Origin of the sequence: Calditerrivibrio sp. (assembly GCF_049968475.1) — a bacterium.
GTDB classification, from domain to species: domain Bacteria; phylum Chrysiogenota; class Deferribacteres; order Deferribacterales; family Calditerrivibrionaceae; genus Calditerrivibrio; species Calditerrivibrio nitroreducens_A.
The window spans coordinates 1-230,686 of the sequence record NZ_JBMFQS010000001.1 but is presented as its reverse complement, the minus strand read 5'-3'; the positions used below and the strand labels follow the sequence as shown (position 1 = coordinate 230,686).

Sequence of the window (230,686 nt, the reverse complement as noted above, 5' to 3'; positions counted from 1 at the left end):
TAATAGTCTTCTTCCGAGAAGTATTATCATAAAAAAAGTAGAAGATGTGGATATTAATTTTCATGCCCAAAAATCTGCAAAAAGTAAAACATATCTGTACAAAATTTTAAACTCCGAACTTCCTTCAGCCTTTCTAAGAAATAGGGTATGGTGGATAAAAAATCCCATCGATATAGAAGTTTTTTCAGCAATTTTGTCCCAATTTGTGGGAACTTTCGATTTTAGTGCCATGTGTACCATGAAAAGCCTTAAGGAAAATTCCGTTCGTACGATAAATTTTATAAACGTCTATAAAACGGAAGATATTATAAATATTGAGATAAATGCAAATGGTTTTCTACATAACATGGTGAGGAACATCATAGGTACAGCTTTTTTTATTTACAGAAAAAAGCTTCATCCTTCCACAGTTATGGAAATACTTGAAAGCAGAGATAGAAAAAAAGGTGGGCCTACGGCACCACCCCAGGGTCTGTATCTAAAAGAGGTTTTTTATTAAACCGTCCCCTTTTTCAACTTTTTGGCAGATAAATATACGAACATAGTAATGACTATAAACCCAACTATACCTACATAGTTACTAATTCTTTCTGGCCAGATTAACAATATCCCGATAACTGCATAAATTATCCTTTCTAACCAATTAAGATATTTAAGAAAATACCCCTCAAAGAATATTGCAAGTATTAGAAGTCCAATAGTTCCTGTAATAACATTCTCTATCGTTCTATCAATAGGTCCATAGAAAAGTATAGCTGGATCATAAATGAACATCAGAGGGATAAGATACAAGCCTTTTGCCAATTTCCATGATTCCATAGCAGTCTCAAAAGGCTTACTACCAGCAATACCGGCTGCAGCATAAGCCACAAGAGCCACTGGCGGAGTAACATTCGCATCCTGAGAGTACCAGAATATAAGTAAGTGAGCTGAAAGAAGTGCACCAACAGCAATATCAGGTGGAACCATAGCTTTGAGTCCGGCAATGATATTAGGATCCTTTAAAGTCTCAGCTGGCATATTAAGAACATTTATAAAATAATCTTTTAGCATCAAAGATTCCAGAAGTGGTGCCGCCAAAACTGCAAGAACGATATAGGAAGCTGTAACAGGTAAGCCCATTCCTAAAATCAAAGAAACAAGAGCCACAAATATAATTGCTAGAAATAGGTTACCATGTGCCCAATCTGAAATTAGAATTGAAAATTTAATTCCCATACCCACGAGTAAAACTACACCCACTACTATACCAGAGCACATTAATACGATTGCAGTATTTACCATATTCTTGGCACCAAGAGAAAGCGCATCAAAAATATCCTTAATCTTCATAGCAGTCTTTTTATTAAACCAGCTGCTTATTACCACTGACAATATCCCTATAGAAGCAGAAAACGTAGGGGTATAATTCATCATCAAAAGTGTCACCAACACAATTACAGGTATAAAAAACTGCCAACCTTCTTTGAACACCTCTTTAAACTTAGGTAATTCATCCTTAGGGATTCTTCTTAAATTGTATTTTTGAGCTTCCAGATGCACAAAGAAACCTACACTCAAAAAGTACATTATGGCAGGTACAATTGATATCATAACTATTTTAGAATATGATACCTGTGTCCATTGGGCCATTATAAATGCACCTGCCCCCATAATTGGTGGCATCAACTGACCACCGGTACTGGCAGCTGTTTCCACAGCAGCAGCAAATTTAGGTTTATAACCCATTTTCTTCATCAAAGGTATAGTAATGGAACCTGTACCAACAGCATTTGCCACAGCACTCCCGGATACGGTCCCCATAATTGCACTGGCAAAAATAGCCATCTTGGCAGGTCCCCCAACAGTATGCCCAAAAAGGGAAATGGCAAGTTTTAAGATAAAATCACCAGCCCCAGACCGCACCATAAATGAACTAAAAAGAACAAACAGAAATACGTATGTAGACGATATCGTTGTAACACTACCAAATATACCATCTGGAGCAAAGTACATTCTATACAAAAACCTTGAAACACTCACACCAGGGAAATTCCACAATCCACCAAAATATTTTCCCAAAAACAGTGCATACATAATAAAAAATAATGCTATAATAGGAATAGTCCAACCTGTTGTTCTTCTGGTAATTTCCAGCAGTAGAAGCATAGCCACAGCCGCAGCCACCATATCATAAGTATTTACTTCCTGATTTCGTAAGTTCAGAGCCTCTTCAAAAAAGAGTAGATAAAGTGCAGCCGCCAATGCTAAAAAAGCTAATACAATATCGATTTTGAATGTTTCTTTTGCCTTTTTAACACTTAAAGGATATATTAAAAATCCCATAAAAAGCATCATGCCAAAATGTATAGCATTAAGCCTCAATTCCGGCAGAATCCCAAAACTATTATACCATAAATGCAATAGCGAAGTAATCACTGCAAACCAATAGATAAAATTTTCCCAGAAACCACTCAATTCCCTCTTAATAACAAAGCTTTCCCCAGTATTATCTTCCACAATCTCAATTTTCTCTTCGTTCATATCAGCTCCTATGTAATACTAAACTGGAGGGTTTCCCTCCAGCTTCATATCTTTATCTTGGCATAAGTTCTTTAGGTATACTTAGCCCTTTTTCTTTAAAATATTTATAGGCTCCTGGGTGAAGTGGTACAGGCAAACCATCCAGAGCCTCTTTTAAACTCAGTTCCTTCGTTGCTGGGTGAATGTTGGATAAAAACTGAAGGTTCTCAAAAACCGTCTTTGTTACTAAATATACAGTTTCTTCAGATAGATCTTTCCTCACCACGAGAATATTTGGCTGACCTATTGTATTTATATCCTTTGTTTGACCTGGATAAGTACCTTTTTTGATTACATACCTTGTCCAGATTGGATATTTAGCCCTTATTTTTCCCAACTGCTCATCTGTAAAATCTAAAACAACAGCACCCTTTTCACCAAGCTGAGCATAAAGCTGTGTAATCGCTGAAGCAGGAACACCTGCTGGAATATTAGCAGCACCAACTCTTTTATCCATCATAGCTTCAACAGATTGATTGTAATCGAGATATTCCAGTTTGAATTCTTTATCCACATCAAAACCAAGAGATTTTAAAATAGCTCTTCCGGAACCTTCTGTGCCACTCCCTCTTTTACCTATTGAAAAAGGTTTCCCTTTTAAATTATGAAGATCTGTTATTGTTCCAGTTTTTACATACTCCTTCAGTATAGGAAAATGCTCTACATTTTGCCACAACATTGTAATCGCTCTGAAATCTCTTTCAGGCTTTCCAGCATACATCCCTTCACCTGAGTATGCTTCATGGGCAAACAGTGATTGCAAAAGAGCAAGATCAGCCTCCTTCTTTTTCATCATAGAAATATTTTCACCTGACCCAGCAGAATTAATGGCTGTAGCCTGGATTCCATATGAAGCCTTTAGCTTGATACTTATCAATGTCCCAATTGCCACACCCACAGGATAATAGGTACCGCCAGGGGTGGCGGTGGCAATTATAAGGTTTTTATCGTCGGCAAAAGAAATATTACCGATCAACAAAACAAAAATTGTTAAAACCAATACAAACAGTTTTTTCATCATTTACCTCCTTCATAGTTTTTATTTATACAACTGATCTTTACCATCTAACGTAAAAAGTAACCTCGTTCCCCTTCATATTGTAATACAGGGCATCCACAAATGTGTTTGACAAAACTATACCTCTACCACAAAAATATTCTATATTTTCCAATGCCCTATTTGTCATATTTATATTAAAACCTTCACCTTCATCTCTTATGGTAACCCCAAAAAACTCTATTCCATTTATATAATAAATTCCGTATTTTACAAAAATCTTTTTATAACACTTTTTCTCGAGCTCTCTACAATAATCTTCCAATAAATTATCCCCGATTAACTTATGCTTTTTATCCACATCTATCCCAAGATTACCGTGTTCATAAGCATTCATTAAAAACTCATATAAAGAAACAGTAACTTTTGATAGTGTCTCATCTTTTATATGCTTTTTCCTTAAAAAATCATCCATCTCTTTTAAAAATTCATTAATTTCATCCATATCTGTATTTAGCTCTTTGTTTATCTCCCACAATTTCTCAGGCTTCATCCTTTTAAAGTAAAAAATGGTAACATCATCCGAAAAAGAGAGTATGGCATCCAGAAATTTGTTCTCAAAATTATTGTAAAACAATGAATCCTTAAAATCATCGGAAACAGATGTCAGATATACATTCTCATCTTTTGAAAATGATTCCACAAGACCATCAGTAACAATAAGCATAGAATCTACATCTTTTAAATCGATACAAATGGTTGAAATATTGGAAGTGAACTTACTTATTGGGGGGTTGTTGCTTACTAATTCAAAAACTTTATTTTTAACGTCTTTTAGTAGTATGGACGGCATACCACAATGAGCATATTCACATTTTAATGAATTAAGATCCATAAAGAAGAATGATGCAGAAAGCATCTCCTCTTCAAGTAAAACTTTTTTTACGTAAGTTAAAAAACTATTTAGTGTGGTAATGAAATCAAAATCTCTATTTTCAAGACTTTTATCCACAGAATGATTCATAAATGCCACAGATAACACCGACGTTACCGACGCAGAAAGTCCTTTTCCCATTGTATCCATAATTACACCAAGAATTTTTCCATCTCCCAAGTATCTATAAATAAAAGCATCCCCACAAAGGATCTCCATAGGTTTATAAAAAGAATTGAAAACAAACTCGTATCCATTTAAAGAGAGTTTTTTCTTCTCAAGATCGTTTTTAAGAAGGCTCATCTCCTTTTTATAAGCCATAGTCTGTTGATGTGTATGATAACGATCTCTATATTTAAGTAACTCTATCTCCATCTCCTTTTCTTTGATAAGCCTCTTTTTTAATACTATTCGGCTTGATGCATCCAGAAGGGCATTTATGAGCATACTTTTAGTAATAGGTTTCTGAATAAACCTTCCTATACCTAAATTCAAAAGCTCCTTCATGTCGTTTATATCATCGGAAGAGGTTATTACCACTATGGGTACCTCCAGATCCACCTGTCTGATCTTTTTGATCATCTCTATCCCATCCATTTCAGGCATATAAACATCTGTCACTATGATATCAAATTTATTTTGTAGAAAAGCAAGTAGACCTAATTTCCCATTTTCTGCCACATGGATTGAATTAAATACCCCATCAAGGTATTTTTTTAAAACAAGAGTGGAAACTTTATCATCATCTACGATAAGTATATTAAGATTTTTTAAAAAATTTTTAAGTTCGCTCATTTAACCCCGCATTTTATTTGGTAGATACAGAACTATATCAGGGTAGACAAAAATTATCAAGACTAAAAAACACATTATTATGAATGCAGGTAAAGACTGCTTAGCAATATATCCGAGATCCTTTCCCGTTAATCCCTGGATTACAAAAAGATTGAAGCCCACAGGAGGTGTTATTTGTGCTAATTCCACAACTATCACAAGAAAAACTCCAAACCATATTAGATCTATCCCTGCCTGAGTAATAGAAGGTAGCAATACAGATATTGTAAGTACAACCATAGAGATACCATCAATAAACATACCCAGAATAATATAAAAAACAGTTAAAACAACTATCAAACCCTGCGGGGATAAATTTAATGAAGATATCACCTCAGCAATGTGCCTTGGTAAACCTATAAACCCCATCGATAAGCTTAAAAAAGAGGATCCAGCTAAAATAAGGGCTATCATAGCATAAAGTCTTGTGGCAGAGAGAAGACTTTCTGAAAATGTTTTCCAATTTAATGTCCCCTGCATAAAAGCTATCACCAGTGAACCAAGAACCCCTATCCCGGCAGCCTCCGTTGCAGTAGCTACACCAGTATAAATGGAACCAAGTACAGCAACTATAAGCAAAATAGGTAAAATCAAATTTTTGGTAGATTTAATTTTATCCCCAAAGCTATATTTTTGTCTATCTTCAGGTAATCCATTTTTATAAAAAATACTCCATAATGCAATATAAATCATAAACATTAATGCCAGACTAATACCCGGAATTACTCCAGCAACGAAAAGCTTAGCAATCGATACATTTGCAGATACACCATAAACAATCATTATGATGGAGGGTGGTATTAAAAATCCGAGGGTACCAGCCCCTGCTAATGTCCCTATAATTTTTTCTTCCGGATAGCCCCTCTTCATCAGCTCTGGTATTGTAATTTTACCTATGGTCGCGGTAGTGGCAGCGGAAGAACCTGAAACAGCAGCAAAAATAGTACAGGCTATTATATTAACGTGCAAAAGTTTACCAGGTATCTTTTCCACCCATGGGGCAACACCTTTGAAAATATCTTCACTCAATCGGGTTCTAAAAAGTATCTCTCCCATCCATATAAACATCGGAAGAGCAGTGAGCGTCCAGCTTGACATCGAACCCCAGATAGTCATAACCATGCTATCACCTATCGGTCTACCTGTAAAAAATAGCATCCCCAAATACCCTACCAATGCCAGCGCAAGACCTATCCAGAGCCCGGAAGCTAACCAGAAAATCAACATTACTATAAGGTAAATTGATACTGCCACTTCACTCATAAATCACCCTTTTTATTGATTGTTTTTATGAACCTCTGGATGATCGATAAAAGCAATAGAAACATTCCAAAAACAAAAGAAAGCTGTGGAATCCATAAAGGTGTTGCATCGGGCAGTTGTGAAATATCGTTGAATTTATAAGAAAATAAAACCATTCTTGCTGAAAAAAAAGTTAAGTATCCAACAATAAAGATACCAGCTAACATGGCAAACAGATCAAGATATCTATTATATGGATCTTTTAAATTATTTATCAATATAGACACTCTTATATGCTCATTTCTATGGAAAGTTTCTGCAAGAGCAAGGAAAAAAGATGCCGCAATAAAATAGCCAGAATAAGCATCAAGACCTGGTAATGAACTACCTATCATCCTTACAAATATGCTTAAAAGTACCATTATAAGGGTTGCCACATTAAAGAATGCGGCAACCCATAGAAATACTCTGTACAATCTTACCATATTATTTATTAAACTCTTTTATTAAAGTTTCCCCATCTTTACCAGCTTTTTTAAGCCAGTCATTGGTTAATGTCTCTCCTATTTTAGCAAGACTATCTTTAAGTTGTTTTGATGGTTCCATCACCTTCATCTTTTCGGAAAGAGTTTTTTTAGTTGAGGCATAATTTTCTTTACTCATCTCCCATCCTCTTTTTTCAGCAATCTCAGCTGCTTTTAAAATAGCATCTCTATCACTTTTTGAAAGAGACTCAAACATCTTTTTATTTACAAAAACAACATTCTTTGGAAGCCAAGCCTTTATATCATAAAAATATGTCATTGTTTCCCATGCTTTTGTATCAACACCTGTTGCAGAAGAAGAGATAAAAGCATTTACGACGCCAGTTGCAAGTGCCTGAGCAAGCTCCGCCGCCTGTATTGTGACCGGTTGAGCCCCCACCAACTCAGCTATTCTGGAGATTGTGGGGTTATACGATCTAAGCTTCAAACCCTTAAGATCTGCAATACTGTTAATCTCTTTTTTAGTATAAAGCCCCTGAGGAGGCCATGGAACTGAAAAAAGTATCTTCAACCCCTGCGCATCGAATCTTTTTTCGATAACTGGTTTTGATATTTTCCATAGCTTTGAAGCTTCATCATACCCAGTTGCAAGAAACGGCACTGCGTCTATTCCCATTATTGGATCTTCATTCTCCAATGAGGAGAATATTACTTCCCCTATCTGAACCTGACCAGTTTGAACAGCTCTTTTGATCTCACCCATTTTAAAAAGGGAAGCATTGGGATGCACGGTAATTTTAATCTTACCACCTGTCATCTTTTCCACATCATCCGCAAACTTCTGAATGTTTACGGTATGGAAATTCCCCACAGGATATGGCGTAGGCATATCCCATTTTTCAATGGCAAAACCAAAAGCAGAAAAAACCAAACAAAATACCAACGTTAAAAATCTCTTCATACTTTACCTCCTTTGCTATTTTTATTTTTCTTTCATTAGCAAATTTAGATTTTTAGTTATTTCGAGAGCTTTTTCATTGTCACCATGAACACATATTGTATCGGGATTTAGTTTTACCTCTTTTCCATTTATAGACTCCACAACCCCATCGTTTATCATCCTCTTCACCCTTGTGAGTATAATATTAAGATCACCTATCACCGCCCCACTATACTTTCTACTCACAAGCTTCCCATCATCATCGTAGTGTCTATCGGCAAAAGCCTCCTGCAGGTATTTAAGCCCCACCATTTCAGCTGCCCTTACCATCTCTGAATTACAAAGTACGACCATTTTTAAATTTCTATCAAAAGCTTTTATACCCCTTGCAATCGCCATAGCTGTATCAAAATCCACCGCTGCTCTATTGTAAAGAGCTCCGTGGGGTTTAACATGATCAAGAGGTATCGAATGTTTCAAACAAAAGGCATGTAGAGCCCCTATCTGATAAATAATATCATTTTCAATCTCTTTTGTTGAGGCATCCAGAAATCTTCTGCCAAATCCAACCAAATCTCTGTAGGATGGGTGTGCCCCAACTTTTACGTTGTACTCCTTTGCCAAAGATACAGTTTTATCCATAACAATGGGATCTCCGGCATGAAAACCGCAGGCGATATTCACCCTATCCACATACTTAATCAACTCCTCATCATTACCAATCTTGTAAGCACCAAAACTCTCACCAAGATCACAATTAAGTTCAATACTCATAACTCAACTCCACAGCAATTTTAAGTTTCCTATACATGTTATTTCTCTTACTAATTATAGCACAAGCCTGATTAAAATCTATCAATTCAAATGATATACTATCCTTCGGCCTTAGCTGGGCAACCTTATAAAGATCTGCATCGATTACATATCCAAGTATTCTATATCCACCTGTTGTCTGACAATCGTTCATTAGTATTGTGGGTTCTCCGGAGTTGTTTATCTGCACCACCCCAGGTAAAACCGGCTCGGATATAATATCATATTCAATATTCGAAGAAATTTTTTCACTATTTTTTAACCTTATCCCCATTCTATCAATATTCATAGTGACATTATATTTTACATTTAAAAAATTTTCAATATTTTTCATTCGTGGTGAAGGTATAATTCTTATTCTGGATATATCAAAATCTGGTTGTTCTTTTTTCCCAAGTCTTATGGGGCGTTTTAATCTGAATCTGTTCTCCCCAATTCTTAACAGATCCCCTTTCTGCAGCTTTCTTCCATTAATACCACCGATTCCCCCTCTAACAAATGTAGATCTGCTACCAAGCTCCAGAGGTACATCTATCCCACCTGCAACAGATAGATACGATCTATATCCAGCTTTGCTTCCTAAGTCTTTTAAAATAGACCCTTTTTTGGCAAAATATGTTTTAAAAACCTCCACAGGTTCATCATTTATACTAAAACCAAAATCCACTCCAGCAAGGACAATTATGCAATCTGATAGAAATTCATATACTCCCGCCTTCTGTGTGAATTCAAGGGCTGCTTCTCCATCAAAATTACCCACTAGTATATTCCCAAGTTCGTAGGAAAAATCATCCATCGTCCCTGACTTTGGTATACCAAACTCACCAAGTCCAAACCTACCCCTATCCTGAACGGTCGTAAAAAGACCTCCATCCAAAACTCTAATCATGACCTATCACCTTTTTAAGTTCCATATAAAATGAATTTAATATATATCCATCATCTTTTAAAATTTCATCAAACTCTTTTTTATCTATCTTTTTAAATAAAACCCCTTCTGAAGATTTCAAAAGAAACGGTTCTTTTTTTTGTTTGTCAAACAACTTAATCGGTGTTCTCCCTATTATCTGCCATCCTCCAGGGCTATCCAATGGATATATTCCAGTCTGTACACCACCGATACCAACAGAACCTGCCTCCACCAACATCCTTGGTTCTTTTTTTCTTGGGATATGTATCCTTTTGTCCAAACCACCTAGATAAGGAAACCCTGGCAAAAAACCAATAAAATATACGTAGTAAATCCGTTCTGTATGTATTCTTACCACCTCATTGAAGCTAAGCCCTGTATAACTTTCCACAAAATCCCTATCAGGAGAGAATTCATCGTCATAACAGACGGGAATTTCCTTCACTACTATCTTTACACCTAGATCAGGCTCTTCATCAGTAAAAGATTCAAAGATTCTTCCCAATTCATCCATATCAATAGCAGAATCAAATTCACAATAGGCTGAAGAATAAGCAATAATCGTATTAACTAAATCCGGAAACCTTTCTTTAATCAAAGAGATAAATCTATTGATTCTAATATTGGTTAAAATATCTATCTGTTCCCCAAGTATTATTTTAATCTTTCTATCTGAAATTCGCTCTATTATCATAATCTAAATCATCTTTTTGGGATCAAAAAAATCTTCCACCTCTTCATTTGACATTATCCCCATCTCTTTCACCACCTGTTTTACGGTCTTTCTTTCATTAAATGCCTTATAAGCTATCTCTGCAGCCTTATCATATCCTACTTTAAGGGCAAGTGGTGTTACTATAGCCATTGACCATTCCACAAGTTCTTCGCATCTATCAATATTTGCCTCTATACCTTTTATACATTTATCCCCAAGAGTATTTATAAGATTTACAAGTAGTTTGATGGATCTCAAACCTTTGTAAGCTATGAGAGGCATCATAACGTTAAGATCAAGCAAACTACTAGCACCAGCAATAGTCATGGTATGTACATTCCCCATCACTTCCGCCGCCACCTGTATTGTAGCCTCCGGAATTACCGGATTTACCTTGCCGGGCATTATGGAGCTTCCGGGCTGTAGTGAAGGAAGAGATAACTCACCAATCCCACAGCGGGGGCCAGAGCTCAGTAATCTTAAATCGTTTGCAATCTTCATCAAAGATACCGCAAGGGTATTTAAAGCCCCGGCAAAGAAAACTGTAGCATCCTTTGATGCAATCCCTTCAAAAAGATTTTCAGCCTGTTTGAAATCTACCCCTGTAAATCCCCCGATCTCCTTGATAGCAATCTTTGCAAACTCAGGGTGTGTATTTATCCCTGTCCCAAGGGCAGTTCCTCCAAGGGGTAGTTCAAATAGATATTTTTCTGCATCCCTTAATCTTCTAATGGAGTTTTTCACCTGATAAAGATATCCGGAAAATTCCTGCCCCAGTGTCATCGGTACAGCATCCATCAGATGTGTTCTACCTATCTTTATTATATCCTTAAACTCTTCAACCTTTTTTTCAAAAACTTTTGCCAGATTCTCAAGCGCCACAATTAACTTTTTCCCCTCCAGCACAAACGAAATATGTATAGCTGTGGGTATAACATCGTTGCTGGATTGCCCTCTATTAACATCATCATTTGGGTGACATAATTTCTTATCCCCTTTTTTGCCACCAAGTAATTCACAGGCTCTATTGGCAATGACTTCATTTACGTTCATATTTGTGGATGTGGCAGATCCTGTCTGAAATATATCGATAGGGAACTGATCGTCAAAATTCCCTTCAATAACCTCAAGAGAAGCTTTTATTATTGCATCACCTTTGGTTTTATCAAGTAACCCAAGCTCAACATTAGAAATGGCAGATGCCATTTTTACTATTGCAATAGCTTTTATAAATTCAACAGGCAATTGTTCTTCTGAGATGACAAAATTTTCAATAGCCCTTGCCGTCTGAGCCCCCCAATATACTTCCTCAGGTACCTTAACCTCCCCCATACTATCTTTTTCCACTCTATATCCCATAAAACCCCCTTGAAGTTTTTTATAATATATATTAAGATTATAACATAGGAGAAAGAAATGACAAATGAAAAAATATTCTCACTTCTCAGAACTGATCCCAAGTTTTTAGATCTTACAAATGAAGAATTAAACACTCTTATATCTTTCTGCGAAATCGAAAAGTTTGAAAAGGTAAATAAAATCATCAAAGAAGGTGAATTTGGAAATAAATTTTATTTTATTTTAGAAGGTGAGGTGGGCATTTCCAAATCTATATCGGATGAAGTGATATTTTTCATCTCATCTTTAAAAAAAGGTGACTTCTTCGGGGAAATGGCAATAATTACCGATTACCCCAGATCCGCAAATGCGTTTGCAAAAACCGATGTAACGCTTCTTTCCATGACCAGGGATAGTCTGTTTAGATTTAAAAATGAGCATCCATTAGCTTTTGGAAAATTTGCCTTCATATTAGCAAAGACTCTTGCGGATAGACTTTACAAGGTGGAAGAAAGAATAAAAAATATAATAAAGGCATCCGTGATAAGTGCTATAACATAATAATGTATCTGATTATACTATTATCTTCACTTCTTTTTCTTTTTCTACCCCAACTACAATCTGGTTTTAATTTTTTAGGCATCACATCCATTGCGACATTATTAATATTTAGTTATGATTACATAAAATCCGCAGAAGATAAAAAAAGAACCCCCCATCCACTGCTTATGCTCGATCTAATGCTCGTAATCACAGGAGGAATAATTACTTTTTATCTTGCAAAAATCACCGGTACAGCTTTAGCCTCCGGACTGGTGGGTTTTACTGCTTTTTTAATGGGGAGATTATACAAACAGCTACTTTTTGCTCAATTTCCGATATTCTGTGGTTCTTTTGTGGGGATGACATCCCCTGTTTTTTTCACAGGTTTTACAGAATTATTCTTAGCATCATTAATAGCAGCAATTTTATACATTTATGTCAAAAACCACTTTATAGGTTTTGGGGGTAAATTGGGGAGTATAGCTTTTACATCTGTTTTGATAATTATTTTACTTAAAATGGTCGTATATGCATGAGGTTATACTTTACATATCTTTCATTCTATCAATATCTATATCTTTTTACTTTGTTTACCATTTAGATTTTGGACCAGTGGGTGGTGCTTCCTTAATGATTATCATGGCTGGTATTGTGGAAAGAGTTATAACTATCAATGAAATAAAAACGGTAACGGACATCTCCAATGTTATGATAATCTCGGCATTTATCTCCATGAGTGGTCAGAATATAATTAGTAAATTTAAAGATATACTCATTATAAGTTTTATTGCCACAGTATCTTATACAAACTTTCTTATAAAATTTAATGGTCTCGGTGGAAGTATGGGAATTGCTGCATTTGTCACAGTGGCAATCTATTATATAATTAATAAAAAATTATCTTATTTTGTAACTATTTTTAAAATCTCGTGAAAACTCTTTTTCTAAATCTTTTTTCTTTATTTCATCCCTTTTATCATGCGTCTTTTTACCTTTTGCCAAAGCAATCTCAAGTTTCACCCTATTTTTCTTTAGATACATTTTAAGCGGAACAAGCGTAAGACCTTTTTCCTGTACTTTACCAGCCAATTTATTGATCTCCCGCTTATTTAGTAGAAGTTTTCTCGTTCTTGTGGGTTCATGATTTGTATAATTCCCCTGCTCATAAGGTGATATATGAGCATTCAGCAAAAATGCTTCCCCATTGACTATTCTTATATGGGAGTCTTTTAGATTCACCTGGCCATTTTTACATGACTTTACCTCTGTCCCCTGAAGAACTATACCAGCTTCATAAGTTTCAAGGATTTCATAATCATGATAAGCTTTCCTGTTCTGGGTTAAAACCTTCATTGGACTCCTCTTTAGATATAAAAAAAGCCGCTTTAAGCGGCTTTGGTAAAACGGGGACGACGAGACTCGAACTCGCGACCTCTGACGTGACAGGCCAGCGTTCTAACCAACTGAACTACGCCCCCAATGTATGGGCGGTGCAGGGATCGAACCTACGACCCTCGGCTTGTAAGGCCGATGCTCTCCCAGCTGAGCTAACCGCCCGATTTATAGCGTCCCCAAGGGGATTTGAACCCCTGTTGCCGACGTGAAAGGCCGGTGTCCTAGGCCAGGCTAGACGATGGGGACAAATGAGCCGTGTAGGATTCGAACCTACGACCCACTGCTTAAAAGGCAGTTGCTCTACCTACTGAGCTAACGGCTCCCCTTTTCCACTGGCCTATTCAAAACCAGCGGATGAGTCTTATATCAAAACTATTTCACAAAGTCAAGAAAAAATTTCGTTTTTTTCATTTTTTTAAAATACCTCATTTATGTTTATAGTCTCTGTTCTGTCTGTGCCAACAGAGATAAGAGCATATTTTATACCAAGGAAATCTTTTATAAAATCTAGATATCTCTTGGCATTTTCTGGAAGTTCTTCGTAAACTTTTACCTTAGATAAATCCTCCTTCCAACCTGCAAACTCCCTATAAACTGGCGTACAGTTTTCAAGTATTTTTATCTCTGGTGGAAATGTTTCAAGAATTTTCCCCTGATATTCATACCCAACGCACACCTTGATGGTATCTATACCTGTAAGGACATCAAGCTTTGTAAGGGCTAAATAATCAATGCCGTTGAGCATTTTTGAATATTTCATTGCCACCAGATCAAGCCATCCGCATCTTCTTGGTCTACCTGTTGTAGCTCCATATTCATTTCCAACTTTACGCAAACGTTCCCCCATCTCATCATTCAATTCAGTGGGAAATGGACCACTACCAACTCTGGTGGTATAAGCCTTGGTAACAGCAACAACATTCGTCAGATATTTAGGAGATAATCCAGTACCGGTAAATGCTCCACCTGTGGTGGGATTGCTGGAGGTAACATAAGGGAATGTACCATGATCCACATCAAGGAGTGTACCCTGTGCCCCTTCCATCATAATCTTCTTACCTTCGGCTGCTAATCTATTTATAAGATATGATGTCTCAGCTATGAAAGGAGCAAGTATTTCGGCATATCTAATATATTCGTCATAGACCTTCTGTGGATCCAGCGTCTCTATATTGTACACTTTAGATGCGATGGCATTAACTTCTTCCACATTCTGAAAAATCTTCTCCTTAAGCACTTCGCTATCGTAAAGATCACACACCCTTATCCCCACCCTTGCAGCTTTATCTGCATAACAGGGGCCTATCCCTCTACCAGTGGTACCAATCTTTTTGCTTCCCTTCTTATTTTCGCTAAACTTATCGAATATTCTATGGTAAGGCATTATTAGATGTGCCCTTTTACTTATAAAAAGTCTGCCGGTAAAATCGATCCCTTTGGCCTTGAGATCCTCCATCTCCTCTATCAAAGCCTGAGGATCCACCACAACCCCATTGGCAATGATATTATATTTGTCTTTATGCATTATTCCAGACGGAATTAGGTGTAATATATACTTTTCACCGTTTATCACCACAGTATGTCCAGCATTATGTCCACCTGAATATCTTACTACAACATCCGCCTGTTTTGTGTAGATATCTACAACTTTACCTTTACCTTCATCGCCCCATTGGGCACCTAATACAACTACACAACTCATAGATTAACTCCTTACTTATCTATTTAAAAAACACTTTAACTGACTCATCCCTAAGTTTTTCAGCCACTTTTATACTTTTTCCCTGATCTATAAAAACCATATTTTCATCTATATATTTATCAACACCTATCAACGACAATATCTCCTCCACATTAAAAGCCACCCCTGCAGCTGTAATCCCATAGCCAAACTTTTCCATCAATTTATCATACCTGCCACCACCACCAAGCAAATTACCATTATCAATAGATATAATATCAAAATTAATACCGGTATAATAATTAAGTCCCCTCGTTTCGCTCACATCAAACACAACCTTATCAATATCTCCCCCAATTTCTATAAACTTTTCAATAATCCCTTTTAGGTATAGAACCCTTTCTTTTAGAGTTTCTGAAAAATTTGAAAGGGAATAAATGTTATCCAATACACCCAGTCCACCGAAGGCATCTGGAAGATAACTTATAAGGTCATAAATCCCGCTGTCCTGTGGTAGATTCTTTAAATAGATCTCCATCTCTGAATAATTTTTGCTCTCTAATATCTTTAACAATGGTTGAATATCTATAAAATTTGAAAGGATATTTAAAAATCTTTTATCTCCAATAACTATTTTATAATTGTCTATTTTTAATCTATTCATCACCCTTTTAACTATCAAGAGAAGTTCGAGATCTCCAGACTCCTCATCAGCACCAAAAAGCTCACCCCCAACCTGATATTTCTCAGATTTCATACCTTTATGAATCCCCACATTACGAAAAACTCTTCCACTGTAAGACAATCTTATCGGAAGAGGCATATCTGACAGATAATTTGCCACAATTCTGCAGACCTGAGGGGTGAAGTCAGGTCTTAAAACAAGTGATTTACCAGTATTTCTATCTATAAATCTTATGATATTTTCATCTTTGAAATTAAAGGTTTTATCCGCCAATACATCATAATACTCATAGATCGGTAAAAAAATTTCAGAATAGCCATAAAGTGATAGGACATCAGATATTATACTGATGATCCTATTCATATTTTTTGCACGATCAATAGCAGATAAACTTGGCATCTAAACACCCATGTGATTTTTAAAAATCTCTTCCGCCACTTTTACACCTGCCCCCAATTCGACCTTAAGACCAAACTGGGAAAAACCCATCTCCAAAGAGGATAATGCTATAATGGTATCGAAAAAATCATGGTAACCAAGATGGGAAATCCTCAATATTTTACCCTTCAGATGGTCCTGCCCACCTGCAAAAGTCAGTCCAGCTTTTTCCCTCATCAGCTTAACAAACTTACCTCCATCAAAACCTTCCGGTAAAACTATACCTGTGGCGGAATTAGAAGGGATATCCTTCGCCAGAAGTTCAAAACCCATAGCCATAAGCCCCTTACGTGTGGCTTCAGCACACAATGCATGTCTTTTATATACGTTTGGTAAACCCTCTTTATTCATAATTTCAAGTACAGATTTCAATCCGATAATAAGACTAACGGCAGGCGTCCATGAAGTGGTATTCTCCAGCTGAGATTTCCTTTCTTTTTTCAGATTGAGATAAAATTTAGGAATCCTGGATTTTTCTGTAAACTTCCAAGCTTTTTCAGACAATGCTATAAGGGCAAGCCCTGGTGGTAGCATAAAAGCTTTCTGGGAACCTGTGATGAGTATATCTATTCCCCATTCATCCATTTTTGTTTCGTATACCCCCACAGAGGTGATACCGTCAACGATAAGCAGCGTTTCATCTCTCAATGAAACAATCTTCCCTATCTCTTCAATCGGATGGTAAGCAGTGGTGGATGTCTCACTTGCCTGAACCAAAACAGCCTTTATCTCAGGATGAGCGATAAGCTTCGACTCCACCTGCTCTGGCCTTACTGACCTACCCCACTCAATATCAATTGTTATAACCTCAAGCCCATATGTGGTGGCGATCTCCACCCATCTTTTACCAAATTTACCTGCATTTACCACAAGGACTTTATCACCTTCATTCAGCGTGTTTACAATAGCAGCCTCCATTGCCGCAGTACCACTTCCCGCAATGGTCAAAACATCCTGTCTGGTGCCAAATATCGGCTTTAGTCCTTCTCTTACTTCTTTAAATATATTTGAAAACTCAGATGTCCTGTGATGTATCATAGGCATAGCCATATCAAGAAGAACCTTTTCAGGAACCGGCGTTGGCCCCGGAGATAGAAGATACCTTTTTAACATATTCACCCCAAAGTTTCATAATATTTTAACAGATGAATTATATCTTTTATTAAACAAATTTCAATAGAAAATTAACGTAAACATTTTACTTGACACTTATCAAATAGTTGTATAAAAGCATTATATATATTTCAAAATTTTTTAAGGAGATTCGGTATGAATAAATCAGAATTAATAGAAAAGATTGCTGAAGAAAATCCTCATCTTAGCAAAAGACAGGTGGAGTTTATCGTAAATGGCGTTTTTAACTCTATAAAATCAGCACTTGAATCAGATGAAAAAGTGGAGATCAGGGGCTTCGGTTCCTTTAAAGTAAGGAAAAAAAATAGAAAAGAAGCCAGAAACCCTAAAACTGGTGAAAAAGTAATAGTAGAAGCCAAAAGTGTGCCTTATTTCAAACCAAGCAGAGAAATTAAGTTGGCTCTTCTTAAATAGGCATAATTTTATTTTATATAAAAAAAGGGGCTTTATAGCCCCCATATATCTTTCCACCACACGGGTGAAAGTTTTAACCTCATCTAAATCCACTAAATCCACCACCGCAACTACTTGAAGATCCCCCTTTTGCAGAAGAAAACGATGAAACAGCAGATATAAGCTTTTCTACATTTTCAGATTTGCAATTTGGACACTGTGCTGTATCATCCTTTTTTAAAATAAGCTTGGAAAATTGCTTTCCACAATCGTTGCATCTAAACTCGTATATAGGCATTTGAAACCTCTTATAAATATTTCTTTAATGCCTCAATATACACACCTTTTGGCTGAACACCGATAAACTGCTCAACTACCTTACCGTTTTTGAATATCATAACAGTAGGGATGCTCATAATACCATATTGGGCTGCAAGATGTTGATTCTCATCAACATTCACTTTACCTATTTTTGCTTTACCTTCAAATTCAGCAGCAAGGGCATCTATCGTGGGGGCAAGCATCTTACAAGGGCCACACCAAACCGCCCAGAAATCCACCAATACAGGAACATCACTTGACAGAACCTCAGATTGAAAATTGCTTTCTGTAAATACCAAAGCCATTATAGCCTCCTTAACAATATTGTCTTTTGATAATATATACTAATTTGAATATTTGTCAACAAAAAGGGCAATTTATGACATGGGCGCAAAATTCGCAGTTATAATCTTTTTTAAATTTACAATTGTTCACCATCCCAAGCCTGGTGAGGGTAAAATCGTATTTTAAGGGATCTGAAGAATTTATATCTCTAAAAAACTCTGTAATCTTTAATGCATTTTTTAAACTATTTGTTTCATTACTTACAATCCCATTTTTGTATGCAAACCTAAGGATGTGTGTATCTATAGGATATATTAAATCTTTCCTGTCAAAATTCTTCCACAGTCCAAAATCTATTTCGTCTTTTCTGATCATCCATCGTAAAAACATTCTAAATCTCTTTAGCCCGGAGCTTTCAGGATCAGGAAAAAGTTGAAAAAAACCTCTATCCAATGATCTTTTTTGACCAAATTCTCTACAATACAACACAAATCTCCTAAGCGCCTCCTCCAATTTGTCTGAAAAAAACAGAAAAGCCCCCTCAATGGAACCATATTTTTCATATATTTCCGAAATCATTACATAAAGGTTAAAAATGTCCTTCGAGGTTTGAAACCTATAATAAACAGCTCTATTTTCTTCTACTATATTATTAAATGGATCATTTCCGTAGTAATCGAAAAACCGTATGAGAAAATCTTTTATAAGGTTTACTCTTCCATATGCAAATAGAGCAGATACAAAGGCAACGTACTCTTTATCCCCTTTGTAACTGGTGGGAAAAAAAATAGGGTCGGTTTCAATAAACTCGACCCTATTGTAAACCTTGTAAGATCTCTCTAAAAAAAGTAAAATACTATCCCTGTTTCTCAAATGTGTTTGTTCCTCCACATTTTGGGCATTTTTTTGGCTTACACCTGCCTTCTTTTTTTTCACCACAGGATTTACAAACAAAAACAGCCATCTATACCTCCTGATTTAAGATTTTTCTATGCAATCTTCACATTCACCCTTGATTATCACGTTGTACCCATTGACCTTTCCCGGAATATTTTTCAAAAATTTTCCAAAGGATGAATTATAAATATCAGAAACTTTTTTACATTTAACACAAACAAAATGGATATGTTCAGATGTATCAGGATCAAATCTGCTACTTTGGGAATCCACAGATATCTCATTTACAATACCTGATTTGACAAGCGTTTCAAGTGTATTATACACTGTGGCAAAGGATATAGATTTATCATTTTTTCTGATATCATCAAATATTTCAAGGGCTGTAGGGTGATTTTTGTTACCATCCAGATACTCAATTATCCATTCTCTTGGTTTGGTAATTTTGTAACCATTCTCTTTTAAAGCCTGCAAAGCCATCTCTTTAAACATATTCTAACCCCTTTAAAATTATTTTCTCTCTCACTATCTTGTTATAATTATAATTCGTATATTTAAAAAAATCAAGAGGATTATAGCCACCCATATTACTAATTTTTAAAGATATCATAACCTTATTATCATTAAATCTCGGAAAGTACTGATCTATATTTATTATTTTATTTTCACCCTTTTTACTCTTCTTAATGTAATACGCTTCACCTCTTTCATACAAACTTTTCAAAAAGCAATAATCATCCTTTTCAAATCTGTAGATAACATCGGCATCCCCCTGTTCATATTTTGAGATTTTTCCAATCTCTTTCACCACCAAACCATCCGGTAGAATTACATTTAATCTTTTAATTAAATTATCCAGATCTGTTATCTCATCTCCTCTAATCAACAATATTTCATTTTCCCCTTCAACACCCACTGGCAAAGGGTAAACATAATTAATTCGAGGTTGGGGGTTAAACCCTTTTGAATACGACAATCGGTATCCGATAATATTAAAGGCATGGGAAAAGACTCTACTCACTTCAAGGGCGGATAATAATGATGAAAAACCTTTTTTGGTAAAAATTACCGAGTAGTTGATCTCTTTAAAGTCATCAATCTCTGCTTTGATCTCTATATCATACTTATCTGCCTTGATATTCTTTATTTTATCAAAATCACACACACCACATCCTGTACATCTTTCAGTTTTACAGTCAGGTATCAGTATACCACTGGAGCTTTTTTGATATTCTCCCCACAAAAAATCTTTACTTACAAGAGGATCAATATTGTCCCATGGTAGGATATCATCATATTTATATTCTTTACAAGCAAACTCTTCAACGCTATAACCGTAATCGTCGAAGGTATCTCTCCACTTACTCATATCAAAATATTCATTCCAACCATCGAAACAACACCCGGATTCTACTGCTTTTATTATGATATCGTTTAGCCTATCATCCCCTCTGGAGAAAACTCCTTCCATGACACTCTGATCGATATTGTGCATCTTAAAATTGATCTTATACCTTTTAAAAAGGTCTTTTAACATGTTGTGTTTTCTTAAAAAGTCTTCTCTTCTATTCTGTGGATGCCACTGAAAAGGGGTGAATGGTTTAGGAACAAAATTTGACACAGACGCTGTTATATCTATACTATTTTTGCCTCTAAAATTTAGTTTTAGTCTTTTCACCAGTTCGGCTATTTCCGCCACATCATCATCCGTTTCAAACGGTAGCCCCACCATAAAGTACAGTTTTGCACTACTCCAACCATTTTTCTGAGCCTTTTCAACTGCTGTAAAGATTTCATCCTCAGATATATTTTTATTAATAATATCCCTCATCCTCTGGGAACCAGCTTCCGGAGCAATGGTAAAACCAGATTTTCTCACCTTGGAAAGAGACTCAAAGATGAAATCATCTATCTTATCAACCCTCAGAGAAGGAAGGGATAATGATATTTTATCATTTTTAACCAACTCCGATAGCGATAACAAAAGCTCTGAAATACTACTGTAGTCTGATGCCGATAACGACATCAGGGATATCTCATTGTAACCTGTCTTATTTAAAAGGGATAATCCATCTGATATTATCTTCTCTACATTCTGTTCCCTCGAAGGTCTATAGATCATACCCGCCTGACAAAATCTGCATCCACGGGTACAGCCCCTTGATATCTCTATACTTACCCTATCCTGTACCACTGGCATAAGTGGTACAATCTGGTTTTTGAGATTTGTTTTGTGAGAAAATTCTGTAAAAATATTTCTTTTAACTATTTTATTATAATCTAAAATAGGAACATAAACAAAAGGGAAACTGTTTAGATATTCCAACCTATCTTTTCTACTTCTAAATTTCAAAACTCCTTCCAAAACCTTTCGAAATTCATCATCCATTTCCCCCACAAAAAACGCATCCACAATCCTGTTTAATGGGGCAGGATTGTATACGCAGGGACCACCAGCCACAATAATAGGATCATTTTCAGATCTTTCACTGCTCCAAAATGGTATTTTAGAATATTTTAACGTCAATATAATATTTGAATAGGATAGCTCATACTGCAAACTAAAACCTAAAATATCAAACCTATTTAGTGGTATTTTCGATTCAAGGGAAACAAAAAGATCCTCCCCCATAATCGTAATTGCATCCATCCATGGCACAAAAAATCTCTCCGCCACAATCTTATCCGAAGAATTTAGCGATTCATATAATATCTTCATCCCTAAGTGCGACATCCCTATCTCATATGTATCGGGAAAGGCAAGACAAACTTTGACAATGCCATCATTTATCTTCTTATGAATGCTATTAATTTCATTATTGATATATCTCACAGGCTTAGAAACCATGGTCAATCTTTTTATATAATCTGTCATCTAACGTCTCCAGGGGAATCAAATTTTCTAATGGATATGGAATTAGCTATTCCAAGTAGTGTCATAAAGGTGATAAGCGCAGATCCTCCATAACTGACAAGAGGCATAGGTATCCCCACAACGGGGAGTAACCCAAGTGTCATTCCTGCATTAACAAAGAACTGAAAAAAGATAAGCGATGCAATGGCCACCAGAAGTATTCTACCGGAAAATTCTTTAGTTTTTTGAGCAACATACAAAAGCCTGAAGATAAGAAATCCAAACAGCCCAATCATCAAAACCCCACCTAAAAATCCAAATTCTTCATTAATCAAAGCAAATATAAAATCTGTATGCCTCTCAGGTAGAAATTTGAGATGGGACTGGGTACCCTTTAGAAGACCTTTCCCGGTTATACCACCAGATCCTATGGCAATCTTAGATTGAATCACATGGTATCCAGCACCGTAAGGATCGCTCTCCGGATTTAAAAAGGTAAGCACCCTCTCCCGTTGATAATCATGAAGTTTGTTCCACATTACAGGAGTAATTACGACGGATAATATCAAAAAAAATATCAAAGTTTTTGTTTTAACCCCCCTAAAAAGTAACAATATCCCCCAAACCGCAAGAAAAACCATCGCAGTACCGAGGTCTGGCTGTAAAAATACAAGTATGAATGGGGGCAATACAAGCCAAAACTTCTTTATTACATCCATCAACCCTATCTTATTTCCATCAAAGTCGTTGTAGATTTTAGGCATCATAAGAATAAAAACTATTTTGAAAAATTCGGATGGCTGAAATCTAAAACCCCCAATATTAATCCATCTCTGAGCCCCCATACCTATATGACCGATTACCAAAACAAGTGCTAATATAACCAGACCAAGTATATAAAAGATAACATTCCACTTGATCAAATGCTTATAATTGAAAAATGAGAAAAATATGTAAAAAGATATCCCTATCAGCGCCCAATATAACTGCTTTATATAAAATGTTGAAAACTTATTGGCCGTGGGATCATATGATGCGCTATACACAGCGATGAAGCCATACAAGAGAATTGACAGAATTACACCGCTAAGATAAACATCAAAATTTTTAAATAGCCTTTTATCTACCTGAAACATAACCCAATTGCACCATTTTGTTAATTAAAGCCCCAGCTATTGGAGTAGCTCCGGAACTTCCGGCACCTCCGTGCTCCACAAACACCACAATGACGTATTGTGGGTTATCCGCCGGAAATACTCCACCAAACCAGGAATGATCCCTATATTTTTCAGGAATCTGATCCTGATTCATATTCTCCGTCTTTTTGAGCCCCACCACCTGGGCTGTACCGGTCTTACCACCAACCAATATGCCATCCACTTTTGCCCTGTAAGCAGTTCCCCTTTCCCCCATTACCGTTTCCACCACCGCATCAAGCACTGTGGATACAACATCTTTTGGAATATGCATATCATTGATCAATTCGCTATTTATCTTGTATACCTCTTTAGTTGTGATAATTTTATCAAGCAGTCTTGGCTTGTATAGCTTCCCTCCATTAAATATCCCACTTAACATAACCGCCAGCTGCAGAGGTGTTGTGGTCATATAACCCTGTCCTATAGATGTAATGATGGTCTCCCCCGGGTACCAACCCTGCTTGAAAACCTTTTTTTTCCAATCCCTATCCGGAAAATTACCTGCACTTTCCGTTGGAAGATCTATCCCTGTTTTACTTCCCAATCCCAAACCTTTTGCATATTTTACAATATTATCTATACCCAATTTTAACCCCACATTGTAGTAATAGACATCACAGGATTCTGCAATAGATTTTTTAAGATTTACTACACCATGACCATCTTTATTCCAGCATCTATAAGTAAGATTACCATAGCTAAACTCTCCATTACAGTTGAACGTAGTATTTGGTGTTATCACTTTTTCATTTAACGCAGCAGTAGCCATTAAAACTTTGAAGACAGATCCGGGAGGATATGCTGCCTCCGTAGCTCTATTAATGAGTGGTTTATCGTCATTGTGTAGTTGTTTCCATTTATCTTCACTTATATATGGAACAAAATCGTTTAAATTAAACGTTGGAGCAGAAAACAGTGTTATTACTTCATTACCATCTATTTTAAGAATAACTACAGCACCTTTTTTGCCGGTAAATAATTCTTTTGCATATTTCTGCATGTTGAAATCTATCGTAAGTGCAATATTGTTTCCCGGAACAGGGTCTTTCACGTTTGTAATATTCACAGCTTGTCCCAGACTATCCACTTCAACATATTTTAGACCATTTTTCCCCCTTAAAATTGCCTCGTAATACTTTTCCAACCCGGTCTTACCTATTAAATCCCCCGGAAAGTATATCCCATATTTTTCTATCTCATCAAGGTTTACCTCCCCTAAGTATCCAACAAGATGACTAACAGCCTCACCATCTTCATATTTCCGAGAAGTCTCAAGATCAATTTTAACACCCGGAAAATCCTGTGAATGCTCCATAAAATAAGACATCTCCTCAAATGAAAGCCCCCTTTTTATAACTATTGGCACATACGGGTATGAATTTTTTAATCTTTTTTGTACTGTATCTATATTTATATTTAACACCGTACTCAATTTTTCTATGGTACCTTTTAAATCCTTTACATCCTCTTTTAAAAGGGTAAGATTATAGCTGGGAGCATTTTTTACAAACACAACCCCCTTACGATCCATAATCATTCCTCTGCTGGCAAAAAATCTCACTATCCTTATCCTGTTGTTGTCAGAAAGTGTTTTATATTTATCGTAATAAATTATCTGAAGAAAAAAGAGTCTGATTACAATGAAGAAAATAAACATTAGAAAGACAAAAAATAACAAAGTGAGTCTTTTATTAAAAATCTTTATAATTTTATCATTTACCGTACGAAACAACAAATTTAGACTCCAAAAAAGTGTTCACAATATAAATTATTGCAATATCTAAAAAGAGTCTGATCGGGATAGTTAAAGCCATCGTTTCGACTCCTATACCCAAAAATTTTGATACCGCAACATTGTAAAATATCACAGAAGAAAAGTAATATACGAATTTTAAGAGCTGACTCTTAAAAAACATATTTTTACTTATCAATATTCGAAAGAGATATATAATTAAAAATAGTATAGAGGAAATTCCAAAATATAAATCAAGCATATAGTCATTCAACAAAGAAAGAGGAATAATATAAAAAAACAGATCCTCATCCGTAAAATCAAAGAAGATAATGATCGATAGTAAAACAATATCAATGTAATTAGACAAAGTAAATAGGTGATAAACGATGTAAAACAACAAAGATAGCGTTAATGACAAAACCATTTTAATCATTTTTACTCTTTATAACAACTAAATTTTCGATCGAGTTGAAATTGACTAACGGTTTTAAGTAAACCCTCTGGAAGATATCTGATGGATTGTTGGAATATGCATAAACTTTCCCAACCGCTAAACCTTTAATGTATAGACCACCAAGACCTGATGTCACAAATATATCACCTTTATACACCTTATCAAGCTTATCATAAAACTCCACCACAAGACCACCACTACCATCACCGCTCATTATCCCTGTTGTTCTGGTTCTAAGGTTCATGACGCTCACTTTGTTGTTTGGATCGGTAATAAGCAGCACCTTGGATCTATTTTTCACAACATCCACGATCTTACCAATCAATCCCATTTCATTCGCTACGCTATCATTTATTAGAGCCCCGTCAGCCTGCCCCACATTTATGAAAATATATTTACTATATCCATCAATATGTTTACCAACTACAGATGCCGCAAGAAATTCTACTTGATAATTATCCTTAAACCTTAATATTTTTTTAAGCTGTTCGTATTCATGCAGTTTTTCATTTAGAATTCTATTTTGTATATTTAACGCCGTAAGCCTCTGTTTCAAAGCTTCATTCTCCTTTTTTGCATTTACAAGATAGATATAATTATCGAATAAAGATGAGATACCATCATAAACTTTATAAGAATAGTACACCAAAGGATTCAATATATTTCCCAATATACCTCTGAATGGACCTCTTATTTCGGGATTTCTTATCTGTAAGATAATTAAAAAAATAAAAAACAGGAAGAAGATTAAAATCTTCTTCCATAAATCTTTTAGTCTATGCATACCTTTTTAAGTAGATCTAACTCATCAAGTACCTTGCCAGCCCCATAAGCAACGGCTTTTAAGGGGTCATCAGCCACAATAATCGGCAACCCTGTCTCCTCGGCAAGTTTTTTATCCAATCCTTTTAATAATGCACCACCTCCGGATAAAACAATACCCCTATCCACAATATCAGCAGAAAGCTCAGGTGGCGTCTTCTCCAGAGCGCTTTTTACGGCATCCACAATTTTGGAAACAGCATCACTCAAGGCTTCTCTTATTTCGCTATCCGTTATTTCAACGGTTTTAGGAATTCCATTTAAAAGATCTCTTCCCTTTATCTCTATACTCATCTCTTCCTCAAGACGGTATGCAGAACCGATTTCCATCTTGATCTTTTCTGCTGTGGATGTACCAATCAACAGGTTGTAATTTCTTTTTATGTAATTGACTATGGCTTCATCCATCTCATCCCCACCAACCCTCACAGAGTTTGCATAAACAATACCTGATAGGGAGATAACAGCCACTTCAGTGGTACCTCCACCTATATCAACTATCATATTGCCGGAAGGCTCCTGGATAGGCAATCCTGCCCCTATGGCTGCAGCCATAGGTTCTTCCACTATATAAACCTCACGGGCACCAGCCTGTATTGCGGAATCCTTTACAGCTCTTTTCTCCACCTGAGTTACCCCTGAAGGTACAGCAACAATTATTCTTGGTCTAACAAAAGACTTTCTGTTATTAACCTTTGTAATGAAATATCTCAACATCTTTTCTGTGATTTCAAAATTTGATATAACCCCATCTTTCATAGGCCTTATGGCAACAATATTTGCAGGGGTTCTACCTAACATACTTTTAGCCTCTGATCCCACAGCTAAAATCTCTTTAGTATCATTATTTATGGCTACAACAGATGGCTCACTACAAACTATACCTTTACCCTTGACGTAGATTAATGTATTTGCAGTTCCTAAATCCACTGCAAGATCATTTGAAAACATATTTAATAATCTATCAAAAATCATTATTAAACCTCCGGTTTCATAAACTTTTAAGTAATAACAGATTTTTTGAAAACTATCAACCTAAATTTCAAAAATCCAGATTAATCAAATCTCAACAAACTTACAATGCTTAGTTTCAGTGTCAATAATTGCAAATGTGGCCTTACCAGATACATATCCAGATAATGTGCCAGGGTTTACAATAAATTGTTCATCTTTGACTTTCAAGTAAGGATAGTGAGTATGTCCAAAAAATACAAAATCTACACTCTTATCTATATATTCAGCTATATCTCCCTCGTGAAACAATACAAAGGAGTATTCAGACACTTTAGTATAATGAGGTGGCTTGAAAAAGCGGTTGTTTGTAATCCTGTTTATCCCAATCCATTCACCATCATTATTCCCAAAAACTCCAACATAAGGCATTTTTAATGTATTTAGCAGTTTTGCCGAAAAAGGAGAACACACATCCCCCAGATGGAAACAATAATCCACACTCAGGCTATTTATCATGTCTATCGCCTTTGTTAATTTTTCTAAGTTATCATGCGTATCAGAAATTATAGCCAACAGCATAAAACACCTATAAAAATATTGTTTTTTTATAAAAATTGATTTATAAAATATCATATATACTATTATAATAAATTTCAAGAGGTATTAATGGAAAATCACAGGTTTGAAAAGCTTAAGAAACTCAAAGAAAATAATATACAGACATATGTAAATAGCTACAAAGTAACAACGGATATAGAGCCTTTGAAGAATAAATTTTTCGATGCCGATGAAAAAGGCCTGCTTGAAAATAAATATAAAGTAACTGTGGCAGGAAGAATAGTGTCAATGAGGCACTTCGGAAAAGCCACCTTTGCCACAATAAAGGATAGGACAGGTTCTATACAGATATATATTAAAAGAGATGATCTAACCGACGTGGAAAAGATATCCTTTGACAACACAGATGTTGGTGATTTTATAGGTATATCAGGTTTTCTATTTAAGACAAAAACAGGTGAGCTCACCATATATGCTGAAACATTTAAGATCCTCACAAAGGCTTTACGGGATCTCCCCGAAAAATGGCATGGATTAAAAGATATAGAGATAAGGCAGAGACAAAGATATGTGGATCTGATCGTTAATCCAGAAGTAAAAGATGTATTTAAAAAGAGAAGTCTTATTATAAAACATATAAGGGATTTCTTCTACAACAAAGATTTCCTTGAAGTGGAAACACCCATGATGCACCCCATTGCAGGGGGAGCAACAGCTAAGCCATTCATTACGCATCATAATACCCTTGATATGAGATTATACCTGAGAATCGCCCCGGAATTGTACCTAAAAAGACTGGTGGTGGGTGGGTTTGAAAGGGTATTTGAAATAAACAGAAATTTCAGAAATGAAGGTATCTCCACAAAACATAATCCGGAATTTACGATGATAGAATGGTACCAGGCTTATGCAGATTATTTTGACCTGATGAAAATGACTGAAGAATTAATATATGAAATTGCACTGAAAATCACTGGCTCACCCATTATCACTTTTGGCGACTATGAGATAAATCTCACCCCACCATGGGAAAAATTGACTTTGGAGCAGGCAATTGAAAAGTATGCAAAAATCCCGGAGCCAGAGCTTTCCTCTTATGAATTTGCCCTCAACAAAGCAAAAGAATTAAACATAAAAGTGGAAGATGGATGGGGTAGAGGAAAAATTGTCCTGACAATCTTTGAAACATTGGTGGAAGATAAACTGATTCAACCAACATTTATAATAGATTACCCCAAAGAGGTTTCACCTCTTTCCAAATCTAAAAAGGATAACCCAGAGATAACAGAGAGGTTTGAGCTTTTCATTGCTGGGATGGAAGTGGCAAACGGCTTTAACGAGTTAAATGACCCTATTGATCAATATGAACGTTTTGAAAAGCAGGTAAAAGCAAAGGAAGCTGGCGACGAAGAGGCTCACATGATGGACAAAGACTATATAAGGGCTCTTGAATATGGATTGCCACCTACAGCCGGAGAGGGATTAGGGGTAGATAGACTTGTGATGCTTCTCACAGACACTAAATCTATCAGGGAAGTGATTCTGTTTCCACAATTAAGACCCGAGGATGTAGGTGAATGAGTTTGTAGTTTACCACAACATCATTGACGAACAGTTACTTAGTCTTTTGAATAAGATATGCCATTCATTATCTTACTGTAAAGTCAATGAATATCTGGACAGCAACAATGTATTCTTTATTATCCACATAAAAAAAGAATCTGACCTTGAAGAGATAGATTTAAGCTATCTTGTGCAAAAAAACTTTGTTCTTATCATCACAGAAGAAATTTTAGCAGAGTTCTTTTACAAATTAAGCAATGACAACAGGTTCTTTATAGCAATAAATGGAAATAAAAATAAAGATCTCCTGGAAATAAACATAAAAGGGTTTATTAATTATGGATATAAAGTATATGAATTGTTAAACCAGATAGGGGAGCTGGAAGATAGGATTTTTGATCTTGCCTTCGCCACAACTGATGTCCTCGAACAAAAGGAGAAGATGGAAGATATAGCCATAAGAGATGGAATGACGAAGCTTTTCAACCATTCCTACTTTAGGGATACACTTTTGAAAAAATTTGAACATGCAAAACTAAATAATGAGATATTCACCATAGCGATATTAGATCTTGATTATTTCAAACATGTTAATGACAGATATGGGCATCTTAAAGGTGATGAAGTATTAAAAGCCTTTGCAATGACCATAGTAGAAAATATAGATGCCAAAAGAGATATCCCATCAAGATACGGCGGCGAAGAATTTGCAATTATTTTTGATAAACAGGATATAAAAGAGGCTACTAAAAAGATAGATGCAATCAGAAAATCACTCAGTGAAAAAGCATTTACATACGAGAATGCCTGTTTTAAAGTAACTTTCAGCGCCGGTTTAACCCAATATTCAGTTAAATTTATAGATATCGTAGAAATGATAAAATACGCTGACGAGGCACTTTACCAGAGTAAAAAAGATGGCAGGAATCGAAACACGATAAAACTAAAAGAGTGAGTTTGATACTGCTTCGAAGTTTGTGTAAGTAGTAAAAATATGGATTACTAAAAAACCAAACTTTAGAGCATATCCGCTGTATCAAATTTAAAATTAAATGAGACAAAATTACTGAAATTTTCCTTTTTATTGTTAAGAGTTAAGCGTTAAGTGTTAAGAAGTCCAACATTCAACGTTTTAACATTCTAACGTTCTAACTTTCCAACTTTCAATGTTAGAATTTATCGTTAAGCCTACTATAAATAGCAGAATTAGTATTTATACAAGTTATGTTACATAGTCTCAGGCTATTTTAAATATCTCTTTAAATATTCTTTAAAATTTTCTTTTTTAATCCCGGTAATCTTGAAAATTTCATCATTGTCACATACATTACCCTCTTTGAGCATTATGAATTGATCTTTTGTGATAGGAAACCAGCTGAAGTTCCCAAACAAGCCTATCCCAATTTCTATAAATAGCTCTGGCACGGGCAATAATAACCTTTTTCTTCCAGTCACTTCCATGATGATTTTTAAAAGCTGTTTGTAGCTAAACACCTCACCACCACAAATGGAAAACGTCCTATTATACGTTTTTTCTAAATCTATAGAGTTTACAAATATATCAGCCACTTCTGTAACACTTACCGGCTGCATAAGATATCCACCATCACCAAAATATGAAAAAATAGGCGTTTTTTTCATAAAATTATTCAACATATTAATAAAGCTATCATTTTCACCATAGATCAATGATGGTCTAAAAATTGTATATACTAGATTAGAGCTTTTCAGATATTCCTCTGCTTTATATTTCGTTTTGTGATAATTTGATACGGCATCATGTCTCGTACCATTTGCAGACATCTGGATAAAACGAGATACCCCTGCCTTCTTTGCAGCATCCACAACATTTTTGGTGGCAACAAAATGCATATTTTCAAATGTTACATTCCTTTCAGGAAACTCCCTTATAATCCCCACAAGGTTTATGGCCACATCACATCCAGAAATACCTTTTAAGACTGATTCTGCATCTAAAATATCCCCCAGGGCAATTTCGATATTTTCAGACCTAACCTTCAATCTCTTTTCATCTCTTACCAAAACTTTTACAATATACCCCTTTTCAACTAGTTTTTTTAGAATCTCCGACCCAACAAAACCTGTAGCACCTGTTAAAAACACTTTTTTCATAATTCCTCCTAAAAAATCTCTCTTTCTTTAAAAGAAAGATATCCGTATGGTGTCACCAGGACATGATCCAATAGGTTGATATCAAAAAGATCCAACGCCTTTTTTATTTTGATCGTAATCTCTCTATCATCTTTTGAAGGTTCCAACTTTCCGGATGGATGATTGTGGGCAATGATAACACCAACAGCTTTATTTTTAAGGGCATATTCAGCCACCTCCCTCACATGCACCTGCGAACAGTTCACAGTACCGTTAAACAGGACCTCCCAATCGATTACATCCCCTGCACTATTAAGAAGAATCACCATAAAAGACTCCTTATCCTGATAACCGATAGTACTTTTAATGTAATCATGTACATCTCTGGGGCTTTTGATAGTATCCTTATTGGAACTATGATTATGCAGAGACAATCTCCTCAAAAATTCTTTTATTATCTTAAAGAGCAGATCCACCTCTTCTCCAATTCCTTCTACTTTCTTTATATTTTTGAAAAAGATATTATTGAAATTACCTTCAATGAATTTTATAAGCTCTTTACTCTCTTTTTTTACATCCCTTCCTTTAATGACAAAACCTATTAGTAATTCGATAAGTTCATAATCCGGAATAGATTTTGGAGAGTCTTTAAATCTCTCTTTTAATCTTTTCCTATGCCCTAAGTAGTGCTTTTCCATACTTTAATTATACCATAAAATTCTGGAAAAAAAATTTTTTTTATATATATTATTGCATTGGAATTTGAAAAAATCGAGACTATTGCTACTAAAAATCTAAAATGCAAATTGTCTCAGAAAAATGGAGGTTTTATGTCAAGTTGCAATACCAATACAAGCTGTAGTAGTTGCTCTTCAAGTTCTTCATGTGATTCATCACAGCAGGAAAAACATACCGAAGAGATGTTGCAAAACAGATTAAAGGATATCAAATACCGACTTATGGTGATGAGTGGTAAAGGTGGTGTTGGGAAATCTACAGTAACTGTAAATTTAGCATCAGCCCTTGTACAACTGGGATATAAAGTTGGGATTATAGACGCGGATATCCATGGTCCAAACATCCCTAAAATGCTCGGAATTACTGAAAAAGGTGCAAGATCTGGATTAAATGGAATAATCCCCTTCGAACCATTACCAAACCTTTATGTAATGTCAATTGGTGTCCTTCTTCGGGATGACGATGATGCCGTAATCTGGAGAGCACCACTAAAGCATAGCGTAATTCAGCAATTTTTGACAGATGTTGATTGGGGATCCCTCGATTTCCTTCTTTTTGATCTACCACCTGGTACTGGAGATGAACCCCTATCAGTGTCCCACATATTAAAAGATGTGGATGGGAGTATAATAGTCACCACACCTCAAGAAGTGGCTCTACTTGATTCCAGAAAGTCAGTAAATTTTAGTAAAAAAATGAATATCCCGGTGTTTGGTATCGTAGAAAACATGAGTGGTTTTGTATGCCCCAAATGTGGTGAAAGGATAGATATATTTAAGACAGGAGGTGGCGAAAAAGCCGCCAGAGAGCTGGGGGTACCATTTTTGGGTAAAATACCTCTTGATCCAGATGTTGTTGTAAACGGTGATATGGGTAAACCTTATGTTTTCCAGAAACCACAATCGGAGGTTACTAAAGCATTTCTTGAGATTGCAAAGACCGTAGTAAAAATAGTTGAGAATAAAAATTAATTTTTTTGTTTACAGGTATTGACATTTTTAATTAATAATATATATTATTTTGAGCATCCTCCCCATCAATAAAGTTTCAACCCCTATTGGCCAGAGCAATTTGCTCTGGCTTTTTATTTTATTTTTTCATTTTTTGTGTTATAATTATATTTAATAAATATGAGGTTTATTATGGAAAGAAGGAAATATAAGCGATATTCAGGTATCCCTATAAGGGTTTTATTGAAAGATGAAAAAGATGGTTCTTTTAAAAATGTGAATCTTATAAACTTAAGTTTAGGTGGCATATTAATCAGAACAAATGAGGATATCTCAATTTATCAAAATTTTTTGGTAAAAATCGAAATCCCTTTAGAGTCAATCAATGCTTTTAAAAATCATGATAAAGATGTCGTATTTGCTAAAGCAATCGTATGGAGAATTGAAGCAGATAAAGAAAATTTCTCTATGAATAGCAATAATAACTTTTTTAATGCTGCTCTGAAATTTATTGAGATTGGAAAACATGAAAAAGAGATTATTGAAAATTATTTGAGCAATTTTGAAGAAAACGTCCCTTACGAATAGAGGTACTTTCTTACATATATATAAAAAAAGGGGGGAGATCCCTCCCCCTTAACTTATTATTAAAAACATCTATTTACCAAGAAATTTAGCAACCGTAGTTCCAATATCTGCAGGACTTACAACCACATGGGCACCCGCAGCAGTTAATGCATCCATCTTCTCCTTAGCTGTACCTTTACCACCTGCAATAATTGCTCCGGCGTGTCCCATTCTTTTACCTTTTGGAGCTGTCTGTCCGGCGATAAACGCAACAACAGGTTTTGTTATCTTCTCTTTGATAAGCTCTGCAGCCTCTATCTCCAGAGTACCGCCAATCTCACCAATCATAACGATTGCTTTTGTCTCCGGATCCGCTTCAAACATAGGCAGAAGCTCTTTATAGCTAAGACCAATGATAGGATCGCCTCCAATACCTACCGCAGTGGTAATACCATATCCCGCCTTTACTATCTGATTGCTCGCTTCATAAGTAAGAGTTCCAGATTTTGAAATCAGTCCCACGTTACCCTTTTTGAATATAAACCCCGGCATAATACCGATTTTACATTCTTCAGCAGTGATAATACCTGGACAGTTTGGTCCAATCATCATCATCCCTTTTTTGTTTGCATAAGCCTTGGCCACCATAATATCTCTTACCGGAGCCCCCTCTGTAATTGCAACTGCAAGCTTTATCCCGGCATCAGCAGCCTCCATTATTGCATCACCCAAAAATGCAGGTGGAACAAATATAATGCTTACTTCAGCCCCCGTGGATTTAACAGCCTCCTCTACCGTATTAAACACCGGCTTACCCAGATGATCGGTACCACCTTTACCTGGAGTAACACCACCAACAATATTTGTACCATACTCCATACACTGCTGAGCATGAAAAGATCCCTCTTTACCTGTAAATCCCTGTACAACTACTTTAGTGTTTTTATTCACAAGTATACTCATATCAATTCCCCCTTAGCTGCTTTTACAGCTTTAACAGCACCATCTTTCATATCTTTTGCGGGAATTATATTCTTAATCCCACAATTTTTTAGAATCTCAGCTGCTTCTTCAGCATTTGTCCCATCAAGTCTTACCACAACAGGAACCCTTACTTCAGTAACCTTTGCAGCTTCCACAATACCATTTGCGACCCTTTCACATCTAACAATTCCACCAAATATATTTACAAATATAGATTTAACGTTTGGATCCCTCAGTATTATTTCAAACCCTTTGGCAACCGTTTCTGCTGTAGCACCACCACCAACATCAAGGAAATTTGCAGGATTACCACCCTCATGTTTTATGATATCCATAGTAGCCATAGCAAGACCTGCACCATTTACCATACAACCCACATTGCCATCCAATTTTACATAGCTCAAATTGTAGTTTGATGCTTCTATCTCAGTGGGCTCTTCTTCGGTGAGATCCCTCATAGCCTGAGCTTCCGGCTGTCTAAAAAGTGCATTATTATCAAAAGATACCTTTGCATCAAGGGCTATGAATTTCTTGTCCGTAGTTCTAACGAGTGGATTTATTTCCACCAATTCAGCATCATAATCCTCGTAAACCTTATAAAGAGCTTGTACGAAATTAACAAACCTATTTACTTCCTCTCTTGGTAAATTCAATGCAAAAGCAAGTTTTCTGGCATGAAAAGGTTGGAATCCTATCAAAGGATCCACATGTACCCTAACGATCTTTTCAGGAGATTTAGCAGCCACCTCTTCTATCTCCATACCACCTTCAGATGAAGCAATAATCACAGGCATCTCCTTTGCTCTATCCAGAAGAATACTTAAGTAAAACTCTTTTTCAATATCCAGCCCTTCTTCAATATAAATTCTGCGCACCACCTTCCCTTCTGGCCCAGTTTGATGGGTAACAAGTGTTTTACCCAAAAGTGATTTCGCAATTAAACCAACTTCTTCCGTAGATCTTGCAATTTTTACACCACCAGCTTTACCTCTACCACCAGCGTGAATCTGAGCTTTTACAACCCAAACCTCTTTTTCACCGCCCAGTTGCTGTGCAATCTTTACGGCATTTTCTGCTTTAAAGGCCACGTAACCTTTTGGTGTTGGTACACCATACTTACGAAAAATCTCCTTTGCCTGATGCTCATGAATATTCATATCGACCCCTTATCTTTGCTTATTTTGATTTCAACCGAACTAAAAAAATGATATATCAATTGGTATGATATTTCAACCATCTTTTAATATAACTAAAATTTCAAAAAATTTTTTATTCTATATCTACCATAAATTTACTTTTAAACGATAGGTTAAAAACAGGTTTCCGCCATAGAGACGGAAACCTATAACTAATTATAAGATATACTTTTCTTTTTCAATAGCTTCTTTGGCAAGTTCTTTTTTAAATCTCAGTAAACCAGTTGCATCGTATTTTGTAAATCTCCTGATACCGCTTAAGAGTATATTAAGGTTATCACCCTCTTCTATAAAGAAGGCAACCTTTCTTGCTGCTCTGGAAATAGTCTCCACCGCCTCAAATCCAAATACTTTAGTGGCTGCTTCCATTAGCTCTGCCTTCCTATTTTTATTTTTACTGAGGTATTTTTCACTTCTTAACACTGCACTCTCAAATGCAAATATATTTATGGCTATATCCGCAAGAGATAATAATACCTCCTGCTGTTCATTTATATTATTCATATATTTCTGAACAGCAGAACCTGCAAGTATAAGGTAAAGAGTTTTAAGATTATTTAACGTATATTTCTCTTTTGCATATGGAGTTGATTCATCAATCTCATCAAAACTTGGAGTCATAAGCTGATTCACAGCTTTCATAGCCTCCTGAGTCAAAGGGATCTCACCTTTCATAGCTCTTCTAAGCATCATACCTGGTATTAAAAGCCTATTTATTTCATTGGTACCCTCAAAGATTCTATTGATTCGTTCATCTCTGTAAAATCTTTCCGCAGGGTACTCCTGAGAAAAACCATAACCACCAAAAATCTGAAGAGTCTCATCCACAACAAAAGCAAGAACATCACTGCAAAATACTTTTGAAATGGAGCATTCAATTGCGTACTCCTCTATCTTCTTCTGATAAACTTCATAGTAGTTTGGTAAAGATGGATCTATCTTATTCAATGCGTTGTCAAGAAGCCCGGCAAGTCTGTATATCAAAGATTCTGAAGCATATGTATAAGCTGTCATGTCAGCAATCTTTTCCTGAATTGCACCAAAACTACTAATCAGTCTATCAAACTGTTTTCTCACATTTGCATACTTTATCCCCTCTGCAAGAGCATATTTAGCAGCTCCTGTCACAGCTGCCGCCAGCTTAAATCTACCAACGTTTAATACATTGAAAGCAATCTTATGCCCTTTACCCACTTCACCTAAAACATTTTCCACTGGCACTTTTACATTATCAAGAATTACCTGTCTTGTGGATGAGCCTTTTATCCCCATCTTTTTCTCTTCAGCACCAAATGATAATCCAGGGGTATTTCTCTCTACTAAAAATGCAGTGAAGTGCTGTTTATCTACTTTTGCAAACACGGTAAAAATATCAGCAAATCCTGCATTTGTTATCCATTGTTTAGTACCATTTAAAATATAATATTTACCGTCATCAGATAATACAGCAGATGTTTTGGCCCCCAAAGCATCGCTACCAGAACCTGGTTCAGTAAGGCAATATGCCCCCAACCACTCACCGGTCAAAAGCTTTTCCAGATACTTCTCCTTCTGCTTTTTAGTACCGTAATAAACAAGGGGCAACGTACCAATACCTGTATGAGCAGCATAGGCTACAGAAAATGAACCACCCGGAGCAACTTTTTCCGCCACAAGCATACTTGTAGCTTTATCTAGATTTAATCCACCATACTCTTCTGGTCCATCAATCATTAAAAGTCCAAGCTCTCCAGCTTCTTTCATCAATTCGACAACTTTACCATAGTTTCCAGCATCTATCTCATCTATAAATGGAATAGCTTTCTCTGTAACAAATTTTTCTGTAGTCTCAGCCATCTGTTTCTGCTCATCAGAAAAATCCTCTGGTGTAAATACCGCATCAGCCTCTTCGGCTTTGATTAAAAATTCTGCACCTTTCAACATATCATTCCTCCATATTTTTTACATTAAATTTTCAAAAATACCGGCAGCACCCATACCACCACCGATGCACATAGAAACCATTCCATATTTTATATTTCTTCTCTTCATCTCATTTAAAAGAGTGGCTGTTAATTTCGTACCGGTACAGCCCAATGGATGTCCAAGAGCTATTGCACCACCATTTACGTTAATTATTTCGGGATTTAAACCAAGGTTTCTAATAACAGCCAATGATTGTGCAGCAAATGCCTCATTCAGCTCAATCAATCCTATATCGTTGAATGTAAGCCCTGCCTTTTGCATTACCACCGGGATCGATTTAACTGGTCCAATCCCCATAATCTCAGGTTCAACACCCCTTGCAGAAAAACCTACGAAGCGAGCCATAGGTTTTAAGTTGTACCTTTTAAGAAAATCTTCAGATACCACCAAACAAGCCGCTGCACCATCCGTCATCTGGGAAGAATTCCCAGCTGTTACCGAACCATTTATCTTAAACACAGGCTTAAGTTTAGCAAGCCCTTCATATGTGGTATCTTCCCTTGCCCCATCATCTATTGTAACGACTTCTTTTGTTTTAACTATGTTCCCTTTGGGGTCAAGGGTAGTGTACTCAATTTCCACCGGCACAATTTCATCCGCAAATTTCCCTTCTTTGATAGCCTTAACAGCTTTCATATGACTGTTTAGGGCAAACTGATCCTGATCCTCTCTTGATATTCCATATTTTTCCGCCACAAGCTCAGCGGTAATCCCCATTGAGGCGTACGTCTCAGGCCATTTAGAAATCAATCCAGGATTGGCGCTGTACTTCACCCCCCCCATAGGTATCATAGTCATTGATTCCACGCCTCCTGCCACTATACAGTCGGCAAATCCAGCCATAATTCTTTCTGCAGCTGTGGCAATTGATTGTAATCCTGAAGAGCAGAATCTATTAATAGTCATAGCTGGCACATCTATAGGTAGTCCGGCGATAAAACTGGCAACTCTTGATACATTCATCCCCTGCTCCCCCTCAGGAAAAGCACAACCTATAATTACATCTTCTATTAATTGGGGGTCTACCTGTGACCTTTTGACAGTCTCAGCAAGCACCTTCCCCAAAAGGTCATCCGGTCTTAAATCCTTAAATTTACCTCTTTTTGCTTTACATCCTGCACTTCTGTAAATACTCAATATATATGCTGCTTTCATTAAATCCTCCTAATATTTTCTATTTTTATATCTTTAAAAATCTTCACTCCAAATGTTATCCTAATTCCTCAATGGTTTCCCTTTTGTCAGCATATGTTGAATCCTTTCCATGGTCTTTTTCTGCATACAAAGCTTCACAAAAGCTTCCCTTTCCAACTTCAGCAGGTATTCTTCCGTTATTAATGTTCCGGCATTCACATCCCCACCTGTGATAACATCTGCAATTAATCCACCGATAAATTCTTCATATTCAGTAATCATTCCACCAACTTTCATATTCCATAACTGACTTTTTATACTTGCAGCAACACTTCTTCCGGGTGCTTTGAGATTTACCAAAGGTGATTTAGGGATATAGTTTTGGGCAAGTGCAAGGGCCATATATTTTGCATCGTTTATTAAATTATCCACGTTCATAGATATCTTATCCTTATCTGTCATATAATGCATATCATAAAGTTCAGCGGCAGACATAGATACTTTTGCTGTGGCTATGTTCATGAAGAATTTGAATATAAATGGTGAAACATCCGTCTGATATTTTTCTGCAAGCTGGATAGCCCTTATAGCCATCTCTTTTGTACCACCACCAGCAGGTAAGATACCTACGCCAACTTCAACAAGCCCCATGTAAGTTTCAGCATGTGCCACTATGGCATCTGCATGTAAACAGTATTCACATCCACCACCAAGCACAACATTAAAAGGCGCTGCCACAACAGGAATCGAAGAATACTTAATTGCCATTGTGGCATCCTGGAACATCTTAACCATCATATTTATGTCATCGTACGCACCTTCCGCCAGCGCTGTAGCCAACATTGCAAGATTTGCACCAGCAGAAAACATCTTACCCTGATTAGCTATTACAAGAGCTTGTGCTTCCTCTTCAGCTCTTTTAATAGCCCTTTTGGTCATAGACAGGATATCACCACTTATGGAATTCATCTTGGTGTGAAACTCAAGACAATATACACCATCCCCCAAATCTAATATTGATGCACCTTTATTTGACTCGATTACCTTATTCCCTTTCTTTAATATCTCAAGATTTATCTGTTTTGGATGTTGTACAACCTCTTTATAGCTGCCGCTGATTACATCAAAGTAGTATTTTTTACCATTTTCAAATTTATAAAATTGCTCTACAGATCTAAGCTTCTCTGGTACAGCCACCCCATCTTTATCGCATTTCTTGACAAAATTTGCCACACCAATTGCATCGAAAATCTCAAATGGTCCAAACTCCCAGTTGTAACCCCACTTCATTGCATTGTCTACATTTACAATATCATCAGATATTTCAGGTATTCTTTTGTAGGTATAGATAAGCGTGTCTCTTAACACTCTCCAGGCAAATTCAGCTGCTTTATCGTTTGAAAATACGACTGTTTTAATACGAGTGGTAAGATCATCTATTTGCTTTGCCGCAGTTGTGGAAGCAAATTTTGGTTTTTCAAGCGGTTTATATTCCATTGTATTTAAATCTAAATAAAATCTTTCAGAACCATTCTTTGTATAGAAACCTTTCTTAGACTTATTGCCATTTAATCCCATTTCAACCATTTTGGAAAGGAATGCAGGTATCTGATAAACCTCCCTCTCTTCATCATTTGTCAAAAGTGCATAAGAATTTTTACCAATATGAGCTATGGTATCATTACCCACAAGATCCGCCAGTTTGAATATTGCCGTTTTCGGCATACCTATGGCAGGACCCGTTACGGAATCAGCCTCTTCAACTGTCAGCCCCAAATCTGCAAGATGTTTAAATGCCTTGAAAATGAGATACACACCTATTCTATTTCCTATGAAGTTTGGCGTATCCTTGGCATAAACAATACCTTTCCCAAGCCTGTTTGATATAAACTCAGCCATAAATTTTGTGATAGCTGGATCTGTCCATTCATTCGGGACAATCTCCATCAGTTTCATATACCTTGGTGGATTGAAGAAATGTGTTACGAGGAATCTCTTTCTGACATCTTCCGGCATCACTTTTGCCAGTTCATTTACGGACAAACCAGATGTATTTGTGGACAAAATAGCATCTTTTTTAAGATTGGGAACAACCTTTTCCTGAAATAAGCTCTTTTTGATATCCATATTTTCCACTACAACTTCCACTACCCAGTCAGCATCAGCTAACTTCTGGATATCATCCTCAAAATTACCTATTTCGATGAGGTTTATATTCTCCTTGAGAAATAGTGGTGAAGGCTTCATAGTCAGCAGACCATCATACCCTTTCTTAACTATTTTATTTCTAAACTCTTTTGATGACTCGCTAAGACCTTTTTTTAGATCCTCATCATCCAGTTTCTTAGGTACTATATCCAGTAAAAGTACCTTAATACCAGCATTTGCCAAATGAGCGGCAATTGTGGCTCCCATCACACCAGAACCTAAAACAGCTGCTTTCTTAATTTGCATCATATCCTCCTTTTTATTGACAGTTTCCATTATTTTCATACAAACATTCGATAATATCTTTATACTTGTTGTAGATATTTTTTCTTCTCAGCTTCAAAGTGGGGGTAATTTCACCACCTTCTATGGTGAATTCCACAGTGATAATTGAAAACTTTTTTATCGTTTCATATTTAGCAAGCTTTGAGTTGATAGCTGCAATTCTTTCATTATAAAGTTTTATAACTTCAGGATTTTTAACAAGGTCTGAGATATCCAGATAATCTATCCCTTTTTCTTTGGCAAACTCCAGAAGCCTTTCCATATTTGGCACCAACAAGGCTACTAAATAAGGCTTTCTGTCGCCATGCACATAAGCCTGGGAGATGTATTTATCAAGTTTCAGCTCATTTTCGATATGTTGTGGAGATATATTTTTACCTCCGGAAGTGACAATGAGCTCCTTCTTCCTATCAACAATGTAGATATAACCATCTCTTATCTCACCTATATCCCCTGTTTTAAACCAATCCCCTTCAAAAGCCTCTTTCGTAGCTTCTTCATTCTTGTAGTATCCTTTCATTACCATTGGCCCTCTTACAAAGATCTCACCATCTTCGGCTATCTTAAACTCAGTTTCTTCAAATGGTGTACCTACAGAGCCGATTCTAATGTGGCTTGGACAGTTGATACATATTCCTGGGGATGTTTCCGTCAAACCATAACCTTCATATACCGGAATACCTATTGCCCAGAAGAACTCGTTTATGTTTTTATCCAAAGGGGCTCCACCGGAAACAAACCCTTTAAATCTGTTTCCAAACCTTTCCCTTATCTTTGAAAATATAAGCTTATCGTAAAACTTATATTTTAGTTCTGATAATGTATCGACATTTTTCTCCTCATACTTCTTATGGACATACCATCTACCGAATTCAATAGCCTTATGGAACAAGCTCTTTTTAAAAGATGGCATACTATGAACGTTTTCATATATACGGGAGTAAATCTTTTCAAATAACCTTGGTACACTTATCATCATCGTTGGGTTTACTTCAAGAATATTCTGTGCTACTTTATCAATATTTTCTGCAAATACTATTTCACAGCCATTATACACAGGGATATAATACCCAACGCTTCTTTCAAGAACATGGCTTAGGGGCAAAAAGCTTAAAAAAACCTCTTTATCCGACATGATCTCAATCTTTTTTGTACCCAGGAATATCTCAGACATTAGATTTCTATGGGTAAGCATTACCCCTTTTGGGAAGCCAGTTGTCCCAGATGTGTAGATGATTGTGGCCACATCTTCAGGTTTAATCTCACTTATGCCACTTTCTATACTTCTCTTTTCCTCATCATTTAAAGGAATGGAAATCTCTGATATTTGCAGGAAAGTAAACACAGGCAAGGCTTTGTCACTCATGAATCTATCAAAAGAGAACACATATTCCACAGAAGGTATCCTATCTCTTATGGAATAGAGTTTATCGAATTGTACCTTGTTTGATATAAAAACAGCTTTGGATTCAGAGTTGTTTAAAATATACTCTATTGTTTCAGGTGTATTTGTTGGGTATATAGGGACAGTGATAGCTCCACACATCTGTATAGCCATATCTGTAATAATCCACCCGGGTCTATTTTCTGATAGGATGGCCACCCTATCTCCTTTTCTCACACCAATTTTCTTAAGCCCCCTTGCCATCATCAAAACAAGCTCATAGTATCTCTTGTAAGGAATATGTATAAAACTATCACCTTTTTTATACCCAAACGCTAAATGGTCTGGATATTTTTCAACAGTTCCCTTAAGCATTTCCACTACGGTATCATAACCGTATCTCTTTTCCATATCATCCTCCCCTAATTATTAATTCACTATATTCTTAAGTCTTTCGAATGAGGATTTCGCTTCTGAAATTATTCTTTCCACCAGTTCTTCCACACTGGGAATATCCCTTATAAGCCCTACAACCTGACCACATCCGAAGATAAAGCCTTCTGTATCCCCTTCCACCAAACATCTCTTACCATTCATGCCGCTGAGAAGTGGAGCAAGTTCCATCAGCCCTCTACCCTCTTTTTCCATCTTTTCCACAAGCTCCGCCTGTTTATTTCTCAACACCCTTATAGTATTTTTCAGAGTCCTCTCTATTAGCATTGTATCATTTTCGGTAGCTTCCACTAACCTTTTTTTGATATTATCATGTATAGGAGCCTCTTTTGTTGCCATAAACCTTGTCCCCATGTTAACACCACAAGCACCAAGACTTAATGCAGCCAACAATCCTCTACCATCCCCAAAGCCACCTGAGGCAATCACAGGTATTTTGATAGCATCCACAGTAATAGGTATCAGTATGAGGGATGTCACATCCAGTTCCCCGGGATGTCCGGCACACTCAAATCCATCAATAGACACAAAATCACACCCTATCTTTTCAGCTTTCAATGCATGTTTCACAGATGTACATTTGTGAATAACTTTAACACTGTTCTTCTTTAACTTCTCCATAAATTGTTCTGGATTATTACCAGCAGTCTCGACAATCTTAACACCACTATCTATGATAACATCTATATATGCATCATAATTTATCTGTCTCAACGTTGGCAACATCGTTATATTTACGCCAAATGACTTATCAGTCATTTTTTTCGTTTCATCTATCGCTTTTGCTAAAAGTTCTGGAGTTTCGTATGTTAACCCAGATAAAATACCGAGACATCCTGCATTCGACACGGCAGAGACCAGTTCAGGCTTAGAAATCCACATCATACCACCCTGAACTATCGGATATTTTAAATTTAAACTCTCAGTCAAAATTGTTTTCATACTCAACCCCTATTTAAAGATTTAAAAAGTTTACCCAAAAGGTCCGGATTATTCGTTTTTAGTGAACCGGTGGCTATATCCATAAGTCCGGGAGTATAGTTCTCCTCCCAGACTTTTTTTAATAACTTCTCAGTCACTTTTACTACACAATCAGCATTTTCTGGTTTCCCATCAGTGATGGTAAGTTTCCCATCTTTTGCTACTATTGTTTTCTTGATTCTATCATCCACATTTAGATAGTAGGTGGCATTTAATTCTATACTGTTAAAATTTTGCACCATCTTTTCAAAAATCCTCTCCATTTTCCACCTACTTTTTCAATGTTTCTATTAAAACAGGTATAAATTGATTCAGATCAGCCACCACAAGAAGCTCCGCCACTTCCCCAATAGGTGCATCCTTATCAACATTGATAGCCAATACATGTTCGGCCTTTTTCATACCTGCCAGATGCTGTATTGCCCCGGATATACCGCAAGCCACATAAAGTTTTGGAGATACTGTCTGTCCAGTAGTCCCCACTTGCCTTGAATGTGGTACCCAACCTGCATCAACCACAGGCCTACTTGCTCCAAGCTCACCACCAAGGGCTTTTGCAAGAGATTCTACGATCACCACGTTATCCTTCTTCCCTATACCTCTACCAGCACTTACAATTATTTGAGCTTTAGTGAGATCAACATCCTTTTTCTCCGCTTCTTCATAACCTTTGAATTGATATTGTGATGCAGTGTCGATATCCACCATTTCAAACCCAGCTTTTTCGGAAGGTTTAACCGCCTGAAATGCTCCCCCCTGAATAGTCAACACTATCGGTTTACCATTTGATTTGTATACTTTTCTTAACTTGTTATTGCAAAAAGGCATCACGAATGAACCATTCTCCACACCAACAACCTCAGAATACTGGGCAACTTTCATTTTTGCAGATATCCTCGGTGCCAAATCCCAACCATAGGAAGAATGATGAAAGACAATATAGTCTGGTTTCTCAGCTTCGATAACCTTTAGCAAAAGATCTCTATGCAGAGATGGGTTGTATTCCGTATATTTACTGGAATCCGCCAGATATGTTTTCACATTACTGCCAAGAGCCGGAAGATCATCTTTATTTCCAACCGCAAAAATCACTTTTTCTGCATTTAATAGTTCTGCGAATGCCGCAAGTTCATATATAGATTCTAATAATTTTCCTTCTCTATATTCTGCCACTAAAAGTGCTTTCATATATACCTCCCTAAATTCCTACTTTTTCTTTCAGATAAGCAGCTACCTTCTGAGCAAGATCCTTTACATCCCCTTCAAGAATAACGGCTCCACCTTTCTTTTCTGGGTAAAATACCTTTTCAATCTCTGAGAGATTTTGAGGATTTGAAAGTGGAAGAGTCTCTATATCTTTTTTCTTAGCCTTCATTATATTAGGAAGTGTAGGATACCTTGGCTCATTCAAACCAAGCTGACATGTCAAGACTGCGGGAGTTTTTACACTAACAATAGCTTTTTTACCCCCCTCCAGCTCTCTTTTTACCGTAATTTCACCATTATCATACTCAAACCCCACAATAGTTGTCACCGTAGGGATACCCAATAATTCACCCAGAATGACGCCAACCTGGGCGGAACCTTTATCCTGAGACTGCATTCCGGTAAAGATGAGGTCAAATTTTTTATCCTTTGCATACTCATAAATTGCATAAGCCTTAGCATAGGAATCGAGCATCTCCTCATTTTCGTAAACAATGTGAACACCTTTATCACACCCCATAGCCAACGCCTTTTTGATAGCTTCTTTTACCCTTTCTGCTCCTATTGATAAGACTATCAGATTGGAGTCTGCAATCTTTTCCCTCAATCTTACAGCCTCTTCCACGGCATACTCATCATACTCATTCATCTTAAAGGCGATGTCGGCATCTTCAAACCATTTTCCATCCCCTCTTATTTTAAATTTAGCCTCCATATCGGCCACCTGCTTAACACAGACAAGTATATTCATAATCTACCTCCATCGATTCTTTTATCTAATTCTTTCAGCAACTATCTCAGCCAAATCTTTTATTTTTATCTTTGAGTCAAGCTCTGTAACCTTCAAACCATCTTCAAACATAGTGGTACAGAAAGGACAATTGCTTACGATCAGTTTAGAACCTGTTTCTTCCGCCATTTTCACCCTCAGTGCACTGATTTTTGTACCCTTTTCATCCACAAATACCCTTCCACCGCCACCACCGCAACAGAAGCTATCCTCTCTATTTCTTGACATCTCATTTATTCTACCACCAAGAGTCTTAATAACTCCCCTCGGCTCTTCATAAATTTCCATATATCTACCGATGTAGCAGGAATCGTGGTAGGTACATTCAAAGTCTGTTTTTTCAAGAGTAATTTTACCAGTGTTGATAAGCTCCGCAATAAACTGCGTATGATGCTTTACAGGTATATCAAGCCCCAGATCTTTATAATCTCTACCTAATGTATTAAAGCAGTGTGGACATGTGGTAACGATAGCGTTGACGTTATACTTGTTGAAATTTTCGATGTTTTCATTTGCCAGAGTCTGATAGAGGTATTCATTACCCAATTTTCTGACAGGTTCACCGCAACATTTCTCCTCTTTCCCCAATATACCAACCTTTAAGCCAGCCTTTCTACATATCTCCACAAAGCTTTTGGCAATGGCAATATTTCTCTTATCGTAGGAACCATAACAGCCCACAAAGTATAGGATATCGTAATTCCCGCCATCCGAAAACACTCCAACACCCAGCTCCTTACTCCAGTCTCCTCTTGAAGCATAAGGGAAACCGAAAGGATTCCCATTCACCTCTATATTGTTTACCGCGAGCATAACTTCTTCACCAGGAAAATCCCCTTCCATAAGCACAAGATTCCTTCTCATATTTAAAATCTTGTTTACATGCTCTATTTCAGCAGGGCAGATCTCCTGACAGTTTCCACAAGTGGTGCATGACCATAAAGTATCTTTGGTGATCTCTTCAATTAGATTGGCCTCAGCATTACCAAAAGCAATATCATTCAACTTATTTATAAGCTTCATAGGAGACAACGGCTTATCAGATGCATAAGCTGGACACCTATCCTGGCATCTCTTACACTTCGTACATGCATCCGTATCAAAGATATCCTTCCACGTGAGATCCTTTAATTCGTTTACTCCAAATTTCTCCTGTTCCTCCGTTTCAAGATCAATTGTATCGATATACCCCTTGGGCTTATCACTTGTGAATATGTAATTTGCTGGAGTAAGTACTATATGTTTGAATTTCGTTAATCCTATGGAGATAAAAAATCCCGCCACACTGAAAAGATGTACCCACCAAAAAAATTTGTGTGCCGCCTTGATACTATCAACCTGCATACCTTGAAAGATCTTTGCCCACAAAAGCCCCACCGGTGAATAAACGTATAGATAAGGTTTATCCATCTCAGTGGATGCCATCCTGAGCCCTTCCACCACAAATCCTGTAATGATGATTAAAAATAGGAGCCCATGCATGATGTAGTCATCCTTTGTTGTTTCAAGACCAGCAGGTCTAATTATAAACCTTCTTATAAAAAAGATCACCATCATAAGAAACAACAGTAATCCCGCGATATCAGCAAACAAAGAAAAGAATTTATAAAATGTACCCTTCAAAAATTTAATCCCAAAAACAGGATCGAGAATATCCGCCTGTAAAAAAACCAGTGTAGTAACAACCACTAAAATCAAAAAGCTGAAAAAAAGGATAGCATGGACATACCCATAACCTTTATCTCTCATCACCTTTATCTGCCCCAGGGCATTTCTTATCATGTACCAAACTCTACCACTCAGATTTTCTGTACGGTTTACATCTCTACCCAATTTGTAAACAGCAATCCTCTGGTAAAGCTTATATATGGCAAATGCGATTGATCCCAATGCAATAAGATACATAGGAATCAACACCGAATGCCCTACATTCCAGTAAATTTCCCTTGAAAATTCCATATTGTTTTACCTCACTTAAGCAGCATTTTTGAAATTACTATCCTTTGAACTTCATTGGTGCCTTCGTAGATTTCAGTGATCTTGGCATCTCTATACATCCTTTCCACTTCATATTCGCAAATATATCCATATCCACCAAAAATCTGAACAGCCTCTTTGGTGACATAAGTTGCCACTTCAGAAGCATACATCTTACAAATAGCCGATTCCATGGCGTTTGTTTTCTTCATATTTTTAAGCCATGCCGCCTTATAGGTGATAAGCTTTGCAGTCTCTATCTTTGCTATCATATCAGCAAGTTTAAATTGTATAGCCTGGTTTTCAGATATCGGTTTACCAAACTGCTTCCTCTCTTTTGAGTATGCAAGAGCCCTTTCAAATGCCCCTTCTGCAATACCAAGAGCCTGAGCAGCTATCCCTATTCTTCCTCCGTTTAACGTTTCCATGGCTATTTTAAACCCATCCCCCTCTTTTCCCAATAGATTTTCCGCCGGAATCTTTACATTATTAAAACCGATGGCGGTGGTGTAGCTACCTCTGATACCCATTTTTTCTTCATTTTTCAGTATTTCCACACCCTCACTTTCAAGATCGATAATGAATGCAGAAAGACCTTTATGTTTTAACGATCTATCAAAACTCGCAAAAACTACCCCAATCCCTTTAAAACCACCATTGGTGATGAATATCTTATTACCATTCAATACGAAGTAATCCCCTTCCTTCTTGTAAGTGGTCTGAATATTTGCCACATCGCTACCAGCCTCTGGCTCTGTAAGAAGAATGCAGCCGATCTTTTCCCCTTTTGCCAACAGAGGTAAATATTTTTTCTTCTGGGCTTCACTTCCATAGCTCAAAATTGGATCGCAGGCAAGCGACGTATGGGCAGATATCATTACTCCTGTTGATCCACAGGCCTTTGAAACCTCTTCAACAGTCATAATATAGGAGAAATAGTCCATTCCTGCCCCACCATACTCTTCTGGGATGTATGTACCAAGCAGTCCAAGCTCAGCCATCTTTTTTATTAGACTATCGGGTATTTTATGATCTCTATCTATCTGCTGTGCAAAAGGTTTCACCTCTTTATTAACAAAATTCACCAACATATCCTGAAGCAGCTTATGTTCCTCTTCAAAATCGAAATTCATTCAAAACCCCCTTTTATAGTTTTATTTACTACTTACCTTTAAACTCTGCTTTTCTTTTTTCGATAAAAGCTTTCATCCCCTCTTTCTGGTCTTCAGTATTAAAAAGTGTACCAAACAATGATGATTCATATTCCAGACCTCTTTCCAGAGACAGATCAAAGGATACATTTACAGCCTTTTTAGCGTATGCAACAGAAGATGGACTATTTTTTGCAATCTTTGCAGCAAACTCCACTGCACCACTCACAACCTCTTCTGGTGTCTTGAATAATCTATTTACCACATTCATCCTGTATGCTTCCGCTGCAGAGATAATTTCCCCAGAAAGAATAAGATATTTGGCAGCTTTCTCCCCCACAAGTCTTCTTAAAATTTGTGTCCCTCCAAACCCTGGGATTATACCAAGAGTAACCTCAGGAAACCCAAATTTTGCATTTTCAGATGCAAAAATCATATCGCAACAGAGGCTCATTTCAAACCCACCCCCCAACGCATAACCATTCACAGCAGCAATAATCGGCTTTGGACAATTATACATCGTCAGGAGTAACTGCTGACCTTTACGGGCAAAATTCATGCTATCCTGTGCGGTGAGATTAACCATCTCTTTTATATCCGCCCCCGCCACAAATGACTTTTCTCCGCCACCTGTTAACACAATTGCTTTGATTGAACAATCATTCATAGCCTTTTCAAAAAAACTCTGAAGCTCAGCTATAACATCTGAATTAAGCGCATTAAGTGCATTAGGTCTATCGATCACCAACTTAAAAACCCCATCAAAATCTGTTTTCTCAAACTTCAAATAACTATAGTTCATATACACCTCTTATTAATATTAACTGAATACTCATTCACTTTCTAATCAATACATTAATATAAAGACGTTAAAATGTCAAGCTATTTTTTATTTATGAATATATGTTCATTTTTTATTGACACATAAATCATTGTTAAAATGTATATTTATTTGAAAATTAAAATTCGCTATTGACAAAACACTATTTTATAATTATAAGCAACAAAAAGGAGGATGTATGAGAAAGTACAGTTTACTTATGGTTCTAATTTTAACTTTGTGTGCAACAAATCTTTTTGCGTCAAAGTTACCTGATTCATTATCTTTTGGTGAATCAAAATTTATTCTAAATGGTTCAGGAATAAGGAAGAAATTTATGTTTTCCATCTATGAGGTTGGACTTTTTTTACCCCAAAAAAGCAATGAATTAAAAGAGATTTACTCCGCCGATAAAAAAGCTCTAAGACTCTACTTTATTTACAAAAACCTCGAACCTAAGAAAATTAAAGAAGCTTTTGAAGATGGGATAGCATTAAATCATAAGGAACTGAAAGATTCTAATGAATCTAAAAAATTCCTCTCAATCTTTACATTTGACATTAAAGAAAACGACACTATCGATTTTTACTTTGACAATTCGAATCTTTTAGTATTTTATAACGGAAAACAGCTGGCTACTTTTAATAACAGTGTTTTATCAAAAGCCATATTAGACATCTATCTGGGTGAAAATCCGATAGACAAGTCTTTAAAAAATAAACTCTTAGGAAAATAAAAAAGGAGGATGCACATGAGAAAGCTTTTAGTGGCATTAAGCATCATTGGTATCACATCTGGCATGGCCTATTCAAACGGCTTCCAGATTAACGAACAGGGTGCCAAAGCTCTTGGCATGGGTGGAGCTTTTGTGGCTCAGGCGGACGACCCATCAGCAGTATACTTCAACCCAGCAGGGATAACACAGCTGGCAGGAACACAATTTTCTTTGGGAGTATCCCCAATAGCACCAAGGGCAACTTTTGATAGTGATGGCAAAACAACAGCAGTAACAGGGAAAGGTGATATCGACACCGACGGAGAAAAACAAACCTTTTATATCCCAAACTTCTATTTAACACAGAAAATTGGTAATAATTTTGCCTTTGGTGTTGGTATCTTTTCAAACTTTGGGCTTGCCACAGACTGGCCTGACGATTGGGAAGGTAGATTCACAACAACTAATGCCGAGATAACCACTATTTCTTTAAATCCTGTTCTTGCATATAAAATATCTGATAAGCTCAGCATTGCTGCCGGAGTTGTAATACAGAAAATGGATGTAACTTTAGAAAATAGAGTTATTTTAGGTTTTACTCCACCAAGTACAATAACTGCTGAAGGGCGTACTACATTAGATGCAGACTCCCATGCTTATGGTTGGAATGTAGGATTACTTTTTAAACCGACAGAAAATCTATCCATAGGTGCATCCTACAGAAGTAGAATAAAACAGAAATTGGATGGCACAGCCACAACTATCAAGTTAACAAATGGCGCTTTATTGGATAAAGACAATGGCCATGCCGATCTTACACTTCCAGATATTGCATACATAGGGTTAGCCTGGACAAATAAAACTTGGACATTTGAACTCGATGGTCAATGGACTGGATGGAGTAGCTATGACAAACTCCAAGTCGATTTTGATACATCTCATTTAGGTAGGAATCAGATAGTTAAACAGAAAAATTGGAATGATGTATGGGCAATTAGATTTGGTACCCAATATAAACTTAATGATACTGTTTCACTTAGAGCTGGTATCATTAGAGATTACTCCCCTATAGATGATCAATATTTAGATCCTCTGGTACCTTCAGGAGACAGGTGGCTTTATGCTGCAGGTATTGGACTTAATTTTGGCAATCTAACTGTCGATCTGGCATATAACTATCTCCAAGATGAAGACAGAAGATATGACAATTTTAATGGAGATATTTACGCTGGGACAACAAAAGTTGGACATGTCACTGGAACCTTCAAAGACGTCTATGCTCATATTTTTGGCGTCAATGTAAGCTATAAGTTTTAAAATAAAACGATATCTCATGCAGGTGGAGGTTTCCCCTCCCCTTGCATTTAAAACTTAATTAATTTAAAATATCTATCTATGATACAGCATACGGTAAATACCCCTTACATGGTTGGTCCAGTTCATTTTTACACTTTTGAAACCAACCATGGGGTTATAATGTTTGACACCGGTCCAAATACACTGGAAGCGATCTCTTATCTTAATAGGCATATAGATCTAAAAAAATTATCGTTTCTTTTCATCACACACTGCCATATCGACCATTATGGACTCACATACCTCATCAAGCAAAACTCAGATGCCAGGATCTTTCTATCCAGATATGATTACCTTAAGTTTAAGCACTATCAAACAAGATTTGAAAAGGTTACATACATGCTGGAAGAAGAAGGCTTTCCAAAACATATACTAAACGAAATAAACTATTACCTAGAAGGGATGAAGAGGCTTGCACCTTTTCCGGAAGGGGAAATCATCGAAGAGAATAGAGATCTATTAAATCAGCTCAATCTTGATTTTTTAAGATGCCCCGGTCATTCCCAGAGTGACATCGTGTATCTCTTTCAAAATTATGCCATCACAGGGGATGTGATCCTGAGAGATGTATTTCAGACTCCACTACTTGATTTAAATCTTGATGACATGAAAACAAGGTACAACAACTATTTAGCCTACATAGAAACCATTGACAAACTCATCTCATTGTCCGGATACACCATCCTCCCCGGCCATAGAGAATATATCGATGATGTAAAACAAAGGATCTCCATCTACCTTAATAAGATGCTCACAAGGGGTGTAAAGATAGGCAAAAGCTTGGTGGAAGATTCAATATACGATATAATTGTGAAAATCAGCAATGGCAAACAGCTTGACTCATTCACCCAATACCTGAAAGCTTCAGAAATATTTTTCATCAGAGACATCTTCAAAAATCCAGAACCACTTCAAAAAGCTATCAACCGTCACTCTTTAAATATAGATTTGAATAAATATGTTGAGGAAATATATGGCTAAAGATCGCACTGATGATAAATTTAATAAAATTTTAAATGCTGCCATTCAGATTATAGCAAGAAGAGGTTTTCATAATACAAAAGTAAAAGATATCGCCGATAAAGCCGGTGTAGCATCCGGTACGGTGTACAACTATTTTTCAAACAAAGAAGATATACTCATATCTATCATGATAATAAAACTAAACGAATATGTCACCAAAGCCAAAAAGGCTATTGAATCCATTGAAGACCCCAGAGAGAAAATAAAAATTCTTATCAATCACCATTTTGAAGCTATGCAGTCAAATCCAGATTTAGCACTGGTATTACAGTTTGAATTGAGGCAGCCCACAAAGGAGATAAGAGATAAGATACGCAAATATTTGAGAGAGTATTTTAAATTTATAGAAGAGATTATCTTGGATGGTGTGGAAAAAGGGGTCTTTCAGAAAGACCTTAATGTCTATTTTGCAAGGGAAATGTTTTTTGGGACATTGGATGAAATTGTATCCACATGGATATATACAAAAAAAGAATGGCTTCTGACAGAAAAAACAGACATTATCTCCAATATGCTTATAAAGGCTTACTCCTAAAAAAAGGGATAGATAGCACTATCCCATAATTATAAAATCAGCCCACAAGCTTGAGCCTTAAAAACTCCTTGAAAATACATCTATCCATCACTATCGGGACATTATGCTCCTGGGCTATCTTTTCAGCTTCCTCAGAATAGACCTCCTCCTGAAGCCATATAAACTTAGCCCCTATTTTTATAGCTTCCCTTACAATCTCAGGAGCAGCCTCACTTTTTCTAAATACATCCACAATATCAGGCTGTACAGGCACTTCAGAGAGGCTTTTATACGCTTTTACCCCCAAAACTTCTGACTCATTGGGATTCACCGGATAGCAATTATACCCCTTACCCATCAAAAATTTCATAATTCCATTACTTGCCCGCTCAGGATTATTTGATGCCCCCACAATCACAATATCCTTTGCACTGGTTAAAACATTTCTTAAATATTCATCCGAATATTTCATAACATCCTCCAAAATTTTTTAAAAGTTCCTTGGAACTTCCAACATCCTCTGTATAGAACCATACGCTTTTATTCTTATCTCTTCAGGTATAGTCACCTGATGCTGCTCTTTCAGCAGGGATTCATAAAGACTATTCAATGTTATCTTTTTCATATTTTTACATTGAAATGTATCATAAGCCAGGATAAACTCCTTATCCGGATTTTCCAGTTTTAATCTGTACAAAACCCCCTTCTCTGTGCCTATAATAAATCTTTTCCTGTCAGATTTCTTAATGTATGTGTAAAATCCTGAGGTGGAGCATACGTGATCCGCCATATCCACAACGTCTGGACTACACTCCGGATGGCAGACAAAAACAGCATCGGGGTACTGCTCCTTTAATCCCATTACCTCTTTTGCGGTCAATCTTCTGTGTATTGGGCAAAACCCTTCCCATAAAATGATCTCTTTATCCACAAATTTTGAAACATAATGCCCAAGGTTCATATCTGGTACAAAAATCACCCTATCTGAATCTATCGATTTTAAAATATTAATAGCATTCGCAGAGGTACAGCAGATATCAGCTTCCGCCTTGACCTCCGCAGATGAATTTACATAACATACCACCGGAATACCGGGATATTTTTCTTTCATTTTCTTTAAACCCTCAGCCGTCACCATATCAGCCATAGGGCATCCGGCATCCTTTTCAGGCAACAAAACCTTTTTGTCGGGTGATAATATATAAGCAGTCTCCGCCATAAAATGTACGCCACAGAAAACAATCAGCCTGCTTTTTACTTTTGATGCCTCTATACTCAAACCTAAGGAATCACCGGTAAAATCAGCAATCTCCTGGATATCATCAATCTGATAATTATGCGCGAGTATTACTGCATCCTTCTCTCTGGCAAGCTTTTTTATCTCAGATTTCAAATCCATGCTATTCTCCATAAATTTTGTATATTTTATTATAAGCAACTGCGGCTTTTTTCTCAATATCAAATTTCAAAACAACACCGCTTATTACTTTCCTCCCCTTCTCCTCCACTTCATTCCTCTCCGGCATTCCACTTATCAACTTATATATAGCCTTTTCGGCATTCATACCAATTACAGAGTCGATACTTCCACACATCCCCACATCAGTAATGTAAAAAGTCCCTTTAGGTAAAAACCGTTCGTCATTTGTTTGAACATGGGTATGTGTACCTAAAACAGCAGATGCTCTTCCATCCACGTATAGTCCAAATGCATTCTTTTCACTTGTGGCTTCCGCATGAAAATCCACTATGATCAAATCAGAGCTGTTATCATGGAACAATCGATCAAACGCAACAAAAGGACAATCACAAGGCGGCATAAATACCCTACCCAGCATATTTACAACAGTTACTTTTACTCCATCCTTTTCTACCGTCAGAGCCCCTTTCCCCGGCTGCAAACTACTCACATTAAGAGGTCTTAGAATTTTATCACACAAAACAGCATCCTTCACAAAATCCTTTTTATCCCAGATATGATTTCCACCGGTAATTACGTCAATCCCAAAATTCAAAAACTCTTCATAAACCTTCTTTGTTATACCAAAGCCGGCCGCTGCATTCTCACCATTAGCTACTACAAAATCAACATCGTATTCACGAATAAGGCTACCTAGATGTTCTCTGAGTAGCCCTCTACCGGTTTTACCTATTATATCTCCCAAAAAAAGAAGATTAAACGTCATTTATCTTGCATACTCCACAGATCTGGACTCTCTTATCACCGTCACCTTGATCTGACCAGGGTAAGTGAGCTCCTCTTCTATCTTTTTAGCTATATCTTTTGCAAGGGTATACATTGCATCATCTGAAATTGCATCCGGCTCCACAATAATACGTACCTCTCTACCAGCCTGAATTGCATAAGTCTTGCTAACCCCTTCAAAGCTTTTGGAAATCTCTTCAAGTTTCTCAAGCCTTTTGATATAAGCTTCCAGTACTTCTCTACGGGCACCCGGTCTTGAAGCAGATATTGCATCCGCCGCCTGTATAAGTACAGATTCTATGTATTTAAATTCCTCTTCACCATGGTGGGAAAGTATAGCATTGATAATCTGTGGTGGCTCATTGTATTTCTTCACAATCTCCACACCTATAGCAGTGTGGGAGCCTTCACTTTCATAATCCACCGCTTTACCAATATCATGCAGTAAACCCATCCTTTTCGCCATCTTTTCATCGAGACCAAGTTCCGCCGCCATAAGCCCGGCTATTTTAGCAACTTCTATGGAATGTGCAAGCACATTCTGGCCATAGCTGGTTCTATATTGCAGCCTACCCACAAGTTTTAAAAGCTCCGGATGTACATTGTGCAACCCAAGCCTAAAGGCAGTCTCTTCTCCCACCTCCAGGATCCTTTTATTAAGCTCCTCTTTGCTTTTTTCATAAACCTCTTCAATTCTAGTGGGATGTATCCTACCGTCAGCAATAAGTTTTTCAAGAGTCATTTTTGCAATCTCCCTTCTATATGGGTCATATGAAGAGAGGATTACCGCCTCAGGAGTATCATCCACTATTATATCAACACCTGTGATACTTTCAAATGTCCTTATATTTCTTCCTTCCCTACCGATTATTCTACCCTTCATCTCATCACTTGGAAGATTTACGATTGATACAGCAATCTCCCCCACATATTCCGGAGCACACCTCTGTATTGCTGTGGCAACTATCTCTTTACTTTTCTTTTCAGCCTCTTTTTTTGCTTCCTCTTCAATCTCCCTCACTATCCTTGCAGCATCCTGTCTGGCTTCCGCCTCCATAATCGAAATAAGGTAATTTTTAGCCTCTTCTTTTGTCATACTGGCCACTTTCTCTATCTCTGCCAACATCTTAATTTTCATATTTTCATATTCTATCTTCATATTTTCCACTTCGTGTAGCTTCCTGTCGTATTCACTTTCCTTCTTACTTATCAGTTCCTCTTTTTTCTCGATCAACTCAATCTTTTTATCAATAGATTCCTCTTTCGTTAATAATCTCTTCTCCACAAGCTGCAGTTCTTTTCTTCTCTCTTTCATCTCTTTTTCAGCTTCCTGTTTAGCCTTAAAGATAATATCCTTGGCCTCAATTTTAGCATCTTTTACGATCTCATCAGCTTCCCTTTTTGCCCTCTGTATAATCTCGTCTGCTGATTTATTCTGCTTTGCATATTCTTCAGCCTGTTTCTTTTTTTGGATCTGTACTCCCACAAAAAACCCCACAGCAATACCAATTGCAGCACCAATAACCGCCATCAAAGTCGTCATTATCTACCTCCTGTAAATATTTTCTTCTGTTATTATCATGTCCATCTTTTCATCCCATGGGTCGGTATCGATCCCATCAACTATCTGAAACTGGTAGGACAAACCCACTTTCAGACCTTTTACTTTTTTAAGCATTGTGTCATAATACCCTTTCCCCATACCTATCCTGTTGAAATCGAGTCCAAAAACCACCCCAGGTATAGCAATGACATCAAATTTATCCCTACTATCCATAGAGTCTGGCTCCATTACACCAAACTTCCCCTTAACCATACTCGTCTCGCCATTATACAATGCAGAGATAAATCCTCCCTTAGAATATTTGGGAAGATATACCAACTTCCCATTTTTATACAGAGTGTCAATTATAAATTTAGTTCTCACCTCATTGTTTACACTGCTATAAAGCAAAAAGCTCTCTTTCTGACCAAATAGATTCAAAAAAATCTCCCCAATGATTCTACTTTTTTCATCCGCATCCGCCAACGATAAACCATTTCTTAAATTTAGCATTTCCCTTCTAAGAAACTCTTTACTTCTCATAAACCTTCATACTTCCCCAAAGTTCCCAAAGGCGATCTTTTATCTTTTTTTCAAATCCAAAATCGGAAGGATTATAAAAAACCAGATTTTCGTGAAAATATCTCTGTTTGACAAAATTTCCACAATCAAAAGGGTATTTGTACCCCTTAGGATTATGTTTGATATTCTCCGGGACATATACCTCATTCTTATTAAGAAAATCTTTCACCCTTTTACCAGCCTCATAGCTCCTATTACTCTTAGGGCAGGACGCAAGAAAAGTCACCGCATGGGATATCAAAATCTCCCCTTCCGGCATACCAACCCTTTCAAAAAGATCCCATACACTCTTCAAGAACACAATAGCATCCGGATATGCATTGCCAATATCCTCAGAGCAGCTTATGGCAAGCCTCCTGAATACGACAGAAGGGTCAACACCTGACTTTAAAAGTTTAAAACACCACACAAGAGCAGCATCAGGATCACTCCCTCTTATACTTTTAATCAGAGCAGATAATAGGTCGTAATGATCATCTTCGCTATATATACCACCTGCAATACTATCCTCTGCATCTAAAATTGGATTCAGGATTCCATTTTCGGTTTCCCCAGATGTGGCTACTTCCAGAAAGTTAAGTAGTTTCCTCGCATCTCCATTTGCTATCTTAATACCCTTTTCAATCAACTTATCCCGATTGACTATCTCTACTCCACTTTTCTCTTTTACTACATGATCAAGAGCTTTTTGGGCAATAGCATTAAGCGCATCATGGGATAAGGGTTGAAACTTCATAAAATAGGATCTGGATCTCAACGCTGGTGTAAGAGAGAAATAGGGGTTTTCTGTTGATGCACCAATTATCTTAGCATACTTTTCATCAACGACATCCAGGAGAAGATCCTGCTGTACTTTAGTAAACCTGTGGATCTCATCAATAAAAATAATCGAACATTTACCAGTCTTTTTGGCCGTATCTACTATCTTTTTGATCTCCTGGCTACCGGATGAGGATGCATGTAAACGGTAAAATGGTAGACAAAGCTCATCCCCAAGCAATCTGGCAAAGGTGCTTTTTCCAGTCCCTGTAGGTCCAGACAGAATCAGTATGTCAAAATTGCCTCTTAACACAAATTGATATTTAGGACTTTTAATCAAACTGTCCTGACCTACTATCTCATCTATCTTCTGTGGTGCTAACTTATCAACCAGTCTCAACATAAAAAACCCCGCAAGACCGTGTGCAGAGTCGGTTTAAAGCCCTGGCTAACCAGGTACTTTGGGAATATCCACCGCTTTAGGCTTCCTGCTACAAGGCAGGCCTGCACACCACGGTGCGTATCATCCCTATTTTAGAGGTGTTGGCTCCAAACTTTCCCTACAATCACGAATCCCGCAGGGCTTTATTCAAGCTTATTTATAATCTCCTGCAACTTAGATTCGCAACCTTCCAATCTACCTTTTATCTCGTAATACTCTGCTGCTATCTTTATAGCAGCCATAATTGCCAAAGTAGATGTAGTCAATATATGTCCATTTTTTTCTATCTGCTTCATAGTATCTTCTACATAGGAAGCAGCATTTTTTATCAACCCTGCATTTTCGCAGGAAACTTTATATTTATTTCCATATACAAATACTTCACTTGTTGCCAAGAATCACCTCTAAAACCTTTCCAGAAGCTTTTCAATCCTCTCTGCTACCCTTGCTTGCTCACTCTTTATTTTATAATTCTCCTGTAATATTTCATCTTTTTCTCTCTCGAGATCTTGCAACTTCTTTTTCAGCAACTCCCTCTCTTCGAGGAGTGTATCTATCTTTTTACTTAATTTTTCCAACAACTCTTCCATATTTATAATCTAATATATATTTTACTTTATGTCAATATCTATGCAGCCGAACCGATATAATATTGCAATTCATCACCTCAGTTTAGCCCCAAACTCCTTTTCAACTCCTATGATGATCTTTTGCACAATCTCATTTGTCTCCTCATCGGTGAGCGTTTTTTCTAGGTGATTAAAATAGATTCTGAATGCCAGGCTCACATACCCTTCCCCTATTTTATCCCCCGAATATCTATCAAATATCTCCACATCTTTAATTAGCTCTGAAAAATTCAGAATATACTCATATATTTTTGAAGATGGCAGATCTTTGCCAACTATCAAAGCAATGTCTTTATATACGAATGGATACTGTGATAATTTTTTATAGATCTTTTTAGCTTCTCCTACCTTATCCTTTAAAGCTTGAAGATCTATTTCGCATATATAAATCGGCTCCTCCAGATCCAGAAACTGATACATTTCAGGATGTACTTCACCGATAAAACCTATTTTCTCACCATTAATAAAAATATCCGCATTTTTACCTGGATGCAAAAATCTCTCAGCCCCCGCACGGTAATCTGCATTTAATTTATACCTATCAAAAATCCCCTGACATGTGGATTTTATGTAATAAAAAAGATCATCCTCCAATCTACCAATCCAGCTATTTCTGAAGAAATCTCCCATTACTACAAAGGACAATTTTGTAATCTCTATCGGAAGCTTATCTTTTTTATTCACCATATGTACATTTGCAACCTCAAACAGCTTTAGTTTTCTTATCCCATTTTTATAGTTTAACGTAATATTCTTTAGTATCCCGGGGAAGACCAACGTTCTCATCGTATCCATATCAGCTGAAATAGGATTTTTGACCTTTACAAACTCAGTTTCATCTGCAAATCTTTTCAGATACTCACCACTCATAAAAGAATAGTTGATCACTTCATTGTACCCGAGATCCGCAAGCATATATTTTATCTCTCTTATCAACTTTTGCAAAAGAGACTCTTCATCAGATTTAGCATAAATTTTTGGAACAGTCACCGGTATCTTATCATATCCGTAAATTCTCGCCACCTCTTCCGAGAGATCCTGCCACCTTTCTATATCCTGTCTGTAAGATGGTGAAACGGCTGTATCATTCCCTTCAATACTAATCCCCACTTTTTTAAGTATCTTTAATACATCCCCTTCAGAAATCTCCACTCCAATATATTCTGCCACTTTTTTAGCGTTAAATTTAAACCTCTTGGGCACAAACTCCTTATAATCGTTTTTCAATACCCCTTTTAATATCATCCCACCCGCATACTTTTTAATCAGTCCTGCGGCATAATCCACCATCTTCAAAGTTTGAACCCTGTCGATCCCCCTTTCATACCTATAGGATGAATCGGTTTTCATCCCCAATCTTCTGGCAGTCATTCGGATCGATTCAGGTTTGAAATAAGCACACTCCAGAAAAACATCCGATGTATCTGTCTGAATACCGCTATACTCCCCACCCATTATACCAGCCACCGCCAGCACTTTTTTTTCATCAGCAATCACAAGCATATCTTTAGAAAGCGCCCTTTCTTTTCCGTCAAGAGTGACTATCTTTTCCCCTTCTGCAGCATCCCTTACGATGATGCCACCTTCCACCATCCTTAAATCGAATGCGTGAAGCGGCTGACCATATTCCAGCATAACGTAATTTGTAATATCCACAATGTTATTGATCGGTCTCATACCTGCTGACCTGAGTCTATTTTGTATCCATAAGGGAGATTCCCCTATATTAATCCCTTTAATAATTCTTCCAAGATAGATTGGACAATTTGTTTCATTAAGCACTTTCACATATCTATAATTACAAGCTTCTTCCGATGCATCATCAACCTTCACTTCACCAATTTTAAGATCCCTGTCAAACAGAATTGATATCTCTCTTGCCACCCCTAAGATACTCAAACAATCAGCCCTATTGGGAGTTACGTTTAGCTCCAAAATTACATCATCCGTCTTGATAATTTCATTGATATCTATACCTATCTGCGTATCAGCAGATAAAATCATTATCCCATCACTTTCCTCTTCAAGCCCTAACTCAGCTGCAGAGCATATCATCCCTTTTGATTCCACACCCCTTAATTTGGCATCCTTTATAACCACACCACCTGGCAATTTAGCACCCACTCTGGCAAACGGGATAGTTTGTCCAGCATCTACATTCTTTGCACCACATACCACCTGATATAACGATCTGCCATCATCCACCATACAAACGGATAACTTATCTGCGTTTGGGTGTTTCTCTTTTGAAACAACCTTCGCAGTCACAACTCCTTCTGCTCTTTCTTTTCTTTCAATACCTTCCACCTCCAGCCCACTCATCGTAAGCTTTTCAGCGATCTCTTCTACCGAAATTCCTGATATATCTACAAAATCTTTCACCCAATTTAGACTAACTCTCATATCAACTCCCTTAAAATTGTCTCAAAAACTTTATATTATTATCAAAAAACAATCTTAAATCATCTATCCCAAATTTCAGCATTGTAATCCTCTCAATTCCCATCCCAAAGGCAAATCCTCTGTATTTCTCAGAGTCATAGCCAACAGATTCCAAAACCTTTGGATGAACCATCCCAGATCCAAGAATTTCCAACCAGCCTGTACCCTTGCAAACTCTACACCCTTTCCCTCCACAAATTACACATCCCATATCCACTTCTGCAGACGGCTCAGTGAATGGGAAAAAGCTAGGTCTAAATCTTACCGGGATATCTTTTCCAAACAGTCTATGAATAAATGTGGTCAAAGCTCCTTTTAGATCCCCAAATGTGGTATCCGTATCAATAAGCAGCCCTTCCACCTGATGAAACATCGGTGTATGAGTCACATCACTGTCACATCTATAAACCTTACCTGGTGCAATAATTTTTATTGGGGGTTCTTTCATCTCCATAGTTCTAATCTGTACAGGAGATGTGTGTGTTCTGAGTAACACTTCATCATCTATGTAAAATGTATCCTGCATATCCCTTGCCGGATGCTCTTTTGGGATATTGAGTGCTTCAAAGTTGTAAAAATCAAGCTCAATCTCTGGACCGGTGGCCAATTCATACCCCATAGATTTAAAAATCTCCACAATCTCAAAATATACCTGTGTAATAGGATGCAATCCTCCATAGTTTAACGGAAATGACGGAAGGGTAACATCGATTCTTTCTTTTTCTATCTTTGCATTAATCTCAGCTTTTTTAAGCTCATCTTCCCTTTCTTTGTAGAGTTCTTCAAAATTATCCCTCAAACCCACAATAATTCGTCCAAACTCTGATCTCTTATCCTCAGGGACATTCTTCAATTCCTTATTCAACAGAGAAATCAAACCTTTTTTCCCAAGGTATTTAACCCACACCTGGTATAGTTGTTCTAAATTAGTTGCATCAGCGATCTCTTTTTTGTATTCATATATCTCTTTGCTTATCTCCATTTCAGATACTCCCAATTCTTTTTTTACTTGTATACACCAAAAATTAATAAAAAAAAAGGGGGCAAATGCCCCCTTTTTAAACATTAAGTATATTTCTAATTTTCTGTTAAGATGATATCGTCGTAAATCTTCTGGATATTATTTCTATGGCAAGCCTCTTCCACCGCCAAACGTCTGAAAAGCTCCTCCACTTCCTGGCCTTTGTATTTATCCGCCAGCTTTTCATAGAAGATTCTCGAGTTATCTTCATGCTTTATGGCAATCCTCAAGATATCCTGCACACTCATATCTTCTTTTATCACTTTTGGCAACACCATATCGGTGATTCCCAAATCTGTATAGTAACACTTTGTGTCTAGTCCAGCAATATTTAAATCACCGGTTGCTATAATCTTATCAATTAGATCCCTATGTTTGACTTCTTCCTCAGCCAGCTCTCTTATAATAGCTTTTGCACCTAAATCTTTTACATATGTTAGAAGCTTCTGGTAGAACTCATAAGCCAAAATCTCTTTTTCTTTAGCATCCTCCAAAGCTTCTCTTATAGTTATTTCCATGGCATCACCTATACTATCATATATTTAACAATATTCATTAAGAATGATGGAAATACACCTATTACAAGTACAAATACAACTGCTATCAAAGAGGCGATGAAACTTGCAGCTTTCATATCCACTGTCACTTCATATTCAGGCTCTTTAAAGTACATGAATATTGTAACTCTCATGTAATAGTAGCAAGCAATTACACTATTAATTACACCAACGATGGCAAGCCATATCACACCACTTTTTATAGCTGAAGTAAATATATAAAATTTACCCATAAACCCTGCAAGGGGTGGAATACCTGCAAGAGAAAACATGAAAATTAGCATTGCCAGTGAGATGATTGGATACTTCTTCCCCAATCCAGCGAAGCTTTCAAGTCTCTCATCTTCAATTATCCCTTTATTTTTCATAAGTGAAAGTATTGTAAAGGCTCCTATGTTCATAAAAGCATAAACCATTGTATAAAACGCAATCGCCTGATATCCAAGCTCATTCATAGATACTACACCTATGAGCATATAACCAGCATGGGAGATTGCCGAATAGGCAAGCATCCTCTTTACATTGTTTTGAGCTAAAGCCACAAGATTACCATAAGTCATCGTAAGCACTGCAAGGATTGAGAAAAATAGTTGCCACTGGGCAGCAGCTGGTTCCAGAGCTATCCATACGAATCTTACAATTGCACCCATAGCCGCAGCTTTTGGTGCTACAGTCATAAATCCTGTGGCTGGTGTAGGTGCGCCGTTGTAAACGTCCGGTGCCCACATATGAAATGGAACTGCGGAAATTTTAAAAGCAAGACCCGCCAGCATCATCACCATTCCAAGCTTGATATTAAAATTGTTAAGTCCGTTTGCACTAATCATATGTGCTATTTCAGCATACTTTGTAGTCCCAGTATATCCATAAATGTATGATAATCCGAAAAGGAAAATAGCTGATGAAAAAGCACCAATTATAAAGTATTTTAACCCTGCCTCGTTTGATTTAAGGTTTTTCTTATCAAACCCAGCAAGAATATACATTGAAATAGCCATGGTTTCCATACCTGCATAAAGTACCGCAAGGTCTGTGGCACTAACCATGAACATCATACCCACAATGCTAAAGAAGGTTATTATATAAAATTCACCTTTCAGAATATCTCTTTCCCTCAAGTAGTCCACTGATCCAATAGTAGTAAGGATGTATGCAATCGCAAATACACAAAAGAATGCGAAGGAGTACATATCCCAGACCAGGGTCTGACCAAAGCCAAATATTTTAAATCCGCCCACAGGTATTGAAGCAAGGACGGCAATTATTATAAAAAATATCCCAAAGTAACCCACACCTGATTTACTATTTTTTCTTGTCATTACATCAATAGCAATCAGTATAAGGCCAAAAATTGTCATCAACAATTCTGGCATAATAGACACTAAATTACTAATCATCTTCAGCCCTCCTTACTTCATCGCTACACTTACGGCATTGAGCTGTTCAACAAGCGCTTTCACAGACTCATGCATATAAGATGTAAAGGTTTCCGGATACATTCCAGTCCAAAATACCACTATTATAAGAGGGATCATATAAAACACTTCCCTAACGGTCATATCATCAAGATGATGTAAATTTGGATTAACAGATTGGAAGAATACCCTCTGATACATCCAGAGCATATAAACAGCAGACACTATTACACCAAGTGCCGCAACCCCTGCATAGGTAGGGAACGCTTTAAATGCCCCCACCAGTACCAGAAACTCACCTATGAAGCCACCCATACTTGGTAATGCAACTGAAGCCATTGTAAATATTAAAAATACTGTTGCATAAACCGGAACTTTGGCAGCTATTCCACCATAGTCCGCAATAAGCCTTGTATGTGTTCTTTCATATATTAAACCAATCAGCAAGAAAAGGGCACCTGTGATAATACCATGGTTAAACATCTGCAAGATTCCACCCTCTATTCCAGACTGATTAAATGCGTATATACCAAGTGTTACAAACCCCATATGGCTAACTGATGAGTAAGCCACAAGTTTTTTCACATCCTCCTGAACCATAGCCACAAGTCCACCATATATTATTGCAATAACAGATAAAATGGCTACCAGTGGAACAAACTTTATGGATGCAATTGGTGTAATTGGTAAACAGAATCTCAAAAATCCATATGTACCCATCTTCAAAAGTACACCTGCAAGGATCACAGAACCTGCAGTTGGAGCTTCAACGTGGGCATCAGGCAACCATGTATGGAACGGAAACATAGGTACTTTGATGGCAAACCCAAAGAAGAATGCCAGAAATACGATGATCTGGAATCCAAGTGGAAACTGAGCACCCATTGCAGATATTTTTAAGATGTCAAAGGTATATTCTCCTGTCATGCTTCCATACTTAAAGTAAAGGGCGATGATGGCAAGCATCATAAACACTGATCCAGCAAGAGTATAAAGGAAGAACTTAACAGCTGCATAAATTCTTCTCTGCCCACCCCATACACCTATTATCAGATACATAGGAATCAGCATCGCCTCCCAGAAGATATAGAATAAGAAGAAGTCCAGCGCACAGAAGACGCCAACCATTGCCGCTTCCAACACAAGCATAGACACATAAAATTCTTTCTGTCTCTTTTGAATGTAGGTAAAAGAACCAAGTATTGATATGGCAGAAAGAAACGTAGTTAAAAATACCATTAATATGGAAATACCATCAACACCAAGATAATAATCTATGTTTAATGATCTTATCCAGTAGTATCTTTCTACAAACTGCATCCCTGATGTGCCTTTATCAAAGTTTGTCATCAAAGGAATTGTCAATATAAATTCTATAACGCTTGCTATGAATGCACTCCACATAGCAAACTTGCCGCTTTTACTGAATAGCATCACAAATACGGCTGCAACAACCGGGAAGAAAATCAGAATCGAAAGTATATTTTCCATCATTGTCAGCCTCCTAACCTACATAAAAAATGGCTACTAAAATCACAACGCCGACAACCATTGTGAATATGTATGTCTGTATCCTTCCAGATTGAATAATCCTCAAGATACTTCCAAAGAAATTGGCAACCTTGCCAAAGGCATTTACGATAAAATCTATAAAGTTTGCATCAAACCCTCTCCAGAGGAATCTTGAAATAGTCACACATGGCTGTACTATAAGAGCATCATATATCTCATCAAAATACCACTTGTTGTAGAAAAGTTTGTGGATAGGTCTGAATACTTTTACTGTCTTTTCCGGAAGTGATGGGGACTTCATATAATAGATGTATGACAACAAAATCCCACCAGCAGCCACAACTATTGATAAAATCATCAACATAGTTGCTGTGCTGTGTGCCATTTCATGTCCGTGTCCACCATGAGGCGTAAGAACTGGTCCAAGGAATTGATGTATATATCCATTTTCAAGTGGATAACCAAATAACATACCAACCACAACTGACATTATGGCAAGAAGCACAAGCGGTAAAGTCATCTGCCATGGTGACTCATGGGCATGATCGTAGAGGTGATGATCTCTTGGTTCCCCCATAAATACAAGCCACCATAGTCTAAACATATAAAATGCAGTCATGAAAGCAACAACTGTACCTATTAACCATGCTAATTTATGGTCTGTGGCAAAAGCCATCGCTAAAATCTCATCTTTGCTCCAGAAACCTGCAAGAGGTGGTATACCCGCAATAGCTATACAACCGATAAGGAATGTCCATCCAGTAATTGGCATCTTTTTTATCAATCCACCCATTACCCTGATGTCAAGATTGTCTTGCATTGCGTGCATAACACTACCTGAGCACAAGAAGAGTAATGCTTTAAAAAATGCGTGAGTGAATAAATGGAAAATACCAGCCACATATGCACCTGTACCTGTTGCCATGATCATGTATCCCAGCTGACTCACCGTTGAATACGCAAGAACCCTTTTGAAGTCAAACTGAGTAAGACCTATTGTGGCTCCTAAAAGTGCTGTGACAGCACCCACGTAAACAACTATCTCACTTGTGACATGAGCCTGTGAAAACAATGGATTGCATCTTGCCACCATATATACCCCAGCTGTAACCATTGTGGCAGCGTGGATAAGGGCTGAAACCGGTGTAGGACCTTCCATTGCATCTGGTAACCACACATGAAGTGGAAATTGTGCAGATTTACCTATAGCACCGCAGAATAATCCGAATGTCATCAGGTCTATCAAACTAAAATCTATTCCGAATAGATTGAACCCTGCACCTTTTATTGCATTGATTGCTTCATGATTAAAAGCATCAGAATAATTTAAGCTCTTAAATGTAACAATTACGAGTAAAATTCCGATATAAAATCCAAAGTCCCCTACTCTGTTAACAACAAATGCCTTTTTGTTTGCATCAGCTGCACTCTTTTTGTGAAACCAGAAACCGATGAGTAAGTATGATGAAAGCCCCACAAGCTCCCAGCCAACAAAAAGCATAAGGAAGTTATTTCCCATTACGAGCACCAACATTGAAAGGGTAAATATAGAAAGATATGTAAAAAATCTCCAGTAACCTTTATCATGGTGCATATAACCAATTGAGTAGATGTGAACCATTGAGCTAACAAATGTTACCACCACCAACATAATTGCAGTAAGTGGATCTATCAGAATACCAAATGGGATTATAATATTGTCTGCAAGTACCCACTGATAAACTACTGTATCTACCCTATAACCACCCATAACCTTAAAAAAGGTAATAAGTGAAATTGCAAGGGAAACAAGCACAGCAGGAACAGCAATATAGTGTGCTTTATCCTTTATATAAAGTCTGCCAAAGATCCCGTTTATTAGCAATGCCACCAATGGGGCTAAAAGTATTCCTAACTCTATCATTGGCAACTCCTTAACCATTCATCGTATTTAGTTCGTCAGCATTAACTGTTGGTTTGTTTTTAAATAGTGTTATAATTAATGCCAAACCAACTGCTGCCTCAGCTGCCGCCACAGCCATCACGAATACTATAAAAACCTGTCCGCCGAGGGCATTTAAAAACTTAGAAAAAGCCGCAAGATTTATGTTAACAGCATTAAGCATAAGCTCCACAGACATAAACATAACGATTAGATTCCTTCTTACCAAAACCCCGGTCATACCTATTGTAAAAATTATTGCACTTAGTGCTAAATAGTGTTGTAGAGTCATATTTCCTCCTAATCCTTCTTAGCAAGCACAATCGCCCCTATCATTGCCACCAATAGCATGACAGAAACAACCTCAAAAGGCACTAAGTAATTATTAAACAGCTCATATCCAAATATCTTAACATTACCATACTTCTCATAAATTTCAGCCGTATATTGTCCACTTTTACCTATAACATTTGCGCTCTGAAGGGTAATGAGTATCTGTATAAGCACAACGAATGAAGCCACAATACCTAAAGCATATCTGAATGGTATCTTTATAAACCCTTTGCTTTTTGGATTAAGCAACATCACCACAAACAGATACAGAACAAGAATTGCACCGGCATATACAAGAACCTGTATAGCTGCAATAAATTCAGCGTTTAACTGAACAAATATCCCTGCAACAGAAAAAAATGTGAGCAGCATCCAGAGTGCAGAATGTACAGGGTTTTCCCTTGTAATCATAAAAAGGGATGAGATAATCGCCACAAAAGCTAATATATAAAAACCCAGCTGCTCCATATTACTCTCCTTTGTTATAATTTTTTACTAAATATCCCATGTTTACAAGATACTTATCCCTTGTGGGAGCAACTGTGTCATATCTTCTCCCCATATGGATAGCATCTTTTGGACATGCCTCTTCGCAAAAACCACAGTATATACAACGATCCAGTTCAATTTCGAATTTTCTAATAAGCCTTTCACCATTAGGGCCTGCATCTGTTTCAATATGAATACATTCAGATGGGCATACCTTTTGACAGAGATAACAACCAACACATTTAGGATTACCTTTCTCATCTGTCTTTATATAATGAATACCTCTAAACCTATCGAATATAATCGGCTTTTCAAATGGGTACTTCAATGTAACCGGTTTTTTAAACATATGTTTGAGAGTGATCCCCAAACCTTGAAGTATCTCAGTAAAAAATAATGTATCTATTATATTTCTCATATTTGCACCCCTAACTTATGGCATACAGCACTATTGATGTAACAACTACATTAACAAGCGCTATAGGTATTAATATCTTCCAACCCAGTGTCATAAGCTGATCAAAACGAAGTCTTGGAAGGGTAGCTCTCAGCCAAAGATAAAAGAACATCAAGAACAATATCTTAGCTGCAAACCACACAAAGCTAGGTCCAAATGGCCCATTCCAACCACCTAAAAAGACGATTGTTGCTATGGATGAAACTACATACATATTTGCATATTCCGCCAAAAAGAACATGGCAAATTTCATACTTGAGTACTCCACGTGGAAACCAGCAACAAGCTCAGTTTCAGCTTCTGGTAAGTCAAATGGTGCTCTGTTTGTCTCAGCAACTGCAGAAATAAGGTATATTACAAATGCCACAAATTGAGGAATTATAAACCACACCCCATTAGCTTGTGCCGCTGTAATACCCTTTAAACTAAGTGTACCAGCTAATAGAATAGGTCCCACAAGAGAGAGTCCCATCGCTGTCTCATAGCTGATAACCTGTGCTGAAGACCTCAGAGAACCAAGAAGTGCGTATTTAGAATTTGATGCCCAGCCAGACATAATGATACCATATGTACCAACTGATGACAGTGCCAGAATGTAAAGTAATCCCACATTAATGTCTGTTATGAAAAGATGGTATTCTTTACCAAACAGATTAATAGTAGCATTTGTAAATGGGATTACCGCAAAAGCACTGAGAGCAGGAATTAAGCTGAGCAATGGTGCAATGATGTAGACTGGTTTGTCTACCATCGAGGGAACTATATCCTCTTTTGCAACCAGCTTAAGCCCGTCTGCAATTGGTTGTAGTAAGCCCTTCCAGCCAACGTGTGTTGGTCCAAGCCTCACCTGCATATGGCCTATGACTTTTCTTTCAAGCCAGGTCATATACGCTACGCCCAACAGCAGAACCGTGATTACAACAAGAATCTTGATAACCACAAAAATTAGTTCAACTAGCATAACCAACCTCTTCTTTAATTTTTTTTGTATCATTTAAAACTTCAATGATCTTATTTAAAAACTCTTTGTCATCCAATCTTTTCTTAAGTTCTTCTATAAATTCTTCTTCATCTTTCTTACTTTTACAATTTATTAAGTATTCGGAATATCGTTTGAGGTATTCAAGGCTTTTAATCCCATTTTCAATACCAGATAATACCACTTTTCTGGCTTCCTCAACTTTACGATCTTTTATCAATATATCAACCAGCTTCACATAGGCATCTATAAATTGTGGATTGATATTAATCAGGTTCTTCAAGATCTCAATTGCTTCATCACCTTTTCCGAGGTAGTAACAACATAGGGCGTAATAATACTTTGCGGTCGAATGTAATGGATTTACTGATATAATGCTTTTAAATATTTCAATCGCCCTATCCATTTCACCAATTTCAAAAAAAACTGTACCAAGTAAAAACCTGGCCCTGTTGTTTCTTCTATTTAATCTTATAGCTTCTTCAAGCGATTTAATAGCTTCATAATGTTGAAACATTCTCGAATATGCTATACCTAATCTATAGTGATATTGAGAATAGAAGGGATTTAAGCTAATGGCTTTCTGGAGGCTTTCGATGGCTTCTGCAAATTCGCCGATATCGTAATAGGCCAGGCCCTTATAGTAATGAGCCTGACCATTCACATCATCATTATTCTTTATATATGTATCAAGTAACTCTATAGCCATCTCAGCATCGCCCTGTAAATATAATTGTATCCCTTTCTTTAATTCGCTATCACTCATGCCTTACTAAGTTGACTTTCAAATATTCACCTTTAGATAAAATAGCTTCTGCACCCTTATAGTTGGCCGGAAGAGCCACAACACCCTTTGGCATATATTGATCCACTTCCACTTTAAACTTACTCAACACTCCATCCACTTCAACAGCTATCATATCATTTTCTCTGACATTAAGCTCTTTTGCATCTTCCTGACTGATCTCTATGCATGTATCATTATACACCTTCGTAAGATCAGGTGACCATGATGTGTAAGTTCCGGAGTGGAATCTAAGGCTACCTTGGAAAAGCTCATATTTACCATTACCTACAAATGTAGCTCTACTATCTATAGATTCTTTAATAGTATAAGGATACTTCACTAACCCACCATCAAAATCCACTTCTTTGTAGAGCTCTACTTCCTTCTTTATCATTGATTCTATTACATCCACATCATCCGGAAGATTTGAACCCATTCTGGTAGAGATCTCTTTTATCACTGTAGCATCTGATACTACCTGTTTATCCACAGCTTTTTTAACTCTCTGGACTCTCCCTTCTAAGTTTGTAAAACTTCCATTTTTCTCAACAAATGATGCCACAGGGATATAAAGACTTGCAATTTTAGCCGTCTCAGTAAAGTATGGATCAGTAACCATTACAAATTCTGATTTTGATATCGAACCTAACAACTTATAATACTTTGGATTTACAGCGATATTTTCACCAATTATCATAAAGCCTTTTACTTTATCTTTAGCAACCAGTTCCTCTAATGAAACAGCCTCTGTATTCTTAAGACCTGGCAATACTCCCGCTGCACAACCCATATCCACTATACCCTGTGAATTGTTTTTGAGTTTACAAGGGATTAGCTTTAAATTAGGCAATGCATTTTTCATTCTCTTAGCAAGCGTAACATCATTTAAACTGTATGGGTTGTATACCAATACTGGTTTTGCTGCATTTTTGATCTTAGCTGCAGCCTCAGAACATACGTTGCTTTCCCCTTCAACAGCTTTTACAAATGTTTCCATTAAAGAAACAAGCTCTGAAGGTTTTCCTGTATAGAATTCAGATGCAACCCTTTTAAGAGCTGTATACTTCGGATAAAATACTCTTAAGCCACCTTCATTCTTTCTGGCAGTCATCCTCACAAATAACCCGAGTATTGGGTTAGACTCCGTTAGATCTATGTTTAATACGGTAATATCATCAGCTGCTTCCACATCCGCATAAGTTCCTTCAGGTAAGCAATCGGCAGTTTCAGAGGAGAATATATTATTTGTACCTATCACCTCTCTAGCAAATTTCTGTAATAGAAACGCCTCTTCATTGGTAATTCTTGGGGATACTATAAAAGCAATGGCATCTTTACCATACTTGTTCTTTATTTCTGTTAGCTTATCAGAAGCATACTTATAAGCCTCTTCATTTGAGATATCTTTGAACCCATCGGCAACTCTGATTTTAGCTTTTTTCTCTCTTTTGACGCTGTTAAAAGCTTCAAATCCAAATCTACCTTTTACACACAATAATCCTTTGTTTACACCCAAATCATAGTCTTCTTTAATTCTAAACACCTCATTATCTTCGTGATCAACTATGATGGAGCAGCCACATGAACAGAAACCACACACAGTCTCAGTCTTTTCTAAGTTCCATGGTCTATTTTTGAAAAGGTATACTCTGTTGTTCAAAGAACCCACAGGACATACACTCATACACTGCCCACAGAACTCACAATTCCACGGCTGATTAAAGGCAGTTCCAATTACTGTATCTGTACCACGATTCTGGAAGCTTATCGCCTGAATATTTACAACTTCATCACATATCCTTACACATCTACCACACAATACACATCTATCTATATCCCTTTCAATGAATGGGTTTGTGTGATCCACTGGAGTATCATTAGGTTTCGGATCAAATCTCACCTGACTTACACCAAACTCGTAGGTAAGATCCTGTAATGTACACTCACCACCTTTATCACATACCGGACAATCGAGGGGGTGATTTATGAGCAAAAGCTCTATCAACGTTTTTCTTATTTTAGCTAACTTTTCGTTTGTGGTGGTTATCTCCATCCCATCAGCAACTGGTGTTGTACAGGCTGTCATGAGTTTAGGATTGTTTTTAACCTCCACTAGACAAACCCTACAAGCACCAAAGGGCTTTAATATCTTGTCATGACATAGTACTGGAATATGCACTCCAGCCTTTTCTGCTGCTTCAAGAATTGTTACATTCGGTTCTACTTGAACTTCAATGCCATCTATCTTCACTGTAACCATAGACTTCCCCTTCGTTAATCTATAGCGTTAAATGGGCAGTTTACAATACACTCCCTACATTTAACGCACTTAGATTTATCGATATATGCTACTTTACCTTTTTCCCAGGTAATTGCACCAACCGGACAAACTTTAAAACATATACCACACTTCTTACATCTATCTTCAGCCACAACAAACTCAATAAGTGCAGAGCACTCACGGGCTGGACATTTTTTATTTTTTATATGGGCCTCATACTCATTTCTAAAATATTTTATAGTAGTAATTACAGGGTTTGGAGCTGTTTGTCCAAGTCCACACAATGAAGCAGTTTTAATATCCTGGGCAAGATCAAGAAGTTTTTCTATATCCCCTTCTCTACCTTGACCAGAGGTTATCCTGTTTAGAATATCAAGCATAGTTTTTGTTCCGATTCTACATGGTATACATTTTCCGCATGATTCCCTCTGTGTGAATGTCAGGAAAAACTGCGCAACGTTTACCATACAGTTGGTTTCATCCATGACAACAACACCACCAGAACCCATCATGGCACCAGCAGCAATTAATGAATCGTAATCTATCGGTGTATCCAGCAGAGACTCAGGCAAACATCCCCCTGATGGCCCACCCAGCTGTACAGCTTTGAATTTTCTCTTTTTTGGGATCCCTCCACCAACATCAAAAATCAGCTGTCTAACTGTAATCCCCATAGGAACTTCCACCAGACCAGTTGACTTTACCTTACCACTAAGAGCAAATATCTTTGTCCCCTTGGATTTTTCTGTACCCATTGAAGCATAAAAGTCTGCACCGTCTAGTATAATCAGTGGAAGGTTAGCAAACGTTTCAACGTTATTCACATTTGTTGGTTTACCCCACAATCCTCTAACAGCAGGGAATGGTGGGCGGGATCTTGGCATACCTCTTTCACCTTCAATTGAAGCTATAAGTGCAGTTTCCTCACCACATACAAATGCACCTGCACCCTCTTTCAAATGGAGGTGAAATTCAAAATCTGTACCTAATATATTTTTACCTAAGAATCCCCTCTCTTCTGCAATTTTTAATGCCTTTTTAACCCTTTTGATGGCAAGAGGATACTCCGCCCTACAGTATATATACCCCTCACGACAACCAATTGCATATGCCGCTATTAACATCCCTTCGATTACGACGTGTGGGTTCCCTTCAATAATACTTCTATCCATGAAAGCCCCTGGGTCTCCCTCATCTGCATTACAAATAAGATACTTGAGATCACCCTTTGAAGCTCTACAGAACCCCCACTTTACTCCTGTGGGGAAGCCGCCGCCCCCTCTACCCCTAAGCCCTGATTTTTTAACCTCTTCGATAACCTGCTCAGGGGTCATCTCTTTTAATACCTTCTTGATCGCTTCATATCCACCATGGGCTATATAGTCATCTATGTCTTCCGGATCCACCTTACCACAATCTTTCAATACATACCTTTTTTGAAGCTTGTAAAAATCGTAGTAGTCTTTTTTAGCTGCCCATTTTTCAACCACCTCACCATTACCTATATGCTGCTGAACAATTGCAGGAACCATCTCCGGAGTAACATGCTCATAAGTAATAGGCTCCATCCCAGGTAAATGAATATCCACAAGAACGTCCCTTGCACACAATCCACGGCAGCCGGTGGCTTTTACTTTACAATTTCTTTCTTTTAAAACAGCCGGAACCCCTTCTTTTTTAAATTCCTGTTCGAAGGCTTCCATTACCTCATGCCCACCGGATGCAACACCGGCGGTACCCATACATACATGAACTTCTATAATATCATTTTGAGTACTCATAAGTTATCTCCCCTATTCCTGTTTTTGAGCATATTCTTTAAAAATAGATCTTGCCTGCTCAGGGGTTAAGTTCCCATAAGTTTTGTCATTGATCATAATAACTGGTGCCATACCACATGCTCCAATACAGGATACCTCTTCTAATGTAAATTTAATATCTGGTGTAGTTTCACCATTTCTGATACCAAACTCTTCAAAAACAACCTCAGATATCCTTCCGGAACCCTTTACGTGACAAGCCGTACCTCTACAAACTCTAATTACATACTTACCCCTTGGAGTAGTATAAAACTGAGCATAAAAGGTAAGCACACCATAAAGTGTATGAGGTGACATATTTAGATTTTCACCTATCCTTTCAATCATCTCTCTAGACAGGTATCCGTAATGCTCCTGCACCTGCTGCAGAACAGGAATTGTGGCACCTTTTTTCCCCTTATACTTTTCACAAATCTCATCTATTTTACTTAAATCTAAACGCTCTTGCTCTTTTACTTCAGCTTCCATATCTCGCCCCTCTTATCTGTCTATTTCGCCCAGGACTATATCAATGCTACCAATAATACCAACGAGGTCAGCAACCATATAACCCTTAGCCATTTTCTCAAGTGCACCCAGATTGACAAAAGAAGGAGCTCTTATCTTGAGTCTGTAAGGTTTTGTGTCACCATCACTTACTATGTAAAATCCAAGTTCACCCTTAGGAGCCTCAACACAGGCATAAGCCTCCCCTTTTGGAGCTGCAAAACCTTTTGTTATTATATAGAACCTGCGTATCAATGCTTCCATCTTTTCATATACTTCTTCATGTGGTGGAATCTGTATCCTTGGATCATCTGTCATTACTGGGCCTTCAGGAATCTGATCAAGTGCCTGCTGTAATATCTTATTTGCCTCTCTCATTTCCTTGATTCTTACAAGATATCTTGCGTAGATATCACAACCATCCTGAACAGCCACTTCAAATTTAAATCTATCATATATTCCATATGGTTCATCCCTTCTTAAGTCAAAATCTACACCAGAACCCCTCATAATAGGGCCACTAACACCATAGTCAATAGCATCTTCTTTAGAAAGAACACCTACACCTACAGTTCTCTTAAGCCAGATCCTGTTTTTAGTAAGAAGCTTTTCATAGGTATCAACCCTTTCATCAAAGATAGAAACAAACTCCCTCAACTTTTCGAAGAAAAGAGCAGGGACATCCTCTCTTATACCACCCACTCTTATCCAGGAGCTTGTCATCCTCTGACCTGTAGCTATCTCAAACATATCAAGGATAAGCTCCCTTTCCCTGAATGCATAGAGGAATACTGTCATCGCACCGATATCCAATGCATGCGTAGCAACCCAAACAAGGTGGCTTGCTATCCTTGCAAGCTCCGCAAATATCACCCTTAAATACTCAGCCCTTTCTGGTATTTTCACATTGAAAAACTTTTCAACGGCTAAGCAGTATGCAAGGTTATTTGATAAAGGGGAAAGATAATCCAATCTATCTGTCAATGGTATAAACTGATGGTACGTCCTGTGCTCTGCTAATTTCTCAACACCTCTGTGTAAGAATCCTATATCAGGACGAACACCAACAATAGTTTCACCATCAAGATCCACTACAAGTCTTAAAACCCCATGGGTACTTGGGTGCTGGGGACCCATGTTTACGGTTATTATTTCACTAAGGTTATCTTTTTCACTAATAGCACTCATCTATCACCCCTAACTATCTCGTAAACTTCAGGCCTAAGCCCTGTTCATCTGCATTGTTAAACCATTTCCTCCCTTTGAGAGGATACTCTTTTCTAAGTGGATGCCCTTCAAAAAATTCTGGAAGAAGGATCCTTCTCAAATCTGGATGCCCTTCAAATACCACACCCACAAGATCATACTGCTCCCTTTCAAGAAAATTAGCACCCTGCCATATATCAGTTACGGTAAATGTTTTTTCATTTTCTATAGAATATTTCACAAACACTCGCAGCTTATCATTTATTGAAAAGAGATTATAAACAACGTCAAACTTCTCTTTCCTTTTTGGCCAATGTGTAGCAACGATATCCACAAGGTATGTAAATCCAAAATCATACTTCATACTTTTCAAAAGGTCTTTAGCCACAGATCTATCCACGACTATAAACCTGGATCCAAACTTTTCATAACTATTTATCTTCGAAGGGAACTTTTCTCCTAATTTAACGACAAGATCTGCAAAAGTCATAGCCCACCTCACTTCCTTAATACTTTTTCGCCCTTAATCTTCTCCTGAAGGGCTATAATTGCATCCAGCAATGCTTCTGGCCTTGGTGGACATCCTGGGATATAGAAATCTACTGGCACTATCTCATCCACTCCCTGAACTGTTGAATAGGTGTTAAAAATTCCTCCACTGGTGGCACAACTTCCCATAGCTATTACCCATTTGGGCTCAGGCATCTGATCATATACCTTACGTACAACCGGTGCCATCTTCCTAGTAACTGTACCTGCAACTATCATAAGGTCAGCCTGTCTTGGTGTTGCCCTAAATATAATACCTAATCTGTCAAGGTCGTACTTAGAAGCCCCCACTGCCATCATTTCAATAGCACAACAAGCCAGACCAAAGGTAACAGGCCATAAAGACGAACGTCTGGCCCAGTTAATTACTCCATCAACAGTGGTTGTTATAATGTTGTCTGAAAACTTATGCTCCATCAAGCCCATTCTAACGCTCCTTTTTTCCATGCATAAAAATAGCCAAAAACTAAAATTATGATGAAAATAATCATTTCGATCAACCCAAACAAACCGAGTACATCAAATGACACTGCCCATGGAAACAGAAACACAGTTTCCACATCGAATATCACAAACAGCATTGCAATAACATAAAACCTTACGTTATACCTCTGTCTTGCATCACTGAATTCAGGCATACCGCATTCATAAACACTCAATTTAACCTTTTCAGGCTTTCTTGGTCTTATCAAAAAACCAACAGAAACACTAATAATACCTATAAGTGCTGCTACAACTAACATTAATGCAATTGGTAAATATCCACTCATATCCTCACCTCTGTATTTTGTATACAGTATGCATCTATTTATCACACGAATTTAAAACTGTCAACAATAAACATTGTTTTATCTTACAGCAGAAAACAACAACATTCTCATCAATTTAAATCCATAAATATAGGTATTTATATTTTCAATACCATTACTACCATACCTAATTGTGAGTAATAATTAATTGAACTACGAATTGATATCAAAATACAAACGATATTTTGTTATTAGATATTTTATATCCTCTGGTATTTCTGCTGTATATGAAACTTCCCTGCCTAAATAAAAGTCAAAAAATGTAATCTTATATGCGTGAAGTGCCTGCCTGCTTATACCATACTTCATAACTTTCGCTCCACCATATAAAAAATCCCCCACTATAGGGTAATTTAAGTAAGACATATGTACCCTTATCTGATGGGTTCTTCCTGTATGTATTGAAATAGAAGCAAGAAAAATTCCATCTGAACGTTTCAAAATTTTTACCTCACTGATGGCCCGCTTACCACCATTCTGCAATACAGCCATCTTTTTTCTATCTGTCAATGATCTACCAATAAAATTATCAATCATATAGTAGTCATTTTTAGGTTCCCCCATACAGACAGCTAAATAAACCTTTTGAACTTCCCTCTTTTGAAATAGTTCTGACATCTGTTGTCTTACATCCCGGTTTTTCGCAATAATCAAAAGTCCAGAAGTATCTTTATCCAATCGGTGAATTATTCCCGGTCGTACATTATCACTATCATCAATATTTTTAAACTTTGCAAGCAACCCATTCACAAGAGTATCGGTTGTATTCCCCGGAGCAGGATGTACCACTAAACCAGCGGGTTTATTGATAACTGCATACCATTTTGAATCGTAAATAACTTCAAAGTCGATCTCTTTAGGTGTAAGGTCAATATTTTCATCAGGGATAAGAACAATAATGTGATCCCCCCCAACCACTTTAGATGAAGGTTTACAGGCTTTACCATTTAATGTCACAAGACCTTCATCTATAAGATTTTTAAAGTAAGACCTTGATCTATTTAGTTTTTCACTTAAGAAAATATCAATCCTTTCGGAAAAAGAATCAGATATAATATCAAGTTTATCTACTATTCTACGTTCAGATAATGCTATCTCAGAATCTCTTTTTTTCATCCATTCCTAAAGTTCATTAATTACAAGCCCAGTTTGAAGTTTAGGATAAAAATATGTAGATTTTTGGGGCATTACCTTCCCCTGCTCTGATATCTCCCTTACAACATCTATGTTGATACCATTTAAAACAAATGCTAATCTCCGTTTCTGAGATAGTAGTTGTTTAATCTCTTCTTCTGTCTGAACAAAGTATATCCCCTGTTTTTTCAGAAGCTTATCATCATCAAACCCCAGCAGCCCTTTTAAAACAGCCTCCTGTAAAATATAAGGATCTATCCTACGATATACGGGGTCAAATCTATCCAACACTGAATCTTTAACCCTAAGTCCATATATATTACCATCCAGATACATCAACATCCTTATCTCACCAGGAACGTCTAAGAATCTCTTCTTTTTCTCATCAGTTAAAATAGTCAATGTAAAAATCTCTTCCAATCTATTGACAAACTCGACACTATCAAAATCATCAGCCACATCCACAACCCTATGAGTGGGGAAAATCTTAAGACCCTCATCATAAAAATTCACAAACATCATCATTACATATTCATAACCTTCATCTCCTGTTGCGGATGGATTGACCTCTCTCATGTAATTTCTGTAGTTTATGGCAGTTTCGTATCGGTGATGTCCATCAGCTATATAAACAGCTTTATCCATCATAAAACTGCTTATTTTCTCTATCATTTCCCTGTCATCCACCACCCATATACTATTTTTAACACCATATATATCCACCGCTGAGGCAGAAGCTATATTCTTTTTAGCCTGGGAAAACAATCTTTCAAGTCTATTTTCATTATCCAAGTATAATCCAAATATCTGGCTTAAATTTGCATGAGTGGCTTTCATCAATTCGAATCTGTCCTGTTTTGGACCAGGCAATGTTTTCTCATGGGGAAATACCTTACCTTTGCCTAACTCTTCCAATTTCATAATACCAATAAATCCCGTTCTAATATAAGTTTTACCTTCATACTCATACTCCTGTTCATAAATGTAGTAGGAAGGTGAAGGATCCTTTATCAAAACGTGAGCTTCTTTCCAATTTTTATACATTTCACCAGCTTTTTTGTATTTATCTTCACCTATTGGTAAATCTATATGCACAATGTTGAAAGGAGATTTCCCTACGAGTAGATCTCTTAAATTTGTATCTATGACATCATAAGGTGGTGCTATAACCTGCTTCAGAAGCGTCTTCTCCAGATTATATCTTACACCTCTAAAAGGCTTTACACATACCATACAACCCTCCACTATTTGAGCTTCAATCTTGCAAAATTTCTCTTCCCGACTTTCAGTATAAATTCTCCAGCACCCAGAGATAAATCCACATTTTCTACTTTTTCACCATTTATAGTAACGGCACCGGATGTGGCAAGTCGCCTGACCTCGCTATTGGATGGAGCAAATCCTAACTTTTTAACAATATCTATCAATCTCTCATCAGCGTTACCCTCAAATAGTTTAATATCATCGGGTATCTCTTTTTTACTAAAAACCTGCTCAAACCATTCCCTGGCATGCTTTGCCTCAACATAACCATGAAATCTTTTTACAATCTCCTCTGCAAGATCCTTTTTTGCATCCATCGGATGTATCTTGCCGGACTCCACACCATTTTTAATACGCTCAACTTCTTCAAGAGTTTTATCACTTAATAAAAGATAATACCTAAACATCAGCTGATCTGAAATAGACATAATTTTGCCAAACATATCCGTCGGCTTTTCAGTAATACCAACGTAATTTCCAAGAGACTTACTCATCTTTTGTACCCCATCAAGCCCTTCTAATATTGGAACTGTAAGAGCAACCTGAGGATTTTGACCATTCATTCTCTGTAAATCCCGCCCGACTAACAAATTAAACTTCTGATCTGTACCCCCCAGCTCCACATCAGCCTTAAGAGCCACCGAGTCATACCCCTGAACAAGAGGATACAAAAACTCATGTATACTGATAGGTTTACCACTGCTGTACCTTTTGGCAAAATCATCCCTTTCCAACATCCTTGCCACAGTATATGATGATGCAAGCTTAATCATATCATAGGAGGTCATCTTCTCCATCCAGCGACTATTAAATGCAATCTCTGTTTTTGACGGGTCTAATATTTTAAAAACCTGCTCTTTATAGGTTTCAGCATTTTTTAAAACTTCCTCTTTCGTAAGAGCCTTTCTTGTTTCAGATTTTCCGGTGGGATCCCCAATAAGTCCAGTGAAATCACCTATAAGGAATATAACCTGATGGCCAAGATCCTGAAAATGTTTCATCTTTTGAATCAACACTGTATGCCCAAGATGAAGATCCGGTGCAGTTGGATCAAAACCTGCCTTTACCCTCAGAGGGATATTATTTCTAATGGAGTATTCGAGCTTCTGCTTCAGCTCCTCTTCTGATATTATCTCTTCGGTACCCCTTTTTATTACCTTGATCTGTTCCTCGACACTAAGCAAGCAAACCTCCTATCTCAGCAAACCTATATATAAATTTATCAATTCTTCACCATAAAAGAGATAAACAATAGATCCAAACGCAATAAATGGACCAAATGGGATGGGATATGAATTATCCTTTAAAACCTTTATTATAATTATACCGATTACAGCTCCAACAAAAGAAGACAATATCAATATAGGCAAAATAGCTTTTACCCCCAAAAATGTACCAGACATTCCCATAAGATACATATCACCATCTCCCATCCCCTCTCTACCCCTTAAAATCTTATATACTATAGCAGGTATAAAAAGGGAGATGAAGCCAATAACCCCTCCTAAAATGCTATTTACAAATCCAAGGCCATTAAAAAAAGATGTGATCAACCCTAAAATGATCCCGGCATAAAGAATTACTGAAGGAATAACACCACACTCAAATTGATCCTTTTCAAATGCTGTATAAAGATCGGTAAATCCAGCTGTTAAAATAAAAAAAGAAAATATTAAAAATGACAGTGAATTTAAGCTTAATCCATACTTAACACACACAAGGAAAAAGACTGAAGAAGTTATCAATTCCACTATAAAATACCTAAAAGGTATCCTAGCACCGCACACCCTACATCTTCCATTTAATAAAATATAACTTATGAGTGGTATGTTATCATAAAATCTAATCTCCTGTTTGCAACTTGGACAATTAGACTTTGGGGTGATTATAGATATCCCTCGGGGTAGCCTGTAAATTAACACATTCATAAAACTACCGAAGATTGCACCTAAAAGAAAAAAAAGATAACACATCTGGTTTTTATTGTTCTTTGAGAGCAACTTCCACTACAAAGAATTTATTCCCAACGTCAAACTTCACTCCCAGACATGGAACATTGCTTGGTCTGTTTATCTTGTGACCTTTTCCCACTATAACATTGGGGATTGATATCTTAAACTTCAACCCTTTTTCCGAAAATACCTTCTTGGTACTTCCAGCTATCATGTTTATAAACTCACCCACCGCATCGATAACGTCATCATCTACACTTTTCTTATTTTCACCCAAAAACTTACTCACTACTTCCAGAGCAAGATCCTCCGGCATACTGATCACCACAGATCCTGTAGCCTGCCCGGCAAGCCCTATCACCCCAGATATATCAAAAGAAGGTTCATCCCCCTGTTTGATATAGATATTATTTTTTTTGGGTTCGATTCCCACCATAGTCTTAAATACTGATAACGTAGATTCTATAAAAGGATTGATGTACTCTGCTTTCATAAACTATCTCCATTGAAAGATATCATTATTAATTTATTTTCATCACAGAACTTTTTTACTTCATCAGTGTCCACCACAATAGTTGTCCCAGATTCTATTGCAAGACAGACACCTTTATTATCTAATATTTTTTTCAAAGTGTCAATACCTACTGTGGGGATGTCAAATCTTTCATCCTGTTTTGGCTTGGCAACCTTCACCACCACAGCCCCCTCTTTCGCCAGTCTGCATCCCCTTTCGATGGTAGAATCAGTACCTTCTATAGCCTCAAGGGCCATTACCGCCTTATTTTTTACCACCACAGTCTGCCCCACATCCACACTACCCAAAACCTTAGCCACTTTATAGCCAAAAGCCACATCATCCATTATCGTTTTATTAGGCTTTTTCTTTGAAATAACTCCCTCAGGCAGGAAAAGATCCTTTAATATATCGCTCTGTTTTAATACACCTATACCATGCTTTTGAAGCTCTTCAACTATCTTCAGCATTATGGTATCATCATTTCTATTTTCTAATGTCCACAAAAGTTTTATTGCTGTAAGATCAAGCTTAAGATTTTTATACAAAAGAGTTTTATTCACCTTACCTGCAAATAGTATATTCTGTACACCTTCTGACTTTAGCGTTTTTATGATTTTACCCACCTGACCTACACTAAATTGATGTAGGCTTTCAGTTACACTGTTAAAATCAACCGTCACCTCTTCCGCAAGGGATATCACCACAACCCTGCCATACTTTTCTTTCAATTTATTATATGCGATAAGGGGTAGTTTTCCATACCCCGCAATCAACCCTACTGCCAAACTACACCTTTATTCTTCCTATTCTTTTTTTCAATATTTCATCAACAGCCAAAGCCACTTTAAGTGAGTTCAACTCATGTTCCACAGTGACAATTCTACTTGTTTCCCCTTTAATACAGCTAAGAAAATGTTTTATCTCCATTTTGAGTGGATTATCTTTATAGACAAAAACCCTTTCGAGTATGTATTCATTAATATACTTTAATTCTTTATTCCCAAAAACATGCTGGGAGGCACCTTTTCGGTAAATGTTGATATCCTGATTGGTGTAATCAAGATATATAAAGGCATCCTGCTGGCTGATACTCATCGTTCTGTCTTTCTTTTGAGTTACACGGCTTACAAGGATATTTGCCACAGCGTTGTTGTCAAACACCAATGTGACGGATGCAAAATCTGGTAGGTCGGAATAGACAATGCTACCTTTTGCCTCCACATCTATAACTGGCCTGTTCATCAGATTGATTATGATATCTATATCATGTATCATAAGATCCAGAACAATACTGTCATTTTTCATCCTTTCAACATAAGGTCCCACCCTTCTGGACTCTATCAAAAAGGGATTATCTATCAACTTCTTAATCTCCTGGACGGCTCCGTTAAATCTTTCCACATGCCCTATGTGCAACACCAGATTCTTCCTGCTGGCTATTTCAAAAAGCTCCACCGCCTGATTGTAATCTGTTGTAATTGGTTTTTCCACAAGGACATGTTTACCTGCATTCAAACATTCTTTGGCTATTTCGTAATGATATTTTGTGGGAGCGGCGATAGTTACAGCATCAACTTTATCAAACAATTCCCTGAAATTTGTGGTGCTAAATACATTATCGGATAAATTTAAACTTTTTAATGTTTCCGGATTGAGATCACATACCGCTGCCTTCTCAAGGTCAGAAATCTCATCATATAGATTTAAATGGTATCTCCCCATCCTTCCGACACCGATCAAACCCATCCTTATCATTCGCCCCTCCTCATTATGCCCCTTTTGGATTTTTTAATAAAGTCTAAGAATATCTTAACCTCTTCATATTGAGTAAGAGTGGCAATTTGGTGTACAACATCATCCAGTACGTAATCCATATTCACAAGTATACTATAAGCTTTTTTAAGCTCATTTCTGACTTCTGGCGGTACCTTCCTTCTTTTGAGACCAACCATATTTAGCCCGAACAGTCTTGCGGGATTGCCATCCACCAGGGCATAAGGAGGTACATCTTTTGTAATTTTTGCATACGCCCCCACCATAGCCTGTCTACCTATTCTGGTAAATTGATGAACACCGGCACCTCCACCAATTATCACACCATCATCCACATGCACATGACCGGCAAGGCCTACGTAGGAGGTAATAATAACATTATTCCCGATTCTACAATCATGAGCCACATGACTGGAAGCCATAATATAGCAGTTATCTCCTATTGTGGTTACCCACTCCTCTTTTGTACTTGCTCTGTGAATAAATGCAAACTCCCTTATGATGCAATTCTTTCCTATAATGAGCCTTGTATCCTCACCCTTATAGCTTATATCCTGAGGGGCACCACCTAAATTTACATTAGGTGAGACTATGGTCCCATCACCTATCTCAGTATTTGATTCTATGACAGTACCGAAGCCAATTTTTACATTATCACCAATCTTACAATTCTTCCCAATGTAAACATTGGCAGCAATCTCTGCAGTATCGGATATTTCAGCAGTCTTGTCAATAAAAGCATGTTTGTCGATCATAATCTAATCCTTTATACTATTTTTTTCTTACCATAGCCATAAATTCAGCCTCGGTGACTATAATACCATCCACCAGCACCACCCCTCTCAGTCTGAATATATTCCCTTTCTTCTTTGTTAATTCCACTTTTAATGTGAGCACATCACCAGGAACAACAGGCTTTCTAAACTTTGCGTTATCTATACTCATGAAAAATATCTCTGCATTTGACGCATCGATCCCATCAATATGATCATAACAGAGAATACCACCAGCCTGAGCTAGGGCTTCAATTTGCAAAACCCCAGGCATTATCGGCTCTGATGGAAAATGTCCCATAAAAAAAGGCTCGTTGATGGTAACATTTTTTTGGGCCGTAATAGAGTTTTCATCTTTTTTCAACACCTTATCCACCAATAGAAATGGGTATCTGTGTGGAAGAAGCTCCATTATCTTCTTTATATCCATCTATTTCTCCTCTGCTATTTTGTTTAGAGTCTTTTTCATGTCGTACAGTTCCTTAAAAACTGCAGAATTTTTCATGAAAAGTCTCGCTTCCATAACAGGTGACCCCACATAAACCCCTTTCTCTTCTATATCAGACATAACCCCCGCCTGAGCCATGATGATTGTACCATCTGCTATTTTAACATGATCGGCAATCCCTACCTGCCCCGCCAACATAACATAATCCCCTATCTTGCAGGATCCAGCTATACCCACCTGAGATACAATTATGCAGTTTTTACCTATCTTGGTATTATGCCCTATCTGGACGAGATTATCTATTTTTGTCCCCTTACCGATTATAGTTGATCCGAGGGCTGCCCTATCAATACATGTATTGGCACCAATCTCCACATCATCTTCTATGATGACATTTCCCACCTGTCTGATCTTAACATGCCCATTCGGCAAATTCACGTATCCAAAACCATCCGCACCAATAACCACGCCGGCATGAATGATCACGTTATCCCCAATCACACAACCGTCATAGATCACAACGTTTGGATATATCTTTACATTTTTACCTATACGCACATAATTACCGATCTTTACACCAGAAGAGATATAAGAATTATCACCTATTTCAGAATGCTCACCTATTGAAACAAAATCACCAATGAAACAGCCCACACCAACCATAACACTACCACTAATAGATGCATTGCTGGAGATATAAGAGGTGAACGATTTTTCCGGATAAAAGATATCCAGAAGCTTTACCAGAATAAGCTTATCCTCTTTCACAATTATATGAGGTTTTTCTATCTTCTCTTTTATAGTGTCATAAACAACAACAGCTCTTATGCGTTCATCTTTTAATAGGTTCAGATATTTTCTGTTTGTCAAAACAACCAGTGAAGAATCAGTAGGTTCTTCTATGGAAGAGATGGTTTTAACTGTTAAATCTTCACCTACTAACGTACCACTTAATTTTTCAGCCAAGAATGATAGCGTTATTTCTTTTTGCTGTTCCATTCTTTGTTGTACCTTTCCACAACAAGCTTTGTGATATCAGCAGTGTCGGAATTATAAAGGACGCCGGATTCTCTTTTTTCAAAGATTACACTATAGCCCAGTTCCTTACCCAGCTTTTCCACCACATCCCTTAATTCACCAGCTATCTTGGCCACTAAGTTTTGCTCTTTTTTCTTAAACTCATCATTGGCGTCTTTTATTATCCTCTGAAGATCTTTAAGCTTTTTCTGGTATTCATCCATTTTGGATTGTTTGGCGTCATCGCTTAGAATAGCACTCTGGGCATTTATTTCATCCTGCATCTTTTTTAGTTCAAGACTTTTTGTATCAATGTCTTTCTGCAGTTCCTGGTACTCCTTTTTCATACTTTCAACAGCGGCCTTACCAGCATCGCTGTCATCGAGAGCTTTTTGCATATCAAACACAGCTATCTTTGAATTAGCAAAGGCAAGCCCACCCATAAAAATTAACATTAATCCAGCTAAAAATAATTTTTTCATATATTCCTCCATTTTTTTTTAAAATAATCCACCTATTGAAAAATCCCATCTACCCGATGATTCCCCAGGTTCTCTATCAAGCTTATGACCATATTCTATACGCAAAGGCCCTATTGGGGAAAACCATCTAAAACCATAACCTATCGATTTTCTTAGAGATCTTGACATATACCCCTCATTCTCATCATACACCTGACCAGCATCGAAAAAGAAAACACCTTTAAACTTATTCTCTTTGGATATATCAAATGACAACTCTGCATTAAAGAGAACGTATTTATCTCCACCATAATCATATCCGTTTTTATCTTTTGGGGAAATATCTCCATATTTATACCCCCTAACACTGTACATACCACCCAATCTGTATCTCTCATCTATGGGAAGCTTCTTATCTCCAATCTTTGTAAGATAACCGGTTTCTCCATGCAACATCCCCACAAATGACCAGAATAATGGGAAATATTGGGCGCTCTCTACACCTGTTTTTACAAAATCGTTGTCTCCACCAAGTACTGTACCAGCTAATTTTACAAAAAGTGTGGATTTATTACCTTTAGATGGATCGAAGGGGTGATTTAGCGTATTCCATACCAGGCTTGGGGTAAAGCTTACGATGGTGGTTTCCCCTTCCTGATCCCTTACGTAATCCGAAGCATCCCACTCAAGATCGTATATTCTAATCTTATCATAGGCCAACTTATAGTTTACATATAGCTTCCTTTTTATTATAGGATGTCCAAGCCTAATGGCAATACCCTCTGATTTTTTAGTATATTCATAGTAGCTTCTTTTAAGATTGTATAAGTCAACACCGAAAGTTACAGGTCTATCGAAGAGCCATGGGTTTGTGAAACTCAGGGTGTAATCTGTCCTCTTGCTAGAAAACTCCGCCTTTAACCCTAAGTTATAACCTAATCCGAAGAGGTTTTGTTGATTAACAGAAGCCATACCAGTCACACCATCCAGACTCGAATATCCAGCCCCTATTGTAAACATCCCCGTAGGCTTCTCTTTTACACTAAGTTTCAAATCCATCAATCCTTCAGATAATACATCCTCCTTAAGGTTCACCTCTTCAAAATAGTTGGTGAACTCCACGTGCTGTTTTGATTCCTTTATCTTTGAGGAGTTGTATTTCTCTCCTTCCACTATCTCAAATTCCCTCCTTATAACCCTATCCCTGGTCTTGTTGTTACCTGTTATGATTATCCGATTTATATAATAAAGGATGTTTTCTTCTATATTATATGTAATATTCACAATCTTTTCATTATCTTTAATATCGTTTTGAGGATCCACGTTGGCAAAGGCATAACCTATTTCTGTAAATGCATCTGTAAGAGATTTTATATCATTTTGAAACTTTTCAGCACTGAAAATATCGCCAGGTTTCAGTGTAAGTCTATTAAAAAGAGTTTTATCGTCCAGATGTACATTACCCTTAAAAGCAATCTCACCTATTTTATATTTTTCCCCTTCCTCAATCCTGAATACCAGCGTTACCTTTTTCTTATTATCAGAATAGATTAATTCCGGCTCAGCAACCTTCACCCGCATATAACCATTATTAAGGTAATGCTGTCTTAATCTTTCTCTATCATACTCAAGATTCTCCCTCTTGATTTTTCCACTGCTAGTAAGCCATGAGAAAATCCCTTTCTCGTTTGTTTCAATCAGCTTTTTTAGTTCCTTTGTTTTAAACTGTTTGTTTCCATAGAATTCGATTTTGTAGATCTTCGATTCTACCCCTTCTTCAATGCTAAATACGATGTCTACGGCGTTATTCCCCCGCTCTTCTATATCGTAAGATATCTTCACGTTATAAAAATTGTTATCTTCATATTTCTTCCTGATATCCTTTATGGCATCCTCGATTAAATTTTTATCAAAAGGTGAATTCTCTTTTATCTTTAATTCTTCTTTGAGCTTGTCTTCTTTTAACTCTTTGTTACCTTCAAAGTAAACTTTATTGATAAATGGCTTTTCTTTAACAATGTAGACTAAAATCATCCTGTCATCTTCAAATTTCAGATCCACCTTAATATCCAGAAATAGACCTGATTCATATAGTTTTTTAACCGAATCATCTATCTTTTTAAGATCAAACTCATCCCCAGCTTTTAAAATATATGATTGTATCTTGGATGTTGAAACCCTTTTATTCCCCTGTACCAGAACCTGATCTATAGTACTGGCAAAAAGATTAAAACTAATCAAGAAAAACAGAATTACGAATATCTTTTTCATCCTCTCAACATCTCCAATATACTTTTTATTTTATGATACTTTGTTCTCACCAAATTCTTATTACCTATTAGCCTTGCGGTGGAATCCATGATATTTTCAATTATGTGAAGCCCGTTCTTTTTCAATGTTTCCCCTGTGGATACAAGATCCACAATAATATCCGAAAGTCCAAGTATCGGGGCAATCTCAATGGAACCGTAGAGCTTTATCGTTTCCACAAAAAACCCTTTTTTTATAAAAAAATCTTTGGTAATGTTTACGAACTTCGTAGCCACCTTTATATCATGCCTATATTTAAAATTGGGATCCGCCGCAGCCACACACATTCTACAAAAACCAAACCCCAGATCTAAAAACTCATACACATCGGCTTTTGTTTCGCAAATGATATCTTTCCCCACCACACCCAGATCGCATGCTCCATATTCAACATAAGTTGGTACATCCATATTCCTCACAAGTAAAAATCTAAATTTTTCTTCATCATCATTGAAGACAAGCTTCCTTGATTTAAAGTCAATACAATTGTTTTTTAAGATCCCTTTTTTCAAAAAAAGTTCTATAGTGTCTTCCGCAAGTCTCCCCTTTGGAAGAGCAATTGTAATAGTATCATTCATCTTTCACCCTTTGAATATCAGCACCTAATAAATTCATTTTTTTATCAAACTCTTCATAACCTCTATCCAGATGGTATATACGGTGGATGTTGGATTCCCCATCCGCCATTAGTGCAGCGATCACAAGCCCTGCACTTGCCCTGAGATCTGACGCCATAATATCAGCACCTGTAAGTTTTTCCACCCCTTTGATGACAGCAGACCTATCCTTGAGCCTGATATCAGCCCCCATCCTCTTCAATTCCGCCACATGCATAAATCGGTTTTCGAATATATTCTCCGTTATAACCGATAGACCTGAAGCTGTTGTCATAATAGCCATAAACTGAGCCTGCATATCTGTGGCAAATCCAGGATAAGGCTGTGTAACCACATCTGCTGACTTTAACCTGCCATCCGATACTATTCTTAGTGTATTACTGTTGATTATTTTTATATCACATCCCACTTCCAGAAGCTTATCGATCGTTGCCTTCATGCACTCCACGGGGGCATCTTCCACCACCACATCCCCACCTGTTCCGGCAACGGCACACAAAATCGTCCCCGCCTCTATTCGATCGGTCATAACAGTATAATCCGCAGGGTTTAACTCACTGACACCTTTTATCTTTATTACATTTGTACCTTCACCGGATATATTAGCCCCCATTCTCTTTAAAAATCGGGCAAGATCCACCACCTCAGGCTCCTGTGCAGCATTGTATAAAATAGTCTCCCCTTCAGCCAGAGTAGCAGCCATCATAATATTTTCAGTACCGGTAACTGTTACAAGATCGAAATATATCTCACATCCTTTCAATTTTTGAGCTTCGGCAATGATATAACCATGCTCTATATCTATTTTTGCACCCATTTGAGCCAGAGCTTTTATATGCTGATCCACAGGCCTTTCACCTATGGCGCATCCACCCGGGAGAGAAACCTTGGCTTTACCTTTTTTGGCCACCAGCGGTCCCAGCACGAGTACACTTGCCCGCATCGTTTTAACGAGATCGTACGGGGCTGTCCACAAATCATTGTCATCTGAGTTTGTCAAGAATACACGATTATCCTGAAACTCGTAATTTATCCCCATCCCTTTCAATAGTTTAAGCATTGTCCTTACATCCATAAGATTTGGGGTATTGTCAATTAAATATTCACCAGAAGCGAGAAGCGTTGCAGCGAGAATAGGTAAGCATGAATTCTTTGCACCGCTTACTTTTACTTTACCGTTTAATCTATTGCCACCTATTACTTTGAATTTATCCATTTAAGCACCCTTTTTTTACCAGTAAAATCCTCTATAAAGCTTATCTCTTTGCCAGAAAATATCTTTTTTAGCTCTTCAGACATTCCATCACCAATTTCAAAAAATATAATAGTATCTTCTTTACACGATTTATATATTATTCTCAACAGTTTTTTATAGAAATAATACCCATTATCCTCCGCAAATAATGCTTGGTGGGGCTCATAGAGTACCGAATTGGGTAATTTTTCATTGTTTGAAATATATGGAGGATTGCATAATATGATATCAAATTCTGATATATTCACTGACTCCAGATTTCTCACTGCATCAAGACATACGAGGTAAGATCTATCTATAAGATTATGCTTACGAAGATTTATCATTGCCACTTCCAGAGCTGGCAGACTGATGTCAACTCCCACACCTGTCGCATCAACCTTTTGCAGGAGATAAGTTGCTAAAATAACCCCTGAACCTGTGCAGATATCTAAAACCTTTGGCTTTTTGATATCTATTTTAAGTGCCTCTTCCACTAAAATTTCCGTTTCATGCCTTGGTATAAGTACCCTTTCATCCACATAAAATTCGTAACCAAAAAACTCTCTACTTTTCGTTACGTATGAAACGGGATACCCTTCAAAGACTTTTTTAACGATAAACTTTTTGTATCCTAGCAATTCTATTTTTCTGGAAAGATGGTTATGAAGATCTTTATAATCAACGCCTAAAAGATACGAAACAAATTCTCTAGCCTGATATGATGGAAGAAATCCACTCAACGCACTTAAAATCTCAGATGCTAATACTTCCCCATCAAAACTTTTCAATCATTACCCTTCAAATATCATAGTCCAATATTTTTCAATTTTTCAGCCTGATCGTAAGTGATAAGTGCATCGATAATCTCATCTAATTCCCCTTCCATGACCATATCAAGATTGTATACGGTGAGGTTTATCCTGTGGTCAGTCAACCTATTCTGAGGGAAATTGTATGTCCTTATCCTTTCACTTCTATCACCGGATCCCACCTGTTGTTTTCTATTTTCCGCCTGCTCCATCCTCTGCCTTTCCAATTCCATCTCAAAAACCTTAGACTTGAGAAGCTTCATGGCCTTTTCCTTATTTTTTATCTGGCTTCTCTCATCCTGACAGGAAACCACAATACCAGTTGGAATATGCGTTATCCTTACAGCGGAATCTGTGGTATTCACATGCTGTCCACCGGCACCGGATGACCTGTATACATCGATCCTCAAATCCTTGGGATCTATATGCACATCCACGTCATCTGCCTCCGGAATTACAGCAACCGTACAGGCGGATGTATGTATCCTTCCACTTGATTCCGTTTCAGGTATTCTTTGAACCCTATGTCCACCAGCTTCATATTTCAACTTACTATAAGCATTCTTACCTTTAACCAGAAGAATAACCTCTTTATAACCACCCATGCCAGTTTCATTGGCATCTATTATCTCAGTTTTCCACCCACATTTCTCGGCATATCTTATATACATCCTTAAAAGGTCAGCTGCAAAAAGAGCAGACTCTTCGCCACCAGTACCTGCTCTTATCTCAATATATATGTTTTTCTCGTCAAACGGGTCTTTAGGTAAAAGTAATATTTTGAGCTCCTCAGAAATCTTCTCTAATTTCTCCCTACCCTCAGCCAATTCCGTCTCTGCAAGCTCGATAAGATCTTTATCCCCACCATCCTTCAATATGGCTTCTGCCTCTTTTATAGATCTTTGAACATCTTTGTATTCAATATACTTCTCTACTATCGGTTTTAGATCGGAGTGCTCTTTACTGAGCTGTTGATAGACTTTTATATCACTCATTACGTTTGGATCTGCAAGCTTTTCAGTCAATTCATTATATTTTTCTAAAACCTCTTCCAGATGATCAAACATATATTAAACCTTCCTTATTTTCATTTATTTCTAAAGCTTCTTTGATTGAAATTAGAGCCACTTCAAGCTGGCTGTCATCCGGCTCTTTAGTGGTAAGCTTTTGCAACCACAATCCAGGAGCTATCAATATTTTTACCAATATATTATTCTGAAATTTAGCGCTAAGCTTTAGTATCTCATATGAGATACCAGCGATGACAGGAACAAAAACAATCCTCGACAAAAATTTAATTAAAAAATGGGAGTCTTTTGGTATAAGTGTAAAAACAAATATGGATACTATCATAACGATCAGCAAAAAGCTTGTCCCACAGCGGGGATGAAACCTGCTCATCTGTCTTGCATTCTCTACGGTCAATTCTTTACCGCTTTCAAAGGTAAAGATAGATTTATGCTCCGCCCCATGATACTGAAAAACCCTTTTTACATCTTTAAAAAAAGAGATAATGTATATGTATAAAATAAAAAAGATCACTCTTATTATTCCATCCACCAGATTATAAACGAGAAACGATCTTTCTATCAACGGAAATATTAGCTTTAAAAGATCTGTAAGTAGTAAAGGTAGAAAGAGAAAAAGACCAATACCAAGACCAAAGCCAAAGAGCAGGGTAAAAAAGATCTCTTTAAAGCTCAGCTTCTCCTCACCTTCACCTAAAGCATGATGAGCGCTGAAATTAAGCGCCTGAATTCCAAGTATCAATGCGTCATAAAGACCTATTAAGCCTCTTATAAAAGGCTTTTTAAAAAATTTATTTGCATCTATTTTTATATCTTTTTTTTGTACCACAATCTGATTATCCGGCCGCCTGACAGCGATGACAAATTTCGAGGGTGCCCTCATCATAACACCTTCAATGACCGCCTGGCCACCGATATTTATATTACATTTACCCATATTTTCACCTGAAAGTTTTTAATTTAGACGATTGTATTTCTTTAGAAGTTCTATATATTTTTTGCGGACATCCTCCGCCTGCCCACATGTAAACTCCCCTTCTGGGCATTTTTCGGTAACACATCCAGGGCCAGCATGTCTGAAGATGGAAGGTGCCACCTCAAGGCAAAGTTTTAGCATCTCTTCCGCCATTAGACGGATCTCCCACTGGGCACGGTTGCAACATCTTATTTTAAAAAAATGAAGTAGCTCCCTTGCATTCATAGTCACAATAATCTTTGTTTCACAGGCATTTGGCAAAATATACCTGGCATCCTCTGCCGGAATATCCTGTGATATCATTTCAGAGTATAGATCGGAAATCTCCGCCATCAACGCTTCAAACCGCTTTCTATACCTTTCATTATTTTTTATGGTAAGCGGCATTATGTAATCAAAATTTTCAGTGTACTTGACATATCTCTGGGATTTCTGGGAATAGCTGGCGATACGATGCCTCACCAATTGATGAGTCAATGCCCGTGATACACCTTCAATCCCAAATGTGAAAGATATATGCTCCAATACAGAATGATGACCAATCTTTACGATCTTTTCGATAAAGCCCTGCTGGTCTCTTTTGGATATAACTTCTTTGAGATCCTCAATATTTGCATCAGAATAACACAATTTAGCAGCTAAAGCCACAACACCTTCAGGATCTGGCGTGTGGCTTAAAAGTTTTACAGAAAGATTATATTCCATAACGGGCCAAATTTACTTTTTAGATTTAGCCTCGCTGTATTTTTTCATGAATTTTTCTACTCTACCAGCAGCATCTACAAATTTCTGCTTTCCGGTAAAAAATGGGTGACAGTTGGAGCATATTGCTATCCCTGTTTTTTTAGCGGTAGATAACGTCTTTATCTCATTCCCACATGCACATTTAAAAACAACCTCTTTAATCTCGGGATGAATACCTTTTTTCATCTTTCTACACCTCACACAATTTTAAGAGATATTGTATAACATATTATATTTTAATTTTCAAGCAAATTATCATAACTTCTTTATAAAAAGATATTATTTATTCATAGAGTTTAAAAATTCTTTATTTGTCTTTGTATCCTTAATCTTTTCAAGTAAAAATTCCATAGCATCCACAGAATTCATTCCACTTAAAAATCTTCTTAATATCCACACCTTGTTAATTTCATCCTTAGCCAGAAGCAGCTCCTCCCTTCTGGTGCCAGATCTATTTATATCAATAGCAGGGAAAATCCTCTTTTCCACAAGTTTTCTATCCAGGTGGAGCTCCATATTACCGGTACCTTTAAATTCTTCAAAAATAACCTCATCCATTCTGGAACCTGTATCGATGAGGGCAGTGGCTATTATAGTAAGACTGCCACCCTCTTCAATATTTCTGGCAGCTCCAAAAAACCTTTTGGGCTTGTGTAACGCATTAGAATCTACTCCACCTGAAAGGACCTTACCACTGGAAGGCTCTATAGAGTTATAAGCCCTTGCAAGGCGAGTAATACTGTCAAGGAGTATACATACATCTCTTTTGTGCTCCACAAGCCTTTTTGCTTTATTAAGAACCATCTCTGCCACCTGTACATGTCGAAATGCCGGCTCATCAAAAGTGGAGCTAACCACTTCTGCTTTGACAGACCTCTGCATGTCCGTAACCTCTTCAGGTCTCTCATCTATGAGAAGGATAATTAGGTATATTTCAGGATGGTTTTTAGTAATACTGTTGGCGATAGATTTTAAAAGCATCGTCTTACCCGTTTTAGGTGGAGCCACAATAAGCCCCCTCTGACCTTTTCCAACTGGCGCAATAAGGTTCATAATTCTTGTATCGTAATGTGTTGGAAAAGCTTCAAGATCAATTCTTTCATCCGGAAAAAGGGGGGTAAGGTTTTCAAAAAGGTTCCTATGAAGTTTTACCTCATCAAAATTGATAGTCTCAATCTTGAGCAGTGCAAAATACTTTTCATTATCCCTTGGAGGTCTTATCTCACCTGATATTGTATCACCATTTCTAAGACCAAATTTTCTAATCTGTGCAGGGGAGACATAGATATCATCAGGCCCTGGCAGATAGTTATAATCAGGAGATCTTAAAAAACCAAAGCCATCAGGAAGTATCTCCAGAACCCCTTGACCATATATCTGACCATTTCTCTGACTTGTGGCCTTTAATATTTCAAAAATTAGCTCCTGTCTTAGCAGATTGGGAGCATTTTCAATGTTTATCCCCTCAGCAATAGACAATAATTCTTCCACAGATTTTTTCTTTAAATCGTCCAGATTCACCAAACACCTCGAAAATTATTATTCTTTATTTTCAAACGATTTTCTCTGATTTTACAAACATTACAGCCAAAAGAAGAGCCAAAAAAACAAAAAGCCAAACAATTCCATTTGATTGTGATTGGATATATATTACAATATCACACATTCTTTTCTTGTCAAGAGATTTCTAAACATTTTTCAGTAATGTAAATTAACAAAAACACATCTTATTGCTAAATATAATTTAAATATGAACTATCCTAAGAAACCAACAAAATGGTGTAAAACATTTTACCATGTTGTAACATCCATTTTAAAAAAGTTTACATCTTTTTTATATATTAAATCTAACCTTTTTAATATCAAGGTGTGAATTCATCTATATTCATCTGTTTTGATTTCATCTCTTCCATCTCCCTTAGTTCAGTCCTGCGGATCTTACCGCTAACTGTCTTTGGAAGTGACTTCACAAACTCTATCTTTCTCGGGTATTTATATGGGGCGGTTTCCTTCTTCACATGATCCTGCAATTCACTCACAAGCATATCAGACGGTTCAAAGCCTGGGGCAAGTACAACAAAAGCCTTGATTATTGTGCCTCTTAACTCATCCGGCACACCGATAACAGCGTTTTCCGCCACAGCTGGGTGGGATTGAAGAGCACTCTCCACCTCAAAAGGTCCAACACGGTACCCACTGGTTTTTATAACGTCGTCAGCCCTCCCCACAAACCAGAGATACCCATCTTTATCTTTATGAGCTTTGTCACCGGTGTAATACCAATCACCATGAATAGAGTTTTTAGTTGCCTCTTCATCTTTATAATAACCTATAAAAAATCCAATAGGTTTATTAGGCTTCACCTTTAGGGCTATATGCCCGATTTCACCAATCTCCACCGGATTACCATCGTCATCAAGAATATTCACTTCAAATCCGAATGCAGGTCTACCCATTGAACCTGGCTTAACCTCCATATCTTTAGTTGTGGCTATTATATTTACAGTTTCCGTTTGACCATATCCGTCATAAATCTTGTTACCTGTATATTCCAACCATTTTTCATATACAGAGGGATTGAGGGGCTCTCCGGCACTAACTGAATGGCGAAGGTGGTCAAAGTTGTACTTACTCAAATCTTGAAGTATCATCATTCTATAAGCAGTGGGTGGAGCACAAAAAGTGGTAATTTTAAAGTTTTGGATAATATCCAGATGAATCTTGGGATCAAAAGCATCTGCTGCATTATACATCACTACAGTTGTACCTATAAACCACTGACCAAATAGCTTCCCCCATACGGCCTTCCCCCAACCTGTATCGCTTAAAGTCCAGTGTATATCATCCTTTTTAAGATCCTGCCAGAATCTTGCAGTGATCTGATGCCCAATTGCATATCCCCCATCATGCAGAACCATTTTCGGAAAATCTGTGGTGCCACTTGTAAAATAGATAATCAAAGGATCTGATGTTTTGGTTTTTTCTATCTTATCCATAAATATTTCATCTGGAACATCATTCATAGCTTTTTCAAAATTTTCCCAACCATTAGCCTCTGCCCCTATAACCATTTTATGTAATAGTTTAGAAGTATCAACCTCCATCATCTTATCCAGTACATTGTAATATACCACAGCACCTTTGGCACCAGATTTCTCCAGTCTATAATAAATATCTTTTGGTCTTAATATCTTTGGTGCGGGCATCGGCACCACCCCAACTTTGAAGCAGCCAAGCATCACGGCATACCATTCCGGAACCCTTGGTACCATTACGTAAAGCATATCCCCCTTTTTGTATCCTCTATCAACCAATATATTGGCAAATCTGTTGGACCTCCGCTTTAAATCTGAAAATCTAAACGTTTTATAACTTTTACCATCTGTATCTATCCAGATTAGAGCTATTTTATCATCCAACTCCGCCCATTTATCCACAACATCAAATCCGAAATTGAAATATTCAGGAACTACCATTTTAAAATCCTCTTTCCTTACATCCCCAAGCATAATACCCCCTAAAGTATACCTTTTTCTTTTAAAATCTTATTCCCCATCTCCGACAATTTGTATTTTTGAATCTTTCCACTTGCCGTCATTGGGTATTCTTTCACAAACATAAAATATTTTGGAATTTTAAAATCAGCAATCTTCCCTTTGGCATAATTTCTCAATTCCTCTTCGGTGAGGGATTCCCCTTCTTTGACAATTACAAAAGCCATAGCCTCTTCCCCATATTTTTTATCCTCAACTCTTGCCACCTGAATATCATGAACCTTTGGGTGAGTATAATAAAATTCTTCTATCTCCTTAGGGTAAATATTTTCTCCACCCCTGATGATCATATCTTTAATCCTGCCGGTGATCTTATAATACCCATCTTCAGTTTTTACGGCAAGATCACCTGTCTTAAGCCATCCATCCTTGCTAAAAGCATGCTTTGTAGCCTCTTCCATCTTGTAATAACCACGCATTATATTATATCCACGTGCCCACAACTCCCCCTGAACGTTAGCCGGACACTCCTCCTCGGTATTTGGATTTACTATTTTTATTTCAGCACCAGGCATCTCTTTTCCCACGGTTTCCACCCTCTTCTCAATAGGGTCATCTATTTTTGTCATGGTAAGCCCCGGTGAGGCTTCCGTAAGTCCGTAAACAATCGTAATCTCCTTCATATTCATCTTTGTCATTACAGCTTTCATAACCTCTACAGGACATAATGCCCCAGCCATTATACCCGTACGGAGGGAAGAAAGATCGTACTTTTCCTTTTCCAATAGATTCAATTCGGAAATAAACATCGTAGGTACACCATGCAATGCTGTGCATCTCTCCATTTCTACTGTTTTTAATACATCCACCGGATTAAAACTTTCCACAGGAACCATAGTGGCCCCGGCAGTCAAACAAACCAGAATACTGAGCACCAAACCAAAACAATGGAAGAAAGGAACAGGTATACATAGCCTATCCTTTTCGGTAAAATTCATTCCACATGCTATAGCATAGGCATTGTTTAATACATTAAAATGTGACAGCATTACACCCTTTGGGAATCCTGTGGTGCCAGAAGTGTACTGCATATTAATTACGTCATGCATATCAAGGGATTTCTTTACATTATCTAAAACCTCATCTGATACAGAATCAGCCATTTCAAACAACACATTGTAGTTAAGCATACCATTAGGGGTATTTTCCCCAATAAAATATATCTTTTCTAATAAAGGTAGATTCTCACTCTCTATTTTATGAGTATTTCTACTTCTCAATTCGGGCAAAATTTCATAAATCGTTTCAACGTAATCCGTCTTTAAACCTTTTACCATAAAAAGCGATTTACTATCTGACTGATGCAAAAGGTATTTTAGTTCATGTGCCCTATAAAGGGTATTTACAGTGACGGTAACCACACCTATTTTAGCCGTGGCAAAAAGGAGATATATCCACTCCGGTATATTATGTGCCCAGATAGCCACATGATCCCCTTTTTTAAGTCCACTTGCAAGTAGACCTTTGGCAAGTCTATCCGTAAGCGCATCAAACTCTTTGTATGATAACCTTATACCACGTAAAGGGTATACAACTGCATCATTATCCGGATACTTTGATGCTATTTCTTCTAAATATTCACCAATAGTCTTATTAATAATTTCAAACATTTCAACTCCTCTTAAACTATTAAAGTGATACTAAACAGGAAAAATAGATAGCACAAATAGTTTATGATTACAATAAAAAGTTTAACACCACTACCCACCATGACAAACAAATTCTTGATATATAAAATATAAAATGATATAATCTACCTGATAAATAGAGAGGAGGATTATATGAAGTTAGGTTTTTTAGGATTTGGTAATCTTGGTAAGGCAATAGCCACAAGACTTTCAGAATGTGGTTATGATTTGTATGTATGGAATAGAACTCCATCAAAAATAGGATCTATAAAGGCTAATACGCTGTCCTCCCCAGAGGCCGTTGTAAATGAATGTTCCATGACATTTCTATGTCTTTTCGACAGTGATGCAGTGGAAACTCTCCTCCTCGGAGAAAAAGGGATACTAAAAACAAACTGCACCGATAAGATAATAATTGACTTTACCACCAATAGCTATAAAAAGGTTTTGAATTTTCATGAAGAATGCAATAAAAGAAACCTGTATTATCTGGAATCACCAGTCTTGGGTAGTGTTGTTCCGGCGAGGCAGGGGAACTTAACGATTTTAGTAAGTGGAAAAAGCGAAGCTTTTGAAAAAGTAAAACCTGTTCTTGAATCTTTAGGAAAACATATCTTTTATTTAGAAAAACCTGGAAAAGCCACACAGATGAAATTGGTGAATAACCTTGTACTGGGAAGTTTTATGGCAACAATTGCAGAATCTATAGCTACTGCCGAAAAATTAGGTATAAGTAAGGAACAGGCCATTGAAATTTTATCTGTAGGTGGGGGCGATTCATTGGTACTCAGAGCCAAAAAAGAGAAGATTTTAAACGAAGATTTCTCAACACATTTTTCAAATGCCCTGATATACAAAGATATCAACTGTCTTCAAGAGATAGCCTATGACAATAAAATCCCAATATTTACTGCATCCTTGATAAAGGAACTCTACGCTTCCACCTTCACTCAAAACTTCCATGAGGAGGATTTTTCATCAATATATAAGTTATTTAAAAACAATTTAAGATAATTCCGGCAAGAATCGGTTTTGATGTTTTTATTAAATGTTTTCAATAAGTTAAACTTATGGAGTCTGCCCTGGTCAAAACCTTGAAATTTTAGGTATCTTAGGTATCTTGGCAAAGGTCTTAAATGGGCTGTAAATTATCGGGGTGAGAGGATTTGAACCTCCGGCCTCTTCGTCCCGAACGAAGCGCGCTACCAAACTGTGCTACACCCCGAGTATAAATTTCATTATACCAAACTCTGTGATTTATCAAGATTTTTTTCTTCATCATAGCATTCTTAAATAAAAAATCTTATTATGAATCGCCATTATCCCGGCATGAGATAAGCTACCATGACAGGTATCGTAAATATCGATACAATTGTACTGATTATTACGGCAATTGCTGCCTTTTCGGGGTTTGATTTTAAAAGAGTAGCTATTGCCACAACATTACCCGCCATTGGTGGCACTCCAAATAGAAAAAGAACCTTATAAAATTCACTGTTGAAAAATTGAAAAAACAGTTTGTCCATATAGATTACGGCTAAAATTACCAATGGAAACAGGATAAACTTTATAATAAGGGCAACGGATATAAAAACTTTATCGATCAACATTCGATTAAGCCCATGAAGACTCATACCTATCATCATCATACCCAGCACCGCATATGCTCCTTTAAAATAATCCAGATAATTTAAAATATCCGCAGGTAGCTTGATCTTTAAAAAATTAAAACATAGCCCCAGAACCATAGCATATATGGCTGGCAATTTCAAAACCCTTATCAGGCTGTCTTTAACGCTATAGCTACCCTTTGCAATGATGAAAAAACCAATCGTGCTCTCATACAGAAGAGAACCTAAAACTGAAAATACATACACATTTGCCAGTCTCTCATCAAAAAGCATGAAGGCAAGAGGTATCCCAAAATACCCCGTATTACCTGTACCAGCAGAAAAAGCTAAGATATTTAACGTATTATCTTTAAAAACCTTTTTACCTAAAAAATATGTTCCAAACGAAAGAATCCCCCCTATAAAAAGTACTATCATTGGAATAGCTACCATAGAAATATCAAACTTTACACGATATGATGCGGTGAAAAACACTACCGGACCTATTATGTATATTAGAATGGCTGCAATGGTATCTTTTTTAACAGTCAGAAACCTACTCGAGATAAAACCCAAAAGTAGATTGATATATAGTGGAACTATCTTAAAACCTATATATGAAGCTAAGGTTATGGTATAATAAAATTTTTCTATAATCTCACCTAATATGTAACAATAAAATCTTTCGTATTGAGAGTCTGATTAATCCTTTCGATTTCAACCTTTTCCACACGACTCATAGAAGGGCCAATTTTTACATACTCAATTAGCTTATTCAATACTTCCTCTTCCCCCTGAGCATCTATAAAAACCGTCCCATCAGGCATATTCTTCACAAAGCCAGAAAGACCAAGCTCCCTTGCCTTATTCAAAACGTAGGCCCTAAAACCTACCCCTTGAACTCTCCCATATACCTTTAAGTTTAACCTCTGCATATCTACTCCTTAAACATAGATTGTTTAAAGTAAAATGCAAGGTTTTTCACTTTAGAAATAAGCTACCAACCTTGCATTAATAATATCTTCTTACAACTTTACAACCTGATTAAAACCCACCTCAAGAGCTTTTTTATTAATATCAAGTAAATTGTGATATTTTTCCGGAATAGCGTATTTGAGTGCTTCCTCAGCCACCTTAAGGTCAAAAAGCTGTGATACTTTCAACAGAGCACCTATCATAATGACATTTGCCACTTTCACATTTCCAAGCTTTTCTGCCTGCTCTGTGGCATTTATACCATAAAAATTTAAGTCATCTCTGTTTATATATTCTGCAGATACAAGAGAACTGTCAATAACAACATTTGCACCACTTCTAAACCTCGGCTGAAACTTAACAAGAGAAGGGTAATTCATAATAAACCCATTATGCGGTTTTGTGATAACCGGAGAGCCAATCTCATCATCTGACACAACCACCATACAGTTTGCTGTACCACCTCTTTGCTCAGCACCATAAGAAGGAAACCATGTGGCATTTAAATTCTGACTCACCGCCATATGAGATAGCATCATACCTGCACTTAATATCCCCTGACCACCAAATCCAGCCATTATACAATCGAAATACATTATTTACCCCCGTCTATATCTTTAAATGTACCAAGAGGATAATAGCTCTCCATAACCTCATCCACCCATTTAAGAGATTTTACAGGATCCATACCCCAGTTTGTGGGGCATGTGGAGAGCACCTCAACAAAAGAAAAACCTTTTTCTTCAATCTGATTTTGAAAAGCCTTTTTGATAGCCTTACCTGCGGCTATTACATGTTTTGGGGATGTGACTTTGACCCTTGTGGAGTAAGCCACCGCCGGAAGATTCCCTATGATTTCAGCCATCCTGAACGGGAAACCGTCATGTTTTGTATCTCTACCAAATGGTGTTGTGGTTGTTTTTTGACCAGGCAGTGTTGTGGGGGCCATCTGACCACCAGTCATACCGTAGTTTGCATTATTGACAAATACCACTGTAACATTCTCACCCCGATTAGCGGCATGGATAATCTCCGCCATACCAATTGAAGCAAGATCACCATCCCCCTGGTATGTAAACACCACAAGATCCGGTCTAACCCTTTTTATACCGGTTGCAAGAGCCGGTGCCCTTCCGTGGGGAGCCTCCACAATATCAAAATTAAAATAATCATACAGCAAAACTGCACAACCCACAGGTGCCACACCTACTGTTTTTTCTCTAAGGCAGAGAGCATCTATAGCCTCAGCCACCAATCTATGGATTAATCCATGATTGCAACCAGGACAATATATAGATTTATTCGAAGTAAGACTTTGAGGTTTTTCATAAACTGTTTTCATAATTTACCCCTTTATGGATAAGATTTTTTCTAATATCTCATCAGGATCCACCACTTCGCCGCCGGGTTTACCCAGGAATTCGATTTTGTTATCATCCTTTAGCGCTAACATCACATCAAAAAGCATCTGTCCATTATTCATTTCCACAACTAATACCTTCTTTGCCTTTTTTGCAGCTTCAGTTAGCTGAGCATATGGATAAGGCCATATGAGAATAGGCCTGAACATTCCAACCTTTACACCATGTTTGGCAGCCTCTTTTATAGCGCTTTTTGAAACCCTTGCGGCAGTACCAAATGCAACAATAAGTATATCGTAATCATCTCCTATCAATTCGTATTCAATCTCACTTCTCTTTACCTGATCAAACTTTTCCTTTAAGTGAAAATTATGCAGTTTGAGCATCCCTTCAGACAATCTCAGGGATTTTACCGATCTTGGTTCTCTGCCCTTACATCCATTAAGCTCCCAGCCCTTATCCTTAGTATCCACCTCTTTAAATGGTGGTAGCACAACCGTCTCAGCCATCTGACCCAGAGCACCATCCCCAAGTATCAAAACTGGGTTTCTGTACCTATTTGCAACGTCAAAAGCTCTATACGTTATATCAACCGCCTCCTGAACTGTACTGGGGGTATACACGATGAGAAAATAATCACCATTACCACCACCCCTTGTGGATTGATTGTAATCCCCCTGACTTGGCCCAATATTCCCAAGCCCCGGGCCACCCCTTGACATATTTACAATTACCGCAGGAACTTCAGCACCACACATATATGAAATACCTTCCTGCATCAATGCAATTCCAGGGCTTGAGGAAGTTGTCATTGCAAGCTCACCGGTGGACGCAGCACCATAAACCATATTTATAGCAGCCACCTCGCTTTCAGCCTGTACGAATGCCCTACCCAACTCAACCATCCTTTTGGACATATATGCAGTAACCTCATTCTGGGGGGTTATCGGATATCCAAAATACCCTTTAACACCAGCCCTTACAGCAGCCTCCGCAATAGCCTCATTACCTTTCATCAATATCTTTTCTGACATTTTATGCTCCTTATTCCTCTTTTTTTAGGGTAAAGATAACATCCGGGCACATTAAAGCACAACTTTTACAGAGAATACATAAAGATTCATCTATGCACTCCACATAATTATATCCGGAGGTATTAAATTTTCCTGAAAATCTCAGTATCTTTTTTGGGCAGTAGACGATGCATATACCGCATCCCTTACACTTATCGGTATCAATGATTACCTTTGGCATCAATTCCTCCATTTGTTTAATTATACTTTATAATATACTACATTCAAATCACTTTTTCAATGGATTTTTACAAAATATTCTATTTTAGTATAACTAAACTTTTTTCCTTTATAATATCCAGCTCAACCACAAACTACCTGTCAAAATCGTTATAATCGTAACTATACTACCCACCTTAAAAAACTGTATAAAGCTAATCTTTATACCATTTTTTGCGGCTATTTCAACTACTATTATGTTGGCAACAGAACCAATTATAGTAAAATTACCCGCAAAAGTTGATGACATTGCAGCAGTAATCCAATATTCATAGCTATTTCCCAGAGATTTTATAAAGGGTGCAAAAAGCATCACTGCTGGCACATTAGACACTATATTACTAAAGACCCCCATGGCAAATGAAAAAGAAAATATATTTAAAAATATAAAATTTTTAAATAATAGATAGAGTTTTTCCCCAATACCGGTTGTTTCCACCGCAGATGTCACCACAAATAAAGACGAAAAGAATACAAGCAAAGACCAGTCAATCTCCCTGAATACCCTTGATGGTTTTATTCTTCTAGTAAAGAGTAATATTGATGCAGCTATTAAAGAGGAATAAGATACGGGAAAATGTAGAAGAAATAGAATAATCATTACAATGGTTGAAGCCAAAGTTTTAAAAAGCAATGGTCTATAAACCCTAAACTCCGGTATATCTGCTGATGATATCCTGGTATCCTTAAACTCCTCTTTAAAAAATAACAGCAATATCATGTACAGAAAAACCAGTGAACCTATCGATACAAAAAAAAGTGGAGTAATAAACTTAATAAAGGTAAGCCCCGAAAAACTTGCAATAAGCATATTCTGTGGGTTACCAACTGGCGTCATAGCAGATCCAATGTTCGAAGCCATACCAAGCCCCAACAGATAAGGGACAGGATCCCTTTTTAGATTTAATAAAACCATTATCGCAATTGGGGTAAACATAATTGCAATTGTATCGTTTAGCAAAATGGATGACAGAAGCCCTGATGTGAATATAATGACAAACAGTAACTTTTTTGGTGTATCTGCAAACTTTATAATTTTCTGAGAAACAATCCCAAAAAATCCGGAAATACCGAAATTAGCATTTATTATCATCATGGAAAATAAAAGTACTATAGTGTCAAGATTAATCGATCGTAATGCAGCATCATAACCAATCCCACCGGAAACGATCAAAAAAACACCACCCACAAGGGCAATTGTGGTCCTGTTCATCTTGAATCTGGGTATATACCCCACAGCAATTGCAACGAGAGTCAGAAATAAAATTATCTTAGGTAACATTATAGTATCTTTTAGAAATATATTTCTCGAAAAACGATAAATATCCCATTATAAAATATATCATTCTATAAGTCTATTGTCTGCCGTTCTGTAATAGGTATTGTTGAGAAGGGCGACTATACTCTTTGACTTCTCATTTAAAGCCAAAATATCATCTTTTTTAAGCATTATAGGTGGTGCCACAAAACTTAAAGGGTTTACATATTTTTGACCGATCTGAATCCTGTAATCCACATGAGGACCGGTGGCGTATCCTGTTGCTCCAACGTATCCTATTATCTCCCCCTGGGATACTCGGCTGCCAACCTTAAGTCCTGGCTTGAATTTTGACATATGCATATAGGTGGTGATAATATTATTGGGGTGTTTTATTTTCACAAAATTTCCAGCACCAACCTGAAAACCCTTTTGCATAACAACACCTGATCCGGTGGCATATATCGGTGTTCCTGTAGGAGCAGCATAATCCACACCAAAATGCGGCAGATATCTACCTAATACTGGATGAAGTCTACTGGAAGTAAATTTAGAACTCACCCTTCCAAATTTTAATGGTGCCCTCAAAAAACCTTTTTTCAAGTGTTTTCCATCAGGGGTAAAATAACCAGACAACTTACCATTATCGTAGTAGATAGCCCTGATAAGCCTTCCACGATTATAAAAATCCGCAGCAAGTATTTTACCATACCCTATGAATATCCCCTTGGCAAACATCTTCTCCACTACGATACTGAAGCTATCACCCGGATGAACCTCTTTGAAAAAATCCACCTCCCACTGATATATATCAGCAAACTTTATTGCTAATTCATCATTCTCACCAATATTATTGATGGTTTCAAACAAAGATCCATTGATGGTCCCCTTCACAACTGTATTAATGGTATACACAGGATGTTCCACAAGGTTTATTTCATAACCTTCATCTTTTTTAAAGATCTTCACCTCTTTGGTAACATCAAGAGGTATGTGAACATAATTTTTCCCAAAAATAATTTTTTGCCCTTCCCTTAAAACAAACCCAGGAATCTTCCCCTTTAAATCACTATACAAACGGATAACAACATTATAGTCAAATATCTTCGTAAAAATTCCTGCAAAAGTATCGCCAGGCTTAACTGTAATCTCTTCCGCAAAGAGACTAATAGTAATAAAAATCAAAAAAATAGCAGATAAACTAATCTTTTTTATCATAGTTTCTCCACCTTAAATATTTTTTATATACAAATATGTATACCATCACTAAAACCGCCAATGTGGGCAAAATCACAATGGTTATTTTATTCAGATGTTCTTTAATCAGATCAAGATTTGTTCCCACAAGATAGCCTGTATAGGCAAGCACTATAGACCATATCCCCGCCCCCAAAGCAGTAAAGAGGCAGAATCTAAAAAGATTCATCCGGGCAAGACCAGCGGGAAAGGAAATATATTGTCTGATACCAGGCAAAAGCCTACCAACGAATGTAGTAATCTCCCCATGGTTTTTAAAAAACTTCTCCACTTTTTGAAACTTCGACTCCCCCAGAAAAAAATATTTTCCGTATTTTAAAATAAAAGGCCTACCAAATCTCACAGCTAAGTAATAATTTACAAGTCCACCAGCCACACTACCTATCAAAGATGACAACACCACCAGATACATATTCATCTTCCCCTGGGACACAAGGTATCCGGCAGGGGGCACCACCACCTCACTTGGAAAAGGGATAAAGCTACTTTCTATCATCATAAAAAAAGCTATACCCAGATAACCCGTTTTATGGATTATATTTACAACAAAGATAGCAATCTGCTGAATCATCTTTTAAGAAGCTCCTCCGCCTGTTTTAAAGAATTCTCCGTGATCTCCCCTGCAATCATCGAAGCGAGCACATATTTCCTCTCTTCTTCATCTAAAGACCTGATCGTCGTTTTAGTTTTGCTACCTTCGTCAATCTTGGTGAGATGAAAATGTTTATCCCCCATCGCCGCAACCACCGGAAGGTGGGTAATCACAATCACCTGCTTACTCTCAGATATCTTTTTGAGCTTTTCTGCCACTTTTTTTGCCGTTATACCACTAATCCCGGTATCGATCTCATCAAAAATGAGCGTATCCACTATATCCACTTCCGCAAAGGCCTCCTTTAGAGCTAACATCACCCTTGAAATCTCCCCACCGGAAGCTATCTTTGAAAGTGGCCCCGGTTCAAAGCCGATATTGGTGGAGATAAAAAATTCAAGATCCACACCACCTTTTTCATCAAACTGTTTTAAATCTTCTATTTTAATTTCAAAAACAGCATTTTTAAGCTCAAGCTCTTTTAATATCTTCGTTATCTTTTCCTCAAGAAGATTAGAAAGTTTTCTTCTTTCGTTGTTGAGATTACCCCTCAAAGTCTCAAGCTCCTCTTTCAACAAAGATAGCTCTTTTGTCAGCTTTTCTATCCTCTCATCTCTTAAATCGATATCCTCAAGTCTTCTCTTAATCTCTGATAGATAATCCGGCAGTTCCTCCATCTTTTTATTATATTTTTTACACACCCTATCTATCTTATCCTTTCTATCGATAAGCGTATTCATCTCAGATTCATCCAATTCATATTTTTCTATCATCCCCTCTATAGTTCCTGCTATATCCTGGATTTCGTAAAAGATGGAGTCAACTTTATCTCCTATTGCTTTAAGTTCATCGCTGTACTTTACGATAGAAGATATCTCTTTTGACACAACCGTAAAAAGGTTTTCAATATTTATTTCATCACCACTAAGACAGTTTAAAGATCTCGTAAGGGCATTTTTTATTTTATCTATGTTTGTCAAAACCGAAATCCTGCTTTCAAGCTCCTTATCCTTTTCAGGATCTACCTTTAGTGACTCGATCTCTTCTATATGAAATTTGAGATACTCCCTTTCCCTCTCCATCTCCTGAATATTTTCCGTAAGTCTTTTGATATCATTTTCTATCTGCTTGTATCTTCTATATTTTTCGAGGTAATCCATTTTAAATTTATGATCTATAAGCATATCAACAAAAGATAAATGGTTTTTGGGGTTTAAAAGCAGTTGGTGTTCATGTTGGCCGTGAATATCCAGAAAGTTTTGTGTCAATGTCTGAAGCTGTTTTTGTGTGGCCACATTTCCATTCACAAGGATTCTATTCTTCCCCTGTAAATCAAACTCCCTTCTGATTATCACTTCGTCATCTATTTCAAACTCACTTAAAAGATCCTCTCCTATCACCTCCCTTTTGATAGAAAAGATCCCCTGAATCTTTATCGGCTTTGTTTCATCACGGAAAAAAGTTTTGCTAAGTTTCTCCCCCACAAGTATTTTTACAGCATTTATAATAACGGTTTTTCCAGCACCGGTTTCACCGGTGAAAATATTTAATCCATCTGAAAATTCGATCTCAATATCTTCTATGACGGAAAAATTTTGAACAGACAGAAACCTGATCATTTAGTTTCCACCCCAGCCCAATTTTTCTCTTAAAACAGAAAAATAGTTCCTATCCTTTGGAACAACAAGATTTATATAATAAGATGACCTTTTTATTTTAATAATCTCATCCTTATCAAGCCGCTTACCTATCTGCCCATCATACGTAATAAATACCTTTTCATCATTATTCAGTACCTTCATGGTTATACAAACATCCGCATCCAGTACAATCGGTCGATTTGAAAGGGAATGGGGACAGATTGGTGTTATGATGATGTTATTCAACGTTGGATATATTATAGGCCCCCCAGCCGCCAGATTGTAGGCGGTGGAACCTGTTGGCGTTGATATGATGAGGCCATCAGCCCTGTATCTATTTACAAAGCAATCATTCACAAACAGCTCTATATCTATAATACGGGCCAAAGCCCCTTTGTTGATCACCACATCATTGATGACAGATGCATGAAAGGTCACATCACCATTTAAATAAATTTCACTACAGAGTTTTAGCCTTTTCTCAATAGTATACTCACCAGATATCATATTTTTTAAAGCAGTAGATATTTCATCTATCCTTGTTTCCGTAAGAAATCCAAGTCTTCCCAGATTCACACCAAGAATCGGTATCTCTTTTTCATCAAAGATCCTTATTGCGGAGATGAGAGTACCATCCCCACCCAGTACAATTGCAGCATCCGATAGTTCTCTTACTTTATCTATACTTACAGGTTCTACACCCATGACAGATGCAGCCCTATCTTCTAAGAGATAATCAATCCCATGTTTTGTTAAAAAATCTATTACCGATTTAATAAGCCCCTTTATGTTGTCAGCATGAGGTTTTGCAACAATAGCTATATTCTTCATCCACAACCTTATCGATTATATTTTGTATATCATCTCTATGTACAACATTATTTTTATATACCAAAAAAACTAAATATTCAACATTACCTTTTGCACCTTTTATCGGCGAGGAGGTGAGACCACAAAATTCAAACTTTTCACAGTACTTACTAATCACCTCAAAAATAACTCGTTTGTGCACATTATTCTCCTTCACCACTCCACCTTTTTCAACCTCTTTCGGATTTGCTTCAAATTGAGGTTTTATGAGAAATACCACTTCAGTACCATCTTTGCAAAACTTTAATAATGGAGCGAAAATCGTTTTCAGCGATATAAAAGAAAGATCCCCTAAAATTATATCCGGATAACAGCCCACATCTTCAAAGGTAAGGTATCGAAAATTTACCCCTTCCACTACAATGACTCTATCGTCATTACGTAAACTGTAATCTAAGACACCTTTACCCACATCTATGGCAAAAACCTTTTTTGCCCCATGTTTCAGAGCAAAATCGGTAAAACCACCGGTGGAACAACCGATATCCATCACAATCTTTTCTTTAAAATCTATAGAAAATAGTTCAAAAGCCTTTTTCAGCTTTAGTGCCCCCCTACTTACGTACCCATGATATTGTTGCAATGAAATTTCCATTTCAGGACTTACAAGGATACCAGGTTTATCCAGAACCTGAACCCCCATTCTGACGCGACCGGAAAGGATAACACCGGTTGCTTCTTTAATATCTTTTACTAACCCTTTTCTGATAAGATATTCATCCAATCTTACCTTTTTCAAAAATGTTCCCGTTTAACTTATTGTTTTAAAAGGTTAAGAAGTTTTTCAGCCATCTGCTCCGCCTTGAGTCCCACAAGAGATCTCAAGCTCTCCAGATCACCATGCTCCACAAAGATATCAGGGATACCAAACTTGATAAATCTAACAGAAATATCCACATCATTCACAATCGACTGAATATATTCCCCCACACCACCGTGTAGGCTGTTCTCCTCTATCGTAACAACAAACCTTTTCCCTTTTAGATAGTTTAAAATAAGATCTTTATTTAATGGTTTGATAAACCTCAGATTTATCAATGTGGTATTGATCCCTTTTTCTTTCAATAAATTATAAAGCCTGTAACTCTCTTTGAAGATATGCCCCACAGATATTATGGCTATATCCCCACCATCAAAAACCACCTCAGGTTCGGCAATATTCACAATATTATGGGGTAGATCATACCTATCCACCTCCCCTCTTGGATATCTAATGGCAACAGGAAGGTTGATATTTTCCGACAATCTAAGCATCTCCGAAAGCTCTTCACCATCCTTTGGGGCCATGATGACCATATTTGGTACCACTCTTAAAAACGATAGGTCAAAAGCACCGTGATGAGTGGGACCATCATCCCCAACAAAACCAGCCCTGTCAATACAAAATACCACAGGCAATTTCTGTAATGCCACATCGTGAATTATCTGATCGTATCCCCTTTGTAAAAATGTGGAATAAATGGCCACATATGGTTTTAATCCACCTGCGGCAAGACCAGCAGCAAACGTAACGGCATGTTGTTCCGCAATACCCACATCAAATACCCTATCCGGATACGCTTCTTTTAGTATAGAAATCCCCGTCCCATCAGGCATTGCCGCAGTTATACCTACTATTTTATCATTTTTCGATGCCATCTCTGTAATTGTCTCACCAAATACCTGTGTATAAGTTTTTTCACCGCTGAACTTTATCGGTACACCGGTGGATCTATCAAATTTTGATACACCATGAAACTTTGAAGGGCTTTTCTCAGCAGGCTCGTACCCTTTCCCTTTCTTTGTGTTTATGTGAATAAGAACTGGAGATGTTTGAATAAAGGCATTGTGTAAAGCCTCCTCCAGATCTTTTATATTGTGCCCATCCACGGGACCTATATACTTAAAACCCAACTCTTCAAAAATTATACCTGGTGTAAAAAAACCCTTTATCCCCTCTTCCAGTTTTTTTGCGAAATGCAAAAGTGGTCCCCCCAGAATAGGTGATTTTTCCATAAAATGCTGGAAATCCTTTCTAAATTTTGTGTAAATCTCCCCCGTCATAGCCTTGGATAAATAATTGGATAGGGCACCGACATTGGGACTTATGGACATCTCGTTGTCGTTTAAAATCACCACCAGATTTTTCTTCAGGTGCCCAGCATTGTTGAGCCCCTCAAAGGCAAGACCTGCCGTCATGGAACCATCCCCAATGACAGCAATTGTTTTTATATCCTTCTGTTGTAATATACTAGCTACTTTTAACCCTAAACCAGCAGAAATAGATGTACTCGAATGCCCCACACCAAAAGCATCATAGGGGCTTTCAGAAATTTTATTAAACCCACTTATCCCTTTAAACTGCCTCAAGGTAGTAAACCTGTCCCTTCTATCTGTAAGGATTTTGTATGCATAGCTTTGGTGTCCCACATCCCATACTATCCTATCTCTGATGGGATCCGTCATCCTCAAAAGAGCAATCGTCAGCTCCACCACACCCAGACTTGGCGCCAGATGACCACCATTTTTCGACACCACATCAATAATATATTCCCGAACCTCAGATGCAAGAGTAGTAAGCTCACCATAGGTTAATCTTTTTATATCTTCTGGCAATTTTAAATTAAACAGCAAACTCATAATTTATCCTTAATTTTTTCTTTCCACAACAAATGAAGCAAGCTCCCTTAGAGGAACTGCCGCCTCACCATATTTATCCAGTATCCCAAAAGCCGAAAAGATAAGGTCATCCGCAATCTTTCTGGATTTTTCTATACCAAAAATTGCTGGATAAGTCGCCTTTTCTTTTTTCAGATCGCTTTTTGCGTTTTTCCCTAATTCTTCCGTCGTACAGGTAAGGTCAAGAATATCATCTATGATTTGGAAAGCAAGCCCTATCTTTTTCCCAAATTGTGACATATCCTTTTTTTCACCATCACTGGCATACCCCAGGATAGCTCCAAGCTCACAGCAGTAAGATATTAAAGCCGCAGTCTTGTTCAAGTGGATAAAAGAGACTGTCCCCTCATCAAAAAAACCACCTTCAGCTTTAAGGTCAGCGTACTGCCCCCCCACCATCCCTTTTTCACCTGTTGCAATTGCTAGTTTATTGGCGGCTTCAAGCATCATGGCGGGCTCCACATCTGGATTTAAACTGCTGCTTGTCATAACCTCAAAAGCCTTCGTCAAAAGCGCATCCCCCGCCAGAATAGCCACACCTTCACCGTAGACGACATGATTCGTAGGCTTACCCCTTCTTAAGTCGTCATCATCCATAGCTGGTAGATCGTCATGGATGAGGGAATAGGTATGAAGCATCTCAACAGCTGCGGCAAAAGGGGTCACCTTATCAAAATAACCATCAAATATACCGAAAGATGAATATATCAAAGCCGGTCTAAGTCTTTTCCCCCCGGCAAAAAGGCTATACCTCATTGCATCCACAAGCCCATCGATATACTGACTATTTGAGATCACATTCTGATCAAGCCAGCTATCAACCTTTTTTGCCCAAAATTTTATATAGTTATTTATGTCAAGCTTCATCAAAAGGCTCCTTTTTTATCTCACCATCTTCAGCTGATAATATCTTTTCCACCTTCAATTCTATCTCAGATAATGTTTTTTTACACTCTTTCACCAGATTCATCCCCTCCTGAAACAGGCCAAGGGTATCTTCAATACCATACTCCTCAGATTCTAAAATTGCAATTATCTCTTCCAACCTTTTCAATTTATCCTCGAATTTCACACCAAACCTCTTCCAATTTTATTTAAAAAGCTACTATGACAGGATTTAATATTCTAAAGTTTATCGTAAACCATTTCACAGTGCCCGTCAACTTTTACATTGTAAAATGCCTCTTTTATAACCCCATCTTCAATCACAAAGGTGGAGCGAATTATTCCAAAAGTTTTCTTACCGTACATCACCTTTTCACCATAGGCACCATAGCTTTCCGCCACCTTTTTATCCGGATCGGATAAGAGAAGTATTTTGAGATTATGTTTTTCTATAAACTTCTTATGACTACTTATACTATCGGGACTTATCCCGACAATTTTGTACCCTTTTTCTGCAAATTTATCAGCGAGTTGAGAAAAGCCTATGGCCTCTTTTGTGCAACCAGAAGTATTGTCCTTGGGATAGAAATATAACACCACTTTACCACCAAGATCCCTGATGGTGTATACCTTACCATCATCCCCCTGAAGGGAGAAATCGGGTGCTTTATCTCCATTTTTCAATCTAATAGCCATATTGTACCCCCTTGTTGTATTTTGCATAAAGCTGCCCGCAGGCACCTTCTATATTTTTCCCCAGACTTTTTCTGATAAATGCTGTAATATGCTTATCCAGTAGATATTTTTGAAAACTCAACACTGTTTGTTCATCAGGGGCACGGTAATTTTCATTCCCTCCATCGTTATAAACTATTAAGTTTAGCTTTATAGGTAACCCGTTTAACAATCTTACAAGTCTTTTTGCATCATCTAAGGTATCATTTACCCCTTTAATCATTACGTATTCTATGGTAATCCTCTTTCTTTTTTGAATGGGCAAGCTTTTGAGTTTTTTCATCAACTTTTCTATGTTAAACTTTTTATTAATAGGCATTATCGCACTTCTTATATCGTCAGTGGTGGCATTAAGAGATACCGCAAGGTTCACCTGTTTTTTCAGCTTAAAAAGCTCATCTATCCTATCTATGACTCCTGATGTGGATACAGTCACTTTTCTGTGTGAATAGCCAAGCCCCATCTCGTCTGTTATTATCTCTATAGCTTTTACCACATTATGATAATTATCCAGCGGCTCACCCATTCCCATAAATACAATATTGGTGACCTTTTCGCTATTCGTGGCAAGATGTTCGTTCACCTCTATTACCTGTCTCACTATCTCACCTGCGGTAAGATCCCTAATAAATCCGATCTTTGCGGTGGCACAAAAGGCACACCCCATACGGCAACCCACCTGGGTGGAGACACATAGCGTAATTCTATCCTGATCTTTAAGAGCCACAGACTCTATCTTATTTTTATCTTCCAGTTCAAAAAGGAATTTTTGTGATCCGTCATATTCGTCCCTTTTTATCTCGATCGGTTTTAGATAGGTAAATGAAGCAGTATTTTGAAGCTTCCTTCTTAATTCCACAGATAAGTCGGTCATATGAGAAAAGTCTTTTACACCTTTTTGGAAGATCCACTTGTAAACCTGTTCCCCTCTGAACGATTTCTCCCCCTGAACAACCATAAATTCCTTCAACTCTTCCAAAGTCATGGTATCGACTTTTATCATTCATCACCATTAAGATATATTCTTGTTAAATAATGACTCATAAAGATTTTTATAGGTAAAATATAGATCTGCATTTCCAATATCTTTTGCAATATTTATAAGCAGCAATATATCTTTCTCCTTTTTAAATATACTGATCTTCTTTAGTAGCATATCTATAAGTTCTTCCATATCACCAGTTCTGCGGCAGATTTCAAGATATAAATCTATATCATCTTCATTATATTCACTACTGATCAAAACAAGATATTGCCACTTCTTAGCTTCATTAAATCTTTCTTTATTTATATTTAATGTAACCAAACGACGCAGAATTTCAACATTAAAGTTATCTTTGAGATCATTCTCGTAACCGATCAATACCTCATCATCCGTTTGTTCGTCGTTATCCGACAGAAGATAGAGATCTCTCAGATCTTTTTCAATAATATGTGAAATATTTTTCTTTTTAAAGAGTACCAGCTCATCAGAAATATTTACCAACCCCGGCATCATTACAAAATTAGATTTTTCTTCATGGGTGGTAAAGATATAACCATCATATTCTAAAAGATTGCAAAATTGCTTTATTATATTTTTTTTATAATTATCTGTAAGATATATCATAACGTTATTACAGAATATGACATCAACCTTCTGTCTGATATATTTTTCAAGGGGTTCTTTAAGGCAATTTATATGTAAAAACTCAACATTTTCCTTTAACTCCTCCCTAATGCGGATATATTCACCATCCACACTGAAGGCCCATGTATATTTTTCATCAAAATTCCTCAGGTCAAATGGAGTATAAATCCCCGTTTTGGCTTTATTTATGGCAATCTCATCCAGATCCACAGCATATATTTTGTGCTTTATCCCTTTATCCGTCAGAACGATCGATATGGAATAAGGCTCCTGCCCCTCTGCACAACCAAAACTAAGCACTCTGACCAGATCCCTCTTAGCTATCTCTACAAGCTCTTCTAGTTGGGCTTTGTTTCTAAAAAAATAGGATTCATTATTCCACAGGCAATCCCTTAGATAAAATTTTACAAAAAAATCCAGATCCTCCTCGGTTTCCGGATACCTGTTGAATATACTATAAAGTATTTTAAGAAGGTAATCAGAATTTGTTTCGGTGATCTTTATGCCATAATTGACCTCTATAAATCTACAGATCAGCTCAACAAATGTAGTTGCCCTATAAAGATCTTTTAGCGTCTTCATCTGTGGGGTAGATGGAGAAGATCTTGATTAGATTTGTATTCGCAAAAATCTTTTTGATACTGTCGGATATAAATGTGATGTACAATTTCTTCCCTTTGTCCTGCAAAAGTTTCAAAATTTGAATCAGCTCCCTCAAACCGCTGCTATTGAGGTAGGTGACCCTCGAAAAATTGATAATCACCGCCGAAACCTCATCGGCAATTTTTGAAATATAGTCCTTCATCTCAGATCCATTCACAGCATCCACATCACTAACAGGAAAGAGGATTTCCACCTTCCCATCTCTCTCTTTATAAAAAGCCATAAACACCCCCGCTATGACAGTTTTTTATTTTCTATCTGTCTTTTAAAAACATACTTTATGATTTGATCCCTGTCCCTTTCCTTAATCATAATAAATTCCACACCATATTCAAACTTTTTTTCCAGCCTTGAGTACTCTTTTACTATGCTACCAAAGATCTCGTTTACCCCTGGAAATATCTCAGTTAAATCGAATATAAAAATATCCCCTTCCTCAAATTGAATTTCGGATACTATCCTTACACCACCACCGGAAATATCTTTTATCATTACGTCATAGCTATACAGCCTGGCCAGGATATCCCCATTCTGTTTATCAAAAAAAATCTTATTAATCTTTGTTTTTATCCTTGTCTCTACTCTGAAATATTTTCTGAGCTCCGAACGATATATATACTCAGGTTTTTTAATCTGCAAAAGTATGATACCTTCCGCAACCCTACCTTCCACCACCGAACTAAAACTAAATCTACCCTCATTAGAAATAAACGAAATATCCACCTCCGTCCCTGGTCTTATGGGGAATGGGACACCCTTCATCGTAGGTAGAGATATGAGGATATGTTTCTGAGTTATATCCTCGATACGGGAGTCATATATACCGGCATAATCCCCTTTTGAGACCCCAACGTTTATCTTAGTATTAATCTGCAGGATATTTTTATAATCTTTTATCTTTTCCATAATTTTCCGTTTCTTTTAGTTTTGGAAAATATAATACAAATTTTGTACCATCTTTAGATGTAAAATATTCCACTTTGCCGTTATGTTTGTTTACAATATGTTTTACAATAGACAGACCCAAACCTGTGGACTTTTCATTATTTTTTGTGGTGAAAAATGGTTCAAACATACTCTTTTGAACTTCCAGTGGAATGCCTGCCCCATTATCTTCGACCTCTACCATCACAAAATCATCACTTGACCCTGTGCGGATGATAATTTTTGGATTTTCTCTCCCCTGAAGAGCATCACTGGCATTAAGAAGTAGATTTAATATGGCATGTTCTATCTCTGATTTACATCCCCTAATAAGCTGTAGATCTTCAGCAAGTTGAAGTTCCACATTCACCCCATCCCTTCTGATATCATACTGTGAAAAGGAAAGGATCTCTTTGATAAGGCTATTGATATTTATATTAATATCCTTTTCGCCACTTCTTCTTGCAAAAAAAGCAAGGTTTGAAATCAGGTGCATTATACTATCAAAGGAAGCCCTCAACTTCGTAACAAAATCATTTATCACCTGTTCCTTATCATCTGATTTGGCAATCTTCTGAGGATAGATATCTAAGTATGCTTTCATAGCTGAAAGGGGATTGTTTAGTTCATGCACCACCCCGGATGCAATCCTGCCAATTGTGGAGATCTTGTCTAATTCTTTTTGCTTTTCTATGAGATTCTGAATTTCGGTTATATCCTTAAGTGTAATAAGAATATCTTTATCCAGCATGACAAAATTACCAATAAACGTAAAATTCCCCTCTTTAAAAAGATAATTTTTTACATAACCAACCTTCTGAAATTTACTCAATGTATCTTCATCATTCTTGAAAAAGAACGATAAATCCACATACTTTTTATACAAATTGCGTATAAAATGATAGTTATTTGCAGAGTTATTTAGATAGATGGCAATATTGTTTGGATCCAGAAGAATGATAGGATCCATTATCGACTCAACTATAGCATTAAATCTCCTCTCTACTTTTGAAAGCTCCTTTCCGATCTGGACAATCTTTTTGGCTTTGTCTTCCAATGACCTGGAAAGCTCAATAGTAAGGGGATCATCTATAGATTTACTCTCTTTGTTTTCAATTATCTTTTTGATATCTTCACCGAATGACAATGGGTCTATTGGCTTTGTGAAGTAGCCCACACATCCTATCTTTTTAGCTATTTCTCGATATTCAGAGCCATAAGCAGCTGTCAAAAATGCGATGGGGATATCTTTAGTAATTTGATTAGACTTAAGCAATGTGGCCGCCTCAAAACCTTTGAGATTTGGCAAATTAATATCCATCAGGATAAGATCTGGCCTATAAGATTCAGCCTTTTCAATGGCATCCAGACCATCGACAGCATTCATTACGTTAAATCCCTGTTTGGTCAGAATAAACTCCACCAGCTTATAATTATCAAAATTATCTTCCACGTATAAAATTCTAGCCATACTCCACCAGTATACAGTAATCCTATTTGTTCTTTACAGGATAATACCAATTTCTAAATTTGTAAAGAGATTTTGGCTGACAAAACATGAGAAATAAATTCCGCTTTACAAATTGTATAAATAGTCTAAAATGATAATTAATAATACCATAGGGAGCAGATATGCTTGCTAAAAGGATAATCCCCTGCCTTGATGTGAAAGATGGTAGAGTGGTGAAGGGGACTCAATTTTTAAATCTTATAGATGCCGGTGATCCGGTGCAGGTGGCAGAAGAATATGATAGACAGGGGGCAGATGAACTCACTTTCCTTGACATAACCGCCAGCCATGAAAATAGAGGTATTATATTGGATGTTGTGGCTAAAACTGCAGAAAAAGTTTTCATGCCCCTCACAGTGGGGGGTGGTATTAGAACCATAGAAGATATAAGAAAGCTTCTCAATTCTGGAGCTGATAAAGTATCCATAAACACAGCAGCCGTCAAAAATCCAGATTTTGTAAAAGATGCGGCTTTAAGATTCGGATCCCAATGTATAGTAGTCGCAATAGATGCCAAAAGGAAAACTAATGGATCAGGTTGGGAGGTATACACCCATGGGGGAAGAAATCCCACCGGCATAGATGTCTTAGAATGGGCCATAAAGATGGAGAGCTTTGGTGCTGGAGAAATTCTTCTTACCAGTATGGACAAAGACGGCACAAAGGATGGCTATGATCTTGAATTAACCGCAGCTGTTTCAGATGCCTTAAGGATACCGGTTATTGCCTCCGGAGGAGTGGGAACAAAAGAGGATATCCTTGATGGATTCACAAAAGGGAAAGCTGATGCAGCCCTTGCAGCATCAATTTTCCACTTTGGTATTTATAAAATCTTTGAGATAAAACAATTTTTAAAAGAAAATGGCGTACAGGTAAGATTATAAAAAGAGGTATCCCATGAAATTACATGTAATAGAGCATATCACCAATGTGATCAGAGATAGAAAGATTAACCCAAAAGAAGGCTCCTACACAAATCTTTTACTTAGTGGTGGGGACAACAAAATCATAAAAAAATTGGGTGAGGAAAATGCCGAATTTTTAAAAGCCTTCCTAACCGAAACGGATGATAGGATAGCATCAGAAGCTGCTGACATCATCTACCATCTCATCGTAGCACTTGAATATAAAGGTGTCGGATTTGAAAAGGTCTTAGATGAGCTTGAAAGTAGGATAAAGTAGTACTATGAATCTATTGATAAAAGATATTTTTGAAGAAGCCTCAGATAAATTAAAAGATCTCACTATATTGGATTACGTCATCGGATTAGGATACACCCTTGTGGAGACAGAAGCAGGTGCAGGTGTGGCATATACTTTCAGGAATTCAATCCCGGGGGGCTGTAATGCCACCGACAATTTTTTTATAGGTAAAAATGCATTAGAAGTTGCTAAGTGGGTATTTTCCAATGGCCTCCTGGAGTCCGCAATAGGTTTAGCCACGATAAACTCAGTACTGGACAACGGCTATCCCTCATATGAAGATATAAGTGAGATTATCGATTTTAATGGTAAAACTGTATCGATGGTGGGATATTTTAAGCCAGTAGAGAACCAGATTAAACCGATTGTAAAAGAGCTGTACGTTTTCGAACTGAAAAATTATCCCGATACGTTTAACCCTGGATATGCAAAATTAATTATACCAAAATCAGATATCGTAATTATCAGTGGTACAACCTTTATAAACAAAACTACAGAAGATTTTTTAAGCTTTGTGGATGATTACAAAAAGGTTATTTTTTTGGGTGCTTCCACCCCACTATCCATATCCCTCTCAAAATACGGCACCATTGCAGGTTCGAAGGTAATAGATGTAAACTATACAAAATCTGCCCTTTCAAAGGGGGGTGGCATGAAATTGATGAAGAAAGGGCTTGAGAGGAGAATAATAATAGCAAATTAAGCTTTATAAATCATCGCTGCAAAATTTAACCAGGAGGAATTATGGGTTACCTTATACTTGTCTTTGCCGTGGTTATGCAACTCTGTTTAGGTGCCACATATTCTTGGTCGGTATACGTTAAGGATATCAAAGCAATACTCAATATATCACAGGCACAGGCACAGTTACCTTTTTCCGTATTTTACTTCATCTTTCCTGCTACCATGATAATATCCGGAAAGATCTTAAAAAAACTTGGACCCCAAATCTCCACCATCGTGGGTGGTACACTTTTCGGTGCAGGATGGATTATTTCATCCTTCGGTGGCAACAATTTTATCTTTACCATTCTGGGAAATGGCTTAATAGCTGGTCTGGGGGCAGGTATAGCCTATATCGTTCCCATTTCCACATGTATAAAATGGTTTCCAAATAAAAAAGGATTCATTACTGGGATTGCTGTTGCAGGGTTTGGGGGCGGTGCTGCTTTGGTGAGCTTTTTAGGGGGCACACTCATCGCTAATGGATGGACACCGTTTCAGGTTTTCAGAGTCTTAGGTTTTATTTTTCTGATTTTAATCATCTTAGCCGGTTTTTTCATGAAAAATCCCCCCACAAACGACACTCAGGCTATCAATTTACCAATAAAATACAGAGAACTCTTAATAGACAAAAAATTTCTCACTCTTTATTTTGCAATGTTTGTTGGACTTGCTGCGGGATTTGCAGTAAATGCCAATATCAAAGAGCTATCTAAAACAGCTTCGATGACAGCTGGTGTAAGTGCTGTTGCTTTTTTTGCAATATTCAATGCTTTGGGAAGGGTATCCTGGGGGGCTTTATTTGATAGATTTGATTATATTAGATCACTTCAGCTAAACCTTTTTTTTCAGGCAATAATACTGTTTCTTTCCCCAATTATGTTGAATGGCGCCACAGGGTTACAGATTTTTGCAATACTTACAGGGTTAAACTATGGGGGTGTACTTGTGATGTACGCCGGAACTGTGGCTAAAATCTGGGGTGCTGAAAATGTTGGAATAGTTTACGGTTTACTTTTTTCTTCAAATATCCCAGGAGCCCTTGCACCTATCTTTGCAGGGTATGTGTATGATAAAACAGGTAATTTCACAATAGCTCTTTACACCATAGCCATTTTACTTATAGTTGGGATAATTATTTTAAATAGATTAAGGAGATTATAGATATGGAAAAGTTGATCGAACAAGCTTCCGTACTGATTGAGGCCCTGCCGTATATCAGAAGATTTTACGGTAAAACCATTGTAATTAAATACGGTGGGCATGCAATGGCAGATGAGGATCTTAAAAATAACTTTGCAAGGGATATAGTTCTTTTAAAATACGTTGGCATAAACCCAATTATAGTGCACGGTGGGGGGCCTCAGATCGGTGAAATGCTAAAAAAATTAAATATACAAAGCACATTCGTATCTGGTATGAGGGTCACCGATAAAGAAACGATGAATGTAGTTGAAATGGTACTTGTGGGGCTGGTGAATAAGAATATCGTAAGTCTCATAAATAGAAATGGGGGAAAAGCAATAGGCTTATCCGGAAAAGATGGAAATTTAATACTGGCTGAAAAACTCTACATAGAAGAGGAGTCCTTCTACAAAACACCAGAAATAATCGATTTAGGTCACGTAGGAAAGGTTAAATATGTCAATTCAGATGTTCTAAGCCTTATTTCAAATGAGTATATACCAGTAATCGCACCGGTGGGGATTGGGGAAGATTTTGAGCCTTATAATATCAATGCAGATCTTGTGGCTGGTGCCGTGGCTTCGGCTGTGGGTGCAGAAAAACTGATACTTTTGACAGACGTAAAAGGGGTGCTGGATAAAGATGGTAATCTGATTTCATCTTTAAGCGTATCAGAGATAGAAGATTTAAAAAATAACAATATCATATACGGAGGAATGTTACCAAAAATGGATTCTGTAAAATCTGCACTTTTAGGTGGGGTAAAAAAGGTACATATAATAGATGGAAGGATTCTGCATTCTGTTTTACTTGAAATTTTTACAGACAAAGGGATAGGAACCCAGATAGTACTCTGATGAAGATACCAGAAAAGTATATTAAAGAGATCGTCGGCCCAAATTGCAATTTTGATGAAAGGATCATAGAGGCCTTTTTAAACTGCCCCAGAAGCAGATTCGTCGATGAGGCTTTCCAGAGGATTGCATTTGAGGACAATGCCCTGCCGATAGGTTATGGCCAAACGATATCAAAACCCTCCACAGTTGCTTATATGACATATCTCCTCAAGCCATCAGAAAATGACAAAGTGCTGGAAATAGGCACTGGATCTGGATTTCAATGTGGGATATTATCTTTTCTATCAGAAATGGTTTATACAGTGGAAAGGATTCCACAGCTTAGCTATAAGGCATCCCTGACACTGAAGAGATTGCATAGAAAAAATATAAAATTTAAGGTGGATAATGGGCATATCGGTTGGAATGAGTACGCCCCTTATGATAAAATAATAGTTACAGCCTCAGGAGACTCTATACCTGAAGATCTTCTAAATCAGTTAGCAATAGGAGGAAGGATGGTAATCCCTGTAAAAGACAGGATAAAAATCGTCGAAAAAGATGAACAGGGAATAAAGACTACCGATGGATACAATTGCCGATTTGTGGAATTTGTAAAATAAAAAAAGGGGGATATCCCCCTTTTTTAATATCTAAGCTTCAGCTGATTACTTAGCAGCGTTGTCAGCTGGTGCAGTTTTTTTAGCTGGCTTTTTAGCTGCCTTTTTAGCTGGCTTTTTAGCTGGTGCAGCGTTATCAGCTGGAGCAGCATTGTCAGCTGGAGCAGCAACTTCAGCTTTTTTAGCAGCTTTTTTAGCTGGTTTTTTTGCTGGTGCATTATCAGCAGCCATAGCAAAAGAAGCAAAAAGAAGTGTTGCAAGAATAGCAGATACTAATTTTTTCATTGTAAATCCTCCATTATTATATTATGCTTTTTTAAGCTATTTAAATCATGCAAAATGGATGCCAATATAACATTTCAGATAATCTATTGTAAAATATATTTTTTCTATTTTACACCATAACACAACTACACCAAATGGTGTAAAACCACACCAAAAAGTTAACCAATTAAACCACACACAACACCACAAATTGCAACTTCCCCACCCCCATACTACTTAACAATCATCCAACGTTGAACCTTAAACATTGAACTCACTTTTTTATTCCATATTTCCCAATTCTATATTGCAGCGTTCTAAAAGTTAAACCCAACTTTTTCGCCGCTTTAGTTATATTACCTCCAGTTTCCCTCAAGGCATTCTCAATTAGCTCCTTTTCGATATCTTCAAGGCTTTTACTTTCATTATTCACATATTCACTTTTTGGTCTGGAATTAATGGATGAATTATCATAATCTAAAAATTGTTTCACATCGTTCTCTGATATCTCCGCCCCTTCAGACATAATAATCACCTTCTGGATAAAAGACTCCAATTCCCTCACATTCCCATACCATGGACAGTCCAGGATGACTTTTATAGCATTTTTACTAAAATACTTTTCTTCACCTTTAGAAAGATATTTATACTTTTGCAAAAAATAATTGGCGAGAAGCGGAATATCACTGGTCCTTTCCCTGAGAGAAGGCATCCTGATTGTAAAAACATTCAGTCTATAAAATAGATCCTGCCTAAAATTTCCCAGTCTAACCTGTTCTTCAAGGTTTTTGTTTGTGGCGGCAACAATTCTGACATCTATCTTTATGGGGCTACTGCTACCAAGGGGTAAAATCTCCTTATTTTGAATTAATCTCAAAAGTTTGGCCTGTACCATAGGTGATATTTCAGAGATCTCATCCAAAAATATGGTCCCACCAGAGGCTGACTCAAATATCCCCTTCTTTCTTGCTACAGCACCTGTAAATGCCCCCTTCTCATATCCAAAAAGTTCACTTTCTATAAGCGTCTCCGGAATGGCTGCGCAGTTCACAGGGATGAATGGTTTATCCTTTCGATTGCTCAATTTATGAATATATTGAGCTGCAATATCCTTACCCGTCCCACTTTCTCCTGTGATTAAAACATTCGTGTCAACATCAGCTATTTTAATAATTGCACCGATTGCCTGTTTGAATAAAGGATGCTCCCCGACAAAGTCCCCGAAAGCCTCCTTATGCTTTAATTGACTGTACAAAAGTTTTCTCTCTTTTAATAACCGTGTCCGTTCTAACCCTTTTTTTACAGTAAGTAAAACTACCTCTTTACTGAGAGGCTTTTGAATGTAGTCAAATGCCCCTTTTTTGATCGATGTCACAGCTGTATCAATGCTACCATGCCCAGTTATTATTACTATCGTCGTATCTGGAAATCTTTTTAAAGCTTCTTCCAAAAAATCGATACCATTTTTCCCGGGTAGTAAAAGATCTGTGATCACCATGTCAGGCTCTTCATTCATCAGTTCAAGGGCTGTTTCAGTATCAGCAGAGGTTAAGACGGTGTACCCCTCTTTTGTAAGTATATAGGATAAGATCTCCCTCTGCTTAGGCTCATCATCCACTATTAAAATTTTGTGTTCACTCATAAGGCAACTCTATAACAAATTTTGCTCCATCTTTATAACTATCATCTAAATATATCTTCCCCCCATGCTCTTCAATAATTCTTCTGGTGAAGGCAAGACCAAGACCCATCCCTGTAGATTTTGTGGATACATAAGGTTCAAAGATCCTCTCCTTTATACTTTGAGGTATACCCTTGCCATTATCTAAAACTTCTATAAAAACAGAATTCCCTTCACGATGGGCCCTTACTTTTATTTCCCCTTTCTTACCTATAGACTCTACAGAATTTATCAAAAGGTTGAGTAACCCCCCCATAATCTTTTCTTTATCACAATTAAATATAAAATCTTCAGGTATATCAAACAGTAGTTTGATTTCGCTATCTTTCATTTTTAAGTATACAATTTTATAAAGCGAATCCATAATCTCTTTAATTGAACATCTCTGCCATTCAAGCCTAATAGGTTTTCCATATTCTAGGAAGTTCACCAGGAGGTCTGAGATCCTTTTTACTTCGTCCTCCACCATTTTAAGCATATTTATCAAATTTGGGTCGTAATTTTTCTCTTTTAGTTCATCTTTTACCTGATTAATTGCAAGATTGATGAAATTCAGAGGATTTTTTATCTCGTGTGCAATTGCAGATGAAAGCTGCCCCACCTTGTACAGATGAGACATCTCCTCCAGCTGCTTCTCCAATTCAAAACGCTCCTTTATTTTTACAATCATATCATTGAAATTATTGACCAATAGCCTTATCTCCGGAGTGGCATTTAACCCACTTATTTGTATAGGAACAAGCTCCCCATTGGATACTTTTATGGTGGATTCCACCAATTTATTTATAGGTTTTACATACTGGGTAGCAAGAATAACGATCAGGATGGTACCCACGAAGAATATGCCCAGAGTGATAATCAGTCTCATTTTAAAATGTTTTTTCTGTATCTCTGTATAAGTATCCAGATGCAAGACAAGATTCACATATCCGTACTTTTCATCACCAATAATTATAGGAAGATTGATCTCTTTAATCTTTTCATTTAAACTTTTAGATCCAAGCTCAGCTTTTATGAGAAAATCTGTGTTTATATTTTTATTGATATGTTTGCCCACCTTTTTAGGATCAGAGCTGGCTAATATCTCCCTTTCATCCGAAAGAATAGACACCTCAGTAACACCTTTTTTACGAAACTTTTTTACAAGCTCCTCCACCTGATTCTGGGAATCAAGATTTTCTGATGTCAAATTCTGGACACTAATCTGGATGGCCTTTGTAAGGTCCTCTATATTATCATTAATCTCATCTATCAGAGCTTTTTGGGATTGTTGACTTATTACAAAAAGAGAAATGGCAATTAGAACGTATAAAAACAGCATCAGAAAAATAAGTCTGCCTCTTAAGGTAAACATGACTTTTAATAAACCTTTATTAAGCAAAAATCAAGTGAAGTTGATATAACTATATGCAAAAACCTGGGTCACACATTTAAAAATTCTATACGTCAAACTTTTTAAGCGTCTTTTCAATATCTGACACGGAATAACCTTCTGAAAAACATCCCATACCCGCTTCACTATTAAAATATTCCACTTTTTCTATCAGCTCATCAATCAAAAGGTAATCCCCAGCTTTGATATTCAGAATCTTTTCAAGGACATAGTCAGGTAGTTCATTCTCCTTATTTTTCAGTTTAGCGATTTTGTGTAATCTCTCTATATTTGACATGGTCTACCTCTTCTGGTATATATGTAAAAAGATAGGGTAATTCTTATTGTTTTTAGATACCACATATGGCACTGAGATATGATGTAAATAAAACCCAGCATCCAATGCAGATTTAATCAGAAATACCTGATCTATACCAAAATGAGGGGGCTGTTCACCGGGATGATAGCTACCATCTTCAATATCAAGATCTGAAATTGCAAGATAAAAACCTTGTTTGATCATAAAAGCAAGTTTCATTAGTGCTTCAGGGATACTTTTTATGTGATGAAAAGCCATCAACGTAACTATCAGATTATATTTCTCCGCAGGTAATCTATCAGCAAGGATGTCCATCCTTACAGGATAAACATCCTTGAAACCTTGATTTTGTATCTTATCTGATAAAAACTTAAGCATATTTTCGGATGTATCTATCATATCAATACATTTCACCTGCTCTATAAAATTGATCCCCAAGAGCCCTGTCCCACAGCCAAAATCCGCAATTACCCAATCTCTACCGATATCAAGGGACTGTTTTATCTTTTCTGCAATAGCTTTACCCCTTTCAACATGCATAGGGTTTTCATCATACGTAAATGCATCCAGATCAAACTTATTCATTCAAATACCGCATATTTTTCAAACTACCAAAGATTCACTGTCCATACAAAAGCTATACATATCTTCTTATCAGATTGTCAAGATGTTTTTTAAGTAAAGCTAATGGTTCCTCCATCTCTTTAACTGTATTAAATGCATTATCAAATCTACCATTTTTTATAAATTCCATAGCTTTTTTACCAAGGTCATGAACCTTAATATGATATGGCTCCAAAGCTTTGAAATCGAAATCTGATCCAAACTCTTTTATACCATCAGAATAATAAAAGACACCAAAATTACAATGTCTATGATCTACAACATCATATGGTTTTTTAAACACTATTGCATCATATAGTTTATTCATAAACTCCAAGTGAGCAAGCTTTGCCCTCACAAAAACGACTCCTTTAGCACTATACTTATATGAATTGAGCATCCCGATCACTGATGAAGCCTCACCAAGGATAGTTTGTATCTTTGTGGTGAGATCCTTCATGTTTTCCATAGAGCTGGATGTAGACTCCGAAATATTAGTCATACTCTGGGCAATCTCCGCAGTGGCCTTAGTCTGCTCTTCCAGAGCAGTGGCAATTGTATTGATAGTTTGATTAAGCTCATCTATTGAAGATAGAATTACGTTAAACCCCTCCTGAGTTTTTTGGGCTATTTCATACTGTTTTTGAACTGAGCTGGAGGATTCCTCCACCCCTTTCCCCACATTCTTCACCTTAAACTGCATCTCCCGGATCATATGCTCGATCTCTTTTGTAGATTTCTGGGTTTTCTCCGCAAGCTTCCTCACCTCATCGGCAACCACTGCAAACCCTCTACCGTGCTCTCCTGCCCTTGCCGCCTCAATGGCAGCATTAAGTGCCAGTAGGTTTGTCTGCTCTGATATGTCGTTTATGACCCCCACCACTGCCCCTATTCTATTGGCATTTTCGATAAGCTCATTTATATTACTTTTAAGATTACTAAATGCATTCTGTACATCGTCGGAATAGGTTGTGGATTCCGCCACAAGACTGCTACCTTCTATAGCAAGATGTTGTGTTTCATTTGATTTGTTTCGCATCTCATCCACACCGTTTGATATCTCAGCAATTGTACTCGACATCTCTTCACCGGCGGTGGCTGTTTGCATGGCCATCTGGGAGTTTTTCTCATTCTTATCCGTAAGGTTGTAAGCCGATTGCCACATAAGCGGGGCATTTTCCACCAGTCCGGTTACTCTTCTCATGATTTTCATAAAAGACCTTTCAGTTACTTCTATAAAAATGTTAAACCATGTAGCCATCTGGCATATCTCATCTGTGCACCGACTGTTGAAAACCTTACACTCCTCACAGGATCTAACCTGACTATTCCTTAGAAGGGGACATACCCTCTCCTCAGCATAATCACCTATCATTACCCAGCAGGGTCTATCTTTCACCTTTTGGGCCAAAGAATCATCTGTAATACCAGTCATTGCGGAAAAATCTGGGACTTTTTGGGGTATCCTTTTGGAGAAATCCCCATCACCTTGGGCAAGCTCTTTAGCAATATTTACAAACTCTTTGATGGGTCTCATTACCCTATTTATTACAATAAGCAACGAAACAACCACAGCAAGAGAAAGTAACGATGATATAAGAATAGCATTATATATTTGATTGTTACTTTTATTAATGACATCAGTATAATCTTTCGCCACAATGATATGACCTATATTCTGACCTGCAAAATCCACAAGTGGTATAGTAGAAAGATAATATTTCCTGTCAGCTATTTTGTAGAGTTTCTCACCAGAAAATAGGTTTATGGCATCCTTGATTCTATCCCCATGGAAAGTATAATATACTATACCATCTTTTTTAACATCCTTATCGGAATCCTTTCTCCCGGCAGATTTAAATACTTCATCCTTAATACCAACAGCATATTCTATACCAAACTGTTTTTGAATCTTTGACAATATCTCATCCGGCTTGGAACCAAACTCCACACTCCCCACATGATCACCATTGTAAAAAACCGGATAAACCACCCTCATCCCAAAACCTGATTTACCCACTTCAAGACCAATGACAGGATGTTTTTCCTGATTAGCCTTTACAACCGTTCTTCTAAACTTACTCAAGTCATCACCATATTGTTCAGGATGATGAAATCGTAATATCGTCTTGGCATCGGGGGTATGAAACTGAAACTGATCTATATCAGCTTTTATGCTCTTATAATAATTTCCTAAAGCTTTTAAAAGAGCTTCCCTATCTCGATCAGCTGTATATTTGGCATACTCATGGTTTAAAGATATTACCTCCACAGCTTTTTTAATACTGCTTAGATTCTCCTCCAAAAGGGTATTGAAGGCAAGATTTACCTGCATAGATTCATTTTTTATATTGCTCATAAGTTTTTCAATACTGGTTGTGTATCTACTATATAAATTTAAAACAACAATTAATAGAATACCAGTTATTACTGGAAACAAAATTTTAAACTTCAAACCAAGCTTAAATCTACCCATAAAACCTCCACCATCTATTGTACACATTTGATTATAACCATTAAACAGAAATTTTTCAACCAAAATTTGTTTAGAATACAAACAATTTTTAATTCGGGAAAAAATCAAATATCTTTAACTAAAATTTAAGGTGGGGTAAACCCACATCTTAAAATTACCTATTTACATCTACCACCTTTCACGGCATCATCATACTTTTTACACTGCCCCAATTCACATACGTTTTTCAAATCATCACAACCCTTAGCGGAATTATCTAAAAATAGATATGCTGACCCTCTACTCTCCAGCGAGTATTGATCCTGAGGGTTTAAAGATAATGCCTGATTGTAATATTTTATAGCCTCTTTGTAATTTGCAGTATTGTAATAAATATCCCCTACATAACCAATAGCAGTAGAATGATCAGGATTTAGTTCCAATGTTTTCTTAAAATCGATCAGTGCAGAAGGATACTGTTTCATATTGAAGTATAAAATAGCTCTATTATAGTAACCAAGATAGTAATCCGGTGATATCTCTATGGCTTTTGTATAGTCGAATTTTGCCATTTCAAAATCATTAGAATATTCATAGCTAAGCCCCCTATTGATATAGGCTTCAGTATAATTATTCTTACTACTTACTGCATTTGAAAACTCCTTTATGGCATTGGCATAATCTTTTATATCCATCAGCACATTACCTTTTTCGAAATACCCCCAATAATCAGAAGGATTTATTGCAATAGCTTTATTAAAATAATTTAATGCATCATCATAAAACTTCTTCTCACGCATTATCTTACCAAGATAGATATGGGCATCAAGGTGATCAGGCTTTGCTCTTATCGTATCTAATAGATCTCTTGCGGCAAGATCATATTTTACCTGTTTGTACAATACTACACCTCTATTGAACAAAGCAAGATAGTCACCAGGTACTATTGACAATGCTTTGTTGTAATTTGCCATTGCCTGATTATAATCTTCTGAAAATTCGTATGCCATACCAATGTTTATATAAGCATCGATGTAGTTTGGATTCTCCCTTAAAACTTTCGAAAATTCTAAAATAGCAGTGCCATATTCACCTTTTTGCAACAGTTCTTTCCCCTTATCAAAATATTGTTTACCCGTTTTGGATATTGAAAAAGGATCCTGACCTCTTGTTTCATTCCCCTTGTTTAGATTTGTATCACTCAAAAGTTCTGCATAAGAACCCAAATTATAATTCGGCTCTATTTCTAAAGTTTTTCTAAAGTCATTTTTTGCAAGATCTAATTTGTTTTGATTGTAGTATAATATCCCTCTATCAAAATATGCTATATGGTTATTGGGATCGAGCTCGATTGCTTTACTGTAATCTGCTAAAGCTTTGCTGTAATCGTTAATCATATAATAATCAAGTCCTCTTCCAACATAAGCATTAGCATAATCAGTCTTAAGATTTATAGCAGTGGAATAGTCATTTATAGATCCGTAGTAATCTTTAAGAAAATACTTTGTAAGTCCTCTGCTATAATAAACAGGTGTATAATTGGGATTAAGCTCAATAGATTTATTAAAATCTTCAAGTGATGATTTGTAATCTCCTATTTCATAATATAAAAGCCCACGGTTGTTATACGCAAGGGCATAGTTTGGGTCATAATTTATGGCTTTTGAGTAATCATATTTTGCTGCATTATAATTTTTTAGATAAAAATAGACAAGAGCTCTATTATTATAAGCATAAGCATATGTCGGATTGATAGAAATCGCTTTATTGTAAGCCTTAAGTGCATTGGTATAATCTTTCATTCCATAGTAGACAAGCCCTTTACCCAAATAAGCAACATCAGATTCAGGATTTAGCTCAATAGCCTTATCGAAGTAATACATAGCAAGTTTTTTATCCGAATAATCATTCCCATCCCACAAAGCATTTGCTTTTTCCGCCCACGAATCCGATTCAAGTTTGTTGGCCACCATTTTAAATTCAACATTTACTTTGTCCTGCTCTTTTTTGATGCTATCTATTTTTTTCTTTTCACTATTAGTTGCATAATTATTTGAAGTTTTTATACTTTTCTGGGCAGTAATTATCTTCATCTCACTTTCCAGTTGCTGGTTCTTTTTTTCGAGTTCTTTGAATTTATTCAGCAGTTCACTCATATTTTTCTGAAATTGTTGATACTGCGCTAAAGTGGATTTATCTGACTTAACAGCATTTATTTTATCTTTTAAAGAATTAACATCCACTTCTGATCTCACAGTGACCTCTATAAATATTGCATCACCTTCCATCCCTTTTTTTACGGAGATAATCTCCGTTTTCATGACACCCAGAGCCATTGCAGATATCTCATCTTTTTTGAGTTCCCCATCCTGCACAATGGTCAAAGACTCTATATAGGTGCCAGCCTTTTCAATAATCTCCCTTTTAGCATCCGCCACCGCAGCAACCTTAGCATCATCAAAAGATTGACTGGATCCAAGGATCTTTTTTACCGAATGGGTATAACTCTGAGCTTCTGCAAAGGCATTTGTAAACATCGTTATTATTATTAACACCATCATAAATGGATTTTTCATAATCAACTCCTTATCATTTGTTATACTTATAGTATAATACAAAACAAAAATTTCTGTAGTATATTTTTTTTATAATTTATTTCATTATAAAAAATCAATAATATTAATAAAAAAAAGCGGGGGAACCCCCGCTAAAATCTTTTTCTAAGCCTTACTAATCGAATTTAAAACCTTTTTAGCATTTTGTATCTGCTCAACCACAGCACTTTTAGCTGTACCACCATAGCTTTTTCGTTTTTCTATACAACTCTCCACGTTAACAATACTATAAATACTTTCATCCACTTTATCGGTAAACTGCCTGAATTCATCAACCGTAAGCTCCGAAAGGTCTTTACCCGCTTTGATAGCGTAAACCACCGTCTCCCCCACAATATGATGGGCATCCCTGAATGGAACACCTTTTGTCACGAGATAATCAGCATAATCGGTAGCTGTGGAATACCCCAGTTGGGCAGATCTGTACATCTTCTCTTTATTTAAAGTGACCTTTGATATCATCGGAGCAAATATCCTAAGGGAGGTTAATAATGTATTGACTGTATCAAAAACAGGCTCTTTATCCTCCTGCATATCTTTATTGTAGGCAAGGGGTAACCCTTTCATCGTTGTTAGAAGAGAGATTAGATTACCATATACTCTACCCGTTTTCCCCCTTATCAACTCTGCCATATCCGGATTTTTTTTCTGTGGCATGATACTGCTCCCGGTGCAGAAATCATCGGAAAATTCTATAAATTTAAATTCTGACGATGAAAAAATTATAAGCTCCTCCGCCCACCTGGAGAGGTGCATCTGGCAGATGGAAGCCGCCGACATAAATTCAAGAGCAAAATCTCTATCACTCACAGAGTCTATACTATTTTCAGTAGGAGCGGTAAATCCAAGCTCTCTGGCTGTAAAATCTCTATCTATAGGAAATGTAGTTCCGGCAAGTGCACCTGATCCCAGTGGGGAGTAGTTTAACCTTTTTCCACAATCGTCAAACCTTGTATAGTCTCTATAAAGCATATGAAAATAAGCCATAATCCAATGGGAAAAAAGTATCGGCTGAGCCGTCTGAAGGTGGGTATAGCCGGGCATAATCAGATCTATGTTGTCCTCTGCTTTTGCAATTATAACACCTAGCAAATCCAGTATAGCCTTTTTTATATTATCTATCTGATCTCTTACGTATAGTCTAAAATCTGTCGCCACCTGATCGTTTCTACTTCTGGCAGTATGGAGCTTCCCAGCAACAGGTCCAATTATCTTACTTAATCTTTTCTCCACCGCCATATGTATATCTTCATCTTCAGTTTTAAATACAAACTCACCTTTATCTATCTCATCCTTTACCTGCTTCAAACCTTTTATAATTAATTCACACTCCCTCTGCTCTATTATCCCCTGTTTTGCAAGCATTTTTGCGTGGACAATACTACCCTCTATATCATAACTATACAGATTTTTATCAAAATGTATAGATGCATTAAACTCTTCCGCAAGCTTATCTGTGGAAAGCTCAAACCTGCCCCCCCATGGTTTTTCCTTTGCCATTACTACACCTCTAAGTCGTATTCTTTTATTTTGTTATGCAGGGTTCTTCTGGATATACCCAGGATTTCCGCCGCTTTTGTCTTATTATACCTTGCCTCTTCAAGCGCTTTTAATATAAGCTGTTTTTCATTATTTTTGATATCAAGATCTGTATCCCCCACCAGCTTCTCATTAAATTCAGGTAGGTCATAACCCTCCAGAATATCCCCACGGGCAAGGATAACAGCCCTCTCTATGATATTTTCAAGCTCCCGGACGTTCCCCGGAAAAGTATAACTTTTGAGTTTGTTTAAAAATGTATCGGAATACCCCTTGACACTTTTACCAATCTTCTCCGAAAATCGCTTTATGAAATAATCCAAAAGGAGTGGTATCTCACTTTTTCTCTCCCTCAAAGGTGGCAATTTTATAGGAAATACGTTTAACCTAAAAAAAAGATCCTCTCTAAAATCCCCACTTTCCACCATCCTTTTCAGGTCTCTGTTGGTGGCTGCGATTATTCTGACATCCACCTTTATACTCTTCTCTCCACCCACCCTCTCAATACTCTTCTCCTGTATCACCCTGAGAAGCTTCACCTGAGTTTTTAGGGGCATCTCCCCTATCTCATCCAGAAAAATTGTACCTTTATCCGCCAACTCAAATTTCCCTTTTTTTTGGGCAATAGCGCCGGTAAAAGCACCTTTTTCATGTCCAAAAAGCTCACTCTCGATGATATTTTCATTTAAAGCTGCACAATTTACCGCCACAAATGGATGTTTGCACCTTGGAGAGTTTTCATGAATGGATCTTGCAATCAGCTCTTTACCAGTACCGGATTCCCCCATGATGAGTACAGTTGCATCTGTTGGGGCAACCATTTTAAGTAGCGTTATAATACGCCCCAGTCCATCTTCAGAGTATATACCAGAAAATTTGTATTCATTGTCAATTAAGACAGGTTTAACCTCATCTTTATGCCCGATATTATCTAATAGATTTAGAAGTTGAGCGATATCCACAGGTTTTGTAAGATAGTCCGTTGCACCCAGTCTCAATGCCTTTACGGCATATCCGGCGCTATCAAATGCTGATATCATTATGACCGGAGTATCTATCCCCATACCCCTTATTTTTGAAAGGAACGTGAGACCATCCATGATCTCCATTTTTATATCTAAAAGGATCGCAACAAAATTGGTATTATCATTAATAATGGAAAGGGCTTCAAATCCATTTGCTGCCTCCACCACATCATACCCTTTACCAGACAGATTGATCTTCAGCATCAAGCGGTGATTCTCTTCATCATCAACCACCAGAATACTCTTTAAATCACGATCCTTTTTCATTATTAACCTACAAAAGTATATTTATTTTTAGCTAAAAAACTCTTTTATCCTATCAAGAATAGACTTATGTTTTTTATACGTATCCTCGTCGGAGTTTTTTGCAAATTCTTCCAGCAGTTCCCTCTGTTTTTTATTGATATTAGTGGGTAAAACCACTTTAAGCGTGATCACCATATTTCCCAGCCCATAACCATTTACATCCTGAAAACCTTTCCCCTTGAGAACAATCGTATCATCCGGCTGAGAGCCCGGCTTAATCTTAATGGTTTCACTACCATCAAGGGTTGGGATATTTATCTCTTTGCCAAGTATTGCATCAACAAACGATATAGGTAAATCAAGGTGTAGATCTCTACCTTTTCTGACGAAAAATTTATGTTTCTTTACTTTTATTTTCACAAAAAGATCACCATTAGGGCCACCATTTATACCGCTGTTACCTTCCCCGGTAACCCTCAAAATCATTTCATCTTCTATCCCCGCAGGAATCTTTATCTCAAGACTTTTCCTCTCCCTGACAGAGCCCTCACCTTTGCACTCATTACAAAGCTCTTTCACAAACTTTCCAGTACCTCTACAATCCGGACATGGGGTAGCCATTGTGAAAAACCCCTGCCTTTGAACAAATTGACCGGTACCGTTGCATCTTGGACAGGTGATTATGGCACCCGGCTCAGCACCAGTACCACCGCATCGTTTACAAACAACCGTCTTGGGAACAACGATCTGCTTTTTGGTACCTTTTGCCGATTCTTCAAACTCGATTTCAACTTCCATCTCTATATTGGAGCCCTTTCTGGGCTTATTCTTATTTCTGGTGGAACCTCCAAAAAATGAACCAAAAGTATCCCCAAAAAACTCCTCAAAAATGGAAAAACCAAAGTCATCTCCAGCAAACCCCTGATTGCTATCCAGAACTCTTCCATATTGATCGTATTGGGCTCTTTTCTGGGGATCACTCAATACACTGTACGCCTCATTTATCTCTCTGAATTTCTCTTCCGCCTCTTTATTTCCAGGGTTTCTATCCGGATGGTATTTCAGTGCAAGCTGTCTAAAAGCTTTTTTTATCTCTGCATCTGAAGCATTTCTACTCACACCCAATATCTCATAGTAATCCTTTGCCAAACTAACCTCCTAAAGATATCCCAAAACAATTATACAAAATGTAGCGCCTAATACAACATAAAAATTTACAAAAAGCAACTGATAACGTAGACAAAAGAAAAAAACACACCCACGTCGATACTGTTTTAAAATAAAAAAGAGGTGGTCACCCACCTCTTTTTATTACTTTTTATCATCTTTGACTTCTTCAAATTCTGCGTCGTACACGTTATCTTTCTTCGGCTGTTCTCCACCTGGATTTGACTCACCACCTGTAGCACCACCAGCTGAGGTTTTGTAGATCTCTTCCGCCAGTTTTTGAGATACTTGAGCAAGTTTTTCAATAGAACTCTTGATAAGAGCAGCATCATTGCTCGTCTGATTCCTCTTAAGCTCATCCAAAGCCTCATTTATCTGCCGTTTTGTGGTATCATCTATTTTAGAACCATGCTCACTTAGAGATTTTTCTGTGGTGTATATCAAAGTATCCGCCTGATTCCTAAGTTCGGCAAGCTCTTTTTTCTTTCTATCCTCTTCAGCGTTTAATTCCGCCTCTTTTACCATTCTCTTGATCTCTTCCTCGGTCAAACCACTACTTGGGGTAATTCTGATAGACTGCTCCTTACCAGTACCAAGATCCTTTGCGGTAACACTCAAGATACCATTTGCGTCTATATCAAATGTAACCTCAATCTGAGGAACACCCCTTGGGGCAGGTGGAATCCCCACAAGATCAAATCTACCTATAGATTTGTTGTCTGAAGCCATCTCCCTCTCACCCTGAAGAACATGGATAGTAACGGATGGCTGATTATCCGCAGCAGTGGTAAATATCTGGCTTTTCTTTGTGGGAATGGTGGTGTTTCTCTCTATAATTTTTGTCATTACTCCACCAAGGGTTTCAATACCCAATGACAGAGGAGTAACATCCAGCAGAAGAACATCTTTCACTTCACCCTTCAATACACCAGCCTGAATTGCGGCACCGATAGCCACCACCTCATCAGGATTGATACCTTTGTGTGGTTCTTTACCAAAAAATTCCCTTACTTTCTGTTGTACAAGAGGCATCCTGGTCATACCACCCACAAGAATGACCTCATCGATATCCTTTACAGTTAGACCAGCATCGTTTAGAGCTTTTCTGCATGGCTCAAGTGTTTTTTCCACAAGATCCATTACAAGGGACTCCAATTTAGCCCTGGTAAGCTTCTTCACAAGATGTTTTGGTCCAGTCTGATCTGCAGTAATAAATGGCAGATTTATCTCAGTTTCAAGAGCTGTGGAAAGCTCATGTTTTGCCTTTTCAGCAGCTTCCTTCAATCTCTGCAAAGACATCTTGTCATTCTTTAGATTTATACCTGTCTCTTTCAAAAATTCATCCACAAGCCACTCTATTATCCTCTGATCAAAATCATCCCCACCAAGGAACGTATCTCCGTTTGTGGATTTTACCTCAAACACACCATCCCCAAGCTCCAGAATTGAGATATCAAATGTACCACCTCCAAGGTCGTACACGGCAATCTTTTCATCTTTTTTCTTATCCAGACCATACGCAAGGGCAGCAGCTGTTGGCTCATTAATAATTCTTAATACATTAAGCCCGGCGATTCTACCGGCATCCTTGGTGGCCTGCCTCTGTGCATCATTGAAATAAGCTGGGACAGTGATAACTGCTTCGGTAACAGTTTCCCCTAAGTAATCCTCAGCAGTCTTCTTAAGCTTCTGAAGGATCATAGCAGATATCTCTTGAGGTGAATACTTCTTACCTCTTACCTCCACCCAGGCATCATTATTATCTGATGGAACTATCTTGTATGGCAGAAGCGATTTTGCTTTTGCCACTTCGGCAGAATCATATTTTCTACCAATCAATCGTTTGATACTAAAAATTGTGTTTTCATGGTTGGTTATAGCCTGTCTTTTTGCAAGCATCCCCACCAATCTTTCTCCACTATCTGTAAAAGCGACCACAGATGGTGTAGTAGTCATACCCTCAGCATTGATGATTACCTTCGGTTGACCATTTTCCATTACAGCAACTACTGAGTTTGTAGTTCCCAAATCGATACCTATGACTTTTCCCATAGTTCATCACTCCTTTATCTTTATTTTTTATTTACCTTTACTTTTGTGGGCCTTACCACCCTATCATTTAGAGTGTACCCTTTTTGAAGTACCATTGTGATGGTATTATTCTCCATATCCTCTCTCGAATCCAGCATGAGAGCCTCATGCTTATTGGGGTCAAATTGCTCCCCAACCTCACAGCAGATCTCTTTCATACCATGCTTGGCAAGGATATCTTTAAACTGTTTTAAAATAAGCTCAAAACCCTCTTTTATCTTATCAATAGAAGACTCTTCCGCCCCCTGAAGATGTGCTAAGGCTATATCAATATTATCCGCAAAGGTTATAAAATCCATTAATAGTGATTGATTTGAATATTTAAGTTTCTCTTCAAAATCTTTTGTAATCCTTTTTCTAAAATTATCAGCATCAGCCTTTACCCTTAAAAGGTTGTCGTTTGCTTCCGCCAATGCCCTTCTTAAATCTTCTATCTCTTTATCCTTAGGATCGATAACCTCTTCTGAACTTATCTCATCCTGATTACTATTTTCTGCCTGTGAGCTCTCATCAGATCTCTTCTCAGTATCTGTGAGATCTTCACATCGTTCTTTATTCATCATCGCCTCCTATCTCAGTTAAAATGTTTGTTATCAATTTTGATGTATAGTCAACAATAGGTAATACCTGTGGGTATCTCATCCTCTTGGGACCAATTACCCCCAGCATACCAACTATATTGTCACCTCTTTTATAATCAGTCAAAACAACCCCAAGCTCCTCCGCGACCTTTTCACCAATTTCTGAACCTATAAATATCTTTATGCCGTCCCTTGATACAAGATTGTTTAAAATCTTTAACATCTTTTTCTTACTCTCAAAAATATCAAGAAGCTCTTTTAAAGTATCAAGATCTCTCTTAAATTCCGGTTGGGCAATTATATTGTTTATTCCATGCAATACGATTTCATAATCGTAATCCACCACTTCAAAAGTGGCTCTACCTATGTTGAGCATCTTATTGTATATATCACTTATTCTATCTTTATCTTCTATCATCTCCCGATAGATAGCTTCTTTTAGCTCGATCAGACTTTTATTAACAAAATTTTGATTCAAAAAGTTGCTCATCTTTACAAGTTCATTATCTCTGATATCCCCATCCGTTTCGACGATAACGTTGTGCACAATACCGGCCCTTGTGACGATAATGGCAAGCACACTCTCTTTGTTTAACCTTATAAATTCTATATGCTTTAAATATGAGCTATTCAACTTTGGAGATACCACAAAACCCACAGAATTTGTAAGCTTACCCAACTTTTGGGTAACAGTATCAAATACAGATTTAATATTGAGTTTTCTCTGATCAATTGCACTTTTTAATTCTTCCACGTCAAAAGGCTGTATAGAAATAAGCCTATCAACGTAATACCTCAGCCCAAGGTCTGATGGGACCCTTCCGGATGAGACATACGTCTGCTTTATCATATCCTTTTCTTCCAGATCGCTCATCACATTTCTAATGGAAGCGGGACTCAACCCCAGAGGGCTGTACTTTGATACAAAACGAGACCCCACAGGCTCACTCGTCCTGATATACTCTTCAACGATCATCTTTAAAACTATCTTTTCCCTTTCATTAAGGATATCATCCATTCCGCTTCACCTTGCTAGCAGTCTCAATTATTAAGTGCTAATCAAAAATATAGTCAACAATCAATGATTGTCAAGTGTTTTTCTTGTTTGAGTTATTGAAGTGAATTATAAGCTATTTTATATTGTAAAACAGTATCCCCATATACTCTTTCAACACCTTCGAAACAGTATTCAGATTGGACGCAGATGGCAAAAAATCGTATATTGAATAAATTCCATCAAACCTGAAATCTGTGGCGGCAGCACAGATATTATCAAAGCCATATTTTTTAAAGATAAGTGCCCCTCTTTTCATATGATATGCAGAAGTTATAAGGATAACATCCCCATTTATACCCTTTTCTTCCATAATTTTTTTAGTAAATTTAGCATTTTCAACCGTATCTTTACTATCTTTATCCATAATTATCTGCTTTTCAGGTATTCCAAGCCCCACCAGGACAGTTTTCATCACCTCAGCTTCGTAGGGATATCTTTCACTTACTCTACCGCCTGATACAATAATAATTTTGTCCCCGCCTCGTCCCTTTTCATACCCTTTTAAAACTCTTTTAAAAGCATCCTCAGAAAGCTCACCATTTCCATAAACACCTCCCCCAAGGACAACGATAATATCCCCATCACATTTCAGATTGATATAATCCTTTTCGATGGGGTAGATCAGCATATCCTTCACTGGTGAAATAGAAAAAAGATACAGCATTACGGCAAAAAATATCATAAGATACCTTTTCCACCCCTTCAAAAGACATGCACCAATAAAAAATCCTACGATAAATATCCCTGGAGGGATAATGAAGTAGTATAAAAGTTTTTTTAAAAAAATCATCCTACTTCTTCCCCTTGCTCCAGCTATCCTTCAACCCAACAGTTTTATTGAAAACAGGTTTTTCTTTTGTGGAATCTTCATCCTTTCTAAAATACCCATTTCTTAAAAACTGATAATACTCTTCATTGCAATCTTTTATAAAAGGCTCCCCTTTTGCTGTGCATATTTTAAGGGAATCTGGATTTATATAATCAGTAAAATTCTTACCTTCCTCCACATCATCAGGGTTTTCTTTTGTAAAGAGATGACTATATATCCTAACCTCAATATCTATGGCATCTTCTGCGGAAACCCAATGGATGGTGCCCTTTACTTTTCTACCATCTTTTGTCCAACCACCTCTGCTATCCGGATCATACGTACAATATATCTCTTCGATCTTTCCATCATCACCTTTTTTAAATCCTGTGCAGGTTACGTAATACCCGTGCTGAAGTCTAACCTCTTTACCTGGTGCCAACCTGAAAAACTTCGGATCAGCCTCTTCTGAAAAATCCTCCCGTTCCACATACAAAACCTTTGAAAAAGGCACAAGCCTCTTCCCCATCGATTCATCCTCAGGGTTATTCACAGCCTCCATCATCTCCTTCTTACCATCCGGATAATTTGTAATGATAAGTTTCACCGGATTGATGACCACCATCACCCTCTGGGCTCTTTTATTAAGATCCTCCCTGATACAGAACTCAAGCATACCATAATCCACCACGCTATTACTCTTTGCTACACCTATCATTTCGGCAAATTTTCGTATAGATTCCGGAGTGTATCCTCTTCTTCTAAGCCCGCTTATTGTGGGCATCCTGGGGTCATCCCAGCCGGAAACGTAGCCATCCTCCACCAGTTTTAACAATTTTCTCTTACTCATAACGGTATAAGTAAGGTTTAACCTTGCAAACTCTATCTGTTGGGGATGGTAAACTTCAAGCTCCTCTAAAAACCAATCGTAGAGAGGCCTATGATCCTCAAACTCAAGGGTACATATTGAATGGGTAACCCCTTCAATTGAATCCTCCAGACCATGTGCCCAGTCATAAGATGGGTAGATACACCATTTATTACCGGTTCGGTGGTGGGGCTTTTTGATTATACGATACATCACAGGATCTCTTAAATTTATATTTGGGGATGACATATCTATCTTAGCTCTTAAAACCGCTTCCTCTTCTTCAAACTCACCCCTTCTCATCTTTTCAAAAAGCTCCAGATTCTCTTCAACACTTCTATCTCTGTAGGGGCTGTTGATTCCGGGCTCTGTCAACGTCCCCCTGTATCTTTTCATCTCTTCAGGTGAAAGGTGACAAACGTATGCCTTACCCTTTTTAATGAGCTTTATTGCCATTTCATACATAAAATCGAAATAATCAGAAGCATAAAACTCCTTTTCACCCCAGTCAAACCCAAGCCATTTCACATCTCTCTTTATCGACTCCACATACTCTGTGTCCTCTTTTTCCGGGTTGGTATCATCAAATCTAAGATTACATCTACCATCAAATTTCAATGCAAGCCCAAAATTGAGGCATATAGATTTTGCATGCCCAATATGAAGATACCCGTTGGGCTCCGGAGGAAATCTTGTAATGACGCTTTTTACCTTACCAGATTTTAAATCTCCCACAATAATCTCTTCTATAAAATTAGATGGTACGATTTCCATAATTTTCCCCTTTATACAACAAAATATTTTGCTTTATCACTGTGAACGATGATGGCAGAAGTAGTAAACTCCGGCACCATCTGAAACGTTTCTGTAATAGATACTCCAATCTTTGATGCATCTAAAAGTTCAATGATCTTTTCGTTCCCTTCAAGGTCTGGACATGAAGGGTAACCAAAACTATACCTTAGCCCCCGATAGCGATTCGCCAGGATACCATCCACCGACTGAGGCTCATTTTCGGTAATCCCAAGCTCATATCTGATATGCCTGTGCCAGTACTCCGCAAGTGCTTCCGTAAACTCCGTAAAAAATCCATGGTATAGAAAATACTCTTTGTAATTACTGTCCTTTAATTTTTTCAAAAATTCAACAGGCCTGTCCCCAAGGGTAACTATCTGTAAAGGTAGGATATCCACAATCCCTTTACTTAGAGGCTTAAAATAATCGGCCAAACATAGGTAGGGTTCAACCTTCTGCCTGGGGAATGTTAACCTTTCCACCTCATTCTCATTTTCATCCAGGATAATAACAGCATCCCCAACACTCACCACCCTTAAATATCCATACGTTAGCTTCATATCCACGAGCTTTAAAAGTTTTACTTTCTCCAAAATCGCATTATATTCAGGTTTCACAACCTCTTCAAGCAACCTTTCGTATTCAGTATTCGACTGCTCCTTGAGTTTTTTATAACCCCACCTGTTTGTCCATAGGGTTCTTTTATTCAAAAATTTTTCAACATCGTCAAAATTGATAGATTCCACAACCTTTACCCCGATAAATGGAGGCTGAGGAACGATAGTAGATGATAGGTCATTTTTCACTAAAGGTTTCAAACTATCCTTTTCATTTTTCGAATCTACCTTTACATCTAAATTATCTTGGAGGCATGGTTCAACAGCCTTATCCTCTTGCAGATATGTAATGGCATCAAAGGCATCTTTACAATAATAAACCTCACCGTTGTAAACAGAGGCACATTCATTTTTTACATACCCCTCCGTAAGGGCTGCACCCCCTAACAGTACCTTCACCTTGAGCCCCCTACGTTTAATCTCTTCGAGATTCTCCTTCATAATTATGGTAGATTTCACCAAAAGTCCGCTCATCCCTATTGCATCTGCCCCCACCTCGATTGCCTTTTCTATCATCTCCTCCACAGGTACTTTGATTCCAAGGTTATACACCCTATATCCATTATTGGATAGTATTATATCCACTAAATTCTTCCCAATATCGTGTACATCCCCCTTCACTGTGGCCAGCACTATCTTCCCTTTAGGCTCGGTATCTTTCTTTTCCATAAACTTTTCCAGATAAGAAACCGATTTCTTCATCACCTCTGCAGACTGAAGAACAAAAGGTAAAAGCATTTTCCCCTGACCAAAAAGTTCCCCTATCTCCTGCATCCCATTCATCAGGATACTGTTTATAATGTCATAAGGGGAATATCTCTTTAGCAATCTATCCAGTAATGTTTCTATATCGGTCTTATCCCCTTTTTTCAGTTTTACTATCAACATCTCTTCATCAGAGATATCATTTTTACTAGTCAATATATCCTCATCTTTCTTTGTACTATAAAAATTTATAAATTTTTCCAGGGCACCTTCTTCTCCATTTATCAAGTTAAGAGCAAGCTTATACTCTTCGGTGGGGATAGATGCCTCCGGAAGAATCTTGGATGCATGTACAATAGCCATATCAAGTCCAGCTTCCACAGCTTTTTTCAAAAAGACAGAATTTAAAATAACACGACTTTTAGGAGACAACCCAAACGAAACATTACTGAGACCCAGCAATGTTTTAACCCCCGGCAGCTCCTCCTTTATCATCTTTATGGCCTCAAGTGTTTCAAGCGCAGCATATCTTAGCGTCTCATCTCCACTACCGATGGAGAAAGTAAGGGGATCGATGATGAGGTCCTCCGGATCAAACCCATACTCATCCGTAAAAACAGTATATATTCTTTTGGCAATCTCAAACTTTTTTGCCGCAGTCATCGCCATACCATCTTCATCTATCGTAAGCCCTATAACGGCACAAGGAAAATCCTTTACCAGATCTAATACCCTGTGTAACTTTTTCCCGCCATCTTCGAAGTTGATCGAATTTATTACTGGTTTACCTGAATAACGTTTTAAAGCCTCCTCCAAAACATCCGGCTCAGTGGTATCTATTACCGCCGGAAGTAAAGACATTCTATTCACCATCGATATAAATCTTGCCATGTCTCTTTTTTCATCTCTGCCGGCGTAAGCAACACAAATATCCACAAAATGAGCAGCTTCCTCCTCTTGATCTTTTACTATCTTAAGCATCCCATCAAAATCTTCTTTAATGAGAAGCTCCCTGAAGGCTTTGCTACCATTCGCATTGGCCCTTTCCCCTATCAGAGCGGGCGGTGGTTCCTGATTTAAGCTTGTGGATGTGTATATGCTTGCCGCCATCCCCTTCACCTGAAACCTCACCGGAAGGGGTGCTTTATGTTTATCACATACTTTTCTCATCTCCCTAATATGTTCGAATGAGGTGCCACAACATCCCCCAACTATGCTAATTGGAAAATGATTCAGAATATCATCGATTATTTCAGCCATCCTGTTAGGTTCCATATTATAGACAAACTTACCATTGATGTTCATCGGAAGACCAGCATTGGGGATACAGGATATCCTACCACCCCAACTGTTTGATAAGGTGGTCAAAGGATCATACATCAGATCAGGGCCCAGAGCGCAATTAATTCCAAGCGAATATATCGGGTATCCTGCCATAGTTACGGCAACGGCACTGAGATCTGATCCTGTAAGCATAGTCCCATTTGTTTCCACCGTCACTGAGACCATTATGGGTAGATTTACCTTTTTCTCCTCCATACCACTTCTAATACCATTAATTGCAGCCTTGATCTGCAACATATCCTGACATGTTTCTATGATAAAAAGATCCACCCCACCATCCATCAAAGCTAAAGACTGCTCTCTGTACATATAGAAAAGATCATCGTATGAAATATGCCCAAGACTGACAAGTTTTGTACCAGGGCCTATAGATCCAGCCACAAATCTTCCATACTTATCAGCCACCCTTCTTGCTATCTTTGCCGCTTGTAGGTTTATCTCGTAAACAGCGTCTTCCAGACCGTATTCCGACAATACCAGCCTTGTGCCTCCAAAACTATTCGTTTCCAGCACATCGGCACCCGCTTCTAAAAAATTTCCATGTATCTCCTCGATTATATGAGGTGCCACGATATTTAGATATTCGTTGCAACCATTTTTCCCCTGCCAGATTGCATCAGGTATGCTGTATTTCTGTATATTTGTCCCCATCGCACCATCGAAAAGTATAACCCTATCTTTGGCAAATTTTACAAAATCACCCATTATTACATCTCATTTTTCTGAAGTATATCAAAAGCCCACCTATCAGGATCAATACAAAACTTACAATATGTGGGGCTCTAAAATAACCTACCATCAGATCATCCGCCCTGAATGTAGTGACAAATCCCCTTATAACCCCATAAAATATCAGATAAAGACCGGTGATAACCCCTTTACCAATCTGATCATCTTTTTTCCAAAAATATATCAATACGGCAGCCCCTATAAAATTTAGTATCATCTCGTAAAAAAAAGTAGGATGTACAGGTAAATAACCAAATTCAAGGTATGCCGGTGGATTATACTTAGGAGGAAACCGTATCCCAAAAGGCACATACTCCTTCAATTCATATACCCTATTTTGAAACTCCACTATTAGCACTTTTTTTTGTTCCAGCATACTGTTTAAAAGATTCATCCCCTCTACCCCATCTGGTAGATTAAATGTGGACTTCACAACCCTCCAGAATTCTGGAAAGATATTTTTAAATCTAAAAATAATATCAGGTGGAGTGATGGTGGGTACCCCATGAGCCTCCCCATTAGCAAAGTTTCCAAACCTCCCTATCCCCTGCCCCAGTAGTAGAAAAGGCAGGATCAAGTCAGATAGAAACAGGAAATTATACTTTTTACGAGCATAAAGATATCCGGTTAGAATCCCCCCAATAAGCCCCCCATGTATTGCCAGCCCTCCGTGCCAGAAGGCTATAATTTCATATGGGTAAGTGGAATAGAAATCCCATCTGAGCAAAACATAATAAAGCCTCGCCCCTACCATGCCACCAAAAAATGATACAATTATAATATTTTCTATAATACCTGGATCCTGATGGAGGGACTTAGCTCTTTTTTTAATAAAAAATAGACCAATAAATATCGCGATGATATACATCAAACTGTAAATTCTAAGTTCAAAATTTCCAATTTTGAAAAGATATGGAAACATTTACAAACTCCTCCTTTTACCCTTTAGCTCCCTTTTTAGATGCTATGATTATCGATATGAAAATCAAACATATCCCTATAGTCTTATAGATATCTATCGTCTCATTGAAGATAAAATATGCAAGAATAGTGGCACCTATAGGCTCCCCCAGTATACCTATTGCCACCATCGATGGTTTAAGATGTTTAAGGGACCAATTTACTGCTGTATGACCTATAAGCTGTGGAAAAATCGCAAGCATCAACATACTTACGTACGAGCTTACCTTATAACCGGTAAACGGAATCCCTAAAAGTAAAGCATATATGATGAGAAATACTGCGCTTGCTGTATAAGCCAGTGTAACATAGGTTACAATATCAAGCCTCTCTCTTACTTTACTCCCCACCAGGAGATAGCAACTGGCACATATCGCCCCAAACAATGCCAGAAGATCACCATAAAGAGCATTACTATCTTTGATTGAGAGCCCTTTTAGTCCACTATCACCTATCGCAAGAATCGTACTACCAATGATGGATAGTATAATACCTATCAAAATCTCTTTGTGCAGTTTTTCTTTCAAAAAAATTACAGAAAATAGCCCCACAAATAGTGGGTTTGTGGTTACAAGCACAACACTGCTTGCCACAGATGTAAGCTTCAAAGAAGCAAACCACGATACAAAATGTAATGCAAGTATAAATCCACTTAAAATGGAAAGGTAAAACTCTTTTTTACCAATGTTGGTAAATGTGTATCCTCTGATCTTGTATAGTATTATCAGGAATATGGATGATATGGTAAGTCGATAAACAGCTATCATGGCAGAAGGGACATCAGTGCAAAACTTGACTAAAATAGAAGCCATTGCAAGTGAAATAATCCCCACAGTAAAAATAGCTATATTTTTATACATCTTTATTTATCCTCTCATTTCCTTTTAACTCTATTATTAGCATAGAAATAAATATTAGAAAAGCCCCAAAATATTGGGAAATTTTAAGCAATTCACCCCCAATCAGATACCCAAAAAATGCAGATGAAAGCGGCTCAAATGTAAAAATAACTGCTGCCTTAGTGGGTGTGGTATATTTTTGGGCATATGTCTGAATCATAAAAGCCACAACGGTGGCAAACACTCCGGTAATCAAAAAAGCAACCATGATATCGACGTTTAATGCAATCTTGAAACTCCATCCTTCAAAAATAGTAGCGTAAATAAATGATAAAAGAGTTAAAACAAAAATCTGTATCGACGTCAGGGCAAAAACGTCATCTCTTCTTCCATAATAATCCACCAAAAGGATGTGAAAAGCCACAAAGAGTGCGTTAAGTAGCACTAATAACTCCCCAAAACCCACGTTAACCTTTCCGGTAAAACTTATAAGGGATAACCCAATAAAAGCAATAATCACTGCAACTATGGTATTAATATCGATCTTTTTACCTAAAAATACCATCGATATGATTGGAACAAATATCAGATAAAGACCGGTAATAAAACCGGTTTCTGATGCGGTAACAAACTTTAGACCAATTGTCTGGCAGGTAAATGTCAAAAAAAGAACCAGCCCCAAAACAGATCCATCCATAAGCACCTGTTTGTTAATTTTTTTGGGTCGATATAGAAATATTACCATCAAAACAAGAGATGCTATCACAAACCTTATCGTATTAAATGCTATGGGGGGTATACTTTCTATACTTTTTTTTACAATTATAAACGTAGAACCCCATATTATAGCAGTAAATAGTAGTAATAAATCCGCCACAATCGGAGAAATCTTTTTAGACATTAACTCCTCTTTTTAATATTTTTCAAATTTGGTAACACAATACCTAATATTATCATAAACATTCCCATTACCTGCTGAATCACAATGTTATCACCCAATAAAAAATAAGAGGCACTAACCGTAACTATTGGCTCTACAGTAGAAAAAATAGCTGTGTTGACAGAACCTATCTTTTCAATAGCGATAAACTGCAACGTAACAGCTAAAAAAGTGGGGATAATGCCTATTAAAATCACTAAAATTAACTGTTTGCTATTAAGATGTAATATACCCAACGGGTTATTAGAGATTGAAAATGATATCCCTGCGGTAAAAATCACGTAGAAGCTAAAAGTTATCGGTTTTATATTACTTATCGTTTTTTGAACATAAATCAAATAAAAGGAAAATACTAACATCGCTAAAACTGCAAAGAGTACACCTCTTAAATCGAGTGATCTATTGAAGGCGTCATAAAAAATTAGAATACACCCAGAAGCAATCAATATTAACGATATTAATAGGCTTCTACTGATTTTTATCTTGAAAAAGAACATAGACAGTATAGAAACCGTAAAGGGATAGATGTAAAGTATAAGTGAAGTGGTGGAGGCTGGAACGTACTCCAGAGCTTTAAAAAAGAAATAGCTCATTAGAAGGTAAAATATACCCCCCGCAACACAGGCTCGAATAAAATTTTCAAAATCTATTCTAAAAAGTTTTCTATCCTTAAGCAGAAAAAAGAGTATGAAAAATAAACTACCTATAATAAATCTATACGTCAAAAGCTCTGTGGCTGATATTTTTAATATTGTACCATATTTCCCAAATATTGCGAGAAAACCAAAACAAGTGGCGGAAAATAATGAATAAAAGATCCCAGTTATCATACAAAACTCTATGAAATATATAAAACAAAAACAATACTAATAATCCCAAACAATACAATCATGAATGTCACTTTAAATAAAACGGATCCAAGGGCTCTGCTCCCCACATACGTCGCTATACAACATTTCACCAACGTATTAACAATCACCGCCAGAAATATACCGATCACTGAGGTGATTTTGAAAACATTATCTATTGAAAGTTTAGAAAGATAAACCGTTATGGCATCCACATCACTAATACCTGAAAATACTGAGATAACTAAAACTCCAACCTTTCCAAATTCCTCTTTCCCTTTTTCAGCTAAAAAAATTATGGCGGACAGCAATAAGGCAAATTTAATAGAAGACAGAATCTCTATAGGATTTTTTATCTCCATTTTAATTTCAGATGTATTGTCCAGATCCTTTTTTATGATGTATAGGTAAATCAATACCCCCATCACCATAGAAAGGATTATCGGTATGACCATAATCAACAGTTCCCAATTAAAGATCCATGTCAAAATAACCACTCTAAAAAACATCACCACCCATGATAGCAATATACCAAATGTATAAACATTCGGAGAACCATTGTTTTGTCTGAAATAGTTTGAGAGATTTATCGTAACAGCTGTGGATGACACTAATCCACCCATAAGTGATGAAAGAATTACACCTTTTTTAGGACCAGCTATCTTTACCGCAACATACCCTAAAAATGATATAGCAGATAATATAATTACAATCTTAAAAATATCTGTATAAGTAATCGACGTCCATCCACCTATCGTCGTATTCGGAAGGATGGGGTAGATTATAGAAATAAGAACTAAAAACTTGAGTAAAGCGATTAATTCATCGAAGGCTATCCTTTTAACAAAAGAATGTATCTGCGGCTTCAAACTGAGAAGAATCACCATCAATACTGCCGAAGCTGAAGCTATATATCTATACCCATACGCCGCAAGAGTGGAGATTATAAATGTCGTTAAAAGAGATATCTCTGTGGTAATTCCTCTGTCTTCTTCATTTCTTGTTCTAAATATGAGAATAGACACTACAATTGATACCCCCCCAAAGGCAACCATTATAAAATATGGTGCCACTTCCTTAGAAAAAAATGACGAAAGGGATGCAAATATCCCCACCACTGTAAATGTCCGGATACCTGCAATTCTTTTTCCTTCATCTTCATCCTTTAGATGCCAGCCCCTCTCAAGCCCAACCAGAAGAGCAAGGGCTATGGCAAGAGCTATGTCTATATAATTTTCCATATTCTCCATATAAAAAAGGTGGGATAGTTAAATAATATCCCACCTGATGAATTCTAAAACAAAATTTACTTAAGAAGTGGAGCAATTATCAATGCTACTATGCTCATAAGCTTAATTAAAATATTAAGAGCCGGTCCACTTGTATCCTTGAATGGATCCCCCACTGTATCCCCTGTAACAGCCGCTTTGTGGGCATCACCACCCTTCTTTTCACCTTCCAACTCACCTTTTTCGATATATTTCTTGGCATTATCCCATGCACCACCAGCATTTGCCATCAAAAGCGCAAGCAATACACCAGATACTGTAGCACCAGCAAGGGTACCCCCCAGTGCCTCTTTTCCGAATACAAATCCAATAACTATAGGAGCAATTACCGCTAGAAGTCCTGGCAATATCATCTCCTTTAATGCTGCTGAAGTGGAAATATCCACGCAAGTTTTTGGGTCAGGCTTTACACCAGGCTTACCTTCCAGCAATCCAGGTATCTCCCTAAACTGCCTTCTAATCTCCTCCACCATCTGACCTGCAGCTTTACCAACAGAAGTCATTGTAAGAGCGGCAATTAAAAATGGCAAAAAGCCACCGATAAAAAGCCCCACCACCGTATATGGGCTCACAAGGTTTATCATTTTTAATCCTGCAGCGCTTGAGTAAGCTGCAAAAAGAGCCAGAGCAGTAAGAGCAGCAGACCCAATAGCAAAACCTTTACCCATTGCAGCGGTAGTATTACCAAGAGCATCCAGACTATCGGTAATTTTTCTTACTTCAGGTCCAAGTTCAGCCATTTCGGATATACCTCCGGCATTATCAGCTATAGGACCATATGCGTCAACAGTCATTGTTACACCCACTGTAGCAAGCATACCCACAGCCGCCAGTGCTATACCATAAAGTCCAGCATAATGATTTGCCACCAATACCGCGATTGAGATTGCAATGATTGGTAACACTGTACTTTCAAGCCCAACAGCAAAACCCTGAATTATGTTTGTGGCTGGACCGGTTTTTGAAGCAAGAGCTATTTTTCTTACAGGGGAAGCCGATGTATAGTATTCAGTAATAAGCCCTATAACTATCCCCGCAATGGTACCAAAGAATACTGCAAGAAATACTCCATTGCTTATAGCCTGGGATGAGATTGTAAAATAAGATCCTATAAGAAAGAGAATGGCACCTATAAATGTCGAATATCTTAACGCATTCTGTGGAGGAAGATTTTTAAGAACCATCATAGAGAATATCCCTATTATAGATGAAATAGCGCCTATTACCGAAAGAAGTATCGGTAAGTACATAAGTTGAAACCTGAGCTGCTCCCCACCAAGCATTGAAAGCTGATCCGTAGAAGCTGTGGCGGCAATTGCAATCGTAGCAACGATTGACCCGACATAGGATTCAAATATATCCGCCCCCATACCAGCAATATCTCCCACGTTATCACCAACATTATCTGCAATAACACCAGGGTTCCTTGGGTCATCTTCAGGTATACCTGCTTCCACTTTACCCACAAGGTCAGCCCCCACATCGGCAGCCTTTGTGTATATACCACCACCAACTCTTGCAAAAAGTGCAATAGATGAAGCACCCATAGCAAATCCATTTATATATTTTGCAGTGGAGGGATCACCAAATATAGCAAACAAAACCCCCACACCTATAAGACCAAGACTAGCCACAGAAAGTCCCATAACTGATCCCCCCATATAGGAGACAAATAGAGCCTTTGCTATACCACCACTTCTTGCAGCTTCACTGGTTCTCACATTTGCTCTCGTAGCAGCTTTCATACCGATAAAACCCGCAAGAATAGAAGCTATTGCACCAAAAACGAAAGAAATGGCAGTTTTAATACCAAGATCCGAAGAAATAGATATAAGTATAAAAACGACGATGATAAAAAATACAAGGATCTTGTACTCTCTGAAAAGAAACGCCATTGCACCTTCATGGATCATTTCAGAGATCTCTTTCATCTTTTCATTACCCGCCGGCTGGCTCTTAATATAGTTATAGAGCACAATTGCCAGCACAATTCCTGCTAAACCAACTATTGGAGCCAAATACATTAAGCTGGACATCTTTCATTAACCTCCTTAGTTATTATTTTTTTGTTGTATAAATTCATTGCATATCTTACATCTTTTTCTAAAATAGCAATTGTTGCATTACATCCAAGCTCCACAAAATCCCGTAAAACCTTCTTCTCATCTGCACTGAATTCAGAGAGAACAAACCCACTCACATCCTTCGACTTAGGCTTATCTATCCCCATCTTAACCCTTGTAAAATCTGCAAAAGAAAGGGAGGCTATTATAGAATTAATACCATTATGACCACCAGATGAACCCCCAACCTTTATTTTGATTCTACCAAAAGAAAGATCAAGATCATCATGTACCACGATAATATTTTCTTTGGGAATATCAAAATATCTCGAAATCTCAAAAATAGACTTCCCACTTAAATTCATATAAGTTTGAGGTTTTACAACATAACATCTTTTAGCAAATATGTCAGCAACAGCATAATCTGCTTCAAAACCACCTTTAAACGACAGATTAAACCTATCTGCCATCATATCCATCACCATAAATCCTATGTTATGCCTTGTAAGTCGGTATTTATCTCCAGGATTACCCAACCCTGCCACAAGCCATCTATTCATATTATATATTTACAAAAAGTGAACTGATACTCTCTTTTTTATAAATCCGGTTTATAGCTTCGGCAAAAAGGTCAGCTGTTGATAATATTTTGAGCTTTGAAATAGAAAGCTTTTCTTTGCTGGCCTCAATTGTATCTGTAATTACCACCTCTTCCAGTTCACTCTTTAATATCCTTTCTATAGCTGGCCCGCTCAAAATACCATGGGATGCACCGGCAACTACTTTCGTTGCTCCATGTTCTAAAATGGCATGGGCTGCTTCCACAAGCGTACCGGCGGTATCTATCATATCATCTATTATTATTACACCTTTACCCTTTACATCACCTATCACATTCATAGCTTTTGCCACATTGGGACCGGATCTTCTTTTATCAATAATCGCAAGGGATGTATCTAAAGCTTTTGCAAACCCCCTTGCCCTCGTAACGCCACCAGCATCCGGAGAAACCACAACATAGTCTTCACCACACATCCCTTTATCCCTGAAGTACTTAGCAATTATCGGCACTGAATAGAGGTTATCCACCGGGATATCAAAAAAACCCTGTATCTGCCCTGCATGCAAATCCATCGTAACAATCCTGTCAATCCCAGATTTTGTAAGGAGATTTGCCACAAGCTTTGCCGTGATGGGCACCCTCGGCTCCACAGTTCTATCCTGTCTGGCATAACCAAAATAAGGCATAACAGCCGTCACAGACTTGGCTGAAGCTCTTTTAAGAGCATCCACCATTATCATGAGCTCCATCAGATGAACTTCTGCAGGGTTATTAGTGGATTGCACCACAAAAACATCCCTACCTCTAACCGATTCATTTATTCTAACAAATATCTCACCATCACTGAATTTACTCACAGTGGCATCCCCAAGCCTCAACCCAAGCTTGGCAACAATCCCCTGAGCCAATGTTTTATTAGAATTACCCGAAAAAACCAAAAAATCCATAGCACCACCTATAATATCGTTGTTTTTAATGTCCAATATATATTTAATTTTCTAAAAAATCTTTCCGCTTCGTTCATCTTATTTTCATTGGAAAATACACCATACACTGTAGAACCACTGCCACTCATTAAAGCACCATCAGCACCAAACTTGATCAACATATTTTTTATCCAGCTAAGTTCTGGATATTTTTCAAATATTGTATATTCAAAATCGTTTTCCTGCATTTTTATCATATCGCCGTATCCCACGAAACTTTTTATTTTATCTTCATTGTAATTATTTGTCAATCTTAATTTTACACCTGCATATGCTTCCTTTGTTGAAACAGAAAAAGGTGGTTTTACCAGTAATATCTTAGCCTTAGGAAGTAATGGCCCTTTTGATACAATCTCACCCCGACCTTCAGCATAGGCAACACCATCTTTAACCAAAAAAAATGCCGTATCCGATCCAACAGATTTTAAAATATCCATCTTTTCCTGATAACCCATATTTAGACCAAAATAAACATCCAAAAGAGTCAAACCAGCTTCCGCATTACTGCTCCCACCACCTAAACCCGCTCCAGCTGGAATATTTTTAAATATCTTAAATCGCACCGGTGGAATATCGTAGATCTCTTTTACCTTTTGATAAACCTTATAAACGATATTATTTTCATCCGTAGGCAACCATCTAACGTTTGAATCTATTTCAAAACGATCAGACTTTTCAACAAAAACAGTATCGTATAGCCCTATCTTCGCCATTAAAGAAAAGATATCGTGATAACCATCACCTCTTTTATTTATAATATGTAGAAATATGTTAATCTTAGCATAGCTTCTAATAAAATCCATAATTAATTAAAAATGATCCTTAAATATCTATTTTTATCTTCCTGTATCAAAGTAATCTCTTTTATTTTCCCTTTTTCCACATTGTAGACCACAGTGATCCTGCCAAAAACAATCTTTTTAATATTAAAGTCTTCTGTAAATATGCTTACATTATCCTTATGAAACAATATCTTATCCCCTTCTTCCCTGAAAGCATAGGTCTCATCCGGCAAAATTCCAGGGTAGTTCAAAAGATGAATATATCGAATCATTTCTGAAACCTTATTTTGAGTTTTCTCGTTTACAATGAGTGTATCATTATCCTTAGAGATCTCAAGGACGCCATTTTTATATTTTGCATTGTATAGTACAACCCCAAATGGCCCCAGAACCACAACTTCACCATTGTTATCGCAATCTTTATTAACAAGTCCTTTCATTTTGACTTTTGTCTTTTCATCCTGATAATCGAAGATAACACTACTTTTGTAACTACAAATAATGGGATTTTTCTCCGCCAATTTTGTTATCAATTTCTTAAGATGCTCCTCATACTCTGTCTTGTTGTCCACAGGGGCAACAGGAATTGACACCTCTTTGGTTGCACACCCGTAAATCAAATAAATAGATAAACCAAAAGAAAAAAATAGTTTCAGTATAAATTTCATTTTACCTCTTTCAAAATATCCTCAATGCTTTTATTGATCCCAAGAGCATTAAGAATCTCCTTCAGATGATCAATCATCTCTTTTTCTTCCGGAGATCTTTTCAAAGCTTTCTTCTGGTATTCAAACGCCTCCTGGTACCTTTTCAATCTATAAAGCACCCACGCCATACTATCAAGATATGCGGAATTTTCTGGCTCAAGCTTCAGGGCTTTTTCTATCATATTATAAGCTTCAACAAGATTTTTATTCTGTTCAGCATAGAGATACCCAAGGTAGTTTAACGCAGACGCATTATTGGGATTTATCGATAGAAGCTTTTTCAGGTAATACTCCACCTTGTCGTACTGTTTTACCTTTTCGTAATAGTCGGCAATATCAAATAAAAGATCTTCGCTGTTTGGATTTTTGGAAAGGCCATCAATCAGTGTTGCCAGCTGATTTTGAGTATCTTTCTTTTCCGCATATATCAATGCTTTAATTCTAAAATAGTCCACATCCCTTTCATCTTTATCTATCGATTCAATAGCAGATAGTGCATTGGGATAATCTTTAATTTTCATATAAGCATAGGCAAGTCTTTTTTTCCCAAAAGTATGACGGGGATCCATAAGGGTAAGCTCTTTGTAATATTTTACAGCTTGCTGAAAATCTTTTTTTAGCTCACTTATGACCCCAAGGTAATAATACGATAATTGATCATTCTTATCAACCTCATTTAAACGGCTAAACCATACAAAAGCTGAATCGTAATCTTTTAATTCAAAATAGATACCAGCGATTTGTTTGTATACATAAAGTTTTTCCCGGTCACTAACTTTATCAGCTATCATTTCAAAATACTTCACCGATTTCTGGAAATCCCCTTTTACCCTGTAAAGCTCCGCCAGTCTATATTCAGGTATCACCAGCCCTGCCTTTTCCTTCACAGCATCTTCCAGATATTTAATAGCCAGATCCGTGTTATTATCCTGTATATATATCTCAGATATCATCAGCATAGGCATAAAATTCTTTTCCAACTTCAAAGAGGCTTCAAAATCCCTAAGGGCATTCGGCTTCAACTCGAGATTGTAGTAATAAAGACCTCTTTTATAATAATTCTCTGCAGTGGGTTCTTTTTCAATAATCTTGTTCATTGCACTTATGGCACAGGAAAAATCTTTTTTGGTCTCACAAAGTTTTGTAAGCAGAAGAAGGTTTTCCGTAGATGGATCTATCTCCACAAGCTTCTTCATCTGATTAATGGCTTCATCGGTTTTATTGAATACAGTGGCTAATGTATTAGCATAAAATCTTCGTATGGTCGAGCTTTTACTAAACACCTCTTTTTTCAGGCTTTTATCCATGAGTCTATCAAATTCATCTTTTTTACCCAATGCGATGTAAACTTCCGCCAGTTTTATGACTATCGCCTCATCATCAACATTCTTGTTGATCTTTTCAAGTATGGGTAAAGCATCCTTTATGTTCCCATCATTTATAAGCATATTAGCCTTTAAAAATTCTTTTATATAGTTAACATCCTCTTCAGCAAACCCAAAAAATGGTATAATCAGTAAACATATTCCAATTAATATCTTTCTCAACTTATACCCCTATCATTTAAAGTGCTTATCTAAAAAATCCGTGGCAATATTCCCCGCAATGAAGTGGTGATTTTCAAGGATCTTTTCATGTAAAGGGATGGTGGTCTTCACCCCTTCCACCACAAATTCTTTGAGACACCTTTTACCCCTTTCTATTGCTTCAGATCTATCTCTTCCATGAACGATAAGCTTTGCCACCATTGAATCATAAAATGGAGGAATGTAATAGTCCTGGTATGCAGCAGAGTCCACCCTTACCCCAAAACCACCGGGGATGTAGTAAGCTTTTATAAGCCCTGGTGAAGGTGTAAACTTTTCAGGATCCTCTGCATTTATTCTAAACTCAATTGCATGTCCGTTTAGCTTAATATCTTCCTGATTAAAAGGGATCTCCCCTTTTGCTGCGACTATCAATTGTAGCTTTACTAAATCGATCCCCGTTATCATCTCAGTTATAGGGTGCTCCACCTGGATTCTGGTGTTCATCTCCATAAAATAGAAATTACCATGTTTGTCCAGAAGATACTCAATAGTACCAGCATTCTTATACTTAAGCTGGGCTATTGCATTTGCGGAAACTTCCCCCATTTTTTTTCTTGTGGCATCGTCAATAGCAATACTTGGAGCCTCCTCTAATAGCTTTTGATGCCTCCTTTGAATGGAACATTCCCTTTCAAAGAAATGTAACCCTTTACCCTTCCCATCACCAAATACCTGTATCTCAATATGTCTTGGATCTTCGATCAGTTTTTCTATGTAAACCTCATCGTTGCCAAATGCATTTTTTGCTTCCATCTTGGCAGTTTCAAAGTTTTTAAGGAATGTGATGTCGTTATGAGCCATCCTCATCCCCTTACCACCACCACCAGCAGAGGCCTTTATCATCACCGGAAAACCGATCTTTTTTGCAAAGTTCAAAGCTTCTTTTGCGTCCTTAATTGGGCCATCACTACCAGGCACCACCGGAACACCAAGCTTCTTCATCGTCTCCTTTGCATTCGATTTATTCCCCATAAGATCTATATGTTCCGGAGATGGACCGATGAATGTAAACCCACACTCCTCACAAATTTTGGCAAAAGTGGCATTTTCAGCCAGGAATCCATATCCAGGATGAATAGCATCTGCATCCGATATTTCCGCAGCAGCTATAATATTTTTGATATTTAAATAGCTTTGGGTTGGTGAGGCTCCACCGATACAAACTGAAGAATCTGCAAATGCCACATGGAGGGATTCCCTGTCCGCTTCAGAATATACAGCCACCGTCTCAATCCCAAGCTCTCTACATGCCCTTATGATTCTTAAAGCTATCTCCCCTCTATTGGCTATCAATACTCTTCTAAACATAAAACACCTATACTTTTTCTACTAAGAATATCGTTTCGCCAAATTCCACAGGGACACCATTTTTCCCCACTTTTTTTACTATCTTACAATCAAACTCCGCTTCTATCTCATTCATGATCTTCATAGCTTCGATGATACAGAGGGTTTTCCCTTTTTTTACGATATCACCCTCTTTTACAAATGGGTCTGCTCCTGGAGCTGGTGCCTCATAAAAGGTTCCTACAATCGGTGATTTTATCTCCACAAGGTTTGGGTTACCCGATAATTCCTCTGACTTTTTCTCCACAACATTTTCTGTAGCATTCCCTGTTGTCACAGGTTGATTAGCAGTGGTAACCATCTGAGACTGTACCTGAGGAGCAATTATCTGTCCCACCTGCACATTCTTTGAGAGGTAAACCCTTACATTATCCGTCTCATACTCAAACTCTGTAAATCCTGACTTCTCGATAAACTTTACAAGTTCTTTTAACTCTTTGATATCCATAAACACACCCCTATATTTTTTTTACCCTTCCCCAGTTTTAATCAAAAAGTGCTATATATAATTTTTTTTAAATTCAGTTAGAAATTTGGATTATTTACTCACTCTTTCTATGTATGAACCATCCCTTGTATCGATCTTTATTATATCCCCTTCATTTACAAAAAGTGGCACTGTAACGGTACCACCAGTGGAAACTTTTGCAGGCTTAGAACCACCGCTCACAGTATCACCTTTTATGCCAGGCACGGTTTCTACAACCTCTAATTCAACAAAATTTGGAATCTCCACGCCTATCGGCTTTTTGTTGAATATCTGAACCTTAACATTGATATTCTCCGGCATAAAAAGGGCAGCTTCCCCCACCTCTTCACTGGTCATGGTAATCTGCTCGTAGGTCTCATTATCCATAAAATAGTAATTTTCGCCATCATTATAAAGATACTGCATCTGTTTCTCTTCAAAATCAGGCTGCTTAATCTTCTCATCGGAAGTAAATGTTCTTTCGATTACCCTTCCGGTTATAAGACTTTTCATCTTTGTCCTTACGTTTGCTCCACCACGACCCATTTTTATATGTAGATATTCCACCACTGTATATGGTTCACCATCTACCTCTATTTTTGTGCCTCTTCTAAATTGGTTTGGAGTAACTACCATCTTTCACCTCTTTTTTCATTTTTATCACATATTTACTTATTTTATAAGCATTATCATAGTTTAAGCAGCCTATCTTTTAGCACAGAACTAATAATTTCACAACCATTTTTCTTAACCAAAACTGTCTCCTCCATCCGGATACCATACTTACCCGGAAAATAGATCCCTGGCTCCACCGTAAATATCATCCCTTCCTTTATGATTGTATCATCATATTTACTCAGAGAAGGTTTCTCATGTACATCTATACCAATTGAATGTCCAAGACCATGATTAAAATATTCATCAAGATTATATTTCTCGAGATATCTCTTACTTTTCTGATATATTTCAGAACAGATCTCCCCTGGCATGATAAGATCTATACAATAATCAACAGTTTCAGAAATAATTTTTAAATTATCCAACACCTCGCTGTCATTACCCATGTATACCATCCTGGTAATATCACTGACGTAGTTGGCTTTTGATCCATAATCTATAATAACCGGTTCAAAGATATTGATTACCTTATCCGATGCCCTACCATGTGGCATAGCCCCCCTATATCCAGATGCCACAATCGTATCAAAACTTTCCTTATCAGCACCGGATAGCTTCATATTATATTCTAAAATTGCAGCCCATTCCCTTTCGGTCTTCCCGAATACAAAACCGGATAAACTATTCATCATTGCATCCGCAGCAATCTGATAGGCATTCTTTATCATCTGTATCTCTTCGTCATCTTTTATCATTCTCATCTGCATTATTTCAGAAAAATCGTCAACTACCAGATCAACATTTTTACTCAAATCTAAATAGAGATTCAGTGGCAATTTATCCGTCACATACAGCTTGTGAAAAAGCTCTCTTAGTTTTTCAAAATATTCTTTATAAGAGCTTACGATTTCAACCCTCCAACTACCCTTCAACTCAATTTTGCATTGCTCTTCATATCTACCATCTGTGATAAAGATATTCTCCCCTTCTGTTATTAAAATATATCCAATACTTCCGGTAAACCCACTGAGGTATAGCACATCCCCCATATCCGATATAAGATATGGGATCTTACCTGAAGATTCTATCTTCTGTCTAAATTTTTCTACTCTACGTAAATCTTTCATTATTCATTCTCTGACAGATTATTTGATATTACGGGATAAATAATCGATTGCCATAAGGTAGGAGTCTCTCCCAAAACCTGTAATCACCCCTTTTGCCACATCCGAAAGATAGGAGAACTTTCTGAAAGGCTCCCTGGCATATACATTGGACAAATGCACCTCTATAAAAGGGATCCCTACGGATAAAATAGCATCCCTTATTGCTATACTGGTATGAGTGAATGCTCCAGGATTTATTATAATATATGAATACTTTCCATAAGCTTCATGAATTCTATTTATTATCTCACCCTCCAGGTTGGATTGAAAAAAATCTAATTTCAACCCTTTATTCTCTGCGTAATCTTTTAAATATGAATTTATATCATCAAGTGTTTCTTTACCGTATATTTCAGGCTCCCTTCTACCAAGCATATTTAGATTTGCCCCATTGATCACCAAAACATTCATCACAAGAGCTCCTTTATAAGTTGTTCATTCATCAAATCGAGTACATACCTTAGCTTCCCAATGATAGCATCAACGTCCATTGAAACCACTACATAGTATTCCTCAGTGATCTTTTTAAAAAGCATCTTTCTGTTTTCCCCTTCAAAAATAAAAGAATTGATACTGTTTATATCAAGATTTGCTGAAATCTTTTTTAAATATTTTAGTAACGATGAAAACTCAGCCCCTACCTCATCTGCTATATTCTCATCCCCCACATTATACACCACAAAACCATCCCCGTCAAAGATGGCCACCATTCTTACCCCTTTTACAGCTTTTAAAATAGTTTCAAGCGTTTTATTAAACACTGCGCTCCTCTTTGATCTTTTTGATATTATTCAACCATCTTTCAAGCTCTTCCACAACCTTTGAATCAGTCCTCAATTCTTCATCCCCAGAAACCTTACCTACTTCATCAGTCTTTTTGTCTAATTCAAGATTAAAGGCACCCTCCATAATTTCAAGCTGTTTTTCATCCTCAGAAATGGAAGGTTCTGAAGTTTCAAATAAATTTTCAAGGGGGTCATCTATTCTTGATTCTACGGTGGCAGTACCACCCACATTCAAATCCAATAAATCTAAATTAATATCATTGGTTAGATTACCAGGCTCATCCAGAATTTTCGATTTATCATCTTTTTTATCTATGGATAACTCATCACCTTTCTTTTGCTCTTCAATATTAATAGGGAGAGATTCCGCCAGACTATCAAAGCTTTCAAGACCAACATGTTTTTCCACATCAAAATCGCTCTTTTCGCCACCAAAATCAAATTTTTCAATCAGATCTTCATCTATTTTGATGGGTTCATCTTTTAATTTGGATGCATCACTGACCCCTTCTATCTGTTCAAGATTGCCTAAATCGAGGGTATCAAACTGAAGTTCAACATTTTCAGAACTGGATTTTTGAGCTTCTTCCATCAATTCAGTTGCTGAAACAATGCTGTCAGGGATCTCCACCACGTTTGATCTTGATTCCTCTTCATCAGAAATCAATTGCCCCATCTTACCGATTTCAGATTTGAGCTCTGACATATCTTCATCTATAGGAGCCGTTTCAACTTTTCCTATCGTCTCATCCATCGATTTTAGCTCATCATCCCTCGGGAACGCTTTACCACCAAGAGACTCCGTCAATTCTTCAATCAACACCTTCAGTTCAAAATCCTCTGGAGCAGCCACAAGGGCATTCCTGTAGTAAACTGTGGCGCCAATTATATCACCAGATTCCCTTAATATATCCCCCAACATCTTATTTGCTCTATAGTTTTCAGGTACTTTTTCCACAACATCATAAAGAAGATGCTTTGCCTCATCAAGCATCCCTTTTTCTAAAAAAGCATTTGCCAGCACAACCTTTGCAGCATGGTAATCCGGATGATTATCCAACCCTTTGCTACATACTTCTATCACCTTATCATATTTTCCCAATCTCAAATAGGCAAAAGCAAGAGGCATAAAAACTCTTGAAGTAGGATCCTCTTCTAATTTTTTTGAAAAATACTCCACATCTTTAAGATATCTTTTTATTGAGGCCTCATCCATCTGGCACCTTCAAAAAATTTTTTTATACTATCTAAATCAATCCCACTTTTAATTATACCACTTCCCACATCAGATGTCAATGCAAGCACAATGCCACTCGACATAGCCTTTTTATCAGATCCAATAGCATTGATAAAAAGTGTAAAATCCCTTACCTGATAATTTAAATCGTAATCGTATATTTCAAAAATCTTTTCAATATCATCTAACACATTTTTACCTATCATCCCTTTTTCATAGGCAAATAAAGCCTCTAAATAGATCCCTTTTGCAACGGCAATACCATGTTTTATCTCATGATCAGAATCAACCTCTATGGCATGCCCAAACGTATGCCCAAGATTCAAAAGTTTCCTGATCCCCTGCTCCGTTTCATCCTCTTCTACGACCTTTGCTTTAAGCTCACAACAACGTTTAATAATCTTGATTATAACATCTTCCCTACGTTTGACCACATCTGTTTTATTACTTATTAAAAATTCATACAAATCTTTATCAAAGAGTAACGCATATTTGATAACTTCCGCCAGACCACTTTTAAATTCATCTTCAGGCAGTGTAGTAAGAAATAATGTATCAATCAGCACCTTTTTGGGCTGATAAAAAGATCCCACAAGATTCTTCACGTCCCCCAGATTTACTCCCGTCTTCCCACCAACACTGCTATCAACCATAGACAATAAAGTGGTGGGCACCTGAATAAAGTTTATCCCCCTCATATATATCGATGCCGCAAAACCCGCAACATCTCCAACAATACCACCCCCAACCGCAAAAAGTGTATCATTTCTGAGGGCTTTTCTATTTTTCATAAAATTGAGTATCTCATAAACTGTATTTAAATTTTTATTGTGTTCTGATGAATTTAGTATAAAAATATCGCCAACAAAAAAAGAATTGTAAAGTTCACAGACATTTTTATCAACGACTAGATGGGCCCTATTATAATTTGCAATCCCCCTAAGTTCATTATCAACAAAATTATGGTCTATTAGTATATCATAGCTAAAATATTTTGAATAATTCAGATTAACATGTACCTTTTCCATTTTTCCTCTTTTCAATCTCTTTTAAAATCTCCTCCACAATCATATCCGGCTCGTCAAATGACGTATCTATGATCATATCTCCTTTAATATAAAAAGGCGCCCTCTCATACATTAATCTTTTGATCTCTTCCAAAGGATTTGGTACCTGAAGCAGTGGTCTACTCTGATCATCTTTCAACCTTTCATATATAACATCCGGAGATGCCACAAGAGTAATAATTAAGCCACTTTCTTTCATAATTTTAACATTCTCATCAATGATAACAATACCACCACCTGTGGACACCACATACCCCCTTTCTACCGCCAAATCCGTTAGAACCTCTTTTTCAAGATTTCTGAAATATTCTTCCCCATTTTCCCTAAAGATCTCCACGATGGTCTTTTTTTCCTTTTGCTGTATCATATCGTCCAGATCCACCCATTTCATATTCAGACGTTCTGCAATAAGTCTGGAAATTGTGGTCTTACCGGTACCCATAAAACCTATAAAATATATATTATTCATCAAACACCCCTATAGTTCATTTGTCCACTGATCTGTAATTCTAAATTTTACAGCTTCCATTATATGTTTGGTCTCTATCCCATCTGCATCATCCATATCTGCAATTGTTCTTGCAACTTTAAGAATCTTTGAATAACTTCTGGCGGAGAAGTGGTATTTTTTATTAACCTTCTCAAGTAAAGATATAGAATCCTGATTGAGCTGGCAATACTTTTTTATATGTTTTTCAGACATCTGGGAATTAAAATATATCTTATCTTTTTTAAATCTCTCTCTTTGAATAAGATGAACCTTCTCCACACGTTTTCTAATTGTCTCGGAACTTTCACCGTTTGGGATGCTCGAAAGCTCATCAAAATTTAAGGATGCCACATGGACATGTATATCTATTCTATCCATCAAAGGCCCTGAAAGCCTACTTCTATATCTTTTTACCTGCATTTCAGAACAGACACATTGTTTCACAGGGTCGCCATAAAAGCCACAGGGACATGGATTACAAGCCGCCACAAGCATAAACTTAGCTGGATAAGTGACAGTTCTATTAGCCCTTGATACCGTAATGACACCATCTTCCATTGGTTGCCTTAAAACCTCAAGAACGGTTCTTTTAAATTCAAGAAATTCATCCAGAAACAGCACACCATTATGGGTAATTGAGATGGCACCAGGTCTGGCATCCCTTGTTCCACCTATCAGGGCAATGTCGCTGGTGGTGTGATGAATTGAGGAAAAATATCTTTCTCTCACCAACCTACCTTTGTTTTTAAGTATACCCGCAACAGAATGTATCTTGGTAGTCTCTATCGATTCTTCAAGGCTCATAGGAGGAAGAATTGTAGGAATCCTTTTGGCTATCATCGTTTTTCCACTACCAGGGGAACCTATCATGAGCATATTGTGCATTCCGGATGCGGCAATCTCAGCAGCTCTTCTGGCAAGAAACTGCCCCTTTACATCCATAAAATCAACATCGTAAAGCAACCTGTCATCTTCATTCTGACTCTTTTCAATCTTAAACCTCTCCCCATCAATATCTCCAACTAAAAAACCCACCACTTCAGAAATATTCTTAAAACCATAAACATTGATACCGTCAACTATTGCAGCTTCCTGCCCGTTATCGTAAGGGACAATAATATTTTTTATACCAGAATTTAAAGCGCTTAGTGTCATAGGTAATACACCGTTTACCCCTCTTAAATCCCCATCCAGCGATAACTCCCCCACAAAGACAGTATTCGAAAGATCCTTTGTAATAAAACCTGCTGCAGCAATAAGTCCAATGGCAATGGGTAAATCGAAATGTGAACCATCTTTTTTGATATCTGCTGGTGCAAGATTCAACGTAATAGGTTTTGAAAAGAAATTAAAATTAAGATTTTTAAGGGCAGATTTTACCCTTTCTTTGCTCTCCTTTACAGCCCCTTCCGCCAGTCCCACAACGGTAAACGATGGAAGCCCCATTTCACGTATATCCACTTCAACATCCACCAAAACGGCATCAATACCCACCAAGTGAAATGTCAAAACCTTAGAAAACATAGTAAATATTCCTTAATTTTTATTACATCTAAAATAGTTTATATGCCAACAAATAATTGAAATCAACAAAAATTTACAGACCTCATGACTGGTCTAATTTTAAAAAATATACTTGAATTTAGATTCTCATTACGTATAATTTATAGTAGGTAGATTTATTTACAAAATATAGATGCAAGGAGGTAGCATATGAAACTACAAAAGTTTAAGTCTCTTCCTTATATCAAGTTCTTCGACTTCCACGATGACCCATATAGATCAGAGTTCCTAAACTATTCCTACTGTACCCAGTGTAAAATTACATATGTGGACAAACATTGGAAATTAAATGCCAGACCAGAAGAGATGAAAAATCCAATCCTATGCCCCGCATGTAAGAAAATAAAAGAAGAATATTTCGAAGGCATACTTTATATAAAAGGTGAATTCGCCAAAAAACACAGAGATGAAATAATGAATCTGCTAAAGAATGAAGAGCAAAAACAACGCACTAAAACCGCCCTACCAAGAATAGGCAAAATTGAAGAAAAAGATGATATGATTATCGTTTATACCACAAACGACAAATTGGCCTACAGATTAGGCAAAACCCTTTTCCAGGCTTATAAAGGGGATCTATCAATAAAATGGTCTGATGGAAATATTTTCACAAGAGTTTACTGGGAAAGATGAATTTTATGCAGATCCAGCCTTTTTTAAAATAAAGCAGGTCGATCCAGATGGTAAAAAAAAGATAGATGAAGCTGTATAACTATTTAATATTAATTAACTACAAATAACTTCTTATAATGGTGGTAATATGTTGCTATTTACTAAAAATGGATACTACAGCATTACAGGATGGTTATTGCAATAATGACGAGGTCGTAATCAGGGCAAGGGTGGAGCTGGATTTAATTGACCTTATGAAGGAAGCAGGTATTAACTACTCAATAATAAAAACCCCAAATGCAGACTATAAGTTTAGAATTATAGTAAAAAAGGAAGAGTTAAAGAAGTTTATGACAGCTATATTGACAACTTGAAAAACTCCATTATAGACAAAAAACGATCAAAGTACTGTGCAAAAATCTGGTCAATATTATATGAAATAGGGAAGATTCGAATTGATAAACATTAAAAACTAATAGTTCGATGTTCGACGTTTCAACGTTCTACGTACGTTTGCCGGTTTCCGTGTACCGGTTCTCTTTTGCCGATTTCCTGTTTCCTTTAAATCTTATATGGTTTAGATAAAACAATTTTAAAAGATGTATATTAAAAGCAACAAAATAGTCTTTAAATCCCACATGGTTTAGATAAAACTATGATCTAATCTTTTTATTTAATTTTTCTTCCACAGATTTTATCTTCCCCTCCATCCTATTTTTGGCACCTTTTCTGATATCCATCTTTATGACGGTATATATCCTATTGCAATCTGGTTCAAGCTGTTTGTAAGCAATGTTTATAATTTCCAAAGCTTCTTCCATACTATTTGCCTCAAACACCGTACCCATTGGTGTGAGTTTGTAAGGTATTCCGAGGCCATCGATCATTTTAATTATTCTGCTTACGTAATTGCTTACACTTTCCCCTTTGTCAGTGGGGAACATTGCAAATTCCACCAAAAATGACATCTTTACCTCCTACTTTTAAAATGTAAAGCTAAAACCTCCACTTCTCATCTCATCAATCGATTCATCCACTATTTTAACGATATTTTCCACATCCTGGATGGTATGCTGGGTGGAAAGGTAGCATATCCGCCGCTCCCATACGTAGACACCTTTTAAAATCATTAACAAAAATAGTATCTCAAGCTCAATTGGATCCTTCACAAAAGGGTAAGGGTCTATCGTGATGAATCTGAAAAATGATGAAAATGAATGTACCACTATCGGGACACTTTTCTGTTTAAAAAGATTATTCAGCTTTTCCACCAGGATCGATGTAAGATTATTTGTATATTCCTGTAGGTTGTTTCCATTTTTCATTATCTCTTTTAGGGAGGCAAGCGTCGCCACTATAGAGAGTGGATGCTTGTAGTATGTCCCGGCAAAAAAGATTACGTATGGATCCGGATATGTTTCATCCCCAAAGCTGTAGTATCCGCCATCCACAATCTTCATTACATCATCCCTTCCACACACTGCAGCTATGGGCATTCCTCCCCCAAGAGCTTTTCCGTAAATGACTATATCTGCTTTGATATCAAAAAGTTTCTGTATACCACCATAATGTACCCTAAAACCGGTCACCGTTTCATCAAATATAAGTAAAAACCCCTTTTCATCGGCAAGTTTTCTGATCTCTTTTAAAAACTCCACCGGCCTCAGGGAAGGGTTTCTGGTCTGCACCGGCTCAGCCATCACAGCAGCAAGGGTGTCGGCATTTTTTCTGATGTAATCAAGAGCAGTGTCCGAACCATATTCCAATACCACCAAATCCTCCACCATCCCTTCGGTGGTGCCGGGTGATACGGGAATCGTAATCTCTTCCGTCGTTTTTCCTAACACCCCGTCAAAAGTACCATGGAATGAATTGGCAAAGATTACGATCTTTTTCCTATTTGTGAAGCCTCTTGCTATCCTGAGGGCAAACATAACAGCTTCGGATCCAGTTCCGCAGAAGGTTACTCTATCTACACCTGTCAAATGATGTATTAGGTTTGCTGCTTCTCCCGCTTCCACCGTTTGGGGGCCAAGTTCAAAGCCCCTTTCAAGCCTCTCTTTTATGGCATTATACACAAATTTTGGTTTATGACCGTGAAAACATACACCGTAACCCATTGCTATGTCGATATATCTATTTCCATCTATATCTGTAAAATATGCACCTTCAGAGGAATGGGAGATGATGGGATATAGCATCTCTTTTAAGGAAAGCTTAAATCCAAGGGAGTTTATCCAGTCGCAAAGATGGTATCGATTGCCACTTACATAATTTTTTGATTTGTTTGTTTTTTCGGCAAACCTCTTTGAAAGATCATCTATAAATATTTTTTGCTTTTCAGTTAGGCTATCATGCTGGATTCTAAATCCTCTGATGTTGGACATTTATAACCATCCTCTAATTTTTTTGTATTATTCTACCCCCCAATTCAGTTTTTTTCAATAGCATTTAAAGAGATCAAGAATGTCTCATTTTATAGTTTTCTAACATCTCTTTTACCTCTTTAAGACTAAATGGTTTTGGCAGATACCCATCAAAACCGTACTCTTTAAAGTTATGTATTACAGGATCATCTGAGTAACCGCTGGACACCACGAAGAAACTATCGACCTTCATCTCTTTGAGTTTTTTTATCGTATCTTTTCCACTCATACCAGTTTTTATAGTAAGATCTAGTACAATAATGTCAAACCTCTCCTTCTGGACAGCTTTCAGAGCTTCTTCCCCATTTTGCACACTTACCACTACAGCACCGATAGCCTCCATAAGAAGCCCAAAAGAATCTCTTAGTATATTCTCATCATCCATGTATAAAACTTTAATTTTTCCATCTAACTTAGGTTTACTATCCTGACCTTCTGATTTCTTATCGCATTCAGAATCATCACTGGAAGGGATAAAAAAGAAAAACTCACACCCATCCTCATGATTCAAAAAGGATAATTCCCCTTTATGGTTTTTGATGATTGCATAGCTCGTGGTAAGCCCCAATCCTGTACCATTCGATTTTGTAGTGAAAAATGGATCGAATATCTTATTCTGTAAAGATTGAGGGACTCCAGGTCCAGAATCTTTGATCGACACCTTTATATATTCACCTTCTTCAAGATGAAATTCGTTGTCTTTGTGGAGATATACTTTTGAGATACTTATCTTAATCTTTCCATTATTACCCATAGCATCTCTGGCGTTAATCACTAAATTTGATACCACCTGACTTAAAAAACCTTCATCTATTTTAGCACAAAAACAAGAATCTGGTATATCAAACTCCTCTTTGATATTGCTACCCCTAAGGGAAAATGTTGCCACCTCTTTAACAAGCTTACCCACATCTGCAATTTTAAATACAGGTGTACCCCCCTTTGAAAAGGTAAGAAGCTGTTTGGTAAGATTCTGGCTCTTTTTTATTATTGATATGATACTTTCGGCTATGGTTTTATTATCATCGTTTAATTGGAGGAATGATACATAATTCTGGATTGCACCAAGATAGTTGTTGAAATCGTGGGCTATTCCTGCCGCAATTCTTCCAATGGTTTCAAGCTTATCAGCTTTAATCAATTCCCTTTCACGGCGTTTCTCATTGGTTACATCTCTTAAAACGATCAGTATGCCATTGATCCTGGAGGCACTGTCGTATATGGGTTGAATTTCCCCCTCAATCTCATATTTTTTATCATTTAAAACCAGATAATTATTATTTAGTCGGCAATGAGATATATTTTTGGAATCTTTGCAAACTGGGAAGTCGATTCTATTACCTTCTATATCTTCAAAGATCAATTCAGATAATCTGCCCCCTATTAAACTCTTACCAAAAAATTCAACTGTGGATCTATTTGTAAAAGTGATCTGACCGTCTGGATCTGCAAAGATAACCATCTCACTTACTGAATTCAGGATTCTATTGAGCTTATCTTTCTCTACGCTGAGTTCCATCATAGCCCTACGGTAAGCATCATTGGCCATTACCAGATCTGTCCTTTCAACAATCTGAAATAATCCGAACACTTCATTGCCTAAAACCATAGGTACCCCAAACGACTCGAAATACCTTGTGTTGCCATTTATATCAATATCGTAGAGAATGTTGGATCTATGCATATGCTCTATTACATCTTTTATATGATTTTCAAAGAGCAGTAGTTTATCTCCGGTAAAAAAATCGTATATCGATTTTCCAATTATTTGATCTTTTGGAGATAGGAGAAGGTCATCTCTGTTTGTAATCACATCCACATATCGAAAATCTTTGTTTATCACAAAAATAATGTTTGGCATAGAATTCAGTATAGCCTTTAGTTTCGATTCAGAATTCTTTAATTTCTCTATTGTGTTATGTAGCTCATATGTTTTTTGCACCACCTTTTTTCTTAATAAAACATTAAATAAGAGAAGCACAAAAACCAAAATTGCAATAAAAGCAATTATAGGTAGGAAAAACTTTTGAATATAAAAAGTTGAAATACTGTAATTATAACCCGTTTCATTTAAATAATTCAATAAATGATAGTAATAAGAGTCTTTGTCATCAATAAGTTTCTTTATCCCTTCATCAATCTGGGACTTAGTATGATTATCCAGTTTTTTGCTGTAGCCGAAATGTACTTCCAAAGGTTGAACAATTATGCTGGTGGGTTTTATATCGTTATCTTTATTAGATAGTATAAAAGATTTAGCTACCAATGCGCAATCAGCCTCATCGTTTAAGATTTTATGGAATACTTCGATGTAATTGTCTAAAAAGATAATGTTGCTATTGATTTTAAATTCTTCCAAAAGATGTCGCAAGCCAAAATCACCAGTAAAATATAAATCATTTTTCTGTATTGCGATTCTTTTACCATTCAGCTCTGATATACTGTTTAGATATTTGTCCTTTTTGCAAATGATCTGTCCCCAATTTGTAAAAAGTGGATACTTGGAAAAATCGATCTCATTAAGTCTTTTCTCCGAATACCCTATGGGCATGAAGATATCGATTTCACCATTTTTCAGTTTTGTATAGAGTTCTTCCCATCCACCTTTTACATATACGAAATCTATATCCTGGTCTTTTGATATTTTTTCAAATATGTCAGGTATAAAACCTGTAACATTATTATCAGAAATGATGGACAATGGTGGATTATTCCAGACCCCTACTTTCACAGTTTGTGAAAATGACACAGAGTATGTTAAAAGTAGAATAAGAAAAAATAATCCTCGCATAGCAAATTATAAAATTTTTTCAAAAGTAAATCAAGAAAAAATATTTTCTATCTTTTCTGATTGAAAATATATCATTATGTGGTATATTTACTGGGTAAGGGCGATTAGCTCAGGTGGATAGAGCACAGGTCTCCGGAACCTGGCGCGGGGGTTCGAGTCCCTCATCGCCCGTGATAAACTAATAAATTTGATATGAAACAAAACGTAAATCAATAATAACATAGAGAATAATGGGAGATGTATGCCAAGGCCAATCAAACGTAGGATGGTGAGTTGTGAACCAAAGGCTAATTTTTTTAAACCTGTGGGTGTGCAGCTACAGGATACTGAATTAGTCGTGATGACGCTTGACGAGATGGAAGCTATTCGCCTTGCCGATTATTTAGGTTTATATCAGGAAGATGCCGCTGCCGCCATGGGAGTATCCAGGCAAACTTTTGGCAACATCGTTTCTTCAGCAAGAAAAAAGATTGCCGATGCCATAATAAATGGTAAAGCTATTAAAATTGAAGGGGGAATGGTTAATTATGTAAGAGGTGATTTTCTGTGTAAAAGGTGTGGGTTTAAATGGTCAAATCCATCTTGGGAAGAGAGTCAAACAATTTGTCCTAATTGTAAAAAAGATAAATAGCTTATCTTTAATAATTTCTTAATTAAAATAATCTAAATATTTTTTAGTCTTGTTATAAGATTTAGAAAAACCCCTTGACAAAAAATTTTTTCATAATATATTTAGCATATGCTAAAAAACAAGGAGGTAAGTATATGAAATATGCAATACCATTAGCAAAAGATGAAGGGATAAATTCTCGAGTTTATGGGCATTTTGGTAGTGCACCATATTACGGAATCTATGACGATACCACAGAATCTCTGCAGGTTATCCATTCTAAAAATAGTCACGGGTCACATGGAAGCTGTCACTCCACCACAATATTGAAAAGGTTGGGTGTAGATGCTGTAATTTGTGGTGATATGGGGCACAATGCATTATTAAAATTTAAAAATATGGGGATAAATGTTTATTATTGCCCAGATCAGCTTACGGTAAAAGAATTAGTACAAAAGGCAAGAGAGAATCAATTAGAAAAATTTGACATCAATGATTCTTGTGCAGCTCACGGACACCACCATGACCATGATCATCATCACTATCATCCTGAACACCATCAGGGTGGCAGAAGATTTCAGCATAATCATTAATAAAAAGGGGTAGCATAGCTACCCCTTTTTATTACTTTTTAATGATTTTTTCAAGTATTTCCTCTTTGGAAAGTTTCTTTGTGCAAAAATACCAATAATAACATGTAAGATTATCTTTACCTTCCATTCTCTCTTTGGCAGTTCCACATGAACCCGCTGGTGGAAAGATTACATCATCACCAGGTCTCCAGTCAGCTGGTGTGGCAACTCCATAAGCGTCTGCAGTTTGAAGAGCTATTAGAGTTCTGTATAATTCATCAAAATTTCTCCCACAGCTCAATGGATAGTACAGAATTGTTCTTATTATTCCATTTGGATCTATAAAAACCTCAACATTTTTCATCCCTTTATATTCAATCTTTTCTTTGATATTCCTCAGTCAGGCAATATGACTGTATAAGCCATCCACTGACAGCCCCACTAATTTGCAATTAGCTTTGGCAAACTCTTCCTCCATTGATGCGAAGGTCATAAACTCTGAAGTGCACACGGGGGTAAAATCTGCTGGATGGCTAATACTTTATTTAGAATAAATTTAATTTTTTTATATATAGCAAAGTAGTTTTATATTTTCCTTGCCTATTCAATTTTTTCAAATAAAATAGTCATATGAAAAAGCTTATAACCTCTGTCAATATACTAATCGTAATTTCGGTAATTTTGCTTTTAATATTGGGGTATTATGAGATAAAAAAGTACAATGTTAATGTGAAAACCCATAAAAAAAGCCTGGTGGCACAGGGGGAGCTCAGTCTTAAAGTCCTTGAAGGGGCGCCAAAATATTTTGGAAGTATAAGAAGCATCAGCGTGGTTCAGCTTGCGGAAGAATTGGCAAAGAATGAAAATATCTTAGGGATCATAATCTTCACCGAAGATGAAGTAATATACAAGTCAACTAATATAAAAAACATAGATATAAAAATAGATTCAAAAAAAAGTTTTTACGAGACCGATAAAGAAATAGTGATCAACAGATTGTTAAACCCTGAGGATATGATCGATCCAAAACTAAAAAATAAATTATCATCCAACTTTGCCCCCCTTTACTATGCAACAGTAGTGTTATCCAAATCTGAATTCAATCATTTCGTAAGCTCTGCACAAAAAGATATCTTTATCATATTTATTTCTATTATCTTTGTAATCCTACTTTTAATCTTTATTCGAATCATGATAAAACGGTACGAAATAATGTCGATGGAGCTTACAAGATCAAAGCAGATGGAAGAGATAGCAAACTTTGCAAATATCTTAGCCCATGAAATAAAAAATCCTCTCAGCTCCATACAGGGTTTTTCAAATTATGTTTACGACAATATAAAAGATGAGGAGCTCAAAGATTACATGGACAGGTTGTTAGATGAATTGGATAGGTTGAAACTGATCGTGGATGACTTCAATCAATTTGGTAGACCAATTGATATTAAAAGATCAAATTTTTCTATAAAAAAACTGATAGATAGATGTGTGGATCTTGTAAAGTATGACGCTGAAAAGAAAAATCTTACATTTGAAATAACAGGAGAAGATTTTGAAATCTCGGCAGATCAGGATAAGATACTGCAAGTCTTACTCAATCTTTTTATCAATGCCATCAGGTATTCAAAACAGTCCAGTAAAATAGAAATAAAGCTAAATGACAAAATGATTAAAATAATAAATCAGAATGATAACAAGGAAATTGATAAAGAAAAGCTATTTACACCTTTTTACACTACTTCCTCCAAAGGCTCTGGACTTGGACTTGCAATTTGCAAAAAGATTATGACACTTCACGGCTTTGCTATCTTTGTGGATAAGATAGACCCTTTTGTCATAGTTTTGGATTTCAATGAAAGAAGATAACCTTTATTTACCAATATGTGCATTATTTTCACACATTTAGGATTCTTAATTTATAACTGATTGCCGGATATACACTTGCTAATCGGCATATTTTTTGATAAAAAGATATAAAATACTTTCTGGAGGCAAAATATGAAGGGAAGATATAAATTACTAATAATTACGATACTCTTTACCCTTTTTTCAGGTGAATTATTCGCCCAATGGCAAGGTTTTAAAGGTAGTGGTGGTTGGGGAATGAACAGCCCATTTAATAGAATGTTTGATCCCAATAAGATAGAAACTATCTATGGTGTAGTAGAGAAGATAGATACCACCTCACCACATAAAATGATGTCCAATGGCGTGTATCTGGATCTAAAAACAGATAAAGGGATTATTCGGGTAATATTGGGGCCAGTATGGTATATCGAAAGACTTGACTTTGTTATTGAGTTAGGGGACAAGCTGGAGGTTAAAGGCAGTCCTGTGATGATAAATGGTGTACAATCAATGATCGCTGCTGAGATAAAAAATGGAAAAGATCTTTTAATATTAAGAGATATCCATGGCATACCGGTATGGTCAAGATCTGGTGGTAGAAATATGAAGTAGGCCCCCTGATCTGTTTAAATAGTTTTTTTACTTGTTTTCTTATCGTGCCAAAAGATAAAAAATAAAAAGGAAAGACCCAATATTCCGTAGTACCCTGCATGTCTGAAAACGTCCTGAAAAGCATGACTTAATGCCATTGTAGACTGGGCTTTGGCTATAAGGAGCTCCAGCTTTCATTTCTGCTATAGAACCGGGGAAAATTTTGGATAAATATGGTTTCAATTGCTCTACATAATGATGAAGAAATTGATTATTCTGCATTACAGAGATCTCATCGAAATGAAAGCTAAATTTTGACTGCAATGTATTGGTGGCTATTGCTGTACCAAAAGATCCCCCCATAAATCTTATGTAATGCATCAGGCTTACCCCGAGGCTTGTTTTGGGGCCAAGATATCTCATTGCCATAGTGGTAATAGGGGCAAAAAAAGAACCGAGAGAAAAACCCAAAGGAACGGTTAAAAGCATCGTCTGAACAGAAGGGGTATAATAATTTAGATTTGGGATGAGGAATACAGATGTGGTTATATAAAGACAGGCGTTGAATAATAATACATTTTTTTCACCAATTTTATCAGCCAAAAATCCTGCCACAGGAGAAGTCAATCCTATGAATACAGCAAATGCAAGCATATGTAAACCAGTTTGAAGAGTGGTGAACTGTCTTAAATTTTCGTAGTATAGCGGTATCAGGTAGAAAAGCTGGTATATGGAAAGTCCCAAAGTAAAAAAGTATATCATCATTGCATATCGGTACTGCGGTACTTTAAATATGGAGAAGTCTATTAATGGATGCTTTGATGCAAGCTCTGAAATTACGTATAAGATAAGTGCACCAATGGCAATCAATAAAAGTAAGACGATATAGTCCGATTGCCACCAACCTTTTTGCTGACCTTTTGATAGCATTATCAGAAGGGATATGGTAAATATGGCAAGCAGTGTATAACTTATAAAATTAAAGCTAAATTTTACTTTTTCCTGTTTAAATTTTGGAAGAAGCAATAGCCCTAAAACAATAACCATCATTCCAACAGGGAGGTTTACGTAAAAAATTGCTCTCCAGCTGAGATGCTCTGTCAACCATCCACCAAGGGTTGGCCCCAAAGCTGGCGCAAAACTTACCCCCATACCGTATATCCCCATAGCAACCCCTTTTTTTTCAGGAGGGAAGATGGAAAACATTATGGTTTGGGCAGACGCCACTATGAAGGCTTCTCCGGTGCCCTGTATAACCCTTGAGATGATCATGGTGGGTAGGTCCTCCGCAATACCACACAAAGCGCTTGATATCGTAAAGACGGTTATCCCCGTGAGGAATAGCTTTTTTAATCCTAAAATTTTGTCAAGAGATTCAATCAACAAAAGGGAGGTGGCGGCGGACATCATGTAGGCAGTTATAACCCATTGAATACCGTAGAGATCTGTATTCAATGGTGCCATCATCTTGGGTACTACGACATCCACAATAGTTGTATCAAGGATTGCCATAAACGTACCTGTCATGACGATAAAAACAATTAAGAGTCTACCAATCAGGGGTATCTGTTTGTACAATGGCTGGCTGTAATCTAAATTGTCCACCACTTATTTTTCTCCAAAGTTATATTAAAATGCCCAATATTATCTTTTTATCTTTATTTCTCCACCCATACCCACTCTTAATAGTTCTAATTTACCACCAGTTATTTTTATTCTAATAGGTATCCTCTGGGCAACCTTTGTGAATTCACCTGCGGAAATATCTCTGGGAACAAGGGCATAAGTGGCTGCAGAAGCTGGATAAATAGCTTCCACTTCACCTTCAAAACGTTCTTTTGGGTAAGCATCAACTATGAATGTTGCTTTATCACCCACATCAACACCTTTTAACTTACCCTCTTCCAGCAATACATAGCCATAAAGATTTTTATCCCCCACAATCGAATAGATAAAATTTCCACTTGAAACAACTGTACCCACATCCACATATTTCATACCCACCACCCCATCAAAAGGGGCATAAAGTTTGCAATCCTCGATCATGTTATTTAGATCATCCAGTTGCTTTTTAAGGCTATTAATCTTCTCAGCAATGGAGCTCTTATTTTTTGAAATTTCTGATATAATATACCTATTATTTTTGATCAAATTCTTTTCATTTTCGGCAATATCGATCTGCTTACCCAAAGCGTCGATTTTTAGCTGTAAAGATTCCTTTTTCTTTTTCAGTGTATCAAGATTGTTTGCTATATCTTCATAGCTCTTTTTTGGAATAGCATTCTTTTCGTATAGCACCTTATACCTCTCCATATCCTTCTGGGATTGAGCAATCAGTATCTCTATCTCTTCAATAGACTTTTGGGAAGAGGCCAATTCATACTTGAGGGCGGCAACTTTATCCGTTTGCATCTTTGTGGAGGTTAAGATATCGGATGATGTTTTTGATCTTTTATCATCAAGGGATTGAGCCTGTTGTTCAAGGGATTGTATTTCATACTTTAATTGTTCTGCCTTTATACGGTAATCACTGTCATCTATCACCGCCAGGATATCCCCCTTTTTTACTCTATCCCCTTCTTTAAAGTTTAGCTTTATCACCTTACCAGAAACCCTTTTAAACCCCACATTGGATATGGTATCAGATTTTATGAAGAAAGCATCCGTGGATGCATACTCCATTCTTATTTTGATCCACCATGTGGCTATTACCAAAAATATTATGAAACCTACACCTAGCAATACAATAGCTATTTTTATTTTCTTACCCATTCTCTTACCTCCGAACCGGACTCTAATTCAATTCTATAAAATGACCTGATTACGTTGTAATAAGCTTTTTTCAAAGATACTTTTGCCGAAGTAAACATCGCTTCTGCATCCAGTAGATCCGTGTTTGATGCTAAGCCATTTTTGTACTTAAGTTCTGTAACCCTGTAATACTCTTCTGCTTCTTTTAATTGGGTTTGGGCCACTTCATAAGTTTTCCTGGCGGTGTAGAAATCTTCTATGCTTTTCTGAACGGAGACTTTTAATTTCAATTTTGTATCTCTTATCCTATTTTCAAAAGCAAAAATCTCTTCTTTTTTTGCACCTATCTTTTTAAATGGTTTATTCCATTCCAAATTAAACTTTAATCCAGCCTGAACTAGAAAACCACCTTTTGGATCCACTGCATCATTGGAGTCATTGTAATTGTAGCCACCGTAGAGGAAAGCTTTTGGCAGGTAACTACTTTTTTCCAGCTCCACACTTTTTTTAAGATTTGAAAGCTCCATCTCTAATTTCTGTATTAGAGGTCTATTCTTATAAGCGTTTGAGATTATATCGTTTTCGTTCAATTGTGTGTTTAAAAAGTCTTCTTTCAGGTCGGATATCTCATAATTATCATCTGGATCCTCACCCACAAGCATTTTTAGGTTATATTTGGCGATTTTTATGTTATTATCGATCTCAAAAATCTTCTTCTCCACATCTCTCACTTTTACAGAGGTATGAAGGATGTCGATTTTTGCCGCAAGACCCTGATTGTATAGCAATTCCACATCCTTTGCATGGGCAGTTAAAGAATCTATCTCTGCTTTGTACAGATCTTTTATGGAGTAAAGCTCAAGTATTGTGATGTATGCATTCTTAATATTGTATTTTATCTCATTTGATAGTTCCTGATAATCAACCTTATTGATATCAACTGTTTTTTTAGAAATATCAACCAACGCTGAAACCAAACCACCTGTGTAAAGATTGTATTGGATTCCTATATTGAAATTGCTATAATTCTGCTCCACCTGAGTGAATTTCATTGTACCACCTACTGTTTTCATGGAAAGCTCTTTTTTATCATCCATGAGTGTATAGGTGTAGTCTGCCACAATAGATGGGTAATTATCAGATTTCGCTGAATCCAATAGATATATCTTGCTATTGATGATATGTTCCTGAGATTTTAGCAACAGGTTATTCTTCATCCCGATCTTTAAAATATCATACATGTTATATGTATCAACAGCCCATAAGACCGTGGGTAACAGCAGCATAAAAATGGCTTTTTTCATATTCACCTCAGTATCTCTTTTATATATGGTTCAATGAGACTTTTGGTTTCGTAGTAATTTCTATTTTCTTTTAAAATATGCAATTCAAGAAAAGATCTCAAAAAAGCAGATAGTATAAAAGCCTTTCTCTGTCGCTGTGATTCTTCCATCTTCGGAAAATCTATCATCAATGCCTTCCCAGAATAAAATTCACTCTTTTCTTTAAAATAGTAATATAGTTCAATAAATTCATCCCCAAGACTTAAAACTTCAAAGAGAAAGATCTTGATAATCTTCTTTTTACATATAAAACTATCTATCATCTTTGATACAAATTTATCACATACGTTGTGTGTATTATGTTCAAACATCTCTTCTATTTCATCCATAAACTCCTGATGTAGCGTCAACAATATCTCTTTAAAGATCGATTCCTTATTTTTGAAGTAATTGTAGAATGTACCCTGGGCTAAATCGGCTTTTTTAACGATATCTGAAATTTTTGTTTGCCAGAAACCTTTTTCCGAAAAAACCTCAACAGCTGCTTCCATCAAAAGTTTTTTCTTATCTGGGTACAAATTCTTCGCCATCTTTTCCTCATAAAGCTATTATATAGTTAGGACTGATGAGTCAATCAGAAACTAATATAAAGTAAATAGATAATATGTCAATCAGATTTTTCCCTTTACCTTTTTCTAAATAGGATATATTATAAAAGAATGCTTGAAATCGATGTATTGGCCTCCGGAAGCAGTGGAAATTGCTATATGATAACAGATGATAGATCTGCAGTTTTTGTTGACGTGGGTGTCAATAAAAAAAATTTACACTGCTACCAGAATAAGCTGCAGAATAAAAAGGTTAGTCTATTTTTAAGCCATGAGCATGTGGATCATATCAAAGGATTAAAATATTTTCAGTCGATTTTCGATGGGGATATATTCTGTGGTTTTGATACGGCAAAGTATCTTTATAAGCTCGGGTATGATACCGATAATATAAAAATTATAGAGCCGGATCACCTATTCGTTTTCAATGGATGGCAGGTGTATCCATTCAGGTTGAGTCATGACAGTGCTGACATTTTTGGATTTAAATTTAATTTTGATAATTTTCTAATCTCTTTTGTGACAGATACGGGGGAGGTAAGCAGAAATATATCGGAAATTATAACCGGTTCGGATATCCTTTTTCTTGAGGCCAATTACGAAGAGGAGATGTTGGTAAATGGTAAATATCCACAACATCTTAAAAAGAGGATACTCTCCAGAAAAGGGCATCTATCCAATAAAGATGCCATAAAAACGCTGCACGAGATCTATGACAGTAGGCTTAAAAAAATACTTTTTTCCCACATAAGTGAGGAGAATAATTCTTACGAACTAATGGAAAAATATTGTAAGTACTGTGAGAAAACATTTAAAGTTGAAGCTACATATTTGAGACAGAAGACTCACTACAGCTTTAAGGTATGATATGAACTATAGTTGTTTTTTTAAATCTTATGTAAGTGGTGAAATATGAAAAAGGTAATAGTTTTAATCTTTATCCTGTTTTTTAAAATAGCTTTCGCTTTGTCGGTGGAAGAAGCTGTTGAAAAGGGGCTAAAAAATTTTCCTGACATAGCGATATCGAATAGAGAAGTGGATGTGCAAAAGTTCGATATCGATAGTGCCAGAGGGGATTTTATGCCTAAATTGTTATTTTCATCATCTTATAGCCATATAAATCCTGATGATTCCCCAAATATGAGGACTTTCAATAATGAGCTAAGACTGACCTACAATCTCTTTTCTGGATTTTATTCAATGAATAAGCTTGATATTTCGAGGTTTAATCTAAAAGTAAAGGAGACAGCATTATATTCCACCAGAAACCTTGTGGCTAAGAATATAAAATCTGCCTATTATGATGCTTTGATGTACAAGAAGATCTATCTGTTTTACGACGATCTCTATAAAAGTGCTGTAAAAACTTATGAATTCACCAAAACCAAGTTTGAAGCAGGCAGAGCTCTATCAATAGATGTGTTGAAAAGTTTGACTGATGTAAAAAAGTATGAGTCCAAAAAAATTGAGCAAAAGAGTAACCTGCTCAACTCTTTGACTATTCTAAGCTACTACACCGAAGAGGTATACGATATCAATACGGAACTCACTTCAGATTTTTATGAGCTTGATTTAAAAGAGAGGGATTACTATTTATCTAAATTCATTGAGAAAAACCCTGAACTTGCAGGTTATGAATCGAAGATCAAATCCTCCGAAGCTCAGCTAAAACAAAGCAAATCCTCTTTTATGCCGACGGTTGACCTTTTCGGTGCAATCTCAAGGGAAGATGCAAAGAAAGGTGGAATGGAATCTGATACCAATTCCAGTTCTTTTGGGGTATCTCTAAGCTGGAATCTTTTCAATGGATTTAAGGATAAAAATGACTACGAGAAACAGAAATTAATCTACTATAACACTCTGGATCAAAAACGAAAATTTGTAAATGATTCAAAACGAGATATTGCAGTGTATTATAATAAGCTTTTATCAGCAAAAGAAAACCTTGTATATCTGAAGGAGCTTGTGAAAGTGGCGGAGCAAAATTTTACACTTACGTCCGAGGCGTATGAGCTGGGTAGAGCAAACCTTATAGAGCTATTGAAGGCAAAAGATGAATTAACGTCGGCAAAGATCGATCTCATTAATCTTTTCAATAGTATCACTCAGAGCTATCTAAACTTAGAATACATTACAGGTGGGAATATATGAAGAAAATTATAATATTTGTCATTGTATTGTTACTCATTGGTGTGGGCATTGGCATATACATTTATAAGGGGAAAAAGAAAGATGTGGAGATTATAGATACCGATATTGTAAAAATGGGCAATGTAAGCGGTTTTCTACAGGAAACCGGGATTATAAAGGCACAGGTGGGGGCTCAAATAAGTATAGGTGCAAGGGCCACAGGTACCATAAGGATGCTAAAGGTAAAGGTGGGGGATCCGGTTAAAAAAGGGCAGTTGGTGGCGGATATCGATGATCGTGAAATAGTTGCCCAGATGGCTTCTCTACAAGACAGTATCAGGAGCATTCAAAATGAAATAAAGCAGGAGAATGACCTTTATCCGGTTAAAAAAAGTTCCCTTCAGAAAGATATTGAGATCAACAGATCCAAATACCTATTTGCCAAAAGTAGTTATGAAAGGGAAAAAATGCTATTTGACAAAGGTTTTTCAACCACAGAACAGCTCGATAGGGCAAAAACCGATATGGATGTGGCTTACAACAATTTAAAGAGTTCCGAAATAGCCCTTGAGAAGTTGAACAAGGAGCATAACCTTACTTTGGAGAGTCTTAACATTAAATTAGATAATGCCAAAAATAGTTTAAAAGAAACTCAGGTAAGGTTGAGCTACACAAAGATATATTCCCCCATTGATGGAATAGTGACACAGGTGAATGCGGATGAAGGGGAGACTATCGTTGCGGGATTGCAGGTGGCAAACCTGATAACAGTTTTTAATCCAAATATGCTTGAGATGTGGATCTACATAGACGAAACAGATATTGGTAAAGTCAAAATAGGTGATAGCGTGGAGTATACGGTGGACACCTACGGAGATAAAAGATTTGAAGGGGTTTTATCGAAAATCTACTACGAACCTATCGTTAAAGACAGCATCGTTTACTATCTCGGTATCGTGCCCATTTCGCTGGAAGATGCGAAATTATTACGTCCGGAGATGACCACCCATGTTAAAATTAAGGTATCTGAAAAGAAAAACGTATTGACAGTCAAAAATGGTGCCATTAAGTTTGAATCTGGAGAACAGGTCGTGTATAAGGTGGTTGACAGGGCTAAAAATAAAATTGAACGAGTTTTAGTAAAAGTGGGGATCCGTGGGGAAAATAGGTCTGAAATTTTATCAGGTCTTAAAGAGGGGGATGAGGTGGCTGTCAAACTTATCCTACCACCTGATTTCTCCGGAAAGAAGCAGGTTAGTCAGAAAAGGTTGAGTAAGAGTTAGAGATGCCCTTAGTAAAGCTTGAGAATATAAAAAAAGAGTACATCGTTGGAGGTAATACCACAAAAGTTTTAAAGGGTATTACCCTTTCAATAGAAAAAGGTGAGTTTATAGCCTTAATGGGGCAATCAGGATCCGGGAAAACTACTCTTATGAATATCATAGGGATGCTTGATACCCCCACAGATGGCAGTTATTTCCTCAATGGTAAAGATATTTCAAAAGAGGATGATAATTCACTGTCCAGGCTGAGAAATCAATTTGTGGGATTTATCTTTCAAAGTTTTTATCTGATACCATATTCTACTGTTCTGGAAAATGTGTTGTTACCCATATACTATTCCGGAAAAGATCTGGCAAAATACACAGGTAAGGCTAAAGATCTGTTAAACCAGCTTGGTTTATATGAAAAGAGAAATAATAAACCAAATCAGCTTTCTGGTGGACAGCAACAGAGGGTTGCAATAGCAAGGGCATTGATAAATGACCCTGAAATGATTTTGGCTGATGAGCCAACCGGACAGCTTGACAGCGAAACGGCAAAAAATATTATGGATTATATTTCAAAATTAAATGATCAGGGTAAAACAATTATTCTTGTAACCCATGATCCTGCCACAGCATCTTATGCAAAAAAGATTATTAAAATTTCCGATGGATTAATAATAAATTAGCTTTGAAAAAAAAGAAGGAGGTAGTAATGGAAAAGGTAGTTATCGTAGGTGGTGGGCCCGCCGGAAGGGTACTTGTACATTCTCTTTATGCTTCAAAAAAAGAATATGATATCACCCTTGTTAAAGATGAGGAGATCAATGCAAATCGATGTGCTGTCCCTTACGGTATTATTGACAAAAAACCTGTGGAAAAATTCTGCATTCCTAATAGTCTCGTTTTAGATTTTGGAGCGAAATTGATCATCGATAAAGCCACAGAGATAGATACTGCAAATAGAGTAATCTACACCGATAAGGATCATATTTTACACTATGATCATTTACTGCTGGCTACGGGATCAAGACCTTTCATCCCTGATATTGAAGGGGTAGATCTGGGTAATATCCTCACAGTAAGGTCAAAATCTGATATGGAAACAATACGGGGACTTGCAAAAGTTTCCAAAAGATGTGTGGTGGTAGGTGGTGGATATATAGGTGTTGAAGTGGCGGTCGTTTTAAAAAAGATAGGGCTTGATGTGTCTATCGTTGAGATGCTGCCACATATTCTTCTTGCCACAATGGATGATGATTTTGCAAAGGAGATCGAAGATTCTATCATTAAAAATGGTATAAATGTTGTAACTGGAACAAAAGTTGTAAGGTTTGAAGGGGATAAGGTTGTAAAAAGGGTTGTCTTAAGTGACGGCAGGTTTATAGAAACCGATTTTGTTATTGTTGCGGTGGGGGTGTTGCCAAATACCGATCTTGCAGTAAAATCAGGGATAGCCACTTCTAAATATGGTATTATTACGGATGACTATCTTATGACCAATGCCCCAGATGTTTATGCTGCAGGAGATTGTGCCGAAAAGAAATCGTTTATCACAGGTAAACCTATAAGGGGAGAGTTTGGCACCAACGCAGTTTTTATGGGTAAATATGTGGCAAAGAATATTTTAGGGAAGAGATCTAAGTTTTCAGGTGTTATAAATGCAAATGTTTCCACTGCTTTTGAATACAGTTTTGGATCTGCAGGTTTAATTTATAAAGCTGCCCTGGCGGATGGTATCGATGCGGTTCTGGGGGAATCCGAGGTGATGGATATGTATCCGATGATGGATGGCGTATCCACCATCAAGACAAAACTTGTTTTTGACAGAAAAACCGGGAAAATAATCGGGGGTTCTGTTTTAAGAAAAGGGCACTGCACCGCATCAAACGTCGATTTTATATCGTTTGCCATTCAGATGGGAGCCACCATTGAAGATATATTAAACTATCAGTACTGTACACATCCAGAACTTGCTGCAAAACCTTCGGATAACACCTATATGTTTGCTGCTAAGGATGCATTGAAAAAGATCTAATCAGAATATTTAGGGGGTGGCTCTATGCCATACCCCCCTAATAGATCTTCCACCAATCTAAACTGATCTTCAGATATTATATGTGGTTTTTTGATTTCATAATAGAAATTTTTCCCGTTATACCTGATCCGCAATCCGGGGATTTTTTGCCTAAGGATATCTTCCATATCTTCTATTTTTTGCATTATATCATTATCGATAGGTATATTCACAAGCCTTGTGGCTTTGCAGGATTCTGTTGTGAAATGAAGATCTTTTAAAGGTGAATCGTTTAAGCCCTTCAATACATCATTTTTTCCAAGAGACAGATCGATCAAGGGGGAAATTACACCATATTCTTCAATGGCTCTTCTACCAGGCCGCACTTCTGATAGATCATCGATGTTGCTTCCATCAAATATTACTTCATACCCCAATTCTTCTTTTATCTTTTTTATCTCTTCTAAAAAGCTTTTTTTACAATAGTAGCATCTATTTTCATCATTTTTAAAAAAGTTTATATCCATTTGGGCTTCAAAGCCGATCCATCTGACATTCAGCCTTTCGGCAATATATCTGGCCTGATTGATTTCATATCGGAATACATGACTATTCGTGGCTGTAACGGCAACGATTTTTTTACTTTCTATGTATCTTGAAGCAAGGTAAAGGGTGAAGCTGCTGTCAGCACCACCGCTTAAAGCCACAACTGCACTTTTAAACCTGCTAAAATACCCCTTCAATGAATCCTCCACCCAAAAGGATATCTTTATTGTATATGGCAGCCACCTGACCAGGCGCCGGGAATGGCTGGGGTTCGTCAAAAAGTAGATGTGCCCTGTCGTCCGGAAGGATCTCCACAAGGAGATTTGCATCTTTCATTCTATATCTCAGCCTTGCCTGGGCTCTGAAAAGCTTTTTTGGACTACCAAACCAATTGCAATTGTGAAGCCTGACACCTCTAAAACCGGATCTATTTTCGTCGGTGAGGTGGATGTCAAAAGTTACCGGATCGATATGTTTTACGTAAAGGGGTTTATGATATCCTATGCCCAAGCCTCTTCTCTGTCCCACTGTGTAAAACTCTATCCCCTCATGCTCCATGATCCTTTCACCGTTGTAGATAAAGTACCCTTTTTTGATCTTGTTTGGATCGATCATCTTTTTCAGGTAGTCCCTATAGTCCCCCCCTTCTAAAAAACAAACCTCCTGGCTGTCTTTTTTCTCTGCCACCTCAAGACCTATAGAAGATGCAATCTTTCTGACTTCTAATTTATCCATCATCCCAAGTGGAAATAGTAGTTTATCCAGCAGATCATTTCTTATAAGGGCAAGATAGTAGGATTGATCCTTTTGGGTATTTGCGGATTTTTTTATATATTTGTGACCATCCACTTCCACAATATTGGCGTAATGACCGGTGGCAATATGATCTGCACCATACTTTAACATTTCGTTGTACAGGAAGAAAAACTTAGCATTCCTATTGCAGTAGGCACATGGGTTTGGGGTGAGCCCTTTTCGATAGCTATTTATGAAATAAGAAATGACGGTTTCTTTAAATTCAATCGACTTATCTATCATCTCCCATTTGATATCAAGTTTTTTTGCAACTGTTTCCGCATCTTTTAAATATTTTTCCTGATTTTCAAACATCTTGATGGTTACACCAACCACATCATATCCCATCTTTTTCAAGATATAAGAGGTTACAGATGAATCAACACCACCACTCATAGCCACAACAACTCTTTTCACTAAGATCCTCCGTTATCTTTTGGGATATATTATATTAAAAAGTATAAATCGCAATAGATTTATGCAACTTTAATCCAGTTCAAACCTCATATTGACTTTTATGGTTAGAATTAGTTCTCCATGTGGTGGAAAGGTTATTGATTTAAGCCTTTTTATTACGTATTCTTCAAGTTCCTGACTTCCTTCTCTTCTAATCGTTTCAACGGTTCTAACTCTTCCAGAGCCTTCGATATCTATTTTAAAAAGGTATTCACCCTTTAAACCTTTCTCTTCTAAATAATCCCTTATATCCATCTCACGGTTTAGTATTTTCAAAAATTCGGTATGGTACTCTTCCTCATCAAAGCTGTTATTAATTCTGGGGATGTCTCTGATAGGGTTTAGTGTAGCATTGATATTTTTCAAGTATTCGTTGATCTTTTCCAATAAATCTTTTTCTTCAATCGATTTTAGTTCTGAAAAGTCGTTACTTACAGATTTTGATTGGAAATCAACAATAAATATTTTAGGTACAATTAGTTTTTCTCTTTTGTCATCATTTTTAATCGGAATCATGAAAATAGCTAAATGTATTAAAATGGAAAGTAACAGGGAGATTAAAATGGCTGATTTGTTCATGTAAGTATAATATCAACAATAGGTTTCTAATTCAATAGAAATATAAAGCAGGATTATTTCAGAAAGCTCTATAAAAGCTCCCACCATATCACCAGTCCAACCACCGATGACCTTTTTGTAGAATGAAATTACGATTATACAGAGTAGAATAAATCCAATATTGAAAAAGATAGAAAACAGTAAACTTTCGTAGAAAAAGATCGTAAAAGGTACTAAAAGAAAAAATGAGTACAAACTTTTTAATTCCACCATCTTGAAAAAAGAACCGGTACCGGATTCTCTTGCGTAAGGTAAGGCTGACATTACAATTACAGCCCCAAGTCGGGAGTAGGATAAAGTGAAAAATAGTATTGATGGGTGGATATCCTTCAAAATTTCATACTTGAAAAGGGATGCAAGGATGAGGGTAACAGCCCCCATGACTCCTATTCTGCTATCCTTCATAATCTCCAGCTTCTTTTCTCTTCCTTTATGGGAAAAAATTGCATCCGCCGTATCCGCAAGACCATCAAGATGCAATCCTCCGGTGATCACTGTAAAATAGAGTAATGTGAAAAATTCTTTAAAATGTAAGTTACTCTTCAATAATAAATAAGCAGGCAAGGCAATGAAAAACCCCACCATAGGAAAAAAATAGACAGCTTTTTTATTGTCGTAATCTCTAAGATTGATTTTAAAAATAGTTAAAAATGATACGGCCGTCAAAAAACCTTTCATTTGGGGATACCTGCTTCCTCAAACGTGGCCACATTTGAGATCATATTTGCCGCCTGTTTTACTATCGGTAGGGCAAGTACTGCTCCGGTACCCTCCCCAAGCCTCATATTTAGATTGAGTATCGGCTTTATGTTGAGATAATTCAGCATTCTGATATGTCCCGGCTCTTCCGAACAGTGTCCTGCTATCATATAACCTCTTGCATCGGAATTTAGTTTGTATGCTAAAAGGGCTCCGGCGGTGGATATAAAACCATCTATGATAGCTGGAATTTTTGAATACGCCGCCGCCAGAATTATACCTGCAATTGCACCTATCTCAGCACCCCCAACCTTTGATAGGATATCAATAGGATCTTCCGGATCAGGTTTGTGAATTTCTATGCCTCTTTTTATCACATCTATCTTCCTTTTTACCCCTTCGATATTTAATCCAGCCCCTTTACCCGTCATATCCTCCACCCTGCTGCCTGTGATGACTGCACCAATTGCCGCCGATGGCGTTGTATTCCCAATCCCCATTTCTCCGGTTATCACCACATCAAGCTTTTTCTTTTTGATATACTTAAGCGTTATCTCGATCCCTGCTTCTATCGATCTTATAGCTTCCTCTTTTGTCATGGCAGGTTCTCTGGTAAAGTTTCTGGTACCAGATACCACTTTTTTAGCAACAAACTCATTTTTAAAATTTTTGATATTAGATGGATCAAATTTAGATCCGATATCGGCAAGAATTATATCAAGCCCCTCAAGCTTTCCCAACACGCTAACGGTTGCCAGATCGTTTAAAAAGGCATTAAACATAAGACCAGTGACCTCCTGAGGAAAAGAGGATACCCCTTCTTCCACCACTCCATGATCCCCCGCCATCACAAATACGGCACCTTTTTCCATCTTAGGTTTTAATGTGCGGTAGATGGCGGCAAGCTGTTCGGAGATTTCATGCAGCCTCCCCATTGCCCGCAATGGCATAAGCAGGTTGTCATTTCTCTCCATAGCTTTTTTTCTAAAGCTTTCATCTATAGGCTCGATCTTTTGTAAAATCTCATCAAGCTTCATAACTCCTCCAGCTTCAACATTTTTAGTTTATCTTTTTTTATACTATTAAATGCTTTGTTTAGCTGCTGGATGACAAATTCATATGAGCCATCATCATGATTTTTTGTACAATCTGAGCAGTCTTTTACATTATTAATAAACTTGTAGTCTCCGCCACAGTCCTCAAAAAAATAAAGGGGACAGAAACAAAAAAGACAATTTTGATTTTCTATCTTATGGCAGGGATAGTATTCACAATTTTTGTTGGAAAAAAATTTATAACTCATTGTTTAACTCTCCTTTTAAAAATAGTGGGTACCCTGACACCATAAAAACTACCTTATCCGAAATATCAGCTATATTCTGGTTTGTAATACCAAGAAGGTTTAGATATTCCCGGGTGGTTTTCTCTAAGGGGATAACCCCCATACCAATCTCGTTTGATATGATGACGACATCATTTTTCATATCTTTTAGACTGATGATAAATCTATCTATGTATTCGTTAAGATCCTTTTGATGATATAATAGATTATTGAGCCATACGGTTATGCAATCTATCATTACAAAGTCAAATTCTATAGATCTTTTTACCGCATCATCCAGATTGATTGGTTCTTCTATTGTTTCCCAACATCCACTCCTTTCAGCCCGATGGAGATCTATCTTTTTTTTCATCTCCTCATCAAATGGCTCAGCTGTGGCAATATATACCTTTTTCTGATATTTCTGGCCTATCTTTAGACCAAACTTAGTTTTTCCACTTTTAATCCCACCGGTGATAAATGTAATCATGATCTCTGAAAAACCCCCTTAGAAATTCTTTCGAATCGTAAAAATCTTTTTCTCCAAATACCTCAATTATTATCTTTACATTATGATCAATGGAGAAGTCTAATAGGTATTTTAAAAGTTTTAAATCGATATACCTTACAGACAGATGGTCTTTTCTCTTTTTTACCCCGTGTAGGTGGTAAGCTTTGATCTTATCTTTATATCTATTTAAAAACCCCTTAATATCAACCCCAGCAATGATTGCATGCCCCACATCGAAGCAGATATCCGCATAATTTGAGGAGATTTTATCAAAAAAGTGTACTTCATTGATGTTTTCTATAAGAGTATTGGGGTAATTTGCGATAAAATTTACCATCTCTTCAAAAAAGGTTTCATCATTTTCAGGGTGAATGATTATCTGTTGAGGGTTTAACTGTTTTAATACGTTTGCAAAACGGTTTAGTTTCACCCAGTCAGCCTTGCGGGAAAGATTTAGATCTATGGGCATGTGTATGAAATACTCTATGTCGGTTTTGATCTGCTGCAATAGTTTTATCTCATCTAAGTCTTCTGGGGACATTGAATCTTTATAGCTTTCTAAATAGAGAAGCTGCACAATATCCACCAGACCTTTTAGATATTCGACATTTTTAAATCTTGTGTCGTGTAATATAAAGGAGGTAGTGCCAATTGATTTTATCTCTTTCATCGATTTAGCCTATAACTTATTTTTAATGGTAATTCTATAGTATGTGGTGGTGAAACGTCGAATTTAATTTTACCAGCTAAATTTACTGTATAATCATCCAGAACAGTATATCCGGAAGATTTAACTATTTTTACTTTTTTCAGTTCCCCCAATCTATTTATTGTGACGTTGACCATAATATCCCCTTCTATCCCTCTTTTTCTTGCAAGGAGGGGGTATTCAATCATATCTTTTATCTTCTGTAAAATGTATCTTTCATACTCTTCGATATTGAAGGGTTTAGCTTCATTTTCTGGATAGGTTTTAATATCTTCTGTTTTGGACATTATAATATTCATAGATTTTGGGTTTATTGAAGTAGTTTCTACTTTATTATTTGCAATCGTTTTTGGTTCCTCCTGATTGATGGTAGTTTTTGTTTTATCTTCATCTATTTTGTTTGGTTGTATCTGTTCTTGTCTGGTAAACTCCTCCACAGCATCTTTATATATCAGATTTTGTTCGTTTTTTGCATAAAGAGGTTGTATATCTTTTAAAATTTTTTTATTATTTGTTGTATCTACTTTCTTTTTTATACTTTCATTGGTGGAAAATGGAGAATTTTTTTTATTTATTAATTCTACAAAAATGATCCTGTTTTTTTCAATACTACCGTCTAAAGGTAAAGAGATTTTTAAGTATACGATTAACAATATATGAAAAATCGTGGAAAATATAATAAAAGCTGGCAATCTACGTTCTGTCATCATAATCATCTTGCAAACTGCTCTTGAGTGACATCTTTGAGGCTGGCAAAACGATGGGATTTCCAGATACCGGGTTTATATCCGTAACTATTACCGTTTTGTATATCTCTTCCAGTATATCGTATCTTAAAACCTCTCTGGGGGTACCAAATTTAAATAACTCCCCATCCCTCAGGAGTGCCAGGTAGTTGCAATATTCCGATGCAAGATTGAGATCGTGAAAAATGCTTATTATGCTTATATTCATCTGGGTATTTAGTTCCTGTATAAGGTCTAAAATCTTTATCTGATAATTCAGATCAAGATGGGCTGTGGGTTCATCGAGTAGAAGTAGTTCAGGTTCCTGAACCAACGCCGAACAGATAGCCACCACCTGCTGCTGGCCACCACTTAATTCGTACATAAATCTATCTTTAAACTTTTCTATTCCAAAAAAATTCATAAATTTGCGGCTTATCTCAATATCTTTTTGGGTTTCGAAGATCTGAAATTTTTTAAAATGCGGTAATCTGCCTGCCAGAACGTAATCCATGACTTTAATATCTTTGTTGTCCACAAACTGACTCACATAAGCTATTTTCCTGGATCTATCTTTATTATTTAACGAAAAAAGATCTCTATGATTAAGATAAATGGTACCACTAAAAGGTTTTAATATCCCTGCTATAGTTTTCAAAAGGGTGGTTTTACCGGATCCATTTGGGCCTATTATGCCAAGAAAGGATGATTTTGGTAGTGTGAGGGTTATACTTTTTAGTAAAAATTGATCTTTGTATCCGGAGACAAGATTTTCTATCCTGATAAATTCCATTATCTTATTCTCTCTTTTTTGAATATGTATATGAAGAATATTCCACCAACTATTCCAGTAATGACACCCACAGGCAGTTCGTTTGGATATATTATTTTTGATGCTAAAAAATCTGATGCCGTTAAGAAAAAACCACCACCCAAAAAAGATGTGGGAAGAAGGATTCTAAAATCTTTATAAAATAGCTTTCGCATCAAATGTGGCACCACGAGTCCGATAAAACCTACCATTCCGGTTACCGATACTATCGATGCCGTAATGAAGGAAGCCGTGATGATAGTGATTTTTATAACCACATCAATGTTGACCCCCAGAGTGAAACTTTTTTCATATCCGAATTGCATCGCATTTAAGTCATTTGCCAGAAGATAAAATATCACAAATCCGGATGAGACTATAAAAAAAAGGATGAAATTTATGTTGTTTTCTGCATTTCCAAGGGATCCCATAATCCAGAATACTATACCATGGAGATTCTCAACTTTGGAAATCGACAGAATAAGCATCAGCAATGAAGAAGAGATAAAGCTTATCATGACACCAATTAGGAGAAGATTTTTTGTGTCTATCTTATGGTTTCTTATGGCAACTATATACAGTATAAATAATGAAAATAGGGCACCTAAAAAACCTGCGATTATCAGAGAAGAAAATCCCAAAAATGTTTGAAAGTTTACCATTAAACCTAAGGCAACCCCCACTGCTGATCCGCCTGAAATCCCCAATGTATAAGGTTCCACGAGATTATTTCTAAATACACCCTGCAACACAGTACCACACAGGGCAAGTCCCCCACCTGCTAATAAACCAAGAATAGCCCTCGGGAGTCGTATTTCTGCTATAATGGTTGTGTTGATATCATTCACAAGAGGGAAGGTGTCGTAAAAAAGTTGCAGTGATATAATACAAAAAGTCAAAAAAAATATAATGAAAACTTTTGCTACAAAATGATCCTTATTCATCATCTTTCGTGAACCATAATACCTATCTCATCGATTAGATCAATTAAGTCTGGCAAAGTGGGACTTCCAAGTCTATCCGCATTGACAGTGTATAACCGGTTATTTTTTACAGCAGTTATGGATCGGTATCTTTTGAATTCCTTTATAACCTCTTGTGAAGCAATCCCCATATCCATTATCAAGATTACCTCAGGGTCATTTTTCAAAACAAACTCTTTAGATACCATTCCAAAATTCAGCTTTTTTGCAATATTAATCCCGTTTACTGTTGAGATAATATCATCGATGTAAGTCCCATTGGGAGCTGTAAATAGTGGATTTACACCTAATACAAAAAAAACTTTTGTTTTCTGGTATTTTTTATATTTATTTTTGATCTTTTCTAATTTATTTTTAGAGATATCTACTATTTTACCTGCCTCTTCCACCATTCCGGTTATCTGACCAACTTTAATGAATGAATGTAAAATATCATCAATACTTTTGGGGTAATCTATTATTTCAACTCTTAGATTAAGATTTTTGAGTTTATTTACGGTTTTAATATTTGTTAATGAGTTGGCAAATACGACATCTGGTTTTAATCTTACAATGGCTTCTACATTTATATCCATTATGGATCCAACAATCTGTGCTCTGGATTTTTTGTCATTGGCAAGGGGGCAGTAGGATGTACATCCCACTATATTATCCTTAAAACCCAAACTGATGAGCTGCTTTGTAATTGAGGGGGTAAGTGATACTATTCTTAATGCATACGAACTTTTGCTATAAAAGATTACTAATAATGCTACCAAAATTATTTTATAGCGGGGGAAACACCCCCGCATTATCCTTGCCATTTTCATATCGTTAAAACTTTATGGATCCGCCTGCGTATATGTTTCTATTTATTGATGGATAATATCCATTTCCAAAAGAGCTATAGTACACATAGTCATAGTATTTTTTGTCCAATATGTTATTTATTTTTAGAAATAATTCATAATTCTTCCTGACGAAGTCTATCTTAGCATCACTCACAGCATAGCCCCCCATTTTGCCATCTACGTTTTTATAATCATTCCCTTTATAGTAGGAGCTGTAGTATCTTATGTCGTAAAATAATCCTATTCCATTGTTGAATCTATACCCTACAGAACCTTTGAGATTGTGTTTTGAGACGAGGGGAGCAGTTTTACCATAGTACGCTTTTTCTGTAATTTCAGAATCTATATAGTTGTAACTCCCCTTTAATAAGAGCTTTTTGTCATCGTAACCACCATTGAGATTAAAGATATATTTTCTTGTGTTCAGGTTAATATTGGCTGGATCCGTTGAAAACCAATTCCAATCGGGGTTCGTGAATATTTCATTGTCGGAGGTCTGTTTGTAGGCTGAAGTGGATAGGAAGTAGCTTTGCTTATTCCACTTGTATCCCATCTCGTAGTTTATGGACTCCTGTTTGGTAATTTTAGTGTTTAATCCAGACCATTCGTTTATTTCATCTGTGGTGGGGAATCTGAAGCTCTTATCATACTTTAAATAAATGGATTGATTTTTATCTATGTTAAAACCCAATGTTGTGGTATAGGCAGTGGCACTCATATCTTTTGATAGTTTTTTTGATGTATAATCATCGTTTAGTTTCGAATACCTTACTCCGACATTGATATATAGTTTGTATATATCTATCTGATCGAAAATGTATAATGAAGAGGTTGACCTTTTCAAATCATCATTAGAAAAAGATACTTTAGATAAGTCGTGTTCTTCGAAATCTATACCTGTTATTAATCTGTTTTTGTAATGGTTTTTGTCTATGGTGAGTTCATATTTTAGATTTGTAGAAAACGTTTCCAATTCATCCTCCGTTTTCCCCCAAAAGTCATAATCTCTATTTCTATCTTTATAAAACGAGTCAATAGAGAATTTTCCAAATCTGCCGGTATCGTAGGATAACTTAAGCCCAATTAAGCTTTCATAATCATGTCCCCCATAATCTGGTGTTTTTGTATATTTTCTACCATATTTATAGATATCACCAAGGGTTAAATATCCCGGAAATCCATATTTTGAGTCTGTGTATAGCCCATTTAAAGTTATCTCCAGTTTATCGGTGAAGTAGGAAAATTCGGTGTTAATGGTACCTGAGTACAATTCAGAGTTGTCCCTGTAGCCCTGAGTGCCAAATTTATTGCCGCTCAGTAAAAATGAGTAATTTTCTTTTGCCATTACCCCTTCGGCGTAAGCATCATATAAGCCATAGGAACCACCAGAAGTTTTTACTTTAAAGGAGTTTTTAACAGGTTTTTTTGTGATGATATTTATAACACCACCGGTTGCTCTATCGCCAAACAATACGCTATTGCTACCTAAATAAACCTCAACCCTTTCTATCATATCCACCGGAACAAGTGTGAGATCGGGATTACTCATATCAGGATTTGTTATTCTTCTGCCATTTACCATAATCACGTTGTTTAGTCCTGCCTTATCCCCCACAAAGCCACCAATATTGATGGTGACATTTTTTTTATCATAAGATTTTATATTTAAACCATTAATTTTTTCCAATAGGTCGTATGTATCTAATGGTTTTAATTTTTGAATATCTTCATAGGTTAAAATAGTTATGTTAGCTTGATTCTGTGAAAATGTTTCTGTGATTTTATCGCCAAAAACGGTAATTGTTTTCATATCGTCTGCAAAAATATAAAAAGGCTGTAGTAATAATATAAATGCAATATAAAAGAATCTTTGCATATTTCCTCCATTTTAATTTTTTTGGTTTAAAAAAAGAGAATTATACTTAATGTAGAAGTCTACTGATAAAGGACTAACATAGATACCTCCTTATCCTCGTAAGGTATTTCGCAAAGGGTATCCTGGCTCACCTTCAACCTACTCGCCGGCCTTCCCACCTTTTTTAAGGAAGTGGCCATTGATGGCTTTCGTCTGGCTCACAGTTGCGGGACAGCGTCGGATTTTCACCGATCTTCCCCTACTTGCGATAACTGATTCTATATTTTTTTTATTAGAAAGTGTCAAGGGATAAAATTATTCTTCTGTCTTCCCCTCCTTTTGGGGACAACCCTTTTACTTATGCACTATATTAGTGCATTTCTTAAAAATATGCACTAATAACATATAAAATAGTGCAAATTAATTATCATATGAAACATTGAAACAGAAAGGTAGTACATAAACAATTATGTCAATAAAATACCCCTTACTTTTTTAGTTGACATAATTTTTTTAGTATCTACAATGTTTCAATTGCAGATCCGTTAAGTTATTTTTTAATAACACCTCATCTATATATTTTTCCTATAAATACCATCAAAATTTTTCTTAGGAAAAAGTACTATGGAATTTTTATTAAAAAAATTATATCAGATATCATGCTGGAAGAGATTTTGTTGTTATATTTTGGTAAATCTATTGATGATAAGAAAGCTTTAAGCGTAATTGATAAATATATTTGTAAAAATTTTACAGAAGAGGCTGAAAATATAGCGAAATCATTGATATTAAAGCACTATACATCATTATCCGATCAAAAAAAGATCTATGACTTACAATATAAAGATGATGGTCTTAAAAAGATAGAATCTGTGATTGATAATCTTCCTTCCTGTTGTTTTGTTACTATCGATTCCGATAAAGTGGCAGAAATCTCTTTTGTCAAAACTATAAAAGGGTATATGTATGGGGATGTGGTAAATTATATCGATGGAATCAGGGATCTTATAAAGGGTCTAAAAGATACAAAATTTTATCTTCTTTTGCTAAAGGATAGGGGCACAAATGACATGGATGAAGGTTTTGATAAATTTTGCTCTTATATATCAAAGGATTGTTTGAAGGTTTCTGCTATTATAGATATTACTGATACGTTTAGAATTGAGTTATATGAAATAAAACACACAAATATACTTTTATCCTGATTGCAGTATATTTTAAGGTAGGGGGAGGTACTGGGTCGTAAAAATTTCAAAAGTTCATATCAAAAATTCATATATTGGGAATGAAAAAGGAGTTTAAGTAAATACAGTATAGTGGGGACTTTTTATCTTGATTATATTTTATCTTTTCAGATCTCTCACCCCATCTTCTTATAAAATATTACCAGTTATGGTCTTGAAGGTGATTATATCTTATTTTTGAACTATTTACTTTTTTTATGTTTTGAGTTATTTAGAAAAGTATGCATAAGCTAAATCTACTAATAGTTGATGATCACCCACTTTTTAGAAAAGGGATTATTTCAGTAATAAAAGATGCTTTAATCTTCGAAAAGATTTTTGAAGCTTCTACGATAAAAGAGGTATTTGACCTGCTAAAAAAAGAAAAGATCGATTTTATCACTCTCGATCTGAATCTTCCCGATGGTGATGGTATTAATATAATAGAAAAGATAGATTATGAGCAGAATATTCCTATTTTGGTTATAACTACCTACAACTCCCAAATTTTATCGAGGGATGTTTTAAAGAAAGGAGCCAAGGGGTATATAGCAAAAGAGAATATTTCAGATAATCTCATAGATGCAATTAATGCCATTTTACGAGGAGGCAACTATTTAGATGCTACAGCCGAAATGTTAGATAAGAATTCTGAAAGTAGTACAGAACTATATTTTAACCTTACAAAAGCCGAAAAAGCTATATTCAAAATGATAGCTGAAGGTAAGGCTTCCAAAGAAATCGCTTTTGATACTGGCAGGAGTGTAAAAACGATCGAAAACCAGAGGGGGGCTATAATGAAGAAGCTCAACCTTAAAAATGAGACAGAGCTTGTTAAATTGGCATTGAAGCTTGATATTATTGATTTATGATTTCTGCTTTCAAGCTTTTTAGAAGATATTTTATCACCCTTACAATATTAATTATTGCTATTCAGGTTATTATATCATTCTTTATTTTGTTTGATTCTTATATCAGTATTAAAAAAAATACGGGAACTCTAATGCACTTTGTATCCATTGCACTTATGGAATATGATAGGGAAGTGATGCGTAAAATGAATTTAGTAAGTTCATTATTTAATGATATTAAGCACGATTTAATAAAAAAAAATCACCATAACATCGATGATATCCTTAAAAAGATCGAAAAAATAGACAACCCTCAGAATTTTTCTATTGCATTTATAAATGATGAAGGTAAAATCGTTGATACAAACTTAAAAGAGGAAAAAGGTCTAAATCTTTTTCAGCTTCCGGATGCGAAGGTTAGGTTGACAGAAGCAAAAGAGACAGAGGTGCTCTATTTATATTTTCCTGTATATAATCCACAGAATAATAGTTTTTTTGCCTACCTACTCCAGTATTTAACAGAAAAGAATCTCTTTTTACAAATGGGATATAAAATAGATATCTTAAATGACCTTTTAAATAAGGTCGCTATTCTTGATACTATACAAGATTATAGTTATAGATTTTCTATTTATAATATGTCTAAAATTGGTGAAACATATTTATTAATTCCTCTAAAAGGTGGAAAAAGTTTTACCCAAGATGATGGAAACAAAAAAATATATTCAGATATTTTAAATAAAATGACAAAGAGTAAGCTTTTTGAGTACGATGAGAGTTCATTTTTGAAAATTAGGATGGCTCATATAATTACTAAAAAAGATTGGTCGTCTCCTTATGGTATATTCTATGTCATTGAGATAAACCCTAATGTAACTGGTACGATAAGAAATATTCTTATTATCAATATTATTTTCGTGTTGATTTATATTATCCTTTATTTTTACTACAATGTCACTATCAAAAAGAACTTTGTAAAACCGTTGCAAAAGATCACGGAAGAGATTTCAAACTCCACCCCCATAGTAGACCAAAAATCCTCTAATGTTTTGGAGATAGAGAGACTGAGGAATTCTTATTTAGAGCACCTTGAAAATATCAAGTTAAGAGATCTTTTAAAAGAGGTATTTATCGCTCAGGAAAATGAAAGGGAAAGGATTTCAAAGAATCTACACGATACGATTCTTCAGGACCTCAGCTATATTCTAATCGAATTATCCAGAAATGGTCAGAAAACACTCGGCGATATTTTGAAAAATAGTATTAAAAACTTGAGGACTTTGCTTATTGAAACTGATATGTTCAAATTAAAGAAGTTTGGACTTGAAGCATTTTTAAATGAATTTATGGAAGAGATGATGTATAGGTTTCAAAGTATCGATTTCTTTCATGAAATAGACCTCTCAAACGTAGATCTTGATGAAGAAAAAAATCTACTTATTGCAAGAATAGTAAAAGAACTTCTGTTAAATGCCGCAGTTCATTCGGGTGGTAAAAATATTTTTATGGCGGTCAAAAGAATTGATAACGAGATCGTGATAACTGTAAAAGATAATGGTGTAGGTTTTGACTTGGATAAAGGTTTTAATAAAAAGGGGCATTTGGGATTAAAGCTAATAAGGGAGAGGGTATATATATTAAAAGGTAATCTTAAAATCTCTACTAAAGATGGCACAGAGGTGGTGATCAGGATACCGATAGATGAAGATATAAAAGATTCATAAGATCAAATGGTTACATTCTAAACTTTAGGGTATCAACTTTTTTGTTGTCAGGACAGACTTCAATGCAATCTCCGCAGTTATGGCACAAGCTATTATCCGCTTCTCTCATAGGATTAAGCAACATCGGGCATGCCCTGATGCAGCTAAGACAGTTACTACAGTCATCCTTTACTTTGACTACTTTTAAACCTTTTTTCCATCTGAAGAGTGACAAAAAAGTGCCCTGAGGACAGAAGTATCTGCACCAGAATCTAAAGTAAAAAAACTCTAATATTATCAATATCAATATAAAGAAAATTTCAAAAGTAAGATAATGGAATTTCACCAGCACCAATGCCTGTGAGGAGATGATTCCTGGTGCAGAAATCAGGTTTAAAAGCGGTATTCCCGATATACCCATAAATAAAATCCCTATGATCAGAAATCCATATCTTATGAAATTAGTTTTATGGGGTAACCGTTCATCGTAAGACGGTTTACTATTTTTTATTTTAAGCTTTTTCTTCAAATAATCTATCCCTTCCACTATGAAATAGTAAGGACAACCCCAGCTACACCAAACCCTTCCAAGTAAAAGTATTAGTAAGATAGGCAGGATTACAGAAATAAACATGGTTGTGTTTATATGTCTGGAAGAAATTATTGCCTGAAAAATAGCAAGTGGGTCTGCTATACCTATATCACCAATATCTATTGAATAAAATGTCCCTTTTATGAAATAAATTTCCAATATATTTAATAACGGAACAACAAACATTCCAACAAAAATAATAGATTGAATAACTTTTCTATATTTTTTTATCATTTTACCATCCTTCGATCTTCTCCTGTACTTTAAAATTGTTTTTGAATTTTGGTTTATCTTCCCCCTGGATATTCTGTTTTTTCTGAAGTAGCTTATCTCCTTTTAAATAATCATCTGTAATCTCTTCAGATTTTTTAAAGCTCATTTTTGAACGCTGATAATAGAACCCTGCGGTATCTTTGTTTCCCATTCCAGAGGGGGTTATATACACAGATTTTGGTTCAGTGGGACATTTTTCCACACATATACCGCAACCAACACATTTCTCAGTAATTACAGGCAGGATATATTTTTCCATTATAATGGCTTTGTCCTGCAAAGGGCAAACATTATAGCATGTGGAGCATATTTGGGCTCTTCCGGTACTGATTACTCCTTCTTCTTCTTTAACATATAGATAATTAAGACACCTATTCTGATCGATATGGGCAATTCCCATTTTTACTTTTTCCGCATCCACAAGATTATTATCCAATGCACCGGTGGGGCATACCGAAGGGCATTTCATACAAAGATAACATGCCCTATCTCTAGCAAAAATATAAGGGGTGCCGATCTGCATCTTTTCGAATAGATCAGCTCTTTTTATCGAATCGTAGGGGCAGACCTCGATACACCTTGCACACCTGATGCAGAGTTCCATAAACTTTTTTTCCTCTACCGCCCCAGGTGGACGAAGTCTATCGACCTGGTAAAAACCTTTGAATGGGTTCTTGTTTAAAAAGTCCTGAAGAAATTTTTTAATACTCACTTAATATATCCCTCTCTTTCCTCTGTTCACTTTTTGAAAAACCTTTTAAACTTAAGTCTGTGGGGATCCCTTTCTCTATTTTATCCACCTCTTCTTCAAAGTTGAAATAGTGATGGGAAATTTGTACTATAAAAGGGTGTTCCTGTAATTTTTTACATAATTCTTCAAGTTTAAAGTCGGATTCCTCTTCAATAGTTATCAATATGTTGCTTTTCTTCTCATCAATTGCATGAATATCTATGTTGGGATAGTCTTTTAAAACTTCCGCAACTGAGTTAGTAGAATCTTTCAAACATGTCACAACACTTCCAACTAAAATCATATTTTTCCCCCTACATAGTTTTTATAAGGCAAGGATGGGATATCCCCACCCTTACCTGTGAAATGCCCATTACACAAATTTTTCGTTTACATCTGAAATAATATATTTATCTTTAAGCTTAACCGGACCTGATACTTTTCTTATTTTTACAGCAGCCACTTTATATTCAGGTTCGAAGGAGCCAGGGTCAACAGCATCATTACATACAAAATTTACCATTCTGTCTACATGTTGGTCATACCAAGGAATAAATAGTATACCCGGAAGTGACTTTTGAGTAACTACAGCTGGTAATGTTACCTTACCTCTTCTGCTGGCAACTTCCACCATATCACCATTGGTTATACCATATTTTTTTGCATCTTCCGGATGTATTTCCACAAAAGAATAAGGTTGAGCCCTTGATATCTCAGGTATTCTCATTGTCATAGTGCTTGTATGCCAGTGTTCAATAACCCTTCCGGTCGTCAGGAAAAATGGGTACTCCTGGTCAGGATTTTCTGCAGCAGGTTTGTATGGCCTTAAAAAGATATTCGCTTTGCCTTCATTTTTTGCATCCATGTAGAAGTAGATCTTTTTATCAGAAGGGATTTTTTTGCCAAATTTTTCCAAAAACCCTTGATGATCAAACATTGGATCTAATCCTCTCACATATCTTCTTACAGTTCCAGGGTGATCAGGAGATGGGCAGGGCCATTGTACACCTGCTTTCTCTTTTTTAATTCTCTCATAACTTACGCCTGCAAATGTATGATCTGTATCTTTTGTGACTCTGGTATAATCAGCCCATGCAAGGGCATTTGCTTTCTGAGGATCGTCCATATTCCATGGAATAAGTTTTTCAAGCCCCATTCTTTTTGCTATCTGTGCTGCTATCCAGATATCTGGTTTTGCTTCTCCCGGAGGATTGACAGCTTTATCTGTGTGCTGACTTCTCCTTTCGGAACATCCATACACTCCACCTTTTTCATAAATAAATGCAGCCGGAAGTATTACATCGGCAAGCTGTGTAGTCCTGGTGGGAAATATATCCAACACCACAAGAAAAGCATCTTTCATATTCTTGATATACTTATGCGCATTTGGAAGAGATTGGGCTGGGTTTGTGGTACATACAAGCATTGCTTTTATAGGTTTTGTGGTATCATTTTCAGCGCCCAGGCTTTCAAACATTTTTACAGTGTGAAACCCAGGCTTTGGATCAATCGTCCCTTCGGGTACTCCCCACTCTTTTTCGCAATGGGCTCTCCATTTAGGATCAGCTACAGGTTTTGTCCCTGGTAATAGGTGGCAAAGAGCTCCAGTTTCCCTAACACCGCCACAAGCATTGGGTTGACCTGTGAGGGAGAAAGGCTCTGCACCAGGATAACCTATCTGGCCTGTAATAAGATGAAGGTTATGCACAAGGTTATTTGCCCACACACCTCTTGTCCTTTGATTTAACCCCATACACCAGAGGGACATTGTGGGGCCATGTTTTGCAAACCACTCTGCAGCTTTTTTGATATTTTCAGCTGGGCATCTGGTAATCTTTTCCACCGCTTCTGGGGTAAACTGCTCCAGAAACTGAACATAATGGTTGAACTCGTACACCTTTTCACCATCTGTGATTCTTGTATGCTCATCTATAAATTGTTTGTCATGCCATCCATTTTTTATAATCTCCCGAGCCATACAGTGAAATACTGCAAGGTCAGTACCTGGGTCAACAGGTAGCCACAGATCAGCTATTTTAGATGTGTTTGTTTTTCTTGGCTCACATACGATAACCTTTACATCGGGATTTGACATCTTTCTTCTCATAATCCTTCTAAAGATTATCGGATGGGCTTCACTTGTATTGGATCCAACTATAAACAAGCATTTTGCATGTTCGATATCGGAATAACTACCGATAGGTTCATCTGAACCATACGTAGTTATATATCCAGCAACTGCACTTGCCATGCAGAGTCTTGGATTCCCCTCCACCATATTGCTGCGGAATCCGGCTTTCCAGAGCTTATTGAAGGTATATGTCTCCTCTGTCATTGCCTGTCCGGAACCATAATAGGCGACAGAATCTTTACCATATTTTTGATGAAAATATTTAAACTTTTCTGTAACATAATTTAATGCTTCATCCCAGCTAACCCGTTTAAATTTACCATCAGATTGTCTTATCATCGGATATTTTAGCCTGTCTGGATGGTACATTACTTTATACGCTAAGAAACCTTTTACACATAAAAATCCAAAATTTGTTTTAGCTTCTGGATTCCCTTTTATGGCTACTACTTTATCATTTTTTACCCCTAAATAAACACCACAACCAGTCCCACAAAATCTACATGTCCCCTTCACCCATCTGTCAACATCAGCATCTTTTGCCTCTGCCTTTGATGAAAGATTTATACCAGCCGCCGCTGCTGTGGCTACTGCAGCACTTAATTTTATAAAATCTCTTCTTGATATCATATATCAACCTCCAAAACTACTTATTGTAATTAACAGATTTGTGAACATTAAAAGTGTGTGCCGGATGACATGTTACACATGTTTTCCCTGCAGGCATTGTTGCTGTCTGGTCTGCATGGCATCCCCTGCAAACGGTATCAGGAGGGGTCTTTTGGAACGTTTTCTCTTCGCCATGACACACTTCACATTTTACCAAAATTAGTCCATGGGCACTGCTCTTCCACTGCTCATACTGTTTTGATCCTTCATGACAGCTTTCACAATTGCCATCTTCCATTGGAACAGGGTGTACACTCTTTTTGGGTGGAGCTTTGACAGTTTTACTAAATACGGGGGCAGTCAGAACAAAAACTATCAAAAATAAAAATAGGTACTTACTAAATTTCATACACACCTCCATGCTATTTGTACTTCTATAATAGAAGAAAATTTGTAATGTTGTGTTAAAAGTTGCAAATATTTTGTAAATTTTGTAAAGATAATTTACTTGCTGAAGTAATTCCAAATCCCCATGGTGGTGTTTATATCTATTTTTTCATTGATGAATACCTAAAATTTTTAATATGATAGGTCTAATCAGAGCTAAGTATCTTTTTTGTAAACAAATATGTAGACAACGTTATATTTTTATGCTAATAAAAATTGTATACAGTATACCGAGAACTTTAGGAAAAATTTTATGGGGTTATATGTATGGCAAAAGTATACTTTGGTGTATGGAAGGACAAAGTAATAGATAACAGAGGTAAAGCTACCGAAGAATGGACGGAAAGTCCCATCAAGATTGATGATAAGTTTAACGGTAAGCCTCTTAAAGCGTTTGTAAACTGGGATGGTTTTCTTGTTTTTGATAAAGAAGCCGACATTTTAAAAACGCTTGCGGATTATATGTTTGAAATTAGTAGCTATGGATGTTGTGGCAGATGTTTTCCGGGGCGAACGGGGACTAGAATCATTGCTGAGGAATTGATGAAACTCAGGGAAGATAAGTCAAATGCAGCACCTCTCGATCTTATTAAGGATCTCTGCGTTTCTATAAACAAGTCTGCAAAATGTACAGTGGCACCCACTGCGGTGATACCTGTTATAAAATTTATCGAACATTTCAGCGATGAGATAGGCTTAAATGTAAGTAAACAATACCGATATGTTAGACATCTTACGGCACCATGTACAGCGGGATGTCCGGCAAATGTGAAAATACCTGAGTTTATCGAGGCCATAAAAGATTATAGATTTGACGAAGCTCTCGCTATAATCAGGGAAACTATGCCACTTCCTGGTGTTTGTGGCCGTGTTTGCCCCCACCCTTGTGAGAAAAACTGTAGAAGGGGGTTGGTGGACGATCCTGTAAACATAATGGTATTGAAAAGAACCCCATGGGACTATGAATATTATCACCATAAAAAACCTCAGATACCTATATACAGGGATAAAACAGATAAAAAAGTATGTATCGTAGGGGCAGGCCCCGCAGGACTTACTGCTGCTTATTATCTTGCGCAGTTGGGACATACGGTTAAAATATACGATATGCTTCCGGAACCTGGTGGTATGGTAGCGGTGGGTATCCCTGATTACAGACAGCCGAGGGAGCTTTTGAGAAGGGAAGTGGAGATTATACAGTCTCTCGGTGTAGAAATCCAATATAATACCAAGCTTGGTAGAGATATATTCCTTGATGATCTAAAAAAAGAGTATGATGCCGTTTTGATTGCAATCGGTGCATTTAAAAGTAGAGAGATGGGTGTGGAAGGGGAAGACGCCGGATATGAAGGTGTCATGACCAGTGGTATCGACTTTTTGCAGGATTTTTCTCTTAAAAAACCGATTAAAATAGGTAACCGTGTTGTGGTTGTGGGTGGTGGTAATACCGCCATCGACTGTGTAAGGACTGCCATCAGATTGGGCTGTACTGATGTAAACCTTGTGTACAGGAGATCAAGGGCTGAAATGCCCGCAGAGGATTACGAGGTGGCTGATGCGGAAGAAGAAGGAGTAAAGTTTCATTTCCTCATAAATCCAGTTAAAATCATTGCCAAAGATGGAAAAGTGGTGGGTATGGAATGTGTGAGGATGCAGCTTGGTGAACCGGACGAATCAGGCAGAAGGAAGCCTGAGCCAGTTCCGGGGTCAAATTTTATTATAGAATGCGATACCATCATACCTGCAATTGGTCAGTACCCTGATCTCAGTTTCCTGAAGGAATCTGACGGCATCAAAGTTACAAAGTGGAATACCATAAGTGTAAAGGAAGATCTATACATGACAGATGTGCCGGGTATCTTTTCAGCAGGTGACTGTGAGTGGGGACCAAATACTGTTGTAAAAGCTATTGGAGCAGGCAGATGGGCAGCAATTATGATGGATAGATATCTGATGGAAGGAGATGTTTATCTTACAGACGAGGAAAAACTACAATTAACATTGTATAAAAATAAAGTTTTTGACAAAACTGAAAAAGTATGCGAAACGCCGACTATACATAGGGTTCATCAGGAAAAGCTTGATGCACAGTACAGAATCAAAAATTTTGAAGAGATAGAAAAGCCTTATACTGAAAAACAGGCATACCTGGAAGCCACCAGATGCCTAAGGTGTATGAGAATGGCAATGGTAACTATTGGAGAATAAAAATTTTTAAGAGGTCGCTATGCCAGAGATAATAATTAATGGAAATAGTTATAATTTTGAAGAAGGTGATACAATCCTTGATATAGCAAGAAGAAATAATATCCAGATCCCTGTTATGTGCTACCTTGAACATATTACTCCCACAGGAGCCTGCAGGTTGTGTCTTGTGGAAGTGGAAGGTTATCCAAAGCCTATGGCTGCATGTGTTACTTATGCGGTGGATGGGATGAAGGTATACACCGATACAGAAGAGGTAAAAAAACATCGTAATAGAATGATGGAATTTATACTTATAAAGCATCCATTGGACTGTCCTGTTTGTGATAAAGCCGGGGAATGTATGCTTCAGGATACAGCCTATAGTTTTGGAATCAAAGAGGAATCTGTAAAATCCCAGAAACCAAATAAACCTACCTTTGACTGGAATATGATCATTCATGATGCAAATCTATGCGTATTATGTGAAAGATGCGTTAAGATTTGCCATGAAATTACCGGTAATAGTGCTTTAAAGATTGAGAACAGAGGTTTTAACAATCTAATTGTCCCATCAAAAGGGGACACTTTAAACTGTGATTTTTGTGGTTTATGTGTTGATTATTGTCCTGTGGGGGCATTACTGGATAAGCCATACAAACACAGCGTGAGAAGCTGGGATCTTGAGAAGAAGGAAAGTGTCTGCACAATGTGTCCAGTGGGCTGTTCTGTGGAATATGATATAAAAGATGATGAAGTATACAGGGCAAGATCCACAAAGGATTCATTCATATGTGCTCTGGGTAGATATTCATACAAACATCCAGATCACCCTGCCCGAATATCTTTTCCATCTGTGAATGATAATGGATTTAAAGAGATTTCATTAAAAGATGTTGTGGAAAATACGGTATCAAAGATTAAATCTTCACTAAACAATTATGGGAGTGATTCTGTTGCGGTGTTAGTGGGTAGTAGATTATCCACTGAGGCGATTTTTGCATATAAATACCTTGCCGAAAAGATTGGCTGTAGAATATTTTCTGATGTAGATTTTGAAGAAAATGGATATTATGAAGCTTACAAAGAGAAATTTGGTACTTTTGATAACTATGGTGTTTTAGATGACATAAAATCATCAGAACTCGTGTTTGTGATAGGCTCAGATCTTTCTACGGAGGCTCTGGGTATTAAATGGCGGGTGATGAACGCCGTAATCCATAACAACTCAAGACTTGTCACGATAGGCCTTAAGAAGTATGAGTACGATTTCTTTACGGATGCATCAATACTTGCAGACTATGGTGATTTTGCTGGTGTTTTTGAAAAGATAAAAAAAGGTGATGACGATCTTAGCAGGGATATTGCAAGCTATATTACAAAGGCCAAAAAGGTGGCCATTATAGTTGGCAATGAATACATTCAATCAGAATCTCAGTTAAATGCTGTATTTTCATTTGCCGATTTTATTGGAATAGATAAGATCAATTGCTTCATCAACGTAAGTGATAAAACTAACATTACCGCCATTTTTAAAGCGGGACTTGGTGTCGATAGGGAAAGACTCAGAAAATTTCTAACAGACCTTGAGGATGGTAAGGTCAAGTATATTATCACAGCAGGATTCTATCCATATAACACTTCTGGCAATTATAAGAGATTCCTCAAGTATGCCGGGAAGGCGGAGATCGCTGCTATTGATATTTACGAAAATAGCTTTACGAAAGTTGCAAAATATTTCATACCTATTGCCACCTCTCTTGAAGTGGTAAATAGCTATATTACCATAGATGGGCGATTAATAAAAACTACTCCAGTGTTAAAGAGAAGAGGATCATCTTTTACAGATATTGAAGTTGTTAGTCTATTTTCAGAGCATTTCGGAGAAAAGCTTCCCGTGGACAGTGGAGAATTTTTTGATAGATATATTTCAGGAAAGAATGGGATCCCTTATGTTAAGTATTCTGATATAGATGGATGCATGGGGATCGATACCAAGTATAACATAGCTTACACTAATTATTCGTATATGAAAGCCCCTAAAGGAACTAAAGAGGTATACGTCAATTCTAAGTACCACAATGGTGTAATGTCTACTTTTGCTGCTGTAAAATGTGAAGATGAACAGTGTAAAAGGGATTACTATTTTGAGCCATCATATACGATCATCTCTGGCCCCGACGCATGTTTTAATGGTAGCTGCAGCATAAATAGTGATATTGCAAAAGGGATAGTACTAATTCCAAAAAATAGATAACATTCATGGGGAAGTGTCTAAACAACTTCCCCTTTCCTTTTTTCTCACTTTACAATCTGATTTCTCATTTTGTGAAATAAATTCATAGTTTTTCATAAGATCAAAATATTAATTTCAATCTTATCAATCATTTGTGCTTTGTAAAAATAGTGGCATATCGGTTGCAATAAAATAGTCAGCACAATAAAGCATAAGGAGGCTTTTATGAAAAAACTTTTAACAGGAACAGCAATATTAGCAATTTTAGCAGGAACAGTATTTGCCTATGGGCCTTATGGATACGGCCCAGGAAAAGGCAATGGATTTCAAAGACCATGTCAAATGGGACAAGGTATGGGGCCTGGTATGATGGCTGGCAAAGGGTTTGGACCTGGAGCAAATGCCACTAATGCTGTGACAGAGGAGAATGCCACAAAGACAGCTGAAAATTTTATATCGCAAAATTTGAAAGGGTATAAAATTGAAAATAAGCAGAAAATACAGGTCCCAAGAGGTACAGCTTATTTCTTCACAGTAAGTGATGGTAAAAACAAATTTCAGGTACATGTTAACCCATTTGGTTATGTAAGAGGGCCAATACCAATTTCACAGTAAAACCTCCGTATAAGAGGCGGGATAAACCCCGCCTTTTTTGTTTCTTTTTGAAAATTCTTGACATAAGTTCTTTATTACTGTATAAAAATTTCCCAATTGGAGAGATGGCCGAGTCGGGTCGAAGGCGCTCGATTGCTAATCGAGTGTACCCCCAAAAGGGGTACCAAGGGTTCAAATCCCTTTCTCTCCGCTTCTTTAAATATATCGTAGGAGAATTTATGAAAAGATTAACCACTTTAGTTTCCCTTTTTACGATCAGTCTATTAATTTTTGGATGCTCCCAAAATACAGTTAAGGAAGATGCCTCAACATCCACAAATAAAACTGAAACTACATCTGTTCAAAAGACTGCCCCAGCTGATAATGAGATTGTAAATCCTCATGGGGATGGTAATATTCAGCCTAAACAACCTAAACCGATAGTTGTTCCGGATGAGGTGGCAAAAAAATATAAAGCAGTTAAAATCAATATAATATCTGTAAAGGACAATAAAACAATTTCCGTAAATGCACCTATTGGTCAGGAAACAAAAGTTCCAAATACTCCTTTAGTATTATTTGTAGAAGCATATCTACCAGACTTTAATATGGGGACCGAAAACATTACCTCTCTTACTGCTGAAGAGAAAAACCCTGCTGTTAAGGTGAAGATTGCAAAAGGTGAAAATAGATATGAAGGGTGGTTGTTTAAAAATTTTGAAATTCATAAGATAGAAGATCCAGATTATGAATTTAAGCTGGAAGGTGGTATAACTAAATAAAGTATATCCAGCTTGAACTTAAAAAGTTCCAGCCTTTTTATTAGCAACTTTTAATCTTTCTTGATAGAACATTTAAATCTTTGAAAAAGGATATCCCTGCAATCCCGTAAAAACCACGATTAAATAGTTCAGCTACGTTATTGATGCTTATACCCCCAAGAGCGTATATCCTTTTTCCCACAAAAGATACATTAACTGGACCTAATGGATCTACCTCATACTCTTTTTTAGTATAGAAAATTGGACTCAACGTATAATAGTCGGCCTCAATCTCTTCTATCTCATTTATAGAATGAGCTGAATAACCTAACTCTAAATCAGGAAAAGCTTTCTTTATAGTATGTGTGGGGATAGAGTTTGAACCTAAATGTACCCCGTTGAAACCTGCTATCTGGGCTATATCTGGTCTTTCTGATAAAATCAGATGTGATGATGGTAAATCGTTGCGCAACCGTGTTGACAGATAAAGAATATCCACAGTGTCAATATTTTTTATTCTAAACCATATAGCATCCGCATATGTTGAAGCCTCTTTTGCCACATCAAATATATTTTCTCTAAAAGTCGTATAATCGAGGATAAACAATATTTTCATGGTCTTGTATAACTATCAAAAACCCTGTTGAAGCTATTCCTTACAGTTTTTCTTGCATCATCTAAGTGAGAAAAAAATTTATCTGTACTTTTAATCTTTAAGAAATCTATCAACTTCTTAAAGTGATCTTCATTTTTCGGTATCTTTGATGTGGATTTATTGTTTAAAATGCGTATAAAATTCTCAATATTTCTAAAAAAAACGTAGTTATTGTGGAAAGCATAAAAGTCCCTACCTTTGATAATATCTAACTCTCTGATCTGATGAAGAAGATCATGGGTATTTTTTAAACGTAATTCATTGTGCTCTCTGGCATGAACCAACTGGATCATCTGAACAGTAAATTCTATATCTATTATCCCACCATAGCCTGCTTTTATATCATATATTTCATAAGGTTCCCCTTTCTCCTTCTCTATCCTCATTCTCATATCAAATATCTCTTTTATAGCTTCTTTATCTATAGATTTTGAAAAAATTAAATCTGTTAGTAAATTATCAAAATCTTGTTTCAAACTACTATTTTTGTTTATCACGTCAGCCCTTAGTAGTGCCTGTTTTTCCCACAACATCGCTTTGTTTAGTTGATAATCTTTAAATGAACGAAAGGTTGTCACCAGTGCTCCTTTTGAACCACTGGGTCTTAATCTCATATCTATTTCATAAAGATACCCATATACTGTTGGGGTGGCGAGGTAGGATATCACTTTCTGAACAAGTCTTGAAAAAAACTCCTGATTTGTCTTGCCAGATTCCGTAAATCCCTCCTCTTCATAAAGAACAATGATATCAAGATCAGAACCAAAGCTCATCTCTCCACTACCGAGTTTTCCCATACCAAGAATAAGGTAATCAGATAATCTGTTATCTTTTTTCAGGGGTCTTCCATACCGATTAACCACTTTTTCATATTCCCTATTAAATGCAAATAAAATTGCCCCATGGGCAAGCTCAGTGAGATTTTTTCCACATCTAATTATGTTTATCTCATTATTCAAATAGGAGTAGGCTACGTTGAAAAATAGCTCCTGAAATTTTTTCCTCGTAAGATTATATTCAAACTCTTCATCATCGGTATTGGAAACGGTATTAAGAAATATCTCATAAATCTCCTGGGATGAGTAATCTGTAATCTTTGGATCATAGATATAATCCAGTAAATTTCTATTTTGTAATATTAAGTTTGGGAGGTAATTGCTATATCTAATTATAGTAATTAATTTTTTTAGTATTGCAGGTGAATTTGAAAAGATGTCGTAGAATAAATATAGTATATCTGATCTTGAAAAAAATCTTTCAAAGAAGCTAAGTATCTTTGGGGCATCCTCCATCTCTTTTATCTCAGTCAGTATTATTTCCAGAAGGTTTAGAAATAGCTTTGTTTCAGTGGCACCTCTAAGTTTATCTCCTCTTTTTGAAATCATCTTTTTTATAATATCTGCAAGAATATCTGGGTTTATATAGCCTTCACTTTTCAGGAAGTTTATCAGATCCTCTTTTTCCAGATCCTCATCAGAGATAATTTTGGAAAGGGTGGGTTTCCCTTCCGAAATAATCGTTTTGAATATCCTATTTACGTTGTTTGTGACCTCAGAATATTTTTTATAAAAATCATCTGGATTTGAAAAACCTACTCTCTCAAGATATAGTGAAAATCGTTCAGAGTCTTCGGGGATAGAATGGGTCTGCTGCTCCAGTTCGATTTGGGCCATATGCTCTAATTTTCTAAGAAATCTGTATGATTCTTCAAGAATTAATGCCTCATCGTCCGATAGAAGTCTAAATTTATGTAGAGTTACAATCGATTCAATAGTATTTTTTCTATATACATTGGGATTCTTGGGGTAGTTTAATATCTGTAGTGCCTGAACGGTAAATTCTATTTCCCTGATGCCGCCGTAACCCAATTTAACATCTTTTTTCCCGGATTTTAATTTAACATGACCAGCAATCTTAGATTTTACATCCAGAAGATCATTTATCAATTTATAGTCTATATTTCTTCTGAAAATAAAGGGCTTAAGGTTATTAAGCAGCTTCTCGCCTAACTCCTCATCACCAGCCACCACAGTACCTTTTAAAAGCATCATCCTTTCCCAGCTTTGACCATAAAGCTCATAATAGGTCTCATAGCTTCTCAATGGCAGTGCCAGAGGACCCCTATCACCATCCGGTCTTAATCTTAAATCTACTCTATAAACAAAACCTTTTTCCGTTCTCTCATTTATATAATATTTAATCTTTTCCCCTAATTTGACGAAAAATTCGTGATTTGAAAGTCTACCCTTGCTTCCACCTGTTGTTTTACCCTTCTCCGTACCGTAAACATACATTATGTCTATATCTGAGCTAAAATTTAGTTCCCTTCCACCTAATTTACCAAGCCCTATTACAGAAAATGGTACATCTCTGCCCTCTTCATCTTTTGGTTTACCATATCTTTCTTCAAGAAATCTATAAGCATATCGGTATGATATCTCTAGTATAGCTGAAGCAAAAGATGAAATGTGGTTAGTTATTTCCTGTATATCCTTTTTGAAATATAACTCTTCCAATGCAATTATGATATATTCTATGTATTTAAAATCTCTTAAGTATTCCAAAAACTTCGTCTCTGGCATATTGTATATTTCAGAATTTTGATCTTTTACTCCTGAATTGGTAAGGTTTAAAAGCTCACTCAGGATAGTTGCTTTGTCCCTTACACTGTTTAATTTGTTAAAGGCTGAGTATGCAAGGGATGGATCGGTATAAATCTTATTTTTCAAGAATAAAGAATGTTTTAAAACTGGTTGAAGTTGTTCTATCTGTTCATCGGAAAATAATGACCTGAGGTTATACTGATTCACCATAAACGACCTCAGGTAGGAATATTTTAAATGTGGTGGAGCTACCTTCCTGGCTTTCAACACTAATATAGCCGCCAAAATCATTTATTGCCATCTTCACCATAGATAACCCCAGTCCGGATCCATTGGGTTTAGTGGTAAAAAACATTTCAAAGATCCTATCAATTATATTTGCCGGTATGCCTGGCCCATTATCCGATATAGATAATTTTACAAAAGGCTTTTCTTTTATATTCGTACGTTCGATAGAAATCAATATATCTCCAGAGTTTTGCCCAATTGCCTCCACAGAGTTTAATACCAAATTGAAAATCACCTGTGTAAACCTACTTCTTATTAATCTCACAATTGCATTTTTGGCCATATCAATAAAGTCTATATTGATATTTTTGGGTAATATCCTTTCAATGATATTCAAATCTTCCCTTATGAGTTCGCCAATCATCACCTCTTCGTAGTTTGCAGAGGTATCCCTCGTAACGTTTAGTACATGCCTTATGAAGTTATTTGAATCCTGAATCATGTTTTCTATGATTCCAGCGTATTTCGATACCTGTGATAAGTCCCCGGATTGCCTTATAAGTCTAAGATAAAGCTTTATATTATTTAGTATGTTTTTAAAGTCATGGGCAAATCCTGCGGCCATTGCTCCAATAGCTTCCTGCTTTTGGGCAATGCAAAACTGCTTTTCTACATCTTTTACGTGAGTAATATCTTTAAATATTGTTAGCTTATAATGCTTGCTGAAACTGGTTTCAAAATTTCTTGATGTGATATTTATTACTATCTTATCTCTGTTTGGTAATATTAGTGAGGTTTCACCTGCTTTTAGTGGTAGATCACTGGAGTGGTTATATATTTTGTTTATAATTCTCTCTTCTTTGATAATGGTATAGATGTTTTCGCATCCCTTGAAATATTTAAGGGAAGTATTGTTCATTTTTTTTATATAGCCATCTTTATCATGTATAAAAATATAATCTGGCAAAAGATCAAAGATCTTTTTATAATACATATTACTTCTTAAATGCCGCTCTGCCCTTTAAAAAGGCTTTTATGTTTGCATCAGCTGTTTTTGGTGGGACTTTTTCCATTACTGCCTTCTGCCAATTATCTACTGAAAATGGTAATAAATTTGACAGAAAACCAAGGCAAACAACACTTACCCCCTTGGGATTTCCAGATTCTTTTGCTATTTGAAATGCATCAAATTCGTATACTTTTTTAAAGTATCTGTAATGGGAATCTATGAGATTATCAGGATAAAGTTCTGCATCATTTATAATACTAGCAGGGATTATTCTTTGGGTATTATTGATTAAAACAGTTTTTTGGGAAACATACTCCATATACCTTAAAAACTCCATTCTCTCTAGGGATACAACGATATCTGCTTTACCCTCTGAGATAGTTGGTGAATAGACTTTTTCCCCAATCCTAACATGGCTTACTACGCTTCCACCCCTCTGGGCCATACCATGTATCTCGCTCTTTTTTACATCTAAATTTTCAAGCAGTGCCACCTGACATATAATATCGCTGGCAAGTACTGAACCCTGACCACCAACACCAATTACTAATATATCAAACTTCATCATTATTTACCCCTCTGATTTATTGCACCAAATCTGCATACTTTTATGCACAATCCACAACCTGTACAGATGGCTTCATCGATGAAAGCCTTTCTATCTTTTTTAATCCATGAGATTGCAGGGCAGCCTATTTTGGTACATGATCTGCATCCTGTACATTTATCTGGATCGATATAAAATGGTGAGTCTATCACTGTTCTATCTGCAAATATACATGGTCTATTGGTAATAATTACACTTAATTCATCAGCCTCCACCTCTTCTTTTATCACTTTGAGGCATTCTTCCACATCAAAAGGATCTAATCTTTTCACCCTTTTAATCCCAATACCTTTACATAGCTCCACCAGATCCACTTTTGGAGCGGGCTCAAATCTTATACTAAAACCAGTTGCTGGATTTGGCTGATGTCCCGTCATCCCTGTGGTGGAGTTATCAAGGATGATGATGGTGCTCTTACCATTATTATAGTATGAGTTTATCAACCCATTTATTCCGGTGTGTAAGAATGTGGAGTCACCTATCACCGCCACAGATTTTTTTGCAAATTCCCCATCAGAACCTTTATCTATACCATGAGCCATAGATACGCTGGCCCCCATACAAACGGTGGAATGTATTGCGGACAACGGTGGTAACAAACCAAGAGTATAGCATCCAATATCACCAGAAACATAGAGCTTCAACTTATTTAAAGCATAAAAAATCCCTCTATGTGAGCAACCAGCACACATTGATGGAGGTCTACCGGGAAGATTTTCAACACGGACAGTTTTCGGTAATTTCTTATTAAAAAGCTTTCTTACTTCATCTGCAGATAGCTCACCTATAGGAGATCTATCCAATTTATGTATTTTAATCCCGCCCTAAGCTCTGTTTCTATAAAATTGTCAAGTTCTTCCACGACGTAAAGCTTTTTTACCTTCTGAGCAAATTGCCTGATCCGTTCAATTGGTAATGGCCAAACCATACCAAGCTTTAAAACCGAAGCATCAGGTAAAGCCTCTTTTACATATTGATACACAATCCCAGAACAGATGACACCTATTTTCTCAGAGTTAAATTCTTCTCTACATAGATCTGAAGTGTTGTTGTAATTTGCTAAATCGATTAATCTTTTTTCCACAATTTTGTGTCTTTCTCTTCCATTTGCCGGAACCATCACCCATTTTGGGATGTCCACTTCAAGCCCTTTTGAAGGTATTTCCCTTCTCTCGCCAAGTGTAACAACACCCGCACCGTGGGAAAGCCTTGTGCATGATCTTATAATTACAGGAGTACAAAATTTCTCTGAGATTTCCATCGCTATGCCGATGAAATCTTTTGCTTCCTGGCTATCGGAAGGATCCAGCATTGGTACTTTGGCAAACCTTGCATAGTGTCTGCTATCCTGCTCATTCTGGGAGCTAAACATGTTTGGATCATCCGCCACAAGAATTACGACGCCACCGTTTACACCTGTGTAGCTTAATGTCATCAGGGGATCTGCGGCTACGTTTAATCCAACATGTTTCATGCATGTCATCCCTCTCACACCGGACTGAGATGCACCGATCACAACTTCAAGGGCAACTTTTTCGTTGGATGCCCATTCGCAGTATATTTCTTTATATCTTTTCGCATTATCTGTTATCTCTGAGCTGGGTGTACCCGGGTAAGAGCTTATCACTTTTACTCCAGCTTCGTATGCCCCCCTTGCAAATGCTTCATTCCCGCTTAAAATCTGTTTCATTCTTTACTCCCAGTATATTGTATTTGATATTAATCTTGTGTTTAAAGTTGCATTATCCAGAGATGAAAGTAGTTTTTTATCCTGAAGAACTGCGCGGTATTTCCATATTGTGGCAAGTTTTCCACTGTCTTTATATTGATTTATATCCACCTTTTCCCCTAAATCAAACAATAGACTATCCGCAAACTCTTTATAATTACCGCCTACTTTTTTCAGATATTCTTTCCCTTTGTTATCACCGATGGTGGCTAAAATTGCACCTGCCCTAAAATAACAATAATCCTTGAGGCTGCTTATAGATTCACACGTTTTTACATATTGAACTAATATTTCAGGGTTGAATTCCTGGGAATTAAACTTTGCTTCAAACTCACCTATTTTATTAATTTCTGCATTTTTTTGTGACTCGTAATATTGCCTTAACCCATATACCGCAAGTCCAATAACTACAATCCCCACAAGAAAGCCTAATATACGCTTGAAATTACTATTGATATACGACTCGACTTTATCTATTACCACCTCTTCAAAATGAACATTATTATTTTTACTCACCAAAACCTCCTTTTTCAAAAAACAATTTTTTATTGTTTAAAAAGACTTCATTGATTTCATGATCGTTTAAACCTGCCCCTTTAAGTATCTTTTCGGCCATTTCAAGGGATACGTAGTCACCTGGGGCATGAAAATCGTTGTCTATAACGAGTTTGCAGCCGTATCTTTTTGCCATCATAGCCACATATGCATTTGTGAGGGAATGACCTTTTCTGGTGGTGATTTCAAGATGGACGCCATACTTTGCAGCTAATGATGCATCTTCGTCGGAAATTAATCCAGGATGAGCCAAAATGTCCACCTTTGCTTCTATGGCAGATCTATTGGTACCGAAATCAACTGGCTCCACAATCGTTTCCCCGTGAACTAAAATAATATCAGCGCCATTTTTTCTGGCTATTTCTGTCATCCTTCCAATATGATCCGGAAGTACATGGGTAAATTCAAGACCAACAATTACCTTGAAATCTTTTGATGATTTGTTGAAATCTTCTTTAAACTTAAGTTGTTTTTCCAGGATAAAGAGAAAATTCGATTCATCCGCATGATCTGTGATGGCAATCCCCTGATATCCTGCCACTTTCGCCCTTCTGCAGGATTCTGCCGGAATGAGGACACCATCGCTAAATGTGGTATGTGTATGTAAGTCAAACATCTTTACCTCGCAAAAAATTTGGATAATACTTTAATATAATTGCGATATTAAATCAAGGTTTTTAAGACGAAATATTTATAAATTTATAAAATTGAATATGCCTTGAGTAGCATCTCCTCTGTTGTTTCCCAATCTATACATTTGTCTGTAACCGACACACCATATTTTAGAAGTTTTTTATCTTCAGGAATCTGCTGATTTCCTTCATTTATAAAACTTTCCACCATCAACGCTTTTATATAGCTGTTTCCATCTTTTATCTGTTTTAACACCTCAGAAAATACCTTTGGCTGATTTCTATGATCCTTCATTGAGTTTCCATGACTAACATCTATCATTATAGAAGTGGGAAGTTGATTTTTTCCAAGGAGAGAAACCGCCTCCTTAACGTCTTCAGGGTAATAATTTGGTCTTTCTGCTCCACCTCTTAATACGATGTGTACAAATCTATTGCCAGTCGTCTTTACAATTGAAGTTTTTCCCTCTCCATTTATACCAAGGAAGCTATGGGGTCTTAAGGCTGTAAGCATGGCATCCACCGCCACTTTCAGATTACCATCTGTACCGTTTTTAAACCCTACCGGGAATGATAAACCACTTGCCATCTCCCTGTGGGGCTGAGATTCTGTTGTCCTTGCACCGATTGCCCCCCAAGTAATCATATCAGAAAGGTACTGAGGTGTAATGGTATCCAGCATCTCACAGGCAACAGGTAATCTTAATTTTGTAATATCATACAATAACTTTCTTGCTATTCCCAACCCTTTTGATATCAAATGACTGCCATCCATGTCTGGGTCATTGATCAACCCCTTCCATCCAATAGTAGTTCTTGGTTTTTCAAAATAAACTCTCATTACTATGAAGATCTTGTCTTTAACCTTTTCAGCAAGATTTACAAGCCTTGTGGCATAATCGATAGCGGCTATTGGGTCATGTATGGAGCAAGGTCCAACCACCACCATTAATCTTTTATCATCACCAAAGAGTATATTTTTAGCCTGTTCACGACTGTTTGTCACAAAAATGGCATCATCTTCACTTAAGGGGAATATCTGCCTCAGATAATAAGGTGCCACTATAGGGATCAATTCTTTAACGTTTAAATTGGTTGTTTTTATCATAACAAGCCCCTTGAAACTTTATTATGTTAAATATAATTTAATTTTTTTAAATGTCAACATCCATTAGATAAAAATCACAAAAATGCTTGACTTATAATCACATATACTATAATGTCATGAAAAAGGAGACTAAATGGAAAAGCTTATCTCGGGTGTTATAAATTTTCAGGAAGAGGAATTTTTAAAGCACAGAGAGATTTTTGAAAAGCTAAAAGATTTTCAATCGCCGCATACTCTTTTTATAGGATGTTCCGATTCGAGGGTGGTACCCACATTAATTACAAATAGCAAACCAGGTGATCTTTTTATTATAAGAAATATAGCAAATGTCGTCCCTAAATATAGAGATTCCAATGAGGTTCTGGCCACTACTTCTGCTATAGAATATGCTGTAGAGGTGCTTGGGGTTGAAACGATCGTCGTATGTGGTCATTCAAACTGTGGTGGTTGTAAGGCTGCCAGAAATCCAGAAATCCTTAATCATTTGCCTCACGTCCAGAAATGGGTTTCGGAGTTAAAGCCGGTGGAGGATCTGGTGAAAAAGCTTATGAGTGATATGAATAGTACCGACGATGCCCAGGAAGAATGGTTGTTTGAACAGGCTAATGTTGTATATCAGATGCAAAATCTTCTCACATATCACTATATTGCAGAAAAGTATAAAAAGGGGAAATTGCATATCCTCGGCTGGTATTACATAATTGAAACGGGAGAGGTATACAGCTACAATCCCCTTAAATTAACATTTGAAAAGATACAGTGAAAGGTATACATGGAAAATTTTAGAAATGGTTATATTAAAGACCAGTACCTTATTGATGATATAAAGGTAGGAGATACATGGCGGGTTTTTAAGATACTTTCAGAATTTGTGGAAGGGTTTGAAAATTTATCAAGAATTGAGCCCGCTGTTAGTATATTCGGATCAGCAAGGATAAAGGAAGATCACCCTGATTACAAAAAAGCTCGTAAACTTGGACAGATTCTAGCAAGAGAGGGGATTACGGTGCTTACTGGTGGTGGGCCAGGTATAATGGAAGCCGCCAATAGGGGAGCAAGTGAAGCTGGTGGGATGTCTGTGGGATTAAATATAGAGTTGCCATTTGAGCAGAAGCCAAATCCTTATGCCAAAAAGGTTATTACTTTTAATTATTTTTTTGTGAGGAAGGTTATGCTGGTTAAATATGCCAAAGCTTTTGTGATCTTTCCCGGTGGATTTGGCACTATGGATGAATTTTTTGAAGCCATCACACTTATACAAACCAAAAAGATTCTCCCTTTCCCGCTAATTCTTGTGGATTCAAAGTTTTGGGGTGGACTCATAGATTGGATAAAAGATCAGATGCTTACCAACAATTTTATAAAAGATACAGATCTCGAATTAATAAAAGTGATGGAGGAACCTGAAGAGATAGCTGAATACATTAAGGGCTTTATGAAAATATGATTAATGGTATTATTTGCAAGCTATAATCTCATTATTTCCAGACTGATCTATTTTTTATCCCTAATTCTTCTGGATCAAACACAGGGTCTATCCCCATTGCTTTTTGGTCCTCATAGTCTTTTAATACTTTTATGGCAGGTTTTTGAAGTAAAAGAATAGCTATGATGTTTATCCATTTACCCCCCCATGAGTAGATTTTTGCCAACACAGCTTCTACAAAAGCTGACCCGGCACCCAAAAAAGCAATTACCCACATCCAGAAGATTGCACCGGGGCCACCCATTGCGATAGCAGTTGCAACACCTGCATTATTCCCCGTACCGACTCTGCCGGCAACAGCCATTGAAAAAGCTTGAAAAGAGGCTCAACTATCTTCCTTAAATCTCTTAAAATTTTTCAATATCTTATGGAATCGATACTGAAGGAAAATTCATCAAGTTCGTTCATACTATTTATCAGGCAAAACTTTTCAAAATACCTTAAATCTGAAAACCTTATTTCTGAAACTCCAATTTTATTAGAATCTATCAATGCTTCCCTCTTAGTTCCCCATAGTAGATATGTTGATGGTGTCCACCATTTCTGTCCGTCAAAAAAAACTAAATTACTAAAGGTAGTATCCGTTATAAAGCCATTTATTAAAAAAATAGGCTCACCATAATCCGCTGTGCAATACTGTTCTAGGATATCCCTATTTTCATATTTAAATTTGTAATCCAGATGATCTAGTTCCACAATATAAAAATAATCCACCCTTTTTCTATTATAAGGAAAAATCTGAATTTCAACATTTGAAGGATCATAGATTATCTTCAATCTATTGATCCCATCAGAAAAAGTAAGATTAGCCGATATTTTTTCTACGCTAAAAAATGGAACAAATTTGTAATAGTTTTGGAATGTCCAATCTATCCTCTTTTGGTGATAAAAAAGATTTAGAGGTTTTCCATCTACTACTTTTATCGTCTCAAACACACGGTACATAGATCTTCTCAATCATCTCCCTGTATTCATCTTCTAATTTGCTATACACAGTAATGCCACCACCGCTTCTATAAAAGAGGCTATCCCCCTTTTTTTCTATATATCTGATGACCACACATGAATCTATTTTTACCCCATCAAATACCCCTGCAATACCTGTGTAAAAGCCCCTATTGTCAATTTCTGCTCTTTTTATAATTTCTACTGTTTTTCTTTTTGGGGCACCGGAGATGGAACCTGCAGGTAAAAGACTTAGCAACTTTTCCGCCACTGATCCATCCGTAAGCTCTCCCGATATTTCGGAGCTAGTCTGGATAATAGTTTTCCCGTAGCTTTTTATGTATGATAGATATCTGAATCTTTCAACCTTTACATTTTTTGCCACCATAGACAGGTCATTTCTCATCAGGTCAACTATAGTTATATGTTCCGCCAACTCTTTATCATCATTTAATAACTCATACACAGAACTTTCAGATACCTTCACCTTTGTACCCTTCATCGGATGGGTGGATATTTTACCATCCTTTATACACACAAATTGCTCAGGAGAAAAAAATACAAATTCATCATAAAATTTCATCTTATAAAGAGCTTTTGATCCCTGGAATATATCTAAAAGAGATGCATCTGTTTCAATTTTTGTGGGAAAAGTGAGATTAAGCAGGTAACTATCACCGTAATGTAGATCTTTTTGAACTAAATCAAAGCTTTTACGATAAAGATCCAATGGCACTGGATATCTCTTTAGAGAAATCATATCACCATCCACTGACTTGTTTGTATTCGTGTAACCTTTGAAATCAAAAAGTATCCCATCGTTATTTTCTAAATCAGACAATGGGGCTATAAAAAGATTTTGAACATCAAAATCCACTAAAAAAATGAAAGGGGTTAGGCTTTTATAAAATTCATCGAATAGATCTATAAATCTATCTTTTGATAAAAACATATTAAGTGATGAGACTATTTAGATCATCTAAAATTTTAGCTTTCTCCTCTTCGGAAAAACCTTTTTCTTCAAGCACCTCCCCAAGAGTCCCCCATATCGGCTCTCCACAGCGGATACACCTTATCTTTTTTTCCATAAGATAACTTACGGCTTCCCCACTTAACCTTACTATATCTTCTATCGTCGTGTCAAAAGTGATCTTTTCACCCATTGCTCACCTCGAATAACTTATAACATGCATAAGCACCCAGCACAACGGAATGTATGATCTCCCCATTTTTGATAAGGCTTTCTAATTCACTTTTAGTATAATCGATTACCGTGATATCTTCAAACGGGTCAAAATTGTATCTACCATCTGGTTTACAATCTTTTGCAAGATAAACATAACACCTATTGCTCATTATGGCAGGGTTTGGCCTCATTGCAGATATCAATATCAGTTGTTCACTTATTAAAGATGTCTCCTCTTCCAGTTCTCTCTTTGCTGCATTAAAATGGCTTTCCCCTTTATTTATCGCACCACCAGGAAACTCAAGCGTCCATTCATTCACAATAGGCCTAAATTGCCTCACAAGAGCTATTTTACCATTTTGAAGTTCGGGGATTATCACAACCCAATCATTTGTATCAATTGAAGTAAAAGGGGTGGATACCCCTTTTGCGGTAAATTCCCAATAATGGTGACTTATCTCTAATATATTATCTGAAAAAATCTTTTTTTTATTCAGAAACTTCCATCGTTCTTTCATTAAAGTATCAGGCCACCCTTTCCACCTTTACCACCAAGCCCACCTAAATCATTAAGACTTGATGTAATTCTGATGTTGCTCTTTGCTTCAAGATACTTATTTACAATCTCATCGGGATATTTCTTATACTCATACATTATAAAAGATGCATCTATACTTCCACCAATTTCATCCTCATAAGGGAATCCAAAAGGAAGTATTGCTATCTGCATCCCAGCACTGGTGGGAATGGTTTGGATCATCGCAACATCATTGAGCTTTTTGTTTTCTTCATCCATAATGCCTATTACAGTATCTCCGCTGGATAACTTTACAAATTTCACATTTTCGTAAGATGACATCTGTCCTCCTTGGTATTGTTTGATTATATAATCTTTTATTTTAATATTTTTTTCAAGTTTTTTCTTCCATTTTATTTTTAATTATGTTATTTTTGGATATGGAAAAACATTTTAGAGAGCTTGTAAATATTGTAAAAAAGCTCAGAGCCCCTGATGGCTGTCCCTGGGATAGGCAACAGACTTTATACTCCCTCAAAGAATACCTTATTGAAGAAGTTTTTGAGCTTGTGGATGCCATCGACAAAAAAGATATAGAAAACATCAAAGAAGAACTCGGTGATCTATTATTACACGTAATTCTTCATTCTATCATCGCAGAAGAGAAAAATCTTTTCACCCTTAATGATGTAATTAAATCTATCTCCGAAAAGCTGGTAAGAAGACACCCCCATGTATTTGGTGATACAAAAGTGGAATCCACAGATGAAGTAATGGTAAATTGGGAAAAAATTAAAAAAGTGGAGAAGAAGAATCGATCAATACTTGATGAAATACCAAATGGATTACCTTCTATACAAAAAGCCCTCAAGCTTCAGGAAAGAGCCAGAAAGGTAGGTTTTGATTGGGACTCCGCCGATGACTGCCTTCAAAAAGTAAATGAAGAATTCAAAGAATTCATGGATGCGGTTTCATCAAATAACAAAGATGAGATATCCAATGAATTGGGGGATCTTTTTTTTGCTCTTATAAACTTTTCAAGATTTGTGAAAATTAACCCCGACGAGTCCCTGAGAAAGACAAATGAAAGATTTTTAAAAAGATTCAACTATATTGAAAAAAAACTACACGAAAACAACCTGACTTTTGATGACGTCACCATCGATGACCTCGACAAATACTGGGATGAAGCCAAAAAGATCGTTGGTTAATTTTTAATAGATTTAGCTTCTTCCAACGTCTTCTCTGCGTAATATGGAAGATAAATTATAAACTCTGTCCCTTCATCTTTTCGGCTATTTACAAATATATACCCCTCATGCTCAATGATAATTTTTTTGGCCACAGTTAATCCTATTCCATAACCTCCCGGTTTTGTGGTAAAATAAGGTTCAAAAATCTTTTTCAAGTTCTCTTCTTTTATCTCCTCCCCATAGTTTTTTATAGATATTTTCAGATATCTCTTTTTTGGAATCTCCGACAACATTGACATTTTATTATCAAAATTGCTAATCTTGATCTCTATCGGTCTGCTTTTATCCGTAGTTGCCTGTACTGCGTTTAATATAATATTCTGAAATGCCTGTAATAGGGATATCTCATCCCCATAGACCAACCATGGTTCATTAGCAGACTCTATATCAATCTTCACCGCATGTTTACCACAATTGCATATTTTTGTTACCCCTTCTATCAAATCTCTAATATTAATCAATTTTTTATTGCCAACCGTAGTGGATGACAAATCAAGAAGCTTTTTAGAAAGTCCTGTGATATTATTCATAATATCTTCAAGCTCTAATAAAATCTTTTTAGTATTAGGATCATTATCTTTATATTTTTTAAGCAGATACAGCCTAGTATTTGCGGCTGTTAGACTATTTGAAATATCGTGAAATACACCACCAGCAATCAAGCTAATTGCTTCATTCTGAGCTATTTCAACAATCCTATTTTGATACAAAACTATTTTATCAAGTAGGTTATTTATCTTATCCACCACAGAATCTATTTCTAAATAAGAAAACCTGTCGTCCATCACAATTTGTTTGATACCTTCCTTTTCTATATCGATACTTGAAACTACATCCAACAGATACTGAAATGGTCTATTGAAATATTTAAAAACAAAAAATGAACCGATAATAACTATCACAAAAAGGATCACAAAAGATAAAATGATATTTTTTCTCATTTCATCGTACGGCTGTAGGGCCTCATTTATAGGATAGTTACCACCCAATATCCAATCTGTACTTTTGATACGAACAAATGTGGCTAAATATCTATACCCTTTTGAATTTACCGTTTCCCCAAAACCTTCAAAGCCATTTAATGCGGCATCAAATAGTCGATTTACTCCTTTTGGAACATCATCTTTTGTTATTCGGGAATTATCCGGATGAAATATAAAAGTTCTGTCTTTTGCATATATATAATAGTAGCCATTTTTACCAATTTTATGATTCTGTAATGCACCTATTGGATTAGTGAATGATTGAATATTTATACTACCACCCACAACAAACTTTATCTTTTCACCCTCTATTATAGGAAAAGTAAACATAATCGAATATAGATTTGTTTTACTTGAAAAATATGGTTTTGATACATACGGTTTTCTTGTAGAAACAGTTGCTACAAAATACTCTCTAAAGGCAAAGCTCTGGCCAATTCTTTTTTTATTAATAAATGGAACCTCCGCCAGCAACTCACCTTTTGGATTAAAAACGAATATTCCGTTGTCAAAATTATTCAAATAAGCTTTAAAATTATTTAGCGTATTTTGTATATTTTCAGGAGAGCCGTCTAAATCTTTAATGATCATGGATATCTCTTTTAAAATTCTCTGATTAGAAATTATAAAATTATCAATGTTATTTGCCACAAGATTAGCTTCAGAATATCTAAGCTGACCAACGTTATTTAAAAGACTTTTTCTGATTGTAAAAGATAAAATAATGTACAATAAAACAAATAAAAGTACCAGCAAAAAGAAATTGCTAAAAATTATAGCCTTTCTAAAAGATCTTTTTTTCATAGTTATTATTAGAATATAAATAATTATTTTTCAAGTGGATAATTCTTACTATCACAAAGATTCTGGTTTAGCAACAAGTTAATGTAAAAGAAGTTATTTTTTTTTAGTATTTTAAGCAAGACAGGTTTAATTTACGATTGTAGGAAGTAAAGTTCATTCCAAATAAAAAAGTATCTGGCAGCGACCTATCTTCCCGGGTGTTATCTTCACCAAGTATTTTCGGCGCTGGAGGGCTTAACTTCCGTGTTCGGGATGGGAACGGGTGTAACTCCTCCGCTATGGCCACCAGATACTTATCCTTGTATTCTTTAACTTTTTTTAAGAATATGTATTAAGAGAAAAGAAGTAAGATGTTATAAGGTCAAGCCGAACGATCTATTAGTACTGGTCAGCTCAACGCATCGCTGCGCTTACACAC

Annotated in this window: 225 protein-coding genes, 7 tRNA genes, 1 rRNA gene, 1 other RNA gene, 5 pseudogenes and 1 riboswitch (1 of these 240 cut by a window edge); of the genes and pseudogenes, 43 read left to right on the top strand and 196 right to left on the bottom strand. The window is 36.8% G+C overall.

Annotated elements, in window-relative coordinates:
• Window positions 1–499, top strand: partial view of a tRNA pseudouridine(38-40) synthase TruA gene (truA, locus tag ACP5Q2_RS01195; RefSeq protein ID WP_428096339.1) — the 3' portion only. It extends 248 nt beyond the left edge of the window; only the last 499 of its 747 coding nucleotides appear in the window; its start codon lies off the left edge, out of view; the stop codon is at window positions 497–499.
• On the opposite strand, the gene ACP5Q2_RS01190 is transcribed toward truA, so the two are convergent.
• The 10 genes from ACP5Q2_RS01190 to ACP5Q2_RS01145 are packed head-to-tail and all read right to left on the bottom strand — an operon-like array spanning window position 496 to window position 11,791.
• Window positions 496–2,523, bottom strand: a complete 2,028-nt coding sequence (locus ACP5Q2_RS01190) for a TRAP transporter permease (RefSeq protein WP_428096336.1) — start codon at window positions 2,521–2,523, stop codon at window positions 496–498. The genes truA and ACP5Q2_RS01190 overlap by 4 nt on opposite strands.
• A 52-nt stretch (window positions 2,524–2,575) precedes the next feature.
• Window positions 2,576–3,583, bottom strand: coding sequence for a TAXI family TRAP transporter solute-binding subunit (locus tag ACP5Q2_RS01185; RefSeq protein ID WP_428096332.1), 1,008 nt, complete (start codon window positions 3,581–3,583; stop codon window positions 2,576–2,578).
• 37 nt (window positions 3,584–3,620) lie between these two features.
• Window positions 3,621–5,288 (bottom strand): response regulator, encoded by a 1,668-nt coding sequence (locus ACP5Q2_RS01180; RefSeq protein WP_428096329.1) that lies wholly within the window; start codon window positions 5,286–5,288, stop codon window positions 3,621–3,623.
• The gene (locus tag ACP5Q2_RS01175; protein WP_428096326.1) at window positions 5,289–6,590 is read right to left on the bottom strand and encodes a TRAP transporter large permease; all 1,302 of its coding nucleotides are present in this window, start codon (window positions 6,588–6,590) and stop codon (window positions 5,289–5,291) included.
• Window positions 6,587–7,054: a TRAP transporter small permease gene (locus ACP5Q2_RS01170; RefSeq protein ID WP_428096323.1), complete on the bottom strand. Its 468-nt coding sequence runs from the start codon at window positions 7,052–7,054 to the stop codon at window positions 6,587–6,589. Before ACP5Q2_RS01170 ends, ACP5Q2_RS01175 begins: the two co-directional genes overlap by 4 nt.
• A 1-nt stretch (window position 7,055) precedes the next feature.
• On the bottom strand, window positions 7,056–8,015 hold the full coding sequence (locus tag ACP5Q2_RS01165) for a TRAP transporter substrate-binding protein (RefSeq protein ID WP_428096320.1): 960 nt from the start codon (window positions 8,013–8,015) through the stop codon (window positions 7,056–7,058).
• A 21-nt stretch (window positions 8,016–8,036) separates the two neighbouring features.
• Window positions 8,037–8,768 (bottom strand): 5-oxoprolinase subunit PxpA, encoded by a 732-nt coding sequence (locus ACP5Q2_RS01160; RefSeq protein ID WP_428096317.1) that lies wholly within the window; start codon window positions 8,766–8,768, stop codon window positions 8,037–8,039.
• Window positions 8,758–9,696 carry a biotin-dependent carboxyltransferase family protein gene (locus ACP5Q2_RS01155; protein WP_428096314.1) on the bottom strand — a complete coding sequence of 313 codons (939 nt, stop codon included), beginning with the start codon at window positions 9,694–9,696 and terminating at the stop codon, window positions 8,758–8,760. Before ACP5Q2_RS01155 ends, ACP5Q2_RS01160 begins: the two co-directional genes overlap by 11 nt.
• Entirely contained in the window at window positions 9,689–10,411 is a 723-nt protein-coding gene (gene pxpB / locus ACP5Q2_RS01150) for a 5-oxoprolinase subunit B family protein (RefSeq protein ID WP_428096311.1), read from the bottom strand. Before pxpB ends, ACP5Q2_RS01155 begins: the two co-directional genes overlap by 8 nt.
• Before the next feature lie 3 nt (window positions 10,412–10,414).
• On the bottom strand, window positions 10,415–11,791 hold the full coding sequence (locus ACP5Q2_RS01145; protein WP_428096308.1) for a class II fumarate hydratase: 1,377 nt from the start codon (window positions 11,789–11,791) through the stop codon (window positions 10,415–10,417).
• Between the two features lie 57 nt (window positions 11,792–11,848).
• On the opposite strand from ACP5Q2_RS01145, the gene ACP5Q2_RS01140 reads away from it, so the two are divergent.
• From ACP5Q2_RS01140 to ACP5Q2_RS01130, 3 genes are read left to right on the top strand one after another with little or no spacing between them, the layout of a single operon-like run.
• On the top strand, window positions 11,849–12,331 hold the full coding sequence (locus ACP5Q2_RS01140; protein WP_424604727.1) for a Crp/Fnr family transcriptional regulator: 483 nt from the start codon (window positions 11,849–11,851) through the stop codon (window positions 12,329–12,331).
• A 2-nt stretch (window positions 12,332–12,333) separates the two neighbouring features.
• Window positions 12,334–12,849, top strand: coding sequence for a hypothetical protein (locus tag ACP5Q2_RS01135; RefSeq protein WP_424604726.1), 516 nt, complete (start codon window positions 12,334–12,336; stop codon window positions 12,847–12,849).
• Window positions 12,842–13,246: a hypothetical protein gene (locus tag ACP5Q2_RS01130; protein WP_424604725.1), complete on the top strand. Its 405-nt coding sequence runs from the start codon at window positions 12,842–12,844 to the stop codon at window positions 13,244–13,246. Before ACP5Q2_RS01135 ends, ACP5Q2_RS01130 begins: the two co-directional genes overlap by 8 nt.
• On the opposite strand, the gene smpB is transcribed toward ACP5Q2_RS01130, so the two are convergent.
• The 8 genes from smpB to ACP5Q2_RS01090 form a co-directional block, all read right to left on the bottom strand.
• A complete protein-coding gene (gene smpB / locus ACP5Q2_RS01125) occupies window positions 13,211–13,666 on the bottom strand; it encodes an SsrA-binding protein SmpB (RefSeq protein ID WP_424604724.1) in 456 nt (151 codons plus the stop codon). The genes ACP5Q2_RS01130 and smpB overlap by 36 nt on opposite strands.
• 51 nt (window positions 13,667–13,717) lie before the next feature.
• Window positions 13,718–13,791 (bottom strand) — tRNA-Asp (locus ACP5Q2_RS01120).
• Between the two features lie 6 nt (window positions 13,792–13,797).
• Window positions 13,798–13,870: transfer RNA gene (locus ACP5Q2_RS01115), tRNA-Val, on the bottom strand.
• A gap of 9 nt (window positions 13,871–13,879) precedes the next feature.
• Window positions 13,880–13,954: transfer RNA gene (locus ACP5Q2_RS01110), tRNA-Glu, on the bottom strand.
• Window positions 13,955–13,957: 3 nt separating this feature from the next.
• Window positions 13,958–14,030: transfer RNA gene (locus ACP5Q2_RS01105), tRNA-Lys, on the bottom strand.
• 93 nt (window positions 14,031–14,123) lie between these two features.
• On the bottom strand, window positions 14,124–15,410 hold the full coding sequence (locus tag ACP5Q2_RS01100) for an adenylosuccinate synthase (RefSeq protein WP_424604723.1): 1,287 nt from the start codon (window positions 15,408–15,410) through the stop codon (window positions 14,124–14,126).
• 19 nt (window positions 15,411–15,429) lie between these two features.
• The gene (locus tag ACP5Q2_RS01095; protein WP_428096303.1) at window positions 15,430–16,473 is read right to left on the bottom strand and encodes an ATP phosphoribosyltransferase regulatory subunit; all 1,044 of its coding nucleotides are present in this window, start codon (window positions 16,471–16,473) and stop codon (window positions 15,430–15,432) included.
• On the bottom strand, window positions 16,474–17,625 hold the full coding sequence (locus ACP5Q2_RS01090) for a pyridoxal-phosphate-dependent aminotransferase family protein (protein WP_428096300.1): 1,152 nt from the start codon (window positions 17,623–17,625) through the stop codon (window positions 16,474–16,476). It lies immediately after the preceding gene.
• A 156-nt stretch (window positions 17,626–17,781) separates the two neighbouring features.
• Here ACP5Q2_RS01090 and ACP5Q2_RS01085 point away from each other — a divergent pair, with 156 nt between their 5' ends.
• On the top strand, window positions 17,782–18,060 hold the full coding sequence (locus tag ACP5Q2_RS01085) for an HU family DNA-binding protein (protein ID WP_013450501.1): 279 nt from the start codon (window positions 17,782–17,784) through the stop codon (window positions 18,058–18,060).
• A gap of 79 nt (window positions 18,061–18,139) precedes the next feature.
• Here the strand turns inward: ACP5Q2_RS01085 and ACP5Q2_RS01080 are convergent, their stop codons facing one another.
• From ACP5Q2_RS01080 to ACP5Q2_RS01030, 11 genes are all read right to left on the bottom strand, one after another.
• Complete coding sequence (locus tag ACP5Q2_RS01080) at window positions 18,140–18,337, bottom strand: FmdB family zinc ribbon protein (protein ID WP_424604720.1); 198 nt, start codon at window positions 18,335–18,337, stop codon at window positions 18,140–18,142.
• 10 nt (window positions 18,338–18,347) lie between these two features.
• Window positions 18,348–18,665 (bottom strand): thioredoxin, encoded by a 318-nt coding sequence (gene trxA, locus ACP5Q2_RS01075; RefSeq protein WP_424604719.1) that lies wholly within the window; start codon window positions 18,663–18,665, stop codon window positions 18,348–18,350.
• Between the two features lie 55 nt (window positions 18,666–18,720).
• Window positions 18,721–19,536, bottom strand: coding sequence for a TIGR02757 family protein (locus tag ACP5Q2_RS01070; RefSeq protein WP_428096296.1), 816 nt, complete (start codon window positions 19,534–19,536; stop codon window positions 18,721–18,723).
• Window positions 19,502–19,609: an RCKP-type rubredoxin-like domain-containing protein gene (locus ACP5Q2_RS01065; protein WP_148223166.1), complete on the bottom strand. Its 108-nt coding sequence runs from the start codon at window positions 19,607–19,609 to the stop codon at window positions 19,502–19,504. Before ACP5Q2_RS01065 ends, ACP5Q2_RS01070 begins: the two co-directional genes overlap by 35 nt.
• 14 nt (window positions 19,610–19,623) lie before the next feature.
• Complete coding sequence (locus ACP5Q2_RS01060; protein WP_428096293.1) at window positions 19,624–20,034, bottom strand: Fur family transcriptional regulator; 411 nt, start codon at window positions 20,032–20,034, stop codon at window positions 19,624–19,626.
• A complete protein-coding gene (locus tag ACP5Q2_RS01055) occupies window positions 20,027–22,417 on the bottom strand; it encodes a TIGR03960 family B12-binding radical SAM protein (RefSeq protein ID WP_428096290.1) in 2,391 nt (796 codons plus the stop codon). The genes ACP5Q2_RS01060 and ACP5Q2_RS01055 overlap by 8 nt, the downstream gene beginning before the upstream one ends.
• Complete coding sequence (gene rodA / locus ACP5Q2_RS01050) at window positions 22,414–23,532, bottom strand: rod shape-determining protein RodA (protein ID WP_428096287.1); 1,119 nt, start codon at window positions 23,530–23,532, stop codon at window positions 22,414–22,416. The genes ACP5Q2_RS01055 and rodA overlap by 4 nt, the downstream gene beginning before the upstream one ends.
• A complete protein-coding gene (gene mrdA / locus ACP5Q2_RS01045) occupies window positions 23,516–25,273 on the bottom strand; it encodes a penicillin-binding protein 2 (RefSeq protein WP_428096956.1) in 1,758 nt (585 codons plus the stop codon). Before mrdA ends, rodA begins: the two co-directional genes overlap by 17 nt.
• Before the next feature lie 482 nt (window positions 25,274–25,755).
• On the bottom strand, window positions 25,756–26,568 hold the full coding sequence (mreC, locus tag ACP5Q2_RS01040) for a rod shape-determining protein MreC (protein ID WP_428096285.1): 813 nt from the start codon (window positions 26,566–26,568) through the stop codon (window positions 25,756–25,758).
• On the bottom strand, window positions 26,556–27,581 hold the full coding sequence (locus tag ACP5Q2_RS01035) for a rod shape-determining protein (protein ID WP_428096282.1): 1,026 nt from the start codon (window positions 27,579–27,581) through the stop codon (window positions 26,556–26,558). The genes mreC and ACP5Q2_RS01035 overlap by 13 nt, the downstream gene beginning before the upstream one ends.
• Window positions 27,582–27,665: 84 nt before the next feature.
• Entirely contained in the window at window positions 27,666–28,139 is a 474-nt protein-coding gene (locus ACP5Q2_RS01030; RefSeq protein ID WP_428096279.1) for a metallophosphoesterase, read from the bottom strand.
• Between the two features lie 87 nt (window positions 28,140–28,226).
• Here ACP5Q2_RS01030 and lysS point away from each other — a divergent pair, with 87 nt between their 5' ends.
• Both lysS and ACP5Q2_RS01020 read left to right on the top strand, forming a co-directional pair.
• Window positions 28,227–29,699: a lysine--tRNA ligase gene (gene lysS, locus ACP5Q2_RS01025; protein WP_428096276.1), complete on the top strand. Its 1,473-nt coding sequence runs from the start codon at window positions 28,227–28,229 to the stop codon at window positions 29,697–29,699.
• Complete coding sequence (locus tag ACP5Q2_RS01020) at window positions 29,692–30,636, top strand: GGDEF domain-containing protein (RefSeq protein ID WP_428096273.1); 945 nt, start codon at window positions 29,692–29,694, stop codon at window positions 30,634–30,636. The genes lysS and ACP5Q2_RS01020 overlap by 8 nt, the downstream gene beginning before the upstream one ends.
• A 287-nt stretch (window positions 30,637–30,923) precedes the next feature.
• Here the strand turns inward: ACP5Q2_RS01020 and ACP5Q2_RS01015 are convergent, their stop codons facing one another.
• Window positions 30,924–31,814, bottom strand: coding sequence for a complex I NDUFA9 subunit family protein (locus ACP5Q2_RS01015; protein WP_424604708.1), 891 nt, complete (start codon window positions 31,812–31,814; stop codon window positions 30,924–30,926).
• An 8-nt stretch (window positions 31,815–31,822) separates the two neighbouring features.
• Window positions 31,823–32,491 carry a JAB domain-containing protein gene (locus ACP5Q2_RS01010; RefSeq protein WP_428096268.1) on the bottom strand — a complete coding sequence of 223 codons (669 nt, stop codon included), beginning with the start codon at window positions 32,489–32,491 and terminating at the stop codon, window positions 31,823–31,825.
• 132 nt (window positions 32,492–32,623) lie between these two features.
• Between ACP5Q2_RS01010 and ACP5Q2_RS01005 the strand changes: the two genes are divergently transcribed.
• The gene (locus tag ACP5Q2_RS01005) at window positions 32,624–33,502 is read left to right on the top strand and encodes a P-loop NTPase (RefSeq protein WP_424604706.1); all 879 of its coding nucleotides are present in this window, start codon (window positions 32,624–32,626) and stop codon (window positions 33,500–33,502) included.
• A gap of 171 nt (window positions 33,503–33,673) precedes the next feature.
• Window positions 33,674–34,069 carry a PilZ domain-containing protein gene (locus ACP5Q2_RS01000; RefSeq protein ID WP_424604705.1) on the top strand — a complete coding sequence of 132 codons (396 nt, stop codon included), beginning with the start codon at window positions 33,674–33,676 and terminating at the stop codon, window positions 34,067–34,069.
• Between the two features lie 69 nt (window positions 34,070–34,138).
• On the opposite strand, the gene sucD is transcribed toward ACP5Q2_RS01000, so the two are convergent.
• The 13 genes from sucD to ACP5Q2_RS00935 all read right to left on the bottom strand — a co-directional run bounded on the left by sucD (window position 34,139) and on the right by ACP5Q2_RS00935 (window position 50,564).
• On the bottom strand, window positions 34,139–35,011 hold the full coding sequence (gene sucD / locus ACP5Q2_RS00995) for a succinate--CoA ligase subunit alpha (protein ID WP_428096264.1): 873 nt from the start codon (window positions 35,009–35,011) through the stop codon (window positions 34,139–34,141).
• A complete protein-coding gene (gene sucC / locus ACP5Q2_RS00990; RefSeq protein ID WP_428096261.1) occupies window positions 35,008–36,189 on the bottom strand; it encodes an ADP-forming succinate--CoA ligase subunit beta in 1,182 nt (393 codons plus the stop codon). The genes sucD and sucC overlap by 4 nt, the downstream gene beginning before the upstream one ends.
• Before the next feature lie 195 nt (window positions 36,190–36,384).
• Complete coding sequence (locus ACP5Q2_RS00985; RefSeq protein WP_428096258.1) at window positions 36,385–38,151, bottom strand: acyl-CoA dehydrogenase family protein; 1,767 nt, start codon at window positions 38,149–38,151, stop codon at window positions 36,385–36,387.
• A gap of 18 nt (window positions 38,152–38,169) precedes the next feature.
• Window positions 38,170–39,348: a thiolase family protein gene (locus ACP5Q2_RS00980; RefSeq protein WP_424604701.1), complete on the bottom strand. Its 1,179-nt coding sequence runs from the start codon at window positions 39,346–39,348 to the stop codon at window positions 38,170–38,172.
• Window positions 39,349–39,408: 60 nt separating this feature from the next.
• Window positions 39,409–41,784 (bottom strand): 3-hydroxyacyl-CoA dehydrogenase/enoyl-CoA hydratase family protein, encoded by a 2,376-nt coding sequence (locus tag ACP5Q2_RS00975; protein WP_428096255.1) that lies wholly within the window; start codon window positions 41,782–41,784, stop codon window positions 39,409–39,411.
• A 10-nt stretch (window positions 41,785–41,794) separates the two neighbouring features.
• Window positions 41,795–43,615 carry an AMP-dependent synthetase/ligase gene (locus ACP5Q2_RS00970; protein ID WP_424604700.1) on the bottom strand — a complete coding sequence of 607 codons (1,821 nt, stop codon included), beginning with the start codon at window positions 43,613–43,615 and terminating at the stop codon, window positions 41,795–41,797.
• An 18-nt stretch (window positions 43,616–43,633) separates the two neighbouring features.
• Window positions 43,634–44,599, bottom strand: a complete 966-nt coding sequence (locus ACP5Q2_RS00965; protein ID WP_428096252.1) for an NAD(P)H-dependent flavin oxidoreductase — start codon at window positions 44,597–44,599, stop codon at window positions 43,634–43,636.
• 2 nt (window positions 44,600–44,601) lie between these two features.
• Window positions 44,602–44,901, bottom strand: a complete 300-nt coding sequence (locus tag ACP5Q2_RS00960) for a hypothetical protein (protein ID WP_424604698.1) — start codon at window positions 44,899–44,901, stop codon at window positions 44,602–44,604.
• 7 nt (window positions 44,902–44,908) lie between these two features.
• Window positions 44,909–45,826, bottom strand: a complete 918-nt coding sequence (locus tag ACP5Q2_RS00955) for an electron transfer flavoprotein subunit alpha/FixB family protein (protein ID WP_424604697.1) — start codon at window positions 45,824–45,826, stop codon at window positions 44,909–44,911.
• A gap of 10 nt (window positions 45,827–45,836) precedes the next feature.
• On the bottom strand, window positions 45,837–46,595 hold the full coding sequence (locus tag ACP5Q2_RS00950) for an electron transfer flavoprotein subunit beta/FixA family protein (protein ID WP_428096247.1): 759 nt from the start codon (window positions 46,593–46,595) through the stop codon (window positions 45,837–45,839).
• Window positions 46,596–46,616: 21 nt separating this feature from the next.
• The gene (locus ACP5Q2_RS00945) at window positions 46,617–48,593 is read right to left on the bottom strand and encodes a heterodisulfide reductase-related iron-sulfur binding cluster (RefSeq protein ID WP_428096244.1); all 1,977 of its coding nucleotides are present in this window, start codon (window positions 48,591–48,593) and stop codon (window positions 46,617–46,619) included.
• Window positions 48,594–48,604: 11 nt separating this feature from the next.
• Window positions 48,605–49,744 (bottom strand): acyl-CoA dehydrogenase, encoded by a 1,140-nt coding sequence (locus ACP5Q2_RS00940; RefSeq protein WP_428096241.1) that lies wholly within the window; start codon window positions 49,742–49,744, stop codon window positions 48,605–48,607.
• Between the two features lie 28 nt (window positions 49,745–49,772).
• Window positions 49,773–50,564 carry an enoyl-CoA hydratase/isomerase family protein gene (locus tag ACP5Q2_RS00935; RefSeq protein ID WP_424604693.1) on the bottom strand — a complete coding sequence of 264 codons (792 nt, stop codon included), beginning with the start codon at window positions 50,562–50,564 and terminating at the stop codon, window positions 49,773–49,775.
• 217 nt (window positions 50,565–50,781) lie between these two features.
• On the opposite strand from ACP5Q2_RS00935, the gene ACP5Q2_RS00930 reads away from it, so the two are divergent.
• The 4 genes from ACP5Q2_RS00930 to ACP5Q2_RS00915 all read left to right on the top strand — a co-directional run bounded on the left by ACP5Q2_RS00930 (window position 50,782) and on the right by ACP5Q2_RS00915 (window position 54,211).
• Entirely contained in the window at window positions 50,782–51,318 is a 537-nt protein-coding gene (locus tag ACP5Q2_RS00930; protein WP_428096238.1) for a chalcone isomerase family protein, read from the top strand.
• Window positions 51,319–51,333: 15 nt separating this feature from the next.
• Window positions 51,334–52,614 (top strand): OmpP1/FadL family transporter, encoded by a 1,281-nt coding sequence (locus ACP5Q2_RS00925; protein WP_428096235.1) that lies wholly within the window; start codon window positions 51,334–51,336, stop codon window positions 52,612–52,614.
• A gap of 78 nt (window positions 52,615–52,692) precedes the next feature.
• Window positions 52,693–53,634, top strand: coding sequence for an MBL fold metallo-hydrolase (locus ACP5Q2_RS00920; RefSeq protein WP_428096232.1), 942 nt, complete (start codon window positions 52,693–52,695; stop codon window positions 53,632–53,634).
• Window positions 53,627–54,211 (top strand): TetR/AcrR family transcriptional regulator, encoded by a 585-nt coding sequence (locus tag ACP5Q2_RS00915; RefSeq protein WP_424604688.1) that lies wholly within the window; start codon window positions 53,627–53,629, stop codon window positions 54,209–54,211. Before ACP5Q2_RS00920 ends, ACP5Q2_RS00915 begins: the two co-directional genes overlap by 8 nt.
• Before the next feature lie 37 nt (window positions 54,212–54,248).
• Here ACP5Q2_RS00915 and ACP5Q2_RS00910 read toward each other — a convergent pair whose 3' ends face one another.
• The 49 genes from ACP5Q2_RS00910 to ACP5Q2_RS00670 form a co-directional block, all read right to left on the bottom strand.
• Window positions 54,249–54,662, bottom strand: a complete 414-nt coding sequence (locus ACP5Q2_RS00910) for a CoA-binding protein (protein ID WP_428096228.1) — start codon at window positions 54,660–54,662, stop codon at window positions 54,249–54,251.
• An 18-nt stretch (window positions 54,663–54,680) separates the two neighbouring features.
• Window positions 54,681–55,589, bottom strand: coding sequence for a quinolinate synthase NadA (gene nadA / locus ACP5Q2_RS00905; protein WP_428096225.1), 909 nt, complete (start codon window positions 55,587–55,589; stop codon window positions 54,681–54,683).
• A gap of 1 nt (window position 55,590) precedes the next feature.
• On the bottom strand, window positions 55,591–56,376 hold the full coding sequence (locus tag ACP5Q2_RS00900) for a TIGR00282 family metallophosphoesterase (RefSeq protein ID WP_428096222.1): 786 nt from the start codon (window positions 56,374–56,376) through the stop codon (window positions 55,591–55,593).
• Window positions 56,377–57,939, bottom strand: a complete 1,563-nt coding sequence (rny, locus tag ACP5Q2_RS00895) for a ribonuclease Y (RefSeq protein ID WP_428096219.1) — start codon at window positions 57,937–57,939, stop codon at window positions 56,377–56,379.
• 3 nt (window positions 57,940–57,942) lie between these two features.
• Complete coding sequence (locus tag ACP5Q2_RS00890) at window positions 57,943–58,482, bottom strand: 5-formyltetrahydrofolate cyclo-ligase (protein WP_428096217.1); 540 nt, start codon at window positions 58,480–58,482, stop codon at window positions 57,943–57,945.
• Complete coding sequence (locus ACP5Q2_RS00885) at window positions 58,472–59,683, bottom strand: AAA family ATPase (RefSeq protein WP_424604682.1); 1,212 nt, start codon at window positions 59,681–59,683, stop codon at window positions 58,472–58,474. The genes ACP5Q2_RS00890 and ACP5Q2_RS00885 overlap by 11 nt, the downstream gene beginning before the upstream one ends.
• 1 nt (window position 59,684) lies before the next feature.
• Window positions 59,685–59,867, bottom strand: a non-coding RNA gene (gene ssrS, locus ACP5Q2_RS00880) — 6S RNA.
• Complete coding sequence (locus tag ACP5Q2_RS00875; RefSeq protein WP_424604681.1) at window positions 59,866–60,117, bottom strand: cell division protein ZapA; 252 nt, start codon at window positions 60,115–60,117, stop codon at window positions 59,866–59,868. Before ACP5Q2_RS00875 ends, ssrS begins: the two co-directional genes overlap by 2 nt.
• Window positions 60,118–60,126: 9 nt before the next feature.
• A complete protein-coding gene (locus tag ACP5Q2_RS00870) occupies window positions 60,127–60,312 on the bottom strand; it encodes a hypothetical protein (RefSeq protein WP_424604680.1) in 186 nt (61 codons plus the stop codon).
• A 72-nt stretch (window positions 60,313–60,384) separates the two neighbouring features.
• On the bottom strand, window positions 60,385–62,754 hold the full coding sequence (gene pheT / locus ACP5Q2_RS00865; protein WP_428096212.1) for a phenylalanine--tRNA ligase subunit beta: 2,370 nt from the start codon (window positions 62,752–62,754) through the stop codon (window positions 60,385–60,387).
• Window positions 62,755–62,764: 10 nt separating this feature from the next.
• Window positions 62,765–63,775, bottom strand: a complete 1,011-nt coding sequence (gene pheS / locus ACP5Q2_RS00860) for a phenylalanine--tRNA ligase subunit alpha (RefSeq protein ID WP_428096209.1) — start codon at window positions 63,773–63,775, stop codon at window positions 62,765–62,767.
• 95 nt (window positions 63,776–63,870) lie between these two features.
• Window positions 63,871–64,332, bottom strand: a complete 462-nt coding sequence (locus tag ACP5Q2_RS00855) for a ferritin family protein (protein ID WP_424604677.1) — start codon at window positions 64,330–64,332, stop codon at window positions 63,871–63,873.
• A gap of 8 nt (window positions 64,333–64,340) precedes the next feature.
• Window positions 64,341–65,768 (bottom strand): NADH-quinone oxidoreductase subunit N, encoded by a 1,428-nt coding sequence (locus ACP5Q2_RS00850; RefSeq protein ID WP_428096206.1) that lies wholly within the window; start codon window positions 65,766–65,768, stop codon window positions 64,341–64,343.
• A 12-nt stretch (window positions 65,769–65,780) separates the two neighbouring features.
• Entirely contained in the window at window positions 65,781–67,280 is a 1,500-nt protein-coding gene (locus ACP5Q2_RS00845; RefSeq protein WP_428096204.1) for an NADH-quinone oxidoreductase subunit M, read from the bottom strand.
• Between the two features lie 10 nt (window positions 67,281–67,290).
• Window positions 67,291–69,201: an NADH-quinone oxidoreductase subunit L gene (gene nuoL, locus ACP5Q2_RS00840; protein WP_428096203.1), complete on the bottom strand. Its 1,911-nt coding sequence runs from the start codon at window positions 69,199–69,201 to the stop codon at window positions 67,291–67,293.
• A 10-nt stretch (window positions 69,202–69,211) separates the two neighbouring features.
• On the bottom strand, window positions 69,212–69,511 hold the full coding sequence (nuoK, locus tag ACP5Q2_RS00835) for an NADH-quinone oxidoreductase subunit NuoK (RefSeq protein WP_013450452.1): 300 nt from the start codon (window positions 69,509–69,511) through the stop codon (window positions 69,212–69,214).
• Window positions 69,512–69,519: 8 nt separating this feature from the next.
• Entirely contained in the window at window positions 69,520–70,020 is a 501-nt protein-coding gene (locus tag ACP5Q2_RS00830; protein ID WP_424604673.1) for an NADH-quinone oxidoreductase subunit J, read from the bottom strand.
• A gap of 1 nt (window position 70,021) precedes the next feature.
• Window positions 70,022–70,459 carry a NuoI/complex I 23 kDa subunit family protein gene (locus ACP5Q2_RS00825; RefSeq protein ID WP_013450450.1) on the bottom strand — a complete coding sequence of 146 codons (438 nt, stop codon included), beginning with the start codon at window positions 70,457–70,459 and terminating at the stop codon, window positions 70,022–70,024.
• Between the two features lie 10 nt (window positions 70,460–70,469).
• Window positions 70,470–71,459, bottom strand: a complete 990-nt coding sequence (gene nuoH, locus ACP5Q2_RS00820; protein ID WP_428096200.1) for an NADH-quinone oxidoreductase subunit NuoH — start codon at window positions 71,457–71,459, stop codon at window positions 70,470–70,472.
• Window positions 71,449–72,243, bottom strand: coding sequence for a tetratricopeptide repeat protein (locus ACP5Q2_RS00815; RefSeq protein WP_428096198.1), 795 nt, complete (start codon window positions 72,241–72,243; stop codon window positions 71,449–71,451). The genes nuoH and ACP5Q2_RS00815 overlap by 11 nt, the downstream gene beginning before the upstream one ends.
• A complete protein-coding gene (locus tag ACP5Q2_RS00810; RefSeq protein WP_428096197.1) occupies window positions 72,236–74,524 on the bottom strand; it encodes a molybdopterin-dependent oxidoreductase in 2,289 nt (762 codons plus the stop codon). Before ACP5Q2_RS00810 ends, ACP5Q2_RS00815 begins: the two co-directional genes overlap by 8 nt.
• Window positions 74,525–74,538: 14 nt before the next feature.
• Window positions 74,539–76,326 (bottom strand): NADH-quinone oxidoreductase subunit NuoF, encoded by a 1,788-nt coding sequence (gene nuoF / locus ACP5Q2_RS00805; protein WP_428096195.1) that lies wholly within the window; start codon window positions 76,324–76,326, stop codon window positions 74,539–74,541.
• A 12-nt stretch (window positions 76,327–76,338) separates the two neighbouring features.
• Window positions 76,339–76,833 (bottom strand): NADH-quinone oxidoreductase subunit NuoE, encoded by a 495-nt coding sequence (nuoE, locus tag ACP5Q2_RS00800; protein WP_428096193.1) that lies wholly within the window; start codon window positions 76,831–76,833, stop codon window positions 76,339–76,341.
• Between the two features lie 12 nt (window positions 76,834–76,845).
• Window positions 76,846–78,039, bottom strand: a complete 1,194-nt coding sequence (gene nuoD / locus ACP5Q2_RS00795; RefSeq protein WP_013450444.1) for an NADH dehydrogenase (quinone) subunit D — start codon at window positions 78,037–78,039, stop codon at window positions 76,846–76,848.
• 13 nt (window positions 78,040–78,052) lie between these two features.
• Complete coding sequence (locus ACP5Q2_RS00790) at window positions 78,053–78,547, bottom strand: NADH-quinone oxidoreductase subunit C (protein WP_428096191.1); 495 nt, start codon at window positions 78,545–78,547, stop codon at window positions 78,053–78,055.
• An 8-nt stretch (window positions 78,548–78,555) separates the two neighbouring features.
• On the bottom strand, window positions 78,556–79,032 hold the full coding sequence (locus tag ACP5Q2_RS00785) for a NuoB/complex I 20 kDa subunit family protein (protein WP_424604876.1): 477 nt from the start codon (window positions 79,030–79,032) through the stop codon (window positions 78,556–78,558).
• Window positions 79,023–79,376, bottom strand: a complete 354-nt coding sequence (locus ACP5Q2_RS00780) for an NADH-quinone oxidoreductase subunit A (RefSeq protein ID WP_013450441.1) — start codon at window positions 79,374–79,376, stop codon at window positions 79,023–79,025. Before ACP5Q2_RS00780 ends, ACP5Q2_RS00785 begins: the two co-directional genes overlap by 10 nt.
• A gap of 192 nt (window positions 79,377–79,568) precedes the next feature.
• Window positions 79,569–80,531 (bottom strand): RluA family pseudouridine synthase, encoded by a 963-nt coding sequence (locus tag ACP5Q2_RS00775; protein WP_424604664.1) that lies wholly within the window; start codon window positions 80,529–80,531, stop codon window positions 79,569–79,571.
• Between the two features lie 6 nt (window positions 80,532–80,537).
• On the bottom strand, window positions 80,538–81,782 hold the full coding sequence (locus ACP5Q2_RS00770; protein ID WP_428096189.1) for a DUF1015 domain-containing protein: 1,245 nt from the start codon (window positions 81,780–81,782) through the stop codon (window positions 80,538–80,540).
• Between the two features lie 11 nt (window positions 81,783–81,793).
• Window positions 81,794–82,996, bottom strand: coding sequence for a tyrosine--tRNA ligase (gene tyrS, locus ACP5Q2_RS00765; RefSeq protein ID WP_428096187.1), 1,203 nt, complete (start codon window positions 82,994–82,996; stop codon window positions 81,794–81,796).
• A gap of 9 nt (window positions 82,997–83,005) precedes the next feature.
• Window positions 83,006–83,785: a prepilin peptidase gene (locus ACP5Q2_RS00760; RefSeq protein WP_424604661.1), complete on the bottom strand. Its 780-nt coding sequence runs from the start codon at window positions 83,783–83,785 to the stop codon at window positions 83,006–83,008.
• Between the two features lie 7 nt (window positions 83,786–83,792).
• On the bottom strand, window positions 83,793–84,257 hold the full coding sequence (locus tag ACP5Q2_RS00755) for a chemotaxis protein CheX (RefSeq protein WP_428096185.1): 465 nt from the start codon (window positions 84,255–84,257) through the stop codon (window positions 83,793–83,795).
• Window positions 84,254–85,066: an LpxI family protein gene (locus ACP5Q2_RS00750; protein WP_428096184.1), complete on the bottom strand. Its 813-nt coding sequence runs from the start codon at window positions 85,064–85,066 to the stop codon at window positions 84,254–84,256. The genes ACP5Q2_RS00755 and ACP5Q2_RS00750 overlap by 4 nt, the downstream gene beginning before the upstream one ends.
• Before the next feature lies 1 nt (window position 85,067).
• Window positions 85,068–86,036, bottom strand: a complete 969-nt coding sequence (locus tag ACP5Q2_RS00745; protein WP_424604658.1) for a Gfo/Idh/MocA family protein — start codon at window positions 86,034–86,036, stop codon at window positions 85,068–85,070.
• Window positions 86,033–86,809: an acyl-ACP--UDP-N-acetylglucosamine O-acyltransferase gene (gene lpxA, locus ACP5Q2_RS00740; RefSeq protein WP_428096182.1), complete on the bottom strand. Its 777-nt coding sequence runs from the start codon at window positions 86,807–86,809 to the stop codon at window positions 86,033–86,035. Before lpxA ends, ACP5Q2_RS00745 begins: the two co-directional genes overlap by 4 nt.
• A gap of 16 nt (window positions 86,810–86,825) precedes the next feature.
• Window positions 86,826–87,257 (bottom strand): 3-hydroxyacyl-ACP dehydratase FabZ, encoded by a 432-nt coding sequence (gene fabZ, locus ACP5Q2_RS00735; protein WP_428096180.1) that lies wholly within the window; start codon window positions 87,255–87,257, stop codon window positions 86,826–86,828.
• Window positions 87,258–88,274, bottom strand: coding sequence for a UDP-3-O-(3-hydroxymyristoyl)glucosamine N-acyltransferase (gene lpxD, locus ACP5Q2_RS00730; protein WP_428096179.1), 1,017 nt, complete (start codon window positions 88,272–88,274; stop codon window positions 87,258–87,260).
• Window positions 88,253–88,774: an OmpH family outer membrane protein gene (locus ACP5Q2_RS00725; protein WP_428096177.1), complete on the bottom strand. Its 522-nt coding sequence runs from the start codon at window positions 88,772–88,774 to the stop codon at window positions 88,253–88,255. Before ACP5Q2_RS00725 ends, lpxD begins: the two co-directional genes overlap by 22 nt.
• An 18-nt stretch (window positions 88,775–88,792) precedes the next feature.
• Window positions 88,793–91,024: an outer membrane protein assembly factor BamA gene (bamA, locus tag ACP5Q2_RS00720; RefSeq protein WP_428096175.1), complete on the bottom strand. Its 2,232-nt coding sequence runs from the start codon at window positions 91,022–91,024 to the stop codon at window positions 88,793–88,795.
• The gene (gene hisG, locus ACP5Q2_RS00715; protein WP_424604652.1) at window positions 91,021–91,641 is read right to left on the bottom strand and encodes an ATP phosphoribosyltransferase; all 621 of its coding nucleotides are present in this window, start codon (window positions 91,639–91,641) and stop codon (window positions 91,021–91,023) included. Before hisG ends, bamA begins: the two co-directional genes overlap by 4 nt.
• On the bottom strand, window positions 91,634–92,896 hold the full coding sequence (gene murA, locus ACP5Q2_RS00710; protein WP_428096173.1) for a UDP-N-acetylglucosamine 1-carboxyvinyltransferase: 1,263 nt from the start codon (window positions 92,894–92,896) through the stop codon (window positions 91,634–91,636). The genes hisG and murA overlap by 8 nt, the downstream gene beginning before the upstream one ends.
• Window positions 92,878–93,705 carry a N5-glutamine methyltransferase family protein gene (locus tag ACP5Q2_RS00705; RefSeq protein ID WP_428096171.1) on the bottom strand — a complete coding sequence of 276 codons (828 nt, stop codon included), beginning with the start codon at window positions 93,703–93,705 and terminating at the stop codon, window positions 92,878–92,880. Before ACP5Q2_RS00705 ends, murA begins: the two co-directional genes overlap by 19 nt.
• A 17-nt stretch (window positions 93,706–93,722) precedes the next feature.
• Window positions 93,723–94,793: a peptide chain release factor 1 gene (prfA, locus tag ACP5Q2_RS00700; protein ID WP_428096169.1), complete on the bottom strand. Its 1,071-nt coding sequence runs from the start codon at window positions 94,791–94,793 to the stop codon at window positions 93,723–93,725.
• A complete protein-coding gene (locus tag ACP5Q2_RS00695) occupies window positions 94,786–95,691 on the bottom strand; it encodes a DUF1385 domain-containing protein (protein ID WP_428096168.1) in 906 nt (301 codons plus the stop codon). Before ACP5Q2_RS00695 ends, prfA begins: the two co-directional genes overlap by 8 nt.
• 18 nt (window positions 95,692–95,709) lie before the next feature.
• Window positions 95,710–96,435, bottom strand: coding sequence for an FAD-dependent thymidylate synthase (gene thyX, locus ACP5Q2_RS00690; protein ID WP_424604647.1), 726 nt, complete (start codon window positions 96,433–96,435; stop codon window positions 95,710–95,712).
• Window positions 96,436–96,447: 12 nt separating this feature from the next.
• Window positions 96,448–96,660 carry a 50S ribosomal protein L31 gene (rpmE, locus tag ACP5Q2_RS00685; RefSeq protein ID WP_013450422.1) on the bottom strand — a complete coding sequence of 71 codons (213 nt, stop codon included), beginning with the start codon at window positions 96,658–96,660 and terminating at the stop codon, window positions 96,448–96,450.
• A 93-nt stretch (window positions 96,661–96,753) separates the two neighbouring features.
• A complete protein-coding gene (gene rho / locus ACP5Q2_RS00680; RefSeq protein ID WP_424604646.1) occupies window positions 96,754–97,995 on the bottom strand; it encodes a transcription termination factor Rho in 1,242 nt (413 codons plus the stop codon).
• 341 nt (window positions 97,996–98,336) lie between these two features.
• Window positions 98,337–99,983 carry an acyl-CoA synthetase gene (locus ACP5Q2_RS00675; RefSeq protein WP_428096165.1) on the bottom strand — a complete coding sequence of 549 codons (1,647 nt, stop codon included), beginning with the start codon at window positions 99,981–99,983 and terminating at the stop codon, window positions 98,337–98,339.
• A gap of 8 nt (window positions 99,984–99,991) precedes the next feature.
• Window positions 99,992–101,638 (bottom strand): AMP-binding protein, encoded by a 1,647-nt coding sequence (locus ACP5Q2_RS00670; protein WP_428096163.1) that lies wholly within the window; start codon window positions 101,636–101,638, stop codon window positions 99,992–99,994.
• Window positions 101,639–101,809: 171 nt separating this feature from the next.
• Here ACP5Q2_RS00670 and ACP5Q2_RS00665 point away from each other — a divergent pair, with 171 nt between their 5' ends.
• Window positions 101,810–102,670: an NAD(P)-dependent oxidoreductase gene (locus ACP5Q2_RS00665; protein WP_428096161.1), complete on the top strand. Its 861-nt coding sequence runs from the start codon at window positions 101,810–101,812 to the stop codon at window positions 102,668–102,670.
• Between the two features lie 137 nt (window positions 102,671–102,807).
• On the opposite strand, the gene ACP5Q2_RS00660 is transcribed toward ACP5Q2_RS00665, so the two are convergent.
• The 22 genes from ACP5Q2_RS00660 to ACP5Q2_RS00555 form a co-directional block, all read right to left on the bottom strand.
• Window positions 102,808–102,881 (bottom strand) — tRNA-Pro (locus ACP5Q2_RS00660).
• Window positions 102,882–102,975: 94 nt separating this feature from the next.
• On the bottom strand, window positions 102,976–103,842 hold the full coding sequence (locus ACP5Q2_RS00655; protein WP_424604643.1) for an AEC family transporter: 867 nt from the start codon (window positions 103,840–103,842) through the stop codon (window positions 102,976–102,978).
• Window positions 103,843–103,928: 86 nt separating this feature from the next.
• A complete protein-coding gene (locus tag ACP5Q2_RS00650; protein ID WP_428096159.1) occupies window positions 103,929–104,201 on the bottom strand; it encodes an acylphosphatase in 273 nt (90 codons plus the stop codon).
• A gap of 90 nt (window positions 104,202–104,291) precedes the next feature.
• Entirely contained in the window at window positions 104,292–104,837 is a 546-nt protein-coding gene (locus ACP5Q2_RS00645) for a 2-oxoacid:acceptor oxidoreductase family protein (RefSeq protein WP_424604641.1), read from the bottom strand.
• Window positions 104,837–105,583, bottom strand: a complete 747-nt coding sequence (locus tag ACP5Q2_RS00640; protein WP_424604640.1) for a thiamine pyrophosphate-dependent enzyme — start codon at window positions 105,581–105,583, stop codon at window positions 104,837–104,839. The genes ACP5Q2_RS00645 and ACP5Q2_RS00640 overlap by 1 nt, the downstream gene beginning before the upstream one ends.
• A 3-nt stretch (window positions 105,584–105,586) precedes the next feature.
• Window positions 105,587–106,636, bottom strand: a complete 1,050-nt coding sequence (gene vorB, locus ACP5Q2_RS00635) for a 3-methyl-2-oxobutanoate dehydrogenase subunit VorB (RefSeq protein WP_428096157.1) — start codon at window positions 106,634–106,636, stop codon at window positions 105,587–105,589.
• A gap of 10 nt (window positions 106,637–106,646) precedes the next feature.
• On the bottom strand, window positions 106,647–106,856 hold the full coding sequence (locus ACP5Q2_RS00630; protein ID WP_424604638.1) for an indolepyruvate ferredoxin oxidoreductase subunit alpha: 210 nt from the start codon (window positions 106,854–106,856) through the stop codon (window positions 106,647–106,649).
• A gap of 108 nt (window positions 106,857–106,964) precedes the next feature.
• The gene (locus ACP5Q2_RS00625) at window positions 106,965–108,176 is read right to left on the bottom strand and encodes an SLC13 family permease (protein ID WP_428096155.1); all 1,212 of its coding nucleotides are present in this window, start codon (window positions 108,174–108,176) and stop codon (window positions 106,965–106,967) included.
• 60 nt (window positions 108,177–108,236) lie between these two features.
• The gene (locus ACP5Q2_RS00620) at window positions 108,237–109,370 is read right to left on the bottom strand and encodes a peptidoglycan DD-metalloendopeptidase family protein (protein ID WP_428096153.1); all 1,134 of its coding nucleotides are present in this window, start codon (window positions 109,368–109,370) and stop codon (window positions 108,237–108,239) included.
• Window positions 109,354–109,980 carry a DedA family protein gene (locus tag ACP5Q2_RS00615; RefSeq protein WP_424604635.1) on the bottom strand — a complete coding sequence of 209 codons (627 nt, stop codon included), beginning with the start codon at window positions 109,978–109,980 and terminating at the stop codon, window positions 109,354–109,356. The genes ACP5Q2_RS00620 and ACP5Q2_RS00615 overlap by 17 nt, the downstream gene beginning before the upstream one ends.
• Window positions 109,977–111,620 carry a DNA repair protein RecN gene (gene recN, locus ACP5Q2_RS00610; protein ID WP_428096151.1) on the bottom strand — a complete coding sequence of 548 codons (1,644 nt, stop codon included), beginning with the start codon at window positions 111,618–111,620 and terminating at the stop codon, window positions 109,977–109,979. The genes ACP5Q2_RS00615 and recN overlap by 4 nt, the downstream gene beginning before the upstream one ends.
• Window positions 111,621–112,472 carry an NAD(+)/NADH kinase gene (locus tag ACP5Q2_RS00605; RefSeq protein ID WP_428096149.1) on the bottom strand — a complete coding sequence of 284 codons (852 nt, stop codon included), beginning with the start codon at window positions 112,470–112,472 and terminating at the stop codon, window positions 111,621–111,623.
• Window positions 112,435–113,250 (bottom strand): TlyA family RNA methyltransferase, encoded by an 816-nt coding sequence (locus ACP5Q2_RS00600; protein WP_428096148.1) that lies wholly within the window; start codon window positions 113,248–113,250, stop codon window positions 112,435–112,437. The genes ACP5Q2_RS00605 and ACP5Q2_RS00600 overlap by 38 nt, the downstream gene beginning before the upstream one ends.
• 17 nt (window positions 113,251–113,267) lie before the next feature.
• A complete protein-coding gene (dxs, locus tag ACP5Q2_RS00595) occupies window positions 113,268–115,130 on the bottom strand; it encodes a 1-deoxy-D-xylulose-5-phosphate synthase (protein WP_428096146.1) in 1,863 nt (620 codons plus the stop codon).
• Between the two features lie 9 nt (window positions 115,131–115,139).
• Complete coding sequence (locus tag ACP5Q2_RS00590; protein ID WP_428096145.1) at window positions 115,140–116,036, bottom strand: polyprenyl synthetase family protein; 897 nt, start codon at window positions 116,034–116,036, stop codon at window positions 115,140–115,142.
• Window positions 116,026–116,241 (bottom strand): exodeoxyribonuclease VII small subunit, encoded by a 216-nt coding sequence (gene xseB / locus ACP5Q2_RS00585; protein WP_428096143.1) that lies wholly within the window; start codon window positions 116,239–116,241, stop codon window positions 116,026–116,028. The genes ACP5Q2_RS00590 and xseB overlap by 11 nt, the downstream gene beginning before the upstream one ends.
• 53 nt (window positions 116,242–116,294) lie before the next feature.
• Window positions 116,295–116,750, bottom strand: a complete 456-nt coding sequence (locus ACP5Q2_RS00580) for a peroxiredoxin (protein ID WP_424604628.1) — start codon at window positions 116,748–116,750, stop codon at window positions 116,295–116,297.
• Window positions 116,740–117,792 (bottom strand): 23S rRNA (adenine(2503)-C(2))-methyltransferase RlmN, encoded by a 1,053-nt coding sequence (gene rlmN / locus ACP5Q2_RS00575; protein WP_428096141.1) that lies wholly within the window; start codon window positions 117,790–117,792, stop codon window positions 116,740–116,742. The genes ACP5Q2_RS00580 and rlmN overlap by 11 nt, the downstream gene beginning before the upstream one ends.
• A gap of 9 nt (window positions 117,793–117,801) precedes the next feature.
• Window positions 117,802–119,001: a CheR family methyltransferase gene (locus ACP5Q2_RS00570; RefSeq protein ID WP_428096139.1), complete on the bottom strand. Its 1,200-nt coding sequence runs from the start codon at window positions 118,999–119,001 to the stop codon at window positions 117,802–117,804.
• A complete protein-coding gene (locus ACP5Q2_RS00565) occupies window positions 118,976–119,305 on the bottom strand; it encodes an STAS domain-containing protein (RefSeq protein WP_424604625.1) in 330 nt (109 codons plus the stop codon). Before ACP5Q2_RS00565 ends, ACP5Q2_RS00570 begins: the two co-directional genes overlap by 26 nt.
• An 11-nt stretch (window positions 119,306–119,316) precedes the next feature.
• Window positions 119,317–119,988, bottom strand: coding sequence for a flagellar brake protein (locus tag ACP5Q2_RS00560; protein ID WP_428096136.1), 672 nt, complete (start codon window positions 119,986–119,988; stop codon window positions 119,317–119,319).
• Window positions 119,966–121,477, bottom strand: coding sequence for an ATP-binding protein (locus ACP5Q2_RS00555; protein ID WP_428096134.1), 1,512 nt, complete (start codon window positions 121,475–121,477; stop codon window positions 119,966–119,968). Before ACP5Q2_RS00555 ends, ACP5Q2_RS00560 begins: the two co-directional genes overlap by 23 nt.
• 161 nt (window positions 121,478–121,638) lie before the next feature.
• On the opposite strand from ACP5Q2_RS00555, the gene hisF reads away from it, so the two are divergent.
• Genes hisF through ACP5Q2_RS00525 form a run of 6 tightly spaced genes read left to right on the top strand, consistent with a single transcriptional unit; the run spans window position 121,639 to window position 126,086 of the window.
• The gene (hisF, locus tag ACP5Q2_RS00550) at window positions 121,639–122,400 is read left to right on the top strand and encodes an imidazole glycerol phosphate synthase subunit HisF (protein ID WP_424604622.1); all 762 of its coding nucleotides are present in this window, start codon (window positions 121,639–121,641) and stop codon (window positions 122,398–122,400) included.
• Window positions 122,401–122,413: 13 nt separating this feature from the next.
• Window positions 122,414–122,698 (top strand): phosphoribosyl-ATP diphosphatase, encoded by a 285-nt coding sequence (hisE, locus tag ACP5Q2_RS00545; RefSeq protein WP_424604621.1) that lies wholly within the window; start codon window positions 122,414–122,416, stop codon window positions 122,696–122,698.
• Between the two features lie 4 nt (window positions 122,699–122,702).
• Entirely contained in the window at window positions 122,703–123,422 is a 720-nt protein-coding gene (locus tag ACP5Q2_RS00540; RefSeq protein WP_424604620.1) for a Rossmann-like domain-containing protein, read from the top strand.
• A gap of 41 nt (window positions 123,423–123,463) precedes the next feature.
• Complete coding sequence (locus tag ACP5Q2_RS00535; protein ID WP_424604619.1) at window positions 123,464–124,606, top strand: MFS transporter; 1,143 nt, start codon at window positions 123,464–123,466, stop codon at window positions 124,604–124,606.
• 2 nt (window positions 124,607–124,608) lie between these two features.
• Window positions 124,609–125,484: an acetylglutamate kinase gene (gene argB / locus ACP5Q2_RS00530; protein ID WP_428096131.1), complete on the top strand. Its 876-nt coding sequence runs from the start codon at window positions 124,609–124,611 to the stop codon at window positions 125,482–125,484.
• Window positions 125,484–126,086 (top strand): protein-L-isoaspartate(D-aspartate) O-methyltransferase, encoded by a 603-nt coding sequence (locus ACP5Q2_RS00525; RefSeq protein WP_428096130.1) that lies wholly within the window; start codon window positions 125,484–125,486, stop codon window positions 126,084–126,086. The genes argB and ACP5Q2_RS00525 overlap by 1 nt, the downstream gene beginning before the upstream one ends.
• 45 nt (window positions 126,087–126,131) lie before the next feature.
• On the opposite strand, the gene ACP5Q2_RS00520 is transcribed toward ACP5Q2_RS00525, so the two are convergent.
• The 39 genes and pseudogenes from ACP5Q2_RS00520 to ACP5Q2_RS00330 all read right to left on the bottom strand — a co-directional run bounded on the left by ACP5Q2_RS00520 (window position 126,132) and on the right by ACP5Q2_RS00330 (window position 169,232).
• Entirely contained in the window at window positions 126,132–126,368 is a 237-nt protein-coding gene (locus ACP5Q2_RS00520; protein WP_428096128.1) for a hypothetical protein, read from the bottom strand.
• A gap of 253 nt (window positions 126,369–126,621) precedes the next feature.
• A complete protein-coding gene (locus ACP5Q2_RS00515) occupies window positions 126,622–127,989 on the bottom strand; it encodes a sigma-54-dependent transcriptional regulator (protein ID WP_428096126.1) in 1,368 nt (455 codons plus the stop codon).
• Window positions 127,982–129,382, bottom strand: a complete 1,401-nt coding sequence (locus ACP5Q2_RS00510) for an ATP-binding protein (protein WP_428096125.1) — start codon at window positions 129,380–129,382, stop codon at window positions 127,982–127,984. The genes ACP5Q2_RS00515 and ACP5Q2_RS00510 overlap by 8 nt, the downstream gene beginning before the upstream one ends.
• A gap of 85 nt (window positions 129,383–129,467) precedes the next feature.
• Window positions 129,468–129,698 carry a GSU3529 family protein gene (locus tag ACP5Q2_RS00505; protein WP_424604613.1) on the bottom strand — a complete coding sequence of 77 codons (231 nt, stop codon included), beginning with the start codon at window positions 129,696–129,698 and terminating at the stop codon, window positions 129,468–129,470.
• Window positions 129,699–129,701: 3 nt separating this feature from the next.
• Window positions 129,702–130,304 (bottom strand): class I SAM-dependent DNA methyltransferase, encoded by a 603-nt coding sequence (locus ACP5Q2_RS00500; protein WP_428096123.1) that lies wholly within the window; start codon window positions 130,302–130,304, stop codon window positions 129,702–129,704.
• A 52-nt stretch (window positions 130,305–130,356) separates the two neighbouring features.
• Window positions 130,357–130,650, bottom strand: coding sequence for a CZB domain-containing protein (locus ACP5Q2_RS00495; RefSeq protein ID WP_428096952.1), 294 nt, complete (start codon window positions 130,648–130,650; stop codon window positions 130,357–130,359).
• Window positions 130,651–130,866: 216 nt separating this feature from the next.
• Window positions 130,867–131,361, bottom strand: a pseudogene (locus tag ACP5Q2_RS00490) (methyl-accepting chemotaxis protein); the annotation flags it as partial.
• A 609-nt stretch (window positions 131,362–131,970) separates the two neighbouring features.
• Window positions 131,971–132,657: pseudogene (locus tag ACP5Q2_RS00485) on the bottom strand (cache domain-containing protein); the annotation flags it as partial.
• Between the two features lie 299 nt (window positions 132,658–132,956).
• The gene (locus tag ACP5Q2_RS00480) at window positions 132,957–135,353 is read right to left on the bottom strand and encodes a tetratricopeptide repeat protein (RefSeq protein ID WP_428096122.1); all 2,397 of its coding nucleotides are present in this window, start codon (window positions 135,351–135,353) and stop codon (window positions 132,957–132,959) included.
• A 144-nt stretch (window positions 135,354–135,497) separates the two neighbouring features.
• Complete coding sequence (argH, locus tag ACP5Q2_RS00475; RefSeq protein ID WP_428096120.1) at window positions 135,498–136,892, bottom strand: argininosuccinate lyase; 1,395 nt, start codon at window positions 136,890–136,892, stop codon at window positions 135,498–135,500.
• Window positions 136,893–136,894: 2 nt separating this feature from the next.
• The gene (locus ACP5Q2_RS00470) at window positions 136,895–138,223 is read right to left on the bottom strand and encodes a sigma-54-dependent transcriptional regulator (RefSeq protein WP_424604609.1); all 1,329 of its coding nucleotides are present in this window, start codon (window positions 138,221–138,223) and stop codon (window positions 136,895–136,897) included.
• A gap of 27 nt (window positions 138,224–138,250) precedes the next feature.
• Window positions 138,251–139,351, bottom strand: a complete 1,101-nt coding sequence (dnaJ, locus tag ACP5Q2_RS00465) for a molecular chaperone DnaJ (protein ID WP_424604608.1) — start codon at window positions 139,349–139,351, stop codon at window positions 138,251–138,253.
• 162 nt (window positions 139,352–139,513) lie between these two features.
• Window positions 139,514–141,421 (bottom strand): molecular chaperone DnaK, encoded by a 1,908-nt coding sequence (dnaK, locus tag ACP5Q2_RS00460; RefSeq protein ID WP_428096118.1) that lies wholly within the window; start codon window positions 141,419–141,421, stop codon window positions 139,514–139,516.
• 20 nt (window positions 141,422–141,441) lie between these two features.
• A complete protein-coding gene (gene grpE, locus ACP5Q2_RS00455; protein ID WP_424604606.1) occupies window positions 141,442–142,020 on the bottom strand; it encodes a nucleotide exchange factor GrpE in 579 nt (192 codons plus the stop codon).
• Entirely contained in the window at window positions 142,013–143,059 is a 1,047-nt protein-coding gene (gene hrcA, locus ACP5Q2_RS00450) for a heat-inducible transcriptional repressor HrcA (RefSeq protein WP_428096117.1), read from the bottom strand. The genes grpE and hrcA overlap by 8 nt, the downstream gene beginning before the upstream one ends.
• 112 nt (window positions 143,060–143,171) lie before the next feature.
• Window positions 143,172–143,888 carry a YdcF family protein gene (locus ACP5Q2_RS00445; protein ID WP_428096115.1) on the bottom strand — a complete coding sequence of 239 codons (717 nt, stop codon included), beginning with the start codon at window positions 143,886–143,888 and terminating at the stop codon, window positions 143,172–143,174.
• Between the two features lies 1 nt (window position 143,889).
• On the bottom strand, window positions 143,890–145,548 hold the full coding sequence (locus ACP5Q2_RS00440) for a glutamine--tRNA ligase/YqeY domain fusion protein (protein WP_424604603.1): 1,659 nt from the start codon (window positions 145,546–145,548) through the stop codon (window positions 143,890–143,892).
• A gap of 11 nt (window positions 145,549–145,559) precedes the next feature.
• Window positions 145,560–148,940, bottom strand: a complete 3,381-nt coding sequence (metH, locus tag ACP5Q2_RS00435) for a methionine synthase (RefSeq protein ID WP_428096113.1) — start codon at window positions 148,938–148,940, stop codon at window positions 145,560–145,562.
• Window positions 148,933–149,886: a prolipoprotein diacylglyceryl transferase gene (lgt, locus tag ACP5Q2_RS00430; protein WP_428096112.1), complete on the bottom strand. Its 954-nt coding sequence runs from the start codon at window positions 149,884–149,886 to the stop codon at window positions 148,933–148,935. The genes metH and lgt overlap by 8 nt, the downstream gene beginning before the upstream one ends.
• Window positions 149,887–149,902: 16 nt before the next feature.
• On the bottom strand, window positions 149,903–150,784 hold the full coding sequence (locus ACP5Q2_RS00425; protein WP_428096110.1) for a DMT family transporter: 882 nt from the start codon (window positions 150,782–150,784) through the stop codon (window positions 149,903–149,905).
• A complete protein-coding gene (locus tag ACP5Q2_RS00420) occupies window positions 150,777–151,664 on the bottom strand; it encodes a DMT family transporter (protein WP_428096108.1) in 888 nt (295 codons plus the stop codon). Before ACP5Q2_RS00420 ends, ACP5Q2_RS00425 begins: the two co-directional genes overlap by 8 nt.
• Complete coding sequence (locus tag ACP5Q2_RS00415; protein WP_424604598.1) at window positions 151,664–152,533, bottom strand: DMT family transporter; 870 nt, start codon at window positions 152,531–152,533, stop codon at window positions 151,664–151,666. Before ACP5Q2_RS00415 ends, ACP5Q2_RS00420 begins: the two co-directional genes overlap by 1 nt.
• Window positions 152,534–152,541: 8 nt before the next feature.
• Complete coding sequence (locus ACP5Q2_RS00410; protein WP_428096106.1) at window positions 152,542–153,792, bottom strand: MgtC/SapB family protein; 1,251 nt, start codon at window positions 153,790–153,792, stop codon at window positions 152,542–152,544.
• 65 nt (window positions 153,793–153,857) lie between these two features.
• Complete coding sequence (locus ACP5Q2_RS00405; RefSeq protein WP_428096104.1) at window positions 153,858–155,876, bottom strand: sodium-translocating pyrophosphatase; 2,019 nt, start codon at window positions 155,874–155,876, stop codon at window positions 153,858–153,860.
• A complete protein-coding gene (pth, locus tag ACP5Q2_RS00400; RefSeq protein WP_424604595.1) occupies window positions 155,864–156,463 on the bottom strand; it encodes an aminoacyl-tRNA hydrolase in 600 nt (199 codons plus the stop codon). The genes ACP5Q2_RS00405 and pth overlap by 13 nt, the downstream gene beginning before the upstream one ends.
• Before the next feature lies 1 nt (window position 156,464).
• A complete protein-coding gene (locus ACP5Q2_RS00395) occupies window positions 156,465–157,412 on the bottom strand; it encodes a ribose-phosphate pyrophosphokinase (protein ID WP_428096102.1) in 948 nt (315 codons plus the stop codon).
• Window positions 157,413–157,420: 8 nt separating this feature from the next.
• Window positions 157,421–158,254: a 4-(cytidine 5'-diphospho)-2-C-methyl-D-erythritol kinase gene (gene ispE / locus ACP5Q2_RS00390; RefSeq protein ID WP_428096100.1), complete on the bottom strand. Its 834-nt coding sequence runs from the start codon at window positions 158,252–158,254 to the stop codon at window positions 157,421–157,423.
• A gap of 2 nt (window positions 158,255–158,256) precedes the next feature.
• Window positions 158,257–158,901 (bottom strand): hypothetical protein, encoded by a 645-nt coding sequence (locus ACP5Q2_RS00385; protein WP_428096098.1) that lies wholly within the window; start codon window positions 158,899–158,901, stop codon window positions 158,257–158,259.
• A complete protein-coding gene (locus ACP5Q2_RS00380; protein ID WP_428096096.1) occupies window positions 158,898–160,487 on the bottom strand; it encodes a tetratricopeptide repeat protein in 1,590 nt (529 codons plus the stop codon). The genes ACP5Q2_RS00385 and ACP5Q2_RS00380 overlap by 4 nt, the downstream gene beginning before the upstream one ends.
• Before the next feature lie 12 nt (window positions 160,488–160,499).
• Complete coding sequence (gene accC / locus ACP5Q2_RS00375; RefSeq protein WP_424604590.1) at window positions 160,500–161,837, bottom strand: acetyl-CoA carboxylase biotin carboxylase subunit; 1,338 nt, start codon at window positions 161,835–161,837, stop codon at window positions 160,500–160,502.
• 7 nt (window positions 161,838–161,844) lie between these two features.
• Entirely contained in the window at window positions 161,845–162,324 is a 480-nt protein-coding gene (accB, locus tag ACP5Q2_RS00370) for an acetyl-CoA carboxylase biotin carboxyl carrier protein (RefSeq protein WP_428096094.1), read from the bottom strand.
• Window positions 162,325–162,414: 90 nt separating this feature from the next.
• Window positions 162,415–162,981, bottom strand: a complete 567-nt coding sequence (gene efp, locus ACP5Q2_RS00365; RefSeq protein WP_424604588.1) for an elongation factor P — start codon at window positions 162,979–162,981, stop codon at window positions 162,415–162,417.
• Window positions 162,982–163,034: 53 nt separating this feature from the next.
• Complete coding sequence (locus ACP5Q2_RS00360; RefSeq protein WP_428096092.1) at window positions 163,035–164,090, bottom strand: M24 family metallopeptidase; 1,056 nt, start codon at window positions 164,088–164,090, stop codon at window positions 163,035–163,037.
• 18 nt (window positions 164,091–164,108) lie between these two features.
• On the bottom strand, window positions 164,109–164,543 hold the full coding sequence (gene aroQ, locus ACP5Q2_RS00355; RefSeq protein ID WP_424604586.1) for a type II 3-dehydroquinate dehydratase: 435 nt from the start codon (window positions 164,541–164,543) through the stop codon (window positions 164,109–164,111).
• Window positions 164,540–164,890, bottom strand: coding sequence for a roadblock/LC7 domain-containing protein (locus tag ACP5Q2_RS00350; protein WP_424604585.1), 351 nt, complete (start codon window positions 164,888–164,890; stop codon window positions 164,540–164,542). Before ACP5Q2_RS00350 ends, aroQ begins: the two co-directional genes overlap by 4 nt.
• The gene (locus ACP5Q2_RS00345) at window positions 164,883–166,130 is read right to left on the bottom strand and encodes a tetratricopeptide repeat protein (RefSeq protein WP_428096089.1); all 1,248 of its coding nucleotides are present in this window, start codon (window positions 166,128–166,130) and stop codon (window positions 164,883–164,885) included. The genes ACP5Q2_RS00350 and ACP5Q2_RS00345 overlap by 8 nt, the downstream gene beginning before the upstream one ends.
• Complete coding sequence (gene aroB, locus ACP5Q2_RS00340; protein WP_428096087.1) at window positions 166,112–167,179, bottom strand: 3-dehydroquinate synthase; 1,068 nt, start codon at window positions 167,177–167,179, stop codon at window positions 166,112–166,114. Before aroB ends, ACP5Q2_RS00345 begins: the two co-directional genes overlap by 19 nt.
• The gene (locus tag ACP5Q2_RS00335; protein WP_428096085.1) at window positions 167,160–167,687 is read right to left on the bottom strand and encodes a shikimate kinase; all 528 of its coding nucleotides are present in this window, start codon (window positions 167,685–167,687) and stop codon (window positions 167,160–167,162) included. Before ACP5Q2_RS00335 ends, aroB begins: the two co-directional genes overlap by 20 nt.
• A gap of 9 nt (window positions 167,688–167,696) precedes the next feature.
• The gene (locus ACP5Q2_RS00330; protein ID WP_428096083.1) at window positions 167,697–169,232 is read right to left on the bottom strand and encodes a YifB family Mg chelatase-like AAA ATPase; all 1,536 of its coding nucleotides are present in this window, start codon (window positions 169,230–169,232) and stop codon (window positions 167,697–167,699) included.
• A 189-nt stretch (window positions 169,233–169,421) separates the two neighbouring features.
• Between ACP5Q2_RS00330 and ACP5Q2_RS00325 the strand changes: the two genes are divergently transcribed.
• Both ACP5Q2_RS00325 and ACP5Q2_RS00320 read left to right on the top strand, forming a co-directional pair.
• Window positions 169,422–169,904, top strand: coding sequence for a BCAM0308 family protein (locus ACP5Q2_RS00325; protein ID WP_424604580.1), 483 nt, complete (start codon window positions 169,422–169,424; stop codon window positions 169,902–169,904).
• Window positions 169,905–170,050: 146 nt separating this feature from the next.
• A complete protein-coding gene (locus ACP5Q2_RS00320; RefSeq protein WP_428096081.1) occupies window positions 170,051–170,257 on the top strand; it encodes a hypothetical protein in 207 nt (68 codons plus the stop codon).
• A gap of 279 nt (window positions 170,258–170,536) precedes the next feature.
• Here ACP5Q2_RS00320 and ACP5Q2_RS00315 read toward each other — a convergent pair whose 3' ends face one another.
• From ACP5Q2_RS00315 to ACP5Q2_RS00305, 3 genes are all read right to left on the bottom strand, one after another.
• Window positions 170,537–170,851 carry an MTH1187 family thiamine-binding protein gene (locus ACP5Q2_RS00315; RefSeq protein WP_424604579.1) on the bottom strand — a complete coding sequence of 105 codons (315 nt, stop codon included), beginning with the start codon at window positions 170,849–170,851 and terminating at the stop codon, window positions 170,537–170,539.
• Window positions 170,852–170,866: 15 nt separating this feature from the next.
• Window positions 170,867–172,270 carry an aspartate aminotransferase family protein gene (locus tag ACP5Q2_RS00310; protein ID WP_424604578.1) on the bottom strand — a complete coding sequence of 468 codons (1,404 nt, stop codon included), beginning with the start codon at window positions 172,268–172,270 and terminating at the stop codon, window positions 170,867–170,869.
• Between the two features lie 73 nt (window positions 172,271–172,343).
• Window positions 172,344–175,100 (bottom strand): ATP-binding protein, encoded by a 2,757-nt coding sequence (locus ACP5Q2_RS00305; RefSeq protein WP_428096079.1) that lies wholly within the window; start codon window positions 175,098–175,100, stop codon window positions 172,344–172,346.
• 98 nt (window positions 175,101–175,198) lie between these two features.
• On the opposite strand from ACP5Q2_RS00305, the gene ACP5Q2_RS00300 reads away from it, so the two are divergent.
• The 3 genes from ACP5Q2_RS00300 (at window position 175,199) to ACP5Q2_RS00290 (ending at window position 176,303) form a co-directional block, all read left to right on the top strand.
• Window positions 175,199–175,271 (top strand) — tRNA-Arg (locus tag ACP5Q2_RS00300).
• Between the two features lie 70 nt (window positions 175,272–175,341).
• The gene (locus ACP5Q2_RS00295) at window positions 175,342–175,731 is read left to right on the top strand and encodes a DUF134 domain-containing protein (RefSeq protein ID WP_428096077.1); all 390 of its coding nucleotides are present in this window, start codon (window positions 175,342–175,344) and stop codon (window positions 175,729–175,731) included.
• A gap of 134 nt (window positions 175,732–175,865) precedes the next feature.
• Window positions 175,866–176,303, top strand: a complete 438-nt coding sequence (locus ACP5Q2_RS00290; protein WP_428096075.1) for a NifB/NifX family molybdenum-iron cluster-binding protein — start codon at window positions 175,866–175,868, stop codon at window positions 176,301–176,303.
• Window positions 176,304–176,334: 31 nt separating this feature from the next.
• On the opposite strand, the pseudogene ACP5Q2_RS00285 reads toward ACP5Q2_RS00290, so the two are convergent.
• A pseudogene (locus ACP5Q2_RS00285) lies at window positions 176,335–176,817 on the bottom strand (redoxin domain-containing protein); the annotation flags it as partial.
• A gap of 95 nt (window positions 176,818–176,912) precedes the next feature.
• Here ACP5Q2_RS00285 and ACP5Q2_RS00280 point away from each other — a divergent pair.
• Both ACP5Q2_RS00280 and ACP5Q2_RS00275 read left to right on the top strand, forming a co-directional pair.
• Complete coding sequence (locus ACP5Q2_RS00280) at window positions 176,913–178,148, top strand: ATP-binding protein (RefSeq protein ID WP_424604574.1); 1,236 nt, start codon at window positions 176,913–176,915, stop codon at window positions 178,146–178,148.
• Window positions 178,149–178,280: 132 nt separating this feature from the next.
• On the top strand, window positions 178,281–178,742 hold the full coding sequence (locus ACP5Q2_RS00275) for a hypothetical protein (protein ID WP_424604573.1): 462 nt from the start codon (window positions 178,281–178,283) through the stop codon (window positions 178,740–178,742).
• A 39-nt stretch (window positions 178,743–178,781) separates the two neighbouring features.
• Here ACP5Q2_RS00275 and ACP5Q2_RS00270 read toward each other — a convergent pair whose 3' ends face one another.
• From ACP5Q2_RS00270 to ACP5Q2_RS00255, 4 genes are read right to left on the bottom strand one after another with little or no spacing between them, the layout of a single operon-like run.
• On the bottom strand, window positions 178,782–180,329 hold the full coding sequence (locus tag ACP5Q2_RS00270) for a DHA2 family efflux MFS transporter permease subunit (RefSeq protein ID WP_428096073.1): 1,548 nt from the start codon (window positions 180,327–180,329) through the stop codon (window positions 178,782–178,784).
• Window positions 180,330–180,365: 36 nt separating this feature from the next.
• On the bottom strand, window positions 180,366–181,493 hold the full coding sequence (locus tag ACP5Q2_RS00265) for an HlyD family secretion protein (RefSeq protein ID WP_424604571.1): 1,128 nt from the start codon (window positions 181,491–181,493) through the stop codon (window positions 180,366–180,368).
• Window positions 181,478–182,776 (bottom strand): TolC family protein, encoded by a 1,299-nt coding sequence (locus tag ACP5Q2_RS00260; RefSeq protein WP_428096071.1) that lies wholly within the window; start codon window positions 182,774–182,776, stop codon window positions 181,478–181,480. The genes ACP5Q2_RS00265 and ACP5Q2_RS00260 overlap by 16 nt, the downstream gene beginning before the upstream one ends.
• A 2-nt stretch (window positions 182,777–182,778) precedes the next feature.
• A complete protein-coding gene (locus ACP5Q2_RS00255; RefSeq protein ID WP_428096069.1) occupies window positions 182,779–183,345 on the bottom strand; it encodes a TetR/AcrR family transcriptional regulator in 567 nt (188 codons plus the stop codon).
• Between the two features lie 129 nt (window positions 183,346–183,474).
• On the opposite strand from ACP5Q2_RS00255, the gene ACP5Q2_RS00250 reads away from it, so the two are divergent.
• The 5 genes from ACP5Q2_RS00250 to ACP5Q2_RS00230 are packed head-to-tail and all read left to right on the top strand — an operon-like array spanning window position 183,475 to window position 188,796.
• A complete protein-coding gene (locus ACP5Q2_RS00250) occupies window positions 183,475–184,230 on the top strand; it encodes an MBL fold metallo-hydrolase (protein ID WP_428096067.1) in 756 nt (251 codons plus the stop codon).
• A gap of 45 nt (window positions 184,231–184,275) precedes the next feature.
• On the top strand, window positions 184,276–185,514 hold the full coding sequence (locus ACP5Q2_RS00245; RefSeq protein ID WP_428096065.1) for a TolC family protein: 1,239 nt from the start codon (window positions 184,276–184,278) through the stop codon (window positions 185,512–185,514).
• A complete protein-coding gene (locus ACP5Q2_RS00240) occupies window positions 185,511–186,776 on the top strand; it encodes an efflux RND transporter periplasmic adaptor subunit (RefSeq protein WP_428096063.1) in 1,266 nt (421 codons plus the stop codon). Before ACP5Q2_RS00245 ends, ACP5Q2_RS00240 begins: the two co-directional genes overlap by 4 nt.
• A gap of 2 nt (window positions 186,777–186,778) precedes the next feature.
• Complete coding sequence (locus ACP5Q2_RS00235) at window positions 186,779–187,447, top strand: ABC transporter ATP-binding protein (protein ID WP_424604565.1); 669 nt, start codon at window positions 186,779–186,781, stop codon at window positions 187,445–187,447.
• A 26-nt stretch (window positions 187,448–187,473) separates the two neighbouring features.
• Window positions 187,474–188,796 carry an NAD(P)/FAD-dependent oxidoreductase gene (locus tag ACP5Q2_RS00230; protein WP_428096060.1) on the top strand — a complete coding sequence of 441 codons (1,323 nt, stop codon included), beginning with the start codon at window positions 187,474–187,476 and terminating at the stop codon, window positions 188,794–188,796.
• On the opposite strand, the gene ACP5Q2_RS00225 is transcribed toward ACP5Q2_RS00230, so the two are convergent.
• The 13 genes from ACP5Q2_RS00225 to ACP5Q2_RS00165 form a co-directional block, all read right to left on the bottom strand.
• Window positions 188,793–189,518 (bottom strand): 7-cyano-7-deazaguanine synthase, encoded by a 726-nt coding sequence (locus ACP5Q2_RS00225; RefSeq protein WP_428096058.1) that lies wholly within the window; start codon window positions 189,516–189,518, stop codon window positions 188,793–188,795. The genes ACP5Q2_RS00230 and ACP5Q2_RS00225 overlap by 4 nt on opposite strands.
• Window positions 189,502–190,533, bottom strand: coding sequence for a tRNA 2-thiouridine(34) synthase MnmA (mnmA, locus tag ACP5Q2_RS00220; protein ID WP_428096056.1), 1,032 nt, complete (start codon window positions 190,531–190,533; stop codon window positions 189,502–189,504). Before mnmA ends, ACP5Q2_RS00225 begins: the two co-directional genes overlap by 17 nt.
• A 69-nt stretch (window positions 190,534–190,602) precedes the next feature.
• Window positions 190,603–191,151, bottom strand: coding sequence for a hypothetical protein (locus ACP5Q2_RS00215; RefSeq protein ID WP_424604561.1), 549 nt, complete (start codon window positions 191,149–191,151; stop codon window positions 190,603–190,605).
• Window positions 191,152–191,163: 12 nt separating this feature from the next.
• Window positions 191,164–191,868, bottom strand: coding sequence for an adenosylcobinamide-GDP ribazoletransferase (gene cobS, locus ACP5Q2_RS00210; protein WP_428096054.1), 705 nt, complete (start codon window positions 191,866–191,868; stop codon window positions 191,164–191,166).
• Entirely contained in the window at window positions 191,865–192,926 is a 1,062-nt protein-coding gene (gene cobT, locus ACP5Q2_RS00205) for a nicotinate-nucleotide--dimethylbenzimidazole phosphoribosyltransferase (protein WP_428096052.1), read from the bottom strand. The genes cobS and cobT overlap by 4 nt, the downstream gene beginning before the upstream one ends.
• The gene (locus ACP5Q2_RS00200; protein WP_424604558.1) at window positions 192,923–193,192 is read right to left on the bottom strand and encodes a cysteine-rich small domain-containing protein; all 270 of its coding nucleotides are present in this window, start codon (window positions 193,190–193,192) and stop codon (window positions 192,923–192,925) included. Before ACP5Q2_RS00200 ends, cobT begins: the two co-directional genes overlap by 4 nt.
• Window positions 193,182–193,700, bottom strand: a complete 519-nt coding sequence (gene cobU, locus ACP5Q2_RS00195) for a bifunctional adenosylcobinamide kinase/adenosylcobinamide-phosphate guanylyltransferase (RefSeq protein ID WP_428096050.1) — start codon at window positions 193,698–193,700, stop codon at window positions 193,182–193,184. Before cobU ends, ACP5Q2_RS00200 begins: the two co-directional genes overlap by 11 nt.
• Entirely contained in the window at window positions 193,672–194,391 is a 720-nt protein-coding gene (gene cbiR / locus ACP5Q2_RS00190; protein ID WP_424604556.1) for a cobamide remodeling phosphodiesterase CbiR, read from the bottom strand. The genes cobU and cbiR overlap by 29 nt, the downstream gene beginning before the upstream one ends.
• Complete coding sequence (locus tag ACP5Q2_RS00185) at window positions 194,388–195,146, bottom strand: energy transducer TonB (protein WP_428096048.1); 759 nt, start codon at window positions 195,144–195,146, stop codon at window positions 194,388–194,390. Before ACP5Q2_RS00185 ends, cbiR begins: the two co-directional genes overlap by 4 nt.
• On the bottom strand, window positions 195,124–195,948 hold the full coding sequence (locus tag ACP5Q2_RS00180; protein WP_424604554.1) for an ABC transporter ATP-binding protein: 825 nt from the start codon (window positions 195,946–195,948) through the stop codon (window positions 195,124–195,126). The genes ACP5Q2_RS00185 and ACP5Q2_RS00180 overlap by 23 nt, the downstream gene beginning before the upstream one ends.
• Entirely contained in the window at window positions 195,948–196,910 is a 963-nt protein-coding gene (locus ACP5Q2_RS00175) for a FecCD family ABC transporter permease (protein WP_428096046.1), read from the bottom strand. Before ACP5Q2_RS00175 ends, ACP5Q2_RS00180 begins: the two co-directional genes overlap by 1 nt.
• Window positions 196,910–197,707, bottom strand: coding sequence for an ABC transporter substrate-binding protein (locus ACP5Q2_RS00170; RefSeq protein ID WP_428096044.1), 798 nt, complete (start codon window positions 197,705–197,707; stop codon window positions 196,910–196,912). Before ACP5Q2_RS00170 ends, ACP5Q2_RS00175 begins: the two co-directional genes overlap by 1 nt.
• Window positions 197,708–197,762: 55 nt before the next feature.
• On the bottom strand, window positions 197,763–199,655 hold the full coding sequence (locus ACP5Q2_RS00165; RefSeq protein WP_428096042.1) for a TonB-dependent receptor: 1,893 nt from the start codon (window positions 199,653–199,655) through the stop codon (window positions 197,763–197,765).
• Between the two features lie 115 nt (window positions 199,656–199,770).
• Window positions 199,771–199,894: riboswitch (cobalamin riboswitch) on the bottom strand.
• 399 nt (window positions 199,895–200,293) lie between these two features.
• Here ACP5Q2_RS00165 and ACP5Q2_RS00160 point away from each other — a divergent pair.
• The 3 genes from ACP5Q2_RS00160 to ACP5Q2_RS00150 all read left to right on the top strand — a co-directional run bounded on the left by ACP5Q2_RS00160 (window position 200,294) and on the right by ACP5Q2_RS00150 (window position 203,432).
• Complete coding sequence (locus tag ACP5Q2_RS00160) at window positions 200,294–200,839, top strand: hypothetical protein (RefSeq protein WP_424604550.1); 546 nt, start codon at window positions 200,294–200,296, stop codon at window positions 200,837–200,839.
• 260 nt (window positions 200,840–201,099) lie between these two features.
• Window positions 201,100–201,729, top strand: coding sequence for a response regulator (locus ACP5Q2_RS00155; RefSeq protein ID WP_428096040.1), 630 nt, complete (start codon window positions 201,100–201,102; stop codon window positions 201,727–201,729).
• Window positions 201,726–203,432 carry a sensor histidine kinase gene (locus ACP5Q2_RS00150; RefSeq protein WP_428096038.1) on the top strand — a complete coding sequence of 569 codons (1,707 nt, stop codon included), beginning with the start codon at window positions 201,726–201,728 and terminating at the stop codon, window positions 203,430–203,432. Before ACP5Q2_RS00155 ends, ACP5Q2_RS00150 begins: the two co-directional genes overlap by 4 nt.
• A gap of 10 nt (window positions 203,433–203,442) precedes the next feature.
• On the opposite strand, the gene ACP5Q2_RS00145 is transcribed toward ACP5Q2_RS00150, so the two are convergent.
• The 5 genes from ACP5Q2_RS00145 to ACP5Q2_RS00125 all read right to left on the bottom strand — a co-directional run bounded on the left by ACP5Q2_RS00145 (window position 203,443) and on the right by ACP5Q2_RS00125 (window position 208,155).
• Window positions 203,443–204,237, bottom strand: coding sequence for a 4Fe-4S binding protein (locus tag ACP5Q2_RS00145; protein ID WP_428096036.1), 795 nt, complete (start codon window positions 204,235–204,237; stop codon window positions 203,443–203,445).
• Window position 204,238: 1 nt separating this feature from the next.
• On the bottom strand, window positions 204,239–204,988 hold the full coding sequence (locus tag ACP5Q2_RS00140; RefSeq protein ID WP_424604546.1) for a 4Fe-4S dicluster domain-containing protein: 750 nt from the start codon (window positions 204,986–204,988) through the stop codon (window positions 204,239–204,241).
• Complete coding sequence (locus tag ACP5Q2_RS00135; protein ID WP_428096034.1) at window positions 204,978–205,310, bottom strand: chaperone NapD; 333 nt, start codon at window positions 205,308–205,310, stop codon at window positions 204,978–204,980. Before ACP5Q2_RS00135 ends, ACP5Q2_RS00140 begins: the two co-directional genes overlap by 11 nt.
• 69 nt (window positions 205,311–205,379) lie before the next feature.
• Complete coding sequence (locus ACP5Q2_RS00130; RefSeq protein ID WP_428096032.1) at window positions 205,380–207,767, bottom strand: molybdopterin oxidoreductase family protein; 2,388 nt, start codon at window positions 207,765–207,767, stop codon at window positions 205,380–205,382.
• Window positions 207,768–207,783: 16 nt separating this feature from the next.
• Window positions 207,784–208,155, bottom strand: a complete 372-nt coding sequence (locus ACP5Q2_RS00125; protein WP_424604543.1) for a hypothetical protein — start codon at window positions 208,153–208,155, stop codon at window positions 207,784–207,786.
• Window positions 208,156–208,460: 305 nt separating this feature from the next.
• Between ACP5Q2_RS00125 and ACP5Q2_RS00120 the strand changes: the two genes are divergently transcribed.
• The 5 genes from ACP5Q2_RS00120 to ACP5Q2_RS00100 all read left to right on the top strand — a co-directional run bounded on the left by ACP5Q2_RS00120 (window position 208,461) and on the right by ACP5Q2_RS00100 (window position 213,989).
• The gene (locus tag ACP5Q2_RS00120) at window positions 208,461–210,401 is read left to right on the top strand and encodes an FAD-dependent oxidoreductase (RefSeq protein WP_428096030.1); all 1,941 of its coding nucleotides are present in this window, start codon (window positions 208,461–208,463) and stop codon (window positions 210,399–210,401) included.
• A 19-nt stretch (window positions 210,402–210,420) separates the two neighbouring features.
• Complete coding sequence (locus ACP5Q2_RS00115) at window positions 210,421–212,634, top strand: 2Fe-2S iron-sulfur cluster-binding protein (protein ID WP_428096028.1); 2,214 nt, start codon at window positions 210,421–210,423, stop codon at window positions 212,632–212,634.
• A gap of 204 nt (window positions 212,635–212,838) precedes the next feature.
• Window positions 212,839–213,228 carry a PepSY domain-containing protein gene (locus ACP5Q2_RS00110; protein WP_424604540.1) on the top strand — a complete coding sequence of 130 codons (390 nt, stop codon included), beginning with the start codon at window positions 212,839–212,841 and terminating at the stop codon, window positions 213,226–213,228.
• A 98-nt stretch (window positions 213,229–213,326) separates the two neighbouring features.
• Window positions 213,327–213,418: transfer RNA gene (locus tag ACP5Q2_RS00105), tRNA-Ser, on the top strand.
• Window positions 213,419–213,446: 28 nt separating this feature from the next.
• Window positions 213,447–213,989, top strand: coding sequence for a hypothetical protein (locus ACP5Q2_RS00100; protein WP_428096026.1), 543 nt, complete (start codon window positions 213,447–213,449; stop codon window positions 213,987–213,989).
• Window positions 213,990–214,029: 40 nt separating this feature from the next.
• Here the strand turns inward: ACP5Q2_RS00100 and ACP5Q2_RS00095 are convergent, their stop codons facing one another.
• The 8 genes and pseudogenes from ACP5Q2_RS00095 to ACP5Q2_RS00060 form a co-directional block, all read right to left on the bottom strand.
• Window positions 214,030–214,584: a thiamine phosphate synthase gene (locus ACP5Q2_RS00095; RefSeq protein ID WP_424604538.1), complete on the bottom strand. Its 555-nt coding sequence runs from the start codon at window positions 214,582–214,584 to the stop codon at window positions 214,030–214,032.
• Entirely contained in the window at window positions 214,581–217,436 is a 2,856-nt protein-coding gene (gene glnE / locus ACP5Q2_RS00090; protein WP_428096024.1) for a bifunctional [glutamate--ammonia ligase]-adenylyl-L-tyrosine phosphorylase/[glutamate--ammonia-ligase] adenylyltransferase, read from the bottom strand. The genes ACP5Q2_RS00095 and glnE overlap by 4 nt, the downstream gene beginning before the upstream one ends.
• The gene (locus ACP5Q2_RS00085; RefSeq protein WP_428096022.1) at window positions 217,420–218,448 is read right to left on the bottom strand and encodes a two-component system sensor histidine kinase NtrB; all 1,029 of its coding nucleotides are present in this window, start codon (window positions 218,446–218,448) and stop codon (window positions 217,420–217,422) included. The genes glnE and ACP5Q2_RS00085 overlap by 17 nt, the downstream gene beginning before the upstream one ends.
• Before the next feature lies 1 nt (window position 218,449).
• Window positions 218,450–219,031 carry an indolepyruvate oxidoreductase subunit beta gene (locus ACP5Q2_RS00080; RefSeq protein WP_428096020.1) on the bottom strand — a complete coding sequence of 194 codons (582 nt, stop codon included), beginning with the start codon at window positions 219,029–219,031 and terminating at the stop codon, window positions 218,450–218,452.
• A pseudogene (iorA, locus tag ACP5Q2_RS00075) lies at window positions 219,031–220,760 on the bottom strand (indolepyruvate ferredoxin oxidoreductase subunit alpha). Before iorA ends, ACP5Q2_RS00080 begins: the two are co-directional and overlap by 1 nt.
• A 3-nt stretch (window positions 220,761–220,763) precedes the next feature.
• Window positions 220,764–221,315 carry a hypothetical protein gene (locus ACP5Q2_RS00070; RefSeq protein WP_428096018.1) on the bottom strand — a complete coding sequence of 184 codons (552 nt, stop codon included), beginning with the start codon at window positions 221,313–221,315 and terminating at the stop codon, window positions 220,764–220,766.
• The gene (locus tag ACP5Q2_RS00065; protein WP_424604532.1) at window positions 221,308–221,970 is read right to left on the bottom strand and encodes a histidinol phosphate phosphatase domain-containing protein; all 663 of its coding nucleotides are present in this window, start codon (window positions 221,968–221,970) and stop codon (window positions 221,308–221,310) included. Before ACP5Q2_RS00065 ends, ACP5Q2_RS00070 begins: the two co-directional genes overlap by 8 nt.
• Window positions 221,971–222,053: 83 nt before the next feature.
• The gene (locus tag ACP5Q2_RS00060; protein ID WP_428096016.1) at window positions 222,054–223,094 is read right to left on the bottom strand and encodes a 3-deoxy-7-phosphoheptulonate synthase; all 1,041 of its coding nucleotides are present in this window, start codon (window positions 223,092–223,094) and stop codon (window positions 222,054–222,056) included.
• Between the two features lie 133 nt (window positions 223,095–223,227).
• On the opposite strand from ACP5Q2_RS00060, the gene ACP5Q2_RS00055 reads away from it, so the two are divergent.
• Entirely contained in the window at window positions 223,228–223,857 is a 630-nt protein-coding gene (locus tag ACP5Q2_RS00055) for a carbonic anhydrase (RefSeq protein ID WP_428096014.1), read from the top strand.
• Between the two features lie 9 nt (window positions 223,858–223,866).
• Window positions 223,867–224,541 carry a TIGR00730 family Rossman fold protein gene (locus ACP5Q2_RS00050; RefSeq protein ID WP_424604529.1) on the top strand — a complete coding sequence of 225 codons (675 nt, stop codon included), beginning with the start codon at window positions 223,867–223,869 and terminating at the stop codon, window positions 224,539–224,541.
• A gap of 190 nt (window positions 224,542–224,731) precedes the next feature.
• Here ACP5Q2_RS00050 and ACP5Q2_RS00045 read toward each other — a convergent pair.
• The 6 genes and pseudogenes from ACP5Q2_RS00045 to ACP5Q2_RS00020 all read right to left on the bottom strand — a co-directional run.
• A pseudogene (locus ACP5Q2_RS00045) lies at window positions 224,732–224,905 on the bottom strand (alanine:cation symporter family protein); the annotation flags it as partial.
• A gap of 32 nt (window positions 224,906–224,937) precedes the next feature.
• Entirely contained in the window at window positions 224,938–225,525 is a 588-nt protein-coding gene (locus ACP5Q2_RS00040; protein ID WP_424604527.1) for an aminotransferase class IV, read from the bottom strand.
• Window positions 225,509–226,477: an aminodeoxychorismate synthase component I gene (locus ACP5Q2_RS00035; protein WP_428096012.1), complete on the bottom strand. Its 969-nt coding sequence runs from the start codon at window positions 226,475–226,477 to the stop codon at window positions 225,509–225,511. Before ACP5Q2_RS00035 ends, ACP5Q2_RS00040 begins: the two co-directional genes overlap by 17 nt.
• Window position 226,478: 1 nt before the next feature.
• A complete protein-coding gene (locus ACP5Q2_RS00030) occupies window positions 226,479–226,688 on the bottom strand; it encodes a DUF1858 domain-containing protein (protein ID WP_424604525.1) in 210 nt (69 codons plus the stop codon).
• Window positions 226,681–227,229 (bottom strand): NUDIX hydrolase, encoded by a 549-nt coding sequence (locus tag ACP5Q2_RS00025; protein ID WP_424604524.1) that lies wholly within the window; start codon window positions 227,227–227,229, stop codon window positions 226,681–226,683. The genes ACP5Q2_RS00030 and ACP5Q2_RS00025 overlap by 8 nt, the downstream gene beginning before the upstream one ends.
• Window positions 227,229–227,570, bottom strand: a complete 342-nt coding sequence (locus tag ACP5Q2_RS00020; RefSeq protein ID WP_424604523.1) for a hypothetical protein — start codon at window positions 227,568–227,570, stop codon at window positions 227,229–227,231. The genes ACP5Q2_RS00025 and ACP5Q2_RS00020 overlap by 1 nt, the downstream gene beginning before the upstream one ends.
• Before the next feature lie 98 nt (window positions 227,571–227,668).
• Here ACP5Q2_RS00020 and mazG point away from each other — a divergent pair, with 98 nt between their 5' ends.
• Window positions 227,669–228,439 (top strand): nucleoside triphosphate pyrophosphohydrolase, encoded by a 771-nt coding sequence (gene mazG / locus ACP5Q2_RS00015; protein WP_428096010.1) that lies wholly within the window; start codon window positions 227,669–227,671, stop codon window positions 228,437–228,439.
• Here mazG and ACP5Q2_RS00010 read toward each other — a convergent pair.
• Entirely contained in the window at window positions 228,436–230,268 is a 1,833-nt protein-coding gene (locus tag ACP5Q2_RS00010) for a sensor histidine kinase (RefSeq protein ID WP_428096008.1), read from the bottom strand. The two genes, mazG and ACP5Q2_RS00010, sit on opposite strands and share 4 nt — an antisense overlap.
• 172 nt (window positions 230,269–230,440) lie before the next feature.
• Window positions 230,441–230,558, bottom strand: a 5S ribosomal RNA gene (rrf, locus tag ACP5Q2_RS00005).
• Window positions 230,559–230,686 lie beyond the last annotated feature (128 nt).

Coding starts and splice junctions, on each gene's coding strand:
- ACP5Q2_RS01190 (WP_428096336.1), bottom strand. CDS start 2,523: ATGAACGAAGAGAAAATTGAGATTGTGGAAGATAATACTGGGGAAAGC.
- ACP5Q2_RS01185 (WP_428096332.1), bottom strand. CDS start 3,583: ATGATGAAAAAACTGTTTGTATTGGTTTTAACAATTTTTGTTTTGTTG.
- ACP5Q2_RS01180 (WP_428096329.1), bottom strand. CDS start 5,288: ATGAGCGAACTTAAAAATTTTTTAAAAAATCTTAATATACTTATCGTA.
- ACP5Q2_RS01175 (WP_428096326.1), bottom strand. CDS start 6,590: ATGAGTGAAGTGGCAGTATCAATTTACCTTATAGTAATGTTGATTTTC.
- ACP5Q2_RS01170 (WP_428096323.1), bottom strand. CDS start 7,054: ATGGTAAGATTGTACAGAGTATTTCTATGGGTTGCCGCATTCTTTAAT.
- ACP5Q2_RS01165 (WP_428096320.1), bottom strand. CDS start 8,015: ATGAAGAGATTTTTAACGTTGGTATTTTGTTTGGTTTTTTCTGCTTTT.
- ACP5Q2_RS01160 (WP_428096317.1), bottom strand. CDS start 8,768: ATGAGTATTGAACTTAATTGTGATCTTGGTGAGAGTTTTGGTGCTTAC.
- ACP5Q2_RS01155 (WP_428096314.1), bottom strand. CDS start 9,696: ATGATTAGAGTTTTGGATGGAGGTCTTTTTACGACCGTTCAGGATAGG.
- pxpB (WP_428096311.1), bottom strand. CDS start 10,411: ATGATAATAGAGCGAATTTCAGATAGAAAGATTAAAATAATACTTGGG.
- ACP5Q2_RS01145 (WP_428096308.1), bottom strand. CDS start 11,791: ATGGGATATAGAGTGGAAAAAGATAGTATGGGGGAGGTTAAGGTACCT.
- ACP5Q2_RS01140 (WP_424604727.1), top strand. CDS start 11,849: ATGACAAATGAAAAAATATTCTCACTTCTCAGAACTGATCCCAAGTTT.
- ACP5Q2_RS01135 (WP_424604726.1), top strand. CDS start 12,334: ATGTATCTGATTATACTATTATCTTCACTTCTTTTTCTTTTTCTACCC.
- ACP5Q2_RS01130 (WP_424604725.1), top strand. CDS start 12,842: ATGCATGAGGTTATACTTTACATATCTTTCATTCTATCAATATCTATA.
- smpB (WP_424604724.1), bottom strand. CDS start 13,666: ATGAAGGTTTTAACCCAGAACAGGAAAGCTTATCATGATTATGAAATC.
- ACP5Q2_RS01100 (WP_424604723.1), bottom strand. CDS start 15,410: ATGAGTTGTGTAGTTGTATTAGGTGCCCAATGGGGCGATGAAGGTAAA.
- ACP5Q2_RS01095 (WP_428096303.1), bottom strand. CDS start 16,473: ATGCCAAGTTTATCTGCTATTGATCGTGCAAAAAATATGAATAGGATC.
- ACP5Q2_RS01090 (WP_428096300.1), bottom strand. CDS start 17,625: ATGTTAAAAAGGTATCTTCTATCTCCGGGGCCAACGCCGGTTCCTGAA.
- ACP5Q2_RS01085 (WP_013450501.1), top strand. CDS start 17,782: ATGAATAAATCAGAATTAATAGAAAAGATTGCTGAAGAAAATCCTCAT.
- ACP5Q2_RS01080 (WP_424604720.1), bottom strand. CDS start 18,337: ATGCCTATATACGAGTTTAGATGCAACGATTGTGGAAAGCAATTTTCC.
- trxA (WP_424604719.1), bottom strand. CDS start 18,665: ATGGCTTTGGTATTTACAGAAAGCAATTTTCAATCTGAGGTTCTGTCA.
- ACP5Q2_RS01065 (WP_148223166.1), bottom strand. CDS start 19,609: ATGGCTGTTTTTGTTTGTAAATCCTGTGGTGAAAAAAAAGAAGGCAGG.
- ACP5Q2_RS01060 (WP_428096293.1), bottom strand. CDS start 20,034: ATGTTTAAAGAGATGGCTTTGCAGGCTTTAAAAGAGAATGGTTACAAA.
- ACP5Q2_RS01055 (WP_428096290.1), bottom strand. CDS start 22,417: ATGACAGATTATATAAAAAGATTGACCATGGTTTCTAAGCCTGTGAGA.
- rodA (WP_428096287.1), bottom strand. CDS start 23,532: ATGTTTCAGGTAGATAAAAGGCTATTTAAAAATTTTGATGTTTATCTT.
- mreC (WP_428096285.1), bottom strand. CDS start 26,568: ATGCATAGACTAAAAGATTTATGGAAGAAGATTTTAATCTTCTTCCTG.
- ACP5Q2_RS01035 (WP_428096282.1), bottom strand. CDS start 27,581: ATGATTTTTGATAGATTATTAAATATGTTTTCAAATGATCTTGCAGTG.
- ACP5Q2_RS01030 (WP_428096279.1), bottom strand. CDS start 28,139: ATGCTGTTGGCTATAATTTCTGATACGCATGATAACTTAGAAAAATTA.
- lysS (WP_428096276.1), top strand. CDS start 28,227: ATGGAAAATCACAGGTTTGAAAAGCTTAAGAAACTCAAAGAAAATAAT.
- ACP5Q2_RS01015 (WP_424604708.1), bottom strand. CDS start 31,814: ATGAAAAAAGTGTTTTTAACAGGTGCTACAGGTTTTGTTGGGTCGGAG.
- ACP5Q2_RS01010 (WP_428096268.1), bottom strand. CDS start 32,491: ATGGAAAAGCACTACTTAGGGCATAGGAAAAGATTAAAAGAGAGATTT.
- ACP5Q2_RS01005 (WP_424604706.1), top strand. CDS start 32,624: ATGTCAAGTTGCAATACCAATACAAGCTGTAGTAGTTGCTCTTCAAGT.
- ACP5Q2_RS01000 (WP_424604705.1), top strand. CDS start 33,674: ATGGAAAGAAGGAAATATAAGCGATATTCAGGTATCCCTATAAGGGTT.
- sucD (WP_428096264.1), bottom strand. CDS start 35,011: ATGAGTATACTTGTGAATAAAAACACTAAAGTAGTTGTACAGGGATTT.
- sucC (WP_428096261.1), bottom strand. CDS start 36,189: ATGAATATTCATGAGCATCAGGCAAAGGAGATTTTTCGTAAGTATGGT.
- ACP5Q2_RS00985 (WP_428096258.1), bottom strand. CDS start 38,151: ATGTTGAAAGGTGCAGAATTTTTAATCAAAGCCGAAGAGGCTGATGCG.
- ACP5Q2_RS00980 (WP_424604701.1), bottom strand. CDS start 39,348: ATGAAAGCAGCATATATATTGAGTATTTACAGAAGTGCAGGATGTAAA.
- ACP5Q2_RS00975 (WP_428096255.1), bottom strand. CDS start 41,784: ATGATGCAAATTAAGAAAGCAGCTGTTTTAGGTTCTGGTGTGATGGGA.
- ACP5Q2_RS00970 (WP_424604700.1), bottom strand. CDS start 43,615: ATGGAAAAGAGATACGGTTATGATACCGTAGTGGAAATGCTTAAGGGA.
- ACP5Q2_RS00965 (WP_428096252.1), bottom strand. CDS start 44,599: ATGAAAACAATTTTGACTGAGAGTTTAAATTTAAAATATCCGATAGTT.
- ACP5Q2_RS00960 (WP_424604698.1), bottom strand. CDS start 44,901: ATGGAGAGGATTTTTGAAAAGATGGTGCAAAATTTTAACAGTATAGAA.
- ACP5Q2_RS00955 (WP_424604697.1), bottom strand. CDS start 45,826: ATGAAAGCACTTTTAGTGGCAGAATATAGAGAAGGAAAATTATTAGAA.
- ACP5Q2_RS00950 (WP_428096247.1), bottom strand. CDS start 46,595: ATGAATATACTTGTCTGTGTTAAGCAGGTGGCCGATATGGAGGCTAAA.
- ACP5Q2_RS00945 (WP_428096244.1), bottom strand. CDS start 48,593: ATGGAATTTTCAAGGGAAATTTACTGGAATGTAGGGCATTCGGTGTTG.
- ACP5Q2_RS00940 (WP_428096241.1), bottom strand. CDS start 49,744: ATGAATTTCGATTTTGAAGAGGAACATAAGCTGCTTCAGGATATGTTG.
- ACP5Q2_RS00935 (WP_424604693.1), bottom strand. CDS start 50,564: ATGAACTATAGTTATTTGAAGTTTGAGAAAACAGATTTTGATGGGGTT.
- ACP5Q2_RS00930 (WP_428096238.1), top strand. CDS start 50,782: ATGAGAAAGTACAGTTTACTTATGGTTCTAATTTTAACTTTGTGTGCA.
- ACP5Q2_RS00925 (WP_428096235.1), top strand. CDS start 51,334: ATGAGAAAGCTTTTAGTGGCATTAAGCATCATTGGTATCACATCTGGC.
- ACP5Q2_RS00920 (WP_428096232.1), top strand. CDS start 52,693: ATGATACAGCATACGGTAAATACCCCTTACATGGTTGGTCCAGTTCAT.
- ACP5Q2_RS00915 (WP_424604688.1), top strand. CDS start 53,627: ATGGCTAAAGATCGCACTGATGATAAATTTAATAAAATTTTAAATGCT.
- ACP5Q2_RS00910 (WP_428096228.1), bottom strand. CDS start 54,662: ATGAAATATTCGGATGAATATTTAAGAAATGTTTTAACCAGTGCAAAG.
- nadA (WP_428096225.1), bottom strand. CDS start 55,589: ATGGATTTGAAATCTGAGATAAAAAAGCTTGCCAGAGAGAAGGATGCA.
- ACP5Q2_RS00900 (WP_428096222.1), bottom strand. CDS start 56,376: ATGACGTTTAATCTTCTTTTTTTGGGAGATATAATAGGTAAAACCGGT.
- rny (WP_428096219.1), bottom strand. CDS start 57,939: ATGACGACTTTGATGGCGGTTATTGGTGCTGCAATTGGTATTGCTGTG.
- ACP5Q2_RS00890 (WP_428096217.1), bottom strand. CDS start 58,482: ATGAGAAGTAAAGAGTTTCTTAGAAGGGAAATGCTAAATTTAAGAAAT.
- ACP5Q2_RS00885 (WP_424604682.1), bottom strand. CDS start 59,683: ATGTTGAGACTGGTTGATAAGTTAGCACCACAGAAGATAGATGAGATA.
- ACP5Q2_RS00870 (WP_424604680.1), bottom strand. CDS start 60,312: ATGGAAGAGTTGTTGGAAAAATTAAGTAAAAAGATAGATACACTCCTC.
- pheT (WP_428096212.1), bottom strand. CDS start 62,754: ATGAGAGTTAGTCTAAATTGGGTGAAAGATTTTGTAGATATATCAGGA.
- pheS (WP_428096209.1), bottom strand. CDS start 63,775: ATGGAGATAAGCAAAGAGATATATGAATACAAAAAAGAGATCGCTGAT.
- ACP5Q2_RS00855 (WP_424604677.1), bottom strand. CDS start 64,332: ATGGAAATAACTATAAGAGAAGCTTTGGAGGATGCTAAAGAAAAAGAG.
- ACP5Q2_RS00850 (WP_428096206.1), bottom strand. CDS start 65,768: ATGATTAGTAATTTAGTGTCTATTATGCCAGAATTGTTGATGACAATT.
- ACP5Q2_RS00845 (WP_428096204.1), bottom strand. CDS start 67,280: ATGATGGAAAATATACTTTCGATTCTGATTTTCTTCCCGGTTGTTGCA.
- nuoL (WP_428096203.1), bottom strand. CDS start 69,201: ATGATAGAGTTAGGAATACTTTTAGCCCCATTGGTGGCATTGCTAATA.
- nuoK (WP_013450452.1), bottom strand. CDS start 69,511: ATGACTCTACAACACTATTTAGCACTAAGTGCAATAATTTTTACAATA.
- ACP5Q2_RS00830 (WP_424604673.1), bottom strand. CDS start 70,020: ATGGAGCAGCTGGGTTTTTATATATTAGCTTTTGTGGCGATTATCTCA.
- ACP5Q2_RS00825 (WP_013450450.1), bottom strand. CDS start 70,459: ATGAGAAATATAATAGATACATTATTTTTTACTGAGATACTTCAAGGT.
- nuoH (WP_428096200.1), bottom strand. CDS start 71,459: ATGCTAGTTGAACTAATTTTTGTGGTTATCAAGATTCTTGTTGTAATC.
- ACP5Q2_RS00815 (WP_428096198.1), bottom strand. CDS start 72,243: ATGAGTGATAGCGAATTAAAGAAAGGGATACAATTATATTTACAGGGC.
- ACP5Q2_RS00810 (WP_428096197.1), bottom strand. CDS start 74,524: ATGGTTACAGTGAAGATAGATGGCATTGAAGTTCAAGTAGAACCGAAT.
- nuoF (WP_428096195.1), bottom strand. CDS start 76,326: ATGAGTACTCAAAATGATATTATAGAAGTTCATGTATGTATGGGTACC.
- nuoE (WP_428096193.1), bottom strand. CDS start 76,833: ATGGAAGCTGAAGTAAAAGAGCAAGAGCGTTTAGATTTAAGTAAAATA.
- nuoD (WP_013450444.1), bottom strand. CDS start 78,039: ATGAGTGCTATTAGTGAAAAAGATAACCTTAGTGAAATAATAACCGTA.
- ACP5Q2_RS00790 (WP_428096191.1), bottom strand. CDS start 78,547: ATGACTTTTGCAGATCTTGTCGTTAAATTAGGAGAAAAGTTCCCTTCG.
- ACP5Q2_RS00785 (WP_424604876.1), bottom strand. CDS start 79,032: ATGGGCTTGATGGAGCATAAGTTTTCAGACAACATTATAACAACCACT.
- ACP5Q2_RS00780 (WP_013450441.1), bottom strand. CDS start 79,376: ATGAGTGGATATTTACCAATTGCATTAATGTTAGTTGTAGCAGCACTT.
- ACP5Q2_RS00775 (WP_424604664.1), bottom strand. CDS start 80,531: ATGAAAAAAAGAGATTCTGAGATAGCATTATCTGAACGTAGAATAGTA.
- ACP5Q2_RS00770 (WP_428096189.1), bottom strand. CDS start 81,782: ATGGTATGTGTAAAGCCTTTTAGAGGTGTAAGATATAATCTGGAGAAG.
- ACP5Q2_RS00760 (WP_424604661.1), bottom strand. CDS start 83,785: ATGTGTTATCTTTTTTTTCTTTTAGGTGCAATCTTCGGTAGTTTTATG.
- ACP5Q2_RS00755 (WP_428096185.1), bottom strand. CDS start 84,257: ATGAAAGCAGAGTACATCAATCCTTTTATAGAATCTACGTTATCAGTA.
- ACP5Q2_RS00745 (WP_424604658.1), bottom strand. CDS start 86,036: ATGATAAGGATGGGTTTGATCGGTGTCGGAAGGATGGGGAGATACCAT.
- lpxA (WP_428096182.1), bottom strand. CDS start 86,809: ATGATCGACAAACATGCTTTTATTGACAAGACTGCTGAAATATCCGAT.
- fabZ (WP_428096180.1), bottom strand. CDS start 87,257: ATGGATATAAAGAAGATAATGGAGCTTCTTCCACACAGATACCCATTT.
- lpxD (WP_428096179.1), bottom strand. CDS start 88,274: ATGGAACAGCAAAAAGAAATAACGCTATCATTCTTGGCTGAAAAATTA.
- ACP5Q2_RS00725 (WP_428096177.1), bottom strand. CDS start 88,774: ATGAAAAAATTATTTTTAGCTGGATTAATGTTAATTTTTATGGGTGGG.
- bamA (WP_428096175.1), bottom strand. CDS start 91,024: ATGAAAAAGATATTCGTAATTCTGTTTTTCTTGATTAGTTTTAATCTT.
- hisG (WP_424604652.1), bottom strand. CDS start 91,641: ATGAATGATACTATTACAATTGCTCTTCCAAAGGGGAGACTTGCGGAA.
- murA (WP_428096173.1), bottom strand. CDS start 92,896: ATGGATAAATTCAAAGTAATAGGTGGCAATAGATTAAACGGTAAAGTA.
- prfA (WP_428096169.1), bottom strand. CDS start 94,793: ATGTTTGATCATCTGGAAGAGGTTTTAGAAAAATATAATGAATTGACT.
- ACP5Q2_RS00695 (WP_428096168.1), bottom strand. CDS start 95,691: ATGGGTAAATGTAATATAAATATCGGTGGCCAGGCGGTCATTGAAGGT.
- thyX (WP_424604647.1), bottom strand. CDS start 96,435: ATGGAATATAATCTTTCTGTAAAACTTTTAAGCCACACGCCAGATCCT.
- rpmE (WP_013450422.1), bottom strand. CDS start 96,660: ATGAAAAAAGGTATTCATCCCGAGATTAAAGAGGTTGTTTTTAAATGT.
- ACP5Q2_RS00675 (WP_428096165.1), bottom strand. CDS start 99,983: ATGCTTGGGGATGTAAGGAAAGAGGATTTTAAAATGGTAGTTCCTGAA.
- ACP5Q2_RS00670 (WP_428096163.1), bottom strand. CDS start 101,638: ATGTTTGAAATTATTAATAAGACTATTGGTGAATATTTAGAAGAAATA.
- ACP5Q2_RS00665 (WP_428096161.1), top strand. CDS start 101,810: ATGAAGTTAGGTTTTTTAGGATTTGGTAATCTTGGTAAGGCAATAGCC.
- ACP5Q2_RS00650 (WP_428096159.1), bottom strand. CDS start 104,201: ATGCAGAGGTTAAACTTAAAGGTATATGGGAGAGTTCAAGGGGTAGGT.
- ACP5Q2_RS00645 (WP_424604641.1), bottom strand. CDS start 104,837: ATGTATTTCGATTGTATAATGGCTGGATTTGGTGGTCAGGGGATATTA.
- ACP5Q2_RS00640 (WP_424604640.1), bottom strand. CDS start 105,583: ATGAAAACAGTTTATGAAAAACCTCAAAGTCTTACTTCGAATAAATCT.
- vorB (WP_428096157.1), bottom strand. CDS start 106,636: ATGTCAGAAAAGATATTGATGAAAGGTAATGAGGCTATTGCGGAGGCT.
- ACP5Q2_RS00630 (WP_424604638.1), bottom strand. CDS start 106,856: ATGCCAAAGGTAATCATTGATACCGATAAGTGTAAGGGATGCGGTATA.
- ACP5Q2_RS00625 (WP_428096155.1), bottom strand. CDS start 108,176: ATGTTACCTAAGATAATTTTATTTCTGACTCTCGTTGCAATTGCTGTG.
- ACP5Q2_RS00620 (WP_428096153.1), bottom strand. CDS start 109,370: ATGATAAAAAAGATTAGTTTATCTGCTATTTTTTTGATTTTTATTACT.
- ACP5Q2_RS00615 (WP_424604635.1), bottom strand. CDS start 109,980: ATGATTCAGCAGATTGCTATCTTTGTTGTAAATATAATCCATAAAACG.
- recN (WP_428096151.1), bottom strand. CDS start 111,620: ATGATCAGGTTTCTGTCTGTTCAAAATTTTTCCGTCATAGAAGATATT.
- ACP5Q2_RS00605 (WP_428096149.1), bottom strand. CDS start 112,472: ATGAAGAATATAGCTATTGTTGCAAAACCTCATGCTGACAACATAAAG.
- dxs (WP_428096146.1), bottom strand. CDS start 115,130: ATGAGTTTGCTGTTTAATTTAAAATTGCCAGAAGATATAAAAAGATTA.
- ACP5Q2_RS00590 (WP_428096145.1), bottom strand. CDS start 116,036: ATGAAGCTTGACATAAATAACTATATAAAATTTTGGGCAAAAAAGGTT.
- ACP5Q2_RS00580 (WP_424604628.1), bottom strand. CDS start 116,750: ATGGCTATTAGATTGAAAAATGGAGATAAAGCACCCGATTTCTCCCTT.
- rlmN (WP_428096141.1), bottom strand. CDS start 117,792: ATGATAAAAGTCGATACCATGACTTTGGAAGAGTTGAAGGAATTTATG.
- ACP5Q2_RS00570 (WP_428096139.1), bottom strand. CDS start 119,001: ATGAAGACGCTAAAAGATCTTTATAGGGCAACTACATTTGTTGAGCTG.
- ACP5Q2_RS00565 (WP_424604625.1), bottom strand. CDS start 119,305: ATGGCTTTTTATAAAGAGAGAGATGGGAAGGTGGAAATCCTCTTTCCT.
- ACP5Q2_RS00560 (WP_428096136.1), bottom strand. CDS start 119,988: ATGGAAAAGATAAAAGATTATAAAAATATCCTGCAGATTAATACTAAG.
- ACP5Q2_RS00555 (WP_428096134.1), bottom strand. CDS start 121,477: ATGGCTAGAATTTTATACGTGGAAGATAATTTTGATAATTATAAGCTG.
- hisF (WP_424604622.1), top strand. CDS start 121,639: ATGCTTGCTAAAAGGATAATCCCCTGCCTTGATGTGAAAGATGGTAGA.
- hisE (WP_424604621.1), top strand. CDS start 122,414: ATGAAATTACATGTAATAGAGCATATCACCAATGTGATCAGAGATAGA.
- ACP5Q2_RS00540 (WP_424604620.1), top strand. CDS start 122,703: ATGAATCTATTGATAAAAGATATTTTTGAAGAAGCCTCAGATAAATTA.
- ACP5Q2_RS00535 (WP_424604619.1), top strand. CDS start 123,464: ATGGGTTACCTTATACTTGTCTTTGCCGTGGTTATGCAACTCTGTTTA.
- argB (WP_428096131.1), top strand. CDS start 124,609: ATGGAAAAGTTGATCGAACAAGCTTCCGTACTGATTGAGGCCCTGCCG.
- ACP5Q2_RS00525 (WP_428096130.1), top strand. CDS start 125,484: ATGAAGATACCAGAAAAGTATATTAAAGAGATCGTCGGCCCAAATTGC.
- ACP5Q2_RS00520 (WP_428096128.1), bottom strand. CDS start 126,368: ATGAAAAAATTAGTATCTGCTATTCTTGCAACACTTCTTTTTGCTTCT.
- ACP5Q2_RS00515 (WP_428096126.1), bottom strand. CDS start 127,989: ATGAGTGAACACAAAATTTTAATAGTGGATGATGAGCCTAAGCAGAGG.
- ACP5Q2_RS00510 (WP_428096125.1), bottom strand. CDS start 129,382: ATGTTTACCTTAAGAGGCAGACTTATTTTTCTGATGCTGTTTTTATAC.
- ACP5Q2_RS00505 (WP_424604613.1), bottom strand. CDS start 129,698: ATGTCAAATATAGAGAGATTACACAAAATCGCTAAACTGAAAAATAAG.
- ACP5Q2_RS00500 (WP_428096123.1), bottom strand. CDS start 130,304: ATGAATAAGTTTGATCTGGATGCATTTACGTATGATGAAAACCCTATG.
- ACP5Q2_RS00495 (WP_428096952.1), bottom strand. CDS start 130,650: ATGAATAAACTATATGATGCAATAGTGTTTAAAAAACCATATGATGTT.
- ACP5Q2_RS00480 (WP_428096122.1), bottom strand. CDS start 135,353: ATGAAAAATCCATTTATGATGGTGTTAATAATAATAACGATGTTTACA.
- argH (WP_428096120.1), bottom strand. CDS start 136,892: ATGGCAAAGGAAAAACCATGGGGGGGCAGGTTTGAGCTTTCCACAGAT.
- ACP5Q2_RS00470 (WP_424604609.1), bottom strand. CDS start 138,223: ATGAAAAAGGATCGTGATTTAAAGAGTATTCTGGTGGTTGATGATGAA.
- dnaK (WP_428096118.1), bottom strand. CDS start 141,421: ATGGGAAAAGTCATAGGTATCGATTTGGGAACTACAAACTCAGTAGTT.
- grpE (WP_424604606.1), bottom strand. CDS start 142,020: ATGAATAAAGAACGATGTGAAGATCTCACAGATACTGAGAAGAGATCT.
- hrcA (WP_428096117.1), bottom strand. CDS start 143,059: ATGGATGATATCCTTAATGAAAGGGAAAAGATAGTTTTAAAGATGATC.
- ACP5Q2_RS00445 (WP_428096115.1), bottom strand. CDS start 143,888: ATGATTTTTTTAAAAAAACTTTTATACTACTTCATTATCCCTCCAGGG.
- ACP5Q2_RS00440 (WP_424604603.1), bottom strand. CDS start 145,548: ATGGAAATCGTACCATCTAATTTTATAGAAGAGATTATTGTGGGAGAT.
- metH (WP_428096113.1), bottom strand. CDS start 148,940: ATGGGTGATTTTGTAAAATTTGCCAAAGATAGGGTTATACTTTTCGAT.
- lgt (WP_428096112.1), bottom strand. CDS start 149,886: ATGTTTCCATATCTTTTCAAAATTGGAAATTTTGAACTTAGAATTTAC.
- ACP5Q2_RS00425 (WP_428096110.1), bottom strand. CDS start 150,784: ATGTATAAAAATATAGCTATTTTTACTGTGGGGATTATTTCACTTGCA.
- ACP5Q2_RS00420 (WP_428096108.1), bottom strand. CDS start 151,664: ATGTCTAAAAAGATTTCTCCGATTGTGGCGGATTTATTACTACTATTT.
- ACP5Q2_RS00415 (WP_424604598.1), bottom strand. CDS start 152,533: ATGATAACTGGGATCTTTTATTCATTATTTTCCGCCACTTGTTTTGGT.
- ACP5Q2_RS00410 (WP_428096106.1), bottom strand. CDS start 153,792: ATGGAAAATTATATAGACATAGCTCTTGCCATAGCCCTTGCTCTTCTG.
- ACP5Q2_RS00405 (WP_428096104.1), bottom strand. CDS start 155,876: ATGTCCAGCTTAATGTATTTGGCTCCAATAGTTGGTTTAGCAGGAATT.
- pth (WP_424604595.1), bottom strand. CDS start 156,463: ATGAATAGATGGCTTGTGGCAGGGTTGGGTAATCCTGGAGATAAATAC.
- ACP5Q2_RS00395 (WP_428096102.1), bottom strand. CDS start 157,412: ATGGATTTTTTGGTTTTTTCGGGTAATTCTAATAAAACATTGGCTCAG.
- ispE (WP_428096100.1), bottom strand. CDS start 158,254: ATGGATTTTATTAGAAGCTATGCTAAGATTAACATATTTCTACATATT.
- ACP5Q2_RS00385 (WP_428096098.1), bottom strand. CDS start 158,901: ATGAAATTTATACTGAAACTATTTTTTTCTTTTGGTTTATCTATTTAT.
- accC (WP_424604590.1), bottom strand. CDS start 161,837: ATGTTTAGAAGAGTATTGATAGCCAATAGAGGGGAGATAGCTTTAAGA.
- accB (WP_428096094.1), bottom strand. CDS start 162,324: ATGGATATCAAAGAGTTAAAAGAACTTGTAAAGTTTATCGAGAAGTCA.
- efp (WP_424604588.1), bottom strand. CDS start 162,981: ATGGTAGTTACTCCAAACCAATTTAGAAGAGGCACAAAAATAGAGGTA.
- ACP5Q2_RS00360 (WP_428096092.1), bottom strand. CDS start 164,090: ATGAAAGATTTACGTAGAGTAGAAAAATTTAGACAGAAGATAGAATCT.
- ACP5Q2_RS00345 (WP_428096089.1), bottom strand. CDS start 166,130: ATGGATGAGGCCTCAATAAAAAGATATCTTAAAGATGTGGAGTATTTT.
- aroB (WP_428096087.1), bottom strand. CDS start 167,179: ATGGAAAAGGTACATGTTAATCTGAATTATTCAAAATATTTTAGCTAT.
- ACP5Q2_RS00335 (WP_428096085.1), bottom strand. CDS start 167,687: ATGAATAATATATATTTTATAGGTTTTATGGGTACCGGTAAGACCACA.
- ACP5Q2_RS00330 (WP_428096083.1), bottom strand. CDS start 169,232: ATGTTTTCTAAGGTTTTGACATTTCACTTGGTGGGTATTGATGCCGTT.
- ACP5Q2_RS00325 (WP_424604580.1), top strand. CDS start 169,422: ATGAAACTACAAAAGTTTAAGTCTCTTCCTTATATCAAGTTCTTCGAC.
- ACP5Q2_RS00320 (WP_428096081.1), top strand. CDS start 170,051: ATGGATACTACAGCATTACAGGATGGTTATTGCAATAATGACGAGGTC.
- ACP5Q2_RS00315 (WP_424604579.1), bottom strand. CDS start 170,851: ATGTCATTTTTGGTGGAATTTGCAATGTTCCCCACTGACAAAGGGGAA.
- ACP5Q2_RS00310 (WP_424604578.1), bottom strand. CDS start 172,270: ATGTCCAACATCAGAGGATTTAGAATCCAGCATGATAGCCTAACTGAA.
- ACP5Q2_RS00305 (WP_428096079.1), bottom strand. CDS start 175,100: ATGCGAGGATTATTTTTTCTTATTCTACTTTTAACATACTCTGTGTCA.
- ACP5Q2_RS00295 (WP_428096077.1), top strand. CDS start 175,342: ATGCCAAGGCCAATCAAACGTAGGATGGTGAGTTGTGAACCAAAGGCT.
- ACP5Q2_RS00290 (WP_428096075.1), top strand. CDS start 175,866: ATGAAATATGCAATACCATTAGCAAAAGATGAAGGGATAAATTCTCGA.
- ACP5Q2_RS00280 (WP_424604574.1), top strand. CDS start 176,913: ATGAAAAAGCTTATAACCTCTGTCAATATACTAATCGTAATTTCGGTA.
- ACP5Q2_RS00275 (WP_424604573.1), top strand. CDS start 178,281: ATGAAGGGAAGATATAAATTACTAATAATTACGATACTCTTTACCCTT.
- ACP5Q2_RS00265 (WP_424604571.1), bottom strand. CDS start 181,493: ATGGGTAAGAAAATAAAAATAGCTATTGTATTGCTAGGTGTAGGTTTC.
- ACP5Q2_RS00260 (WP_428096071.1), bottom strand. CDS start 182,776: ATGAAAAAAGCCATTTTTATGCTGCTGTTACCCACGGTCTTATGGGCT.
- ACP5Q2_RS00255 (WP_428096069.1), bottom strand. CDS start 183,345: ATGGCGAAGAATTTGTACCCAGATAAGAAAAAACTTTTGATGGAAGCA.
- ACP5Q2_RS00250 (WP_428096067.1), top strand. CDS start 183,475: ATGCTTGAAATCGATGTATTGGCCTCCGGAAGCAGTGGAAATTGCTAT.
- ACP5Q2_RS00245 (WP_428096065.1), top strand. CDS start 184,276: ATGAAAAAGGTAATAGTTTTAATCTTTATCCTGTTTTTTAAAATAGCT.
- ACP5Q2_RS00240 (WP_428096063.1), top strand. CDS start 185,511: ATGAAGAAAATTATAATATTTGTCATTGTATTGTTACTCATTGGTGTG.
- ACP5Q2_RS00235 (WP_424604565.1), top strand. CDS start 186,779: ATGCCCTTAGTAAAGCTTGAGAATATAAAAAAAGAGTACATCGTTGGA.
- ACP5Q2_RS00230 (WP_428096060.1), top strand. CDS start 187,474: ATGGAAAAGGTAGTTATCGTAGGTGGTGGGCCCGCCGGAAGGGTACTT.
- ACP5Q2_RS00215 (WP_424604561.1), bottom strand. CDS start 191,151: ATGAACAAATCAGCCATTTTAATCTCCCTGTTACTTTCCATTTTAATA.
- cobS (WP_428096054.1), bottom strand. CDS start 191,868: ATGAAAGGTTTTTTGACGGCCGTATCATTTTTAACTATTTTTAAAATC.
- cobT (WP_428096052.1), bottom strand. CDS start 192,926: ATGAAGCTTGATGAGATTTTACAAAAGATCGAGCCTATAGATGAAAGC.
- ACP5Q2_RS00200 (WP_424604558.1), bottom strand. CDS start 193,192: ATGAGTTATAAATTTTTTTCCAACAAAAATTGTGAATACTATCCCTGC.
- cobU (WP_428096050.1), bottom strand. CDS start 193,700: ATGATTACATTTATCACCGGTGGGATTAAAAGTGGAAAAACTAAGTTT.
- cbiR (WP_424604556.1), bottom strand. CDS start 194,391: ATGAAAGAGATAAAATCAATTGGCACTACCTCCTTTATATTACACGAC.
- ACP5Q2_RS00185 (WP_428096048.1), bottom strand. CDS start 195,146: ATGATTATGATGACAGAACGTAGATTGCCAGCTTTTATTATATTTTCC.
- ACP5Q2_RS00180 (WP_424604554.1), bottom strand. CDS start 195,948: ATGGAATTTATCAGGATAGAAAATCTTGTCTCCGGATACAAAGATCAA.
- ACP5Q2_RS00175 (WP_428096046.1), bottom strand. CDS start 196,910: ATGAATAAGGATCATTTTGTAGCAAAAGTTTTCATTATATTTTTTTTG.
- ACP5Q2_RS00165 (WP_428096042.1), bottom strand. CDS start 199,655: ATGCAAAGATTCTTTTATATTGCATTTATATTATTACTACAGCCTTTT.
- ACP5Q2_RS00160 (WP_424604550.1), top strand. CDS start 200,294: ATGCTGGAAGAGATTTTGTTGTTATATTTTGGTAAATCTATTGATGAT.
- ACP5Q2_RS00155 (WP_428096040.1), top strand. CDS start 201,100: ATGCATAAGCTAAATCTACTAATAGTTGATGATCACCCACTTTTTAGA.
- ACP5Q2_RS00150 (WP_428096038.1), top strand. CDS start 201,726: ATGATTTCTGCTTTCAAGCTTTTTAGAAGATATTTTATCACCCTTACA.
- ACP5Q2_RS00145 (WP_428096036.1), bottom strand. CDS start 204,237: ATGATAAAAAAATATAGAAAAGTTATTCAATCTATTATTTTTGTTGGA.
- ACP5Q2_RS00135 (WP_428096034.1), bottom strand. CDS start 205,310: ATGATTTTAGTTGGAAGTGTTGTGACATGTTTGAAAGATTCTACTAAC.
- ACP5Q2_RS00130 (WP_428096032.1), bottom strand. CDS start 207,767: ATGATATCAAGAAGAGATTTTATAAAATTAAGTGCTGCAGTAGCCACA.
- ACP5Q2_RS00125 (WP_424604543.1), bottom strand. CDS start 208,155: ATGAAATTTAGTAAGTACCTATTTTTATTTTTGATAGTTTTTGTTCTG.
- ACP5Q2_RS00120 (WP_428096030.1), top strand. CDS start 208,461: ATGGCAAAAGTATACTTTGGTGTATGGAAGGACAAAGTAATAGATAAC.
- ACP5Q2_RS00115 (WP_428096028.1), top strand. CDS start 210,421: ATGCCAGAGATAATAATTAATGGAAATAGTTATAATTTTGAAGAAGGT.
- ACP5Q2_RS00110 (WP_424604540.1), top strand. CDS start 212,839: ATGAAAAAACTTTTAACAGGAACAGCAATATTAGCAATTTTAGCAGGA.
- ACP5Q2_RS00100 (WP_428096026.1), top strand. CDS start 213,447: ATGAAAAGATTAACCACTTTAGTTTCCCTTTTTACGATCAGTCTATTA.
- ACP5Q2_RS00095 (WP_424604538.1), bottom strand. CDS start 214,584: ATGAAAATATTGTTTATCCTCGATTATACGACTTTTAGAGAAAATATA.
- glnE (WP_428096024.1), bottom strand. CDS start 217,436: ATGGTGAATCAGTATAACCTCAGGTCATTATTTTCCGATGAACAGATA.
- ACP5Q2_RS00085 (WP_428096022.1), bottom strand. CDS start 218,448: ATGTATTATAAAAAGATCTTTGATCTTTTGCCAGATTATATTTTTATA.
- ACP5Q2_RS00080 (WP_428096020.1), bottom strand. CDS start 219,031: ATGATGAAGTTTGATATATTAGTAATTGGTGTTGGTGGTCAGGGTTCA.
- ACP5Q2_RS00065 (WP_424604532.1), bottom strand. CDS start 221,970: ATGTTTGACTTACATACACATACCACATTTAGCGATGGTGTCCTCATT.
- ACP5Q2_RS00060 (WP_428096016.1), bottom strand. CDS start 223,094: ATGATAAAAACAACCAATTTAAACGTTAAAGAATTGATCCCTATAGTG.
- ACP5Q2_RS00055 (WP_428096014.1), top strand. CDS start 223,228: ATGGAAAAGCTTATCTCGGGTGTTATAAATTTTCAGGAAGAGGAATTT.
- ACP5Q2_RS00050 (WP_424604529.1), top strand. CDS start 223,867: ATGGAAAATTTTAGAAATGGTTATATTAAAGACCAGTACCTTATTGAT.
- ACP5Q2_RS00040 (WP_424604527.1), bottom strand. CDS start 225,525: ATGTACCGTGTGTTTGAGACGATAAAAGTAGTAGATGGAAAACCTCTA.
- ACP5Q2_RS00035 (WP_428096012.1), bottom strand. CDS start 226,477: ATGTTTTTATCAAAAGATAGATTTATAGATCTATTCGATGAATTTTAT.
- ACP5Q2_RS00030 (WP_424604525.1), bottom strand. CDS start 226,688: ATGGGTGAAAAGATCACTTTTGACACGACGATAGAAGATATAGTAAGG.
- ACP5Q2_RS00025 (WP_424604524.1), bottom strand. CDS start 227,229: ATGAAAGAACGATGGAAGTTTCTGAATAAAAAAAAGATTTTTTCAGAT.
- ACP5Q2_RS00020 (WP_424604523.1), bottom strand. CDS start 227,570: ATGTCATCTTACGAAAATGTGAAATTTGTAAAGTTATCCAGCGGAGAT.
- mazG (WP_428096010.1), top strand. CDS start 227,669: ATGGAAAAACATTTTAGAGAGCTTGTAAATATTGTAAAAAAGCTCAGA.
- ACP5Q2_RS00010 (WP_428096008.1), bottom strand. CDS start 230,268: ATGAAAAAAAGATCTTTTAGAAAGGCTATAATTTTTAGCAATTTCTTT.